This is a genomic window from Microbulbifer variabilis, assembly GCF_020524905.1.
Lineage (GTDB): Bacteria > Pseudomonadota > Gammaproteobacteria > Pseudomonadales > Cellvibrionaceae > Microbulbifer > Microbulbifer variabilis_A.
The window spans coordinates 57,672-227,132 of sequence record NZ_JAIVKI010000006.1 but is presented as its reverse complement, the minus strand read 5'-3'; the positions used below and the strand labels follow the sequence as shown (position 1 = coordinate 227,132).

General features: G+C 49.1%; 132 protein-coding genes, 3 tRNA genes and 2 pseudogenes (1 of these 137 cut by a window edge). 55 read left to right on the top strand and 82 right to left on the bottom strand.

What is annotated here, in order from left to right; genetic code table 11:
• Positions 1-343: 343 nt before the first annotated feature.
• From LC073_RS09740 to LC073_RS09685, 12 genes are all read right to left on the bottom strand, one after another.
• Positions 344-589, bottom strand: a complete 246-nt coding sequence (locus LC073_RS09740) for a bacteriophage holin (RefSeq protein WP_226646525.1) — start codon at positions 587-589, stop codon at positions 344-346.
• 105 nt (positions 590-694) lie between these two features.
• A complete protein-coding gene (gene hypE / locus LC073_RS09735) occupies positions 695-1,732 on the bottom strand; it encodes a hydrogenase expression/formation protein HypE (protein WP_226646523.1) in 1,038 nt (345 codons plus the stop codon).
• Entirely contained in the window at positions 1,698-2,825 is a 1,128-nt protein-coding gene (gene hypD / locus LC073_RS09730; RefSeq protein ID WP_226646521.1) for a hydrogenase formation protein HypD, read from the bottom strand. Before hypD ends, hypE begins: the two co-directional genes overlap by 35 nt.
• A gap of 4 nt (positions 2,826-2,829) precedes the next feature.
• The gene (locus tag LC073_RS09725; RefSeq protein WP_226646519.1) at positions 2,830-3,072 is read right to left on the bottom strand and encodes a HypC/HybG/HupF family hydrogenase formation chaperone; all 243 of its coding nucleotides are present in this window, start codon (positions 3,070-3,072) and stop codon (positions 2,830-2,832) included.
• 6 nt (positions 3,073-3,078) lie between these two features.
• Positions 3,079-5,379, bottom strand: a complete 2,301-nt coding sequence (gene hypF / locus LC073_RS09720; RefSeq protein ID WP_226646517.1) for a carbamoyltransferase HypF — start codon at positions 5,377-5,379, stop codon at positions 3,079-3,081.
• The gene (locus LC073_RS09715) at positions 5,369-5,641 is read right to left on the bottom strand and encodes a hydrogenase/urease maturation nickel metallochaperone HypA (protein WP_226646514.1); all 273 of its coding nucleotides are present in this window, start codon (positions 5,639-5,641) and stop codon (positions 5,369-5,371) included. Before LC073_RS09715 ends, hypF begins: the two co-directional genes overlap by 11 nt.
• 15 nt (positions 5,642-5,656) lie before the next feature.
• Positions 5,657-6,142 carry a hydrogenase maturation protease gene (locus LC073_RS09710; RefSeq protein ID WP_226646512.1) on the bottom strand — a complete coding sequence of 162 codons (486 nt, stop codon included), beginning with the start codon at positions 6,140-6,142 and terminating at the stop codon, positions 5,657-5,659.
• Entirely contained in the window at positions 6,120-7,430 is a 1,311-nt protein-coding gene (locus LC073_RS09705; RefSeq protein WP_226646510.1) for a Ni/Fe hydrogenase subunit alpha, read from the bottom strand. Before LC073_RS09705 ends, LC073_RS09710 begins: the two co-directional genes overlap by 23 nt.
• Before the next feature lie 15 nt (positions 7,431-7,445).
• Positions 7,446-8,270, bottom strand: coding sequence for an oxidoreductase (locus LC073_RS09700; RefSeq protein ID WP_226646508.1), 825 nt, complete (start codon positions 8,268-8,270; stop codon positions 7,446-7,448).
• Positions 8,246-9,064, bottom strand: coding sequence for an FAD/NAD(P)-binding protein (locus tag LC073_RS09695; protein WP_226646506.1), 819 nt, complete (start codon positions 9,062-9,064; stop codon positions 8,246-8,248). The genes LC073_RS09700 and LC073_RS09695 overlap by 25 nt, the downstream gene beginning before the upstream one ends.
• On the bottom strand, positions 9,061-9,537 hold the full coding sequence (locus LC073_RS09690) for a cyclic nucleotide-binding domain-containing protein (RefSeq protein WP_226646504.1): 477 nt from the start codon (positions 9,535-9,537) through the stop codon (positions 9,061-9,063). The genes LC073_RS09695 and LC073_RS09690 overlap by 4 nt, the downstream gene beginning before the upstream one ends.
• A complete protein-coding gene (locus LC073_RS09685) occupies positions 9,534-10,676 on the bottom strand; it encodes a 4Fe-4S dicluster domain-containing protein (RefSeq protein WP_226646502.1) in 1,143 nt (380 codons plus the stop codon). The genes LC073_RS09690 and LC073_RS09685 overlap by 4 nt, the downstream gene beginning before the upstream one ends.
• A 484-nt stretch (positions 10,677-11,160) precedes the next feature.
• On the opposite strand from LC073_RS09685, the gene LC073_RS09680 reads away from it, so the two are divergent.
• The 11 genes and pseudogenes from LC073_RS09680 to LC073_RS09630 all read left to right on the top strand — a co-directional run bounded on the left by LC073_RS09680 (position 11,161) and on the right by LC073_RS09630 (position 24,984).
• Complete coding sequence (locus LC073_RS09680; RefSeq protein ID WP_226646500.1) at positions 11,161-11,580, top strand: YbaN family protein; 420 nt, start codon at positions 11,161-11,163, stop codon at positions 11,578-11,580.
• 472 nt (positions 11,581-12,052) lie between these two features.
• Positions 12,053-12,484: a hypothetical protein gene (locus LC073_RS09675; protein ID WP_226646499.1), complete on the top strand. Its 432-nt coding sequence runs from the start codon at positions 12,053-12,055 to the stop codon at positions 12,482-12,484.
• 435 nt (positions 12,485-12,919) lie between these two features.
• Complete coding sequence (locus LC073_RS09670) at positions 12,920-13,372, top strand: hypothetical protein (protein WP_226646498.1); 453 nt, start codon at positions 12,920-12,922, stop codon at positions 13,370-13,372.
• A 396-nt stretch (positions 13,373-13,768) separates the two neighbouring features.
• Positions 13,769-15,424: a VRR-NUC domain-containing protein gene (locus tag LC073_RS09665; protein WP_226646497.1), complete on the top strand. Its 1,656-nt coding sequence runs from the start codon at positions 13,769-13,771 to the stop codon at positions 15,422-15,424.
• 2 nt (positions 15,425-15,426) lie between these two features.
• The gene (locus LC073_RS09660; protein ID WP_226646496.1) at positions 15,427-17,961 is read left to right on the top strand and encodes an ATP-dependent DNA helicase; all 2,535 of its coding nucleotides are present in this window, start codon (positions 15,427-15,429) and stop codon (positions 17,959-17,961) included.
• Positions 17,962-18,565: 604 nt separating this feature from the next.
• Positions 18,566-19,093, top strand: coding sequence for a DUF2846 domain-containing protein (locus LC073_RS09655; protein ID WP_226646495.1), 528 nt, complete (start codon positions 18,566-18,568; stop codon positions 19,091-19,093).
• Positions 19,094-19,712: 619 nt separating this feature from the next.
• Complete coding sequence (locus LC073_RS09650; RefSeq protein ID WP_226646494.1) at positions 19,713-20,270, top strand: hypothetical protein; 558 nt, start codon at positions 19,713-19,715, stop codon at positions 20,268-20,270.
• 1,325 nt (positions 20,271-21,595) lie between these two features.
• Positions 21,596-22,000 (top strand): hypothetical protein, encoded by a 405-nt coding sequence (locus LC073_RS09645; protein ID WP_226646492.1) that lies wholly within the window; start codon positions 21,596-21,598, stop codon positions 21,998-22,000.
• A gap of 80 nt (positions 22,001-22,080) precedes the next feature.
• Entirely contained in the window at positions 22,081-22,446 is a 366-nt protein-coding gene (locus tag LC073_RS09640; protein WP_226646490.1) for a hypothetical protein, read from the top strand.
• Positions 22,447-22,898: 452 nt separating this feature from the next.
• Positions 22,899-23,090, top strand: a pseudogene (locus LC073_RS21930) (T6SS immunity protein Tdi1 domain-containing protein); the annotation flags it as partial.
• Positions 23,091-23,247: 157 nt separating this feature from the next.
• Entirely contained in the window at positions 23,248-24,984 is a 1,737-nt protein-coding gene (locus LC073_RS09630; RefSeq protein ID WP_226646488.1) for a cation:proton antiporter, read from the top strand.
• Positions 24,985-25,010: 26 nt separating this feature from the next.
• On the opposite strand, the gene LC073_RS09625 is transcribed toward LC073_RS09630, so the two are convergent.
• Positions 25,011-25,646 carry an SDR family oxidoreductase gene (locus LC073_RS09625; RefSeq protein ID WP_226646486.1) on the bottom strand — a complete coding sequence of 212 codons (636 nt, stop codon included), beginning with the start codon at positions 25,644-25,646 and terminating at the stop codon, positions 25,011-25,013.
• Positions 25,647-25,748: 102 nt separating this feature from the next.
• Entirely contained in the window at positions 25,749-27,122 is a 1,374-nt protein-coding gene (locus LC073_RS09620; protein ID WP_226646485.1) for an NAD-dependent succinate-semialdehyde dehydrogenase, read from the bottom strand.
• A gap of 322 nt (positions 27,123-27,444) precedes the next feature.
• Between LC073_RS09620 and LC073_RS09615 the strand changes: the two genes are divergently transcribed.
• Positions 27,445-28,227 carry a CLCA_X family protein gene (locus LC073_RS09615; RefSeq protein ID WP_226646483.1) on the top strand — a complete coding sequence of 261 codons (783 nt, stop codon included), beginning with the start codon at positions 27,445-27,447 and terminating at the stop codon, positions 28,225-28,227.
• 75 nt (positions 28,228-28,302) lie between these two features.
• Here the strand turns inward: LC073_RS09615 and LC073_RS09610 are convergent, their stop codons facing one another.
• Positions 28,303-28,770 carry a phosphate-starvation-inducible PsiE family protein gene (locus tag LC073_RS09610; RefSeq protein ID WP_226646481.1) on the bottom strand — a complete coding sequence of 156 codons (468 nt, stop codon included), beginning with the start codon at positions 28,768-28,770 and terminating at the stop codon, positions 28,303-28,305.
• A 521-nt stretch (positions 28,771-29,291) separates the two neighbouring features.
• A complete protein-coding gene (locus LC073_RS09605; RefSeq protein WP_226646479.1) occupies positions 29,292-29,831 on the bottom strand; it encodes a MarR family winged helix-turn-helix transcriptional regulator in 540 nt (179 codons plus the stop codon).
• Positions 29,832-30,277: 446 nt separating this feature from the next.
• Between LC073_RS09605 and ectA the strand changes: the two genes are divergently transcribed.
• From ectA to LC073_RS09555, 10 genes are all read left to right on the top strand, one after another.
• Positions 30,278-30,811, top strand: a complete 534-nt coding sequence (ectA, locus tag LC073_RS09600; RefSeq protein WP_319004717.1) for a diaminobutyrate acetyltransferase — start codon at positions 30,278-30,280, stop codon at positions 30,809-30,811.
• 9 nt (positions 30,812-30,820) lie between these two features.
• Positions 30,821-32,116, top strand: coding sequence for a diaminobutyrate--2-oxoglutarate transaminase (gene ectB / locus LC073_RS09595; RefSeq protein ID WP_226646475.1), 1,296 nt, complete (start codon positions 30,821-30,823; stop codon positions 32,114-32,116).
• A gap of 95 nt (positions 32,117-32,211) precedes the next feature.
• Positions 32,212-32,616 (top strand): ectoine synthase, encoded by a 405-nt coding sequence (locus LC073_RS09590; protein ID WP_226646472.1) that lies wholly within the window; start codon positions 32,212-32,214, stop codon positions 32,614-32,616.
• Positions 32,617-32,973: 357 nt separating this feature from the next.
• Positions 32,974-34,404, top strand: coding sequence for an aspartate kinase (locus LC073_RS09585; protein WP_226646470.1), 1,431 nt, complete (start codon positions 32,974-32,976; stop codon positions 34,402-34,404).
• Complete coding sequence (locus LC073_RS09580; RefSeq protein ID WP_226646468.1) at positions 34,389-35,318, top strand: TPR end-of-group domain-containing protein; 930 nt, start codon at positions 34,389-34,391, stop codon at positions 35,316-35,318. The genes LC073_RS09585 and LC073_RS09580 overlap by 16 nt, the downstream gene beginning before the upstream one ends.
• 172 nt (positions 35,319-35,490) lie before the next feature.
• A complete protein-coding gene (locus LC073_RS09575) occupies positions 35,491-36,924 on the top strand; it encodes a sodium/proline symporter (protein ID WP_226646466.1) in 1,434 nt (477 codons plus the stop codon).
• A gap of 518 nt (positions 36,925-37,442) precedes the next feature.
• Positions 37,443-38,906, top strand: coding sequence for a betaine-aldehyde dehydrogenase (gene betB / locus LC073_RS09570; protein ID WP_226646464.1), 1,464 nt, complete (start codon positions 37,443-37,445; stop codon positions 38,904-38,906).
• A gap of 12 nt (positions 38,907-38,918) precedes the next feature.
• On the top strand, positions 38,919-40,592 hold the full coding sequence (betA, locus tag LC073_RS09565) for a choline dehydrogenase (RefSeq protein WP_226646462.1): 1,674 nt from the start codon (positions 38,919-38,921) through the stop codon (positions 40,590-40,592).
• Positions 40,593-40,713: 121 nt separating this feature from the next.
• Complete coding sequence (locus tag LC073_RS09560) at positions 40,714-41,931, top strand: BCCT family transporter (protein ID WP_226646459.1); 1,218 nt, start codon at positions 40,714-40,716, stop codon at positions 41,929-41,931.
• A gap of 69 nt (positions 41,932-42,000) precedes the next feature.
• Positions 42,001-42,708: a TorF family putative porin gene (locus LC073_RS09555; protein WP_226646457.1), complete on the top strand. Its 708-nt coding sequence runs from the start codon at positions 42,001-42,003 to the stop codon at positions 42,706-42,708.
• Between the two features lie 133 nt (positions 42,709-42,841).
• Here LC073_RS09555 and LC073_RS09550 read toward each other — a convergent pair whose 3' ends face one another.
• A complete protein-coding gene (locus tag LC073_RS09550) occupies positions 42,842-44,437 on the bottom strand; it encodes a BCCT family transporter (protein ID WP_226646455.1) in 1,596 nt (531 codons plus the stop codon).
• A 334-nt stretch (positions 44,438-44,771) separates the two neighbouring features.
• Here LC073_RS09550 and LC073_RS09545 point away from each other — a divergent pair, with 334 nt between their 5' ends.
• The 3 genes from LC073_RS09545 (at position 44,772) to rnr (ending at position 48,660) form a co-directional block, all read left to right on the top strand.
• Positions 44,772-45,662: a M15 family metallopeptidase gene (locus LC073_RS09545; protein WP_226646454.1), complete on the top strand. Its 891-nt coding sequence runs from the start codon at positions 44,772-44,774 to the stop codon at positions 45,660-45,662.
• A gap of 232 nt (positions 45,663-45,894) precedes the next feature.
• A complete protein-coding gene (locus tag LC073_RS09540) occupies positions 45,895-46,104 on the top strand; it encodes a cold-shock protein (protein WP_226646452.1) in 210 nt (69 codons plus the stop codon).
• 249 nt (positions 46,105-46,353) lie between these two features.
• Positions 46,354-48,660 carry a ribonuclease R gene (gene rnr, locus LC073_RS09535; RefSeq protein ID WP_226646450.1) on the top strand — a complete coding sequence of 769 codons (2,307 nt, stop codon included), beginning with the start codon at positions 46,354-46,356 and terminating at the stop codon, positions 48,658-48,660.
• A 58-nt stretch (positions 48,661-48,718) separates the two neighbouring features.
• Here rnr and LC073_RS09530 read toward each other — a convergent pair whose 3' ends face one another.
• The 3 genes from LC073_RS09530 to LC073_RS09520 form a co-directional block, all read right to left on the bottom strand.
• Positions 48,719-50,413 carry a BCCT family transporter gene (locus LC073_RS09530; protein WP_226646448.1) on the bottom strand — a complete coding sequence of 565 codons (1,695 nt, stop codon included), beginning with the start codon at positions 50,411-50,413 and terminating at the stop codon, positions 48,719-48,721.
• 389 nt (positions 50,414-50,802) lie between these two features.
• Positions 50,803-52,476 carry a BCCT family transporter gene (locus LC073_RS09525; RefSeq protein WP_226646446.1) on the bottom strand — a complete coding sequence of 558 codons (1,674 nt, stop codon included), beginning with the start codon at positions 52,474-52,476 and terminating at the stop codon, positions 50,803-50,805.
• 303 nt (positions 52,477-52,779) lie between these two features.
• The gene (locus LC073_RS09520) at positions 52,780-53,835 is read right to left on the bottom strand and encodes a DNA-binding protein (protein WP_226646444.1); all 1,056 of its coding nucleotides are present in this window, start codon (positions 53,833-53,835) and stop codon (positions 52,780-52,782) included.
• 193 nt (positions 53,836-54,028) lie between these two features.
• Between LC073_RS09520 and LC073_RS09515 the strand changes: the two genes are divergently transcribed.
• The gene (locus LC073_RS09515) at positions 54,029-55,036 is read left to right on the top strand and encodes a site-specific integrase (RefSeq protein ID WP_226646442.1); all 1,008 of its coding nucleotides are present in this window, start codon (positions 54,029-54,031) and stop codon (positions 55,034-55,036) included.
• Between the two features lie 9 nt (positions 55,037-55,045).
• Here the strand turns inward: LC073_RS09515 and LC073_RS09510 are convergent, their stop codons facing one another.
• Both LC073_RS09510 and LC073_RS09505 read right to left on the bottom strand, forming a co-directional pair.
• Positions 55,046-55,723, bottom strand: coding sequence for a hypothetical protein (locus tag LC073_RS09510; RefSeq protein WP_226646440.1), 678 nt, complete (start codon positions 55,721-55,723; stop codon positions 55,046-55,048).
• 442 nt (positions 55,724-56,165) lie between these two features.
• On the bottom strand, positions 56,166-56,792 hold the full coding sequence (locus LC073_RS09505; RefSeq protein WP_226646438.1) for a hypothetical protein: 627 nt from the start codon (positions 56,790-56,792) through the stop codon (positions 56,166-56,168).
• A 355-nt stretch (positions 56,793-57,147) separates the two neighbouring features.
• On the opposite strand from LC073_RS09505, the gene LC073_RS09500 reads away from it, so the two are divergent.
• Together LC073_RS09500 and LC073_RS09495 are read left to right on the top strand one after the other, a co-directional pair.
• Positions 57,148-57,894: a flavodoxin family protein gene (locus tag LC073_RS09500; RefSeq protein ID WP_226646436.1), complete on the top strand. Its 747-nt coding sequence runs from the start codon at positions 57,148-57,150 to the stop codon at positions 57,892-57,894.
• Between the two features lie 228 nt (positions 57,895-58,122).
• On the top strand, positions 58,123-58,980 hold the full coding sequence (locus LC073_RS09495) for a mechanosensitive ion channel family protein (protein ID WP_226646434.1): 858 nt from the start codon (positions 58,123-58,125) through the stop codon (positions 58,978-58,980).
• Positions 58,981-59,078: 98 nt separating this feature from the next.
• Here LC073_RS09495 and LC073_RS09490 read toward each other — a convergent pair whose 3' ends face one another.
• The gene (locus LC073_RS09490; RefSeq protein WP_226646432.1) at positions 59,079-59,702 is read right to left on the bottom strand and encodes a glutathione S-transferase N-terminal domain-containing protein; all 624 of its coding nucleotides are present in this window, start codon (positions 59,700-59,702) and stop codon (positions 59,079-59,081) included.
• A 316-nt stretch (positions 59,703-60,018) separates the two neighbouring features.
• On the opposite strand from LC073_RS09490, the gene LC073_RS09485 reads away from it, so the two are divergent.
• Complete coding sequence (locus tag LC073_RS09485) at positions 60,019-60,615, top strand: isochorismatase family protein (protein WP_226646429.1); 597 nt, start codon at positions 60,019-60,021, stop codon at positions 60,613-60,615.
• Between the two features lie 323 nt (positions 60,616-60,938).
• Entirely contained in the window at positions 60,939-61,532 is a 594-nt protein-coding gene (locus LC073_RS09480) for an FMN-dependent NADH-azoreductase (RefSeq protein ID WP_226646427.1), read from the top strand.
• A 283-nt stretch (positions 61,533-61,815) separates the two neighbouring features.
• Here the strand turns inward: LC073_RS09480 and LC073_RS09475 are convergent, their stop codons facing one another.
• The 9 genes from LC073_RS09475 to LC073_RS09435 form a co-directional block, all read right to left on the bottom strand.
• Positions 61,816-62,742 carry a metallophosphoesterase gene (locus LC073_RS09475; RefSeq protein ID WP_226646425.1) on the bottom strand — a complete coding sequence of 309 codons (927 nt, stop codon included), beginning with the start codon at positions 62,740-62,742 and terminating at the stop codon, positions 61,816-61,818.
• Between the two features lie 196 nt (positions 62,743-62,938).
• Positions 62,939-63,604: a hypothetical protein gene (locus LC073_RS09470; protein WP_226646423.1), complete on the bottom strand. Its 666-nt coding sequence runs from the start codon at positions 63,602-63,604 to the stop codon at positions 62,939-62,941.
• Positions 63,605-63,606: 2 nt separating this feature from the next.
• A complete protein-coding gene (locus LC073_RS09465) occupies positions 63,607-64,698 on the bottom strand; it encodes a ComEC/Rec2 family competence protein (RefSeq protein ID WP_226646421.1) in 1,092 nt (363 codons plus the stop codon).
• Between the two features lie 598 nt (positions 64,699-65,296).
• On the bottom strand, positions 65,297-67,291 hold the full coding sequence (locus tag LC073_RS09460) for an N-6 DNA methylase (protein ID WP_226646419.1): 1,995 nt from the start codon (positions 67,289-67,291) through the stop codon (positions 65,297-65,299).
• Positions 67,292-67,446: 155 nt separating this feature from the next.
• Entirely contained in the window at positions 67,447-70,944 is a 3,498-nt protein-coding gene (locus LC073_RS09455) for a DEAD/DEAH box helicase family protein (RefSeq protein WP_226646417.1), read from the bottom strand.
• A gap of 486 nt (positions 70,945-71,430) precedes the next feature.
• Positions 71,431-72,930, bottom strand: a complete 1,500-nt coding sequence (locus tag LC073_RS09450) for a sigma-54 interaction domain-containing protein (RefSeq protein WP_226646415.1) — start codon at positions 72,928-72,930, stop codon at positions 71,431-71,433.
• The gene (locus tag LC073_RS09445) at positions 72,920-73,084 is read right to left on the bottom strand and encodes a helix-turn-helix domain-containing protein (protein WP_226646413.1); all 165 of its coding nucleotides are present in this window, start codon (positions 73,082-73,084) and stop codon (positions 72,920-72,922) included. Before LC073_RS09445 ends, LC073_RS09450 begins: the two co-directional genes overlap by 11 nt.
• A 313-nt stretch (positions 73,085-73,397) precedes the next feature.
• Positions 73,398-76,568: an efflux RND transporter permease subunit gene (locus LC073_RS09440; protein WP_226646411.1), complete on the bottom strand. Its 3,171-nt coding sequence runs from the start codon at positions 76,566-76,568 to the stop codon at positions 73,398-73,400.
• An 11-nt stretch (positions 76,569-76,579) separates the two neighbouring features.
• Positions 76,580-77,755 carry an efflux RND transporter periplasmic adaptor subunit gene (locus LC073_RS09435; RefSeq protein ID WP_226646409.1) on the bottom strand — a complete coding sequence of 392 codons (1,176 nt, stop codon included), beginning with the start codon at positions 77,753-77,755 and terminating at the stop codon, positions 76,580-76,582.
• Between the two features lie 275 nt (positions 77,756-78,030).
• Between LC073_RS09435 and LC073_RS09430 the strand changes: the two genes are divergently transcribed.
• Entirely contained in the window at positions 78,031-78,690 is a 660-nt protein-coding gene (locus tag LC073_RS09430) for a TetR family transcriptional regulator (RefSeq protein ID WP_226646407.1), read from the top strand.
• A gap of 83 nt (positions 78,691-78,773) precedes the next feature.
• Here LC073_RS09430 and LC073_RS09425 read toward each other — a convergent pair whose 3' ends face one another.
• Entirely contained in the window at positions 78,774-80,042 is a 1,269-nt protein-coding gene (locus LC073_RS09425; protein ID WP_226646405.1) for an FAD-dependent oxidoreductase, read from the bottom strand.
• A 634-nt stretch (positions 80,043-80,676) separates the two neighbouring features.
• On the opposite strand from LC073_RS09425, the gene LC073_RS09420 reads away from it, so the two are divergent.
• The 7 genes from LC073_RS09420 to arsJ all read left to right on the top strand — a co-directional run bounded on the left by LC073_RS09420 (position 80,677) and on the right by arsJ (position 88,224).
• Positions 80,677-81,219 carry a lipocalin family protein gene (locus LC073_RS09420; protein ID WP_226646403.1) on the top strand — a complete coding sequence of 181 codons (543 nt, stop codon included), beginning with the start codon at positions 80,677-80,679 and terminating at the stop codon, positions 81,217-81,219.
• A gap of 663 nt (positions 81,220-81,882) precedes the next feature.
• Positions 81,883-83,982: a carboxy terminal-processing peptidase gene (locus LC073_RS09415; RefSeq protein WP_226646401.1), complete on the top strand. Its 2,100-nt coding sequence runs from the start codon at positions 81,883-81,885 to the stop codon at positions 83,980-83,982.
• Positions 83,983-84,069: 87 nt separating this feature from the next.
• Entirely contained in the window at positions 84,070-84,885 is an 816-nt protein-coding gene (gene xthA, locus LC073_RS09410; RefSeq protein WP_226646400.1) for an exodeoxyribonuclease III, read from the top strand.
• A gap of 112 nt (positions 84,886-84,997) precedes the next feature.
• Positions 84,998-85,417 carry an arsenate reductase ArsC gene (locus LC073_RS09405; protein WP_226646398.1) on the top strand — a complete coding sequence of 140 codons (420 nt, stop codon included), beginning with the start codon at positions 84,998-85,000 and terminating at the stop codon, positions 85,415-85,417.
• 19 nt (positions 85,418-85,436) lie between these two features.
• Positions 85,437-85,781 carry a metalloregulator ArsR/SmtB family transcription factor gene (locus tag LC073_RS09400; RefSeq protein ID WP_152453630.1) on the top strand — a complete coding sequence of 115 codons (345 nt, stop codon included), beginning with the start codon at positions 85,437-85,439 and terminating at the stop codon, positions 85,779-85,781.
• Positions 85,782-85,888: 107 nt separating this feature from the next.
• The gene (locus tag LC073_RS09395; protein ID WP_226646396.1) at positions 85,889-86,896 is read left to right on the top strand and encodes an ArsJ-associated glyceraldehyde-3-phosphate dehydrogenase; all 1,008 of its coding nucleotides are present in this window, start codon (positions 85,889-85,891) and stop codon (positions 86,894-86,896) included.
• A gap of 83 nt (positions 86,897-86,979) precedes the next feature.
• On the top strand, positions 86,980-88,224 hold the full coding sequence (arsJ, locus tag LC073_RS09390) for an organoarsenical effux MFS transporter ArsJ (RefSeq protein WP_226646393.1): 1,245 nt from the start codon (positions 86,980-86,982) through the stop codon (positions 88,222-88,224).
• A gap of 361 nt (positions 88,225-88,585) precedes the next feature.
• Here the strand turns inward: arsJ and LC073_RS09385 are convergent, their stop codons facing one another.
• The 6 genes from LC073_RS09385 to LC073_RS09360 form a co-directional block, all read right to left on the bottom strand.
• Positions 88,586-89,419, bottom strand: a complete 834-nt coding sequence (locus LC073_RS09385) for a polysaccharide deacetylase family protein (RefSeq protein ID WP_226646391.1) — start codon at positions 89,417-89,419, stop codon at positions 88,586-88,588.
• A 50-nt stretch (positions 89,420-89,469) separates the two neighbouring features.
• Positions 89,470-90,054 (bottom strand): cytochrome b, encoded by a 585-nt coding sequence (locus LC073_RS09380; RefSeq protein ID WP_226646389.1) that lies wholly within the window; start codon positions 90,052-90,054, stop codon positions 89,470-89,472.
• A 192-nt stretch (positions 90,055-90,246) separates the two neighbouring features.
• Complete coding sequence (locus LC073_RS09375) at positions 90,247-90,903, bottom strand: DUF6962 family protein (protein ID WP_226646387.1); 657 nt, start codon at positions 90,901-90,903, stop codon at positions 90,247-90,249.
• A 49-nt stretch (positions 90,904-90,952) separates the two neighbouring features.
• Positions 90,953-92,242 (bottom strand): DSD1 family PLP-dependent enzyme, encoded by a 1,290-nt coding sequence (locus LC073_RS09370; RefSeq protein ID WP_226646385.1) that lies wholly within the window; start codon positions 92,240-92,242, stop codon positions 90,953-90,955.
• A gap of 75 nt (positions 92,243-92,317) precedes the next feature.
• Entirely contained in the window at positions 92,318-93,709 is a 1,392-nt protein-coding gene (locus tag LC073_RS09365) for a D-arabinono-1,4-lactone oxidase (protein ID WP_226646383.1), read from the bottom strand.
• Between the two features lie 6 nt (positions 93,710-93,715).
• The gene (locus LC073_RS09360) at positions 93,716-94,039 is read right to left on the bottom strand and encodes a c-type cytochrome (RefSeq protein WP_226646380.1); all 324 of its coding nucleotides are present in this window, start codon (positions 94,037-94,039) and stop codon (positions 93,716-93,718) included.
• 567 nt (positions 94,040-94,606) lie between these two features.
• On the opposite strand from LC073_RS09360, the gene LC073_RS09355 reads away from it, so the two are divergent.
• Positions 94,607-96,079 carry an endonuclease/exonuclease/phosphatase family protein gene (locus tag LC073_RS09355; RefSeq protein WP_226646378.1) on the top strand — a complete coding sequence of 491 codons (1,473 nt, stop codon included), beginning with the start codon at positions 94,607-94,609 and terminating at the stop codon, positions 96,077-96,079.
• A gap of 185 nt (positions 96,080-96,264) precedes the next feature.
• Here the strand turns inward: LC073_RS09355 and LC073_RS09350 are convergent, their stop codons facing one another.
• The gene (locus tag LC073_RS09350; protein ID WP_226646377.1) at positions 96,265-103,392 is read right to left on the bottom strand and encodes an autotransporter outer membrane beta-barrel domain-containing protein; all 7,128 of its coding nucleotides are present in this window, start codon (positions 103,390-103,392) and stop codon (positions 96,265-96,267) included.
• Positions 103,393-103,720: 328 nt separating this feature from the next.
• Positions 103,721-104,545 (bottom strand): S1/P1 nuclease, encoded by an 825-nt coding sequence (locus LC073_RS09345; RefSeq protein ID WP_226646376.1) that lies wholly within the window; start codon positions 104,543-104,545, stop codon positions 103,721-103,723.
• A 236-nt stretch (positions 104,546-104,781) separates the two neighbouring features.
• On the opposite strand from LC073_RS09345, the gene LC073_RS09340 reads away from it, so the two are divergent.
• Positions 104,782-107,919, top strand: coding sequence for a TonB-dependent receptor (locus LC073_RS09340; protein WP_226646375.1), 3,138 nt, complete (start codon positions 104,782-104,784; stop codon positions 107,917-107,919).
• A 75-nt stretch (positions 107,920-107,994) separates the two neighbouring features.
• Here the strand turns inward: LC073_RS09340 and LC073_RS09335 are convergent, their stop codons facing one another.
• The 16 genes from LC073_RS09335 to LC073_RS09260 form a co-directional block, all read right to left on the bottom strand.
• Entirely contained in the window at positions 107,995-110,205 is a 2,211-nt protein-coding gene (locus LC073_RS09335) for a response regulator (RefSeq protein WP_226646374.1), read from the bottom strand.
• Between the two features lie 45 nt (positions 110,206-110,250).
• Positions 110,251-110,454, bottom strand: a complete 204-nt coding sequence (locus LC073_RS09330) for a DUF2788 domain-containing protein (RefSeq protein WP_226646373.1) — start codon at positions 110,452-110,454, stop codon at positions 110,251-110,253.
• A 107-nt stretch (positions 110,455-110,561) separates the two neighbouring features.
• A complete protein-coding gene (locus LC073_RS09325; RefSeq protein ID WP_020412888.1) occupies positions 110,562-110,834 on the bottom strand; it encodes a hypothetical protein in 273 nt (90 codons plus the stop codon).
• Between the two features lie 229 nt (positions 110,835-111,063).
• Positions 111,064-111,549 (bottom strand): type II secretion system protein GspM, encoded by a 486-nt coding sequence (gene gspM, locus LC073_RS09320; protein ID WP_226646372.1) that lies wholly within the window; start codon positions 111,547-111,549, stop codon positions 111,064-111,066.
• Positions 111,550-111,593: 44 nt separating this feature from the next.
• Positions 111,594-112,922, bottom strand: a complete 1,329-nt coding sequence (gene gspL / locus LC073_RS09315) for a type II secretion system protein GspL (protein WP_226646370.1) — start codon at positions 112,920-112,922, stop codon at positions 111,594-111,596.
• 32 nt (positions 112,923-112,954) lie between these two features.
• Positions 112,955-113,950, bottom strand: coding sequence for a type II secretion system minor pseudopilin GspK (gene gspK / locus LC073_RS09310; protein WP_226646369.1), 996 nt, complete (start codon positions 113,948-113,950; stop codon positions 112,955-112,957).
• Positions 113,937-114,710, bottom strand: a complete 774-nt coding sequence (gspJ, locus tag LC073_RS09305; RefSeq protein ID WP_226646367.1) for a type II secretion system minor pseudopilin GspJ — start codon at positions 114,708-114,710, stop codon at positions 113,937-113,939. The genes gspK and gspJ overlap by 14 nt, the downstream gene beginning before the upstream one ends.
• 5 nt (positions 114,711-114,715) lie before the next feature.
• The gene (gspI, locus tag LC073_RS09300) at positions 114,716-115,099 is read right to left on the bottom strand and encodes a type II secretion system minor pseudopilin GspI (RefSeq protein WP_226646365.1); all 384 of its coding nucleotides are present in this window, start codon (positions 115,097-115,099) and stop codon (positions 114,716-114,718) included.
• Positions 115,089-115,676: a prepilin-type N-terminal cleavage/methylation domain-containing protein gene (locus LC073_RS09295; protein WP_226646363.1), complete on the bottom strand. Its 588-nt coding sequence runs from the start codon at positions 115,674-115,676 to the stop codon at positions 115,089-115,091. The genes gspI and LC073_RS09295 overlap by 11 nt, the downstream gene beginning before the upstream one ends.
• 20 nt (positions 115,677-115,696) lie before the next feature.
• Positions 115,697-116,125, bottom strand: coding sequence for a type II secretion system major pseudopilin GspG (gspG, locus tag LC073_RS09290; protein WP_226646361.1), 429 nt, complete (start codon positions 116,123-116,125; stop codon positions 115,697-115,699).
• Between the two features lie 271 nt (positions 116,126-116,396).
• Positions 116,397-117,614, bottom strand: coding sequence for a type II secretion system inner membrane protein GspF (gene gspF / locus LC073_RS09285; protein WP_226646360.1), 1,218 nt, complete (start codon positions 117,612-117,614; stop codon positions 116,397-116,399).
• 2 nt (positions 117,615-117,616) lie between these two features.
• Complete coding sequence (gene gspE, locus LC073_RS09280; RefSeq protein WP_226646359.1) at positions 117,617-119,113, bottom strand: type II secretion system ATPase GspE; 1,497 nt, start codon at positions 119,111-119,113, stop codon at positions 117,617-117,619.
• Complete coding sequence (gene gspD / locus LC073_RS09275; protein WP_226646358.1) at positions 119,110-121,128, bottom strand: type II secretion system secretin GspD; 2,019 nt, start codon at positions 121,126-121,128, stop codon at positions 119,110-119,112. The genes gspE and gspD overlap by 4 nt, the downstream gene beginning before the upstream one ends.
• Before the next feature lie 57 nt (positions 121,129-121,185).
• The gene (locus LC073_RS09270) at positions 121,186-121,878 is read right to left on the bottom strand and encodes a type II secretion system protein N (protein WP_226646357.1); all 693 of its coding nucleotides are present in this window, start codon (positions 121,876-121,878) and stop codon (positions 121,186-121,188) included.
• Positions 121,879-122,098: 220 nt separating this feature from the next.
• Positions 122,099-123,028, bottom strand: a complete 930-nt coding sequence (locus LC073_RS09265; protein ID WP_226646356.1) for an electron transfer flavoprotein subunit alpha/FixB family protein — start codon at positions 123,026-123,028, stop codon at positions 122,099-122,101.
• Complete coding sequence (locus LC073_RS09260; protein ID WP_152453657.1) at positions 123,028-123,777, bottom strand: electron transfer flavoprotein subunit beta/FixA family protein; 750 nt, start codon at positions 123,775-123,777, stop codon at positions 123,028-123,030. Before LC073_RS09260 ends, LC073_RS09265 begins: the two co-directional genes overlap by 1 nt.
• Before the next feature lie 353 nt (positions 123,778-124,130).
• Between LC073_RS09260 and LC073_RS09255 the strand changes: the two genes are divergently transcribed.
• The gene (locus LC073_RS09255) at positions 124,131-125,768 is read left to right on the top strand and encodes an electron transfer flavoprotein-ubiquinone oxidoreductase (protein ID WP_413231443.1); all 1,638 of its coding nucleotides are present in this window, start codon (positions 124,131-124,133) and stop codon (positions 125,766-125,768) included.
• Positions 125,769-125,899: 131 nt separating this feature from the next.
• Here the strand turns inward: LC073_RS09255 and LC073_RS09250 are convergent, their stop codons facing one another.
• The 4 genes from LC073_RS09250 to LC073_RS09235 all read right to left on the bottom strand — a co-directional run bounded on the left by LC073_RS09250 (position 125,900) and on the right by LC073_RS09235 (position 132,097).
• Positions 125,900-128,629 carry a TonB-dependent receptor domain-containing protein gene (locus tag LC073_RS09250; RefSeq protein ID WP_226646355.1) on the bottom strand — a complete coding sequence of 910 codons (2,730 nt, stop codon included), beginning with the start codon at positions 128,627-128,629 and terminating at the stop codon, positions 125,900-125,902.
• 121 nt (positions 128,630-128,750) lie between these two features.
• The gene (locus LC073_RS09245; protein WP_226646352.1) at positions 128,751-130,400 is read right to left on the bottom strand and encodes a serine/threonine protein kinase; all 1,650 of its coding nucleotides are present in this window, start codon (positions 130,398-130,400) and stop codon (positions 128,751-128,753) included.
• A 463-nt stretch (positions 130,401-130,863) separates the two neighbouring features.
• The gene (locus LC073_RS09240) at positions 130,864-131,427 is read right to left on the bottom strand and encodes a DUF1285 domain-containing protein (RefSeq protein WP_226646350.1); all 564 of its coding nucleotides are present in this window, start codon (positions 131,425-131,427) and stop codon (positions 130,864-130,866) included.
• The gene (locus LC073_RS09235; RefSeq protein WP_226646348.1) at positions 131,420-132,097 is read right to left on the bottom strand and encodes a TetR/AcrR family transcriptional regulator; all 678 of its coding nucleotides are present in this window, start codon (positions 132,095-132,097) and stop codon (positions 131,420-131,422) included. The genes LC073_RS09240 and LC073_RS09235 overlap by 8 nt, the downstream gene beginning before the upstream one ends.
• A gap of 385 nt (positions 132,098-132,482) precedes the next feature.
• On the opposite strand from LC073_RS09235, the gene LC073_RS09230 reads away from it, so the two are divergent.
• From LC073_RS09230 to LC073_RS09195, 8 genes are all read left to right on the top strand, one after another.
• The gene (locus LC073_RS09230) at positions 132,483-133,331 is read left to right on the top strand and encodes an acyl-CoA thioesterase (protein ID WP_226646346.1); all 849 of its coding nucleotides are present in this window, start codon (positions 132,483-132,485) and stop codon (positions 133,329-133,331) included.
• Positions 133,332-133,403: 72 nt separating this feature from the next.
• Positions 133,404-133,480: transfer RNA gene (locus tag LC073_RS09225), tRNA-Pro, on the top strand.
• 1,187 nt (positions 133,481-134,667) lie between these two features.
• Complete coding sequence (locus LC073_RS09220) at positions 134,668-135,501, top strand: hypothetical protein (RefSeq protein ID WP_226646344.1); 834 nt, start codon at positions 134,668-134,670, stop codon at positions 135,499-135,501.
• Positions 135,502-135,636: 135 nt separating this feature from the next.
• Positions 135,637-135,870 carry a hypothetical protein gene (locus LC073_RS09215; RefSeq protein ID WP_226646342.1) on the top strand — a complete coding sequence of 78 codons (234 nt, stop codon included), beginning with the start codon at positions 135,637-135,639 and terminating at the stop codon, positions 135,868-135,870.
• A gap of 86 nt (positions 135,871-135,956) precedes the next feature.
• The gene (locus LC073_RS09210; RefSeq protein ID WP_226646341.1) at positions 135,957-137,864 is read left to right on the top strand and encodes a S8 family peptidase; all 1,908 of its coding nucleotides are present in this window, start codon (positions 135,957-135,959) and stop codon (positions 137,862-137,864) included.
• A gap of 387 nt (positions 137,865-138,251) precedes the next feature.
• Positions 138,252-139,538 carry a hypothetical protein gene (locus LC073_RS09205; RefSeq protein ID WP_226646340.1) on the top strand — a complete coding sequence of 429 codons (1,287 nt, stop codon included), beginning with the start codon at positions 138,252-138,254 and terminating at the stop codon, positions 139,536-139,538.
• Positions 139,539-139,961: 423 nt separating this feature from the next.
• Positions 139,962-140,035, top strand: a tRNA-Cys gene (locus LC073_RS09200).
• 94 nt (positions 140,036-140,129) lie between these two features.
• Positions 140,130-140,216 (top strand) — tRNA-Leu (locus tag LC073_RS09195).
• 295 nt (positions 140,217-140,511) lie between these two features.
• Here LC073_RS09195 and LC073_RS09190 read toward each other — a convergent pair.
• The 5 genes from LC073_RS09190 to LC073_RS09170 all read right to left on the bottom strand — a co-directional run bounded on the left by LC073_RS09190 (position 140,512) and on the right by LC073_RS09170 (position 142,703).
• A complete protein-coding gene (locus LC073_RS09190; RefSeq protein ID WP_226646339.1) occupies positions 140,512-140,748 on the bottom strand; it encodes a hypothetical protein in 237 nt (78 codons plus the stop codon).
• 16 nt (positions 140,749-140,764) lie between these two features.
• Positions 140,765-140,953 (bottom strand): hypothetical protein, encoded by a 189-nt coding sequence (locus LC073_RS09185; RefSeq protein ID WP_226646338.1) that lies wholly within the window; start codon positions 140,951-140,953, stop codon positions 140,765-140,767.
• Between the two features lie 2 nt (positions 140,954-140,955).
• Entirely contained in the window at positions 140,956-141,510 is a 555-nt protein-coding gene (locus LC073_RS09180) for a hypothetical protein (protein WP_226646337.1), read from the bottom strand.
• A 273-nt stretch (positions 141,511-141,783) separates the two neighbouring features.
• The gene (locus LC073_RS09175) at positions 141,784-142,077 is read right to left on the bottom strand and encodes a hypothetical protein (protein ID WP_226646336.1); all 294 of its coding nucleotides are present in this window, start codon (positions 142,075-142,077) and stop codon (positions 141,784-141,786) included.
• A gap of 458 nt (positions 142,078-142,535) precedes the next feature.
• Positions 142,536-142,703 carry a hypothetical protein gene (locus LC073_RS09170; RefSeq protein ID WP_226646335.1) on the bottom strand — a complete coding sequence of 56 codons (168 nt, stop codon included), beginning with the start codon at positions 142,701-142,703 and terminating at the stop codon, positions 142,536-142,538.
• Positions 142,704-143,109: 406 nt separating this feature from the next.
• On the opposite strand from LC073_RS09170, the gene LC073_RS09165 reads away from it, so the two are divergent.
• Positions 143,110-144,543, top strand: a complete 1,434-nt coding sequence (locus tag LC073_RS09165; RefSeq protein ID WP_226646333.1) for a P-loop NTPase fold protein — start codon at positions 143,110-143,112, stop codon at positions 144,541-144,543.
• Positions 144,544-145,014: 471 nt separating this feature from the next.
• Here LC073_RS09165 and LC073_RS09160 read toward each other — a convergent pair whose 3' ends face one another.
• From LC073_RS09160 to LC073_RS09145, 4 genes and pseudogenes are all read right to left on the bottom strand, one after another.
• Positions 145,015-145,317, bottom strand: coding sequence for a hypothetical protein (locus tag LC073_RS09160; protein WP_226646331.1), 303 nt, complete (start codon positions 145,315-145,317; stop codon positions 145,015-145,017).
• Between the two features lie 85 nt (positions 145,318-145,402).
• Positions 145,403-146,203, bottom strand: coding sequence for an ATP-binding protein (locus LC073_RS09155; protein WP_226646329.1), 801 nt, complete (start codon positions 146,201-146,203; stop codon positions 145,403-145,405).
• Between the two features lie 163 nt (positions 146,204-146,366).
• Positions 146,367-147,056 (bottom strand): annotated as a pseudogene (gene terL / locus LC073_RS09150) (phage terminase large subunit); the annotation flags it as partial.
• A 432-nt stretch (positions 147,057-147,488) separates the two neighbouring features.
• The gene (locus LC073_RS09145) at positions 147,489-148,652 is read right to left on the bottom strand and encodes a dipeptidase (protein WP_226646327.1); all 1,164 of its coding nucleotides are present in this window, start codon (positions 148,650-148,652) and stop codon (positions 147,489-147,491) included.
• Positions 148,653-148,839: 187 nt separating this feature from the next.
• Between LC073_RS09145 and LC073_RS09140 the strand changes: the two genes are divergently transcribed.
• A complete protein-coding gene (locus tag LC073_RS09140) occupies positions 148,840-149,325 on the top strand; it encodes an LEA type 2 family protein (protein ID WP_226646325.1) in 486 nt (161 codons plus the stop codon).
• A gap of 114 nt (positions 149,326-149,439) precedes the next feature.
• Here LC073_RS09140 and LC073_RS09135 read toward each other — a convergent pair whose 3' ends face one another.
• The 11 genes from LC073_RS09135 to LC073_RS09085 form a co-directional block, all read right to left on the bottom strand.
• The gene (locus tag LC073_RS09135) at positions 149,440-150,396 is read right to left on the bottom strand and encodes a lipid A-modifier LpxR family protein (protein ID WP_413231442.1); all 957 of its coding nucleotides are present in this window, start codon (positions 150,394-150,396) and stop codon (positions 149,440-149,442) included.
• A 486-nt stretch (positions 150,397-150,882) separates the two neighbouring features.
• A complete protein-coding gene (pgsA, locus tag LC073_RS09130) occupies positions 150,883-151,449 on the bottom strand; it encodes a CDP-diacylglycerol--glycerol-3-phosphate 3-phosphatidyltransferase (protein WP_226646320.1) in 567 nt (188 codons plus the stop codon).
• Positions 151,450-151,554: 105 nt separating this feature from the next.
• Positions 151,555-153,369: an excinuclease ABC subunit UvrC gene (gene uvrC, locus LC073_RS09125; RefSeq protein ID WP_226646317.1), complete on the bottom strand. Its 1,815-nt coding sequence runs from the start codon at positions 153,367-153,369 to the stop codon at positions 151,555-151,557.
• A 40-nt stretch (positions 153,370-153,409) separates the two neighbouring features.
• The gene (locus LC073_RS09120; RefSeq protein WP_226646315.1) at positions 153,410-154,063 is read right to left on the bottom strand and encodes a response regulator; all 654 of its coding nucleotides are present in this window, start codon (positions 154,061-154,063) and stop codon (positions 153,410-153,412) included.
• 489 nt (positions 154,064-154,552) lie between these two features.
• A complete protein-coding gene (murB, locus tag LC073_RS09115) occupies positions 154,553-155,569 on the bottom strand; it encodes a UDP-N-acetylmuramate dehydrogenase (protein ID WP_226646313.1) in 1,017 nt (338 codons plus the stop codon).
• Positions 155,570-155,581: 12 nt separating this feature from the next.
• Positions 155,582-156,349, bottom strand: coding sequence for a 3-deoxy-manno-octulosonate cytidylyltransferase (gene kdsB / locus LC073_RS09110; protein WP_226646528.1), 768 nt, complete (start codon positions 156,347-156,349; stop codon positions 155,582-155,584).
• Positions 156,339-157,373, bottom strand: coding sequence for a tetraacyldisaccharide 4'-kinase (gene lpxK / locus LC073_RS09105; protein ID WP_226646311.1), 1,035 nt, complete (start codon positions 157,371-157,373; stop codon positions 156,339-156,341). The genes kdsB and lpxK overlap by 11 nt, the downstream gene beginning before the upstream one ends.
• A gap of 8 nt (positions 157,374-157,381) precedes the next feature.
• The gene (gene msbA, locus LC073_RS09100; RefSeq protein WP_226646309.1) at positions 157,382-159,196 is read right to left on the bottom strand and encodes a lipid A export permease/ATP-binding protein MsbA; all 1,815 of its coding nucleotides are present in this window, start codon (positions 159,194-159,196) and stop codon (positions 157,382-157,384) included.
• 126 nt (positions 159,197-159,322) lie between these two features.
• Positions 159,323-159,742 carry an ExbD/TolR family protein gene (locus tag LC073_RS09095; RefSeq protein ID WP_226646306.1) on the bottom strand — a complete coding sequence of 140 codons (420 nt, stop codon included), beginning with the start codon at positions 159,740-159,742 and terminating at the stop codon, positions 159,323-159,325.
• A 15-nt stretch (positions 159,743-159,757) separates the two neighbouring features.
• Positions 159,758-160,381, bottom strand: coding sequence for a MotA/TolQ/ExbB proton channel family protein (locus LC073_RS09090; protein WP_226646304.1), 624 nt, complete (start codon positions 160,379-160,381; stop codon positions 159,758-159,760).
• An 80-nt stretch (positions 160,382-160,461) separates the two neighbouring features.
• Positions 160,462-163,029, bottom strand: a complete 2,568-nt coding sequence (locus LC073_RS09085; RefSeq protein WP_226646302.1) for a DNA internalization-related competence protein ComEC/Rec2 — start codon at positions 163,027-163,029, stop codon at positions 160,462-160,464.
• A 285-nt stretch (positions 163,030-163,314) separates the two neighbouring features.
• Between LC073_RS09085 and LC073_RS09080 the strand changes: the two genes are divergently transcribed.
• Complete coding sequence (locus LC073_RS09080; protein WP_226646300.1) at positions 163,315-164,277, top strand: porin; 963 nt, start codon at positions 163,315-163,317, stop codon at positions 164,275-164,277.
• 131 nt (positions 164,278-164,408) lie between these two features.
• Here the strand turns inward: LC073_RS09080 and LC073_RS09075 are convergent, their stop codons facing one another.
• Positions 164,409-165,893: a bifunctional 2-methylcitrate dehydratase/aconitate hydratase gene (locus tag LC073_RS09075; RefSeq protein WP_226646298.1), complete on the bottom strand. Its 1,485-nt coding sequence runs from the start codon at positions 165,891-165,893 to the stop codon at positions 164,409-164,411.
• A 282-nt stretch (positions 165,894-166,175) separates the two neighbouring features.
• On the opposite strand from LC073_RS09075, the gene LC073_RS09070 reads away from it, so the two are divergent.
• The 3 genes in view from LC073_RS09070 to LC073_RS09060 are tightly spaced (at most 35 nt apart) and all read left to right on the top strand, a layout consistent with a single transcriptional unit that may run on beyond the window.
• The gene (locus tag LC073_RS09070; protein ID WP_226646296.1) at positions 166,176-167,426 is read left to right on the top strand and encodes an HlyD family secretion protein; all 1,251 of its coding nucleotides are present in this window, start codon (positions 166,176-166,178) and stop codon (positions 167,424-167,426) included.
• Between the two features lie 35 nt (positions 167,427-167,461).
• Complete coding sequence (locus tag LC073_RS09065) at positions 167,462-168,178, top strand: ABC transporter ATP-binding protein (protein WP_226646294.1); 717 nt, start codon at positions 167,462-167,464, stop codon at positions 168,176-168,178.
• A protein-coding gene (locus tag LC073_RS09060) for an ABC transporter permease (protein WP_226646292.1) crosses the window boundary here: on the top strand, positions 168,175-169,461 show its 5' portion. It continues 1,149 nt past the right edge of the window; only the first 1,287 of its 2,436 coding nucleotides appear in the window; the start codon lies at positions 168,175-168,177; the stop codon falls past the right edge of the window. The genes LC073_RS09065 and LC073_RS09060 overlap by 4 nt, the downstream gene beginning before the upstream one ends.

Here is a 169,461-nt window from a genome sequence, read left to right as displayed (position 1 = left end):
ACATCAAGAATCAAGAGGTTGAAGAACGCCGGCAAGAGCAGATGCAACTGGCGGGGTTGTAAATAGCCCCCTCTGGGGGCTTTCACCATACCACCCGCTATGCGGGTGGTTGCTGATTAACAGTGAATCAGGTTAGGAGATTTTTTCGAAGATGCCAGCATTCAGAGTTATATAGGGAGCAAGGTGTTTTCGGTTTCGCTGGGGAAGCAGAAGTTTAAAGATAAGTGCTTTTTAATGGTCCCCCTTTCATCTTGCTGTTGCAATATACGCGCTCTGAATTTTAAATTTTTGTGGCTATCTGATTTTAGGATTGCATATCTACCGTACAACTTCGTGTTAGATCTCACTTCGCCAGCTTGTTATATATCCAAGCAATAACAACGCCAGCAATGTAGCCGTCAACAAATCCCCACACAGCGCCTATTAGGGCACCAATAAAGGTTGCTGCATAGCCAATATAAAGTGACGAAAGTGTATCGACGAGTTCCACTCCCCAGCCAAACATGGCCGTGATACCACAGAAAAAGACATAGATTGCCCACAAAACACCAATTGCAACGCCTAAGGCGTTTGGAACACACCGGTTCATAGGGGCCTCTCCTGTACTAGACAAAATGAATACTATTAAGTATTGATGATAGCAAAGGGGTAACACACTTGAGCCAAGCTGAGACTGCTGTGATCTATATCCCTATTAACAGATTCTCGGCAACTGCTCTCCAGGTAAGCGTTGCAACAGGCGATCACAACCCAGGCCATTTTTCAGGATTACCTGGCAACTGGGATTGTCTGAGACCTGCCCAATGATTGCACAGGATTCCCCCACTGGGTCTTCACCTAGGATTGCGATGGCCTGACCAGCGTACTCTTCGGGAATAACTGCAACGAAGCGCCCCTCGTTGGCAACGTAAAGCGGGTCTAAGCCCAGCATTTCACAGGCCCCCTGTACTGATTCGCAAACTGGGATCTGTTCTTCATCCAGCTCAAACGCCCTGCCACTCGTTTCGGCCAGCTCCACCAGTGCGGTGGTGAGGCCGCCACGAGTAAGATCGCGCAAGCAGTGAATTTCTACACCTCCCTGCAGCAGAGCCTTAACCGCCCAATTTAGTGGGGCGCAGTCACTGGTGAGCGCACTTTCAAACTCCAGACCTTCGCGGCTTGCCATAACAGCAATGCCGTGTCGGCCTATATCGCCGGACAATAGAATCCGGTCACCGGGGCGGATATAACTGGGGTCTATTGGATGATTACTCAGTAAAGTACCTACTCCGCTGGTGTTGATATAGATACCATCACCCTTGCCTCTCTCCACCACCTTGGTGTCTCCGGTAACCAGCTTTATCCCGGTTTCCTCCGCTGCTGTAGCCATGGATTCCAGCACTCTTTTTAATGTACTGAGCGGTAGTCCCTCTTCCAAAATCAGGCTGCAACTTAAGAATTTTGGCTCAGCGCCGCCCATGGCCAGGTCATTAACTGTGCCGTATACGGCCAATTTGCCGATATCCCCACCAGGAAAAAACAGTGGGGTAATTACGAATGAGTCGGTGGTGAACACTAATTGATCAGATTTCCAAGGCAAGGTAGCGCTGTCATGGGCCTGGTCGATCCAGGTATTTTTAAATAGCGGCTGGATAAAATTTTTTAGAAGCTGCTGGGTCATCTCGCCGCCACTGCCATGCCCAAGCCGTATACTGTCCTTATTTGTCGTTGGGAGTGGGCATTGAATATTCACGGGCTTTTTCCTGTTGGCTGTAGCGGTAATAGGCGGAGCAGGCGCCCTCTGAAGAAACCATGGGGGCACCCAAGGGGCGTTCTGGGCGGCAGTCTGTACCGAAGTGAGGACAATCAGCGGGCTTTTTATGACCGAGCATAATGTCGCCGCTAATACAGTGATGTTGTTCCTGGGTTTTGATTTTGGGCAGTGCAAATTTTTGTGCGGCATCAAATACTGAAAACTCTTCACGAAGCCCCAAACCGCTCGCCGGTATTTCTCCCAAGCCTCGCCATTGCTGGGCAGAAACCTTAAACACATTGTCCAGTAACATTTGTGCTTGCCGGTTACCGGCTCGTTCCACCGCCCTCAGATATTGGTTTTCAACCTTATAACTGCCCTGCTCCAATTGGCGCAGACACATCAGTAATCCTTCGAGGATATCCAGGGGTTCAAAACCGGTGACGACGATGGGCACCCGGTATTTATCCGCAAGTGGCAGGTAATTCTCGTAGCCCGTTATGGAGCACACATGACCGGCCGCAAGGAACCCTTGCACGCGCGTGTCCTCGTCAGAACAAATAGAGGCAATAGCGGGTGTCACCAAGAATTGGGAGACCAGCAGGGAAAAATTTTGTAGTGATTTGTTTTTGGCCTGGGTGGCGGCCATGGCATTAGCGGAAGCGGTGGTTTCAAATCCAACGGCAAAAAAGACGATTTGTTTCGCGGGATTGTCCTCTGCGATCTTCACCGCCTGCAAGGGTGAGTAGACGATACGAATATCGCCTCCATCGGCCTTCACATCAAGCAGGCTGCGCTCTGATCCCGGTACCCGCAACATATCGCCAAAGGAGCAGAAAATGACTTCCGGTAAGGCAGCGATGGCGATGGCCCTATCAACTGTTTCCAAGGGCGTAACGCAAACCGGGCAGCCGGGTCCATGAACCAACTCTATTTCCTGCGGCAGTAACTGGTCGAGGCGGTTCTTAACAATGGCGTGGGTTTGACCGCCGCACACCTCCATAATCGTCCAGGGGCGCGTGGTCACTTTGCGGATTTCTGCGGCGATTTTCTGGATGTTTTCGCTCTGGCGGTATTCATTGACGAATTTCACTGCATCACTCCTGGCTGCTGGGCCCATCCAAGGCTTCCAGATCGCGAAAAACCTGTGTGGCTTCCTCTTCCTTTATTTGGCTGATGGCAATACCCACATGCACGATCACATAATCGCCAACACCGGCATCGGGAACCAGAGACAAATTGATTTGCCGCGCTATGCCGCCAAATCGTACTTTGCCCAGGCGCTCAAGGGGGGAATCGCCTGTGATCTCTTCAATGAGGCCGGGAACGCCTAAGCACATGGGCTGCTAACCTCCCACTGGCTGCCCGGCCGCAGCCATGCAGTGGGCATAGTGAAGTTGCCCCAGGGCGATGCCGCCATCGTTTGGAGGTATCTGGCTGTGACAGTGCACGGTAAAACCCTGTTGGCGCAGGAGCATGGCGGTGCTCTCAGTTAGTCGCCGGTTTTGGAAAACGCCACCGGAGAGAAAAACCTTTGCCTCACCGACTTCGCGAACCACCGCCAGAATCATATGGGCCAAAGTATTGTGGAAGGCCGCAGCCCGTTGCGGCAGTGATTTAGCTTCATCGTGTATCAAAGCACCGATGCAGGGAGCCCAGTCCAGTTCCCATTTATTTCCACGTCGATAGAGATCGAATGGGTAGCTGTCGCCGCTCTGAATTCCACGGGCGCTATACTCCAGCGCTAGTGCGGCCTGCCCCTCGAAACTAGACTGACTACAGAGCCCCAGTAGTGCGGCCACTGCGTCAAATAAGCGACCGGCGCTGCTACACAGAGGGCTGTTGACCTCCCCTTCCAGCATGGTGACCAGATTGCGGCGCTCGCTGCGAGTGAAGCAGCGCTTCAACAGCTGGTGTTGTAATGCCACGTATCCGGATATTTCATACAGCAAACCCGCTGCGGCCCGCCTCGGTTCGCGCACGGCTTTCTCGCCACCGGGCAGCGGAAATGTGCGCAGACTGGCGACATGTTCCACTTTAGAGGCGCCATCCCAGAGAAGGAACTCCCCCCCACGAACTATGCCACTACTGTCAAAGCCGGTGCCGTCCCAGCAGACACCAAGCGCGGCTCCACTGTAGCCGTGTTCGGCCATACAGGAAAAAAGATGGGCCACATGGTGTTGCACTTCCAGACGTGGAGCCCGCTGTTTGAGTGCCCATCGATGGGAGCTGTAGCCGGGGTGCTGATCGTGTATCAGAGTTTGTGGGCGGTGTTGCTGTAAGCGTGTGAGATCCGCGATGGTACGGTCAAAGTGTTCAATTGCGGTGGCGCTGCCCAGGTCGCCAATATGTTGGCTCTGATAAATCCAACCATTGTGAGATAAGGCCACGGAATTTTTTAAATCTGCCCCGAGAGCCAGGTAGGGTTCCGCCACTGCCTGTTGTGACAACTTTGCCTGGGTAATCGGCAGGGGTGCGTAGCCACGCGCCCGGCGCAACATTAACGGGCGATTCTCTACCACGCGCATCACCGAGTCATCCAGCGGCCTGACGATACGGCGGTTGTGCAGTAGAAACCGGTCGGCAATTTTGCCGAGGCGCTGCAATGCCTCTGTGTTTTCAATGCAGATTGGTTCCTCGGCCAGATTGCCGCTGGTGGCGACTAAAGGAGCGGCATACTCTTCTGCAAGCAGTAGGTGTAGCGGCGAGGCCGGCAGCATCACCCCCAGGTCTGGTGAACCCAGTGCCACTAGGTCATGTACTCTGTCACTCGCTTCCGGTTTGGCTTCCAACAATACTATGGGCCGCGCTGATGATGTGAGCAGCTTGGCTTCCAGTTCGGAAATCCGGCAATCCCGGCGCACGGCTGACAAGGAGCTGTAAAGCAGTGCGAAAGGTTTGTGTGGGCGCTGCTTGCGTTTACGCAGTAGCTCCAAGGCATGGCTGCTTCCGGCATCGACCAGCAACTGGAATCCACCCACTCCCTTAAGTGCCACTATTTGTCCACTTGCCAAGCTTGCGAGAGTCTCATTCAAGGCTGCTTGGCGGGTGTAGAGGACTTTGCCTTTGGCATCACAAAACTGCAGTTGCGGGCCGCACTCTGGGCAGGCATTGGGTTCGGCGTGAAAACGTCGGTTGGCAGGATTTGCATACTCGGCCTGACACTTGGCGCATTGAGTAAACTGCTGCATGGCAGTATTGGCGCGGTCATAGGGCAGCTTATCGATAATGCTGAAGCGCGGTCCACAGTGGGTACAGTTGATAAAGGGATATTTGTGCCGTCGGTTGCGTGAATCCTGTAGCTCGGCCTGACAGAAGTTACAGGGAGCCAGATCCGGTAGCACCATGGTGGTTTGTGCTGCGGCAACCGTACTTTCGCGTATCTGAAATCCGCTACCGCCTTCAGCTGGAACCACTTCATTCTCGATATTGAGAATCAGGCTATGGGGTGGTTTTTCCAAAGGCAAACGCTGTAAAAACTTTTCAACTGCAGCTGTTTCTCCCTCAACCTCTAACTGCAGTCCGCCGCTATGATTGGCGACCCAGCCCGTGAGTTGGCAGTCCAATGCCAAGCGGTAAATATATGGGCGGAACCCCACCCCTTGGACGAGGCCCTTGATGGCAACTCGACGACGTTCACTGTCCATCACTGACCTCGAATTGCAGATTTTCCAGGATGATGTCCTGTGCCTCGGCATGGTGAATATCTGTGTGCTCTTCGATTTCCAGTTGCAATCCTTCCAGAGGGGTTCCAAAAGTTGCCTGTTCGAAGTGTTCACGCAAGTGAGCAGCGGATATATGAGCAAGGGCCCCCAAGCGCAGCTTGGCGCCTACGACCCTGGCGCCTTCGTTATCGGCGAGCTGTTGGATTTTCTCGATCAGGTTACTGATCAGGGATTGTTCGTGCATGGCTGACCTCCGTTGTCAGCTTTCACCGGTATCGGCTTGTAGAAACGCGAGTAGTTCCTGTTCGGCACGCTCGGCGCCGGACTTCACTTCGGCAGTGAGATGATCACTACAGGCAATGTTCTGTGCACAGATCGCAAAAATTTCCAGGCGACGAGGCAGCGAGTCCAGCGCTCTACCCAAGTCGATGGCCTCTCTCAGATTAAAACCGTGGCTGGAGGTGGTACAGGCGCTGGGTGAGATCACATCAGCCAGGCCATTGGCACGAATTAAATCGCCGGACTGTTGTTCGCCTGAGAAAACCGCATCCAGAAGGCAAACCTGTCGATCCTTCCACCGCCCAACAAGGGTTACCATATCGTTGCCGCTCTCCAGAAAGTCTGCGTTCTCTTTTAACTGGCCGCGCAACCTGTCGAGCAGATAGGGCCCCACCCCATCGTCACCCCGAAAGCGGTTGCCTAGGCTGACCAGCAGCCAACGCTCAGGAGTTTCTTTTTGCTTCATGTTGCAAATGTAGCTGCAGGAAATGGGTTGAGCAGGAAATACAGGGGTCGTAATTACGAATGGCGCGCTCACATAAACCCTGCAATTGCTGTTCGGGCAAATGCATAAATTTGGGCAACATCAGGCGCAGATCCTCTTCAATCGTTTTTTGATTTTGTGAGGTGGGTGCGACGATCTTGGCAAACGTAATTTTGCCTTCGCGGTTAATTGCATAACGGTGATAGAGCAGCCCACGCGGCGCCTCGGTAGCAGCACAGCCACTGGCTTCCTTAGGTTCCGCTACCAGGTAGGGCTCATCGGGCGCTTGAAATCCATCAATCAGCCGAAGAGCCTCCTCCAGGGCATAGAGCACTTCCAGACAGCGCACCACGATGCTTTTGAAGGGATTGTTACAGGGCGCTTTGAATCCCAGCTCCTCGGCAAGGCTTCGCACTCCTTCGGAGAGTTGGGGATAGTTCAGGTTGTAACGCGCCATCGGGCCCACAAGATAAGCGCCTCGCTCTATTAACACGCTATGCAGCGCCGTGCTGTGGGGCACCTGTTGCTCGCGAAAATGTTTTTCGTAGTCCTGTACCGAAATATCCAGCCCACGATTGGACACTATACGGCCCTCATTCATAGGGTATTCCCTGGGACTAGAGAGGGCGACGCACTCATAGAATTGCTCGGAATAGGGAAATGGCAGTCCTGCTGCCCAGCGGACCATTAACTCGGCCAGAATTCGGGCTTCTATCAGTTGTGGACGCAGTGCTTGAAAGGATTCCTGGCTTGGCACCCGATAAAAGCCCCCCACGCGCACATTGATGGGGTGGACTTCTCTGCCTCCAAGCAGGCGCACCAAGGCATTACCCGTTTTCTTAATCTCCAGGGCACGTTGCACGACTTGAGGATGATCTTTGGCCATGGCCACTGCATTGGGATAACCGAGAAAGTCCGGTGCATGCAACATGCTGATATGCAGCATATGACTTTCGATCCATTCACCGCAGTAGAGTAAGCGGCGCAGATTTCTCAGGGGCTCGGTGGGCACAAGGCCCAGCGCATTCTCCATGGCGTGCAGCGCGCTCATTTGGTAAGCCACCGGACAAATGCCGCAAATACGGGCGGTAATATCCGGTGCTTCTGTGTAGTCGCGGCCCCGAAGAAAGGCCTCAAAGAACCGGGGTGGCTCGAAAATCTTCAACTGTACTTCGTGCACACCATGGTCGTCATAGCGAATATAAAGTGCTCCCTCGCCCTCTACCCGTGCCAGATAGTCGACTTTAATGGTCTTGCTTTTACCGGCCATCGGCTTCCCTACCCATCAGGATTTCCCCTTCTGCCCCCGCTCTCTTTTTTCACTAATTACTTTAAAATGTGGCGCTAACCCATTGAAATTACGTAAATTCTCGATAACGGTTGATCTATCAGCTCCCAGCTTTTCCTCCCACCAATGACACAGGGATTCTCCATTGGGGTTCTCCTTGGGGCCATAGCAGGCATAGCAGCCGCGGTTGTAACTCGGGCAAAGTGCGCCGCAGCCGGCGTGGGTCACCGGCCCCATACAGGGGGTGCCATGGGCCACCCACACGCAGACGTTGTTTTTAAGTTTGCATTCGATGCACACAGAGTGGGCAGAGATCTGGGGGGCACGATGATTCAGGAAAGCGCTGATGACCTCCAATAGTTGCAGCTTGTTGATTGGGCAGCCCTGCAATTCAAAATCCACCGGCACATGGGCAGAAATTGGTGTGGAGTCTTTTAGGGTATCAATATAGGTGGGCTCCGCATAAACCGCGGAAGTGAACTCGACGACATCGGCAAAGTTGCGCAGTGCCTGGATACCGCCGGCAGTCGCGCAGGCGCCGATACACACCAAGAAGTTTGACTGGCGCCGCACCTCCTGGATTCTCAACAGATCGGCGGGCGTAGTGATAGAGCCCTCCACCAGGGAAATATCGTAGGGCCCCTCTTCCACTTTACTGGAGGCCTCCATAAAGTAGGCGATCTCCACTTCCTGCCCCAACAGTAACAGCTCATCTTCGCAATCCAGTAAACTGAGCTGGCAGCCATCGCAGGAGGTGAATTTCCATACCGCCAGCTTGGGTTTATGGGGCTGCCGAGCTATAAGCTGCGAATCTGCAGCCATGGGCGTATATCCTCATAGCAAAAGACCGGGCCATCCTTACAGATAAAGTTTGGACCCCACTGACAGTGTCCGCAGAGGCCGATGGCGCATTTCATATTGCGCTCCATCGATAGATAGATTGAGGATGCAGGTACGCCTTTGCGCAACAGAACCTGGATACAAAAGCGCATCATTATTTCCGGACCGCACAGGAATGCCACCGAATTGGCCCCATCTATTTGGGCCGCTTGTAGAGGATCGGTAATCACACCGATATGCCCTGGCCAGGTGCCATCGCCATGGTCCACGGAAATTTCAAGATTGAGCTGCTGGCCCCACTGTGCCAACTCCTCGCGATAGAGCAGTTCACTAGGGCGCCTCGCACCGTAAAAAAGGCGTACCCTGATTGCCGCTAAATGCCCCAGCAGTCCGGCATAGATAACTGGGCGTAACGGCGCCAGGCCGAGACCACCGGCAATAATCAAAACCTCTCTACCGACCGTGGCATGTAGCGGCCAGCCGATTCCGAAAGGCCCCCGAACTCCTAGGGATTCCCCCGCCTTTAAGCGCTCCAAGGCGCGAGTAACATTCCCTTGGGCGCGAATGGTGTGAATGAGATTGCCATCGTCGCTTCCCAGTCCGCTAAATGAAATAGCGGATTCTCCAACACCAAAGGCGTACAACATATTGAACTGGCCGGGCGCAAAACGCATCGGCAGCTTATCCGGCTCAGGGTTCTCGGCCTCCAGCTTCAAGGTGAAAGTCCCCGGATACTCCACGCTCCGCTCGCTCACCCGGTAAACGGTGGGAATCATGCTGTATGGCCCTGATGATCTGGCCCATAAATATCCAGCAATTGGATACGTGCGGACTGAAGCCGTTCGGTGGCAATCCGCGCAAAGCGCTTCATTAGCTCAAACCCCAGTTTGGGTTCCTGTTCGCATTTATTGCGCAAGCACTCCCCACCTAGGCGCAGACTACGTACATCTTCCAGAGCGCGGGCATCAAAGGCCGAAATATAAGGCGGAAATAACCAGGACCAACCGAAAATATCACCGCCACGTAAAGTGAGCAGGCACAGCGGGCCGCGATGTGGAACAAAGGTTTCCACCGCAACCCGGCCACTGCGAATCAGGAAAAAATGGTTTGCCTGGCTGTTTTCCCGCGCCAAGTAGTCACCTTTGTGATAGACACAATTTTCTCCGCAGGAGGCCAGGAACTGCAGATCACTCTCCGCCAAACCTCGAAAAAAGGGATGCTCATGGAGCAGATCGGCGATGGTTTTCATGGTTTCTCCTGGTTGCGCACCTGTTTTTGATCCAGGGCTCGGATAGTGCGCACCTCTTCGGTGAGGTCGATACCCACCGGGCACCAGGTGATACAACGACCGCAGCCCACGCAACCAGAGCTATCAAATTGGTCGTGCCAACTGGCCAGTTTATGAGTCATCCACTGACGGTAACGAGAGCGGGTATCGGCACGCACTGAGCCACCAGAAATATGGCTAAGGTCCGCAGTAAAGCAGGAATCCCAACGCTCCCAGCGCTCGGCATGTTCTCCGCTGAGGTCAGTGGTGTCTTCAACGGTGGAGCAAAAGCACGTTGGGCAGGCCATAGTGCAGTTGGCACAGGACAGACAACGATCCGCAACCTTTTCCCAGTTAGAACTATCGAGGTTTCTATAAAGCAACTCTTTTAGATCTGAACTATCGAAGTGGCGCGGTCCGCGCCGCATCTCCTCTGCCAACCGTTCCACCCTTTCTTTGGCCAGTTTTCTTTCCCCCTCGCTAATTGGGCGTAAAGGGAGTTTTTCCATAATCTTTGTGCCAGCTTCTGAACCACCACTAATTACGAAGAAATGCTCCCTGCCCTCAATCATCTCGGTCATGGTCAGATCGCTGGGCAGAGTGACCTCGGGGCCGGTGTTCATCGAAGTGCAAAAGCAGGTATCTGCCGCCGAGGTGCAGTTCAGCGCAACGGTGAACAACTGCGCCCGCCTCTGGCGGTAGCTCTCATTACGATAATCCCCCTGAGATAAGATCCGATCTTGGATGGCGATTGCGTGCAACTCACAGCTACGCACTCCCAGGAACGCCTGCTTAGGGACTGTCTCCTGAACCTCAATAATTTCTATGGCTTGATTTTGCTTGGCTACCTTCCACACAGGCCGGCGAGGCAATTGTAGATATTTCTTCCAGGAATGTGGGCCCACAGCGTAGCCAAAATAGGCTTTGTCCCCCCGGCGCATAACCCGGTACTGCCCTGCCTGTTGATCATCGGTCCACCCCTGCGGGAGGTTTGAAACCGAGTGAATCTCACCGTAGGTTATGGCCCCGTCAATTAGTGTGGGCCCATACAGTAGGTAGCCCTTATTGCGGATTGCTTGAATGAGGCACTCCAGGTCGGACGCTTGCAGCCGATAATCCATAGTGCTTATTACTCATATCAAAATATGAAGATTGGGTGCCAAGGTCAGTACTGATAATGAGTGTAGTGTTAAAGTCGCTATCACTCGAAGACATCGTGTATTGATGGAGGTGTTTTCTATGACGGGTTATAAGGGTGGAAAAAGAAGCTGATATTCTTATTGCTTTCATAAAACAGCAGCATTTGGGTGTTTTTTAGGCGTCAGTTTCAGTTATGTAGAGAATTCCAATAAAACTAAAAGGGATGTGACTGATTAATAGAATAATCATTTTGGTGTTTTCCGTGACACATTGTCATCTTAATGATGTTATTACTTGAAATAACCTATTCATTCCTAAAATTTTCTTAAGAAATAACTGCCAAACCCGACTGGGAATGTGCATGATTCAGGTGTCACTAATAACAGCTGATTTGATATAGTGAGCAGGCGGTTGCAAGTAGCTGTTCTTTTATCTGTGAAGTGGGTTAGTAAGTGGAGATTTAGGTTGAGTCTACATAATGAAGAAGTGCCTGATATGGAAACCCCTCCGTTAGCCAATGGTTGGCTGCGCTGGCTATGGGGAGCCGTAGCTTGTTTCTTTATCCTTGTCGGAATCATTGGCGCAATCCTGCCGGGATTACCTTCTGCGGTATTCATTGTTGTGGGGGCCTGGGCGGCCTCTAAAAGTTCTGAACGACTGCACCAGTGGATTGAGGACCATCGATTGTTTGGGCACCTGTTAAGAACCTGGCGCAGTGGTTATATCAGCAGGAGAACCAAACTGCTGGCCACCTTGACTATGGCTCTCTCTATGGCACTGGCTATTCATCATATCGCCAATCTGTATTTACTGTTTTTCGCTATTGGTGGCATTGGCTGCGGGTTATTTTGGGTTTGGAGTCGACCCGAACCAGCAGAGCAATAATGCGATACGGCTCTGTAGCAAAAAAATTCTGCGGTTTTGTTTTTGTCTTTAAAATTATTAAAAGGCTAAAGGAAAAATACTCCCTTAAATGAATAACTGACAACAGGAAAGATGATTGCTTTATGTGAATGCACGCCATGTCATCAAAGGTTAAATCATGACTTTGCGTTTGGCGTCACAGAAATTTACCACCTAATAGGTATTGCCCTGTTTTATCCTCTAACATGCCGCATTCAAGCAGTATGAATTCGACTAAAAAATGTGGTTTTCAGGTCGATTTCGCATTGTCATAAAAATGGCGGATTAATTAGTTGACTTTGCCTGGGATCAGAATATCCTCTGCGCCCTCTCGTTGATTGTGGCGCCCCTAGCTAGCCTCTTCTATCAGGAGAGCTTCGAGAATCTTGGGTTAACAAGATTATCTGTAATGAACGGTTTATAAACGGCAAAGTAATAATAATAGGTATGTTTCATGCATGAACTCTACCGGGCCTCAGATAGTGCTCTTGGTAATGGAACTTTAATCTATAAGCCAAGTGTGCTCTGGAAGGTATTGTTTTTCCTTCTGGTTCCGATAGAAGCGACATCTCAGTTTGAAGCCTTTGCCTACAATGAGCACAACCAGCCAATATGGTGGTTGATCGCGAGCTTGATCATTTACACCACTTATTTTGTAGGTTTTTTTGGGCTGGCCTTCGCCAAAAAAATTGGCACCGCAAGATTTTGGGCGTTTTTCCTGCCTGTAATCATCGTCACTGACGTTTATGAGCTGGGCACGGTGATCATCACAATGAACATGGCGGTATTAAAAAATCAAATGGCCGTCTTGATGATTACACCACTTGCCTTATTTCTTTGGTTTATTATCTTTAGGTATCGTAAAGTTTTTCGATATATAAAATAAGAGTCGCTCTTCTTTTACTCCTTTTCTGATTGCAAAACCATAGCCCTGAATACCTTGGTAGAATTTACTTTAATTTAGCCAGCCTTTATGAAGACCAATTGTTATTGGCACAATATAAAGCGATGGGTTAAAAACTCTTTGTGTGGCATGCATAATATCCTCAGCAAAAAAAATGGCGCTATTCATCTCGCCATTACTGCTCATCCAATATTTAAGGGTTGATATCGGCTTTTATGGCCCCGATACTCCGCCTGTGCACCAAGGGGTGCACAGTTAGCAGGGATCTTAGGGTAAAGCCCAGAACATACATCTCATGATTTTTTGATTTGCTATTGTTTTGTCTCCCCTCTTCCTAGGCTTTCGTTTTAAAAAATAGGCGGTACCCACTTGCAGTCATTAATTTATTAATGATATTTCTGAAGAAAAGGATTAATCATGTCAAATATTGGTCATGTTGAAGGTTGGGATACAGATAAGCCATTTATTTCTGATAGTCTTGAGGCAACCAGTTTTCACTGGGCTGCATGGACTGGCATAGAAGACTCTACTGAAGGAAGTTATATTCAGGGGCTTATAGAACTCAAAAATACCGGAAAATTTCCTATCCTCGACGCCAAAGTATTCCTGGATCTTGATGATAATGGTATGACCTGGGATGCCTACCTGTGTAATTCAGCCGGCACTCCAATAGAAGACGGCTTTATTAGCTACGGCCACCCCATCGCCCCAGGCGAAACCGTTAAATTAAAATATTGGTGGGGCCTGAAGCATGTTGCTGGTCCGACTAAGTGTGACTTTACTGTTACCGTAAATATGTTCCCAGAATATAGAGTACAGGTTCCCAAGTCGAACGCGCATCAAAGCAAAACCTCAATTCAAGCTTCTTGAGTTTTACAGCGCTAGGTGATGCCATTTTCGGCTAAATAGGAGGGGCGCTTAGCCCCTTCTATTTACAAGCCTATTTACATTACCATTCCCAAGACGATGGATAAAATCTTTGAGTAACTTAACTCACCGATTACAATTTATTCCTTATTTGTTCTCACTCCATCCCTAAAACTCTTTTTCTGGTATAGCTTGCCCAAAAGTCTGTTGAAGTACTGATACTTTTACCAGTGAGGAAGCTTCTCGGAATCATCTAAACCTTACCGCTGCAGTGCTTTTTCTATGGCCGTAAAGTCAGCCTATAGCTTTGTCTCCAGAAGCGATATGCTGTACAACCATACAGCCTCTATATCGATACTACTCACCACGATTCATTGTTGACACACTGTTGCCCTTACCATGGCCATCTCTATTGAGCTAGCACCTGATTACTATTTAACCAATTTTCGCACACTGGTTGATTTTGTTGTTTCTCGCTATACGCAGCTTCTCTCCACCAGCGAACTGAGTTTTTACAGGTTATTTTGTGAGCTTGATGCCGATAGCCAGCGTCTTTATGTAAGGCTACTCTCTCGCAAGGGGGTCCCATCATCAGCTGGGGCTCTGTTCAGAGAGGGAAAGCTGTCTTACCAGGAAATCAGCAAGCTTACCGAGGCTGTAGATTCTCTTTGCTCCGCAGGGCTTTTGATCAGGAACCCTTCCCTGCAGGATCGAGAGCTTTTAGCACTGTTTACCAAAACAGAGTTATACGTAGCAGGCCCGATTGGTTTGAGCAAGTCCCTCAAGCGGATGGAGCTGGAAGAGGCCCTGATAGCTTCCTCCACAGAATGGCGAGAAGAGCTGATGGCCGAAGAGGGCCTGCTAGCATTTCAGGGGGCTGAATACTTCCAAACTTTCAAACTATGCTTTTTTGGCAACCTGAATCAGGACCTAACCGATTATGTGCTAAGGGATCTTGGGTTGTACCGGTATGAGTCCTACACACTAGACAGGCACCAACTGCCCTTCCAAAGCCGTGAGCAAATCGAACAGTATTTGCTCTACTACGATTGCCTGGAGCAGGCCGAGGAGGTGCTGGCTAGTGGTGCCAGTGAAATTCTCGAGCTTGCCAGCCAATTGCCAATTGGCCTTCCGGGGGATTTGACACTAGCGCGGCGAGTGGATCGCCTGCGCCTAAAACTGGCCCGCCAACTGGAAAGACTGGATCAGCTAGAGGCCGCCGAGAGCCTCTATCGAGACTGCGGGCAACCTCCGGCCCGTGAACGCCGCGCGAGAATTGCGGTTAAACGTGACAATCCCGAGCTGGCACTTTGCCTTTGCCGGGAAATTCTCGACTCCCCACTCAATGAAGCCGAGCGGTATTTTGCTGAAAGCTTTGGATGTCGTACCGCCAAACGGATGGGCTCTACCCAGAACTGGGCGAATCCACAACCTTGCCAGCCACAGCTTGAAGTATTTACTCTGCCCCAATCTCCAGAAAGAGTAGAGATTCAAACGGCTTTGGAGCTGGCTAGCCGGGAGGAAGGTATCTGCCACTATGTGGAGAACAGTTTATTTAACGGGGTACTCGGCCTCTATATCTGGGACATTCTGTTTGCTCCCATTCCCGGTGCTTTTTATAACCCCTTCCAGATAGCTCCAAGTGATTTCCGCACTCCACATTTTTATACCTCGCGACATACTCTGTTTGAACAGCGGCTAACAGAGCTCAGTCCAAGTGCACTAAAACGACGGGTTATGGAAACCTATCGGGAGAAGCTGGGCATTGCTAATCCGCTCGTCGCCTGGGAGGCGCTCTCTCTGGAACTGCTGGAGCTAGCCCTGGATCGTATCCCGGTTGAGCACTGGCGTTCACTGTTTCAGCGCTTACTTGGCGACATCACCCATCATCGCAATGGCCTGCCAGATCTGATTTTGTTTCCAGATAAAGGTGGCTATGAGCTTGTAGAGGTCAAAGGCCCCGGAGATCGTCTGCAACAAAACCAGCAGCGTTGGCTGACTTTCTTCGCGGTCCATAATATTCCCCACCGGGTGATACATGTGGAGTGGTTGTAGCCTTGAGAACAGTCGTGGGAAAGGCGCTCAAAAAGCCAGATCTGATAAAAGAGCCTGCAGAGGATCATACCCCTTCCAAATGCACCCCTACCCTACAGGTTTCTGTGGGTGAATTAGTGGCTTTCTCCTGCCGCAGTGGGGATTTGATTCATACCGGTGGGCCAGGTCCAACTGCCCAAGAGGGTATTCGGGCCCACCAAAAGCTGCAAAAGCGGCGCCCTAAAGGGTCGGAAGCCGAATACCGTTTGCAAGTGCAGCTGGAGTGCGCTGGCCAGGATGTTGTCTTAGAGGGACGGGTGGATATCTTTCACCCACAAGCTGACTTGCACCAGCCAGCCCAGCTGGATGAAATCAAAACCACCTATTGCCACCCAGATACGTTGCCAGAGGCCACTCGCCGGCTACATTGGGCCCAGCTTAAAATCTATGGTTTCTGTTACTTGCAACAGCTTCGGCAAAATGGCAATTCCGTTGCAGAAGTCTCGTTGCAAATGCTCTGGTACAACCTCAAGGAGAAAAAATCCCACCCAGAGCAGCGCCTTTTCACCTGGAGGGCGCTGGAGAGTTTTGCCAAGGATGCCCTCACCTTATATATCCAGTGGCATAGTGACTGGAAAGCGCACCGACAACGGGTGATTCGCACTGCAAAAGATTTATCGTTTCCCTTCCCCGAATACCGACCCGGTCAACGCCAGCTGGCGGTATCCGTTTATCGCTGTCTCAGGGATGCCGGCCAACTGATGGTCGAGGCACCCACTGGTATTGGCAAAACGATTAGCACCCTATTCCCCGCTATCAAAGCCCTTGGTGAGGGAAAGGTGGATCAGCTGCTCTATCTCACCGCGAAAAACTCTGGCAGGCAGGTGGTGCGGGAGACTATTAACAAGCTACATCAGGTTGGTCTAAAGCTCTCTCTGCTGGAGTTGCGCGCCCGCGATAAGACCTGTGCATGCAAACTGGGATTGTGCAGTCGCGATGAAGAGGGTATCTGCCCTCGCACCAGAGGCTTTTATGAGCGCTTGCCCCAAGCGCGCCAACAACTGTTGGGGCAACCTTTAATCACCCCTGAAGAAATCGCGAAAGTTGGCGATCAGTGGCATCTCTGCCCATTTGAGCTGTCCCTGCAAATGCTGCCCTGGGCCGATCTGGTGGTCTGTGACTTCAATTATGTCTTTGACCCCTTAGTGTGTATTTCCACACTGCAAGATTCACGTTACAAGCGCGCACTATTGGTAGATGAAGCGCATAACCTGAGCGAGCGTGCACGGGAAATGCACAGTGCCAGTTTGAGCCGCAAAGATAGTCGCCGCGCCGCCTTGGCTTGCAAGAGCAGTCACCCACAGTTGTATCGGCACATCCAATCCCTGGTGCGCGCACTTTCTCAATGGAGCAAACGGTTTCAAGAGCAAAACCTCTATAAGGAAATGCGCTCAAACCAAAGTGTAAAAGCCTGGTGTAGCACGCTGGATAGCGAAAAGGATCGCCCTGCGGCTGTGTCTCGCGCTATCCAAAAGGTGTTAGATACATTGAATGAACTATCGGAACAGGCAAAACCTCCCCCTGAGGAGATCGGGGACTGGTTGAAAAATCTATATCGATACGCCTGCATAGAACAAATCCTTTCAGATCAACACCAAGCCCTCACACGTGTAATCGATCGGGATGCCCCCTGGGAGGAGCACCAGCTAAAGCTAATATGCCTGAATGCCGCAGACTTCCTACGGGAGTCATTTTCCCAGTTTCATGGAAGCATTCTGTTCTCAGCCACACTGCGCCCCATAGACTTCGTCTCTGCACAACTTGGGGTCGAGCCCGAGACCCCATACTTGGTACTTCCTTCGCCTTTCGAACCCTCCCGCCAGGGCGTATTTCTTTGTTCTTACTTAGATACCCGCTACCAGGCACGTCAGAGTGCGCTACCAGCATTAGTGGATCTGATTGCTCGCGTTTACCGTAGCCATCCCGGCAACTATCTGGTGTTTTTCCCTTCATATCAGTTCCTGCAAATAGTTGCAGAGCGATTCAAAATGGATCACCCGGAGATACAACTGCTACAACAAACACCCGGAGCCAGTGATTGCGAAAGAGAAGCCTTTTTAGCCTCGTTTAGTGAAGGTGCACAAAGCCTGGGTTTTGCCATTATGGGAGGAGTCTTTGCTGAGGGCGTTGATTTTGTCGGGGAGAAATTGATCGGCACAATTATCGTAGGTACCGGCCTTCCCCAGGTAAATGAAGAGCAAGAGCTACTACGACAATCAGCAGAGCACCCGCAGGCCCCCTCGGCGATTGATGGGTTTGATATTGCCTACCGCTATCCCGGCATGACCCGGGTATTGCAGACAGCGGGAAGAGTGATTCGCACTGAGTCAGATCGAGGCGTGATTGTTTTAGCTGACTATCGTTTTGGGGATATTTTTTATCAAAACCTGTATCCCGAACATTGGCAAATCCAAACAAGTAAGAACGGCGAACAACTTTCACAGCAGTTGGGTTATTTTTGGAACCGGCAACGCTTGTACGATTGCACCGTAGAATAAATGTTTCGTTTGTATTTAAACTAATATCAATTAAACGTTATTTTAAGCAAAGTAAACAATTAGGTGGTTGTGTCGCATTGACGGCTATGAATTACGAAATTTATGGACTGACTCCAGATTAATGTCCAGTTAGTCATCTCCCTTAGAGGGTGGAAGCCTCTACCTGTTTTGTAAAATGAGAAACAACTAGGTATAGAACCAGTAGTCTCTCGAATTACACTCTATCCCGTATAATTACTTGCTTTCATGGACCGCTGTCTAAGATAATGGCGCAGCTATTCAATTTTGATTTTCTACGAATTAATTGATTAGGCACAAATCCTGGAAATGCTCTGTACCTTGTAAGGCCACTGTAAGCTAACAAAGGATGGTCTGAGATCGTTTCATTTTTGAAGAAATAGACCAGCATTTTTCTACCATCGTGCTTATCCCCTCTGGGAAATCATAAAATTTAGGAAAACTTCCTAAAAATTATCAAGCTATTAGAGCACAGGATAGCGGTAATGGGTATTTGTTTTTCCTGTGCACCGTGGCAGTAGCCTATTGATATAGCAGTAGAAAATAGCCTTTAGGCGTAGATATACATATGAAATAAGTGGTCACGATGATCGCTATGAAAATGTTAAAAATCATCAGGGCTCATCGTATGACACTGAGAATTGGAATATTATCATTTCTGCTTTTGCTGGCGGCCGGCTGTGCTGGGCCTATAGCAAAAGGCCCCAAATATACTCCGCATAGTCCTCTGTCAAAATCAGAAGCAATAATTTACGTTTATCGGCCAGAGGCCAATGATGGATCAACGGTTTGCTTAAAATTATTGATCAATGATCAGGAGGGGGGTTGCTTGAACAACCTTGGTTTCCTCAAAGTCAGATTGAACCCTGGAACCTATACAATAGCTCTTCAAGCAAATGCTTTCATGGGGCCAAAGATATTAGAATTCACTGGAGCATTTGAGGGGGGCAAAGCCTACTACTTTGAATATTATTTTTCGAATCAAGGCGGCAGGCCGCCGGCTGAAGCGGTAGCCACAAAATATATACCAGCATTATCTGGATATCATATCTTACTGCCAAAATCAGAGAAAGCCGCGCAAAGTGATCTGTCTACCTTATCGGAGTCAATCTAGTAGTAGATTCCTAACGAGGAATGGCAGCCGATGTATAAATAGTGGCTCTTGTTTTGTGGGTAATGAGATGAAGTGGCACGTAAATTCGGTGAATAGTGCCGGGCCGGACGTTAGCTTTTAAAGGAAATTGTGGGCGCAATATTTAGAAGAGCTAATCTTATAAATACCACAGCGAGTTTTATCATACTGTATTTTGTAATGTATTCCGCTTTTTCGATATATTCGGCTGTATTACCTATGGTCCAACTTTGGCTGATCGCCGGATTTTTAGTGCTCGCCTTGCTAGCACTAAGATGCATTGTTGGCCTATCAAAAAATCCCATAAAGGTTTATGAGTCCAACTTGTCACCTCTGCAAAGCGCCGTATATCATACAGTGTTGATTGGTAGATTTAATATGCCTTGACTCTCTATCCTCCACAGCTTTACAACAGAGGCCAGCTAAGATAGTAAGCGTGTATGCAGCCTTATTCACTTTCTACTTAAAAGAGATCTATCCCGATACTCTTGAAAATTCAGAAGGGCGAAGTTAACAATGCCTTCAAACCATTCGCTATTACTCTTTGGGGCACACAAAAAGCCGCACGCCCTTTAACTTGACGTTATACACAAGGAAAATCATGAGACATATTCTACTATTGGCCATGGTTACGCTTTCTTTAAGCTCTTTCGCCGACGAGTTCTACAAAGGTGAAAATCTTATTACGCCGTATGAACTAGATCCTGACAAATGGGAAGTTTTGATGAGTGTCGAAGGCTCTCTAAAAAGTCTCATGTGGAAGAGCAAGGAAAAAGGAATGGCTGATGCTTATGTGATAAACATCCAGGGAGGAAACAGATCAAAGCTTAATCAAGTGCGGAAAATTCAAGATGATCCAGGGAGAAAATCATGCCAGTCATTTGAGTCAATCGACCTAGAACTTATTCCGGATAAAAACTATAAGTCAGTTATGTGGCGTACCGTTTGTATGAATGGAAAAGACTTTAAAGCCCAGATTTTGCAGCTGGCAATTAAAGGGAGGGATAATGTTTACCATCTTCAAAAAATTTGGCGCGGCGATGTATCTAAAGAAGAGATGGAAAATTGGGCGAAAAATTTTAGGGAAGTGTACGTATGTGACACCCGTAAGAAAGAAAAGCAGTGCCCAGTCGGTTATGGAAAAGTCAAAAATGTATAACAAACAAAGGCTGACCCTCCCTTTCGGAGCACGCTGCTTTTTGGGGTATTAAAGGGTCTGTATGAATTTCCGTTGCTGTAATAAAATTAAACGGCCTCGCATCCAATTTAGAGCAAGTATTGCAGACCTAATAGGAATAATTTTTCTTGGTGGGTTTTTCTCTGGCATATTGTACCTGGTTGGTTGGGGTGTTTTAACCGCGCTGATTTCATCCATTGATTCAGGTGAGTTTGGGGATAGAAATTGGTATGGGGTTCGAAGTGGTGCAGGCTATCTATTAATGCTTTTTTTGATCTTGAAGTCGGTGCCGTACTTCCTAAAAATGTTGAGTTTTTTTGTAAACTATAAACTTAAAATTAAGAGCGTCTGCAATGTATGTGGCGTTGAGAATATACACGCCCACTTCCCTACTACGGCAGATCCATTTTAACAATATCAGGTTATCGACGTGCAAGGTTCGCGCAACTACTGCAAGTGTAATGTGAATCAATTATGAACCTAAAGAGAAGCTTCATAGGGTTTTTTCTTGCGCCGTCAGCTTCGATCTTGGTTTGGCTTGCCCTATTCATACCTGAAGTTGCAAAGGGCGAAATGCAAGCCCATGAGGCGATCTTGTTATTTTTTATGGTAAGTATAGGTTTTCTTGCAATTTCCTACACTTTTACCTTGGCGGTAGGAATCCCAACACATATTGTATTGAATCGGCTGTCAATAGAGCATTGGCTACCTTACTGTCTGGTTGGTTTACTAAGCCCTGCGTTGTTTCAATATTTTATGAATGCAAAGCATAATACGCCGGCACAATTGCAAGACGTTGGCTATGGAATATATATGTCGTGTGGCTTCTTGGTTTCACTTACCTTTTGGTTCGTATCCGTTAAGCCACATTATAAGTTTAGGGAAGTAGGTAGCTAAAGAGGCCTAGTGATATAGTTCATGATGAGAAAGTGTCCAAAATGCAAAAAGAAAGCGATAAAGGTAAAGGTACTGTCATTCTCAAGTAGAATGCATTGCGACAATTGCTTCTTTCAGTATAAATACACATCCTTATCTAAGTGGGCGTCATCATTCGGATGGATATTTATCCCCTGCCTTCCCATCTATACGGGGTTGGCATTTGAAAGTTTGCTTGTGTTTGGTTCCTTATTACTAATTGTTCCGTTTCTAGTTGAATATGTTTTTGCAAGCTATTGCTCACTAAAACCAGTCGGCATTAGAGCCTTAAGGGAGAAGATTCGTGGAAAAAACTTATAAGAAGCTACGGCACAATTGCTCTTTCACCTGCCCATTATTAATAAGCAATAATTAAAATCGAGAAAGAAAGTATGAGAATATTATTAGCGTTCTTTTTGGCATCACTAGCAGGGTGCGCAAGTACAAATGAATTTGATGGCCCCAACAATCATCACATCAGAATTGACGATGGATTGTTTTATATCAGGGAGGTTGCGGCTGGCAGAGTCTTTGAAAGCTCTGACAAGGTAAAGGTAGACTGGGAGTACAAGGCTTCCGAGCTCTGTGGCGGCAAGTTTGAGACAATGATATATCAAGATGGCGAGCATCATTACATGGTTACGGACGTAGAAACACTCTTCCTGCCACTTATAACCATGACAGGTGCACCAAGAGTTGAGGGGGTAGTGAGATGCGAGAATTCGCCATTTACTACAGCTCAAGCAACGAAGGTACTTGTTCGAGAAATGTATCTGCTTACAGAAAAACCTCAGTAAATCAAAATAGCCTATTTAATGCCGGGTCCTCTCATTGCATGCTCCGGCCATTATTGAGGCGCTATGCATCGGTATAGCAAATGTATCAACCATCAAAAGCGGAGAAAATTGCTAGAGGATTAATGCTGGGGCTTGTTCCTATCACTTTTCTAATTTTTATCTATGTGGGTTTCTTCGCACTACTGACTAGAGGAACAACTTACACAGGAGTTATCGGTGGGCTTTTCTTTGCCAGCCATGAAGAAACTTTTTTTTGCATACTTACAATTGTATATATTGTATCCGCCGTTTTTGGATATTTTAAAGGCTGGGAAGGTTACTCCAAAGTGTTTTCATTGTTAGGTAAGTGGCTAGATTATACGGGCGGAATTTTAGTGGATCCTGGAGCCAAAGTTCTCACTCCGAGGGATCGTGTGAGGAAAATGCACAACAATCACAAGGTGTGAGGCTTCGGGCCTCTACGGAATGTTAAGTATCAATGATAGACATAGTGTTAGTAATCATCTGGATGAGTATATGCACTCACTGGGCATATCTACACCTTCTCTTTTATCGAGAGTTTAAAAGCCGAGAACCAGCAACTTTCAAAGCAAACTCAGGTTGGTCCCCGCTAAAATATACTACCGGTTTTGCTTGCTTCGATTTTGCATTATCTGGCGGTCACAAAAGCTGTAAACATGAACCGGTCGTTGCTGCTGGCAATAATTTGGTTAAAGCTTACGATTCAAAGTTTAAATATTTGGGCTTTGGGTTACTGTTGTCATGTATTTGGTCTGCACTGTCATTATTCATTTGGGGAACATAGTGCAATTACCCTGCAAGTTGCTCAAGTTCACCCCGTGCCTCTGGCCTCTTGAGGAATAGCCTACTCCGAGATATCCCTTAAAAAGGAGAGGTATACGGATTCAAAAAACCACTGATTTTTGGTGGAGAAGTTGTAGCTGAAAATGTAGAAGCTATGAATCTTGTGGTCTACATTTCTTTTCAAGGGCAAATCCATGAGCAGCTTCAAGGTGTTCCCCCAGGCACCAAAATCGCGAATATCCATCTGTGCAAACCCCAAAAGCCTTGGTGGAAATTTTGGGGTTGATCTCTGCTCGTATTACACGAATACACACAAATGCCTGACTACACTTTTCCCAAAGGCATTTCGCAATAAACATACGCCAGTACTAGAGACACTCTAGAAACCCTTAACCTTGAGCACCTTTGACAGACCAAAGGGAGAGGGCTAATTTACTGACATCATGGAAGATATACACGCACTCGTTCCCGTCATTACATTGCTGCTTCTCGGTGTATTGGCGATCATTTTGATGCGCCCTCTCAGGTTGAGCCCAATTGTCGGCTATCTCATTGCGGGCCTGGCGGTGGGGCCCCATGCCCTGGATTTGATCCCGGAAAGCAATACCACCCACCTGCTAGCGGAACTTGGTGTTGTTTTCCTGCTGTTTGATATAGGCCTTCATTTTACCCTATCGAATATCTGGAATGCCCGAAGGGATATTTTCATTCTGGGTCCCCTGCAGATTCTGCTGTGCGGAGCCGCTTTTGCAGGTATCGCCTTGGCTCTGGGGGTTTCCCCTGCCTATGCCGGGGTCATTGGGGGCGCGCTTGCACTCTCATCGACGGCAGTCGTGGTTCAAAGTCTCACAGAGAGGGGGCAACAAGACTGTCCCGTTGGTCGCACCGGAACTGCGGTGCTGATTTTTCAGGATATCTGCGCAATTTTCCTGCTGGTGCTGGCAAGTTCACTGGAGGGGGGCAGCCCATCCTCAACTCACAATGGCCTTACTGCAGAAATACTTTCCGCCATCGCAAAATCAGTGGTCGCATTTGTTACCGCCGTCCTACTTGGTCGCTATGCCATCCGGCCATTATTTGGGCTGTTATCCAAAACCAGGAACGAAGAGGTTTTCACGGCCATGGCGCTTCTGGTCGTCCTTGCTACAGCAGCCGGCACCGGTGCTGTGGGATTGTCCCTGACATTGGGGGCGTTTCTGGGAGGAATGATGATCAGTGAGACCCCTTATCGCCATGTGATCCAAACGGAAGCGAAGCCTTTTCGTAATTTACTGCTGGCATTTTTCTTTATTACCGTGGGTATGTCCCTGGACTGGCGCATCCTGTTGGATGAGTGGGCAAAAATCATTCTCTTTATCTTAATTCTAATGACAGTCAAAGTTTTTCTGGTGGCCTTGGCGGCTCGGGCCTGCGGCTGGTCTCTTCCCGGATCGCTGCAATTGGGGTCTCTGCTGGCACAGGGCAGTGAATTTGTCTTCGTTATTATTGCTATGCCTCTCGCCCGTGAATCACTGGGGGAGCAGGCCGTTGGTATTGTCATTACCGGGGTGGCCGCCAGTTTAGCACTCACTCCAACACTTTCGAATCTTGGAAATCGTTTAGGAAAGTTTCTGTGGAGGCGCTCATCCTCTAAGGCACCTAGCCATGAATCCAAGCCGGTCACATCAACAGCGCCAGTGGTGATTTTTGGTATGGGCGAAGTTGGACGTTTGGTTGCCGACGCCCTGGAAGCTCAAAAAATAGGCTACGATGCCATCGAAATGGACTACGATCGGTTTCTCAGGGCTAGTGCCGATGGCTATCCGGTGGCTTTTGGTGACCTGGCTGATATCCGTATGATGGAAACCTTCCAGTATGCGGAGCGCTCGGCCATTGTTATCACCATTGTTCGTTATGAATTATCGAGGGCGCTAAGACCGGTTGTATCCGCACGCTACCCCAATTTAAAGCGCTTCGTTGCTGTCGATGGTGATAGCGATCTGGAGCGCTTTAAATCTCTTGACATGTATCCGGTGGTTAATAGGAGTACTCCCCGTGGACTGGATCTAGCCGCGGCAGTGCTGCAATCACAAGGTGTAGATGATAAGAAAATTAAAACCTGGATAGAGCGCCGCCAACAACGCGATCTGGACAGCAAGGATATTGTCAGCAACACCAAAGAACGATTACAGGCTCGATAAGTGGTTTTTCATTGTCACCGCCCAACTTAACCCAAGCGGGACAGGGCTTCTGCAATCGGAGTATCTCCCGCTATAAACTCAAATACTGCACCAATCGTTTTGGGTTCGGACAGGGATGCAGCGATAACCTCTGCTACATCGCCTCGGCTTATCTCCGCCTTAGTGCCCTCAAAAGAGTCATCTATACGGATAGCCCCTGTTTCTGCCGTATCCTTTAGTGCTCCCGGTCGCAAAATCGTATAGTCCAGGCCGCTTTTTTGCATATGAACATCCGCTGTGAGTTTAGCCTTCAGGTATGGTTGCAAATTTTCAGGACCCCGCCCTGGGCGCCCAGCAAAAATAGAACTCAGCAGTATAAATCGCCGAATACCAGCATTTTTCGCCGCATCACAAAGTTGGATGGCTCCATCCCTATCCACCGATTCGAGGGCTTTTCCTTTTGAGCCTGCAACAAAAACCACTGCGTCTTGTTTCTCTACTGCTTTAGCCAGAGATTCCATATCGGTGAGGTCCGCAAGAACGGGGTGCGCCCCGGCTTTACGCAGAGCTTCCTGTTGAGACTCCTTGCGCACCATGCCAGTTACTTCGTAGCCTCTTTCGATTAATTTATCGACAAGGATCTGACCTATAGCACCATTAGCGCCGGCAACAAGTATTTTCATTGGTGTCTCCAGGCAAGCGTTAACACAATCTTGATGGGGAGCTATAAAAACTGCAGCAGAACCCCCGCAATCTCGCGAGGGTGGCCGGTTGGAGTAACCTCCTTAATTGAAGTGTCGTATCAATTTCTGATTCACAAATTCTTTGATCCCCAGCTCGCCCAACTCTCGACCATAACCGGACTTCTTCACGCCGCCCATCGGCATACTCGCATAGCTTGAGGCCACATGATTCACGAAGGCAGTACCGCACTCCAGTTTTTCGGCTACGCGCTGCCCTCTCGCGTGATCCTTGGTATAGACAGAGCCACCCAAGCCAAAGCGGCTGTCATTGGCCATCTCGATAGCGGCTTTCTCATCTTTTACCACCCAAACACAAGCGATTGGGCCAAACAGTTCTTCTTCTGCCGCAGGTGAGCCCTCGGGTATATCCGTTAAGATACCGGGCTCAACGAAGGCTCCGTTGCGTTTCCCCCCCACCAGTAAATGGGCCCCAGCCTTGACCGATTTACTGACCTGCTCTTCCAGGTGTTCTGCCGCCTTTTCGGTACATAAAGGCCCGTAATCAGTAGTGTCTTTAAGGGGATCACCCGGTTTTAATTGTTTAAACAACTTGGTGACTCGCCCCAGGAATTCATCGGCAATCGGCTCGGTTAAGATAATCCTCTTAGCGGCTAGGCAAATTTGGCCACAGTTGCCAAGTTTGCCCTCCACAAATCGCTCAACGGTCAAATCCATATCCGCATCTTCAAGCACAATAAATGGATCGACTCCGCCCAGTTCCATTACGGTTTTCTTTACATTGCGACCCGCCTGTTCCGCCACTTTTGCACCTGCGGCATTACTGCCGGTAAAAGAAATTCCTTTTACCCGGTCATCATCAATAATCGGTGCAGCACCCGCAGAAGTGACCGGTAGGTTAGTGTAGACACCCTTGGGTACGCCGGCATCAAATAATAATTGTTCAAAAGCCTCGGCACACTGGGGTACATTAGAGGCATGTTTGGTGAGCACCACATTGCCGGCGATTAAGTTGGCAGCGGTAAAACGGGAAGGTTGATAGAAGGGAAAGTTCCACGGCTGGATACCATAGACAACCCCTAACGGCTGGAATACTAAAGTCCCCTCCCCTTCCCGGGTAGATAGTTGCTGTGGTGCTAAAATATTTTCCCCTTCCTCAGCATAGTAATCAAAAATCTCTGCGCAAAGCGCTAACTCACCCAGGCCATCACTAAGTTTCTTACCCATTTCTTGAGCCATTAACCGAGCCAATGTGTCGCTGCGCTGCTCGAACAATTCACTGGCGCGTTTGAGTATTGAGGCCCGCTCACTAAAGCTGCGAGCACTCCATTCCCCGAATGCGTTGTCAGCTCGGCCTATTGCCTTATCGAGCTCTTCCCGACTCATCTCATGGAAAGTTTTCAGTGTTTCGCCATTCAATGGATTGATAGAGATCAGAGGACGCTTGGACTTGGCCATAAAATGACTCCCGGCGAATTGCTGGATTTGACAGGCTGGACAAAAGTGCTACTTACATAAAGTTTGAACGCAAGTGAAGGCCTGACGGCTCTTGATGAGCTGCTAAAAACTACGGGAGCTTAACAATCGATAGAAGTAAGCCCCTAGCTATCGAAAAATTTCTCAGAAGGTGCTTTTAGGTGCCTGGCCAAAGTGTAGTCGTTTATTCACAAGGCCTGCCCGATATCGCTCTTGTGAGTGAAGCAGGGCTTGTAATAGTATCCTCCTCGAGTTTTATCCATCACTTCTTACACCAGTACACCTGCTAAACCGCAAGCCAACTATGGTAGCCACCCGCCAATTTTATCGCCGTGGACCCGATTTACGGGGTAATGACCAGGTATCCTTTGTCGATGTTAGAAAGCGTTTTGGCTTTAGGTCCATAGCTATTGGACGCTGGGTGACAGAAGAGGAACGAGACCGGGCTGCGGGTTTGTTTTTTGATGCCCTTTGCGACTTAATGGTCATCCTGCAGGGACCTGAAGCGCTTATCTCCCTGCGTGGGTCCCTTTCCTTCCAATACGGTATTGGCGGGCGCCCGGGAATCTCCGCTTTCTATGATCCCTCTGCCAAATCATTCTCCCTGGCTAAGAATGCCGGTCCAGGCGCTATTGCCCATGAATGGTTCCATGCGCTCGATCATTACCTTGCACAAAAGGCCTTTAGCGATACATCGAGCAATATGTATGCTTCAGAAGCCTGGCTGCACAATGCGACACCGGTGCCACATCCACTGAATGACCGACTTTTTGCTTGCTTTCAGGCCATTATGCTCGACGAGGAAGGCAATAACCCCAGTAACTTGGTAAGGGCCTCTGTAATATCCGATAAAACCAATAAATTACTTTATTACAGCAAGCCCGTGGAGCTGTGTGCTCGCGCTTTTGAGGCGTTTGTGCAGGATGCCAGTATTAGCAACAACTTTCTGGTCGCGGGCACCAAAGCCAGTGAAGAAGCCCAGCTGGGGCTCTACCCGATAGGAAGGCAAAGACAAAGGATTAATCAGGCTTTTACCGAGTATTTTACTTACTTGGGCAGGGCTTTGCGGGCAGATATTGAAAGATGAGGTGGATGTAAGAGGAGGCTGAGGCCTGGGGCGCCTGTAAATCGACACCCCATTTAAGTTTTCTTGGATCTGTTGCTATTCAGACATCAACTTTTCGCGCTGATAAACCAATATTGAACAGATGCGAAGCGCCCCTAGCACAAATATAAATGCAGAAAATGCGTAAAGCATCTCTGCTTTGATCTCATGTTTAAACAGCGCAATCAATATTTCTCTAAGCACAAAAACAATTGCGGCATCAACGATAAATGTAAGCCTAAGTTTATGGGTGTGGAAATACTCAATAAGCGATCTAGACAACTCTATCAATACATATAAGGTCAAAACGTCCGTTATGATATCTATGTAATGACCAGTAATGCCCTCAAAATTGAATAGTTTCCATGTTGTGACGAACAGCTGCAGGGTCCCCGCCGCTATCCCAATAATGATAAAGACAAGAATGATCCCAAAAACTACATCAACTGATTTATCAAAATAAATTTTGATTTTCTCACTGATCATCGAGTCTTTAACATTTGAGTTTTGCTCGGAACTTCGCATATGTAACCCTTAAAAGGCTTAGAGTCAAAAGATATCAATTTCAAATTCGGTTTTTATCCGTCCTATCCCAATAAAACGCATTTACTGTATGCTTTTCAAGCAGAATGGCGCTTTGGGCGGGCCAATAATCGCACAAACATTAGGATCAAACTACAAATTCACTATCCACTCCCTCGCATTAGAATTGCTAAAGGGCTGGTCATGATTTAACTGATGATTTTTCAGCCGTGCGGAGGCCGGTACGGATGGACACTTATGAGCTTCACCGATTCCCGATAATTCACATTACGTTTATATAGCTTAATCTATGGGATTAATGAAAGGCTCTTGTGCTATTTATGAGCCTGAGTAACCACAGGGCAAAACCAGAATACCACTAGGTTTCTGGCTCTCAGGGCGAATCGCAACCAAGGCATCCCTGGTGCGAAAGCTTCTACTTTTCAAATGAGCAGTATGAAATGGAGATCGCCCTGAAAACCTCCAAGCGCTTGTATTCCGCGGGAAGGATTTTTCTAGAGAAACTACTCGTCTTTCTTATCGAAGGGCTCGGCACGTTCAGGATAGACGCTGGGGTTTTCTATAGCGGCTCCTTGCCTATCCAATACACCGATATCCAATACGGGAGAAGCATCAATATGTTGCGCATCCATCATTTGGGCTACACGCTGCAATGAAGCGATGATCATACTCTGCTCCCAGTCTTTCAGGTCACCAAACTGGCGTGCAAATTGTTCCTGAAGCGGAATAGGTGCATCTCTCAATGTTTCAATGGCTTGTTCTGTCAGGTAGGCATGCACTTTGCGTTTGTCTGACGGAGAGCGCTGCCGATAGACAAGCTCTCTTTTCTCAAGGCGATCCAGAATATTGGTTACTGTCGCCTGGCTGAGGCTGACTTCATTGGCCAGTTCGCCAATGGTGACCTGACCCTTATTGCGTATGGCCTGCAATAACAACACTTGCGGAGCAGTCAGTCCTGTTGTTTTGGCGAGATGCTTAGAGTGCAGGTCTGTGGCCCTTATTACACGCCGCAGGGCCACTAACACTTGTTCAATGCTGTTCAAATCTACCTCTCAATCCCAGAGTCAAAGTGAATATTATGATTATATAGATGACACACTTCATATCTAAGTGCTTTGAGCTCACCCCGCGAAAAGAGAGACTCAGGGAGCCAACCCTAAAGAATGAATCATTCACGGAGTAATTTCCGCTCAATAAGCCATCGCGCTAGACGCTAGTACTTGAGCAACCTATCCCCCTGACCGCTCATTCACAAAAAGAGCAAATTCCTAATTTTGAGTAAACCCTCCTAGGTCCACCGGTGCATTTAGGCCAAGCACTATCTATAACTCTGTGCTCATAGTACTGGACTTTACATTTCATTCGTGTACGATATTTAGCGTTCAAAACATTTTTCACGAAAGACTTATCGAAAAAACTCAAATAAGCACTTTTTAAGGCTCATTTGTTCAATTTTCAACCTTTAAAATGTTTAGACCTGTAAATTTGTTTGGCCGAATGGGAAGATTTTTTGTCTAGATTAGAAAATATTTTACTAAGACCCCCGCTTCTCGAGGATGGTATGGCTGCGCACCGCCTAATTGAGAGCAGCCCCCCGCTGGACACCAATTCAAGCTACTGCAATCTCCTTCAGTGCAGCCACTTTTCAAGCACCTCCGTCATAGCGGAAGCTGGCAAGGAGCCCTTGGGGTTTATTTCCGGCTATCTTATCCCCGAGCGCAAAGACACCCTTTTCATTTGGCAGGTTGCCGTCTCTCAACGGGCGCGCGGTGCAGGCCTGGCTTCGCGAATGCTGCAAGACATCCTTGGTCGCCCTATCTGTCGAACAGTCTCATTTCTAGAAACGACAATCACTAAGAACAATCACGCCTCCTGGGCGCTTTTTAAAGGCGCAGCTCAGAGGCTCTCTGGCGATTTTCACTCCTCGGAGTGGATGGATAGCCAAGTCCATTTTGATGGACAGCATGACTCGGAACACCTTGTTCGTATCGGGCCTTTCACTCAAGTAACCAACCTTCAATAAGAGTAAAGAATGAAAATTTTTGATGAGATTGAATCTGAAGTGCAAAGCTATGCCCGCTCCTTCCCACGGGTTTTCTGTCGCGCAAAAGGTGAATTAATGTGGGATGAGGAGGGCAATCAGTATCTCGACTTCCTTGCCGGCGCCGGCACCCTGAATTACGGGCACAACAACCCGATTTTTAAAGAGGTGCTACTTGATTACATTCAGGCGGACGGTATCACCCACGGCTTGGATATGCATACCAAGGCGAAAGGTGAATTCCTGCAGGCGCTTAACGAGAAGATCCTTAAACCGCGCAATATGGAATATGTGGTTCAGTTTACCGGCCCCACAGGTACCAATGCGGTGGAAGCGGCGATGAAGATTGCCCGCAACGTCACCGGCCAACAAAATATCGTTACCTTTACCAACGGCTTTCACGGGGTGAGCCTGGGCTCTTTAGCCGCTACGGGCAACTCACACCATAGAGATGCCGCCGGCGTGAGCCTGAATGGCACCCACCGAATGCCGTTTGACGGATATCTTGGTAAAAATATTGATACCACCGAATACCTCGATAAAGTTCTTTCCGACTCCAGTAGCGGCATCAACTCACCGGCTGCAGTGATTGTTGAAACTGTACAGGGCGAAGGTGGCATTAATGTCGCTAGTGCCGAGTGGCTACGCAATCTGCAGAGTATATGCAGAAAACACGGTTTGCTGTTTATTGTTGATGATATCCAGGCGGGCTGTGGTCGTACGGGCGATTATTTTAGCTTTGAAGAAGCTGGTATCGAACCGGATATCATCACACTTTCCAAATCCCTCGGCGGTTACGGCCTACCCTTTGCCGTTGTACTAATGAAGCCTGAGCTGGACCAATGGAAACCCGGAGAGCATAACGGTACTTTCCGCGGAAACAATCTGGCTTTCGTAACAGCAAAATCTGCCATAGAACATTACTGGTCGGATGATAAGTTTTCCCAGGAAATTAAACGCAAGGGTAAATACATCGCCGAGCGCCTGGACAATATTGTCAGCAAGTATGGAGAGGGCCACTTCACCAGAAAAGGGCGCGGCATGTTCCAGGGGATTGATTGTGTGAGCGGTGAAATCGCCGGAAAAATCACACATTCCGCTTTTAAGCAGGGATTGATTATTGAGACAAGTGGTGCGGATGACCATATTGTCAAATTGTTATGCCCACTGATTATCAGCGATCAAAATCTGGCAAAAGGCATCGACATCATTGAATCCGCAATCAAGGAAGTCTGTGCTGCCGAAACGGAAATGCCGGAAGAAAAGGTCTATTTCAAGGCCTGCTAGACTTTATTTAATCAGGCAAGCTCGGCGTCAATTACCATACGATTAAAGTGAATGGATAACGCGGACTGCCTGTACATGACAAAGGTAGACTACCAATGATTGTTAGAAATTTGCCCGAAGCCAAAGCCTCGAATCGAAGAATCGTTTCCCCTGATGGCAACTGGGAAAGCACCCGCCTGCTATTGAAAGACGATGGGATGGGCTTTTCTTTTCATATCACCACTATTTACACCGGTGCAGATTTTCAAATGCACTACCAAAACCACCTAGAGGCTGTTTATTGTATTTCTGGCCGAGGAGAGGTGGAAACCCTGGATGATGAAAAAAAACACCCCATTGAACCGGGAACTATCTACATCCTAGATAAGCATGATAAGCATGTTTTGCGAGCCTTCGAAGAGATGACTATGGCATGTGTGTTTAATCCCCCGCTTCACGGTAAGGAAGTACACAATGCTGAGGGTGCCTACGAACTTGGGGCCGACCCCATTGATGTATAAGTAGTATGCCTGCAAGGGCGAAGGGGGTCACAACCCGACAAGCTGCCATTGTCGCGAACAGTTCTTACCGAACTACTCACAACAATCAGGCTTGATGGATAAGCGGGTTGCGCGAAGGGGTCATTTGACCCGCGACTCGATTCCCTCCCCTACTCTTATTTATATAGCCAGGTATTTAAAGCAGCTAACAGCTAAAAGGGAGACCGACCGTTTTGTAATTTTCCTTTGGAAAGATAATCCCCTTGAAAAGGGAAGCAGCTCCTGCTTTCTGTAGAGATATCTTAACCCGGCCTTACCTGCGGAATTGATCGCAACTAAATAGGCTGTCCAAGAGTACAAAAGGATCTATTAGAGACTATGCATACGATAGAAAAGATTGGTGGGACTTCAATGTCAGATTATGAATCTGTCAGGGATAACATTATTAAAGGGAGCCCAGATGATCTCTACAATCGAGTGTTTGTGGTTTCTGCATATGGCGGTATTACTGATTTATTGCTGGAGCACAAAAAAAGCGGCCAGCCCGGTATCTTCGGATTGTTTTCCAGCGGTATAGAAGATGACAGCTGGTTGGAAAAATTCAATGAACTGGGTTTAAAACTGCGCGAGATTAATAAGCGTTTATTTGGTGATGGCGAATTACTTAAAGAGGCCAACCTATTCCTAGATGAGCGTCTGCAAGGCGCTCAGAAATGCCTGCGCGATTTACAAAGCCTTTGCCAACACGGCCATTTCTCACTGGATGCCCACCTGGGCACCGTAAGAGAGATGCTCGCCAGCCTGGGGGAAGCTCACAGTGCCTGGAATACCTCTAAACTCTTACAACGGGATGGCGTTAACGCTTGCTTTGTGGACTTGACCGGCTGGCGGACCAGCAAACACATTTCACTGGATGAACGTATACGCGACGCCTTTGCAAATATCGACTTGAGCAAGCAGATGCCTATTGTCACTGGTTATGCACATAGTGATAAAGGTCTGCTGATCTCTTTCGACCGAGGTTATAGTGAGATGACTTTCAGCCGCCTTGCCGTCTTAACAGGCGCAAAAGAAGCCGTCATCCATAAGGAATTCCACTTAAGCAGCGCTGATCCGCGTCTGGTTGGCCCTGACAATGCTGTTCCCATTGGCAGAACCAACTACGATGTAGCCGATCAGCTGGCCAATTTGGGCATGGAAGCCATTCATCCGAAAGCAGCCAAAGGCCTTCGCCAGGAGAACATTCCCCTGCGGGTAAAAAATACTTTTGAGCCAGAACATGCCGGAACCCTGATTACTGGTGACTACATCAGTGACTCCCCCTGTGTGGAAATTATCGCCGGTTGTAAGGGAGTCTACGCCCTGGAGATGTTCGATCAGGACATGGCCGGAAGCCTTCAAGATTACGATCGCGAAGTACTCGCGGTGATCAAAAGGTATAAGGCGCACATCATATCCAAAGACACCAACGCCAATACGCTAACTCATTTCCTTTCTACCAACCTGAAAACCATAAAGCGTATTCAGTCTGCTATTGAGGAGCGCTTTCCCGAGGCGGAGCTGAATCAGCGCAAAGTCGCTATTGTTTCCGCAATAGGAAGTGATATGCAGATTCCAGGGGTCCTGGCCAAGGCGGTGCAGTCTATATCCAACAAAGACATCAGCGTACTGGCCGTACACCAATCAATGCGACATGTAGACATGCAGTTTATTGTCAATGAATCTGACTATGACGTGGCGGTGAGAACCCTTCACGAAGCACTAGTTGAGGTTCACGATCATGGAACCGCGATATGCCTCGCTTCCTAGCTGTTATCTTTTCTGTTGTCCTATTCGCCTCTTTCGCAGTATTTGCCCAAGAGGCGAATGATAAAAAAAACAATAAAAATAATACAAACAACAATATTGAAGAAGAAGTAGAGACCCTGAGTGAAGCCATGTATACCCCTTTTGTAGAGCGGTATATCCTGGATGAACTCAAGCAGTTGCGTATTGACCAGGCGCAAATCAAGCAGGACCTCATCCAACAAATTGTGGATCGTGAGCACAACTCGGTGGATCGGGCAGTAACTTACGCTACCGATACCGTAACCTACTTCTTTTATCTGATTGCCGGCGCCACCTCGATTTTAGTTTTGGTGGGATGGCGATCTTTCCAAGATATTAAGGAGCGCGTTCACACTCTTGCCGATGAGGAAATTTCCCGCTTGGTGCAGGAATATGAAAAGCGTCTTGAGGTGATTGAGAATCAGCTTCAGCAAAAGACCCAGCACATCGAGGAAAACCGAGAGGAAATCGAGCTAACCCAGGAGGTTCAGTCACTCTGGCTGCGTGCACAGCAGGAGTCATCCGTAGCCAATAAGATCGCTGTCTACGATGAGATTTTACAGCTACGTCGAGAGGACGTAGAGGCTCTCACCTATAAGGCTGATGCGGTTCTTGAGCTCAACGAACCCCAGTGGGCCATTAATCTTTGCCATCAAGCCCTCAGCATCGACCATGACAATGGTCATGCGTTTTATCAGTTGGCTTGTGCACACACCACCATGGGCCAGTTCGAAGAAGCCGTACGCTACCTAGCGGAAGCGATCATAAGGAGTGAGAGCTACCGCGATGAAATCCTAAATGATGATGCCCTCAAACCCCTGGTGGAGAGTAAGGTATTTAAGGAACTGGATAAGATCGTGGCCATGAAAAGCCACGACCACGACAAGAATACATAACGAGTTCGCTCAAAACGTTAGCCGTGACTTTCGGTGTGAAACTTAACGAGTCATTAGAGTTAGGCAGTTAACTGCAAAAGTCTCCACGTTACTGCGACCTGTTTTCACAGCGGCCGACTTAAATAAAGCATCCTCAAATCGAAATAAAGTGAAAACGACATAAGGTCTGCAAGTGATCTACGCATTTATTGGCTTTCTACTGTTATTTACCTTGGTGGGTATATCTTCCGCATTGTTTAGCCGCGGCACCAAGGCCGATTACTACCTCGCCAGTGCAGGCATCCCTCCTTGGTTGGTAGGTTTATCTGCGGTAGCAACTAATAACAGCGGTTATATGTTTATCGGCGTGATTGGATATACCTATGTCAGTGGCCTGGCATCCATCTGGCTTATGCTGGGCTGGATTGCTGGCGACTTTATCGCCTCTCTCTATGTGCATAGACGTCTGAGTAGCGCAACCAATTCCAGTGGCGAGGTCAGCTATGCCGGAGTGCTCAGCAATTGGTATGGCCAAAACCACTCCACCCTACAGCGCCTTATCGGGGTTATTTCCCTACTGTTTCTGCTGGTCTACGCCTCTGCACAGATGATTGCCGGTAGTAAAGCGCTCCATGTGCTTTTGGATTGGCCACTGTGGTCCGGTGCTGTAGCTGGGGCGATGCTGATTTGCCTCTATTGTTTTGCCGGTGGTATTCGCGCATCTATCTGGACAGATGCCGCACAATCCATTGTGATGATTGGCGCTATGGGCACTCTGTTGGCAGTTGCCCTGGCTGACTTGGGTGGGATCTCCAGCACTCTTGAGCAAATGAAGGCTGTCGAAGGATTTATGGACTGGTTCCCGCAGGAACTTGTAATGCCCGGCTGGGTGGGTATTGCCATCTTCGTGGTGAGCTGGCTCTTTGCTGGATTTTCTGTAATCGGCCAGCCCCATGTCATGGTGCGCTTCATGACGCTCAGCGACTCTAGCAAAATGTACCGGGCAAGAGCTTGGTACTATCTATGGTTTGTGCTCTTTTACTGTATGGCTACTGGGGTCGGCTTGCTGTCTAGAGTATATATTGCTGATGCCGGCAGTTTTGATGCCGAGCTTGCCCTACCGACCATGGCCATAGAGCTGCTCCCCCCCGTTCTCGTCGGCCTGATATTGGCTGGAATCTTCGCTGCAACGATGTCCACTGCAGATTCCCTACTTCTAAGCTGTTCGGCAGCTATTACCCACGACATATTGCCCCAAAAAACTGAAAAGACCTGGTTGCTGAAGGTCGCTACCGTGTGCATCACTGCTGCAGCGCTCATGTTGGCATTAACCAACAATCAAAGCGTTTTCAGCCTGGTGATTTTCTCATGGTCCGGTCTTGCCAGTGCATTTGGGCCACTGCTATTAGTGCTGTGCCTAGGATGGAAGCCCTCTCAGACTGCCAGCATCCTAGCCGTGCTCGTTGGTTTTTCCTCCGCTATAGGCTGGCGAGCCCTGGGACTTCACGGTGCTATTTACGAAGGTCTACCGGGGATTATGGCAGGGCTATCGGTATTCTACTTGGCCCGCCAGCTCTTCCAGTCCAGCAAGCTTCCGAGCGCGAGCCCTGTTGAGGGCACTCGTTAAACCCAACATAATTTTGATCATTTTTCCCCATGGCCCCAGGGATCATTTCTGGGGCCCGCTTTTTATAAGCCCCTTTTGCCCCCTTTTTTTACTGTGGGTCACCCTTCCTCTGAGTCAAGACCTTATCAAGTGGCTAACAGCTATTTTGATAGAGTTCGAATGAGATATTTGATCTTTATTGACCAGTTTTGAGTGTATGACTTTCTTGCAACATCGCTATTTCCGAGAAAATCAACCTCATTATTTATCTCTCACAATAATGCATTGAATACGAACAATTAGAGCTCGAAACAATAATATGTTACATTCTGTGTCATATACCCTACTACTTATGTACTAGGTATGGACTTTAGCCCCGAACCTGTCGCTTGGTTTCGACAGGGGCAGTCCCAGTTGCAGTGATGAATTGCAGGGATGACCAGTAGTTCAAAGAGTGGTTAGCAAAGCTACTTCCCCTGCGCTATCGCCTGAAAAACAACCTATTGACCCTCTGTTAAGGCAGTATGGAGAAACAACAGATGTCATTGGAAAAAGAACAAAATTTTGTTGATGGCCGCTCCCTGGCGAATGAAAGCGGTGAGTGTTTTGACGTATTCAACCCGGCAACCAATGAAGTTAGCTACCGAGTAGAAGTTGCCGATGATAAGGTGCTAAATGAAGCCATCGAGAGCGCCAAGCGCGGTTTCTCTCAGTGGTCAGCGATGGCGCCAATTGAGCGCAGTCGTATTCTTTTGAAAGCTGTAGCAATACTGCGCGAGCGCAACGATGAACTGGCAGCTATCGAAGTGGCTGATACCGGCAAGCCCTGGCAAGAAGCAAGTGTTGTCGATGTGGTGACCGGGGCAGACTCCATCGAATTTTTCGCTGGCGTGGCTGCAGGTATCGAAGGAAATCAACAACAGGTTGGCGAAGATTTCTACTACACCCGCCGCGAGCCCCTGGGTATCTGCGCCGGCATCGGTGCCTGGAACTATCCCTTACAGATCGCCTGCTGGAAAGCCGCCCCGGCTCTGGCCTGCGGTAATGCCATGATTTTCAAGCCCTCCGAAGAAACCCCCAAAGGCGCTTTGAAGCTGGCAGAAATCTTTATTGAAGCGGGTATGCCCCCTGGTGTTTTCAACGTAATCCAAGGCGATGGTTCCGTGGGTGCCTGGCTGACCAACCACCCGGATATTGCCAAAGTCTCCTTTACCGGTGAGGTAGGTACCGGTAAAAAAGTAATGGCCTCCGCAGCCTCCAACCTAAAAGAAGTAACCATGGAGCTGGGTGGCAAGTCCCCGCTGGTTATCTTTGAAGATGCCGACCTGGAGCAGGCAATTTCTGCGGCAATGCTGGGTAACTTCTACACCCAAGGGGAGATCTGTACCAACGGCACCCGGGTATTTGTACACCGCAGCATTCACGATCAGTTTCTCGCTCGCCTGAAAGAGCGTATCGAAAAAAATATTGTTGCCGGCGACCCCATGAACCCGGACACCAACTTTGGGGCACTGATCTCTGCCAAGCACCAGCAGCTGGTGATGGATTACATCAATAAAGGCAAAGAAGAAGGTGCGACCCTGCTCTGCGGTGGCCACACCCTCTCCCCAGGGAATTCGCCTAACGGTTACTTTGTAGCGCCCACCGTATTCACCGACTGTAATGACGACATGACCATCTGCCGCGAAGAGATCTTCGGCCCGGTAATGTCGGTATTGGTATTTGACGATGAAGATGAGGTCATTCGTCGCGCAAACGACACCCGCCTGGGCCTCGCCGCCGGTGTTTTTACTCGTGATATCACCCGCGCCCACCGTGTAATTCACCAGATGCAAGCAGGCATTTGCTGGATCAACGCTTATGGTGCTTCCCCGGCAGAAATGCCCGTGGGCGGATATAAATTATCTGGAATTGGCCGCGAAAATGGACTTGCGACCCTCAATCACTACACCCAGCTGAAAGCGGTGTATGTGGGTCTGGCACCACTGGAAAGTCCATTTTAAGCGGTATTCTGCATGAGTGAGTTTGATTACATTATTGTTGGCGCCGGCTCTGCCGGCTGCGTTCTGGCCAACCGACTGTCTGCCCAGGAGGATAAGAAAGTCCTTCTGATCGAAACCGGCGGTAGCGATCGCAGCATCTTTATCCAAATGCCCACCGCGCTGTCTATCCCCATGAATACCAAAAAATACGCTTGGCAGTTTATGACTGAACCCGAGCCGTATTTGGATAACCGCAGCATGCACTGTCCTAGAGGCAAGGTGCTCGGCGGCTCTTCCTCTATTAACGGTATGGTTTACGTGCGCGGACACGCAAAGGACTTTGATGAGTGGGCCGAGCACGGTGCAGAAGGCTGGGATTACGCCCACTGCCTACCCTACTTCAAACGTTCTGAAACCTGGGCTTTTGGAGGCGATGAATACCGGGGCGATGAAGGTCCACTTGGAGTCAATAATGGCAACGAGATGGCGAACCCTCTGTACAGCGCCTTTATCGAAGCCGGTAAAGAAGCCGGTTACGATTACACTGCTGACTACAATGGCGAGCAGCAAGAAGGCTTCGGCCCCATGCATATGACGGTAAAAGATGGAAAGCGCTGGTCTACTGCCAACGCTTACTTGAAACCGGCCATGCAGCGCCCCAACCTAACGGTATTGACCCATGCCACCGTGCATAAGGTAATTCTGGAAGATAAACGGGCTGTTGGAGTGAAGCTTGAGCGGAAAGGCAAAATTGAGGAGTTCAAAGCGCGGCAGGAAGTGATCCTGAGCGCAGGCCCCATCGGCTCCCCTCACCTCCTTCAACTCTCCGGTATCGGAGATCCCAATACACTGGCAGATGCCGGTATTGAACTTAAACACGAACTTCCCGGCGTTGGCCAAAACCTGCAGGATCACCTGGAGTTCTATTTCCAGTTCCGCTGCAAGCAGCCGATCTCCCTGAACGGTAAGCTGGATCTCTGGAATAAATTCCTTATTGGTTCGCGCTGGATACTGAAGAAAGATGGCCTGGGTGCTACCAACCACTTCGAGTCCTGCGGTTTTATTCGCTCCAAGGAAAATGTCGAGTGGCCGGACCTGCAATACCACTTCCTTCCAGCAGCAATGCGCTACGACGGCCGCGAGGCTTTTGATGGTCACGGCTTCCAGGTACATATCGGCCACAACAAGCCCAAGAGTCGTGGCAGGGTCAAGATCGTTAGCAGTGACCCCAAGCAGCCTCCCTCAATCCTGTTTAACTATTTACAGGAAACAGAAGATATCGAGGGCTTCCGCGCCTGCGTGCGATTGACCCGTGAGATTATCAATCAGCCGGCTTTCGATGAATTCCGTGGGGATGAAATTCAACCCGGTGCTGATGTCCAGACGGATGAACAAATTGACGCTTTCGTGCGGAAGTCCGTCGAAAGCGCCTATCACCCATCCTGCTCCTGCAAGATGGGCACCGATTCAATGGCAGTGGTAGACCCGCAAACCCGTGTACACGGTTTGCAGGGTTTGAGAGTTGTGGACTCTTCCATCTTCCCGACCATTCCAAACGGCAACCTGAATGCGCCCACCATTATGGTGGCGGAGCGGGCTGCTGACCTGATTTTAGGGCGCACCGTATTGGCGCCCTCCGAGGCATCGGTAGCCCTGGCGGCTACCAGCACACAGCGACCTGGCCGCCCTATGCGGCCAGCGAGCTAATCACCGCCGGCGTCCTGTCAAGATTTGACTATCCCCTTCATCGTGGCGGGGATACTCAAATCTCGCACAGTTTAGCCTTCTGGAGGCGTCGGTATACCAATAACATAGCTGGAGACACAGCATGACGTTATGGCTTTCTGCGGGGATATTGTTTACTTTTACAGCAATAATCTTTGCTTTAATTCGCTGGGGAAACGTGAAGCTGGTTGGGGTTACGCCTGTCCATACTTTCACTTTCATCGCCATTCTTTTCACCTCAGGCCTGGATGTTGGCCTGATCATGTTCCCACTAACCGAATTTGCCGGTTACGCGGACCTAGCCAACAGCCCGGAATACGGCTTCACCAATCCACTCGCTATTGAGTTTGGGTTTTGGGCTTTTTTGATCTGGGGCTTTTACTTCCTCACCTGCTTCTACTTTTGTGTCATTGAACCCAAAGTGAAGTTCTTTGAGATTGGCCTGGTCAAGCTGATTAACAATGTGGTGATTATCGGCACCTGCGCATTTACCGCTTATCTGCTGCTTAGCAACCTGCCCTGGTATTTACCCCAAGTTGGCGATGGTGAAACCATTGTGGGAAGTTTCTACCTAATTGTATTTGCGGTGATTGCCGCTGCGGTTTACTCCTCTACCAGCTTGCGCTATGTGCGGCTTCTTAGCCTGGCCAGTACCTGGTTGTTTATCGGTCTGATCGCCTTGATGTGGGTCGGCGCTTTTACCGGCGAAAATGGTAGCGTTGGCGACTTTACCTCCACCTTCGCTCTGCTCGGTGGCTACTTTGGCAATATTCACCAGTTCGTGTTGCCACTGAATGACTACCACGAGTTCTACCTGTTCTGGTGGTTTGCCTGGAGTATCATGATTGGCCAGTTCACCTCCCGCTTTGTGGGCGGCCTGCGCACTTATCAGGTGCTTGCTGCGATGCTGATCTTCCCGTCGATCCCCATCGCTCTGTGGTTCACCGTTCTCTACTACTACTCCAGCCAAGGCCTGGATACCAGCGGCTTTTATAACCTGGCCATGGTGGTAGTGGGCATCACCTTTGTGATCAACTCGCTGGACTCCCTAATTCGCCTGTATACCGACAACCTGGGTATGACGGTAGCCCGCCTCGGCAAGATGAAATACATCATTTTGAACCTGGTGGCCTTAAGTCTTCTTACTCTGCTGTTCAAGCTGGACTTCCTGCAAATCCAGTGGATCGGTGCTCTGGTGATCGGCATCTTCTTCTGCTGCCTCGGCTACATCCTGGTTAAACGTTACCGGGCGGTTGCTGCAATCGACTCCTCACCGAAAGAAAACCTGATCGATTTCAGAAAAATCGAGATGGTGAACTAAGAATTCGGAAGTGAGACACCCTGCCCGGAATACGGGCAGGGATAACGAATAATTTAAGGGGACAATACTATGAAACTGCAATTATCTGCCCTGGCCTGCGCCTCAATGCTGGCCCTTTCACAACAGACTTTTGCTGACCTTTCTTCAACTGTAAATCTGACGACAGACTACACCTTTAATGGTGTAAGCCAGACCCAGAACGATCCTGCCCTGCAGGCTAGCTTGGATTATGGTTTCGACAACGGCTGGTATGTTGGCACCTGGGCTTCCAATGTGGACTTTGCTGGCGAAGACGACACCAACCTGGAATGGGATTTTTACACTGGTAAGTTTATGCAGCTTACCGACAAAGTAAGCCTGGATACTGGTATTGCTTACTACACCTATCATGGTGATGATGACGTATCTAGAGACTATGACTACCCAGAAGCCTATGCCAAACTGGGCTACAGCTCCGATCTCGGTGAATCAGAAGTCAATGGCTGGTACAGCTGGGATTACTTTGGTCAAGGCGGTAGCCACTACATTATGATGCTGGCTCATACTTTTGAGGTAGCGGAAGGTCACAATGTACGCTTCAGTGTTGATCGCTCAACCTCTACCAATAAAGCTGATTACAGCTGGGATGATAAGAAGTCATACAACCACTACCGTGTAGAGTATATGACCTCTTTGAATGGTTTTGACTTCAATATTGCTGCGGAAAATACCAATCTTGACTGGGATAACGCAGACGAGCGCGTCGTTCTTTCGGTTGCCCGCACTTTTAACCTGTAAAGCTTAAATAATATGCCGAGGCCTAATATGGGCCTCGGTACTCCTTACCCTATTCTTAATTATCCACTTCTCCCAGGTTATCTCCCTTCCCTCTCCCGGCCAGTTTCTGCGAAAATTTCACCGCTATTTACTCTCATTCTGGTTTTTCCTTTCTCACATCCCATGGGTCTTCAGTTGATAGCCCTTCCAGAACGATTTCTTTTTCCATTAGTGTCGAATATGACTGTAAATCATGTCGAGCGATTTTAACGATTGAGAGACATAGTAAAAGCGCGACCAACAATAAGGGGACAGCTGTAATGATGCTCGCTGCCAGCAACGCCTCGAACCCTCCGAGTATCATCAAGGCAACTGGCAACACTGCCAGGGCAAACGCCCAAAAAATGCGATTCCAACGCAGCGGCTCAATATCGACTTCTTTCTGTACAACCGCAGCAAGGATGTAGGATATGTAATCAAATGTGATGACTGTAAATAGCAGTGCCGCCAATGTGTATACCAGCACAACCAATTGACTTGCAGGCAGAGTCTTCAGTATTGCGAAGATAGTCGCATTCGCACCCTGACTATTAAGAATTTCCACTAAGTCCAGTTTTCCAGAAAAATGCAGATAAACACCATAATTACCGAGCACCATATAGAATAAAAAGCATCCAAGGGTTCCGAAAAATATGGAGCCAATGATCATTTCTCTGATTGTCCGACCTCGGGAAATCCGAGCAATAAAAAGCCCGATGCTTGGCGCAAACACTAACCACCAAGCCCAGTAAAATACAGTCCACTGCTGAGGGAAGCGATAATCTGGAGATTGCTCGAAGTGTGAGAATGAATCAGTCCAGGTCGCCATTTGTAAGAAACTGTGAAGCATTCTTCCCAGAATCTCCATTCCATTATCGAGTATAAACAGAGTCGGTCCAGCAAGAAGAACAAAAATTAACAAGGACAGCGCGAGCCATAATGTGAAGTTTGAAAACGCACTGATCCCGCGCTTTAAACCGACAAAGGCACTGTAACCAAACAACAACGCGCAGAGTAAAAGAACCGAAATTTGCGTCTCAAGCCCTATAGGGAGACCCAACAACTCATGGAAACCTTGGGTAATCAGCGGTGCGGCAATACCAAACCTGGTGGCAACACCACCTAGCATGCCTAAAACCAGAGAGATATCAATAAGCTTACCAATGGCTCCATCCGCCCTCCTCTGTCCAAGTACAGGCGCAAGTGCTTGGCTGAATTTCAGTACTTTGCGCTTTCTCACATAATAGTAATAGGCGATTGGAAGTGCGGGTATTAGATAAATGGACCAAGCCAAGGGGCCCCAATGAAATATACCGTAGGTAACTCCCCACCGGGCGGCTTCCGTTGTGTTCGCTTCAATCTGAAATGGTGGCTCTTGATAATAGTAAATCCATTCTACTAATGACCAATACAAGATTGAGGCTCCGATACCGGAGCATAGGAGCATGGCCACCCAAGATACGGTTGTAAATTCCGGTACCTCCTTTTTGCCCCCCAGTTTTATACGGCCTATATCACTAAAGGCGATATAACCCATGAAAAAAATCGACCCTATACCTAGTAAGAGATAGAAAATACCAAAACGGTTCGCAAGAAAATCTTTTGCCGCCACTATCCACCGATAGCCAATATCAGGAAACAGGATCAATGGGACTGTCGTTATTAGCAACAGCAAAAAAGCCCCCCAAAAGGTGGGCTTATCAATAAGCATTCTTGAACTCTTGCGCAAGAAATATCTCCACCCCATAGGGCCTATAAAACGAACAACAAGCGTAGTTGCCTAGTATCTACTTTTGAGAAGAGGGAACGTATAAACTTCTTAATCCAACCAAAAGAAATATAATACGCCAAAATATTAAAAAGATACCCCAAATAATTCGTTAGGTGCCAATCAACAGTATTGAACATCACAAATCCTCTCCTTCCGAGGCGCCCCTAATTGTCCACCACAACTTAGTATATCTAAACTAATGGATGCGCATCTTCCACCCAAATGAATACCGTTAATTAGGAAGAGTCCTCCATTGATTTGAGGTTAGGAAAGCATGTTCTATTTCTATATCATTGTGTTAACTGCTTTTGGCCTTGTTGCCTGTACCAAGAACTCTTTAAACCATGTCACGGAAGAGGATTTTCACCCTGAATCTGAAGTAGGTATATATGATATCTCAGAAGATGAGTGTGCCTTGATGATTTATCGAAAAATCATCATTAAGGACTCACCTATCGGCTGTGAAAGGTTAAAAAAAGTGGTCTTCGAGTTTTACCCATTAGCAGAAGAGCGGTCTAGTGAAACGGAAGCTAAAAACAAAGGAGCTTTAATCGTTCTTGATGTTGTAGCTGATAATGTCCTAGCGCTATTCAATGAGTTATACCAGAGACAATTTCCAATAAAATCTGCAATCCCGATTGAGTACTTCAGTAAGAAAGAGCGAAAAACAGAGGATATGAACAACTCTCTCGCATTTGACTCACGGCCAATCACAGATGGAAGTAAATGGTCCGAGCACGCCTATGGCGTTGCGATTGATATTAATCCCCTACAGAACCCCTATCTTTATATTGACCAGTCCTCGAAAGCAATTGTGGTACCAGAAGATGCCAAGGAGGGCTACTTAAACCGAGCGAAGTATCGAGTAGGCAAACCCCTCCGTGTCGGGATGTCTGAGGATGTAGCCACCGTGTTTGCCAAACACGGGTTTGCCATTTGGGGAGGGGATTGGAATATTCCTATCGATTATATGCACTTCCAGATCGGCTCTCGCCAGTTTATTGAGCACCTCGTTGCTTTGCCTTTAGAGGAGGCAAACGCGTTATTTCGCCGGTATGTGAAACAGCTTAATCAATGTTTCCAGAAGAAAGGGCCTACTGATAACGTTGCACTTCTGAGGAAATCCTGTGTAGAGCAGGTTTCGAAAGCATTTGAGACAATATGACCAGGATCGAGGTTGAGTCACCGGCAAACCACATTTGAACAAATAAAGCTTGACTCAATAGCAAAAACACGTATAATTCGGGAACAGCTAAAAAGTAAGTCACCTTTGTTTACACTCTCCATTTCGTCGCATCTCTGTAATACTTCGTCCTGTAGATTTTTAACTCTAAGTCTATCTTTTTGCTATTCTTGCCTCCTGAAGGCTTACACCTATTTATTTGCAGGATATTATTATGTCTAAAACAAGCACCGGCACAGTTAAGTGGTTCAGTGAAGAAAAAGGCTTCGGCTTTATCGAGCAAAAGTCTGGTCCAGATGTTTTTGCGCACTATAGCTCAATTTCTAGCCCCGGATTTAAAACCCTCGCCGAAGGGCAGGCAGTCGAGTTTGAAGTGACTCAAGGCAAAAAGGGTCCTCAGGCAGAGAACATTATTTGCGTCTAAGCAATTAGGCCTCTTAGAAGTTGCATAGCACCACTAAGTGATTCGTAGGTTGAGATAATAAATAATTGTATCTCAACCTCGATAACAAGTATTCGAGCAATTCGTATACCCTCCAATTTTTAGTCCTCGATATCCATTGAGTGATGCCCGCCATTCTACCTTGCTGAGCGAAATCTGATCTGCATTAACACATCATTTAAGCCTTTACCAAGAGCAAAGAACGTTATTGGCGGTTTTCTGAGAAAAACTATGAAAACAGCCATATTAACGGCACCCACCCCTCCAGACTCTTCAGAATACAGAAATTCCACGCCCGAACGCACATTAATTATCAGATTGCTGGAAAAAAGCCATAATGAGCTTCACCGGGAAGAGCTAGCCAGAGCTTTGCATCTAACCTGTAAAGAACAGAAGAAAGCCTTAAATCGACGCTTGCATCTAATGGAGCGCGATGGGCAGCTCACTTTCAACAAGCAAAAAGGTTATGGCCTGGTCAGAGCAGATGACGTAGTCAGCGGCATTGTAATCGGCCACCCTGACGGCTTTGGTTTTTTATCTTGTGATAATGTCGAAGATGATTTGTATTTGTCCAAAACCGAAATGTTCACTGTATTTGATGGTGATCGAGTTCAAGCTCGCATAAGTGGCATTGACCATCGTGGCCGACAACAAGGTACCATTATCAAAGTACTTGAGCGCAATACTACTCACGTTATTGGGCGCTTACAGGTTGAAAATCAGGAGTATTACATTAAACCCGAAAATAGCCGCATAGCTCATGATATTGATGTAGATGGTGATCGGTTGATGGGAGCGAAAGCCGGCCAATATGTGTTTGTAGAGATCATTCATCCCCCCTGTCGTAGTTACAGTGCCTTCGGGCGGGTGACAGAGTTACTTGGCGATGCCACGGCCCCAGGCATGGAAATCGAGGTGGCGATTCGTAGCCACGATATTCCGAATCACTGGCCCCAGCAGGCCGCCAAGGCTGCGCAATCTATGGGGGGTAAGGTCACAGAAGCGGATAAACTCAATCGCACAGATCTGAGGTCACTGCCCTTCGTTACCATTGATGGTGAAGATGCGCGTGATTTTGATGATGCTGTCTATTGCGAAAAATCCAAAAACGGTGGCTGGCGATTATTTGTAGCCATCGCGGATGTGTCCCATTATGTTCATCCTGGCAGCGCACTGGATCAGGAAGCAAAAAAGCGTGGAACTTCCGTATACTTTCCCGGCCACGTCATCCCTATGCTGCCAGAAACCCTTTCCAATGGATTGTGCTCACTGAATCCACATGTTGACCGGCTGGTTATGGTCTGCGAGATGACACTTAACGCCTCGGGAAAAATGACGTCTTATAAGTTCTCGGAAGGAGTGATCCACTCGCATGCAAGGCTCACTTACAATCAGGTAAATGCATTATTAACCTCTTCTCGCTCCAAACCTTGCCAAACGTTACCTGACCAGCATGCTGCAATAACACCGCATATTTGCGAACTTTATAATCTTTACTCAGTACTGAGAAAAGCCCGAGACAAACGCGGCTCAATCGATTTCGATAAGCAAGAAGTACAATTTCAGTTCACGGAAGATCGCAAGCTTGACCGAATAATACCAGCCACACGCAATGATGCTCACAGGATGATCGAAGAGCTTATGTTGTGCGCAAATGTGGCTACGGCAAGATTTCTAGATAAACTCAAAATGCCGGCACTATATAGGGTGCATGTCGGGCCGAGGGATAAAAAGCTAGCTAGTCTGCGCGCCTTTCTTGGGAATAAAGGACTCAAACTAGCAGGAGGCAACAAACCTTCGCCCGCCCATTATAATCGCCTGCTCAAAAGTATTGACCAGCGTGTCGATGCCGACATTATCCAAACAATGATGCTACGTTCTCTTAGTCAAGCAGAATACAGCATCGAGAATCAAGGTCATTTTGGCCTGGCCTACCCCGCTTACGCGCACTTTACTTCACCAATTCGACGCTATCCTGACTTGCTGGTACATCGGGCGATTCGCTCGGTGATCCACCAAGCAAAAAGTAAAAGCCCGTTACGCCGGGCCCTGAATATTGTAAGCCGTGTTGGCAGAACCATGGATCAGCGTAACACGAAAACAGAAGCCCTTGATTCAACCAAAAGCTACCCTTATGACAATAGCATCATGCAAGATTTCGCTGTGCATTGTTCGATGGCCTCCCGGCGCGCCGACAAGGCAAGCTGGGAGGTAGAAGCCTGGCTGAAGTGTGAATATATGCAAGATTTTGTCGGCGACACCTTTCACGGAGTCATCAGCAGCGTCACCCACTTCGGCCTATTTGTAGAGCTTGAAGATACCCAAGTTGAGGGGCTGGTTCATATCTCTGCCTTGAAGAATGATTTTTATCATTTTGATGCCGTCAGGCAGAAGCTGTGCGGTGAACGCAGCAATAACAGCTACGGCCTTGGCGACTCTATTCATATTCGCGTGGCAAGAGTCAATATGGAGCGGCGTAAGATTGAATTTGAGCTGGCAACCCAGCCAGCGACTCAGAAGAAGTTCAAGGTGAGTTGATCGCTACAGAGCACCTTTTATTGTAGGTGCTCTGTATCGTCCAGCTTAACCTATCTCGTTATAAGCGAGATGGGTGGCTTCCCGGATCACCCTCTATGTGGGGTTTATCATTGTGGGACACCCCATGAGGAGGTTGAGCTGGTAGCTCCCAATCACCCTCTTTACTCCAGGGATCATCCTTTGGAAAATCCTCTATGTAGATTTCTTTCTCTTCGTAATTGGGCTGGAAACGCAAATCATAATGTGCGGCTTTCACAATAGAAATACACAACATCAGAGCCACAATCAGCAGCGGGACACCACCGATTACACTGGCGGTTTGCAAAGTATCCAATCCACCGAGGAACATTAGCGCTATTGGCATGATAGACAAGGCAAATGCCCAGAATACCCGATTCCAGCGAACTGGTTCCTCATCCACTTCTTTCTGAACTACCGCGGCAAGAATATAGGAAATAGAGTCAAAGGTGGTGGCCGTAAAGATTAATGCAAGAACCGTATAAACCAATATCACCAGTTTGCTTGCTGGCAGAGTCTGCAAAACAGCAAAAATTGCCGCAGTAGCCCCCTGCTGATTGAGTACCTGTACTACATCCAACTCACCCGAAAACTGTAAGTAAACTCCGTAGTTTCCTAGCACCATAAAAAAAAGGAAGCAACCCAGAGTGCCGAAGAATATTGAGCCCACTACCATTGCCTTAATAGTCCTTCCTCGGGATATCCTCGCAATAAATAGACCGACGCTCGGGGCGAAAACCAACCACCAAGCCCAATAGAAGATGGTCCAATCTTGTGGGAAATGGGTCTCTGGGAACTGATCAAATTGCGCGAAGGGCTCCGTCCAGGAGGCCATGTGAAAGATGTTATCCAACACCCTGCCCAGTGCGTCCAGGCCAGTATTCAGCATAAAGAGCGTAGGCCCAACGAGAAACACAAATAAAAGGAGCACTGCCGACAACCACATATTGACATTGGAGAGTGCGCGTATGCCATTCTTAAGCCCAACGAAAGCACTGTAGCCAAAGATAAGTGTGCAAATCATCAGCACGATTACCTGGGTGCCTAAATCCTTGGACACTCCGAGCAACTCATGCGCCCCTTCGGTGATCAAAGGTGCAGCAATGCCAAGGGTGGTAGCCCCTCCTCCCAACATGCCAAATATGAAGAGAACATCAACCAGCTTGCCAATACCGCCCTTCGCACGCTCCTCGCCCAGAACCGGCATCAGCGCTTCACTGATTTTCAGTACACTGTGGTTTCTGACATAGTAGAAGTAGGCAATCGGTAAGGCGGGGATCAGGTAAATTGACCAGGCCAGTGGCCCCCAGTGAAAAATGCCATAGGCGACCGCCCAGCGCGCAGCATCGGGGGTACCGCCCTCAATCTGGAAAGGTGGAGTTTGATAGTAGTAAATCCACTCAACCATCGACCAGTAGAGGATAGAGGCTCCAATGCCAGAGCAAAACAACATGGATGCCCAGGACATCGTAGAAAACTCTGGGTCTTCTTCCGAAGTGCCAAGTTTTATCTGGCCAATATCGCTAAATACGATATAGACCATAAAGAGTATCGCCCCTACCCCTAGCAGCAGATAAAAGGCTCCCAGCTTATCTGTAACGAAGTCCTTTGCCACCCTTACCCATGCGGCACCCACATCGGGGAAAACAACCAGCGGCACTGTAACCAGCAAAAGCAGTACCAATGACCCGAAGAAAGTCGGCTTGTCGATAACTTCTCTGAAACTCTTAGTCAATGTACTCCTCCAAAGCAACTTGCAAGACCGACAAAATAAAAGTGGACGCGGTGTCACCATAGGACATAAAGACAAGTGAGATAGCGGGGAAACTTTTATAGAGGCGGAATACGACAGTTAATGCATTTCTTATATTTGGTGCCGAATCTTAACAGGACGGTATTTTATTTCAATGTGGTTAGACCGATAAAGCACACGTGCAAGCTATCGTGCTTGTCAAGTAATATAGAGCATTTATAAATTAAACGGTCAATACACCATAAAGTTGTTTGGCATGAGCTAGAAAGGTAGATTGGGGAAATAAAGCATGCATTCACAGCTTGCCTTGAATGGATCTACACTATAGGCCGTCTCAAGCAGTATCTTAGAGAAATACAATGTAGCCATATTTATGGCTTCTTATTGCTAGAAGTCTTTTTATCACCAACCTCCTCATTTATAGAGTCACTGGGCGCCCCCCAATCGCCCTCCTCGCTCCAGGGGTCATCCTCTGGCAAGTCCTCTATATAGATTTCCTTTTCTTCATAGTTTGGCTGGTAACGCAAATCGTATTGAGCTGCCTTGACGATCGACATACAAAGCAATAGCGCCACAAACAATAAGGGAACACCACCGATAATACTTGCCGTTTGCAAAGCATCCAGACCGCCAAGGAAGAGTAAAGTGATGGGCATTACAGATAGTGCAAATGCCCAGAATAATCGGTTCCAGCGAGCCGGCTCTTCAACGATTTCTTTTTGTACAACAGCCGCAAGTATGTAAGATATAGAGTCAAATGTAGTGGCTGTAAAAATTATCGCGAGCAGAGTAAAAGTGAATATAACCAGCTTACTAAGGGGTAGTGTTTTTAAGATGGCGAATATAGTTGCCGTTACTCCTTGCTGGTTAAGCGCTTGCACAACATCCAACTCACCAGAAAACTGTAAGTAAACCCCATAGTTGCCCAATATCAAGAAAAAGAGAAAACACCCCAAAGTACCGTAAAATATTGCACCGACAACCATTGCTTTTATTGTTCTTCCCCGGGATATGCGAGCGATAAACAAACCTACGCTTGGCGCAAACACCAGCCACCAGGCCCAGTAAAAGATAGTCCAGTCTTGAGGAACATAAGTTTGTGGAAACTGCTTAAAGCGACCAAAAGGCTCCATCCAGGTAGCCATGTGAAGAATATCGTTTAGCATTCTACCCAAAGAATCCAACCCTGCACTCAACATAAATAATGTAGGACCTGCAACAAATACAAAGGTCAACAAAATAATAGAAAGCCACATATTGAGATTAGAGAGTGTTTGAATCCCCTTTTTCAATCCAGCAAATACACTGCAGCCAAAAATCGAGGTACAGAGCATCAAAATAAAAATCTGGGTGGTAATGCCTGTCGGCACACCGAATAATTCATGTGCCCCTTCCGAGATTAAGGGGGCTGCAATCCCCAGAGTGGTAGCCCCACCTCCCAACATACCAAATACAAAACACACATCAATCAACTTACCTATTGTCCCTTTAGCCCTCTGCTCGCCCAAAATAGGCATAAGAGCCTCGCTAATCTTTAATACATTGCGATGCCTCACATAATAAAAGTAAGCAATAGGAAGAGCTGGAATCAGGTAAATAGACCAGGCAATTGGACCCCAGTGAAATATCCCATACGCCATTGCCCAGCGCGCCGCTTCCGGAGTGTTCCCCTTTACCTCAAATGGTGGCGTTTGGTAATAGTAAATCCACTCCACCATAGACCAATATAAAATGGAGGCCCCAATACCGGTGCAGAAAAGCATTGAGGCCCAGGAGAGTGTGCTGAACTCTGGCTCCTCCTCGGGTTTTCCAAGTTTAATTTGACCTATATCACTAAATATGATGTAGGTCATAAAAAGCAATGCCCCGACGCCCAACAACAGATAAAACACACCCAGATCATCCGTTACAAAGTTCTTAGCATTTAGCACCCATTTAGTGCCGAGTTTCGGATAAATAATGAGCGGTAGGGTAACCATCAAAAGCAAGCTAAGCGCACCAAAAAAAGTCGGTTTGTCGATGATCTGCTTAAAGTTCCCTGTCAATACTTCTCTCCGGGATACTCAAAAAGCTTTAGAGGCTGGTTGTAAGCGAGCCCGCTTTGCGCGCTAGGCTAAAAGCGAGTGACTGAAGTAGTTGAAATTGGCCGCATAGTGAGGGGCCTATCAGTAAGTTTAGCTGCCTATCTTTTAGGCAGCCATTGCTGGTTAGATTGCTTGCGTAGTGGATTCCGTGTGCTATCGCTGCTTGCCAGTTGCTGGCAAATAGCAAGGAAAACATGAGAGCTCATATCAGTCATTCAAACGGAGCCTCACCGAGAAGTATAGCGAACCCAGTGCATTCTCAGGTTAGGATTTTAATGAGCTCTCCAATTGAGTAAATTGGCCTTGGATCATGGCTTTCTCTTGGATGAGAATGCGATTCTCATCCATGACTTGCTCCAGGCGGTTTTGAGTTGCAGCTAATTCCAACTCCAATTTTTCCAGGGCACTCTGTTGTAGATGCACTTCCTTTCGAGCCGCAGAGCTTTCACTCTGAAGTTGTGAGACACGCTCACGTAAACTGGTAATCTCAGCCTGCTTGTCTTTCAGTTCACCGCCCTGCACTTTCGCTTGCTGCCTCAGGTTTGCGGCTTCGGTACTAGCAACCCCAACCTGCTCACTTAGCTGTTGTTTTTCCCGGTTGAGCTCAACAATCAATGCCTGTCCTTGCTTATAAAGCAGCTCCTGTTCACTGAATCTACGTTCGGAAAGGGCTAACTGCTCATTGAGTACAGTAATCTGGGCCTTCAGCTGCTCAGAGCCAGCGCGGAATTGGTCCCGTTCATGCTGGCGGTCGTTCGCTGTGCGCTGCTGGAAATGTTCAAAGTGCTCGCGAATGTCTCTGTTCTCCTGTTTCATCTCCTCAATCGCCGCCTTTTGCTCAGCAATGCGCTCTATGGCCTCCTGCTTCTGATAGTCACTCTTCTCCAGAGCGGCCCGTTTTTCTTCCAATGATTGCTTGAACTTGCGCTTTTCAGCTTCTGTGACGGAGAGCTTTTGTTCGAGCTCCCGAATTCTGGCAGCCTGCTGGCTGGTGGTATTTCTCAATTCTTCCAGTTGTGAGGTAGTTTCCTTTTCCTGTGCCTGAAACTCCTGCTGGACTTCCTCTATTTGCTTATTTGCCGCCCCCTGAATTCTCTGATGTAACCCCTTTAAAGCGTCGACCAGATCCTTAGGTAGCCCACTCACATCGGTATCACTTGCGGACTCACTTCGCCACCTTTTGAGCAAAGGGGCAATAGTGCTCTTGCTTCCTGTCCCTAACTGGGCTCGAACACGATCAACGGTTGGCTCCTCTCCGATGGCCTTGATCGCCTTTGCTGCTTGGACAATATCCAGATAACTCACCCCGGTGCGTGCCATAAGCCTTGCCTAAGATAATTTCGTTACGAATTACATAATACGTAATATTACATAATCTTTTAAATAATTACATCTCAGAATTACACCTATATAACCTTCGATAATGACTATTATCAAAGGTTATAATCTTGTACGATGCTCTAAATAACGTACCTCCGGTACAAGAAGGGGCTTCCCTAGCAATACGAGCACCATGAAAAATCACACACCTCACCTCACCAAAAATCACTCAAATTCACAGCCCCCTAGTACACTTGGCGCTAGTGGCGAACTCTTGACCGATAAGGACATTCAGAAGTACCTGAGCGCAGCCACTTCCGATAACACCCGCAGGGCTTACCGTTCGGCGATTCGTCAGTTTGAAAAATGGGGCGGGCGGCTACCTACAGATGGCAGCACTCTGGTACGGTATATCCTGGGCCGTGCAGAGGAGATCAATCCTCGCACCCTGGATCTCCATCTCACCGCTATCGGTCAGTGGCACCAATACCAGGGGATGCTAAATCCCATAACAGATCCGTTAGTGCAGAAAACGATGCGCGGTGTTCGTCGCACCCACGGCAAGCCCAAGCAAAAATCGAAGGCGCTCGGCCTTCAGCACATTGCCACTATGACTCGACATTTGCGCAATCAATTTTCAAGCAAGAAAAGCGCCCGCGATCTTGCACTTATCTTGGTTGGGTTCTTTGGTGCTTTCCGGAGAAGCGAGCTGGTAGCTATTCAGGTGGAAAACCTGATCTGGGAGGATGAGGGCGTAATCGTTAGGCTCCCCAAATCAAAAACAGACCAAAGTGGTGAAGGTATGATGCGTGCCCTGCCCTTTGGTACACCTATGGCTTGCCCCGCAACAGCGCTTCAAACCTGGCTCAAGGTTGGAAACATTGAAAGCGGACCCGTATTCCGGGCTGTGAATCGTTGGGATACAGTTCAAGATAGGCAACTTAATCCCGCCGCAGTCAATGACTTACTTAAGAACCTGGGTGCCGCCTGCGGTTTCGACTTTGTCGGTGAACTGAGTAGCCACAGTTTTCGCCGTGGCCTGTCCACATCTGCGGCTCGGGAAAAGGTGGGCTTCGAGCTTATTAAGAAGCAAGGCGGTTGGAAAAGCGATGCCACGGTATGGGAATATATTGAAGAGGGGCAGCAGTTTACCGAAAACGCATCCGCCATCTTAATGAAGAAGATGGCGGAACTTCTTTAAGGCACAATGCTATTGCTCTTGGGTACTTTTCACATCCCCCGGGACTTTTCGAGAAGCCTCACCCTTTCCTTTGGGTGGGAGCGCAGGTCTTGCTGCTGTTTTTTTATGGGTCGCGTCGAAGACCGATTGCCACTCTTTATCAAATATTGCGGGTATAGGGCCTGGAGTCTTCTTGAAGGACAAAACACCAACATGAGCCTCATGAACATGAGCATCTGAGGTCACCTCCTCGATAAACCCATGCATTTTTCCACTGCTGTCGAGCATAAAGTTGCCCACACTTTCATCTGAAACATCAACGGTCACAATACTAGTGGTATCACCTGTATTAGAAAAGGCAAATATGCCGATATCCTTGCCAACAGTGGCTCCGTTTTTCGTTTTTTCGATACCGCTCACCTTGTGTTTTATCTCTGCAGGCTTTTTGAAACTATCGATGAAACGACCAACCCCCCCTGTTTTTGTTTTATTAAGGACTTTAAAAGTCCGGCAAAATATATCTTTACCTACGTTTAAAGCCTCTTTTTTGTTTTCATATAAAATGAACGATTCTCCATCGACCGCACACCAAGTGCCATCTAAAGAATTTGCCATTTCAGGGTTTGCACTTAATTGACCTGAATGAAGCGCCGCCAATACTACTGCCGCTGGCAGCAATTTAGATATAAGATGTTGTTTCGCCTTCATGCTGCACCTCTGCTTATCATTAGTTAACTTTAAGTAAATAAAGTAGCGGATTAATCTCGACACCTCCTGAAATATTCAGACGAATTTAGTGTTTTTTTCAAAGAAATTTCAATACGAATCGTCTGCTAAATAAACAAGAAACCAGACTCATAACACTATTAGTCTGAGCGGTTAGCAAAGAAGAAACATGGTGAGATTACAAGCTCCCTTCAGCCTGTAATATTTATTGGAAAGTGCTACAAGCTTGCACTGAGCAGCAACACTTTAACTCACGGACAATAGCTGGGGCCGAATAGTCCTCCCCGCAGAGGACTTTGTTCTTGTATCGCTCTTTTCAACGGCCGCTGGCCGGTATGTGTGCCTTAGAGTTTCTGTCTTGCCTGTTTGGAGGGAAGCCAGCCTGTAGTTAGCTGGCTTTCTCCACTCTCCCCAAGCATATAGGTTATCTTGGGCGTATAGGCTCTTTAGCTCCGCGTATAATATCTTTATGTGTCGCTTTAAAGGTCGTATCCCATTCCTTATCAAAATCAGTTTGTTTCGGCTTTGGAGCTCTTAATAAGGACAAGACACCAACATGTGCTTCATGAACATGGGCATCAGAAGTTACCTCCTCGATAAATCCATGCATTTTCCCGCTACTATCGAGAGTAAAGTTGCCCACACTTTCATCAGAAACGTCGACCGTCACTATGCGAACGGTATCACCTGTATTTGAAAAGGCAAATATGCCGATATCCTTGCTAACCGTAGCCCCATTTTTCGTCTCTTCAACACCACCTACTTTATGTTTTAATTCTGTAGGCTTCTTGAATGTATCAATGAATCTACCCCCGCCTCCCGACTTTGTTTGCTTCAGAACTTTAAAAGTTCGACAGAATATATCTTTACCTACATTTAAAGCATCATTTTGGCTTTCATATAAAATGAATGACTCCCCATCGACCGCGCACCAGGTGCCATCTAATGAGTTTTTCATGTCAGGGTTTGCACTTAATTGACCGGAATGAAGAGCCGTCAGAATTATGGCTGCCGAGAGTATTCTATATGTAGGGTGTTGTTTCGCTTCCATCGGGAACCTCTATTTATCATTCGCTAACTATAAATAACTAAAGTAGCGGAATAATTCAGCGGCCTCCTAAAATTTTCAGTCTCTTTTGCAAGAGATACGCCAGATCAAATTTCAACCAACAAAACTGCAACAGCAAAATAACGGCTTCATACCTCTAGTATCATCACGACCAATTGTTGAGACACTCGCAATCTAATCTGTGACGGCCTTTGCCTTCAGTAGCCGCCGATTTCATTGTGCTTTTAAACAATATATCAATAGGCTCTATTGATAACGTATTTTATTTTCTGACTGCTATACCTGTATTCACATCTTGGCGCACGTTCAATACTGCGCAGTGAAAAGGAGATCAGAGATGCCCCTGAACAAACAGCAAATCAAGGACTGTGAATCCAGCCATTGGGACTTCTCAGATCTGAAGGCCCTATTTCTTAACTGTACCCTCAAGCCAACACCAGAACTCTCCCACACCGATGGGCTAATTGATATTTCACGAGCGATTATGGAAAGAAATGGCGTTGCAGTAAGTGTGCTCAGACCGGTAGATCATGATATTGCCTTCGGCGTTTATCCGGATATGACCGAGCACGGCTGGGAAAATGATGACTGGCCTAAAATCTATTGTCAGGTTAGCGAGGCAGACATCCTGGTGGTCACAACCCCCATTTGGCTCGGCGATAAATCCTCTATCTGTACACAAACTATTGAGCGCCTTTATGCCAATTCATCAACGCTGAATGATCAGGGGCAGTATGCTTATTACGGAAAAGTCGGCGGTTGTCTGATCACCGGTAATGAGGATGGCGCTAAACACTGTGCGATGAATATCCTCTATTCCCTACAACATCTGGGATATGTGATTCCTCCACAAGCGGATGCCGGCTGGGTTGGCGAAGCCGGTCCTGGTCCCTCCTATTTAGACCCCGGGTCAGGTGGGCCAGAGAATGACTTTACCAACCGCAACACTTCCTTTATGACCTGGAACCTTTTGCACATAGCACGGATACTAAAAGACGCCGGTGGGATCCCCGCTCATGGCAACCAGCGTTCTGCCTGGGATGCGGGCTGCAAGCCCGACTTTCCCAATCCAGATTACCGCTAGTAGGCTGCTGTAAATGGGGACTTTCGATACATGGAGAGGGGTTAATTGGCCAAATCTATCGCTTTTTCCCTCAACATATTTACAAGTAGGGGCGCGAGAAGATACATTGCGTCCCTTCTTTTATACCCCCGCCACATCTCTCTCGGCCCAATACCCAACAGCTATGCTTGCCGGGCGATAGCCAGAGGAGGTTGTTGCGCATAACAACAATGAGGTAATCCCCTTCGAATGAAACCTGAGTTATTGGAACAAATTCTCGATAGCAAACTTTTTATCACCTTTTGTGTCATCGTAGTTATCTTATTACTACGAGGGTTCGCCACACTCACGATTGTTCGCAGCAGCTGGGCAAAGGCAGATAAACGTCGCCGAATCAATACCGTACACAATCTTGGCAACCTGCTATTGGTCATTGGTGTTATTGCTGTCTGGATCACGGAGTTACGTGAGTTTGCCCTTTCGATTGCCGCCTTCTCGGTAGCTATCGTACTGGCCCTGCGGGAAGTTGTTCAGTGTCTGGTTGGGGGACTTTATCAGGCCAATATGCGCTCTTTTACCGTAGGTGACTGGGTTAAAGTTGGCGATCAGTTTGGTGAAGTTACCGACAGTGACTGGTTGAGCACCACACTTTTAGAGATTGATCCTCACGGGCTGGGCAACGGATATACCGGCACCACGCTCTATATCCCTAATAATGCCTTCTTTACCCAACCGGTAAAGAACTTGAATTTTATGCGTCGCTATATCGAGCATTCTTTCTCGATCACTCGTGAAAGCGGGAAAGTAAATCCTTTCCAGGCCAAGAATTTCATTGCAGAGCGCCTAAAGGAACACTGCGATTCCTTTCGCGAAGTGGCCGAACGCTACTGCAAGCTCATTGAGAACCGTATGGGCGTAGAACTTGCTGGGCCGGATGCAAAAGTATGCATCACCAGTAACGAGCTGGGTCATGATGTAATCACTGTTACTGTATTTTGCCCGAGGGAAGAAGCCACGAATATCGAGCAGTTAGTCACAGAAGATTTCTATAACTTCTGGTTCGAGAAAAGCAAAGAACTGGAGGCGAAAGAAAAAGATAAAAGCTAATCAACTGATTAGCTTGGGTAAGCAGGACAACATGGCATGGATGCCGCTGACAGTATGATCCCGTACCAGCTCAAGTAAACTGTATTGGTCAAGGCCTCTTAAACGGCCATTTTTTGGCGCTTGAGCGCGCTGATCACAGCCTTCTCACTCTCAAGGCGACTGCGAAATTCAGCCAGAGAAGGAAATGATGAGAGATCGAGGGGGGTTGAATCAATCCAACGACATAAAACGAATAGGTATGCGTCAACAACCGTTCGGCCTCCAAGATAACCACTGCCCCCGGCTTCCTTGAAAGAGGTGTCTAGCCTACGAAAATGCGCCTCTAATTTTCGATAAGTATGTTGCTGAACATCTTCTTTCGCATCTGGAGATGAAGCAAATCTCTCAGGCACAAAATGGGGGCCGAAATCCGAGTGAACTTCAGAGCTCATATAGGAAAGTGCTTCAGCTTGTCTTGCCCATTCCATAGGTCCATGAGGTATAAGCTCAGGGACTTTTGATAAGGAAGCAATATACAAGAGAATTGCCAACGCTTCGGTCAAAACTTGACCATCATCGAACAATAGCGCGGGAACCTGCCCTTTCGGATTCACTTTTAGATAAGCGTCAGATTGATGCTCTCCCCTCTCAAGATTCACTAACTCAACCGGCAAGTTGGCCCAAACTGAAGCGATATTTGGCGCTAAAGCGCAAGTCCCGGGCATGGCGTAGAGTTTCATCATGGGTTAGTCCAATATAGTTTAAAGGCCTATTTTCTATCTGCTATAGATCATCCGGGGACACAAGGATCAGTAAATCATTTTTCTTAGGCGCGTTTATTGTTCTAAAGGTAAAGGCGGAAATTTCACAAATTAGTGTCACAGGTTTGTTTAACCATGGCGTAAGCTCTTAACATTTATAGCGAAAGATAAACCCAGGGAATTAAATTTAAGACATGAATTTTTGCGAGCGGCCCATTCTTTTATTTATCTCTATTCGCCTGAGTTTTCCCCTGGGTAATCAAAGAGATTTAAGCCAACAAAGAACAGGCAAAGTTTCATGAAAAAACTCTTCACAACAGATAGCGCTGCGATGCTTTTGATTGATCATCAAGTGGGGACAGTCAAACTGGCACGTAACATTAGCCATGTGCACCTACTGGCAAATGTGCGTGCTTTAGCGCGTACCGCTATCGAAACAGGTATGCCGCTGTTGTTCACAACCAGTCAAGAAGACCACTTTCAAGGCCCCCTCTTTGATGATCTTGAAAAGATAGCACCCGATGCCCACGCTCAAAGGATCAAGCGGCCAGGCGTAGTGGATGCCTGGACATTTGAGCCATTCAAATCTGCCGTAGTAGCTACAGGTCGAAAAAAGCTGATAATGGCAGGCCTAACAAACGACGTGTGTATTGTTTATCCTGCGATCAGCGCTGTAGAGGGTGGCTACGAAGTACAGGTTGTTGCAGACGGTGGTGGTTCCCCAACCCAGGTCGCAGACCAAATTTCCCTTGAGCGAATGAGAAACGCTGGCGTAGGCATTACCACTACGAATCAACTAATGGCAGAGCTTGCAATAGACTGGGCCAGCTCAACTGGTCAGACCATCCAGTCCATTATGTATGAAGAGATATTAAAGCCTTTAGTTGAAGGCTAGATTCTGTTGGCGCTCATTCGATAGCTACTGCGGATAGCCATAAATTAGAAAAGTTAACTCCGAGCAATCCCTATGAGAAAATCTCTCCATATTCGTTCTGGGTAATCTCCTATCGGCTGACCCGTGTGCTTTCCTAAGCTTCCCCCTCCTCCACTACCGACATCCAGCCGCCCTAAGTGCCTTGAGGCTTCCTTGAGGCCTTGTATTAGCAAATTATCATCATTCGGAATAATCGATAGATTTAGCGGATTTTTTCTAATTCTTAATCGAATAACTCGATGCTTAAATAGAGCCCGATCCAGTCAACTTGCGAAGGGCCAAACATGGCAAAGTTACTCAACATCCAATCCAGTATGTTCCAATCCGGTGGTCAGACCTCCCAGCTGGCTACAAAGTATGTTACGAGCTGGAAAGCTAAAAACCCTAACGGAGAAGTGATCCAGCGCGATCTGGTGGCGGAACCTATTCCCCATCTTACCCTTGATCGCTTTCAAGCTTTCACCACTCCGGCAGAGCAACGTAGCCCCGAACAACAAGCCATCGTGGAATTTTCAGACAAATTGATTGAAGAAATTTCTTCTGCAGATGTACTGGTTTTTGGTGTCCCCATGTACAACTTCAACGTCCCTTCTACCTTGCATACCTATTTTGATCATATTGCCCGAGCAGGTGTTACCTTCCGCTATACACCCAATGGGCCTGAGGGACTACTGAAAAACAAGAAGACAATTATTTTTATCGCGCGAGGTGGCTACTACGGTAACGAGCATTCACAGAGCGCATTTCTCCGTCAACTCCTCGGCTTTGTGGGAATAACCAATATAGAGATCATATACACGGAAGGGCTAGCAACTGGAGATGATGCAAAAGAAAAAGCATTGACTGCTGCGAATGAGCGTATTGCCCAGCTTGCGTAACCAAGCTCACAAGCCAATTCATAACAGAGTTGGATAAAGAAGCTTACTAACAAGCCGAGTAGATCTCCCCTCTCGGCTTAAATACCATTAGCAATGGGAGTCACTGCACCATCTGCTAACCATACAGACACATGTGAAAACATTAGTCTGTCAGTAAACCATTACATGACTAATCATTCACTGGCAGTAACTGTGGCAAGCTCACCTATTCAAACCGCCTTGTGAATCCCAGCTCAAAGCATAAAGAACCCGGCAACTAACTAAAACTTCAGTCGGCCAGCATCTAGGTCGCAAACACAAACTTGTCTTTACTCAATACCTGTTCACCATCAAATCGATAAGCAACGAGCTTACCGCCCCCTGCCACGGAGTAATCGAGACAGGCAACATTATCGGTTAAAGGTGCTGGCACACCTCTAAGCCAATAGTGACCGATAAAGCAAGGCTTATCTGCTTTGGAGTAATAAGGAATACCCCTAGGCACAGGCAATCTTGCAGCGGTACCAATATTGATACCAGGTGGCAGTGCAATCTCACCAAGGACTTCTGCAGAAAATTTCCACCATTGAACGCGGACGGCAGAGCGGTGATTGCCATCCTTATCCAGGAAGCTCACCCCTTCAGGCAGTTCAATTTCATAACCTTTGAGCAAAGTTTCCACTGCATTGAAGGCATCACAGCCCTGGGAGCTAGCTTCCACCAATAACTCAGACGTTAATTTCGCCCCGTCAGTTTTTGATTTCAAAAAATCAATACTTTTCATATCCCAGCAAGCGTGGACTGCGCGCAGTGGACCCAGGTCAAGCCATAGAGGCAATGATCTAAAGAAATTCAGCACCTGAGATTTCTCTGGATCGTTATCGGGGTACTCATTCAGGAAAGCCTGATGCTGTTTTGTATTTTTATCGGTATGTGGGCGAAGGGGCTTGCCATTGACCTCGGTGTGATAAGCCAGGGCATTAAACTCGTGATTACCCATAATTGCTTTGGCATGACCATTGTTGACCATGCTCATGACTATCTTCAGGAGCTTGCGGTGCTCTACCAAGTGCTCACCGCGGTCGATAAAGTCTCCAAGAAAGATGACCTTTCGCTCTGGATGGGCATAACCACTGCTTGTTTCCCGATAACCCAGAACATCGAGTAACTCAATCAATGCACTGCCGTGACCATGAATATCGCCAATAATGTCGTACTTGCTATGCTCCATGCGGGTCCTACCTCCTAAAACACAAGGACGTTTCTGTATTCCAATCCCCTATATGTACCATATTCAGATTAATCTGCGCACTTTTCCGGCGCATAAGAAAGCGCACCGGATTGGAAGCGCTTCCTCAATGACCGCCAGATACTTAGAGGTGGCACAAACAGGGGAACGTCCACACTATCGATAGATATAAAGTGGTTTAGCTGGAAGCCGTTACCTGATCTGAAGCCATTGCAGCTTTGGCCATACTAATCGCCACTGCCGTTGTCACCAACCTGCGCCCAGCATTACCGGCAGCCAGAGCAAAACCCAAAGCGGCCAGCGGGAACACCGCGCCGGAACCTAACTCAAACGCAGACATCGATTCAGTTAATAGCAGCTTTGCCAATACAAAAATTGCGGCGCACAACAGTGAAACCGTTGCCGCATCCCGGTAGAGCAAATAGGACTTGTGCGTAGAAGCCACCTCATGCTGGTCAGCTACAGGTCGATAAAACTCTCGATACCAGTAACTATTTTGCCCCTTGTGATCCAACGAGAGGGTTTCATAGCCCGGTACTTTTTCTTTGAGTAACTGAGTATCTATACGCGGATCGGCTTCCGACAGCTGAATAAAGCGATGTCCGGGCAACACATTCCTCAGGCGAAGGAATACCAGGGTGTTCTTTAGGCCAGTGGGCAGTACATAACTTAGCCACCCAGCCAAAGCGCCAACGGCCAGCATCACCCCGCCGGCCTCCTTGATTGAGGTCAGTAGATTGATATCGAATGATGCGGAATTTAAGCAGTGCACTGCTAACAACTGAAGTAATACCAGTAGAGCCAGCGGAGCACTATTTTGCGTTTTCAGAGAAAGGCCAGCCATGCTTAAGCCTCCTCATCTTCGTACTCGAAGTGATAGGGCTCCGGCTCAAGGTATGCCCAGCCCTCTCGCTGCGGTGCATCATGGTTAACGAGAATGGCATTGCCTCGGGTTGCCAAGACGCCTACCCCGCGATGAGTAAACGCATTCATCACCGCCTTTCTCGGGTGTTTAGGCTCGCCCTCTTTTGCGGTTGAGGCAATAGCGGTAATGCCGCGAGACTCTCCCTGTATTACTGGGTGCCCAATCAAGCGGTTCAAAACCGTGGTGCCGATATTACGCTTACTGCCATGATGAGGTATCTGCATCAACTTGAGTTCGGCGCCGCTGGTGCAACCATCCACTTGGTCAGCCGCCATTTCAAGCGCCTGAATCCCTGCATCCCCGGTAAACAGTAACCTTCGTCCATCGATAACCAGCTGGGTGATCACGCTGGAATTATTTTTTGCGGAAGTTACGCCCTCGTCATTGATCTGGTCATCACCCCAGGTCGCGAAGAAGCGTTTGAGCGCGGCCACAGCCTTATCAAAGATACTCTGTACTGCTTCGGTTATGGAGGCCCGTTCCGGCATACCTTCAAAATCGGGGATTAGGGATTCGTAATATTCGAGGGACGGGCCCAAGACCTTCAGTGTGCCGCTGGTATCCTGCTCGCCGGTAAAGGGCTCGCGAATAACCACCCCCTTTGACTCGGCAAGTTGAACCAGTGACCAAGCCTTTTCCAGGTTTTGTTTTAAGCGCTCGCCAAGGCTGCAATCGCTCACCCGGCCATCTTTGAAGTGTTGGGCCAGCCCCTGGTTGTGCTCCCAGGGCTGGTGAATCCACAACTCTTTCACATCCAGCTCATCCAACACCGTCTCCAAGCCGTTAATATGGTCCTGATCTGGATGGGTATTGATTACAATATCCACCTGATCCGTGCCGAAATGCTCCTTGATATGCGCCACCAGCGCCGCCCCTGTATCTTTAAAGCCCCCGTCGATTACTACCACGGTCTGCTCGTCCCGGCCGCCATGCAGGTTGCCGAAGCGGATCGCAATCGCATCCCCGCTTTTGGATTCATCACCCACACCGAGAAAATCAACTTCGTATCCCATAACTTATTTCCTTTTTTGATTAAGTTATGAGATAACAGTCAACTTCTATGCCAAGTTATTTTTTGTATATAAATCAGTATGTTAGAAGAAAAACCAAAATGATTGACGGCAAAATAGGATAACTTAATTTATGTAGAGGTAAATTTCTTTATGCTTGCTATTCAGTGGTTCACTGAAGAATACCTCTGCGGCATTTGAGTAGCTGGACTATTGCGGGGTAATACAATGATATTGGGGGAGCGTTAGTGGGGGAATTATAGTTCACACTTCGATAGGTACAGCTAGAGCGAGCATCAAAGTATAAAGTTTACGTGGATAAATAGACATATCACTATGGGAAAATGACTCTGCGGACCGGCATGCGGATAAATACTACCTCTTGACATTGCTCAATCACAAACGTGAGATGAGGTTCGGCTATTACTTGATTTCTTACTACGATGGGAAGGGCCCAAATTATTACAAAGATGGAACAACCCCAAAGTGTGAAGAATAGCTTTCTACCCAACAACAATTGATCTTAAGAAGATGATTTTCCTGATGGTGAAAAATCATCTTGCCGAGTGGTTAAAATAAAGTCACCTATAATATTTTTCCATCAAAGTGAGTTTTTAACACTCTTAACTAAAGCTCGATACTTCTCCTCTTCCTCTCTCAGAGACTCCCTTAATAAAGAAATCGATTCTTTTGTTTCAAAAATCATTTTAGAAATACCATCTCTGGATCTTTTATTAGGAAATGAAATTTTGATCCTTGCGATTCGATCAACAGTTAAAGATACATTTGCAGCCCCTTTCATATAAGGAACTAGAACGTCATCTTTATGAGATAAAAGATATGAATATACATATTTAGTAAGGCTGGTGTTTTTATAGCTCTCTTTTGGGGTCAACACTGCCATTATCGTAGCCGCTTCAAATTTCCCATCAATATAATGAATGTTATTGATGCTGGCATGGCCATGACCTGTAGATGAAACCAAAGGAATACAAACTGCTTCACTATCAAATGAGTAACTATTGTATTTTTTGAAATCTGCTGATGTAGTAATAAAGTCAAATTTTTCTGCTGAACTCATAGCTTCAGCCGCACCAATAGTACCCCTTGAAATATCAAACAACTCACCGAGCCTTTTGGTCGGTACATTTTTAGGGTGCTCATAATCTCTAAGATATATTTTAGGGCACAAATCAAAATTATTATCTTTAATTTCATCAATACTCACGAAGCGGTGCTTGGATCTAACTTCTTTGTATTTACTGCTAAATCTATTTTTATATAAAGACACTAAATTTGATAATTCAGAACCGGGGATTTTTTCCTTTTTAGCCCCATCTGAGTAACCATCATTTTGAAGACCATAGAACCATACCTTATCAGTATTCCCTCCTTTCGAGAAAATCAATACAGCTGTGGCCACGCTGGCATATGGCTTAAAAATCCAATGCGGCAAGCCTATAACGGCCTCTACTTGGTTAGACAATAATACTTTCCTTAACTTCGTATGCGCTCTAGTTTCTCCCTCTACTACTCCGATGGGAACGATAACAGCTGCTCTCCCTCCTACTTTAAGCATGCGCAGGATCAGGGCGACAAACAACAGCTCGGTCTTTTTGGTTTTCACCGTGCGCAGGATTTCCGGATCGACATCCTCCTCATCCAGGCTGCCCTTAAACGGCGGGTTTGCCAGCACCAGGTCGAAGCCCTCTTTGGCCTCTTTAGGGAAACTGTCTATAAAGCCCTGGCTCAGGGTGTCCTGATAGTGGATATCCGGCTGGGCCACACCGTGCATCACCAGGTTCATGGCGGCGATACGCAACATGGTGGCATCGAAGTCGAAGCCGTGGAACATATCGCGGTCCACATGCCGGCGGTGCTTGGACAGAAGATCACCGGTATAGAGGGTCTGCTCTTCTTGCTCACCTTTTTCATTGGTGACCCGCTCAGTAATGGTGCCCTCCGGCGAGCTGTACTTTTGCAGGATAAATTCGTAAGTGGTGCTTAAAAAACCTGCTGTGCCGCAGGCCGGGTCACAGATGCGGTCGGTTGCGTCGGGGTCCATCAATTCGATAATGGCGCGAATAATATGGCGCGGGGTGCGGAACTGGCCATTGATACCGGCGGTGGTCAGCTTGCTGAGCAGATACTCGTAGAGGTCACCCTTGGTATCCCCTTTCTCCAGCGGCAGGTCATTGACCATATCCCGCGCGCGAACCAGCAGCGAGGGCTTCTGGATCATCAGCTGGGCGTCTTTCATAAACTCGGCAAACAGCGTGCCCTCGTTGCTCACGGCACTGCTCTCCTTGAAGTAAGGGAACAGCTCATCGCGCACGGTCTCCAACAATTTGTCGGCGGACTCGATATGCATCAGCTTGTGCCAGCGCAGGTGTTGTTGCTTTCTGTTAAAGCGGCGCTTAAAAGTCTTGCCGGTACGCCGGGACCTTTTCTCGTCGGTGGTCTCGTTCATATCCAGCAGGCGTGCGTACATCAGGAAGGTGATCTGCTCGATCACGGTGAGGGGATTGGTAATCCCGCCGGTCCAAAACTCTTCCCAGAGTTTGTCGATATTGCTTTTTAGTGCGCCTGTAATCATGTTACTTCTCTTACTACTAGGTCGGAAGGAAAGGTCACTCTGCTCTCGATACGCGCTGTGAATACATCCCTGTACGCTCGTCATCGGCATCCATGCCGCATACGGTCCCGAGTGCAGTGTGAACTTTCCTTCCGCTTTTTTAGTACAACTCTAAATTACTCAACGGGCTGCGCTTGCTCTGAAGCTTTCTCTGAAGCTTGGCTTGGCACGTTGAGCTGTGATTTCTGTGTTTTTGTTTCGACCGTGAAGCCTGCCACAAATTTGGCGATCAGCTCCGCTTGGTGTTCCTGGAACAGTCCGTCGATTCCGTCCTGGTGCAGGCCTTTGAACGGTTGCTCGTAGAGATCTGCGATTGTCATCTGCCCTTTGCGGCAAATCTCGCTTTTAAGCAGCCCTAAAAAGCGTTGCTGGAGGGCGCTGAGATTGATGTGATGCGCTTGCACAAACGCGGTAAATTGCCGCTCAATCGCCACCACGTCCAGGCCGATAATAGTGCGCAGCAGCTGATCGACGCCGGTACTGGACTCCGGGTAAAACTCAGCCAATAGCCCAAGATCGACGCTGGGGTTTTGTGTGTGCACCAATGCATTGAGGGTATCCAGCTCCGCGGCTGTGACCGGCTCTCCGGCACGGATTTTCTGCAGCACCGGGTCTTTGTCGAACAACGGCGTCAGTGTTTTTTCCACTTCTTGCCGGTAGATTTCGTAGTCGATGGTGCGAATATTTGTTTTGCGTTCCTCCACCCGATATTCCGCCCTGTCCTCTTTGATATCGTAGATAGGGATCGGAGCCACTGGGGGCACTGCGCCCTTGTCCCGTAGATGGATAACCGGGCGGAGCTGCTGGCGGCTATGCTCCAGCTTCTCGAAGCTCGGTGTCGCCCAGTATTCATCTTGTTGCAGCGCATTGACATCCAAGGCCCTGTTGCGCACCTGGTTCAAGTGCATGGATAAGCTGCGCACTTTGCTGAGCACCTGCTCTCTGACGGGCTCCAATAATTTGGGCTGGCAGAGCTGAGCATACTGGGCCGTGGCGATATCGAGATCCCATTTTAAGGCCTCGCTCTCGCCCTGGATATTACGCCATTGCATCAACGGGGCCATTTGGTCATAAAGCAGCGCTATAGTGGCTGGGGCAAACTGCTGCAATACTTCGATCTGACTCAGCTGCTGCTTGAGCTTCCAGTTATCTTTGATCGCTATAGTGTTGTCATCCAGCGCGTCAATATCCTGCTTGATCAAGAGGACCATTTTACCAAAGCTTTCCATCTCGCCACGCTTGAGGGCCTCTTCCGCATAAGCCAGGCGTGCTTCGAAGAGTTTTTGGCTGAGCGATTTACTTTGGCGGGGCTCTTCCTCTTCCGGCTCCATTTCGAAGTATTCGAAATTGGCCCAGTGGTCAAAGATCAGGAATTTCTTTTTGTCATCGCTGCCATCGGTGGCGGGGCCAAAGAGATTCGGGCACAGGCGAGTGCCCCGCCCCACCATCTGCCAGAATTTCACTTTAGATTTTACCGGCTTGGCGAAAACAAGGTTGAGTACCTCGGGCACATCGATACCGGTATCGAGCATATCTACGGAGATGGCCACAGTAATTTCGGAGTCTTTACCATCGGTAGCCTTGAAATCATCGATCAGCTCTTCAGCCCGCTCGTACTTGGAGTGGATCACTCGACAGAAGTTACCCCCGTACTCAGGATACAACTCAGCAAAGAGCGTGTTGAGTAATTCCGCATGCTGAATATTGCGGGCGAACACCATGGACTTGCCCAGTGTTTGGCCATCGGCCAGGCGTTGACCATTTTCCATTAGATTGCGCAGAATGGCGCGATTGGTATCTTTGTTAAAAACGGCTTTATCGATTGCAGCCGCTTTAAAATCCAGCTCATTGGGATCAAAGCCCTGATCTTCCAGTTCAGCGATCTGCTCATCGCTGAGCTTGTTACCCTGAATACCCTCACGCAAAAATTGGGTGGTATGGGTGACGACTTTAAAGGGGACGAGGTGCTTGTCTTCAATCGCCTGCTCCAGCGGGTAGTTGGCGGTTGGCATTTTGTAATCACAACCAAACAACTGACTGGTGGAGCGGCTGATCATTTCAACCGGCGTGGCGGTGAGGCCCAGTTGAAAAGCATCAAAGTATTTAAACAGATCACCGAATACATTGTAGATAGAGCGGTGCGATTCATCGGCGATAATCAGGTCAAAGTAGCCGGGATCAAACTCCTCCATGATTTTCATCATGCCGGGGTAAGTCGCTACATAGATCTGCGATTTTTTGCGGTGTTCTTTTTTGCTCTTGCCGACAATATAGAGCGGTTCGTTGGTAAACTCGTTGTAAGCCTTACCCGCCTGTTTGCGCAGTTCTTTACGGTCGCAGAGAAAGAGCACACGCTTGGCCCAGCGGGCATCAATCATACGCTTGGTGAGTGCGATAGCGACGCGGGTTTTGCCGGTTCCTGTGGCCTGCACTATCAGAGCTTTGCGGTGACCTTGGCTGAATCGCTCACACACTCTTGATATGGATTCGAGCTGGTACATCCGACCAGCGATATCGGTTGCCACCGGTGTGGCATTGAGGTCTTGTCGGGTGCTGCGCTGACCCACAAGGTATTGCAAACTGCTCTTGGAGTAGAAGCCATAGAGTTTGCGGGGGGCGAGCTTTTGCGCATCATCCCAGATAAAGATGTCGTGACCGTTGGTATAAAAGATAACTGGACGCTGGCCGTACCGCTTTTCTAGTGCATCAGCATAAAGCTTGGCTTGCTGACGGCCCCTTTCGGCATTCTCGCGCGTGCGCTTGACTTCGATGACTGCGAGCGGTTTACCGTTGTCATCCCAGAGCACATAGTCACAGTAGCCGATACCCGTAGCGGTTGGCTGGCCGTCGACTTTTTCCTCAAAGCTGACTTCTTCGGTATTTTTGCCTTTAATAAGGTCAATATCCCACCCACGGCTGTGCAATTCCGTATCAATCAGGCGACGGCGTGTTTGCGCTTCGTTAAGCTCCAGCTGGTTTTTAGCATTATCACTGGCTTGTTTGTGCGCATTGATTGCCGCTTCATCGAGTTGTGCTTTTAGCTTGGCCGTTTCTCGCTGCGCTTCAATCTCAGCTTGTTGCGCGGCTTCAAGTTCGGCCATGGCCTGCTCGAGACGAGCTTTATGTTCAGCTTCACGTTGTTTACTGGCCTTCAGCTCTTTCACGGCAGCCTTGCTTAAGGCTTCAGCCGAAACAGTTTTGGCTGGCTCTTTGAAAGGCGTTAAGTCACCTTTGCTCCCCTTTTTAAGAGACAGCAGTAACCAGCAACTCAGAATATGCGTTTCCTTGAGTAACCAGGGGCCACTACCTTTGCCAAACTTACCCTCGTGTGCTGCCTTATTGCCTTCTTTGCGAATCGCATGCAATTTATCGATGATGGCCTGGTCGACTACCGAAGCAAAGGCGTGGTTTTCCAGGCGATCAATAAACTTCTCATTGGGCAAACTGGGCAGGCGCCATTCCCGGTAGACAATACCCACCAGCTTCTCGGCAAAACAACGAAGCTTGATCAATGCACTTTGCGGGTCGTCATAAACGTATTGCTCAGCGTGGCCCCCTAAACTGGCAAGATCTGGCCAGTAGGGTCTTAAGTGCTCAAAATTCTGTGACTGCATAAATTTTATTATTTCCATATCCCTGCTAGTGCAGGTGTCGTGCCAACAACTTAGCGACCATTGATTTACACCGAATTTTCCATTCAGGTGATCAATCCCTGAGGGCTCTTCAGCCTCAATAGTTGCGCTGCTTCCTTCTTTACACCACCACTTTCGACCGTCGAACACTCGCTATAGTGAATGCAAAATCTCGAAATAAGCTCTTTAATATCAACAAGTTGAAATAAAATCCACTCTGCGGGCGCCACCTCAGGTTAAATACTGCACACCATCGATCAGCCGCTAAGACCGCACCCTAAAGTCCCCAATGGAGGCCTGAAAAATGATGGAGCAACCCCATAAACATTGTTTGGCCGCAAACACCAAAAGATAACGTTTTTTACCTCAAAGTAAATTTATTTATTCTTGCTCTACTTCTCTTACCCCAACCAGCTTCCCAGTAGTTTATACGGCTACACCTATGCTCCAACTCCAAACTGACAGCAGCTAGCTAATACTCAATTTCTTCACTTTATTCTCAAGGGTTTGGTAGCTATTGAAACCCAATAACTCCGCTGCCTTGGTTTTCCTGCCTTGGGCTGCGTCGAATGCGAGGGGAATATAATGCCGCATTACATCATCACATAAGCCCTGTAAATCAATGCCTTTCGATACATCTTTATCCAGCAGTCCCGAGTTTTTCTCGGGCATTTGAAACAATGCCTGACGCACATCCTGCGCAATAATCGTATCCCCCTGACACCACAGCGCTGCTCGCAGTAAGCTGGACTGCAACTCACGCACGTTGCCCCGCCAGGGGTGCTTGAGGATAAGATTCATCGCATCGGGAGACAATTTCTTACCCTGCAAGCCCACATCTTGCTCGCTCAGGGCTTCCAAGATCATGCCAGCCAGCAGTGAAAGGTCCCCTTCTCGCTCACGCAGTGGTGGCAAGTGCAGCACGCCAACGGCAATGCGGTAGAACAGGTCTTCGCGGAAAGTGCCATTGGCAACGGCTTCCATCAAGTTGCGATGGGTGGCGCTGATCAGGCGGACATCCACCCGCTTTTCCCTGGTGCCACCAACAGGAACAAAAGTACCCTCCTGGAGTACCCGCAATAGCCGCACCTGTACGCTGGGCTCCAGCTCGCCGAACTCATCTAAAAACAGGGTGCCCCCATGGGCCTGTTCGAACACCCCAGGCTTATCGGAGGTTGCACCGGTAAAGGCGCCCTTGGTGTGGCCAAACAGAACCGAGTCCACCAGTTCCGGCGGAATCGCACCGCAGTTTAAGGGAATAAAGGGCCGGCTAGCCCTATCACTGGCATTGTGGATGGCGCGGGCAAACAGCTCCTTGCCGGTACCCGTCTCACCGTAGATCAATACCGGAACATCGCGTTCGGCCAGAACCTGGGCCTGCGCCTTCAGCTTCTGCATATCCGGGTTGCGGGTAATGATACTGTCGAAAGCAGCATCCACCGGCGTGCTCACCTCAGACAGCTGGCTGATTTTTGAGCTACTCAGATCTTTGGCTGCGGGAATATACTCCGCCGACAATTCAAAAGGCAGGGTTACCTCTTCAACGCCCTCCTCGATGGAGGCTCGATAGAAACGACTGGGGTAGCGCGTTTTACCCAGCAGTATCCAGATAGATTGCATAGCCGGAGTGCCGGGGCTTAGCAATATAGAAAGCTCGCTGCCCTCTGCCACAAGCCTGGCCAGGTTTTTATCGGCCGCCTCATAGATCGCCGAAAAATCCACCGGCGAGACCAGCGACTCACGATAGGCCTTAATCGGCATATCGACCTGCTCGGAGAGCCAGCGTAAATAGGGTTTAACTTCAGTTTCCGGATAGTTGTAGAGCAGCTCAACCGAATCAAATGACTGAGACTTTAGGGTGGAGGCGATAGGGCCCAGGGGCTTTCCATCTGCCGCACCGCCAGAGGTATTCTTCAAATCATTGGCGCCAATCCAACTGATCATGACATGGCGTTTACTACGGCTCATCGGTGAGCTCCAACATATCGCTAATATCACACTGGAACAGGCGGCAAAGCGTATCCAGGGCTTCGGTGTCGATTTTTTGTGCGGTTTCTTTGTCTATCAACATCACGGTATTACGGCTGAGACGGGTCTCATGCATGGTGTCGGCAATCTTCATTTTCCGCCCCCCGTCAGGTGAGCGAGGTGGCAACGGATCATGGCCGGACCTATTGTGAATGCAATAACGGCGGATCATATCGCAAAGAACTTGAAAAATTGAAGGTGAGCTTGAAAATTTCAAACTAAAAGCAGAAATGTCGAGATGCCTCTTAGCAACTGCATCAGGCGAAAGTGAGGCGAAGAAAATAGCCGAAGCTACTGCCAGCCCTCGGATTGATAAATTCACTTACATTAGTGCTGCGCTCTATCAAAGAGCGAATACAAAAAAGCCAGGCCGGGAAATGCGGCCTGGCTTTTCTCTGGCTTGAGACTTACAAAGCTTCCGCAGCTTCTGTCTTTTTACTGGCAAGAACTTGATCCTTCCCAGTATCAGTACTGTTAGCTTTACGTCCAAACAGCCTCTGCACCACCACAAAGAACAACGGAATAAAAAAGATACCCAGTAGCGTGCCCACAACCATTCCTCCCAGAACCCCGGTTCCAATCGCACGCTGTGCGCCGGAACCGGCACCAGTGGCTATCGCCAGTGGAAGAACCCCCAAACCAAAAGCCAGTGAGGTCATCAAAATTGGGCGCAGGCGATCGCGGACTGCCCGCATGGTTGCTTCTACCAATTCCATTCCACTTTCCAGGTTTTGCTTGGCAAACTCCACAATCAAAATGGCGTTCTTACTGGTCAAGCCGACAGTAGTCAACATGGCGACTTGGAAATAAATATCCCTCTCCATACCGCGCAAGCTGTTGGCCAATACGGCACCGAGAATCCCCAGGGGCGCCATTAGCAATACGGCGGTCGGCACTGTCCAGCTCTCGTAGAGAGCGGCGAGGCACAAGAATACGATCAGCAATGACAAGCTATAAAGCAGCGGCGTCTGTGCACCGGCGGCGCGCTCCTGATAAGAAAGTCCGCTCCATTCAAGACCGACCCCAGCCGGCAACTGGGCTACCAACCTCTCCACCTCCAACATGGCCTCGCCAGAGCTGACACCCGCTGCGGCCTGGCCATTGATCTGCATAGAAGGCACGCCGTTGTAGCGCTCCAAGCGAGGAGATCCATACTCCCAGGAGAAGCTGGCAAAGGAGGATAGAGGCACCATATCGCCTTTATTATTGCGTACCGACCAGAGCTGGAAGTCTTCCGGCATCATGCGATAAGGCGCATCCGCTTGCATATAAACCCGCTTAATCCGGCCACGATCGATAAAGTCATCGATATAGGAACCACCCCAAGCGGTACTCAATGCGCTATTTATCTCGGCTATCGACAAGCCGAGGGCCGCGGCCTTGGCATTGTCGATCTTTACTCGAAATTGCGGCGTATCTTCCTGACCATTGGGGCGAACGTTAGAGAGCAATTTGCTCTGCCCCGCCATCCCCAAAAACTGATTGCGCGCTGCCGTCAGCGCTTCGTGTCCCAAGTTGCCGTTATCCTGAAGATAGAAGTTAAATCCACCAGTGGAACCCAACTCAGGTAAGGGCGGCGGTGCAAAGGCGAAGGCCATGGCATCCTTGATTTGCATCAGCGCGCCCATGGCACGCATGGCGACCGCTCCAGCACTTTGCGATTCTTCTTTCCGATTGGACCAGTCTTCCATATTCACAAAAGCGATACCGGTATTCTGGCCGCTGCCGGCAAAGCTAAAGCCCTGTACCGAAAATACTGACTTTACTGTGTCCTGTTCATTATCCAAAAATTGATCTTCTACCTTGCGGATAGATTCCATGGTGCGTTCCTGGGTTGCACCCACTGGTGCCTGCACCATAGAGAAAAGCACCCCTTGGTCTTCATCCGGCAGGAAGGAGCTTGGCAGACGCAGGAACAGGAAAGCCATTACTGCAGACAATGCCACAAACAGCAGCATAAAGCGGCCACTGCGTTTCAAGATTCCCTTGACCCCACTTTGATAACGCTGGCTGCCGCGCTCAAAATTGCGGTTGAACCAACCGAAAAAGCCTTTTTCTCCGTGGACCTCGCCCTTAGATAGCGGTTTAAGCAGCGTGGCACAAAGTGCGGGCGTCAGAATAATAGCCACCAGCACCGACAGGGCCATAGCGGCAACAATGGTTGCTGAGAACTGACGATAGATTACGCCAGTAGCGCCATCCATAAAGGCCATAGGTACAAACACCGCCGATAACACCACACCGATACCAATCAGCGCCGCGGTAATTTGGTGCATCGATTTTTTCGTGGCTTCCTTCGGCGATAAGCCCTCTTCACGCATTACCCGCTCGACGTTCTCCACCACCACAATGGCATCATCCACCAGCAAGCCGATGGCTAATACCATGGCGAACATGGTGAGCATATTGACCGAGAAGCCCAATGCTGCGAGCACCGCAAAGGTGCCCAGCAGCACCACCGGTACCGCGATAGTGGGGATCAGGGTTGCGCGGAAGTTTTGCAGGAACAGGTACATCACCAGGAAAACCAGCACAATCGCTTCTATCAATGTGCTGATCACACCCTTGATGGATACCTCAACGAAAGGCGTGGTATCAAACGGTACTACCGAGGTAAGACCCCGAGGGAAGAAGGGTTCCAACTCTTTGAGTTTTGCCTTAACACCCTCGGCAGTTTCCAGTGCGTTAGCGCCGGTGGCCAGATTAATGGCGATACCGGTGGCGGGTTGGCGGTTATAGCGGGAGATAAACTCATAGTTTTCTGCTCCCAACTCTACGCGGGCGACATCACCGAGACGAAGCAGGGAGCCGTCATCATTGCCGCGCACCACAATTTCCCGGAATTGTTCCGGTGTCTGCAAGCGCCCTTGTGAGGTAATAGAGGCATTCAGCTGTTGCCCCGGTACGGCTGGCGCACCACCAAGACTGCCAACAGCAACTTGGGCATTTTGCGCCCGTACAGCTGTTGCAATATCACTGGGAGTGAGGTCATAGGTCGTCAGCTTATTGGGATCAAGCCAGATACGCATGGCGTACTTGGAGCCGAACACTTGCACATTACCAACGCCAGGTACCCGGCTGACCGGGTCCACAATGGCCGAATTGATATAATCGGCAATATCGCTGCGGTTCATGCTGCCGTCTTCGGACACAAAACCCGCAACCATCAGGAAGCCACCGCGGGACTTACTGACATTGACCCCCTGTAATTGCACTTCCTGGGGCAACAGTGGCATTGCCAGCTGTACTTTATTCTGAACCTGCACCTGTGCAGTATCCGGGTCGGTGCCATTCTCAAATGTCAGAGAGATAGACACACCGCCATTAGATTGGCTGGTGGCTGACATATAGAGGAGGCCATCCAGGCCTTTCATATTTCGCTCAAGAATTTGCGTGACCGAGTCCTCCACCACCTTTGCGGAAGCACCCGGATAGCTCGCCTCGATATTGATTGAGGGCGGTGCGATATTCGGATAGCGCTCCACCGCCAGGTTACTGATCGACAGGACGCCCGCCAGCATAGCGATAATGGCCAGGACCCAGGCAAAGATAGGTCGATTGATAAAAAAGCTCGCCATAAACCCTACCCTCAGGAACCCTGCCCAGCAGCGGCTTTCTCATCGCCGGCTGCCGCAGGTGGCTGTTCGTCCTGGCGCTCACTGGGCTGAACCGGAGCGCCGGGCCTGATTTTCTGTAATCCAGCCACCACTACACGATCACCTGCTTGGAGCCCCCCTTCCACCAACCAGCGATCGCCGACTGTGCGGCTAACCCGCACCGAACGCTGGGCGACAATATTTTCTTCGTCGACCACCATGGCCGAAGTATTGCCCTTGGGGTCCCTTGCAATGCTTTGCTGGGGCACCAGGATGGCATTCTCACGTACGCCACTGCCAATAATTGCGCGCACATACATGCCTGGTAGCAACATGTTGTCCGGGTTGGGGACGACTACCCGCAGTAACACACTGCCGGTAGAGGGGTCGACACTGGCTTCAGCAAACTCGAGCTTGCCCTGATGTTCAAACTCGCTGCCATCCTCCAACAAAATCTTCACCGGCAGATGCGTAGCATCGTCAAGGCTACCCGCCTGTAGGGCCCGACGCAGGCTAACCAGCTCAGCAGCCGACTGTGTGACATCCACATAAATCGGGTCCAACTGCTGCACAGTGGCCAAAGTTGCCGCCTGATTGGCCGTCACTAAAGCGCCCTGGGTAACGGTGGATTTACCAATACGACCGGTAATTGGAGAAGTAATTTGGGCGTAGTCCAGCTGGATTTCCGCTCTTTGCAACTCGGCCCTGGCCGACGCCACATCAGCGCGAGCCTCCTGTAAATCCGCCTCAGCAGCATCGTTTTCCTGCTTGCTGACCGCCCCGTTCTTGATTAGACCCAAGGTGCGTTCCGCCTTGAGACGGGCAATATTCATTGCCGCATTAGCGCCCTGTAACTTAGCCCGAGCACTATCCACATCCGCTTGGTAAATGGCGTCATCCAGCTGGTAAAGCGGCTGATTGGCATCAACTCGGCTCCCTTCACGGAACATTTGCTGTTTTATGATGCCATTAACTTGTGGGCGAACTTCCGCCACCTTGAAAGGTGAAGTGCGCCCAGGCAGTTCCCGGGTAAGAGTAACGGGCTCAGATTCCAGCGTAACCACAGTCACCTGTGGCGCCATCATCTGCGGCGCGACGGCCTTTTCATCACAGGCCGCAAGCAATGAGCTTGTGATCAGAAGACTGATGAACGCTTTTTTGTTGAGCATGTTTACCTCGGTCAGGGGCTGACAGCCTGGGTACTGCGGTCAGTTGCGGGGAAAAGAGAAAGTGACAGGAAGGTCTAACTCCAATGACTTCGTATTTTATGTGCAGTGATGAAAGCCGATCAACTATTCATCAGCGCGTAATTATCGACTACCATGCACTTTTACCCAGTGTTTTCAAGGGTTTGCACTAAGGTCTCATTTATTTTCATGCGGTGAACGGCAATGAATATGCGGTCAAATGAGGCGATTATGATAATGAAGAAGCTGCAGTGCCCATGGCTAAATATAGAGAAGAGCAAATACTCAAAACCCGGGATCGTATCCTCGACGCCGCGATTAGTGTTTTTCACGAATTCGGCCTCTCCCACGCCTCCCTGACGGCAGTCGCGAAGCTTGCCGGAGTCACCCGTGATTCCCTGCACAGCCATTTCCGCGATAGAGCCGGGTTGCTCAATGCCCTAACCGAACGTATGCAGTTACCCGGTGAAGCACTTTGTGCAGCTGCTGGTGATGAATTGAAAATTGACCCCCTGGGTATCTTGCGTACTCGCTGGGTTTGGTTATTTGATGAAATTTCCTGCAATGATGAATGGCAACGGCTACTGGAGATTATTTTCCTACCATGTGATTCGATCAATGAGGTGTGTGAGTCTACCCACCGTATCAAGCAGGGTCGTACAGAACGGCTGGAGCGTATGGGACGATTGCTGGAAATGGCAGTAGCTGCCGATCAATTACCTGCAGACCTGGATGTGGACCTGGCCCAACAAATGCTACATGGTGGTCTCTTTGGGGTCCTTGAAGACTGGTTGCTCTCCTCTCGCATTGCAGATCTGGGTGAGCTTGGTCAGCACTATATTGATGCCTTGCTGGACATGATTCGCTTCTCCCCCGCCCTGCGTATGAACAGACAATCGTTACAGACGCTGCACTAACCACTGAACCAGAAAGAATCAGTAATTGGGGCCGCTGCCATTTAATGGTAAGCCTCAGCAGCCCCGTGAGTAATTGTGGATTTTTATGGGTGGTAGCCCACCCACTGAGTAAATTCCGACCATGAGCGCCAGGGTAACTCTTGGCGCTGCCACTTGTTTGAGATTAAAAGATCACGGTCACCGATTGGTGAAACTCCACCAACTTTCGATGGCTGAGGGTGTTTTGAACTTAACCTTGTTCGAACCCATTCCCCAGCTTCTTCCGCGGCATTTATAGCGAGCCCCCAGTGGTTGGGCCAGACTGCCAGGAAATTTTGTAAGCCGAAATCATTGAGGTGGTATGGACAGGGGTAGCTCAATTGCATCAGTGGCCCGCCCTCTGGCCCTGGAGCATCCGTTTTCCAGCCTACATACACACTCCACTGGCAGCCCTCCGCCCAAGAAGTAAAATTCTCATCGCTCATTGCCTGGGAAAGTCGCTCAATGGATGTACGGAGTAAATCCCGATCAATCTCAGGAGGAATATGCATATCAATAGGCCCCGCCCGGAACTCGGGGTGCTCAGGGTTCAAGGTGAGAATCCAAAGTCCCTCATCGCCTTCCAGAGGGTGAAACATAACGACTAAATCAATCAAAAAGGCGGAGACTGCAGGTGTGCTGGGGCCTCTAGCCAATAACATATGCAGGGGTCTTACCAGTTGGGCATTCTGCACCTGCTCCGCACTCAATTGCAGCTGCTCCAGCACAGTGGTATTGCCTGCTCCGCAAGCAGATATCACCAACTCAGGCTTTATCCTGCAAGAGCGACCTCCAAGACCCAAATCCAAAGTCGCCTCCTTTATGCAAAGGCCATCATTGGAAAAAGAGGCTACCTGACCTCGAAAAATATACTGCCTCACTGAAGTCGCAACACTACGGTAAACCTCAGCATCCTCAAACACCAGGTCACCAGCAAAGCGAAAGCTACGGTGTTCAGGCAATCTGCTTGAGGAAAAAGGCTTCGGCAGCTTGGTCTCTTCAAAAGCTATGCCTGCCACACTCCAGTTTGGCTGAACGATATCCAGCATCTCCTGGGGAAGAGCTGCGTGAAAACCAGAAACCTGTCTCGCTACGCCAGAATTTTCCATCTCCTGCTGCCAACGATGGGCCGCCTTTTTATATGCCTCCGCTGCGTATGGGTTGGCTGCATTCCAGCCAGAGCTGAAATAGCCATGAAAATGTAGCGACTCTGCATCTCTGAGGTCATTGTCCACCAGAATCACAGAGTACTCTGGTGTCAACTCCCGCAGTAGAGTAATCCCCTGAATACCACCTCCAAGGATCAGTACATCAACGGGGATTTCCTGTGACATAGAAAGGCCTGCTTATTGGTTTGCCATGATGGAAGCGGTTATTAACCATAGTCGTCGCAATTACTTTTTACGGTAACGCTGGGAGAATGTTCAAAATTTAGCCCAACTTATGCTCGTTTACTGCTTCTTCTTTATCCAACAATTTTCAATATTCGAAGGATTTGGCAGCCGTAATCTCGCGAAAGGACCCACCAAATTGCAAGAACATAAGAGAAAAACCCACCCAAGATACAAAGAAGGTACTAAAGCCAGAAAGGTACCAAAACCAGTTAGGAAACACGTACCCTAGTTTATGTAAGACCGAAAACGGCATGTAAATTGGAATGTTGATAACGATCGCCCACCAGCTAAGAGCCCATGTCAGTGAGACGGAAGCCGCTAATGATGGCTTTTTACACATTTTTATTTCCTCGCAGTCCGGCCAATTAGCAGGCAAATAGTCATGTTTGCTCTTACTGTCATATGGTCTGGCTAAATTCCTCTGGCCAAGCTGACCGTTCTTGATGTTTTTGTGAAGCTTTCCTTCAAACCAATAATTGATTAATCCGTTACAGCTTTCCTCCCGTAAAGAGTTTGCCATCGCACAATTGGTACGGTGGATAGTGATTCAATCAAATGACAAGGAAATGTGACTATGAAGGGTTTGGTAAAAAGTTTGGGGGTTTTTCTACTGGCTTTAGGGGCCCATTTCTCATGGGCCGAAAATGAGCCGGAACTTGAGACAGTCCCCTACGTGGACGTTTATCAGTATGTCGGCAAATGGTACGAAATCGCCAGATTGCCACAAATCTTCCAGCCGGCTTGCACAGCAGTTACCGCAGACTATGGACTCAACGACGATGGCACCATTAGTGTCTACAACTTTTGCCGAATCCTACACCCGAAATACGGTTTCCCCATTAGTGTTCAAGGTACCGCTATTCCCATTGATGACACGAATAGCAAGCTGGCAGTTTCATTCTTCAATGGCAAGACTAACGGCGACTACTGGATTTTAGAGCTGGACCCGGCCTACCAGTGGTCTTTGGTGGGTGATCCCAATCGCAGCAGCCTTTATCTTTTGAGTCGCACCCCACAATTGGATGAGTCTGTTGTTAACGAATTGCTGGAACTGGCAGTTAGTAAGCATGGTTACAATATTGACCACATCATAATGACGAAACAGCTACCAAACTAACAATTACCCAAAAGGGGTTGGGCAAGGCCTTAGTTGGCCAGCCCAGCCACTTAAGAATTCACTTTAAGATTCAATAAATACATATTTATCAAATAGATAGATACATTTGTTAATGTATTTTATTCATTGGTAATTCAACTATTCAGCTTCTGGTAGCATCGGTTATGAGTGTTCTGCCGGGCCAACTCATTTCACATAGAGGACTAACGGCGGCATGAACAGACGGTACCGCCAACTCTTATTTTCGCCCCTTCAGATGCTCTGATCTGTTCTAACAAGCCCCTAACGGATAGCCACATCCCCCTACTGAACCTGGCATAACCTCAATCTAGAATACCCACACAAAGGGTGCTGGCATCGCCTTCCTATGTCTCAAACTTCTCTGTCAAAGCCTTACTGAAGAACACTTTGTCACGTAAATCATTGTTCACATTGATGATGACCATACATATCCAAGCTCACGAAATGAGAAAAAATGCCTCAGGTGACAGGTTTAAGGAAAATCCATTTTGCTAAATCGACCTAATTAGGGAAGGATCCATCTCTGATTGGAGGTATTTCATGCCCTTTGGAGCTTTCAGCCTTTATACTTGTCCTAAGCTATAGGTCGCCAAGCCATAAAGGCTGGTCGCCTATGAAGTAGGACGTATAAAGAGACTCCCTATGCTTACCAATCGGATCGCCGCTCTATTTTCCGGCTTCTTGGTCATTGGCCTGCTTTCCACAACCGCTCTGGCAGAGACCGAGCCCCTGGCTCCTGAAAAGGATCAGGGCAGTACTGCCAGGGAGATTGTCGGCAAGCTAGAAATGCTGCACTACAACAAGATCAAGGTCGGAGACGAAATGTCGGAAGACCTTTGGGATGAGTACATCGATGCTCTAGACCCCACCAAAAGCTACTTCCTCGCCTCAGACATCAATGAGTTCCGTGAATGGCAAACCAAGCTGGACGACCAGCTGCGTGCTGGTGATGTCAAAGCGGGCTTTGAGATTTACAACCGTTTCCGCCTTCGTATGGGGGATCGGCTGGACAATATCCTCTCTCAGTTAGAGGATGGATTACCCGCGTTCGATTTCAATCGCGATGAATCCCTGGAGCTTGACCGTGAGGACAGCCAATGGCCCACCTCCATCAATGATGCCGATGACTTGTGGCGCAAGCGCCTGAAGAGCAGCGTCCTGAACCTGAGACTCACAGGTAAAAAGGATGAAGAGATTCGCGACCTGTTGGAACGCCGCTACAAAGGCCAGAAGAAGCGTCTTGAGCAGCAAAACAGTAATGATGTGTTCGAGCTCTATATGAACTCGTTGACCCGTCTCTACGATCCCCACAGTAACTATCTTTCCCCTCGCTCCCTGGAAAACTTCAACATGAGCATGTCTCTGTCCCTCGAGGGCATCGGTGCAGTGTTGCAAGCGGACGAGGAGTACACCAAAGTGGCACGCCTCGTAGCTGGCGGTCCTGCTGACCGCACTGGCAAAATCAAGCCAAATGACAAGATCGTAGGTGTCGGCCAGGATAAAGAAGGCGAAATGGTTGATGTTGTCGGCTGGCGCCTTGACGACGTGGTAGACCTGATACGCGGTAAAGCCGGGACCTACGTTCGCCTGGAAACGGTTCCCACTGGCGGTGATGGCACCCACAAAACCATCCTGATCAAGCGTAGTAAAGTTAAGCTTGAAGACCAGGCTGCCAAGAAAGCCGTGTTCGAGTTTTCGGATGGCAAGAAGAACTACAAGATCGGCGTAATCAATCTGCCGACTTTCTATATTGACTTCGATGCCTACCGTCGCCGTGATCCCAACTACAAGAGCACCACCCGCGATGTGGCCAGGTTGCTCAATGAACTGCAAGAGGAAAAGGTTGACGGCATCATCCTGGATTTGCGCAATAATGGCGGCGGCTCTCTACAGGAAGCCACCATGCTGACCGACCTGTTCATCGACCAGGGTCCAGTAGTACAAATTCGCCACGCCAACGAGCAGATTTCGCGGCACAACCGCTCCCGCTCCCGCGCCATGTATCGCGGTCCGCTGATGGTATTGATCAATCGCTTGTCGGCCTCCGCATCCGAAATCTTCGCTGGCGCCATTCAAGACTACAACCGTGGTCTAGTGGTTGGTAACCAGTCCTTCGGTAAAGGCACCGTGCAGACCATGGCCCCCCTGAAAGAAGGCCAGTTAAAGATCACCCAGTCCAAGTTTTACCGCGTATCCGGTGACAGCACTCAGCATGCCGGTGTAAAACCGGATATCCCCATGCCACAGCTTATCGATACTGAGAGTGTTGGTGAGAGCTCGTACGATACCGCCCTGCCTTGGGATCGTATCCACGCGGTACCACACGCTAAGTATTTCAATCTGAAAACTTTGATTCCCGACCTGATCAGCAAGCACACCAAGCGCACTGCATCGGATCCGGACTTCGTTTTCCTGCGCGATCAATTCAAATTTGAAAGCGAACGCGCCGACAAAAAACATCTCTCTCTCAATGAAGTGATGCGCGAGCAAGAGCGAGAAAATGTAAACCAGCGCCTGCTCTCCATGGAGAACCGCCGCCGCGAAGCCAAAGGCCTAGAGCCCTACAAGGATTTCGAGGCTTATGAAGAGAGTGAGTCGGAAGAAGTGGCGGCCATCGGTGGTCCTGTAGAGATCAAGCTGGAAAAAGATCCAATCTTGAACGAAGCGGGCTATATAATGGCGGACTTTATTGGACTGGCAGACAAGGCCAGCAAGGCTCCACCGCAAGTAGCCAACTTCTAAAAATGTGATCTGCTCTGGGTGAATCACCCAGAGCGCACAGAAACTTATAGGTCGGGCAAGCCCGACCTTTTTCATTTGGGGGAAGAAATGAAAGTCGTTTCCTTTAACGTCAACAGCATTCGTACACGCCTACACCAGATGCAGGCTCTGGTAGATAGCCATCAACCCGATATCATTGGTCTTCAGGAGACCAAGGTTACCGATGAAGACTTTCCCGTGGATGCTATCCGCGACCTGGGTTATGAGCTGATCTTTTTTGGCCAAAAAACACACTATGGTGTTGCCCTGCTTTCACGCCTGCCATTTATTGATCGCGAATATGGCTTCCCAACTGATGACGAAAATGCCCAGCGCCGTATGGTGATGGGAAAATTCGATATTGATGGCCCCAAACCTCTCACGGTCATCAATGGTTACTTCCCCCAGGGAGAAAATCGTGAGCACCCGGTAAAATTCCCAGCGAAGGAGAAATACTACGCAGACCTGGATACCTATCTGCAGACCACCTGCGATCCCGAAGCGCCGGTATTGGTCATTGGCGATATGAATATCTCTCCAAGTGATCTGGATATCGGTATCGGCGAGCCCAATCGCAAGCGCTGGCTACGCGATGGCAAGTGTAGCTTCCTTCCAGAGGAACGCGAGTGGCTACAGAAGATTAAGGCCTGGGGCTTGGAGGATACCTTCCGCGTGAAGAACCCCGATACAGATGATGTGTTCAGCTGGTTTGATTACCGTAGTAAAGGCTTTGACCGTGAGCCAAAGCGTGGACTTAGGATCGACTTGATTATGGCTTCAAGTCCCCTGATGGAGCGCTGCGTAGCCACAGGGGTGGATTATGATATCCGCGCGATGGAACGCCCCTCAGACCATGCACCGGTCTGGGCGGAGTTTAAGCTCTAGACATTTTAGAAATAACCGGGGCTTACTCCCGGTTTTTTTATCCCTTTGAATATTCGATTTCCCATATATAATGCTGGCTAAGTTGAACGGTACACCGTTCTGGAGCACTCCTATGAAGAGGCGCATCCTGTTTATCTGCGCAGGAAATTCAGCTCGTTCCTTAATCGCCGAAGCTTTGTTGCGCTACTACGGGGGAGAATTCTTCGAGGTGTCCAGTGCTGGGACTGATCCCACACCTGTGGATGTCCGGGCTATCAGAGCACTGCGGCGTTTCGGTATTCCGATTAAAGGGCTTTATTCCAAGAGCTTACAGGAGGTTTCCAACCGAGATTTTGAGTTGGTCATTACCCTGTGCGACAAAAGCCACAAAGAGTATGTGCCCGCCGCAGGCCATGGCAAGCTAATAGCCTGGGATTTTGAAGATCCAGCCAACCGCCACTGCTTCCGGCCCTTTTACACAACGGTGCTAGAGCTAAGTACTCGCATCAAGCTTTTTGTGCTGGTGTATACCAAAGCCGCGAAAGTGGCATAACTAAATATTGGGGGAAGCATTGAACCCAGTTCAATTTTACAAGTGTCTGGCAGATGAAACCCGCCTACGCACATTATTGTTGATCTCCCACGAGGAGGAACTTTGTGTGTGCGAACTCACTGCCGCTATGGGATTGAGTCAGCCCAAAATTTCCCGTCACTTGGCCCTCCTCCGCGGTGCCGATCTATTGCAGGACCGCCGCCAAGGGCAATGGGTTTTCTACCGTATTAACCCGGCACTAGGCAATTGGGCCAAATCGATCCTTCAGGATACCCTGCAGGCAAATAGACATTTTATTGAGGAAGACCTCCACAATTTGATCCAGATGGGAGACAGACCCCAAAGGGCAACCCTGTGTTGCTAAGCCACACAGGCCCCAAATTCCCAGTAGGTAACTGTACCAAATCGCTGTAAAAATTTACCTGAATATATGCGCTTTTTCATATATCAGGAACACTTAGGAGATACAAAATGGCTATCAAAGTCGGAATCAATGGATTTGGTCGTATCGGTCGACTTGTTCTGCGTGCAGCCTGGGATTGGCCTGAAATTGAATTCATTCATATCAATGATCCCGCAGGAGATGCCCCAACACTTGCCCACCTGCTCAATTTTGACTCTGTACATGGGCGTTGGCAGCACAACGCAGAAGCCAGCGACAACACCATCACCGTTGATGGCCGGGAAATAAGCTGTAGCCGCAACCTTGCCATTGCCGATACCGATTGGAGTGTTTGTGACCTTGTCATCGAAGCCTCCGGGAAAATGAAAACCACCGCTCTTTTGGAGGATTACCTGAGCCAGGGGGTAAAAAGAGTATTGGTTTCGGCTCCTGTGAAAGAAGCCGGGGTGCCAAATATTGTTTTGGGGGTGAATCAACACATATATGATCCGGCCAAACACCGAATCATTACAGCTGCTTCCTGCACGACCAACTGCCTGGCCCCCGTAGTAAAAGTGATACACGAAAACCTGGGTATCAAGCATGGTTCCATCACCACGATCCACGACATCACCAACACCCAGACAATCCTCGATGCACCCCATGGGGATCTGCGCCGCGCCAGAGCTTGTGGAGTCAGCCTAATCCCTACCACCACCGGTTCTGCTACTGCAATCACTGCGATTTTTCCAGAACTGAGTGGTAGGCTGAACGGCCATGCCGTACGGGTTCCCCTGGCCAATGCTTCCTTAACCGATTGCGTTTTTGAGCTTGAACGAAAGACTACTGTTGAAGAAGTGAACGGCTTGCTAAAAGCGGCCGCCGAGGGTGAGCTGAAAGATATTCTTGGCTATGAAGAGCGTCCTCTGGTTTCTGTGGACTATAAAACTGACCCCCGTTCAAGCATCGTCGATGCTCTCTCTACCATGGTGATTAATGGCACCCAGGTGAAGATTTATACCTGGTATGACAACGAGTGGGGCTATGCAAATCGCACGGCAGAGTTGGCCCGCCTAATCGGTACTATGGACCAATAAACCCTTACCCAATTAATTCTCAAAAAGGCTGGCCTGACCTCCAGGCCAGATAGCGCCCAAGCAGTAAAAGTTAAGAAAAGCCAATGCAGTTTTTTTCCACTCTTTCACCCTCAGTACGCCAGTATTTATTGGTGACGGGCAATTATTGGTCTTTTACCTTGACCGATGGTGCACTGCGTATGCTGGTGCTACTGCATTTTCACTCTTTAGGTTACTCCCCAATAGAAATAGCCTTCCTGTTTCTTTTCTATGAAATTTTTGGGGTTGTGACCAATCTAGTGGGGGGGTGGCTCGGTGCACGCCTGGGTCTCAATCGTACAATGAATTTCGGCTTAACCTTACAGGTTTGCGCCCTGGCTATGCTGCTGGTTCCATCCAGCTATCTAAGCGTGCCCTGGGTTATGGCCGCTCAGGGAATCTCTGGCATTGCCAAAGACCTTAACAAAATGAGTGCAAAAAGCTCGATTAAACTCTTATTACCCCGCGATGCGCAAGGGGCACTATATCGCTGGGTTGCTCTGCTGACCGGTTCCAAGAACGCTCTCAAAGGTGTTGGTTTCTTCCTGGGGGGAGCCCTGCTCGCACTATTGGGATTTCGCGGGGCAATATTATTGATGGCAATAGCTCTCGCCGTGTTATTGCTATTGAGCGGGCAGTTTCTGCGAACAAATCTGGGCAAGGCGAAAACTAAAGCCCGCTTCCGGGATGTTTTCTCCAATAGTCGTTCGGTGAATATTCTAGCTTCCGCAAGGTTATTCCTATTTGCTTCGCGTGATGTTTGGTTTGTAATCGCCCTACCCGTTTTCCTTGCAAGCCAGTTTAACTGGAGCCATTGGCAGGTCGGTGCTTTTCTGGCCAGCTGGATCATCGGCTATGGAGCCGTGCAAGCCTTTTCTCCCAAAATCACTGCCAGTTTTTCCCCAAAAATTCCCGATGGGCGGACAGCCCTACTCTGGGGAGGTGGGCTGACTCTGATACCCGCCCTAATCGCCCTCGCACTATATGCCGGCTTCCACCCACAGCTCAGTATACTCCTGGGCCTAATGGCTTTTGCGGTGTTATTTGCTGTTAATTCTTCTGTACACAGTTACTTGATTGTTGCCTATGCCAGAGACGATGGGGTTTCGATGGATGTGGGCTTTTACTATATGGCCAATGCTCTAGGGCGCCTAGCCGGAACTTTGCTATCCGGTTGGGTGTTCCAAGTTGCCGGTTTACAAGCCTGTTTGCTGGTATCCACTGGCTTATTACTTTTGGCAACCCTTATTTCTCTTGCCTTGCCCAAGCATACAAAGAGAGATAATTCGATAGTCAATGCCCTAGCTTGAGCAGATACGGGATTATAGACTTTCTATTAATAGGAATAGCGACGACTTCTTCTCAGCTATGGGGTGGAACTCCCCCGGGGGGTCACAGCCTACCAGCAATAAGAGAGAGCTGAAGCACAATAACCAGCAGAAACAACTTCTCATAAGTTACCACTTAGGACCCTGGGACAAACAACCAATCCAGTTACGCCTTGGTGTCAACAGGGCCAGAACCTCTCAAAAGATCAGTGCCGTTTTACGGGAAGAAGATTAGAGAACCGAAAGCCAAACATCTATGCCAAATTGGTATCAAATCCTGCCAATGAGCAATAAACAAGTTACCCGAGTTTTATACATTTTAACTCTTCAAGAACGCATCAATTCAAGCGTCCAATGAGAGACCCCTTACACGGGTACATAAATCAATTGCAGGGACTATTTCGTAGCCGAGCGCCAATGCCAACCGTAACACTTTTTCAAGAGCGACCATGCGATTAGAATCAGTGCCTGTCACATGGGCATGGCAAATCAATGTTACAAAGCCATTAGCCTGTGCAATATTCCTGATCAGCTGGCTCCAGTAGTCGGATAAAAGTTGCGGATCTCGTAAACCATTGTCGGCAAGGCTGTAGTGAACGGCATCCACCATAAACCACTGCCAGGAAATACAGACCAAGCCATTTTCCTGCTGCTGGATTTTATCTCCAATGAATCCGCTTACATCATTAGGGATACATTTTGGTAGAGCGGTTTCCACACTTGAGTCATATATAAAACCATAATCAGCGAGTATCTGCCGGGTATAAGCACCCACTTGGCCACCAGGGGCCCTAAACCCAAAGGGCTGGATGCCACGCAACTGCAGGACTCTTAAACCATCATGAATAAATTGGCGGGCAGCTCTCTGATCCAAGCTGGCAAAGCGCTCATGAATCCAACCGTGCAGACCTATCTCATGACCCCCGTTGTGAATATTCTCAATGATCGCCTTATAGTGCAGCGCACTCCACCCCTCTACGAAAAAGGTCGCACGTATTTTCAAGCGGTCCAACAGCTGTAGAATTTGAGGAAATCCAATAGTGATCTCTGGGGCTTCCCAATCCGGAACAGCTGACTTCTTAAGAAACACGTTTCTAGCTTCGCCAAGATTGTCAAAGGTTAAACAGAGCACCCTGGATTTAAGGCTATTAACATCTGAATCCAAATCAGGGAACATTTGAACGATTATCGAGATTGTTGGTTTTAGAGGGAGTGGTTATTTCTCTTTTAACCAGTAGTCATTCGCACCAGGGTTCGATCTTTCTTTATAAAGTGGTGGTAAAGAGCTGCCAAAGTATGAACAAGAATAAGCAGCCATACCAACCATTCTCCCAGCACCTCTTTATGAATAAAATCGATAGGTTCCTCGAACTGCTTGAAGGTCATTCCCATCTTATTTTGCACAAGGCTTGTAAAAAGCGACGTGTCGGCGAATTGAGGGATTTCAAATAGGAAAAAATATTCGGTATTCACCCCGGTACCCAGGTATCCGGTGAGTGGTGCGATAATCATGACTAAGTACAGCAGAAAATGCCAAGTGCGGGCGGCAATGTGTTCTAACCTGGAACCAGGCTCCAGCCGGGGTGCAGGATTGGTGAAGCGCCAGAATATTCGTAGCAGTACAAACGCCCCAATCGTAATACCAATAGATAAATGAAGCTGTAACGCAGTCCAGTTTTCAGGCGTGTCTTTTTCGGTAAACCATTTAAGGTAATAGACGCTGACATAAGATCCAAGAAACAAAACTGCTATGATCCAGTGAAGCCATTTAGCGACGGTCCCATATTCGTATATAGTATTTCTGGCGCCCATAGAATAGCCTTCTTGTGAACATTACTATCTACAACACGATTTTTTAGAAAGATAACTCTGACCCTTATTATAAGAAATACCTGGGCACTACGGATGTCGTCGATAAGCTTTAGCAACTCTATCACTATCCCTTTTGTTCTAAGCAGTTTAGAGGCTACAACCAAGTAGAAAGCACTGCCCCACAAAAATTCATTAGATTACAGCCTGAAATGACTTCTTTATCCCCACAAAAAAGAACAACACGCCGACCGCCTGCACTAAGTGATAAACCCCATTGTGGTTAAACGTCCAAATAAAAGTAAATTCAAGCGACGTTCTGACCTGAAAAACCACGGCAGTGAAGGAAAAAACTCCACCCAGAGCCATGTACCAGGCACCTGGCAAACGACCGGTCCAGCCTAGCCAGGCATAACCGATAACAACTAGACTCATTGCAAGAGCCTGGTAAACAACAAATGTTAAGAAACCGTAGGTTTTCACCACCGCCAGAATGAAAAATATAAAACCTGCTAACAAGGCATAGGGGAGCGCCTTTTTAGAATAATATTCACCAATAAGATCATTTAATACGGCCAGGGTAAAAGACACCAGAAAAAGACCAAGAAAGATAAACAAGGTATACCACAAACCAACTCGAATATTTTGAGATGTCTCTGTCCCATGAATAAAACCAGCCAAAAGAGCACTTAAAAATAATAAAGCATAGAAACAAAGCCATACATACCGTTTCCAATAGGGCTGAAAATCGGATCGATATAAGTAGAACCAGATTATTGCCGCAATTATGACGAGGACAATATCTGTTGCGGCAGATGTTTGCTCTGTAGGTACCTTTGTAAAGCTAATCATATAGCCATCCTGACCCTTTGCCCTATCCCTACCAATTTTAGTCAGTAGGCTAAGAGTTGCTTAAAACTGGCCACTGTTCGATAATTTCTTCTCCATTGAAAACAGCGATATCTCCAAATTGAAGAAATACCGATTCACTTTGAGTTGGCCGCAGAAATACCCAGTCATCCTCTTTCAGGGCTACCTGGTTTGATGCATTGAGCATTTCCTGGTTTGTAGAGCGCCCATAGATAGGATTGATCGAAAGCCCTTTCGGAGATTCCGGCAGCGCCTTCCAATATCCCCCGGATATAAAGAATGTTTGCTCGCGGTTTGGGTTTAACCAGCGCATAGCCCCCGTCAAACTCTCCAAACCAGGAATCTGTGTTTGCGGTAGTCTCTTTAAGATGGGACTGGCAATAAAGGCAGCCGATCTATGATCATCCAAGGTTGGAATATCAAAATCCGTAGGCTTCACCAAACAGGAACCCGCCGCTAATTCATTGCAGGGTGCACTAATTGAACGGCTCTTATAGAGCTGGTAAGTTGGGCTACCGGCGCCATTCAATGTCAGTTCCTTGGGAAACTGCTCACCTATTATGCGCTTGGCCTGCTCCAATCTTTGACTGTAAATATTCAAGCCACGATCAATAGCCCGCTCTGGGCCACCCAGAATCCCCGGCATCTTAGCCGCGTGAGCGTCATAACCCATAAATCCCGACAAACTGAGCAGTGGTTCTGCCTGAATGATATTGAGCATTTTAGTCAGGCTCTGGGCATCACTGACACCACCTCGATGTAACCCCACATCAAGTTCGATATTAATCCGAAGCTTTTGCCCAATATTATTTGCCAATGCCGCATACTGTTGCATACGCATAGGGCTGTCGATTAGCCACTGAAGTTGTAGAGCGGAGTTAAATCCACTCGTTGGCGGGCTGCTATAAAAGCTTTTTGCTGCGGCAATAGGGAGTGGCTTACCCAGCAGTATGTCCGCCTGTGGTTGTGACTGTGCCAACTGCCGCAAAAAAGGCAGGTGGAACACCATAAACCGCTGGGTTCCTGTCTGCTTGGCTACCGTCTCCAGCAAGCCCAGGGCCGGTAAAGACTTAGCAACTATACGATAGTCAAAGTGTCCCCTCAGGTGCCCAGAGAGCACATCAGCATTGGCTTTAAGGCGATTTAAGTCCACCACCATTGTGGGGCCAGAGAAGCCAGCCGCATCCAGTGCCTTGGAGATATTTTGGAAATAGTTGCTGTGACCTCCCTGCCCCAAGGCTTTTGGCCTCAAAAGCGGCACTGCAGCCGCAACACCTAATGCCGCACCGCCCAGTATGAATTTCCGCCGTGCTTTCTCCAAAGTCCTCTCCACAGTTTTATTTTCAGTCCCTGGTTTGGGCAGTAACTCATGGTACTGGAGCCCTTATAGCATCAATCAGCTAACAAGTTCCTTCAGGTAAGGGTTTAAGAATTTTCCGTTGGGGTCCAACTCGTTTCTGACCTCAAGATAGTCTTGCCAACGAGGATATGATTTCGCGAAATCCTGCCTGTGCAAAGTATTGAGTTTGCCCCAGTGAGGCCTACCACCATGCTTACGCATGATCGGTTCCAGTACCTTGAACAAGGGCTGGTAATCCTCTTCAAAATAACGGTGCACTGCGATAGAAACAGAATCCTGCTGATAGAAAGGACTCAGCCAAATATCATCACCCTTCACAAAACGTACTTCAATAGGAAAAAAAACATTGAGGTTGTTCTTTTCTATTGTGCGCCTCAACTCTGCAAAAGCGGCTAAGCCAGCTTCTCGTGGTAAATGGTATTCCATCTCATTAAAGCGAACATTTCGCTCACTGGCATAGTTGCGCCAGGAGGACTCTACAACCACTTCCTTTTCAATATCCTCCATTGCGGACCGCAAGGCGTATTGGCGCAATTTAGGAGACCAACCAAGCCAATCCCTCACGGTTTTAAGGGTCATCACCGCATCATTGGTATCTTCCCTTTCAGTGGTGAAGATCTCCTCATCTGTCAGTTGATGGGTATCCGCCATACACATGCCGGAGAAAGGAATATAGTAGAACTCGAAATTCCGGTTCGCCCGCGCGAGCGTCTCGGCCTGCTCAATAAGCTCCTCCATTGGAGCCACCCAGGATTCTCGTCGCAGTTTGTAACTGGGCTGGTTTTGCATACGTACTTTGGTCACCAAGCCCAGGCTACCCAGGGAAACTTTTGCTGCAGTGAATACCTCTGGGTTTTGTTCCGCATCGCACCAAAGAGTGTTGCCATCTGCAGTAATTAGCTCTAGCCCCATAACATAGCTGGACATACAGCCCAGACCAGCCCCAGTGCCATGGGTGGCAGTTGCTAAACACCCACCGAGAGTCTGCTCATCGATATCTGGCTGATTGATCAAGGCTTGACCAATGTCTTCCAGCGGCTGGCCCAGATCGGCTATTCGAGTACCCGCATAAATCGTAGCCTGGGCAGTTTCTTGGTTGTGATCGACAACACCACTAATGCGCCCCAGCGAAATAATGGTGTCATTTGTTGGCACCAAAGCTGTAAAGGAATGCCCAGCCCCCACAGCTCTAATAGTTCCTCTGGCTTCAGCTACGCGTTGCTGCAGTTCGGCAATTGTTTTTGGGGCCAAGCGCTCACTGGGTACACACTCTTGCGAACCTGACCAGTTACGCCAGCGGATACCCTTGCGCTTTTCTGAATCGCTGGCCTGTACCAAAGTGCGGGCAATAGAGGAGATTGGAGCTGCGGCTATGGCTGTAGAGCCTGCGGCAATGGTAGTAATAAAGCGGCGACGTGATTGCTGCATATTCCCTCACTCCGCAGTGGCCATAAAGGCGATCAACTGCTCAAACTGATCCGGTGAACACTCGAAACAAAGGCCCAGGGGCGGCATACCCTGGAAACCATTAATTGCATGTTCAACCAGTACATCCATTCCCTTATCCAAACGCGGTTCCCAACTGGCAATATCTCCAGTGAGTGGCGCCGCACTGGCACCGGTACTATGACAGCTACGACAGGTTCGCTGATATATCTCGGCTATCTCAGGATCAGTCGGCGTCAGGGTGAGTGCTTGTTGAGCTAAAGCCAAACGGTTTTCGGGGCTATTCTCGGGGGATTCCGAACAACCAGCCATTAATACACCCAAAAGAAGGGGGGCGCAGAGAAGCCTGAGGCTCCGGTGAGGTCCTACCAGTTCCATGTATGTACACCTACTACATTATTGTTAATATTTCTCAGGTGCTTACACCCGAGGTTGGCGCTGTGTACTCAAGTTGTAACCATTGTTAATCAGGCTGGCAGCTAAGACAACAAGCGGAACTGGCCAGTCTAATATTGAACTGAAGCTACTATTCACATGGTACTAACTCGTATCACCTGCCCATTATTCTCCTGGTAATTACTATTCTCTAATTCTTTTGCACATTCCTATGTGTTAAGCCTTGGCCATTACGTCTCTTCTTATTTATTGGTGGATTATTTATTGATAAACAGCATTCAGTAACTATCATTAAACTCCCTGGAGACTCTATAAGGTTATATCCAAATAGACGCCATTTATATTCAGCCGCGACAATGAATCAAGGAGGTGGCAAATCAAGCATAAGCATACAACCCATATCGTCCTCAACCAAAAGCATGTTCCCAAAGAATAATTTATAAAAATTATAATCAGCTAACTTAAACCATGGACAACAATAAAATGAAAAATAAACTAATAAAAACTGCATTTATTGTAGGAAGCCTGAGTTTTAGTTTTTCCGCTTCAGCGATCACCTTTTCTGAAATTTGGGATATTTTGATTAGCTCCAGCACTCAGGTCGGATTTACAGGCACAGTGGGTAATCAAGGCTATAGCCAACCGGAGCACTTAGCTGGGCAGAGCGGTCAAATTAAAATAATGGCGGCCAATATCAAGGGCTTTCCAGAAGGCTTGCAGGGGATTTCAGATAGTCAAGCCTCGTTATTCTCTTCCACTTATATCACCGGGCAGGCCTACGATATTGTCGGGCTTCAGGAGAACTGGGTTAGAAACTATGCCGTTATGTCTTCACTTAGCCCAACAGAATACCCTTATAGAAGTGATCACTTCCAGGGTGGAATTTTCAGCTTTGGCGACGGTTTAAGTACTATTTCCAAACACCCTATCAATGGCAGACAGCTCCATATCGAATATTCAAGCTGTAAGGGTACCTATGCGGACTTTATAGCAAATGGTTCAAGTCCTGATTGTGAAACGGAGAAAGGCTTCACATTCACCGAAGTTCAGCTGGCAAAAGACTTGAAAGTTCACTTTTACAATACCCATATGGACACCAGTAATGGTCAAGAAAAAACGGGCCAGTTCAATCAGCTAAAACAGTTTATCCAACAAAATTCGGTGGGTTACCCTGTTATTGTGATGGGAGACTTCAATGCATGGATCGACAACGGTGGCTGGCAACCGGGCCCTGATCAGTCAGAATTGGGGCGCTGGGCCACAGATTTAGGCTTAACCTGGGCTTGCAGTCAGGTCAGTTACGCTGCTGGCAATACCAATATCAATGATATCAAGGGACCCTGTAAAGGCGTTGACCACATTGCATTTCGTGGTAATTCGCAAATTAGCTTCTCTACTAATCGTTATGATGAGGTTCATCAGAGTATCAGTGACCACAACCCCATTACTGCAACAATTAATTGGACAAATCACGCAACGTCTTATTCATCCACTTATGCAAGAGCCCATACCGCTTCCCTGCTCAACACTCACCACAACACACGTATTCAAGCAGTTTATGGTGGTAACGATGAGGCAAAAAACATGCCCGCTCCTGCTGCGGAATGGGAAACTTTTACTCTTGCATTAGAGCAAAAAGGCAATATTCAGCCGTGGGTGGATCATCGCTGTATTCAGAGTGGAGATACGGTTTCGATACGCTCTCATAACGGGCATTACTTACGCGCCACGCCGTATAACAATCATAATGTCGATGTCAGAGCTGGTGTCGCCATGAGCTGGGAAAAATTTACTCTTTACAACCATACCAACGGATGGGCATGTTTAAATGCAAACGACAGAGTGACTTTAAAAACAGCGCATGGAAAGTATGTAATGGCGGATGCAAATCGTAATTTATCCGCTTCAGATAACCAACAGGCCTGGGAGTTCTTTCAGGTTGAATTTGCGAGATAGCTGTAAATCCAGGCATCGCGACTCGTTTGTGGTCGTATAAAGCCCACTTAAAGTGGGCTAGTTCTGATTTTTCTTTTTTTCTTGGAGTAAAGCTGTAGTAACTCGGGCTTATATGGAAAATGCCTTCGAAGAAGTTCAGGTGTTATCGCGTAAAGCCCAAACTACAGCTTTAAACTCTATTGTTCCTAAAATCTGTGCCGAAGCTGTACTGACCCACCTGCCTGGCGTGTGTTTTCCGAAACAGCCCCTCGAGCAATGAAGGAGAGAATGAAGTTTTCGTTAACCGTCAGTTCCAAACCTGCTGAAAATTCACCGTAAACCCGGTCGTTATCAAGGTCAAACCCGAAAGTTGACAGGGCCCCATCAAAGCTCGAATAGCGAGCATCCATTTTCACATCCGGGTCGTTCAAAAACGCCGTTACTCCAAAGCGGGTATAGATTATTCCCGACAAGTCACCGTAATTTAGACTTTCCCCAAATTCCACCGCAGGCCTCACGGCAGCAAAGCCCTTAGACAAATTATCGATCGACCAATTAAAGTCGCCTTTGCCCTTTTCCCGGAAACTTTCTTGCCAAACCTGCATGGCCATCAGTCCAATAGCTGGCTTTATCAGATAATCACCATTGGTAAATACTTTCGAGGCACGCAACTCGCCGCCGATAAAGCCACCAAACGGGCTACTCTTTGCCTTATAACTGCCGCTATAGGTGTGATAGCTACGAGAATAGTTGTAATCAAAAAGGCCAGCGCTAAGCATGGCTGACAGTGTTGTCTCGCCGATTTCTTTCTTGATGGCGCCACCGCCCTGGAGGCGATAACCATCCTGTTTGAAATTGGTGTCATCCAACCAAAATCGATCGAAACCGACAGCCACCTCGTATAAGAGTTTTGGACGAATTTCCCGCTGGACTCCACCCATCAACCCCACCCAATGCTCGTCATATCCTGGGTTGTAATTAGTTCTGTCCTGGTCAAAATTGTTGCCCGTAATCATTCCCCATTCACAGGATTCCTGGAGCATAAACTGATCCAAGGATGTGTGGTCGAGATTCGGGCAACTATTCAGCAAGTCGTGTACGATTCTTACCGTCCGCGATGCAATGATTCCCGACGCACCGGATTCATTGGGGTTGTGTTCGCGATAATAGGTATCGAGATCAGAAGTCGAGTTGGTTTTCAGGAACAATGTCGTCATATCGGACATATCCGAATATTCATCCGAGCCGTCATCAAAGGTATCCCGCACATCGACAATGATCTTATCCAGATAAGAGACAAAAGACAGCGACTCTTTCGATAGTGGCGAACGGGTTTTGATCAAGGTGGTCTGCCCCGATGCATTGGCCCCCAGGGCAGTGGCACTATCCGAGTCATCGTCCGAGGAGGTGGTGGTAGTGGATGCGGAATAGTCCACCGTATAGGTCATATAAAGTTCGGTTTCGTCGTCATTAAAATCCAGCGCATAGGACACGGTGACGCTGTCGCTGTCGATGCTCAAGCCAATATCGCTATACACCTCATCCGCTTTGAATATGGTGACCGTGCCGCTTTCCCCAGAGGTCAGCAGGTTGGTGCCGGAGATGATATTGGGTTCCACAAAACCGTTCAGTATGGCCTCAAGGCTAGTCGAGATCAGGTCGGCACTGCCGTCGTCCTCGCTGTCGCCCATCTCATAGTCGACCCACAGGATGCCGCTGGTATCCTGGACGATCAACTTGACTGCCACATCGCTGGTCCAGATTTCATCCACGAATCCTGCCGTCATCAGCCCCTCGTTTTTGAGCTCATTTGTCGTTGAGTCATCTCCCATAGAGAAGTTGGTGCCGAGCTGCAGAGTGCCGGTACTCTCGTTGGTCAGGTATTGGTCATAGCTAAAGTCGAGAGAGACGGAGCCGGTAAAGGTGCCTGCATTTTGGATAGTGACCGTTCCACCCGTGGCGTCCACGGTATAGCCAAAGCCACCGCTGTTGTCGAGATCGCGCACCAGGGTACTGCCCTCCTCAATGGTGATGGTATTGCTGTCGCCATCGATCAGCACAATGGCGGAATCTGCGTCTCGGTCGGCCAGCACCTCGGCATCGTCTTTTATGGTGATACTGATGCTTCCGCTGCTTTCCGAGCCCTGGCTCTGTGCCAGAATGGCGCGGGAACTCGTGCCGGTTGCGCTAATATCGTCCCCCACAATGATCTCTACATCGCCGGCGGTGTTGTCATAATTACTGTTGCTATTGTCACCGGAGACACCGCCAACCGACTGGGCAAAGATGCCGACAGACCATTCCCCGGAGACCTCGATCTCTTCGGTGGTTTCGACCGTGACCTTGCCGCCATTTCCGCCCGCGCCGGCACTACCGCCCAGGTAGGTATCATCGGCTTCCGATCCAGCCGCGCCACCGCCGCCGCCGATCGACTGGGCCCAGACACCATGGGCGTAATCGCCGCTGGTGATGATTTCCCCATCGACACAGATGGTCACATCGCCGGCATTGCCGCCATCGCCGGAATCGCCCGAGGCCGCTACGCCGAGGCCGATATTGAGTTCGCTGGAAATCACGCCGAGCCCTAATTCAGGGTCCCCTGCAGTACCGCCACCACCGCCAACAGATTGCACATAAATACCCATGGCCCCCTTACCGGAAGTGGAAATGGTGCCGCTGTTGGTGATCGTGACGTCATCGCCATCACCGCCACCACTGCCGCCTTCGGCAAGGGCGACTTTGGTAAGAAAGCCGCCAGAGCCATCGCCTCCGGAGCCACCTCCACCGCCTACCGAAAGAGCAACGATGGCGGCACCGCTGTCCCCTGATGTAGTGATATCACCACTGTTGGTGACGGTCACCGCGCCGGCATCACCGGAGACACCGGCCGAGCCACCAACCTCAATCTCATAATCGGCAACCAAAGACGTCAGGCTAAAGCCGGCAACCGTGTCGATTGCACTGATAAAGGTGGCAATATCATCGGCCACATCATTGCTGGTAAAGGCTTGAATGCCACCGCCGCCGTCGCCGCCAGTACCGCCACCACCACCAATGGACTGAGCAAAAATGCCATGGGAGGCGATGCCTGACGTCGTCAGTGTTTCGGTGTTAGTGACGTTCACGTCTTCGCCATCGCCGCCGCCTTCACCGTCGCCGCCAATGGAAACCGTCAATTCAAAATCGGTATCGTTGGAACCGCTGTCACTAGAGGTTGCCACTTGCACCACATAGCTCGATGCGGAGCCACCGGCCCCACCGCCGCCGCCAACGGATTGGGCAAAGATGCCACTGGCCACCTCACCCGAGGTGGTAATACTTTCGTAATTGTTGACGGTTACGGTATCCGCATCCGCTCCACTGCCACCGGAACCGCCCACATCAATCGTTGCCGATATCGCCGCCAGGCTTTGAGCTGAATCGGTCGTGATATCGATTATGATTGAACCCGCATTTCCACCAGTACCCCCGTTACCACCAATCGAAGAGGCATGGATGCCATCTGAGCTGCCTTCTACGGTTGTCAATTCACCATAGTTATCCACGGTCACTTCTCCAGCGACAGCCCCTTCGCCACCGCTGCCACCGAGAGAAAGGTCAAAAGAAATAGAGCCATCTTGAGTTCCAATTAGGGAAACTGTGTAGGCACTCCCCCCAGAACCTCCATTACCACCGACCGATTTGGCAAAGATTGAGTGGGAGTAGAAACTAGAGGTACTAATAGTCCCGTAATTGGTGACCTTCACATCGCCACCCTGCCCGGAATCACCGCCATCACCGCCGATGGTGACATCGACATCGGCGGAATAACCGGAAGATGCCTCAATCTGGCCCGAATACACCGAGCCACCGGTACCTCCACTGCCTCCGGTGGAAACCGCGGTAATCCCTGTCGCAAAGATGTCTGAGGTAGTGATATCGCCAGTATTATCAATCGTGACACCCCCGCCGGTATTGCCACTGCCGGCATCACCACCAACAGTGACCGATACATTGCCGGCGACATATTCACTCGCATCAAGGCCGCCGGTAAAAGCAAAGCCACCATTACCGCCATCACCGCCGGTACTGGTTGCCTTGATGCCCGTCGCGTTCGGCATCTCCGTCGATAATGTGCCGCTACTGGTTACCGAAACGTCTCCGCCCGTGCCGCTGGTGCCTCCATTGCCGCCGATGGCATAGGTCACATCATCCATGGTCAAACCGGACGCCGAAATACTGCCGGTGGCCGAGCCGCCACCGCCGCCATTGGAGTTGGCATAAATTGCAATGGCATTGTTGCCCTCGGTAGTGATGCTACCGGTATTGTTCACGGTCACCGTACCGCTACTGCCGCCATCACCGCCGCTGCCTTCCACTGAACCTTCAACATTGCCAAATTCGACGACACTGCCAGAAACCGTCATACCCGCACTGCCCCCGGTTCCGGCAACACTCTGGGCAAAGATACCAAACCCGCTGTCACCCTCAGTTTTGATAGTACTGGCTGAAGTCACTTCGACATTGTCGGCATTGCCATCGGCGCCACCATCTCCCCCGGTGCTTAGATTCACCGACGCTCCGCCCGAGACATCACCGGCGATGGTAAAAGAGGAACTACCACCATTGCCGCCAATCGATTGGGCATAAATACCGTAAGACTGGTCTTCCATCACGGTTATGCTTTCTGACTCAGTAACAACACAGACTTGATCACCATCACCGCCGTCACCGCCTTCGCCACCGACGGCAACATTCACGCTTGCCATTTCGAAGGCGTCGCCAGAAAAAGCCCAACTTGCATCGCCGCCACCACCGCCGAGGCTCAGAGCGTAGATTCCGTGTGAGGAGTATCCGTCTGTGGAAATAGTGCTACTGCTGGTGACATTAACCTCGTTGCCATCACCGCCCTCACCGCCACTACCGCCCTGAGTGACTTCGAGGGAGCCAATATCCCAACCGGTACCATTGAAGGAGTAAGAGGAGTCACCACCACCACCACCGATGGATTCCGCCACCAGGGCCGAGGAAAAATCGCCAGTGGTGGTAATGGAGCCGCTAATGTCCACGGTCACCTCCTCACCATCGCCGGCTTCACCACCGGTCCCGCCGGTAGTGAAAGAAAAATCCAGCCCGGTGGCATCACTGACTGAAATGTCGTAGCCGGCACTGCCGCCGCCCCCACCCACGGAGCGGGCTTCGATGCCCTTGGAGTGGTTGCCCGAGGTCATCACATCGGCATCGATGTCGACCGTAACCGAATCAGCATCTGCACCGTTGCCGCCGCCACCACTCATGCCAAGATCGACGTCAACCAGAATACCGGCGCTGATCGAAATATCGGCGCCACCGGTGCCGCCACCACCTCCGATAGAATGAGCCACGATGCCAGAGGAGCGTGAGCCGCTGGTGGTGATGGACAAACTGCTATCCGTATCCGGCTTGATGATCACCTCACCACCCGTGCCACCATCTCCACCCGTGCCCCCATAAGCGGCCGAGAACTCGGCACTTAGGGAGAAGGCGCCACCACCATCGCCACCACCGCCGCCGAGGGATTGAATTAGAATCGCATCCGAATCATCACCCTCGGTAGTAATGGTTAGCTCGTCTGCTTCGAGCTGCACTTTATCCCCACTGCCGCCATCGCCACCGGTGCCACCGACTGACTCGATACCACTAGCGGAGCCCGCCGTTCCGCCACCACCGCCGATACTGGCGATACTGATACCGTAGGAATTGTCGTCTGCCGTGGTAATCGTCGCTTCGCTGACGGTGAGAAATACCTCTCCCCCATCACCACCACTGCCACCAGAACCGCCGACTGCTGTGATTCCTGTCGATGATCCGCCGCTGCCGCCACCGCCGCCGATACTCTGCAGTAGGATCGCCGTCGATTTTTCGGTCGCAGTGGAAAAGCTGGCGTCATCTATGGTGACGTTAACTTCTCCGCCGTCACCACCTGAGCTGCCCGAGCTGCCGAGCGCACTGATATCGTTAGAGGAGCTGCCAGCTCCACCGCTGCCACCCACACTGTGCGCAGTAAGGGCCGGAGCCACATCGCCGGTTGTCGTCAGCGAGCTGCCACTGCCAATGCTGACCGTAATGGCGCCGCCATCGGCCTCGGCAGAGGTAGTGTTCGCACCATAGGCATTGAAGGAGCTGCCGGCATCGCCGCCGTCGCCACTGAAACCGCCCACCGACTGAAACAGCATGGCCCGCGCTTCAGTGCCAGAGGTGGTGATAGAGCCGGTAAAGGCGATATTGACCTCACCACCGGCCGCCGCCGTGCCATCGGCGCCATTCACGCTAAACGCCACGCCGGGCTGCCCACCGGCACCGCCCGCTCCGCCATAACTGCGCACCAGCAGTCCCTGGGCCTCCTCACCGCTGGTGGTGATCGTCACTTCTTCCAGGGTAACGTCCGCATCATTGGCGACGCCGCCGTTACCACCATCCCCGCCATAACTGGTATCCCCCGAGCCAATCCCCCCCTGGCCGCCATCACCGCCAACCAGTTCCGCGACGATGCCGTGATCGTAGTCACCGCTACTGGTAATCGAGATAGAGCCTGTCACCTCGCCAGAAGAATCAACATTTTTGATATTGACACCCGCAACTTCGCCGCCATCCCCGCCGGCGCCACCATAAGAATCGGCAAAAAAATTGGTGTTAGCATCACCACCGTTTCCGCCATCACCGCCCTTAACACTGGCCTGGATACCGATGCCATCTTGACTGATAAAGGTCATCTCCTCCGAAAGCTCTATAACGACCGACGCCGCAACGCCGCCCGCGCCGCCAGCGCCGCCAGTGGTTTCATCGAGCTCATTCTCGTCAAAAGCGCCATCCCCTCCAGAGCCCCCATAACTGATACCCAGAATACCCGCACCGCCAGCAGTGACAGGCGCGTCATCAATGGTGACACTCACCTCATTGGTCATACCACCAGCCTCGCCGGCGGCGCCGCTAGTGCCGGAGGCGCTTTCTCCATCTCCCCCCTCGGCAATGATCTCAATGGCGGTATCGGTCACATCGATGCCGTAATCAGATTCTTCGATGGTGATTATCAGTTCGGATGCATCTTCGCCGTCAGATTCGATATCCGTCAAAATGATGCCATCATCGGCCGATAGCGCGGAGGTCTGATCCTCAAGGATCACTTCGGTCACAGAGCCATCGGTGTATTCAATGGTTTCAGTGATATCGCCGGTACAGGTGGCAGTGGTTCCAGAGACCGTACAATCTGCCCTGGCTGGCTCTATATTGGCGAGATAAACCGCGGTGACGGGAATAAGGGGAAATACCTGGAAAAATGAGGCGAGTAGTTTTCGGCACAATTGCGGCTTTTTCATTATTTTTTCTCATCACAAAGTGAAGTGACGAAAGATTAGTCACAGCCGCCGATTCCATCCATTTAGTAGGCGCCCAAAAACCTGCCAAACAAATAGTTAGACAGATTTCTCATCAATAGGATGGAAAAGAGATGCTGTTATATTCACAACATCTCTTTGGGAAGGGGTTATCTAAATGCCTTCTCGAATAATGCGCACTTTGCAAAAGCGCTCGCTACCTTTACAAAGAGCGCCTGGTTGAAATTATTTTGCTAAATACATTGTAAGCCTGGAGCTGAAGTTATCAGCTCCACTAAGAAATATTTATCAGTAATTTCTGATATTCGTATTAGTGATCGACCAGCTCAAGAGATCCCTCACCCAGGGCTCTATTAATCACGGCAGCCAGGCGTACACCACCTTGTTGTAAGCGCATTTCCACGGAATCCCGACAACGCAGGAAATACTTTTCGCCCAACTGAATTTCATTGGTATAAGCCAGTTTATGTGCCAGCTGGTGGGACTCTTTGGCCCAGTGTGCAGCATTTGTAGACTGCCAAAGCCGGCTCTGGGCCGCACCGATTTTTTCTGTCTGCTCTTTAGCATAACCCTGCCAATCGCTAACTATCCGTGAGACGAGATGGATATCCCAAAGCGCATGCAAATTGGTTTCCTCTCCAAAAAACTGCACCACTACATCATTCCCGCCTCTATCTGAGTAGAGACCTGTGTGCAGGGGTTGGTGTAGGTCGCCCACAAAGTGTGCGATAAACATCAGGGCCTCAGCGCGCTCTGTACCTGATCGACTGCGATCTGCAAGAACTTCTTCAAACTGCTGGATAGCCTTCAGAATACAACCCGCCGGAGGACAGTCTCTCGCCGCAACATAGCTGCGCCAGTCGCGCGACAGATTGATATAGTGCATGGGGGCAGCCCAGTTGTATTGCTCATTAGAGCGGATTCGATCCGCCCAGGTAGCCGACTCCGCCAGATGTGACTCCCCAACCTCGTCTAGAAGAAGTTCGACTTCTGCGGCTACATCTGGGGTCAAATAGCGCCAAGCAATTTCCCCAACCACTCTATGGCCATCGTCCCCCCAGGCATGAACCTTGAGAACACTGAACATCCCCACAAGTACAATATTTATACAGATTATTTTTTTCAGCTTACCCATCTCGAGTATCCGTTATAGAAATTTGCAGCTACCTTAATAAACATTTGTGACAAATGGTTATTCATAAATCGCGTTCTACTAATTTGTTACCAAATTGCAACAAATCGTTAACCTGCCCTTCAATTTCACCCGCTAAAAAGCACACTGGCCGAGACCTGGGGAAGCGTCTCGGGAGCCGATTACAACCAGTACCCTCTAAGCCACGCTGTTGGCTCATTTAAGACCAGGATTTAGTTATGAAACCTTCACTTTTCCGGCGCATGTGCTTATCCGCCGCGATTATCTCCGCGATTGGTTCAACACAAGTCACTTACGCACAAGAAACCGCCGCAGCCATTCGCGGTTCTATCACTGGTAGTGGTGGCGAAGTAATCAGCGATGCAAAAGTCACGGTGGTTCATACTCCCTCTAACAGCCGACGCACAACACAGGTGGGAGAGTCCGGTCAGTTTAATGTAAGTGGCCTTCGTGTTGGCGGCCCCTACATAGTGACGGTTGAATCCGATCAAGGAAAAAGGGTATTCGAAGATATCTACTTATCCGTAGGCGATACCCTGCCCCTAATGTTAACTCTGGGCTCATCCAGCCTTGAAGAAGTCAGCGTTCTTGGCCAGGCTTTGAGCAGCTCTCGATTGGCAGTGGGCCCCTCTTCCCACTTCAACAGCGACGATTTAACAAGTGCACCGACTGGTGGTCGTGATATCAAGGACCTACTGCGTCTTGACCCACGTGTTTATATTGATGAGGCCTATGCAGACTCCGTTCAATGTGCGGGAGCCAATCCTCGTTTCAACAGCCTGACTGTTGATGGCGTGCGAATGAATGACAACTTTGGTTTGAATAGCAACGGCTATCCAACTGAGCGTATGCCATTCTCCTATGACGCTATCGATCAGGTAGCCGTTGAGCTGGCACCATTTGACGTACAGTATGGTGGCTTCAGCGCTTGTAATATCAACGCTGTGACCAAATCCGGCAGCAATGAGTGGCACGGTTCTTTTTTCTATGACTATACCGATGATGGTTTTCGTGGAGACTCTCTAGAGGGAGAGGATATCAACGTCGCCAAGTTTGATGAAAAGCGTTACAACGCAACACTTGGCGGTGCCATTATCGAGGATAAGCTTTTCTTTTTTGCAGCCTATGAAAAACTCGATGGTGTAGCTACTTTTGACCGGGGCCCAGTTGGAAGCAATGCCGCTACTGAAGTCCAGGGCGTATCCCAGGCTCAACTGGACGAAATTGTACGAATTTCCAACGAAGTCTACGGTTACAATCCGGGCAGTCTGCCCAGTAGCCTTCCAGAAGAAGATGAAAAACTACTAGTTAAGTTTGACTGGAATATTTCTGAAAACCATCGCGCGGCATTTACTTATAACTACAACGATGGCTTTTCTATCGCCGAGTCCGATGGTGATCCCGATGAGCTGGAACTGTCCAATCACTTTTATGAGCGCGGTGCAGAGCTGAACTCCTACGTTGTACAGTTATTTTCAGATTGGAGTGACATTTTCTCTACTGAAATGAAGATTGGTTATTCCGAGCTGGATAACCGACAAATTTCCCTGGGAGGTACTGATTTTGGTGAAGTTCAAATCAGCACTTCCTACGATCATGACAACGATGGCAGTGACACAGATGCTACTGTTTATCTCGGTGCTGATGACTCCCGTCACGCTAACAAGCTGAGCTATGATAACCTGACCTTTAAACTCGCCGGCAAATTGCTTTTGGGTGAGCACAACCTGACTGCCGGCTACGAGCACGAAAATTTCGATATTTACAACCTGTTTATTCAAGAAGCCGCGGGTGAATATCGTTTTAGTAGTATTGAAAATTTTGAGCAAGGCGTTGCCGACTTAATTATTTATGAGAATGCTACTGGTACCAATAATATCTTGGATGCCGCCGCTGAATTTGCATACGACATCGACACTCTGTACGTTCAGGATGAGTACACTTTTGCCGACGTCGATCTCACAGTTGTCGCCGGCCTGCGCTACGATCGTTATAGTAGTGATGATGAGCCTGTTGCCAATACAGATTTCACAGCAGCCTATGGCTTCTCCAACCAACATACCATGGACGGTCTCGACCTGCTGCAACCCCGATTGGGCTTGAGCTGGAATGTCGATGACAACCTGGAGCTACACGGAGGGGTTGGCCTCTACTCGGGTGGCAATCCGAATGTATGGATTTCCAACAATTACTCCAATAACGGTGTTATACAAATTGAGGCAAGTGATAGCAGTGGCACACCTTTATTTGATATGGACTGGACTGGTAACGGCACTCCAATTTTCGACGTACCACAATCCCTTTACGATCAAGTTGCTAGTGGAGAAGGCTCTTTAGGTGGCGTAAATATGATGGACCCTGACTTTGAGGTTCCATCAGTTTGGAAATATGCAGTTGGGGGAAGCTATGAGTTTGAGTCTGGTTATCTACTCTCTGCAGACTATCTTTACAGCGACTATAAAGATGCAGCCATTATTCAAGACCTATCTTTAGAGCAAGTTAGTACAGCAGCCGATGGCCGTCCGGTTTACGCCAACGCTAATGGCCGCAGGGGCGACTACATGCTCACCAATGTTAAGGGTGATTCCGGTTATTCCAGTGTTATCTCATTAGGGCTCAGTAAATCCTTCGACTTCGGTCTGAATGTAGCGGTGGGATACGCCTATACCGATGCTGAAGACGTGAATCCCATGACCAGCTCAGTGGCCTACTCTAACTACACAACTATCGCCACCGTAGACGCCCAGGACCCAGGCACAGCGACTTCTAACTATGTGGTACCCCACCGTTTTACTCTGAAGTTGGACTACGCCCGTGAGTTTCTTGCCGGATATGAAACCCGCTTTACCCTCTTTGGTAGCGCAAATGAAGGCGTTCCCTACTCTTACACTTTCTCCAATTATATCTTTGGTGATGGGGGACGAGGCCGCGGTTTGCTCTATGTTCCAACAGGCTTAGACGATGCCAATGTTGTCTTTGGGGATGACTTCGATACCGACGCATTCTTCGCATGGGTCGACTCTGAAGACCTGGATAGCGGTACGATGGAGCGTAACTCCTTAAGCAGCGATTGGTGGACCAAATTCGACCTGCGTATTGACCAGGAACTGCCAGGCTGGCGCGCAGACGACAGACTCAATGCTTTCTTTATCATCGAGAACCTTGGCAACCTGCTAAACGACGATTGGGGAGTAATGTACGAGGGTGCCTTCCCACGCTTCCAGGCTGCTGTAGATGCGAGCATTGATGAGCAGGGTCGTTTTGTATTTAACAAATTTAACGATCCAGCTGGTCAAACCCGCGTTACAGACGCTTCTCTTTGGAGCGCCCGCATGGGAATTCGCTACGAATTCTAAGCACAAAAAAGCCGCGGCAATTGCCGCGGCTTTTTCATTCCCACAACTAAGTATGACAGCCTTGCTCAAACGGATTTAAGCACTACCCAACCAACGGGCTAAAGTCTCCCGTAACAAATCCTTACTCAAGGGTTTGGTCAGGTAATCATCCATTCCCGCCGCCAAACAACGCCCTTCAAACTGCTCTTCCGTAGTGCTGGTCAGAGCGACAATTGGCAATCGGTCATCGGGTCTGTGCTCTGTTTCCCAGCGGCGCAGCATCTCAATTATCTCGGCACTGTGATCGGTATTTTGTTGGCAATCCACCAAAGCCAGGTCGTAATGTCCTTCGGACAAACGGACCAAAGCCTCTTCACCATCGCTGGCAATGTCCACCTGGTAACCAAGTGCTTGTAACATCTCCTCCGTCACCCATTGGTGCGGGCGGGAATCTTCCACTAATAGCAAAGAATATTGCCGCGGCTGATCGGCGCCGCCTTTTACTACACGCCGGGTGGTTCGCTTGGCGCCGCCAAAGATTCTCTCCACCAGGGTATCGTGCAACTCTTTGCGGGTTATCGGACGGCCAAGGTAAAGCGCCGAAGGTACAAGTCGTTGCAGCTGTGCGAAGGTGGACTTCTGACCAAAGCCGCCGAGGCATATCAGCGGGCAATCACGATCTTCGGTATGGGCCTTTTCAAAGAAAGGAGTCACAGACTCAAAAAGAATGTCATCTCCCATAGCGGGCACCAGCATCACCAACTGACCTCGTTCCAAAGCCTGTTGCAGCAGCTGTTGTACCTCACATTCGCAGCCTTCGCACCAGCGCTGGGATTTCACATCCATACCGAAGGAACGCAACATCTGAACCAGACCGGAAATAAATAGGCCTTTCTGGTGAATCAGCAAAATCTCACTATCTTGTAAACGCCGATCCGGGGTGAGGTAAGTTCGCTGATTGGGTTCGATGCTGAACTTGACTACCGCCTGATAGCGATTGCCATCCTGGTTGGAATGCAGCTGCAGGTAGCCCCCCATTGCTTCCGCCAGTCCCTTTGCGATGGAGAGTCCGAGGCCCGTAGTCACTTGGTTCGTATCCATTCTGGAAAAGGCACCGAATAATTCACTTTCATCGGGCAGGATTTCACCACGGCCGTCATCTCTCAGGGTAATACTCAGCTGCCCTTCAACCGAAGTAATAGGGGTAAAACTCACCTCGCCCCACAGCTCTCCGCGCTGAGCGATACCTGTAGCGGAGTCCACCAGATTGCGAATCAGCTGGGCTGTCTTGCGATTATCCCCAGTGACCATCACCGGCAGGCTGTCATCAATCTGGAAATTGAATTCCAGAGCCTGGCTGTGTGCAGCACGCGCGGCAAATTTGAAGGACTTCTCAATCGTTTTCACCAGGTTAAATGGCCCCTGGCGCATACGGATGTCCTTGCGGGCAACACGAGTAAAGAGACCTACATTATCGACCAGCTTGAGCTGCTGGCTACTGGCGGTTTTGGCCAGCCCTACCCACTCTTTTTGTCGCTCACTGAGTGGTTCCGCCTCCAACAGAGACAGGGCGCCCAAAGCATCTGACAATTGGCTACGGAATTCCTGACCAATATTTGCGATAAATTCATTGGTCAATTCAACTGCCGCTTCCGAGTGCTTGCGTGCAGCTGCAAGGCTACTGGCGCGCTGCTGTAACTCCTGCATTGCCGACAGCCGCTCCCAGTAGTTTTCTGACTCCCGTCGCCCCTGGTGTGCAGTCAGCCAGATAAAGGCCAGAGTAAGGGTTCCGTAGATGGTGCCGAGGATCATGCCGGAAAAGAGTGCCATGAGGGCAGCTGGCAACAGGGAGGTCACGGTAAACCAGGTGAGAAAGCGATGATAGGGTGAGAATACCGTGGTAACACTGGAGCAAAAGATGACGGAGTAGATCCACAGGAAGTGGGTCTCTGGGGCAAACCCCATCAGGTAGACAAAATAGAATAGCGTGAGACCCCACCAGATAGAGCCGAGAATCGAGACGAAAAAATAGTGATTTCGCCAGCGATTCGGCCCCGAACTGTATAGGTGACCAAAGCGGAATACGTAGTAACCACGAATCAGCGTAAGTACTACTAGCCCGGCTCCCAGGATCAATAGCAACCTCGGGGCCTCCAACCGCATGTCACCTATGGTGGCCGCGATTAAAAAGGCACAAAATGAGAGCACCATGCCCCGCCGACTGTATTTGGCAATACGCATATCGGTGGCACGGCAGATGCGTCTATCCTTCTGCACCTTGAGTTCAGGGCGATCAAATAATGTCATAGCGACCTTCCCTGGAGCATTGGGTATCCCGTGACATAGAGGTCCCTAGCCTATCCCTAGTACTTCAACCAGTACTGTTTTTATAAGAAACCCGAGCAATCCAAGGCCCAGCGCGATGAACAGGATAAAGGTACCAAATTTACCCGCTTTAGAGTCCTTGGCCAGGTTCCAGACAATAAACACCATGAATAGGATAAGGGCGCCAATTCCCAACCACAGGGAATACTCTTCAAACTGCTCAAAAGTCATGCAAATCTTCGCTTATAAAAATTGGCGCGCATTGTACAGCGCTTACCAGCTGCTGGTAAGACTTGCCGAATAGTGCCGTCAGCATACCACTTCACATGACTGGCAGTTCAGGCGCCCTGATAATAGTCTCCATCTTCCTGAGCGTGGGTGCCACAGCGCAAGCGTCGGACTTCCTTCTCACGGTAGCGACTGTCATGCCAACATCTGGGCAGTGGCTCACCGGACAGAAAACACAGATCTGTCTTATCGAAAACTTCGGGGTCTTGGATCTCTTCTCCCCACAAATAACGCCCAACAACGGTCAGTTCATACGGATTTGAGAGCGTGACAACATCGGCCACTTCAACCAAGTGCTTGGTGGTTACATCTTTGAAAAGCATGATGGCACCTTTTTCCTTTTCCTGACTTCAGTATAGGGCTTTTGGCGACAATTCTGGCTAAATTAGGGGGGTGTGGGTAAGAAGTGGGACAGAGGAGTATCTTTTTGCCTGAGGGAAGCACGCTGTCGTAAAGAGGGGGAGACTGATAGAACACTCCCCGAGCCTTTGAGAAATGCCGAATTCACTCTCCGGCTTTTCCCCATTTCCATAGCAACTGGCAGAGTTACCCTCACCCCTCAATTGTCAGGCGCGCGGATACCATGCCCTGCTCCTGGAGAGCATCGAGATTGATAGTGCGAACACTTAGCTGCTCTTTCATCAGCTGATTCAACCATGGTTGAAGATCCTGGTATCGCACTTCTTCAACCCACAAGCGAATACGGGTTTCCCCTTCCGGCTCAAAACGCTTAATAGTAACCCGGTTTTGTTTGGCTGCATTCGTCACCCGCTGTAACAAGGTACCGGAGGCTTGACCGTCCATTCCATTGGGCTGTATACGGGAGAGTACGGGGCGTTGGGATTCCATCCACTGAACCAGCTCCCGAGACTCTTCTGCTCGAGCGCGGGATTCATCAAAAAAGCCTTTGGCCGGACTGAACAGGCCGTAGACAATAAATAATCCGCCTGCGAATAGGCTGAGAATACTCAGGGCACGTTGATCACTAGGGGACAGCGCCTGCCACTTCTGTTTCCACTGTTCGATTTGTTCTTTCATGCTGCTATAACTACCGAGTTCTTTTCGTCTAATACACTGCGCCTTTATTGCACGCGTACCCGCCCGGAAACGCCTTCCTTCAGTTCATTGGCACCGAGTAAATCAGCACGTAGACCATTACTGGAGAGTTTGCTGACAAAAGTATCCAGATCTGAGAGAGTTTGCGCTTTGAGCTGTAATACCATTTCTCCTCGTTGCCCATCGAAGCGCAGGGACTGCAGCTCCATCTCTTTGCCTCGCTGCTCAGTCCACACTTTACTCAGCTGTTGCATATGAGTGGCAAAAGCGCCACCCTGATTTCCTGCATTCTTCAAAAATCCATCAAGTTGACGGCGTAGCTGAGCGGAAGGGCGAACATTGGGAAACATCTCCGCGAACATAGTGCGGGCCTGCTCCTCGGCCTGCTCAGCCTGCCAGTGGTAATAGGCTCCGGCACCGACAAAGAAAAGCAGCTGGGCCGCAAAACAAAAAACGACTACTTTTGCCGGTTTTGCCCACCAAACCGACTCGGTTTTGCCGCTGGCTAGCTGGTAATCGCCACTCAGCAAGTTACTGAGCTTACCCGGCTTATAACGCTCCAGAAAAACTTCTTCTGGGGGGCGCTGATTCATCTGAAGGCGATCGGCAAAAAGGGACTCAAGCTCCGCTACAACAAGACCATCCTCTTCGCCAGCACCCAGCAGCAGTAGTTTTTTCCCCTCAGCCTCTTCATTGGCTTCTTCTTCAGCAGAAACAACCTCACCCAGCAGAGAGCCAAGTAGTGGCTGGAGGTATTCACGGCGGATTGATAATCCCTGGCCACTCGACTGCCAAACATGAGCCTGGTCACCATCGAGCCATAGAGAGACATCACTCTCCAACAGATCCAGCAGGAGATATTCCGGCAGCGCCGCAACCAACGGCCAGTTGAGCCGCTCAATCTGGCTGTGCAAAATTTCCATCTTGCCCTTGGAGATCGCATAAATACTACAGATATCGCCATTGCGCGGTGTGCAGACAAAGTGCAGATCTTCCACATCTTCCGCGAGCTGTTCTTCCACCATATAACCAATGGCATTGGCCTGGCGTCTCGCCGCCTTGGGAATAGACTCAACACCACTCCAGACCCAGTTACCTGGTAAAAGCAGCAGTGCTTTGCTGCCCTCTGGCAGGTTCAGAGAAGGGTGGATATCGGGCTCGGCCGACGCTTCGAAATCAGGATTAAAAGCTGAAAGGAATTCATCATCTAAAGCGGCTTCACGCCAAACGCCATCCCCCCATTGATGCAGGGCAAGTTCATTGGCGCTTGTCTCAGTGAGACGCAGCAGAACCAAGGCTGGCTTAGGTGGCACTGCAGGCATGCCGATTTCATTTACGCTTTTCTTCTTAAACATACAATCTTTTGGCTATCAACTATCTACTCTCGCTACGGTGCTTTGTAGTCGAGTAATTCCTGCATCATTGCACCAGAAAAAGTGCGGCGCTGGCGCTGCACAACTTTTACTTCGCCGTCCCCAGCCTCATCGAGCCATAGGGCTGTCTCCCAGTACTGGCGGTAGTCTTCGCTATCTCCGAGTTGGACAGCAATGCGCGCCAGAAAGTGCTGACTGTGAAACATAAACTGGCCGGTTTTGGTGATGCCATAGGAAGACAAGTCTCCCGACTGGCTGAGGATGCCGCCGGACTCACGAAACTGCAGTAACTTGCTCACACTTGCGGAGGGGTCCACCGCCTCAACCAGCTCCTGAGAAGCTAGATTGATATTGATTTTGGTCTCCGTCTCTGGCAACGCACAGAGGAATGGGGCCAGTTTTTGCCAGTCCTCCAATTCCATCCCCTGCACAGAAGACAGTTCTGATATATCACTGATCAAGGTATCTGGTGTGCGGTGGGCAAGATCCCTACCGAGATAGCCATCATCCTCAGTTGCGGAAGAGCGCGGCATATCATTGTCATCCATCCAATCAGCGATAGTTCCAGCCAAATCAGATTTTCCAGTGACATTGCTCACCAACCTGCGAAAGATATCAAACTGGTCATTGCCATTATTGCTTGAGACCAAGTTATTTACATTAAAACAAGAGTTTAAGTCTTTGATATTAATGCGTATTTTTCCGTTATCCGGATTGAACTGCAACGCCGGTGAAGCCCAGGCCTCGAGGGCATGATCGGCAGGTTGAGCTGCGTCTTTATCCTCTTCAAAATCCTTGAGTAACGCAACCCGGCTCCAGGCCTCGGCCCCCGCGACAAACTCAGCTAATTGTGTATTGGCTAGAAGAGCACCACTGCGGGTAATGGAAATCTGGTCACGGATAATGGCATGCGAGACCAGGGCAATAGCGATCACCATCACCAATAGTACGGTGATCAAGGCAACGCCTCTTTGACGACGCAAAGTCTTCATCGACTTACTTCCGCTCATCGTCATTTCCACCATCGGAGTTATTACCCCCAGGGTTACCACCTCCTGGATTACCACTTCCTGGGTTACCACCTCCTGCGGGGCTAAAGGCTACCGATGAGAAAGAGAAGACCCGGCGAATTTCACCGTACTGGCGGGTCAGTAATACAATTTCGATGGCTTTTGGTAGTCGGCTATCGGCGCTGGTCGGGGATGTAGGAGTGCCAGCAGGTGGCCACTGGGCAACCCAGGCATCAGAATTCGGGTCAAAATACTGTAAAGTCAGGCTTTCAACACCGGCTAGCAGGGGCTCTACAATGGGTTCCGAATCCGGTCCGCGATCCAGAACCTGCCAGCGGCTGCGTAATAATAGGGCTCCCGTGTCTTCCTCTTCTGTAAAGGAGCTCCGTTCATCACTCTCGGGGTAGCCAATACTGTAACCCAACCGCTGAAGTTCACCACGCGGCTCAGTAGTGAGGTTTGCCGCCCCCAGGCGAGTAAATTCGAATTCATCCTGATCGCCACGAAATGCAGGTTCATAACCCGTGTAGGCATTCTTTATCGGTCGCGCCGTAACTTGGCGCAGATCATCCTCCAGACGGTACAGCGCCATGGAAAAACGGCGTAGCTCTTCTGCGCGTCGCTCAACAACGCTATCGGTGCTATGGAAAATTTCCAGAAGGGAAAATGAGCCGACACTAATGATCGCCACCAATACCAGTACAACGAGTACTTCAACCAGAGTAAAGCCAGACTGGCCTTTTATTTGGGGAATCTGCATCGAGGCTACTCCTCCGCCGCCCAGGCATCCAATGTCAGGGTTGGGTTTTCGGCATCGGGATAACCCACTTTAATAGTGATATGGCGCAGACGTTCTTCAGTGGTTGCTTCCACTTTTGCGGTCACTTCCCAATCTCTCTGCGCAAAGGACACCTCTTCCTTTTTCTCACCAATCGGAGGCCAGGGAGTTTGCACACGAACCTGTGAAAGCACCTGTTGCGCCACCCAATTGGCAGCGAGCCGTTCCTCCATTACCCGCTGGCGCTGGACACTACTCTGCATGGTACGCAATACACTGGCGGCGATAACGCCAAAGATGACCAGGGCAATTAAAACCTCTACCAGGGTAAAACCACCCTGGCGATCCATGAGCTTGCGCTTAAAGGTCATCGGCTTGCCACTCTAATTGCAGGCCATACAGGCTGCTGTAGGAAATTGTGGCGCCACGGGCATAGTCGCCATCCTCGATTAGGAATACTGCCACCTTCACCGGTAGAACTTCACCACTCGATAAGGCAACAAACTGTGGCTTAATATTTTCTTCGTCGCCCTGCTCTTCGGCAAACTCGGTGGATTGAGTAGAGGGGAGTTCCGCCTCTTCAAGTACCTCAAGGCGCACATTGGCGGGGAATTCATGGGCAGCAAATCGCTGGCTGCGCCGGCCTGCGGCTGCCATATCCGGCGCCTGCCAGGTCATAGAAGACGGATCGAACCGCACCACGGTATAGGATTCCGGTTCAAGAACAACACCGTAGTGGACTTTGTCGATCAGCGCCCGGTCGGCGACCAGCTGTAACAGGGCGGAAAGACGCTGGGTCTCCCCTTCCCACACACGCGCCCCGGAACTACCGAGGGACATCACGGCCATCCCAGCCAAGCTGGCGATGATGACAATCACCACCAGTATCTCGACCAGTGTAAAACCGCGATTACGCTTAAGCCCAGTGCGGGCTAGTCGCTTATACATCGAGTGCTGTTTAATCCAGATTACAGGTCAGCAGCAAAAATATCGGCATTTTGACCCTCTCCACCCGGCTTGCCATCGGCACCCAGAGTGAACAGGTCGAACGCGCCGGCACTGCCGGGACTGATGTACTGATACTCATTACCCCAGGGATCCTTGGGAGTTTTTTTCAAATAGGGTTCAGTCCAGTTTTTTGCCTCAGGGAAACCAGAGGGGCGCGTAACCAGTGCTTCCAGTCCCTGATCAGAGCTTGGGTACACAAAGTTATCCATGCGGTACATATCAAGAGCCGTCTCGATAGCGCGAAGATCGACGCGAGCGGCCTTCATACGGGCTTCGCCGGTTTTGCCTAGAACACTGGGCACCACCATGGCGCCCAGAACACCTAGGATCACAATCACCACCATGACTTCAATCAAAGTGAAGCCGCCACTTCTGCGTAGGTTTCGCATTTTTCTCTCCAAGTTCAGCTGAAAGCTGGGAACCCCCAGGGCCACGAAAGGAATCGTGACCCCAATTTAAAAATATTCAGTTTTTGTAAAAAAAGAGGCTTATCTTCACCATCAAAGCAGTAGGAAGCCGAGCACCCCAACAAGACCGAGACCAATAAGTACCCTTGAGGCCTCGCGTAGGGTAAAGCCACGGCTGTTTAGTAAGGATTTCATCTTCTTCCCCTCCTAAATAACCTGCATCCCGATTCTGTGGACTACACCTCTTTGAGCTCTACATAGCCAGTTCGTTCATGCTCATGATTGGCATCATGATAGCCATCACGATAAATAGTACGATAGCGGCCATCACAAGTAACATAAGCGGTTCAAACAGACTCACAAAAGCGGTAACAGCCCCTTGTAAGTCCTGCTCCTGGGATTCCGCAGCCCTCTGTAACATCTCGTCCAGAGTACCGGAAGATTCACCACTGGCAATCATATAAATCATCATTGGTGGGAAATAGCCAATATCCTCCATGGCCCTGTGCAAGCTCCCCCCTTCACGCACAGTCTTTTGAGCAGTCTCCAGGCGATCTTTGAGAAACTCATTGGTCATTACCCCACGGGCGATACCCATTGCCTGCACCAATGGAACACTACTGCCGGTGAGAATTGCCAAGGTTCCCACGTAGCGGGCACTTTGTGCACCACGAACCATCCAGCCAATAACAGGCAGTTCCAGCAAACGGTGATGAAACTTGTACTTAATGGCGGGGCGACGCAGCATCATTACCACACCCGCAATTACAGCGCCCAACGTGGGCGGTATTAACCAGCCCCAAGCGGCAATAAAGTCACTCAGTGATACCAGTATCCGAGTGGGCAGAGGCAAAATTTGCCCGGTGCCAGTAAAGACTTCGATCACATCCGGCACTACGTAAACCATCAGGCCTGTAACTACCAGCACACAAATAAAAACCAATACCATTGGGTAAATCAGTGCTAGTTGTACCTTTTGGCGAAACTGTTGCTGACCTTCTGTATAGTCACCCAAGCGCTCCAACACCGCGTCCAGGTGCCCTGAATGCTCACCAGCTTCCACCGTAGCCCGGTAAAGCTTAGGGAAGGCTTTGGGAAAGCAGCCCAGGGCCTGAGCAAAACTGTGGCCCTCTAAAATTTTACCGCGTACCGCAAGCACTACGCGCCGGATCTTTTGGTTACGGGTCTGATTGGCAATTGCCCCCAGGGTTTCCTCCAAAGGAATACCGGCTCGCAACAAAGTGGCAACCTGTCGGGTGAGCAGAGCCAGGTTCTTAATGCTGAGTCCGGGGCTTCCCGACATGAAACCACCAGCGCTCTTCTCAGATTGCTCAGCGGCAGGGGTGACATCCAATGGCACCATGCCCTTGGCTCGCAACTGTTGCCGCGCGGAGCGGGCGCTATCCGCCTCAAGGGTCCCCTTGCTCTTTCGACCGGATGCCGCGAGGGCTGTGTACTCAAACGCTGCCATGATCAGGACTCCTGGGTTACCCGCATTACCTCTTCGAGAGAAGTCCTGCCTGCCAGGATCTTGGCAATACCATCATCACGAATACTTGGCCCGAGCTTGCGTGCCTCTGCTACCAACTTGCTTTCGGAGGCGCGGTCATGAATCAACTGGCGCATAATTTCATTGAGCGGCACCAACTCGTAGATACCGATTCGACCCACATAGCCGGTATGGTTGCATTGATCACAACCGTTGGGACGATAGATTAGGGCTTCATCACCGGAAGCGATACCGAGCACTGCCCTTTCCCCCTCGTCAGGGATATGGGGTTGCTTACAGGTGGGGCAAAGCACTCGGACCAGACGCTGCGCCAGGACCCCGATCAAGCTGGAAGACAGCAAGAAAGGTTCGATGCCCATGTCCATCAGACGGGTAACAGCACCTAGTGCTGTATTGGTATGCAGAGTTGAGAGTACCAAGTGACCTGTCAAACTCGCCTGGATGGCAATCTGCATAGTTTCTAGGTCTCGAATCTCACCAATCATCACAACATCCGGGTCCTGACGCAAAATTGCGCGCAAACCCCGGGCAAAAGTCATATCAGCCTTGGTATTGACCTGGGTCTGTCCAACCCCTTCCAGGTTGTATTCGACCGGGTCTTCCACCGTCAGAATATTTTTTTCGAGACTGTTAATACTGCCGAGACCAGCATAGAGGGTGGTCGTTTTACCCGAGCCCGTCGGGCCCGTAACCAGAATAATGCCGTGGGGGTGGGCCAATAGCTCAGTCATGACACTGAGGTCCCGGTCGGACATACCCAGCTTGGACAGATCCATTTTCCCCGCCTGCTTGTCGAGCAAGCGCATCACCACCCTTTCACCTGCCGAGGATGGCATGGTGGAGACACGCACATCTACTTCGCGCCCTGCCATCAGCAGCGAAATACGGCCGTCCTGGGGAATACGCTTTTCGGCAATATCCAGTTTGGCCATAACCTTGATACGGGAAACCAACAGCGGTGCCAGGGCGCGCCGGGGTTGCAGTACCTCACGCAGTACACCATCCACCCGGAAGCGCACTACCAAACGTTTTTCGAAGGTCTCAATATGAATATCCGAAGCGCCCTGCTTCAGGGACTCCGCGAAAATCGCATTGATCAGCTTAACGATGGGCGCATCGTCTTCCTGCTCCAGCAAGTCTTCCGTTTCTGGCAGAGAATCTACAATCGCAGCCAGGTCCAAGTCGTCGCCCAGCCCCTCCACCCCGGAGAGGTTACCCCCCTCACGGTTTTCGTAGAGGCGCTGTAGAGCCAACTGGAAAATCTCATCTTCAACTGATTCCAGACTTACTGCACCGCCATTAATACGCTGCACTTCTGCAATCGCAGAGGGACTCAGCGGCGCAACGTATTGGCATAGCGGACGCCCCTCCTGCTCCAGTAACAGAACCTTATGGCGCTTGGCGAAAGCATATGGGAGGCGACGAATTGCTGGAGTCCCTGTTCCTGTATCAACCGTCATTTAGATTCTTCGACCTCCAGCACCTCAACTTCTTCCGGCGTGCCTTCCAGAGCATCTTCCAGGTTATCGACAGCATTAATAGAGCCATCTACCGGCGCCGGGCTTTCGTTATAGGTACCTGTTGGCGGCATCAGGTCAGGCAGCGCATCGCCACGGTGCCAATCCCACAGCAAGCTGGTTCTGTCTTTCAGGAAGATCTGCTTCTGCTGCATATCCATATAACGCTTGCGGGTTTCCTCGTAGCCAGCCACTTGGGTGCTCAGGATTTTCGGCTTCAAGAACACCATCAGGTTGGTCTTGGTAACTTTCTTTGTTGTGTTACGGAATAAACGGCCTATTCCTGGGATATCCCCCAGCAGAGGTACCTTTTCTTCATTATCGGTAACTTTATCCTCAATCAGCCCTCCCAATACCAGGATGGCGCCATCATCAATCAACACCTTAGTACGAATCTCGCGCTTACTTGTGATGATGTCAGAGGCTCCAACAGCAGTGTCAACTGCTGCAGAAAGGAGATTTTCCACCTTCTGTTCGATTTCCAGAGTTACCGAGTTGTTATTATTTACTCGCGGAGTGACCTTAAGGGTGGTACCAATATCTTCACGCTGAATAGTGGTAAAGGGGTCACCATTACTACCGGACAACAACTGCTCACCGGTAATGAAGGGTACGTTTTGCCCTACGAGAATCTCGGCCTCTTCGTTATCCAGAGCCATAATGGTCGGTGTGGATAGGATATTGGTGTTGCCGGCTGAAGCGAGCGCATTAACTGCCACTCGCAGGTCGGTGCCACTCAGATAGCCCAAATGTAATGCATTGACCCCGGTTAAACTTTCATAAGGAAGAGAGAAAGGGTTGATATTTCCATCAGCATCTTCTGAAGGCAGGTTGTTCCAGCCAGCAACAGCATTTTCATCACCCGTGATCCAGCTGATACCTAGCTTATTATTAGTTTCTTCATTAACCTCAACAATAATCGCCTCTATCAAAACCTGCGCACGACGAACATCCAAACGTGCGATAACGCCTTTCATCGTTTCCAGTAGCGCTGGGGGAGCTGTGAGAATCAAGGCATTGAGAGATTCGTTGACCTGGATACTGACTTCAACGTTCGCAGCCTGCTGATCTTTCTCCGTATTCTGGATGCTGCCGCTCATGCCCTCCAGAATCGGCTTTAGGTCAGCGGCATTGGAATACTGGATATAAACCACCGCCGTATTACCGTCGCCATCCAGTGGCTGGTCCAAACGATCGATAACGGTACGAATTTGCTGTCGGGTTACCGGATCACCTGTCAGTAGCACACTGTTGGAACGCTCATCCACTGCGATACGCAGCGGCTGAACCTCTTGGCCTGCACTTTTACCTCCAGATGCTTGCAATAAGTCGTTGAGGATTTGCTTAACTTCCTTGGCGGAAGCAAACATCAAGGGAACCACTTCAATATCAATCGCACCGGCGCGGTCTAGCTGATCAACCAAGCGTACAATCTGATCAATATTTGCTGCACGATCGGCAATGATCAAAGTGTTGGTATCTGCATAAGCCGCCAAGTGGCCGGTCTGGGGAATCAGCGGACGCAGCATGGCGATCAATTGGGAGGCAGAAATATTTTCAACTCGAACCGTGCGGACAACCAGTGATTCGGCGGGAGCACGGGTATTTTCATCCGCAACAGGAATTGCCTGTTGTTTAGCGAGAGCATCGGGTACGACTTTCCAGGTACCACCCTGCTCTACCAGGCTGAAACCATTTACTTGAAGCACCGACATAAAAACATCAAAGGCTTCTTCGTGTGTCATAGGGTCACCGGCAACAACGGTGACTTTGCCCTTTACGTTGGGGTGGACAATAATATTTTTACCGGTGAAATCGGCTGCCCAGTTAATCAGATCGCGTACATCGGCATTGTCGAGAGAAAGAGTAACTCTCTCCGGGCCTTGAGCCAGCGTTGCAGTAGACACAAAAAAACCAAACCCGACCGCAATCAGCCGTCGATAAAACATCTTCATCATTATTTATCTGGCTCTAGTAAATGTTCAAAAAACTCAAAACAATCTAGTTAGACAGTTTTATTGGGGCTGGCGCTGAGCACGACGCTCACGAGCCAATTCACGCAGCTTTTCCATCCGCTCTCGAATACTTTCCTGACTCGCCTCACGCCTCGAAGAACTTCCCGCACTACTGTCTTGTCTGGACTTACTCGCCAGGCTTGAATAATTTTTCAATGGGACACTCGGGCGACCATCCATTTCGGGATATGTCAGCTTTTCCATCCTGCCATTACGACGAAGAACTACATGGTCTACCTCAACAGAATAAAGTTCGGCGCCACCGGGCAGGGAGTCACCCACAAACAATCGCTGAGCAGGCTTGCCCTTCTCAGCAACCAAAGCACTGGCTTTGCTCTTATCCGAGTTATCCAAAACCCCGGAAAGAACAATATTCAACTGGGTTACAGGGATGTTAGAGAGGTCAACCTCGGGGATAGTTTCTTGCTTCTTCGCTTCGGCATAACCAAAGAAAGGGGTATTTGGAATGGAAGCAGCCTCAGGGGCACTCACCCGACTATCATTGCGTTCGGTAAGCAGAGACTCCTCTGGCTCCACAGGAATCAGCAATGAGCCATAGGCGAGCAGATTGCCAGAGACCCAAAGCAGCCCCACAACGGATGCTGCCATGGTGCCGCGAGAGAATGATCTGCGCGAATCACCCTGGCCAAGGCCGTTACCAACTGAGCCAATGGCTCGCTTTAATGGGGACATGAACATACCCACGTACAAGTTCAACTTTCTTAGGTTATTGGTTTTTGACGCCTATTTTGTTGCCTTCGCCTTGGAAAGGCAACGCTCCTGCCCAGTTAAACGTTGCAAACCATCACTTCGTCCGCGAAATTGCACACTAGTTCCGTAGTCCAGAAGCCAAAAATGCGAAAAGGCGGCAACACGCCGCCTTTTCAATACTGACCAGTATACTAATCAGGAATTACAGCTTTGCTTCAAGCTCGGGGACCGCTTCAAACAAATCAGCTACCAGGCCGTAGTCAGCAACAGAGAAGATTGGAGCTTCTTCATCTTTGTTGATAGCCACGATAACCTTGGAATCTTTCATGCCGGCCAAGTGCTGGATAGCACCGGAAATACCAACAGCGATATACAGGTCGGGAGCGACGATCTTACCGGTCTGACCAACCTGCATGTCGTTGGGTACAAATCCAGCATCTACAGCAGCGCGCGAGGCGCCAACCGCCGCACCCAGCTTGTCTGCCAACTTGTACAGCATCTCGAAGTTTTCGCCATTCTGCATACCGCGGCCACCTGATACGACCACGCTAGCAGCAGTCAGCTCTGGGCGATCAGATTTGGCGAGCTCTTCACCCACAAAAGATGAGACACCAGCGTCGTCTGCAATATCCACAGACTCAACAGCCGCGCTACCGCCTTCTGCAGCCACTGCGTCAAAAGCAGTAGTACGAACGGAGATCACCTTGATGGCATCAGAGCTCTGCACGGTCGCGATCACGTTACCCGCGTAGATCGGACGCTTGAAAGTGTCGGCACTCTCTACAGAGATAATGTCAGAGATAGGCTGAACATCCAGCAGCGCAGCAGCGCGCGGCAGCATGTTTTTACCAGTGGTGGTAGCAGGAGCCAGGATGTGGCTATAATCTTTACCCAGATCGGCAACCAGTTTGGCGACGTTTTCAGCCAGTTGGTGCTCGTAGGCAGCATTGTCAGCCAGCAATACTTTGCTTACGCCATCAGCTTTGGCTGCGGCGTCAGCAACGGCTGAACAACCCGCGCCAGCAACCAGAACGGCGATGTCGCCACCGATAGCTTTAACTGCGGCAATAGTGTTGAGCGTAGCGCCCTTCAGTTCGGCGTTGTCGTGTTCAGCAATAACCAGGATGCTCATCAGATTACCTTCGCCTCGTTTTTCAGTTTCTCTACCAGTTCCGCAACGTCGGCAACTTTAACGCCAGCCTGACGCTCGGCCGGTGGCTCAACTTTCAGGGTTTTAGTGCGCGGAGTGATATCTACGCCCAGTTCATCCGGGGTGGTGGTATCGAGAGGCTTCTTTTTAGCCTTCATGATATTCGGCAGAGACGCGTAGCGCGGCTCATTCAGGCGCAGGTCAGTGGTCACGATAGCCGGCAGCTTCAGCTCTACAGTTTGCAGACCGCCATCGATTTCACGAGTGACTTTTACAGCATCGCCTTCAACAACCACTTCGGAAGCGAAGGTGCCCTGCCCCATGCCAGTCAAGGCGCCCAGCATCTGGCCGGTTTGGTTGTTGTCGCCATCAATTGACTGTTTACCAAGAATAACCATCTGCGGCTCTTCTTTATCGACAATCGCCTTCAGGCACTTAGCGACAGCCAGAGGCTGCAGTTCGGCATCGGTCTCAACCAGAATGCCCCGGTCGGCTCCCAGCGCCAGTGCTGTGCGGATTTGCTCCTGACTCTGCTTGGGACCCATGGAAACGGCGACTATCTCGCTAACAACGCCTTTTTCCTTCAAGCGAACCGCCTCTTCTACTGCGATTTCGCAGAAGGGGTTGATAGACATTTTGACGTTGGCGGTATCAACGTCAGTGCCGTCCGCCTTGGGGCGAACCTTGACGTTGTAGTCGACAACGCGTTTCACAGCTACAAGAACTTTCATGGAAATCCCGTCTCAAATATGCTTTTTAACAGCCGCGACTGACGATTCTCATCGCGAACGGATACGGTGTTCTGGTCAAACAAGTGTTTGAACGGCGTGTATGGTGGCGGTTCTATACGGCAAAATCAATAGCCAAATAGAAGTCACTGCTGCCATTCACGCTATCTATTTCGGGAAATAGAAACCATCTATTCGGTCTCCCTAAGCCGTTGAAATACAGCACATTTGCCATAGCAATTGAATAGTCATGCAATTGGTAGGGTTGAATAAACGCCTATATAATCCGCCATCTATATAAATGATAAGGCCGGAATGGCCGCAAAAAGTTGAATACAACTGCTGAGGAGAGTGCCGTGGAACGCGAATCAATGGAATACGATGTAGTGATCGTGGGTGCCGGTCCGGCCGGATTGGCAGCGGCCTGCCGTATTCGCCAGCTCAATGAAGACGTCTCAGTATGCGTTGTAGAGAAAGGCTCCGAGGTCGGTGCCCACATTCTCTCTGGCGCAGTTTTTGAGCCAACCGCACTGAATGAACTCTTCCCAGACTGGAAAGAGCGCGGCGCCCCTCTGAACACCGAGGTCAAGGGCGACGATATCTACGTTCTGCGTAGCGATGAGAACTCCATCAAAGTCCCTAACATGTTTGTGCCAAGCACCATGCACAACGAGGGTAATTATATTATCAGCCTCGGCAACCTGTGCCGCTGGTTAGCCGAGCAGGCAGAAAACCTGGGGGTGGAGATCTTCCCCGGCTTCGCTGCTGCAGAAGTTCTGTACAACGAAGATGGCTCTGTAAAAGGGATTGCCACTGGCGATATGGGCATTGGCTTGAATGGTGAGCAGAAAGACTCCTATATGCCGGGCATGGAACTGCACGCCAAGTACACTCTTTTTGCCGAGGGCTGTCGCGGCCACTTGGGCAAACAACTAATCGAGCGCTTTAAGCTGGATGCAGATGCCGATCCGCAACATTACGGTATTGGTATTAAGGAAATCTGGAAAGTTCCTGCAGACAAACACCAGCAAGGTCTGGTAGTTCACACTGCAGGCTGGCCTCTGGAGCAGAGCGGCACCCACGGAGGTGGCTTCCTTTATCACCTGGAAGACAACCAAGTTGTGGTTGGCCTGATCACCGATCTTGCTTACAGCAACCCACACGTAAGCCCCTTTGACGAATTTCAGCGCTACAAGCATCACCCGGTAATCAAACAATACTTGGAAGGTGGTCAGCGCGTCGCCTACGGTGCACGTGCCATTATTAAGGGCGGCCTGCAGTCCCAGCCGAAGATGACCTTCCCCGGCGGCCTGCTGATCGGTGACAACGCCGGCACCCTCAACTTCGCCAAAATCAAAGGCAACCATACCGCAATGAAGTCCGGCATGATCGCCGCTGAGTCTGTTGTGGAAGCCCTTGCCGCCGAGCGTTCCAGCGAAGAGCTGACCGATTACACCACCAAATATCGCGATAGCTGGGCCTGGAAAGAACTGCATATGCAGCGCAACTTCGGCCCGGCACAACACAAGTGGGGCAACATCCTCGGTTCCGCCTACGCATTTGTCGATATCAATATCTTCAAAGGTAAACTGCCTTGGACCCTGCGCGACACAAAAGCGGATCACGCGCAGCTGAAACCTGCTGCAGACTGCGCAAAAATTGATTACCCCAAACCCGATGGTGTACTCAGCTTTGACAAGTTGTCTTCTGTGTTTATCTCCAACACCAATCACGAAGAAGACCAGCCTTGCCACCTGACCCTGAAGGATCCGGAGATTCCGCTGAACCACAATCTTCCGATCTATGATGAACCGGCTCAGCGCTACTGCCCCGCAGGAGTTTATGAAGTGGTTGAAGATGCCAATGGCAAGCGCTTCCAGATTAACGCGCAGAACTGCGTGCACTGTAAGACCTGTGATATCAAAGATCCAACCCAGAATATTGTCTGGATTACTCCGGAAGGTGGCGGCGGCCCCAACTACCCAAATATGTAAGCAGTTTGCTTTCTGGCGCCTTCGGGCGCCATTTTTGTATCTGTATTATTGGCCAGAACTCTCTTAAGAACGCGAAACGGGATGAGCTCCCGCCTCCAGAAACTGGAAGCAGGAATTATCAGGAGGACAAATCAGAATTTATATTGAGCGCTCAAAGTGAAGGTCTGGCCCGGTTTTTCTTCAAATACAATGACACCATCACGCTCAATCTCAATAGACTCATCTAACAAATTTTGCATTTTAGTTTTTATTGTCACCTCTTCTGTTGGGTACCAGGAGTAAGTCAGATCCAACGAGTGAAATGGTTGCTCATAGGAATCTGGATCCAGGTTACGCCCTGCAAGGTGTAGACGTTCGCCAAATACGTTATAACCCAAAGTTGCAGAATGCTTGCCATCTGGGCTATCGAAACCCACTAGCATATTCACAACATATTCAGATGCCCCAGTCATTTCCCGAACCGGATTCGTAGGTGCATCCGCTTCATCTCCAGCAACCAACTCTGTCTCCTGTAGAGTGACATTACCCTGCACAAAGAAGCCATCCATAAAGCCACCGAGGAAACCAAGCTGCTTCATGCCTTCGATTTCAATGCCGGTAATTTCTCCAGACTCGGCATTAATAATTTCCCTGGCCACATTGGTATCACTGGAAGCCGCCTCAAAGAACTCGATTGGGTCAACTACATCCTTATAAAAAGCGGAAATCGTTAAGCTGTCTCCACTATCAAAGAACCACTCGGCACGCAGATCATAATTATGAATTTCGGAAGGCCTAACGTTGGGGTTACCTTTCACCTGTTCATCAGTAATAGGATCGATATAAAACGCATCAGTAATCTCACGAAGATCGGGTCGTACAGCTGTTTTCGATACTCCAAAACGGAGTTGGAAGGTCTCCGCCCAAAACGCTCCCATATAAATTAGTGAGAAAGAGGGATAAATATCATCCTCAGCATAAACCGCTTCCAACAGGTCATCTGGGTCTGTTATTACCTGAGGGTCACTTATTGAGTAGCCATAGGGGTTCCATTCAAGTGCCACCTGACTGTAATCTTCCCAGCGAGCCCCAGCGGAAACGCGCCAGGTTTCAAAAAATGTCCAATCAAACTTGCCAAATACTGCATCTGTAGCCGTGGCTGCTAAATAGCTTTGCTTGTTACTTCCCGCAAAGTCGAAAACGTAGTCATTACCGTCGCTTGTGATATTTTCATCACCAAATACCTCGTCCAGCGGGCCGGCTAGTACATCATCATTAACCACACCGAAGATATCTAAGCGCAGCTCAGTTTGCTTGTATGAGCGCCCCTTCTCCATCCTGGCGAAGCCACCCGTCAACTCCAAACTTGAAGATGAAAACTCTAGAGGCAAGACGACAGACCAACCATAATTTTTGACTTCGTCTTCAAGCTCTGTAAATCGGAATCCCGCACTTCGAGAGCCCGTGCTTACCTTAGAGCTAAGCACTTCACCCGTTGCAGGATCAGTAACCGTATCGGAAATGACATCAACCTGATTGGGTATATCTGTGGTCGCTGTTGCATCCGAATAAAACCAGTCAACAACCACTTCTTCCGGAACCCAGCTGAAGAGATCAAAGGGAAGAATGGTTTTGGTCTCAGGCCCCAGAGAATGGCTGCCCTTGACCTGATTCAGGACCAACTCTCTCTCTTCATACTTCAACAAATACTCACGATAACCAGAACCGTCCGATACCTGTCGGTTCTCATTAAAGTAGTCGGTGATAGAAGTGTCATCATCAGTATTGCGAAGAAATAAACTCGTAGTTTCAATCACATGCTCATCAGCAAATCGTAACCCTAAATTCAAATTACCGCTGATATCCACTGAATAAGTTGACTTGTTACGGCTATTCAATTGCTCTTTGGGGGATCCAAAGTTACGCAGGGTTCTCTCAGACTCCCTCCACTTACTTTTATAAGAAGCTCCAGCCAGAAATCCCAACTCCCAATGATCATTGAGATAAAAACGATTGCCTACATTCGCTTTCACATCTTTATCCGGATCACTGGAATCCTCTTCGATGGAAATATCACGATTGAGAGTTAAGGCCAGTTGACGATTTAGCGTTTGGGCTGCAGCATCGGCTTCCTGCGCACTGGCATACTGATTTCCCTCCTCAAGCAGAACTTTTCTGATATCGGAGATACCCAAGCCTCCCCTAAAGCGTTTTAGCGCTGCAGATATTTCTCCCGGGAGTGCCCTGGTACCATCATCGGTCCCGAAGATGTCATCATCCCCACCCTGATAACTCAGAACCTCTCCGCTGGTTTCCGTATTGCTTCCTGTGCCTAACTCTACAGAATAAGTCAGATCATCGGGAATTCCCTTTGTGCGAATATCCACATTACCCCCACCAAAGCTAGCAGCCTGATCGGCGGAGTAACTCTTCTGAACAGCCAGGGAATCCACTATAGAAGTAGGGAATAAATCGAGAGGGATCACATTTCGGGTCAGGTCCGGTGAGGGTACAGTCGCGCCATTCAGCGTGGTACTGGAGTAACGCTCTCCCAATCCGCGCACATAAATAAACTTATCGCTCACGAGTGACAGTCCCGACACCCTACGCAACGCAGCAGCCACAGTTGAATCCCCCACCCGGCCGATCATCTCGGCACCGAGAATATCGGTGACCACTTCTTCTTCCAGGCGCTCTCTGACCAGGGCCTCCGCGGAGTCCCGCAAGCGCCCCTGAACTACCACTTCTTCAATCCCTTGTGTTGTACCAGCACTTTCTTCCACCAGATCTGCATCCTGGGCGAATACACCAGGAGCCATAGCAGAGGCCGCGGTAATAGCGATTACCAACGGCACTCTCTGGAAATTTTCATATTTAGCCATTACACGGGCCTCTTATCATTCCTATTATTGGGTATCCAAACCAAACAGGGCGCCAACCCCATCAGCGCAGGCGGCGCCCTGTAAGTTCAGGAGAACAACTCCTAACAATCCCTAAAGCTAACTATTCAAACCAGAGAGGTTGTGCACGGTTACCCTGGTGAAGACCGTATGTCCAACCTTGAGTCCAATCAGTGCCATTTAAGTCGAGGGCACCCATGTATGCGCGCTCATATGCATTCACTGTGGGCGCATCATTATCAATACGCTGCTGGGCACTGGGCACGGTGAAGATCGCAGGGGTGCCATCCAGTAAAATGAAATCAGTATTGATAGTGACCGTTGGGCTAACAGCGCCCGAAATCGGAGCGAACTGGTTTCCGCTATTTACAGTCCAAGTCTCAAGATCAAAGGAGACTTCGTCAGTTTTGGTGCGGTCTTCACAAGCGAAGATATTGGAAGTCAAAACCACTTCTGTTCCTGAGGTCGCTTCGTTGCGGGTTTGAGCACTCTCCATACGCAGGCAGTAGTTGCTACCATCATCGGCGGTTTCGTCAGCTTTAAATGAGGCAACGATTATTGAGTTGGTAATCATCGGGTAAATACCCTCACGCAGGCGCCACCCAGCGCCCGGATCATGCGTACCCTCTTTTTGAGCAGAAACGATGCAAGTCAGACCATCAATCATAGGGCGGCTATTGAGCCCCTGATTAATCAAAGAGGTGTAATCAACCGTGTCTTCATAGGAGCCGATCCCATCCGCTTCAATACAGTGGTTACCATCATTTTCACTCTGGATAACCAGGGCATTGGTGATGCTTCCACGGTAACCTTCGTCAATATCGATTGAGTCATCTCGCACATAAAGGGCAACATAATTATTAATATCTACTGCACCACCAAAGAACTCAATCCCATCATCAAAAGTGGAATAAGCCTGCAAATTGTTTACCACAGTCCCATTTCCAACCGCATCAAATGAGATACCATTTAGTTCATCACCACTAGCGACCAAAGCTCCAGTATGTTTTACGACGACATAGGAAAGCTCACCAGAGTTATCCGCATTGTTGTCACCGCCGTAGTATGAAGTGTTATCATCAGTAGACCCCTCGGCAGCAACATGACACTCTCCATCCAGGACCAAATCTCCGTCATCAATAGAGCCTTTATATTTACATTTATTGGTAACCCCAAAACCATTGATAACCATTCCACCCCATTGGGATACTGCATCAGCAGTTACAGTACCGCGAACATCAGTTTCAGAGGTAAAAGTAATTGGTGCGGATTCAGTACCACGTGCAAAAACTTGTGAGCCACGATTCACGACCATAAAAGCCGAGTTATCCTTGAATGCAACGGTTGTCCCAGCCTGTATCTCCAGCTTCACGCCATCACCACCCTTGGTGATACCAGCTGCCTGTAAGTCGGTATCACTAGAGTAATTTTCACCAACGAAAAGACTACTATCAAAAATATGGGCTCCACCTTCTGAAAGTGCCGGGAGATACAAATCTTCAGTTAAAGGATTAGATGCAGAAACAAAATCGGTTCCATATCGACAGTTACCACTCTCGTAGGTACCTTGCACACCAGAGCTTTCGATAATTGCACAAGGGTTTTCTGAAGAACCGTTTCCAGTATTATCAACAGAGTTATCTACTGAATTATCTACGGTCTTAGGTTCAACACTCACACCACCACCATCGCAACCTGCCAATAAAGCCGTAATTAAGGCAGCCAAGACAACTCGATTTTGTATACGCTTCATACTTCCCCCTAAAGGAATTAATATCCAAAATATGAGCAGCCTATGAATATTGATCAAAGATTTTACTTGCAGGTAAAAACTTGAAATCAAATTATTGACTGCCTGAACACTTTGTTTGTTTTTACGCCTAAGCGAATAGGACTGAGGGGAGTGTAGAAATGACGTGTTGCGTATTTGTTAACTTTTTATATATTTTCGGTAATTTTTGCAATAAAAATTCTAACTTTACATTTAATTGTATTTTTTATTTCCCTTAGATTTACTTATGCTTTCAGAAAAATGAAGAAAATATAAAAACCATTCTATCTTGTCAATTTGCACAAAACTGCAAAAATCCAATAGATTCATGGAAAACTCTGACTGTAGAGGATTTATGTTATAAATGAATTCAAGAGGAGCTTATCTAAATAGTTAGATAAGCTTGGGAAATGAAAATAATCCTAGGCTTAGAAAAGGGCGTTTGTTAATAAGAACCCAATAGAAATTCACTACCTGCACTGCGTATAAACAGCTGCCCAGAGCCATTTCCGCCCTGCCTTCTCTCTTCCGCCCAATCTACTAGCTGGTAGAAAACATCACGGGAAACCCTGGCCATCAGGCCCTTTCGGGCTTCTACGTAGGGGACTGGTTGCGGAGGCGTGCCGAATTCTTGAAGTTGCCAATTACTGCCTTGATTCAGCTCGATAACATCGCCCACACTTGTAGTAAATAATAGCCGCTGCCCTTCACCCTCTGTGGCGCTACGTGCAACCTGGGTGGCCACAAAAGGGACATCCTCAACCTGAATTCGCAGCTTTTCGACAGGGGTGACCAGAAAATACTCATCCCCTTCCTTTTTCAAGATACTAGCAAATAACTTCACCAGTGGCTGCCGGCGAATTTCGGTTCCCTCATGGATCCAACGGCCATCGCTTTTGATCACCATATCCATGTCGCCACAGAAGTCCGGGTCCCACCGTTCAACCGGAGGGTACCCATGGAATTCCTCTTGTAACTTCTGTAGCTGCTGAAAAAGTGGTTCAGCCAAAGGAGGACCCCGCAGTGTCGCCAGAGTGGCCACTCTCCATGGGTTTACGCTGCGAGGTATCACCAATATGTACACCCACATCCATAATAAACTCCATCAAACCTTCACGATCTTCGATTACGTCGGCGAAGGATTTGGAGTGGTAGAGTTCAACGGCACCCTGCACTAGAGCCCAGTAGGTTGAGTAGTAGTAATAGGCAGGCACCTTCTTCAGCATGCCCTGCTCTATCCGGCGCTCAAACACACGGTTTAAAGCCGAGGTGTTGGAGTTTCGGATAGCGTGTAGTTCCGAGATCATCTCTGGGGCCAGGTTTAGAGAGATAATCTTCTCTTCCAAGCGCTGAAATAGGCGATCCTTGCCGGGATCAGCCATACGGGATTCAAAGTAGGCACGAGCGGGTGCAGTGATATCACCTTTCTCCGCATTCTCAACCGCAACCTTAAGGCGTTCTGCCAGGGACTTTTCATAGTCCATCAGCAGGCGCATATAGATTTCAGTTTTAGATATAAAGTGCTTATAGATGGTGCCTTTGCCGATATCTACACGCTCAGCAATCTGCTCGACCGTGACCTTTTCTTCACCATGCTCCAGCAGAAGCTCCAGAGCCGCATCCAGGATGCGCTGCTCCCGCGCGCGAAACCTCTGAACCTTCTCTTTTGCCTTATCCATACTTCCGACCTTCTCTGCCCGTAATGTTGGGGACTGAAATTGACTATTCATTCATGAATGATAGGCAATTCGAGTCGCTTGGAAAAGAGAATCAGGAAATTAGCCTAGAAAATACGCCCAAATAGGGATCGCTGCGCCTAATTTTTACCCTATTGCGACAACCTAGGCTCTCGCCGGAGGCTATTTAGGTTGTGATAGACCTCTCACCAATAATACAAAGTTATCGACAATGGTGGACCATCAGCCACTTGGAAAGCGGCGATGAAATTAGTGACCGATAATGGTCTTTACGTCATCTGCTGTTATCATCGCCTTTCTGGGCAGGCCTACAATACCAGCCCAGTCAAACCCGACTATCACTAATAGGTAACAGGTAGAGTCGTCCATGTTGGAAAAGCTGAGCAAACTTCTCGACGTCGAAGAGCTGGATCGCCACCTCTTTCGCAGTCGCCACCACGTCGAAAATTATCGAAAAGTACTTTTTGGAGGCCAGGTACTTGGCCAAGCCCTAATGGCCGCTGCCCGTACTGTTGAAGATCGCTTGCCTCACTCCCTGCACGCCTACTTTCTGCGCCCTGGCTCCAGTGAACTTCCGGTTATCTACGAAGTGGACCCGATCCGCGATGGAGGCAGCTTCACCACCCGACGCGTAGTTGCCAAGCAACGCGGACGCGCGATCTTCAATATGTCTGCCTCTTTTCAAATCCAGGAACCCGGCTTTGACCACCAGGCCGATATGCCCAGTGAAGGTATTCCCGACCCAGAAGGTCTAAAGAATACTCAGCAGCTGGCCCTGGAGGCAGGTCTTGTCAGTCCGCAATACGACCAGCGCCGCTATATGATCGATTTTCGCCCGGTTGATCCACAAAGCTACTTTGGCGCCGAGACCCGTGAGGCCAAGTGTATGTTCTGGCTTCGTGCAGAGGGTGAGATGTCTGATGACCCGATTGAGCATAGGGCGGCACTTTGTTATGCCTCTGACATGGGACTTTTAGGCACCTCCCTACAGCCCCATGATATTTCTCTGTTCGACCCACATTTGATGCCGGCCAGTGTTGACCACGCCATGTGGTTCCACCGCAATTTCCGCCTTGATCAATGGCTCTTATATGTCACTGACAGTCCCTCTGCCTGTGGCGCACGCGGATTTACCCGCGGCCAAATCTATACCCGCGATGGTGTACTGGTAGCCTCCACTGCACAAGAGGGCCTGATTCGGCAAATTAAAAGTTAAATCAATGGTTTACAGTGTAAAATTGGCTGCTATAATGCCGCCCACTTCGCTAGTCAAGCGAAACCAACAAGTCGGTGAGTAGCGCAGCCTGGTAGCGCACTTCGTTCGGGACGAAGGGGTCGGAGGTTCGAATCCTCTCTCACCGACCAGATTTAAAAACCCGCTTTTAGCGGGTTTTTTCATATCCAGAATTTATTCCCAACACCCCCCGTACGGTTTGAGCGCGGTTTACCTTCTTCCCGAATAACACCTCAGCCCACCAATTCTTTGGTAAAAACGTTAAATGCCGGAACGCACAGAGCCTCGGGCCTGCCACCTCCCACACCACTAGTTAACACTCTTGAGTTGTTTGGGTAAGAAAACAATCATTATGATAACGATCTTTTAAGTGTATACTTTTTACGTAGAGCTTATAGGCAGCCTTGATGGAGTCGCCAATACAACTGGGCGGGTTCCAGTACACACTGAGCTAGCAAAGGAAATTGCTCATCTCATTAAGGTCAACGAATCAGAATGGCTCTTTCCCGCCAGCGGGGGCGCACTGGAATCGTTGGTTTCACTACAAACCTAGCACTACCGATCTTGTCCCCCATTTAACTAACCCCCCAGCCATCCTTTCACCCATACAATCAAATTTAGCGATCTAAGGCGTATCAGTATTTGGACCTTAGGGTTAATGGCATGCCTCCAAGCACACTGATACTGTTAATGGGTTGATTTATTTAGAAAGAAAGCCCTATCAAAAAATACTTAAACCCTATAACAGTATAAAATCTTTGTCTTCTGTAGCGAGACCATATCAAATAATGGAGACTCGCCATTGATTCTTTCTTAAACATCCTGTTAGGCATTTAAACATTGCCAGCCCCCATGCATTCGAAAATAATTGTTAGTGTTTTTTTGCGCCCCATTGCGAGCCCCTACAAGAACACAAATTCAGCAACTCAAAACCCCCGCCCTCACCATCCACGAAAAAGATAAAAACATGAAATCATTTGCAACCTATGCAAAACCCCACCGCTAAAAAAAGAAAGTATTATCGAGTGAAATTCGTTACGTTTTCGATAAAAAATAAAGATTTTTTACGCCCCTTTTTTTTCCACAAAAATTTCTCAATCTTTTCCTGCACAACATCAAAGCTTCTCTATACTCTGCTCAGCCGGGCGGATACCTGACATCTAAAGCATTACTCCGACAATTGGCACCTGATTTATTTCCGGCCGGCTGAGTTGTAAGCGGGACTCTATTTAGTCTCGACATTCTCAACCCAGAAACCATGAAACACCCCAAGCGATAGATTTTTATATCGATAAAGGCCTACTTAAGGAGTACATTTATGTACCAACCATATGCTTACGCACAAGGAAATTTTGGACAACCGCTCAATTACTCTCTCCCACCGATTAGCACGGTTGCCGGATTCTCCAATCAATCCCCCTACCAAGTTGCGCCTCAGATGAACCCACAAGGTTTCCTGGGTGATATTGTTAGCCGTGCGGCACCAATAATTGGAGGGATCGTTGGAGGGCCTCAAGGTCACTTGATCAATTCCCTTGGCGGACTGGGCCAGCTACTTCCTTTTCAAGCGCTGCCACAAATTCATCCACAATTCTCACAGCAAATGGCGCCGCAAAATTATCTCGGAGAGATAATCAATCGCGCGATGCAACAATTTGGGGGGTATATGGGCGGTCCTCAGGGCCAATTTAATAACATAGAGAATAATCTCAGCCAGCTTCTGCCCTACCAGGCTGTACCCCAGTTCTCTCCCCAAGGACTCCTCGGTGAGCTGATAAGTCGTGCGGCACCTGCTATTGGCAACTACATTGGCGGCCAGCAGGGCCAATTTCTGAATAATGTGGCACGCTTAGGTCAGTTACTGCCATTTCAAGCATTACCGCAGTTCGCTCAACAGTTAGCGATCCAACCTTACTTAAACAGCCTACAAGGTCAGTTTTCGCCTTTACACCAAACCCAAGAACAATTTGGTGGCTTCCCAAACCAGATGATGAATCCCACTGGAGGATTCGGTCAGCCAACCCCTTATCAGATGATTCCACAGCAACATTACCAGGGATTTCAAAATTTTGGCGGAATGGGCCAACCCTACCCATTCCAGGCCATGCAACAACCTAACTCAGCATTTCATCAGCAGTCATATTTACACTAACTGTAGTGAATTGTAGGTGGCGGATAATCCGCCACCTTTTTCAATGAGGTTAATATTTCTTTCCAGAAATTTGACCAGCTTTTTTGTACAGCTGACTTCTATATCATTTTGAAACAGAGATTTTAGAGAAAAATAATGAAGAAATTTGAGCAGTATGTGGCTGTCCCAAATCGCAAGACATTAGCTACAACTATTGAATTGGAAGAATTGGCCAGGGAGGCAAAAAATTGCCCAGATGTAAAAGAGGTCATTTTGCGCAAAAGTAATGTCACTCTTCGGGCTACCCCAGATGCTATTGAAAACCTGAAGAAGAAGTTAGGCGGAAAAGTGATCATTGATCCAGACAGTCCTATTCATCCAATTAGCTAATATTGAATACCCTTTCGATTCATTACTTTCAGACTCTAAGTACATGCTGATAAACAGTACCGTACTGAAAGCGAAGGAACATAAACATGACTGAATCCCGACAAGAAAAAGCCGCAGGAGAACCTTCGGTCGAGGTAGCAGAAAAGGTAGAGTTACTTATTTCACCTCGCCGAAGTCAAATCGCGAAGTCCATGGGTATACAACCATTAAGCGCGGGGTCGATGCACAATGTAATCTCATACATTGCAAAGCAACCAGGTTGTGAAGTGCTTCGTGAAATCAGACCAGGAAGAAAATTAAAAACACTTTCCACCGCGGACGAAGCAACAAACATCTACAAAGTACGCATGGATGTTGACGCTGCCGCAACACTTTACCAAACAGCCCCACCTAATGTTGCAGTGGAATTGGATTCGTTACTCTCTTATGGGCAAGCAAATTTTTCACCCAGTTTCACCGCGATTTTTGCCCAGCAACCTGGCCTCCTACGCGAGTATCATGCTAAGGCTCAACAAGTTAGACTTCGGGTTGTCGGCTCTAAAGGCGAACCCATTCGGGATGCACAGGTTATTGTAGAAAGCGCAGGATTCCCACAGGAGGGGGTGACCAATAATAAGGGTGAAGTGGCGCTTAATATTTTTGCCCAAAGTGGCGGGGCCCAAATTAAGTCCCTACTCATCCGACCCGCTAAAGACTTTTGGAATAAATACATACGCTGCCCGTCACTGTCATTGACGGGGGTAAATCTGGTTAAGTTGCACTCGCTCAGCGAGGCAATTCCAAGTTTTCCCAATAATACGCCCTATGGTTGGGGGCAAAAGTTCATGGGCTTGGATCAACTGCCCGATGAATATACAGGCAAGGGAATAAAAATCGCCATTATTGACTCAGGAGCAGACAACCAGCATCAAATCCTTTCACACCTAAAAAACGGCATTGACGTTACCAACAATTATGATACTAAAAGTTGGGCAGAAGATATCGTAGGCCATGGGACTCACTGCGCAGGTATTATTGCTGGCCAGCCGTCTGGAACAGATGCTATTCGTGGTTTTGCACCAGAAGCAGAAATCTATGTATTCAAGGTCTTCCCTGGGGGACAATTTAGCAGCCTGATTGATGCCCTCGCCCACTGCATCGAAATTGGCGTTGATGTCGTCAATATGAGTCTGGGGAGCTCAGACTCCTCAGATGCGGTTGAGCAGCAAATTGAAGATGCCGTTCAACATGGTATCGCTTGTATTGTTGCCGCTGGCAATTCCGGTGGTCCTGTGCAGTATCCCGCAAGGTCCCCTAACGTGATGGCTGTGGGGGCAATAGGAATGCTTAATGAATTTCCAAGAGATTCCTGGGATGCACAAACGGTTATTGCATCAACGGTAACCGCCGATGGTATTTTCTTGCCCACATTTGGTTGTCATGGGCCGGAAATATCTGTTGCGGCCCCTGGGGTCGGCATTGTCTCGGCAGTGCCCGATAAAGGTTTTGATGTGCAGTCTGGTACGTCCATGGCGGCTCCTCATATCACTGGCCTAGCTGCCCTGCTACTTGCCCATCACCCACTATTCAAAGCATCTTTAAGACAGCGCGATGCCGCACGTATTACCGGGCTTTTCCAGCTGATCCGGTCACTGACATCGCCAATGAATCTGGGAGCAGAAAGAATTGGGGCTGGTGTTCCCAAGCTCTTTGGTGTCGATACAGTATTTGAATCGGCCAAAGAAATGGCTGCAGGTGAAAATATCGGGGTATCTGCATCTCAGGCCACAAGCCCTCACGCTTCTCCCTACACTGGATTTACCGTTGCCCCCATGCAGGGCTTTTCAGGTGTTGCAAACAATTGGTCTGGCCAATTTGTCCCCAACGCCTATTACGGGGCGGATATCCGAGCAATGCCTCCCCAGCAGCCTGTGATGGGCACCTTCCCAGATGGCTTTGCCTTTGGCGCCTATGGTGTGCCTTTTGTAGACCCGCGCTCGATTCGCTTTTGGTAGCCTAGATAAGGAGGGGCTACAAACTCTTGTGCCCCTTCCTTACGTTATCGCTTAATTTTTAGCCGAAAATCTACCCCTTCCCCAGATTACAGGTTCGCCATTCGCGAATCTGCCCTCCCATCTACAAAAAAGTTTCTTACACGCAACCACAACCCTTATCAACCGATGAGTGTTTCTAGATAGAAAAAAAGAGCTATGATAACGGTTTTATAAGTGTATTTATTTTTTGGCTAAGTAGTCAGCAGCTTCCTTTTCACTCTTCATCCCGCCTTTACCAGTGGCACTACATTTTGGATCAATGTGAGCCATTTGCTTGATGGCGACATGCGGGCACCTGTAGGCTTATGCATTGTCCAAATTGACACTTGTTGGATACTCTGCCAGATAATGATGCTTAAAAGACTCCTATCCTTTTCTCTGTTCGCTCTACTTCTCACTCCTGCTGCCAGGGCTTATGAGCTTCTTTACACAGCAACAATTGATCCTGAAACCAAGCTAGCCCGAGTCGAGTTAGCCTTAAAAGGGGAAGACATACCTAGCAAGCTTGTCCTTAACCTATCATCAGGGCGCTATAAAGACCTTAAAAGTACACAAGATCTACAGGAGAAAGGCGATAAAGCGATCTGGCGAACTGAGGGCAACGAGTCAAAACTCAGTTACAGCTTTGTCATCGACAATCAAAGGAAAAATGGTGGCTATGATTCTCGCATCACTGAGGACTGGGCAATTCTCCGTAGTGATAAATTAATTGCGCCAATTTCTGCAACTAGTAGCGGGCGTTCGTCAGATACCCGCCTGAAATTGGTGATGCCTGAAGGCTGGTCTTCTGCTCTACCCTACCCTGAAATCGAAGAAGGTCTCTATCAAATATCCGATGCCAAACGACGCTTTGTTAGGCCCAAGGGGTGGATGATTGTTGGCAAAATTGGCAGCCGCCAAGATTATATTGCCGGCACCGATACCAGAATCTCCGGTCCGAAGGGGCAAGACATTCGTCGCCAGGATGTGCTCGCCTTTCTCAATTGGAACCTACCAGAGCTAAAGAAAATTTTCCCGCTCTTCCCCGATCATTTATTGATCGTCACTGCCGATGATCCTATGTGGCGTGGCGGCCTCTCAGGTACACGCTCATTATTTATGCATGCCGATCGACCATTGATCAGCGGAAACCGTACCAGCAGCATGATCCATGAACTCATTCATGTGGGTACGGGTATTCATGGTGACGACCAGAGCGATTGGATTGTTGAAGGTATCGCTGAATTTTACTCTCTCGAAATCTTGAGAAGGACTGGGGGCATTAGCGATGACCGCTACCAGGAAGCTATGGACAAACTTATACGCTGGGGTGAAAAGGCCCCCTCTCTATTAGTGAAGCGCTCTTCCGGACCGATTACTGCCCGAGCAGCGGGAGTGATGCTTGAGCTAGACAAGGAAATACGTGAGGCGAGCAACGGCAAAGCCAGTATTGATGAAGTTGCAAGGGCGCTGGCGAGCACCCGCGGCGAAGTTACCTTGGAGAGATTCAGAAAACTATCGGAACAGGCGGCAGGAAGACCGGTGAAAACTCTCGCCCTAGAGAACCTAACCTCTAAAAGTAGCAAGACCCTCAAAGACCAGGCAAAAAAAAGCCCTGACGACGGGGGGGGAGAGCGTCAGGGCCAAGACCATTAGGAGTGAAACTTGGAGGATTTCATCCTTGCTACACTACGGGCAAATACCATCCTGGTGTGCCCTACCGGCATTACAAAACACATTTGGGGGGAGACGTGTTAGCCAGATAAAGACAGTATCGAACACCCTCAAGGGATTGCCAGCACCCCCCAAAATAAATTAAGAACAAATGGAAATAGGTTCATCTAAAGCAGTACTAAAAGTTATTACGCTTAATGCCAGAAGGTCATCCGTGTACTTTCCAGACTTTTTTCCTCAAGTTAGACAATTTGTTGAAATCAACGCTTGACTAATCTCCGATAGTCCATAGAATAGCGCCCTCTTACGCAGCCAAGTGCACGTAAGTATAAGAAAACGCTAGGATTTTTCAGATTTATCAGATAGAATTCGCAGCGTTCTCGTCCACACAAGATGTGGAACAAAGGCTAGGTGGCAGAGTGGTCATGCAGCGGACTGCAACTCCGTGTACGCCGGTTCGATTCCGACCCTAGCCTCCATTTTTCCTTTTCATTGCAGACTCCTGTGAACTGCATTGAGAGTGAGGATTCCGGGAAGAGCAAAAACGCTATAATCCCCCCTCGCAAAGGACCTGCCCGGGTGGTGGAATTGGTAGACACAGGAGACTTAAAATCTCCCGGCCTCACGGCCGTGCCGGTTCAAGTCCGGCCCCGGGCACCACTTCCACACCCTATGATCTTACATTTAAAAATTATCCCTTTTGATTTTCGCATCCATCTCATGAAACATTTTTGGTGAAAATGCACGCAATTCATAGTGGCTTGAATTGTCCTGTGCCCCATCCAGTTCATAACAGTGACAAGATTTACTCCTCACTCCACTTCTAGGCAGACTCATCTTCAACAATGTAATCATCACCTACTCAGTCAGCTGTTGTACCGTCTCCTAAGCGAACTTCTATCGCGCTTTCGGGGTGCTTTAATACTCATGGCAAACATAGTGCTTAAGCGGCTTTTTAAAGATACTCATCTGTGAGTATGAAAGCATTCTTATCAAAAACTTTCTCAGCCTGCTCTTTCAGCTCCCTCTTATAGAGCCTCAAAGCGATAATATCGTTGAGAGTGTCGGGGCCCCTATCAGAATCCTCTCCATGCTCTTCAACAACCTTGAGAAGCTCTGTTTCATGGGCGTGTAAAGACCTCCAAAGCATGGTGAAAGTACTTCTATCAATTCTCAGGTCAAGATGTCTCATGGCACCTTACTAAAGCTCAGGATGATTGTTTTGAGTCTGCATCATCGCTGTCCGACTCATCTTCCTCAAAGACCCTGGAGGGGTCGCCTGTATATTGAGGTTCATCAAAGTCAGGACCATTCTTAAAAATTTCTTCAGACCGCTTTTTAAGCCTGTCTTGGAGGTCTTTCATTTTCTCAGTGTGAGACTTCTTAGCTGAACTCATGATTAAAGCCTCTTGTAGAGATAGTGGGGATTGCGTTCATGAGCATCATCAAAATCCATGGTGCCCTTAACATACTTATAGCCATGGCGAGAGTAGTAATTCACAAGCTCTTGGTTAGATGGGTGCATTATACGCATCTCATCAGCACCAATTCGCAGAGCGTACGACTCCGCAGCAAGTAAATTAATCTGCATCACCTGCCCTCTTAACGGGCAGTTATCAGGTGCCCGCTCAGTGAAATCCAAGCGGAGACGCGAGCCATTGTAAGATGGTCTACCTATAGACAGGCCACATAGAATGTCGTCTTTCCAGATAGCAAGTTCAAAGCGCTTAGGGTAACGGAGGCTGTAGACTTCATAGCCTTTGGTCCAATTCCAGTCTACCTCACGCCTCTCACTTGCTTCCCAAGCCTTTGCTCGGGCAAGGGAAAGAAGGTCAATGCCTTTCAGGCTAACAACACCTTTATACTTTTGAGGAAGTGCGGCCTGTGCATACTGCCTAGATTCAGACCGGTAAAGTTCGTAACGCCTCTCAGCATCTAAATGAGTTGCCTGCATTGTATTCCCTTATCGCAAGTTCCTTGAGCGGTCCTCAATAGAGATTTATTGAGGCCGTTGTATGCTCTGACTCTTATCCGACTAAAGTAGATTGAAATTTAGTCAGCAGTCAGCTTACCACGTATACATACAACGACCCACATCTCTACGTGAAGAACGCGCAAGAAATGCTGCCTCAGCTATCTAAAAGTCTCTCTCAGCGCGATTAAGGTATACCTTGGCAGGATTGGCTTAGTAACCTGGGGGAGTGCTTAAAACTCTTCCCAGCCGCCTCTAATCATTCCTCAAGCACTCCATAGCAAAGTCGTAACCAGACCAGTTATCAACACCGGCGGCTTGTAGTGCGCAGAGCATATCCTCAGCCTCTTCAAGTCTATTAAGACGCTTGGCCGGCACAATACGTAAGTCCTCTTCCACAGTTTCATCGTGATTTGGAGCAGCCAGCAAAACCGCTTCCCAGATTTCCTTTGGAGGTCGTACAGCACCATCAACAAAGCAGGCTTCTGCAACAGCATTCTCCATCTTAGCGGTGAGCTTTATAGGAAGAAGTTTCCATTCTCCGTCCATCTTCAAACCTCCCATTCGGAGTCAAGTGAAACCAGACTGTCCTTAGGTGCCTTATCGCGAAGGCTCCGAGGGAGCTTAGCCACAACAGCATCTTCAGCGTCACCACAAAGGAAATCCCAATCACCATCCCAGCCATCGCCCTTGCAGCGATAAGTAGGCTCCGTTTTTACTTATGCCAATTGAGGTCGCTTTCCTTTGCCAGGAACTGATAACCCTCAAAGTCATACGGCTTCAGAATCTCTCATAAAGTTTTCACTTCGGGTTTAGCTGGGAAATCCGTCACAAATGGAGTGGTACCCTGATTAAGAGGTGCTTGATGTGTTGTGGTTTGTATAATCGGCATTGGTATCACCATTTAAAATTATCAGTACCCAAGTACACTTTGGCGGTACATGGTCAAAGTACTTGTTTGGTATGCAGGGTTATCGTTTGGGGATTAGGTGGAGAAATGAGCGGCTTCAAGGGTAGGCAGTATTCGTCCCCTTGCAAAGGCCATCGCTAAAGCCCTCCAAGTCAGTAGCAGTATCGTACTGGTTGTTGCTGGATTTGATTGAGCCTAGCTTGCTCGCTCCATACTCAATTAAAACACCCAGTACCACACAACCAATATGAGACAGTATCAGCATTAGAATTACCTTTTAGTTCATAAGAAAACCCTCCCTTCCAGGGATACCCTTTCAGAGCTTTTAATATTCTTTCTTTAGGTTGTTGGTAGTGGTGGTTACTTAATGACCCTTATAAGCCCTTATAAGCATTTAAAAGCCCTTTAAAGTGCCCCCTATAAACTTAAAAAAACAAAACCCCGGCGAACCGGCGAAAAGAAAAAATATTGCCTTAGGGCAACAAAACTCCAAGCCCAGTAACCATACGGGTTTCAGAGCATTTGGAGAGGGGATGGAAGGAGTGGAATTGGCGTGAAATTAGACGCATAAGAAGCTTATGTGATCCCCCAGGCAGCTTGACGCTACCTTTACCTAGGAACAGAATCCCTATCCATACGAATTAAGACGTTGTTAAGCAAGAAGGATCTCTATGAGCGAATCTGACGCAGCCGAACAAGTAACAAACAATGTACCTTTCCGTATAAAGGAAATAGATACTTCCAAAGAAGCGTGGCCTCCTCTTAGTGATCGACTTAGACGATGTGATGAGGTAGAAAACCTAACTCCGCTTCTGGAGACGGTTGAAGCCCCCCTAGTGTTTGCGATTGATAGTCCATGGGGAGGCGGCAAAACAACATTTATTGAGTTGTGGCAGAAATATTTAAAAGAGAAAACAAACTCTAAAACCTGTCTATATTTAAATGCTTGGGAGAATGACTTTGCGGAAGATCCATTGCTACCATTACTGTCATGTTTTGACGACTGGCTATCTAAAGAAAAGGATGACTCAATAGCAAAAGCATTGAATAATTTAAAGAAACTTAGCCCAGCAATAATCAAGGGAGGGGTTTCTGTCATCTCTAAGCTTGCAACATTGGGTACTCTTGACCTTAGCAAAGAATATGAAAAAGTAATTGCTGATGCAGTAGGAGGCAGCGTAGAAACATTAGTTGATCAGTTTCAGTCACAAAAAAACTCTCTAAAGTATTTTAAAGAAAACCTCCAAACAGTTGTATCTATCCTCCCAGAAGGACAGCAAAACCTAATTATTTTTATAGACGAATTGGATCGCTGTAGACCAACTTTTGCCATTGAGTTACTGGAGCGCATTAAACACTTATTTGATTTAGAGCGGGTAGTATTTGTCGTTGCAGTAAATCGCGAACAGCTTGGCAAAAGTATTAAATGTGTTTATGGAAATGATTTTGACGGACATGCATACCTAGATAGATTTTTTGACCTTGAATACCAGCTTTCTGATCCTGACAGACATGAATACATCAAGGCCGCCTCAATTAAAAGCGGGCTACACAAACACCTAAGCACTCGAAAACATATTATCAACTCAGATTATTTGCAAATACTACTGGTATGGCTCTGCAGCCATTACAGCCTAACACTAAGAGACATAAATAGGATTGTAAGTCGCCTAACATTAATTATTAAATCTACAGTTCAAGATACCCATATACACTTAGAAGCACTTACTCTTCTTCTATTTTTGAGAAATAAGGATGAGGACCATTACAACCAGTTTATAAATGGTACCTGCTCGGCTAATGATATTGTAAAGCATCTCCTTTTAGATGAACCTTCTAGGCTGGAAAAGCTCAAAGAGCCTCAAATAATGACACTTGTTATTGGGCGCTTGCTTGCCTTAGAAGAGAATGAAGCTATATTCAAGCAAAGTATCGCGCACTGGGAAGCTGAGCATAAGACTTATGAAGGAGATACACAAATGCAAAGATATATTTCCTCCATTTTAAAACATACTAAGAATTCATACGACCAACGAATACCAGAAAACATCATAAATATGATGGCTAAAAAAGTTGAACTGCTTCAAAAGATAGAAGTAAATTAATATCTAAAAATCTTAGCTCTCAGAAAAAATGCCTGCAAAGCCCCTCCCAGGCTTTGCAGAAATCTTCAACGAATCTTAAGCAGCCCAAAAACTCCAAGCTCATTAACCATATACCTCCAAAGTATTTTGATTAGTTGGAGTGGGATTAGCGTGGGAATAGACACTTCGCGCAATATACGGGTCTAGATGTCTATTTAGATACTTATGGGAAGATGCTTTCTAAGTCTAAAGTTCTCTTAATGTGTATTCCGTACTCGGACCGGCAAAATATCTCTTTTCAATCAAAAACTCTCCATAGATAAGGGTATGGATACAGCGTACTCAGCAGGCTCATCTTTTGTTAAATAATCTCTTAGCTCAAATACTCCAACAGCCAAGCCTACTAGTGAAGTAAGAATGAAAAGAAATCTCCTTAAGATATGCATTACCATATCTACTATTTCCTTCAAAGGCTTTTTTCGTTCACTCAAACTAATAACTAGCTTTTCCAGTTATCCTAGAAAACGCCCATTCAGAGAAAACCCGCTCAATCTGATATCGATTTGATACTACCCCTTGATGTATACTGTCAGCGATAATTGAATGGAAATTAGTAGAAAATTCATCATAAGCATCTGCAAGCTTTCCGCAAAGAGTATCCACCTCACTTTTATCGTCCACCATAAAAAATGGCAATGATACTATCGGGGGTTTGACTTGACTTTTTACCGGAGAGCCAAGGGATGGCACGGCAGATTCCTTTTTTCGCAGGTGCAAATATAATGAATATTTCAAGGTACCCTTCTCATAATAAAACAAGTCACAATAAAAACTTTTCTCCAGAGGAGCCTTGTGTTCTGGCTGAATAATATATTCAATATCAGGAAAGGGGATGCATAATTGTTCCTTCTGAAATATCAGGAAAGGGGATGCATAATTGTTCCTTCTGAAATCTCACCACCGGAACTTCATGTAATGTAGCGCCTTTAAATTTCAGTAAGTAATTAAATTTAATCGGCTCCTCGGCAAGCTCATTTTGCCACCAATAATTCCCCCCAGTATATTCTTTCTCGCCTATTTCGAGTTTATAATCCGGATCAAGGATATAGTATGCACCATCAATACCATTGTACTCCCAGTTATCCACATCCTCTAAGATCACTGAAAAGCGCTCATCCGGTCTCAAACCTAATCCAAACCTTTCATGCCACATTGCTTCAGCATCTTTAGGCCTAGCACAAGAGTCTTTCGGAGTATTTGTATCCCCTACTCTTGAATAGATGGTACCAGCCCTCAACAAATGCTTCCCCTTCCGTATTTCCTTAGTGAAATAGTAAGGCTTTAATCGTATATTCTTTACAGTAAGAATTGCTAACTTCTTTCCCTCGTACTCGATATCTGTAAGGCTAATTTGAGGTTCGCAATTCTCGGCATAGGGTTGCTGACGAAGATAATTAATTACATCAGCTTGCGTGTGATGATTATCGTCTTCTTCTAATCCCACTATTTCATAATCATCTGCTACGCCATAAACTAAATAGCGGTCACCATCATGAATTACGTTTGCTAAACAAGTAATGTCATGCAGCATATCAATAAGCTCAGAAGGGAATTTTTGTTTAAAATCCCACCATAAACCCTCGCATTGTTTTGAAATTAGGCTCTCAACTAATTCTTGCATATCACCCTACAGCACTAACTAGAATAATTAAATGTGTCTTACATCCTATGACTGTAATCTAACAGAACCTACCATGTCGTGAAATGGTAACTTCTGGACAGAAAAAAATGCCTGCAAAGCCCCTCACAGGCTCTACAGGCATCTTCAACGAATCTTAAACGGCTTACTGGACGTATCCATTCGGACGGCTGACAGTGGTTCCTGAGGCGTCCATAGCGGACACAACGGTACTGCCAGTACTCATAAACTTCTCTACATTGTTCAGCAGGTCATCAATAGCCTGCTCTCTGTTCTCCCTGCTCACCTTTGCAGTGTCAACTGCCATACGGTCTGTAAAGAACTTAACCCCCATTGCGAGAGGGTCAATAAGGTCATCATGTACGAGGCTTCCCTTCTCATACGTGATTCTGGTCATCTGATAAAATAGGCTGTAGCGAATCTCGCTCTTGTTGTTTTCGTAGTCCCTCTCAATAACTGAGGGAGCTACTACAAGCCTGTGCTGCATCATTACCGGTTCAAGGCAATCAATGATTCGCCTTTCTTTCTGCCCTTGTGATTTTGTCTCCTCAACACCACACGCGTAGCTGTCGTACAGGACCGGCCTCAGAAGCTCGGTGAACATGCCACCACCAAAGTTATCTTCCACAAGTGCTGTATGGACTCCATGGCGCTTTGCCATCTGAGCAATAGACCTGAGTGTTGGCTTTGCATAACCTTCTTTAAATCCTCTTGCCTCGGCAAGGAAGATGTATCCCCTGAGGAAATAAAGGACCACAACCCCTGTCAGGTCCTTACCACGGCCTAAAGGGTCGATTACAAACAGTTTGCACTCATAATCTAGGCATTCATCACTCGCCCAGACTGAAGAAGACTCTAAAAGAGTTCATTGGTGTCGATTATTATCCCATTTATTTAGCTAATCATTGTGGTTTTAAAGTTAACTGTAATGAAGCTTTATTTGAAACAGTTAAAGACAAGATAAAACTTTGAAAATACATAATAAGTGACTGTGGCTTTTCACATTCACTACTCAAAGCAATAGAATGAGAGAAGCATTAAGGCCCAAAGATAAAACTTTCAAAAATAATTCAAATCGATATCTTAAGCAGATCCCTCCACATAGCGGTATAGGTAGGCAAAGTAAACGTCTGCCGAATCTTCCACTTTTTCTAAATGCTCTCAGCACCTAAAAGCAGAGTGCCCGGCCGAAATTATTACTGATTCGATCATCACCCGCATAGTCTCCCTTTGCCTGATGAGACTCAAGCTATAATCAGAAACTCGCTCAAGGAAGATAGTTCAGGAAAAAGTTCCGCATATTCTCCCCCATCACTTTGCGAATCTCCTGCTCTGTAAATCCTTGCCTCAACATTTCAGCGGTTAATACATTCAGGTCCCCAACATCAAATGAGACTTCAACACTACCATCATAATCCGATCCAAGGGCAACATGATCTACTCCCAGCAGATCTATGGCATAACGAAGTGTTTTGGCAATATTGCCTGGGCTGTTATCACATACCGCCCCCGTCCAAAAGCCGATGCCTATCAAACCACCCCGCTCTGCGACTTCTTGCATCAAGCCATCGCTAATATTGCGCGGTGAGTTACAACTGCCTTTCAACCCTGTATGGGAAACGATTAAGGGTCGCTCGCTCAGTGTCAATACGTCCTTCACTACAGACTCAGAGGAGTGAGCAACATCAATAATAATGGAGCGGCGATCCATCTCCTGAACGGCAGCGCGACCAAACGCCGTCAAGCCTGCTCCACTCTGTCCATGCAATGACCCACCCAGCTCATTATCAAAAAAGTGTTGCAGCCCCATCACCCGAAAACCAGCATCATATAAACGATCAATGTTAGACAAATCACCTTCCAGTGGATGGGCTCCTTCAATACCAAGAATTGCCGCAAGAGTATTAGCTCCCTGCTCCCTCCCCTTAAGAACCTGACGCAGATCTTCAGCGGTATAAACAACATGGAACTGTTCAGGCGCGGATCTTTGTAAAGCACTTACCCGCTCGGAATGGTAAAGGGCTCTCTCAAGCAAGCTATCCCAGGTTCTAGGCGGCCACCCCTGCGCAACCGCTAGCAGGGTAATATTATCCCGAGCATCTGCAGAATTTTCGCTATAGTTCTGGCCTTGGGGAGACTTGGTGACTGAAGTAAAAACCTGTATCCCAAGATTACCCCGTTGGGCCCTAGGCAGGTCCAGATGACCATAATCAGCCTCCTTTGAAAGGTCACGAGCCCAGAGGAAACTATCCGCATGCAAATCACCAATAACAAGTGAACTATGCAATGCCTTGGCTTGCTCAGAAACCTCAAGGAAATCACCTAAGGTTATCTTGTTTAATTTTTGCTCAACCGCTGGAATCAAAAGCCATTTCCAGCTCGCGAACAATACCAGTGCCAGTGTTGTCAAACTTAAAAACCACTTCTTCATTACGATTTCCAGATATCAGTAGTGTTGCCCAATGTTGTGGTTATAACCGATAAAGTCGTGGTATGTCAGGAGCCATGTAGATTAATAAATGATCAACTGGCAATATACGTCCAAGATGATCAAAATATATTCACCTAGCCAACTTAACCGGTGGATAAACAAGTGGATAGAGGATTAGGGAATCACAGTGGAAAAAAACTACCGACTCACACTATTGCTATTGATTGCAATGCTCTTTAGCGTTAGCGGCTGTGCGACACTCTCACCAAATTTTCAAAAACCCGAGGTGGAAGTTATTGCGGTACAACCCCTGCCAGCAAGGGCTGGTAACAACCTACGGTTCCGAATTCACCTTAGGGTTTTCAATCCCAATAATAGTGAGCTGGCTCTTTCGGGTCTTTTCTATACCCTGCGGCTCGGTGGGCATAAAGTCTTAACCGGCACGTCAAACAATCTTATGCCTATTGCTCCCTATGGTCAGGACGACATTGCGGTGGATGCAACAGCCAGCTTAGTAGGCTCTATCTTTGCAGCAGTTGACCTCATTAACCTGAACCAAGACTCTATCCCTTATGAGCTGGAAGCAAAGATCGGCTTAAGCAAGTCACTACTCCCCTCAATCAAAGTAAATAGAAGTGGGGTCATTAGCCTGAACCAGTATCAGTATCAGTGAACCTTCTGCAAAATTTACCAGTAACCTTACGTTGCCATCGGCACTAGGTTCGTTACTATTTTTTAAGTAATAATATGAAGGTGGGTATCTACTACCCACCTGTTTACATAAGCCTCAAATTTGCTTGGTGAGAATCAAAGACATTACAAAGTTACCCATAGGTGCTCCATTATGGCTCAGGAAACCTTCATCGGGGAGCCTCTGGGAGGCGTAGAGCTTTGTGTTATACCTAATATCAAAACCAAACTCATAAGTCCCACGGCCAAAGAAAATACCAAGGTTTGTTAGTGTCATCTCTCTCTCTGGAGTAACACCATAACTGAAGATTTTTGTCCCACTTTTTACCTTTGAGTTACCCTCCATCAACACATTTCTTTGGACGGTTTTATGCTCCAATCCAGCCTTTAAATACCAATATCGCTCTCTTTCCGGAAGTGAAGATACTGAACTGAAAGTCGGCAAGGAGCTACCTAATAACAGGTGAACCCCAGCACCATAATCCCTTACGATGTTACCTGTTTTCCATCGAAGGTAAGGCACTAACCGGTAGCTTGTGCCACCAACCCCCCCCTGTAGTAGACGGTAATCCATCTTCAGCTCTGGCATCAGGCCCCACTCATTGAAAACCTGTGAATCCCATCCATCAGGTGGCGATGAGGAGACCATCCAGTGCATAAACTTCTGAGTTTCACGAGCACTTGCCCTAGGGCCAACGGTTCCGGCATCGAAAGTAAAATCGATCAACCATTGATCAGATAACAGATATTTGTAGTTGACACCAAGATAGGTCCACCCCGCATAAGGGTGTTCATTATGGATAGGTTCTGATCTACCAAGATGATCCGGGGTATAAATCTCCTGACCAAACCGAAAGGTGTAAGGCTTGCCAACAGGACTCCAACGAATAAAGATGCCGCCGGTATAGTCCCGATCTGTCTGAAAAGGTGCATCATTTTCCAACTCAATCTGCAACTTACCTCTTGGTGGTTCATCCGCACGGAGCGCTAAGTGATAACAAACTATTGATAGCCCGATAATCAAAATGGAGAGTGTATTTATTTTACTCTTCACCCTTAACCTACCCCTTCATATATGTAAATGAATTTCGCTAGGTCAACACATACGATTAATGTGCCACCGCCCATAACATTCGAGGTCGACTCTCCGATAGAACCCCACCAATGGAAGCGGCGTGATCGCACTAACTAATGGATTCACCATGAAAGAGCCGCAATGTCAGCTCCGAGCGACCTTTCATACTCACGAGTGGAATATCACTCAACCCAATCACCACCTAGCAAGTAAAAGACGACACAGTGGAGCACTGGGACAATTAAGCTCATCATTGAGAACCGTAGGCCCAGTTCATCACTGTAGAAGACGGATAAAGAGGAAAGGATGCTTCTAGCGGCAGATAAGAAATCTCTGTGACAAACTCTTCACATCAAAGAATTTGTCATTCTGCCTTTGATGAAAGAGGGAAAACGGAGAGAGGAAAGCAAAGAGAGTAACGCTCCGTGCAATTGGCAAGGAGCGTCAGGAGAGGTTGTATCTAAATTATGACGACTTGTGGTTATCCGCCATTAAAACCGGCCAGGCAGCCCGGAGATACATCACCATAGTCCACAAAGTAAGCGCTGCGGCAACATACAGCAACAAATAGCCCAGGCTTTCCATCACTGGAAAATCACGGACATCAAAAGCCAGTAATACGATGATGGCTGCCATTTGTGCCGTTGTTTTGATCTTGCCAATATAAGACACTGCAACACTACTGCGTTGTCCCAGCTCTGCCATCCATTCACGTAACCCCGATACTGCGATTTCACGGCAAATAATGATGGCTGCAGCCACGGTAAACCAAGCATTTTTATGAAGCCCCACTAGTAACACCAGCGCAGTGGCCACCATCAACTTATCGGCAACAGGATCGAGGAAGGCACCAAAGGCCGTACTCTGGTTGAGTTTTCTTGCCAGATAGCCGTCCAGCCAATCAGTGGCTGCGGCAGCAGCAAAGATAATCGCAGAAGCGATGTAACTCCATTTGTAAGGTAAATAGAAAACCAAAACCAAGACAGGTATCAGTGCGACGCGAAGCAGTGTGAGTTGGTTGGCGAGTGTCATGCTTTTCTCTATTCTTGCGGAGGGCGTACGTTATCAAGCCATGGGACAAATTGAAACGCTCAATGAGAAACCTGGAGAAAAATCCGCTACCTATGCCCTGCACTTTTATTCATGATGTAGTGCCGAGTATATATCCTGTGCGAGCTTGCGACTGATCCCCTCTACGCTCGCGATTTCAGTTACTGTCGCCTTCTTGATCTCCTGCAACCCGCCGAAATGGCGAAGCAATGCGCGCCTGCGTGCAGGACCCACTCCAGCAACCCCCTCCAGCGGAGACTCCCTGCGCTTTTTGTCACGCCTTGCACGATGGCCGGTAATGGCGAATCTGTGTGCTTCATCCCTAATCTGTTGAATCAGGTGCAACGCAGGAGAGTCGGCGGAGAGTACCAGCTCTTTATTACTGGAAACGACATGCAAGGTTTCAAAACCTGCTTTGCGGGTTGTGCCCTTGGCCACTCCGATTATCTGAACACCGACGACCCCTAGACCGTTAAGGGTGTCGACCGCTTGGCTGACCTGTCCCTTACCGCCGTCAATTAACAGAATATTGGGAAACTTACCCTCACCTCCCGACAGACGTGTATAACGACGTTTAAGCGCCTGCCCCATTGCAGCGTAATCATCTCCAGCCTGAATACCTTCAATATTAAAGCGACGGTAGTCTGACTTAACTGGGCCACCAGTATCAAAAACGACACAAGAAGCAACTGTGGCCTCTCCCGAAGAGTGACTGATATCAAAACATTCCAGACGTTCAGGCAACTGCTCAAGACCAAGCACTTCTTGAAGTGTTTCAAAACGGCTGAACAACTTCTGCTGCGCTGCCGTGCGGCTACTCAAGTTCTGTTGAGCCGCCTGCTGAGCCATTTCCACCCAGGTTGCGCGCCTACCCCGCAACTTATGAGTAACTGCAACTTCACGCCCCGCCTGGGCACTGAGTGCCTGCTGCAGCGGTACTAGATCCTCAATAGATTCCGATACTAAAATTTCACGGGGAATTTCCCTTGGACTCCCGAGGTAAAATTGAGGAACAAAGGCCGAAAGTAATTCCGGATGGCTTAGACCCAAGCGTTCACTGGGAAAGTAGCTGCGACTGCCAAGAATTCTTCCCTGGCGGATAAAGAGTACATGTACACAGCAGCTACCGCCCTCACTAGCAACACCATGGACATCTACATCCCCCGTATCCCCCTCCGCCACTTGGTGGGCCTGAAGGCGCCGTAGAGCGGATATTTGATCTCTCAAACGTGCGGCCTTTTCAAACTCCAACGCCTTCGAGGCTTCATCCATCTGATCGGCTAACTCGCGGACAATGTTGTCGCTCTTACCGGCAAGAAACATTTCTGCATGGCGAACATCCTGACGATATTCTTCAGGGCTAATAAAGTCCACGCAAGGGGCCGTGCAGCGCTCAATCTGATATTGCAGACAGGGCCTGGAACGGTTGCGAAAAACGCTGTCTTCACAGGAGCGAATACGAAAGGTCTTTTGCAAAAAATTCAGGCTGTCGCGCACGGAGGAAGCATTGGGAAAAGGGCCAAAGTAGCGGCCTTTTTTTCGCTTTGCCCCACGATGCAGGGCGATACGAGGGAAGGTATCAACACTGGAAAGAAAGATATAAGGATAACCTTTATCATCTTTCAACATCACATTGTAAGGCGGTCGCTGGGATTTGATCAGGCTCTGTTCCAGCACCAAAGCCTCTGTTTCACTGCGGGTGACCGTTACCTCAATATTAGAAATCTTTTGCACCAACGCCATTGTCTTGGCGGTGAGCCCGGTGCTTCGAAAATAACTAGTAAGCCGGTTGCGTAAATTCTTCGCCTTACCCACATAGAGAATATGGTTATCGGCATCAAACATTTGATAGACACCGGGCTTGCGAGTAACCGTGGAGAGAAAACGCTTGCTATCGAACATCTGGCAACCGGTCTTGCAATTTCAGTGAACACACTGATCTTTAGAGTGCCGCTTCAGGGTCGAGTATTTGGTATTTAACGGCAAGCAAGGTCAGTTCCACATCACTATTAATATTTAGCTTCTCAAAAATCCGATAACGGTAGCTATTGACAGTTTTTGGGCTGACCGAAAGCGACTTGGCGATCTCAGCGACTTTTGCCCCATTCACAATCATATCGGCGGTCTGCAATTCGCGCTTGGAAAGTTTTTCAAAAGGAGAAAGACTGTCCGATTGACCAGAGACATTGCGCAAGGCCATTTTAGTGGCCATTGAGTTACTGATAAAAACCCCACCATTCATGACGGTGTGAATTGCACGCACCATCTCTTCGAGGTCTGCGCCCTTGGTTACATAGCCCATAGCACCAGCCTGCATAAGGCGACCGGGAAACAGATCATCATCCAAAGCACTTACAGCAACCACTTTGACCTGTGGGCAGCGGTTAAGTAATTTTCGGGTAGCTTCAAGGCCACCCATCCCAGGCATTTTTACATCCATCAGGATGACATCGACCGCAGCCTCACGCACAAATTCCAGCGCTTCTTCGCCACAATTCGCCTCGCCAACAACCTCTATATCCTCGACGTCACTCAACATGCGCGAAATCCCCATTCGCACAAGGTCGTGATCATCCACCACTAAGACTTTGATCAAGCTATCCCCAACTACGGATAAGTGCAGTGGCTACGCAGCGTACAATCCCCTCGCGCGTGCTCTTTGAACTGCGTTCTTCTTTTTACTCACGGAGAAACTACCCCGTGTAGACCCACCCCAAGAATCCTGTCGAAACATACCAGACAAAAACGCTACTGCAAAGCTAAACCACCGTTTCAAATGCTGCTGAACGGATGTTTCACCGCAGGATCTTGGCCTATATATAGCGATTAATTATAGCTTAAAAACGTACCAAGTAATCTTCCTGCGCTCAAGGAGAACATTTCTGCAATGACTGCGAAAAATACTGTTCGGAGAAAAGAAAATTTTTTCTGTTTTTTTTGAAATATATAAATTTTTTTTAATTTCCTTGAGTTATAACATCATACTGTCCAGAAATCAGCATAAAGCCCTGCCATATGAAGATTGAAGGGCGGAGGGAGGTACATAACTCTGCACTCAGAAAATCCAACTCGGGTTCACTAAGCCTTAAGGGTAAAAACGCGGTTCAGGCTCGAGATAAACTCCAAATTTTGTATGAATATCCTCAGCAATGTCTTGGGCAAGTTGAACTAATTCACCACCAGCTCCCCTACCTGGATTAATCAGCACCAGTGCCTGGCGTTCGTGCACACCTACCGCTCTGCGACGCAAACCGCGCCAACCAGCTCTATCGATTAACCAGCCAGCAGCGAGCTTCCAATGCTCACCCGCTGCATAAGCAACCAAATCGGGGTGTTCGGCTTTCAAGCTCTGATAGAGATCAGTATCCACTACCGGATTTTTGAAAAAACTACCGGCATTAGGGATTTCATCTGGCAAAGGGAGTTTGCTACTGCGGATATCAATAACTGCCTGCGCAACCTGAATCGGAGTGAGACTATCAATTTCCCAGTTGTGCCCTACGATATATTGTTGCAATGCTGGGTAGTCTACTCGCGGTAACCATTCTTGGGGCAACTGTAGATTCACCTGGGTGATAATATACTGATCCCGCAGACGCCCCTTAAATACACTGTCCCGATAGGCAAAGTCACAATCGTCTTTGCCAAAATCATGTAACTCACCGGTGGCAATCTCCATGGCCTGCAAGCTCATAAAGCGATCGCATAACTCGACACCATAGGCGCCAATATTTTGAATCGGTGCGGCACCGATCTTACCGGGAATTAAAGAAAGATTTTCAAGACCACCAATGCCATTGTTAACGGTAGTCATTACCAGCTGGTGCCAGTTTTCTCCAGCAGCAGCTTCAATAGAATGGCTATTCGCTTCCGCCTGCAAAGACAGGCCGCGCAAATCCACCTGGATAACGAGACCGGGGAAATCCCCAGTCAACACAATATTACTACCACCACCCAAGGGCAAAATCGGTAGTTTCTTAGCCCGGGCAAAGACCAGGGCTTCGCGAAGCTCGTCCAAACTGCGGACTCTGGCAAAATGGGCACTGCGTGCCGAGATTGCCAGAGTATTGTGGGGTTGCAGGTCGATATCGGTTTCTATCATGCAAGTAATTTCTTAACCGAGCAGATCGCGCATACGCTGAAGATCCTGCTCAGTGTCTACACCACCAGGAACCTCCGCACAGGCATCAGCCACATGAATATGTTCATCGTGATATAAAAAGCGCAGCTGTTCCAATGCTTCAAACTGCTCTAACGGTGCTACCGGCCAGGTAACAAATCGCTGCAAAAGCGCTACACGATAAGCATAGATACCAATATGCCTGCGCGGTTCCAGCCCTTCTGGGAGTTCATTGGCGTGAATAGCAAATGCATCGCGGGGCCAGGGAATGGGTGCGCGGGAGAAATAGCGGGCTAATCCGGACTCCGCTGTGACCACCTTAACAATATTGGGGTTACGGAAATCTTCCACCGTATGAATTGGTTCGCACAAAGTCGCGACGCCAGCACGAGTATTTTCTGCAAGGTTCGCAGCCACCTGATTGATCACCTGAGCGGGGATCAAGGGCTCATCACCTTGAACATTTACCAGGATACGATCACCTTCCAAACCGAGGCTATTGGCCACTTCCTGCAAACGGTCGGTGCCCGAAGCGTGATCCGCAGAGGTCATGCACACCTCGCCGCCAAAGCCGCGAACCGCCTCCGCTACCCGCATATCGTCGGTAGCAACAATGACCCGCTCGGCATCGCTCTCGCATGCCCGCTCAAAGACATGCTGGATCATGGGTTTACCGGCAATATCTGCCAGGGGTTTGCCCGGTAGACGGCTGGAGCCAAAACGGGCAGGAATAATGACATCAAATGAGTGTTTATTTTTCATCATCAAAAAACTGTTGCAGATGCTGGTGCACCTTCTGATAGAAAAGATCAGGCATTCTGGCGCGCACTTCCAGCGCCCACCAGTGACTCTCCCAGAAATCGCGACATTTCACCGCATCTTTCATCGTCATAATCACTGGGGTCTCGCCATCGAAATGCAGCTCCTGGGGGCTGAATTGGTGGTGGTCCGCGAAGGACTGTTCCATCACCTTGTAGCCCATACGCTGTAACTCGCGGAAAAACCGCTGGGGGTTACCAATCGCCGCCACCCCGTGACAGGGGCCAGGCTCAGGACCGGAAGTTAAACGCAAAGTGGAAGTCTGATCGAGGTTAAACTGATGCCAGCAAGAGGGTTCCAAGGTCATCTGGTATTCCAGCAAGGCCCCACACTGCTGCTTCACCCTGGCTTCGGGCTCACCATTACTCACCACCAAGTCGACATTCTCTAGGCGGCTGGCCGGTTCACGCAGCGGACCTCGCGGAAGCATGTGGCCATTGCCGAGGCCTCGACTACCATCCACCACACAAATTTCCAGGCTACGCCAGAGACTATAGTGCTGCAGTCCATCATCAGAGAGGATGACATCGCACTGGTGGTAATCTATAAGCGCTCTCGCCGCTTCGCTACGATTAGGGGAAACCATCACCGGTACCCCAGTGATCAAGTGCAACATCAACGGCTCATCGCCGGACTCCAAGGGGTGCGACTGGGCCGTTACCTGATAGGGATACTGCTCCGCACGGCCGCCATAACCGCGGCTGACAATGCCGGGGTTTCTGCCGCGCTCTTTTAGCCAGCGAGCCAACTCCGCCACCAGCGGCGTCTTACCGGCACCACCGACAGTAATATTACCGACAACAATTACTGGAACGGGCAAAGGTTCGGGAGGGGTTCGGGAACTGATTACTCTGCGCCGCTTACTCACCCCGCTATAGAGCAACTCCAAGGGGGTAAGCAGAGATAAAGTGGGACTTGTGCCGTCTTTCTTATACCAGCGCTTGTTAAACCAGTCTTCCAGTGACATCCAGTGCCCTAACCCATTGTCTGCTGTTGTAATAAGGTTGCGTAACGCCCACCACGGGCGAGCAATTCGCTGTGCCTGCCACTCTCTACGATGCGCCCTTTCTCCATGACCAAAATGCGATCGGCGTTCTCTATGGTACTGAGGCGATGGGCGATCACAAAGGTGGTGCGATTCTTCATGACTTCCGTTAGAGCCAACTGAATATGGCGCTCGGATTCATTATCCAAAGCCGAAGTTGCTTCATCGAGAATCAACACTGGCGCATCTTTAAGGAGCGCCCTTGCTATCGATAATCGCTGCCGTTGGCCTCCGGAAAGCATCTGGGCATTGTCCCCCAGTACAGTTTCCAACCCCTGTGGCAGCTCTTCGATAAAGTTTGTCGCATGCGCCAACTCAATAGCCCGCAAGACATTCTCCTTCGGGGCGCCTTCCAGCTCGCCATAAGCAATATTGCGATAGACGCTATCGTTAAACAGCACAATATTTTGCGACACCATGCTGATGTGTCGGCGTAGATCTTGAAGTGGAACCGTTGAAATATCGACCCCATCGATCAGAATTCGCCCCCCGGTAGGATCGTAAAAGCGGGCGAGCAGGCTTGCCAAGGTCGTCTTACCAGAGCCCGAGGCGCCGACCAGTGCAACTGTCTCGCCCGGCTCTACCGAGAAACTGATATTCGATAGAACCTGGGGAGCGGCCTTATCGTAACTGAAATCAAGAGACTCAAAAGTAACCGCACCACGCACAGGTTTGGGCAATGCCTCACGGCCACCCTCCGGTTCACTGGGCGTATCCATTACCTCGAAAATACTTTCTGCCGCGGCAATCCCCTTCTGAATGTCCGCAAAAACTTCTGAAAGGCTGCGTACCGGTTTAGCCAGTGAAGCAGCCGCACCGATGTAAGCGGCAAAAACACCGGCAGTCATGGATTCCACCATGCCCGGTGCCAGTGCCAACCACACGATGGTGGCGGTAGACAACCCAACCAGAATTTGAATCACCGACACGCTGGCGTTATTAGCTACCACCAGTTTCATAAATTGTCGGCGGTTATTGTCGCTAGCCGATTCAAAACGTGAGTTTTCATACCCCTGGCCGCCGTACATCCGTACCACTTGATAGCCATTAATGGCCTCCTGGGTAACGTGGGTGACATCGCCCATGGAATTCTGGATGCGGTGGCTCAATTTGCGGAATCGCTTGCCCACAGTGCGCACAATAAGAGCTATCAGAGGGGCGAACAGGAAAAAGGTTAATGTCAGCTTCCAATTCACTAGCAACAGATATGCCAGTAATGAGATGGTGGTGAAGGTCTCACGAAATAAAACCTTGACCGCTTTGGTAATGGAGTTGGTGACCTGCTCGACATTGTAAGAGACTTTTGAAATCAAGTAAGCCCCGGTATATCGATCAAAATAGGCGCTAGGCAACTGGCCAATTTTTTCAAATAACTGGAAGCGTAACTGGTGAATTATCGCGCGTCCTACATAGGCAAGACCATAACTGCCAACAAAGTTACCAATCGCACGCAGCAGGATAATGATTAGCATGGCCAGCGGTACCAGCCAACGTGCGGTCTCCTGCGGCATTACCCCATCGGAGTAATAGGAGGCTACATATTTCGACAGAAAGCCACGGCTCTCCTGAATACCAGCGCCCACCGCATCGAGCAGCAGTTCCGTAACGGCAATCAGGCTGACTCCCATGACGGAAAATAAGAAAAAGCCCAGTACCGCAACACCAAAAATGGCCAAGTGCGGTCGGGCATAGGCGAGTAAACGTCGGTAAGTGTGTGCCCCGTGCTGAGGTTTACTGGGGGGCATGATTACTTTCTTCATACAGACCAATGACTGGACTCGCCCCCAAAACCTAGGGTAAGGGGGCGAGTGCGCTCGCAGGGCTAGCAGGGATAAGAGTCCATAGCGGACCTTAAAACGAAGCCAAGCGTGCTAGTTCTCTTCTGGTTGCCGTGTAGTAATGCTTAGGTTGACAAAGCCTAACTGTCCAGCGGCATCCATTGCCCGCACCACGGCCTGATGGTGAGCTGTGGCGTCGGCGGTTATCACAAGCGGGCGATTGTACTCGCCTGCAGAAACTTCCGACAGCGCAGATTTCAAAGTGGTCAACTTTTTATTGATCAACCCCTGACCATTCACTGAATAGGAGCCATCGGCACTGATCAGAATTTCAACAGCTCGTGGCTGTTCCTCTGCCTGGGGCCCTGCGGCCTCGGGCAGATTCAATTTCAGATGGCTCTCTTTGGTGAATGTGGTCGACACCATAAAGAAAATCAGCAGGAGAAAGACCACATCGATCAATGGCGTAAGGTTTACCCCATCCTGCTCTTTGGTTTGGCGGCGAAATTGCATGGATGGCTACCTCACTCAGGCCGCATTTTCAATTTTGCGATCACTGTGCAAAGCATCCACCAGCTTCACGGCTTCCTGTTCCATGGTGACCACGATAGTATCCACACGGCGCTGGAAGAACCTGTGGGCCATCAGTGCCGGAATCGCCACAGTCAGTCCCGCCGCCGTAGTAATTAGAGCCTGGCTGATACCACCGGCTAAAATACCAGCATTTCCGGTGCCTTCCAGCATAATGGCGGTGAACACCTGAATCATGCCGATCACCGTTCCAAGCAAACCAATCAGTGGTGCAACTGCAGCAATGGTACCCAGGGCATTGAGGAAGCGTTCCAGCTCATGCACTACCTGGCTCGCGGTCTCTTCAATACTGTCTCTCATTACCTCACGACCATAGCGGGAGTTGGAAAGGCCTGCGGCAAAAATTCTTCCGAGTGGACTGGAATCACGCAGCTCTTTTAGTTTTTCACCATTAACCTGGTTGCTTTTCAGCCACACCCACACTTCACCAAGTAAAGTGCGCGGTGCAATACGCTGGGGATTCAGCGTCCAAAAACGCTCAATGCTGATAGCAATAACAGCAACGGAACAGAACAGGATCGGCAACATCAGCCAGCCGCCAGATTTTATTATTTCAAACACTTTTCTTGGCCCTAAACAGCGAGAGGGATTTCTGGAATTTTTTTCTGCATCCTAGACGCAGGAGTCGCACTTTATCATAGCTACTCTCGGCGGCTAAGTCTTCCACCCGGCTCAGCCTCACCATTGTGATCCGCATACCAAAACCGTGGCGTGGAACGCCCCTGATTTATTACAGGTTCCGAAGCGCCACTACGCCAATAAAATTCGATAGCACCACTCTGTGCCGTATTGAAAATTTCTACATCCATCGCGCGGTAGCGTGTAACAACATCCGCATGAGGGTGACCAAAATGATGGCGGTATCCCGCACTGAATATTACCCGTCCAGGCCTTGCCCAACTCAACAAAGCCTGTGATGAAGATGTCCTGGAACCATGATGTGGTGCCACCAATAAATCCACCGGCTTTTGCATCGGATAGAGTTCCACAAGACGGCTTTCTACCGAGCTTGTGATATCTCCAGTAAGTAAAATGCGTATATGCTGCCACTCAATCAGAGCTACGCAGCTTTGGTCATTTTCCTCGCCATTAACCGCTTTTTGCAGTGGCCACAACCATTGTAAAGTGAGATCACCAAAGAAAAGCGATTCACCCGCGACACAGAAGTTTGTTCGAATATCGAAATCCCCCGCCAGCTTCTCTCCCAACTGCCCTGGAGCATAGAAATTACTGACAGACAAAGACTGCAACAGTGCATCCACCCCGCCGGCATGATCTCGATCCCCATGGCTTACAACTAATGCATCGAGTGCCCTCACCCCAACTCCACTCAGAAAAGGGGCAACAATGGCCCCTCCAGCACTCCAACCCGATGAGGAAACTGGGCCGGTATCGAAGACAAGACTTGCCTCCTGGGTGCGGATAGAGAGGGCCAACCCCTGGCCGACATCCAATGCGGTGAAAGTAAGGCCCTGACGACCAGGGGCCGACACAGGCAATAGCGGTTGCAGTATTGGGAGCAGAAACAAGAGCCCCAGATAGCGCCCCGGTACCCCTCTAGGCAAAATCAGTAATAGGGCTCCCAGTGCGGATAAGATGAGTAGGGTTGCGCTTTGAGGCGGCAACAAAGGCTGCCAGGTAGGTACAAGATCCCTAGCGTGCTCCAGCATTCCCATCAGAAGAGCCAGCTGCCAATCGGCAAACTTAAGGCACCAGATCCCTGGAACGGTGCCCATCAATAAGGTGCCGAGCATCAAGGCCGGCAGTATTACCAAGCCAAGCCAGGGGATTGCCAATAGGTTCAGCAGCATCCCTCCCGAACTGTACCCGGAAAAATACACTATCGACGGCAGAATCAGCCCTAAAGCCACCAGCCATTGACTGCGCAATAATTGAACAACGGTGGAGGACCCGCGGAGAAGCGAAGCTCCTATGCGCTCTTTCACCCCCACATCAACGCCCGCCCCAACCCCCTTTACACCGATCGGAGCCACCCTCGCTTTCCAAGCGGAACGACGCCCAGAAAAGCCCAAAAGAAGTGCACCCACGGCTGTGAATGACAACCAAAACCCTACGCCAAAGAAAGCCAATGGCTGGATAAACAGCACTAGTGCCAAAGCGAGGGAAAAGGCCATGCCAGCGCCTACCCGTCGCCGCCAATGCCAAGCCAGCAACAAGACCCAGGTCATCACCAAGGCCCGCTGGGCAGAAAGAGGGGCGCCGGCTAATAGGGTGTAGGCCAAGGTGCCAAGGAGCGCCAGAAGTACTGGTAACCACCTGGGGCTGGCACCCAGCAGCACCCCCAAAGCTCGCGCCAAAATCTGCCCCAGAAGAAGTAAGAATCCAGCCACCATGCCCACATGCAGGCCCGATATTGCCAGAAGGTGTGCTGTTCCTGTCTGCCTTAAGAGATCTTTGTCGGCATAGGAAAGATCACTGCGATCTCCCAATAACAGCGCTGTGACCAAGGCACTCTGATTTATCGGTAGCTTTTGGATCTTCTCCCTCAAAGTGTCTCTCAGCGCTGATAGCCCTCCACCCTGCTCCAACCACTGCGGATCACCATTTTGAGTGCGCACATAGCCCGTTGCATATACGCCACGCCGTAAAAGCCAGCCCTCATAATCAAAGGTATGGGGATTCACACTACCGCGCGGGCGCTTTAATCGCACCGTTAACACCCAGTGGCTATTACCGCGCAAACGCGCTTGTACCTCCCTGTCCGCACGATACCAGGTGAGGTAGAGGAGACTGCCTGAATCAATACCCCCTGCTCCTGCTTCCAGTACCCTCGCCTGGAAACGCACATCCTTGGTACTGACACCCGGTAATGCATGGTAATTTCTCACTTCGGGCAGGGATACAACCTCAACTTTTAGGCGTTGATCCATGCCATGTGCCGATTCGGCTAAACGCTGTTCAAGCGCTGCTTTATTGCTTATCAGTGCCCAAAGAGCTCCAAGTAATGAGAAGACGAGTAATAGTGAGAGAGAGCGTCTTTGAGGAAGGGCAAGCAACAGCAGAAAGGCAATAAGGTAAACCCACAGTACCCCCCCTATTTCCGGCAACACAGGCAGCACGCCAATAACCGCTATCGACAGAGAGAACACCCAAAGAGCTAGGGTAAGGCTCCATAGCCAGAGAGTAGATTTATGCCATCGTTCAACACCCAAATCGTGTATTTTTTGTACAAATTCTTTGGCTCTCATCCCTGTAAAAAGCCCTTTAATAGCGATGCATTCAGTATTTTGACTCGCCTTACAAAACAGGTACCGTAGAACTAAAAAACACCTGTAACCGACGCGCCATGCCGCATTGTGGCTGCCTTAACTGTTATTCATGGCACCTGTTGGTCATATTTTTTTAAGAAAAATGCCATGTTTAACATGTTTGTAATATTCAGGTCGCAAAATCCGCACCAAATCGAGGGGTAACCAAAAGACTGAACGGAAGGCTTCCCCTCAACCCACAACCATAAACTGTGCGAGACGACTATGAATAAGACCGCTCTCTCTCTGGCTATTGTTGCCATGATCCCTACTCTGGCCAGCGCCCAAGAAGAAGGCGATGTCCTCGACTTTTACGGCAAAGCCAATGTTACCTTTCAGTCTGCTGACGAAGGTGATGGCTCTGTAACCGACGTTCAAAGCAATGCCTCCCGCCTGGGTGTACAAGGTAAAATCGCTCTGACAGACGGCATCTATGGTATCTACCGTATGGAATACGAAGCAGATATGGATGGCGATGCTGACGAGACTTTCTCCCAGCGCAATATTTACGCTGGCCTGGAAGGCGGCTTTGGTCAGGTAATCGCGGGTAAGTTCGACACCCCTCTGAAAGCGGCCCAGAAGAAAGTTGACCTGTTCAACGACCTGGAAGGCGATATCAAAAGCCTGATCACCAACAGCGACAACCGCGAAGAAGACGCTCTGCAGTACACTACTCCGTCTTTCGCTGGCTTCAAAGCTTCTGCTGCTTACATCAGCAACAAAGATGAAGTAATCAACGAAGAAACTGGTGAAGAGCGCAACAACGGTATCTCTACTTCTATTGCTTACGATAACAATGGCGTTTACATGGCCTATGCTTTCGACCAAGACGTTGAAGGCCAGGACGTTGACGTTCAGCGCTTTGTAGCTCAATACAACATCGGCCCAGTACAAGTTGGTGCTCTGTTCGAAGACCAAGAAAACGCTGACGGCGAAAACGTTGATGGCTGGATGGGCTCTGTAGCTTACAAAATCGAGCAGTGGACTCTGAAAGCTCAGTATGGTCAGTCTGACATTAAGAAAGAAGGTGGTGAAACCTTCAGCCTGGGCGTTGACTACAAGTTCAACAGCGCGGCTAAAGTATTTGGCTTCTACACCGACGAAACTGCTGACACAGTAATTGATGATGATATCAAAATCACTTACGACCGCAGCTACGCCGGTATCGGTGCTGAATACAAGTTCTAAGAGCACTTGTAACGGCGGTCATCCAAATTGGGAAGAGCTGTTTGACCGTCGTATGACTTGAGAGCTTGAATTAGGCGGCCTATGGCCGCCTTTTTTTATTGGAAATCCCAAAGCCGCGTTGCGGTAGCCCATCAAATAACCAACTTTTCCATAAAAAGATGCACTGGCATTGCCTGCAACTGATGCTGATCGGCAAATAAAGCTAAGATATTTTCCGTTTGGCCTGAGGGGAAACGAGAAGCCAGGTTGGAGCGAAATTTATCCAGCAAAAGCGGTATACCCTCCTTACGGCGCCGACGATGACCGAGGGGGTACTCCACCACTACATTCTCTGTTGCCTTGCCCCCCTTAAAAAATACCTGCACACCATTCGCAATAGAGCGTTTATCCGGGTCAAGGTAATCCTTGGAATAGCAACCATCTTCCACAACCGTAATTTTCCTGCGCAGCGCATCAATTTCCGGGTGAGCCTGATGGAATTCATCCTCGTAATAGCCAGCCTGCAAATCTCCAAATAAAAGAGCCACAGCCACTATGTATTGCAGGCAGTGGTCGCGATCTGCCGGATTGGAGAGAGGACCGCTTTTACTAATAATTCGTATTGCAGATTGGTGGGTGGTCACGACGATCCTATCAATATCCGCCACCCTATTTTTCACCTGTGGATGTAAAAAAATCGCAGCCTCACAGGCCGTCTGGCCATGAAACTCCGCCGGAAAGGAGATTTTGAAGAGGATATTTTCCATTACATAAGAACCGTATCGGCGCGGAAACTTGAACTGCCGTTCTTCCACTGGCTTTACCGTCTGATCGGCATTGGTCTTACTGAAGGCAACGTCAAAAAAGCCCCATTGTTCCGCCGTAAGGACAGTTGGTATACCCATCTCACCACGCAGAGCCATATCCGCCAAGTACACCCCCCTTGCAGTAGCGTCTCCTGCCGCCCAGGACTTACGAGAGCCGGTATTGGGTGCATGTCGGTAGGTCCGCAGGGCGCTGCCGTCCACCCAGGCCTGAGAAATCGCTGCCAGTAATTCTTGCCGCTCTCCCCCCATCAACCAGGCAGCTACCGCTGTCGAAGCCACACGAACCAACAATACATGATCAAGCCCGACACGATTAAAGCTGTTCTGTAATGCCAGTACCCCCTGGATTTCATAGGCCTTGATCATCGCCTCCAATACCTTTCCCATTGTTATGGGCACTTCTCCTGCATTCAGCCGCTTTTGTGACAGGTAATCACACACTGCGAGTATGGCGCCAAGATTGTCAGATGGGTGCCCCCACTCAGCGGCCAACCAGGTATCGTTGAAATCCAGCCAGCGGATAGTGCAGCCTATATCCCAGGCAACTTTTACCGGGTCCATACGAAATTGGGTACCCGGCACACGGGCCCCATTGGGCACCCAGGTTCCCTCAACCAGGGGGCCAAGCAGTTTCGTGCACTCAGGAAAGCGCAATGCCAAAAAGGCACAGCCGAGAGAATCCATCAGGCAGTATCGCGCTGTTTGCCAAGCTTCATCGGAGCAGACTTGATTGCTAAGTACATAATCAGCGATATCCTGTATCACCTGGTCATAATCCAGGCGAACATTGTGGCTAGGGGTTGCATGCATGGTTATAACCTTGGGGCTTTATTAATGTGCAAGCCTAGACGCTCTCTCAATCCTGGCTGCAAATCGACGCTTGATTAAACTGAAATAACTACGACTTCCGCCCCCGATTTACCAGCCAAAGCTGAACACTCTGCTCAAGTAGGTGGTAAGAGCAGCACTCCCCTTTCGGCCTATCTTGTTTTCAAAGAGGATTCACCGCAATTTGTTGGCTTTTATCACTTCATAACAAGCATATTGAGATTTTTTAAGACGATAACAGTTTACTGATTGCAAGTACTCGATATGGATATCATCAAGCCTAAAAAACGCCCCCTATTCAAACACCCACTGATCCTCAGCGGTGTTGCTATTGCATTTGTCGCAATCACCAGTAGCCTCCTACTGACCTCAGAGGGAGCATATAAAGTTGCCCGTAAACAATTAATGATGGGTACTGTGCAGCGCGGGGACTTACAAGTTGTAGTGGATGGATACGGCATGCTGCGCTCAGACAAGCAAACCCTAATTACCGCTCTAACCGCAGCAAACGTTGAGAAAATCTTGTTGCGCCCCGGAGCGGAAGTGCAAAGCGATAGTGTCATTATGCAGCTGAGCAATCCAGAGTTAATACGTGCACTGGATGCAGCCAAAACCACTCTGGAGCAAGAGAAAGCCAATCTGCGCCGGCTTATTCTCAACAACCAGCGGGATGTCCTCGCCGAGGAAGCCATACTCGCCGAACTGAACTCCAACTACCAGGTCATCAAGCTGCGCCGTGAAGCCGAGGATGCTCTGGTAAAAAGTGGAGTGGTTTCCCAGCTCACCTACCAGACCACCGTTCTACGTCAAGAGCAGATGAAAAAGCGCGTGGACCTGCAAAAACAGCGCATCAACCACCTGCACAAGGTCACCGTGGAATCAGAGTTAATCCAACACGAGCAGATCAACCAGGCCCATACCCAACTGCAGAGTATCCAGCAGCGCGCAGACCGCCTGACCGTGCGCGCCGGCTTGGACGGCATACTACAACGGCTACCGGTAGAGCTGGGGCAAGGTGTCGTTCCCGGGCAGGAGCTGGCGCTGATCGGCAGCGAGACAGATCTACTCGCCCTGGTTCAAGTACCACAATCCAAAGCTGAGCAACTGGAGGTTGGCCAGACCGCTGAAATTGATACCCGCAGGGAAAAAGTCGAGGGTGTGGTAACCCGTATTACCCCTGAGGTTCGGGACGGCAATATTGAAGTGGAAATTGCTTTTAGTGCAGGCGCCCCTGAGTCTGCCAGGCCACAACTCAACGTCGATGCCCGGATCTTCACCACCACTATGGAAGATACACTGTTCGTCGAGAGACCTATCAATGTACAGCGTCACAGTGAGAGCAACCTCTTCCTGATCAACGAAAACGGGGAGGAAGCGGCACTCCAACCCATCAGCTTTGGAGAGGAGTCGGGCCGATATATCCAGATCACCCAAGGCGTTAATGAAGCGGACCGTATCATCCTCTCGGATATGACCCATTTTAATGAGGCTGAGCATCTCCAGATTGTTGACTAAAGCCTGAAACCTAAAGCGAGAACAGGGAGTTCGCTATGTCCAAGCCGATCCTTCATATGGCCGGGATCACTAAGGTGTTCAGCACCGAGGAAATGGAAACCCACGCCCTGCGGGGCGTTGACCTGAGTATTTACCAGGGGGAATTTGTTTCTATCTGCGGCCCCTCGGGTTGCGGTAAATCCACACTTCTCTCGATTCTCGGCCTGCTAGACCTCCCCACCAGCGGCAGCTATCAGATTGAGAGCACCGAAGTCGCTCAATTGTCGTTGAGTGAGGCGGCGACTATTCGCAACGAGAAAGTAGGCTTTATCTTCCAGTCCTTTAACCTGATTGACGAACTCTCTGTCTACGACAATATCGCCCTGCCCCTGCGATACCGACGCAATCCCATTCCCAAGTCTGAAGCCGACAAAAAAGTGAAACACTGCCTGGAGAAGGTAGGAATGAGTCACCGGGCCTCTCACAAACCTAATCAGTTATCCGGTGGCCAACAGCAGCGAATCGCCATAGCCCGGGCGCTAGTTGGCAATCCGTCCCTATTGCTGGTGGACGAGCCCACCGGCAACTTGGATTCCCACAATGGCGTTGCGGTAATGGAAATGCTGCGGCAGCTCAACAGTGAAGGGACCACCCTGTGCATGGTGACCCATGACCCTCGTTATGCAGACATGGCCAGCCGCCAGTTGCATCTGCTGGATGGAAAAATCTCAACGCCGCAGCCCATAAAAGAGCCCCATGAGATGGCCCTATGATCACCACAAAGGACCTGTCCATTGCCCTCCAGTCCCTCAACCGGGCGCGAAGCTATGCCACCACTATTATTCTGACTCTGGGCATCACCCTCGGCGCCCTGGTAACGCTCTTTAATCTCAACTACCAACTGCTAGCCGCGCCCCTCCCCTACCCAGACGAAGATCGGCTGTATGTCGTGAATGGTAATCTCTACCAGAACAAGCAGCTGCGGCTGGAAAACAACAGCCAATACCCCGCCCTGGTTGAAATCTATAAGAGCGACAGTTTCTTCGAGTCCAGCGCCCTGGTGTACTTCTGGGAAGATGTGGTCCGCAATTTATCCGGATCACCACGGGTTAAAGTTTCCTATGTCTCTCCAGAATATCTCCAGCTGGCTGGAGCACCCCTGGCCCTGGGCAGACAATTCAATACCGATGAAGGGCTCGATAGCCGGGTTCCCGTGGCGGTTATCAGCTATCAAACCTGGGAGCAGATGTTCCGGCGCAACCCAAATGTCTTGGCGCAAAGCCTGCAATTTGGGGAGGTGGACTTTCGTATTGTCGGCGTCACTGCCAAAGACTTCGTTGTACCCCAAATCTATAAACAGGGCCGACAAACGGCGGTCTGGCTGCCCTGGGACTTTAACGATACACAAATAGAGCACAGAAATAATTGGAGAGGCTTCCTGCCTTTTCGCATGCTCACAGGAAAGCTGAAGCCGGGCATTGACCCCGCCAGCGCGGGGCATGAATTGAGCACATTAATGGATGCCCAGTATCAAGCGGCCCTAGCGGGAAGATCCTCTTCGGTAGAAAGGTCCGTTGAATACCGACTCACCCCCTTCGCCAATAAAATCCTTGGCGACAGCGCCACACGAACCCTAATAGTTATGGGCGGTACACTGGTACTTCTGTTAATTGCCTGCGCCAATGTTACCAATCTGATTCTTTCTCGCGCTGCCAAACAACAACGTAATATGGCGATACAGGTCGCGTTGGGCGCACACAAAAAACATATCTTTTTGGCCCTGCTGTGTGAAATCGGCCCACTTATGTTAGGGGCTGCATTACTTTCTCTACTTTTAGCCCTGGGATCGACGGAAGTATTAAAGGTGATGGCTACGGAACAAATTCCTCGCATTCAAGAGCTCACCTTAAACTGGCAGACACTGGTTTTTGCACTGTTGTGTGCCTTACTTCTCGCCCTGTTCTTCTCAGCCATAGTCAATCGCCAGGTTAATTACCGCGCACTGAATCAAATGCTGCAGAGCAGCGGCAAAGGCTCCGGTGTACAGATCTCGCCT

Excerpts from the sequence above, each read along its gene's own strand:
- LC073_RS09725 (WP_226646519.1), bottom strand. The coding sequence starts at position 3,072 with ATGTGCTTAGGCGTTCCCGGCCTCATTGAAGAGATCACAGGCGATTCC.
- LC073_RS09325 (WP_020412888.1), bottom strand. The coding sequence starts at position 110,834 with ATGCTTTTCAAAGATGTAACCACCAAGCACTTGGTTGAAGTGGCCGAT.
- LC073_RS09490 (WP_226646432.1), bottom strand. The coding sequence starts at position 59,702 with ATGATGAAACTCTACGCCATGCCCGGGACTTGCGCTTTAGCGCCAAAT.
- LC073_RS09495 (WP_226646434.1), top strand. The coding sequence starts at position 58,123 with ATGAAACCTGAGTTATTGGAACAAATTCTCGATAGCAAACTTTTTATC.
- LC073_RS09455 (WP_226646417.1), bottom strand. The coding sequence starts at position 70,944 with ATGCAGTCACAGAATTTTGAGCACTTAAGACCCTACTGGCCAGATCTT.
- rnr (WP_226646450.1), top strand. The coding sequence starts at position 46,354 with ATGAAAACAGCCATATTAACGGCACCCACCCCTCCAGACTCTTCAGAA.
- LC073_RS09075 (WP_226646298.1), bottom strand. The coding sequence starts at position 165,893 with ATGCATGCAACCCCTAGCCACAATGTTCGCCTGGATTATGACCAGGTG.
- LC073_RS09440 (WP_226646411.1), bottom strand. The coding sequence starts at position 76,568 with ATGGCGAGCTTTTTTATCAATCGACCTATCTTTGCCTGGGTCCTGGCC.
- LC073_RS09550 (WP_226646455.1), bottom strand. The coding sequence starts at position 44,437 with ATGCTTATTGATAAGCCCACCTTTTGGGGGGCTTTTTTGCTGTTGCTA.
- LC073_RS09670 (WP_226646498.1), top strand. The coding sequence starts at position 12,920 with ATGTCAAATATTGGTCATGTTGAAGGTTGGGATACAGATAAGCCATTT.
- LC073_RS09215 (WP_226646342.1), top strand. The coding sequence starts at position 135,637 with ATGAAGAAATTTGAGCAGTATGTGGCTGTCCCAAATCGCAAGACATTA.
- LC073_RS09740 (WP_226646525.1), bottom strand. The coding sequence starts at position 589 with ATGAACCGGTGTGTTCCAAACGCCTTAGGCGTTGCAATTGGTGTTTTG.
- betB (WP_226646464.1), top strand. The coding sequence starts at position 37,443 with ATGTCATTGGAAAAAGAACAAAATTTTGTTGATGGCCGCTCCCTGGCG.
- LC073_RS09515 (WP_226646442.1), top strand. The coding sequence starts at position 54,029 with ATGAAAAATCACACACCTCACCTCACCAAAAATCACTCAAATTCACAG.
- LC073_RS09460 (WP_226646419.1), bottom strand. The coding sequence starts at position 67,291 with ATGATTACAGGCGCACTAAAAAGCAATATCGACAAACTCTGGGAAGAG.
- LC073_RS09485 (WP_226646429.1), top strand. The coding sequence starts at position 60,019 with ATGAAAAAACTCTTCACAACAGATAGCGCTGCGATGCTTTTGATTGAT.
- LC073_RS09510 (WP_226646440.1), bottom strand. The coding sequence starts at position 55,723 with ATGAAGGCGAAACAACATCTTATATCTAAATTGCTGCCAGCGGCAGTA.
- LC073_RS09475 (WP_226646425.1), bottom strand. The coding sequence starts at position 62,742 with ATGGAGCATAGCAAGTACGACATTATTGGCGATATTCATGGTCACGGC.
- gspI (WP_226646365.1), bottom strand. The coding sequence starts at position 115,099 with ATGACCTTTAAGCGCAAGCTCATGGATCGCCAGGGTGGTTTTACCCTG.
- lpxK (WP_226646311.1), bottom strand. The coding sequence starts at position 157,373 with ATGTCACTGGAAGACTGGTTTAACAAGCGCTGGTATAAGAAAGACGGC.
- LC073_RS09430 (WP_226646407.1), top strand. The coding sequence starts at position 78,031 with ATGGCTAAATATAGAGAAGAGCAAATACTCAAAACCCGGGATCGTATC.
- LC073_RS09395 (WP_226646396.1), top strand. The coding sequence starts at position 85,889 with ATGGCTATCAAAGTCGGAATCAATGGATTTGGTCGTATCGGTCGACTT.
- LC073_RS09265 (WP_226646356.1), bottom strand. The coding sequence starts at position 123,028 with ATGAGCATCCTGGTTATTGCTGAACACGACAACGCCGAACTGAAGGGC.
- LC073_RS09470 (WP_226646423.1), bottom strand. The coding sequence starts at position 63,604 with ATGGCTGGCCTTTCTCTGAAAACGCAAAATAGTGCTCCGCTGGCTCTA.
- LC073_RS09715 (WP_226646514.1), bottom strand. The coding sequence starts at position 5,641 with ATGCACGAACAATCCCTGATCAGTAACCTGATCGAGAAAATCCAACAG.
- LC073_RS09355 (WP_226646378.1), top strand. The coding sequence starts at position 94,607 with ATGAAAAATAAACTAATAAAAACTGCATTTATTGTAGGAAGCCTGAGT.
- LC073_RS09480 (WP_226646427.1), top strand. The coding sequence starts at position 60,939 with ATGGCAAAGTTACTCAACATCCAATCCAGTATGTTCCAATCCGGTGGT.
- LC073_RS09270 (WP_226646357.1), bottom strand. The coding sequence starts at position 121,878 with ATGTCCCCATTAAAGCGAGCCATTGGCTCAGTTGGTAACGGCCTTGGC.
- LC073_RS09675 (WP_226646499.1), top strand. The coding sequence starts at position 12,053 with ATGCATGAACTCTACCGGGCCTCAGATAGTGCTCTTGGTAATGGAACT.
- LC073_RS09180 (WP_226646337.1), bottom strand. The coding sequence starts at position 141,510 with ATGCAGGCAACTCATTTAGATGCTGAGAGGCGTTACGAACTTTACCGG.
- gspD (WP_226646358.1), bottom strand. The coding sequence starts at position 121,128 with ATGATGAAGATGTTTTATCGACGGCTGATTGCGGTCGGGTTTGGTTTT.
- LC073_RS09545 (WP_226646454.1), top strand. The coding sequence starts at position 44,772 with ATGTTCTATTTCTATATCATTGTGTTAACTGCTTTTGGCCTTGTTGCC.
- gspJ (WP_226646367.1), bottom strand. The coding sequence starts at position 114,710 with ATGCAGATTCCCCAAATAAAAGGCCAGTCTGGCTTTACTCTGGTTGAA.
- LC073_RS09345 (WP_226646376.1), bottom strand. The coding sequence starts at position 104,545 with ATGGGTAAGCTGAAAAAAATAATCTGTATAAATATTGTACTTGTGGGG.
- LC073_RS09705 (WP_226646510.1), bottom strand. The coding sequence starts at position 7,430 with ATGGCCGGTAAAAGCAAGACCATTAAAGTCGACTATCTGGCACGGGTA.
- LC073_RS09070 (WP_226646296.1), top strand. The coding sequence starts at position 166,176 with ATGGATATCATCAAGCCTAAAAAACGCCCCCTATTCAAACACCCACTG.
- LC073_RS09385 (WP_226646391.1), bottom strand. The coding sequence starts at position 89,419 with ATGTTCCCTGATTTGGATTCAGATGTTAATAGCCTTAAATCCAGGGTG.
- LC073_RS09465 (WP_226646421.1), bottom strand. The coding sequence starts at position 64,698 with ATGGGATACGAAGTTGATTTTCTCGGTGTGGGTGATGAATCCAAAAGC.
- gspM (WP_226646372.1), bottom strand. The coding sequence starts at position 111,549 with ATGAAAGAACAAATCGAACAGTGGAAACAGAAGTGGCAGGCGCTGTCC.
- hypF (WP_226646517.1), bottom strand. The coding sequence starts at position 5,379 with ATGGACAGTGAACGTCGTCGAGTTGCCATCAAGGGCCTCGTCCAAGGG.
- LC073_RS09380 (WP_226646389.1), bottom strand. The coding sequence starts at position 90,054 with ATGGGCGCCAGAAATACTATATACGAATATGGGACCGTCGCTAAATGG.
- gspK (WP_226646369.1), bottom strand. The coding sequence starts at position 113,950 with ATGAGCGGAAGTAAGTCGATGAAGACTTTGCGTCGTCAAAGAGGCGTT.
- LC073_RS09655 (WP_226646495.1), top strand. The coding sequence starts at position 18,566 with ATGATCGCTATGAAAATGTTAAAAATCATCAGGGCTCATCGTATGACA.
- LC073_RS09615 (WP_226646483.1), top strand. The coding sequence starts at position 27,445 with ATGGTAGCCACCCGCCAATTTTATCGCCGTGGACCCGATTTACGGGGT.
- LC073_RS09435 (WP_226646409.1), bottom strand. The coding sequence starts at position 77,755 with ATGCTCAACAAAAAAGCGTTCATCAGTCTTCTGATCACAAGCTCATTG.
- LC073_RS09405 (WP_226646398.1), top strand. The coding sequence starts at position 84,998 with ATGAAGAGGCGCATCCTGTTTATCTGCGCAGGAAATTCAGCTCGTTCC.
- LC073_RS09585 (WP_226646470.1), top strand. The coding sequence starts at position 32,974 with ATGCATACGATAGAAAAGATTGGTGGGACTTCAATGTCAGATTATGAA.
- betA (WP_226646462.1), top strand. The coding sequence starts at position 38,919 with ATGAGTGAGTTTGATTACATTATTGTTGGCGCCGGCTCTGCCGGCTGC.
- LC073_RS09260 (WP_152453657.1), bottom strand. The coding sequence starts at position 123,777 with ATGAAAGTTCTTGTAGCTGTGAAACGCGTTGTCGACTACAACGTCAAG.
- LC073_RS09555 (WP_226646457.1), top strand. The coding sequence starts at position 42,001 with ATGAAACTGCAATTATCTGCCCTGGCCTGCGCCTCAATGCTGGCCCTT.
- pgsA (WP_226646320.1), bottom strand. The coding sequence starts at position 151,449 with ATGACACTCGCCAACCAACTCACACTGCTTCGCGTCGCACTGATACCT.
- LC073_RS09230 (WP_226646346.1), top strand. The coding sequence starts at position 132,483 with ATGTTGGAAAAGCTGAGCAAACTTCTCGACGTCGAAGAGCTGGATCGC.
- LC073_RS09375 (WP_226646387.1), bottom strand. The coding sequence starts at position 90,903 with ATGATTAGCTTTACAAAGGTACCTACAGAGCAAACATCTGCCGCAACA.
- LC073_RS09710 (WP_226646512.1), bottom strand. The coding sequence starts at position 6,142 with ATGAAGCAAAAAGAAACTCCTGAGCGTTGGCTGCTGGTCAGCCTAGGC.
- kdsB (WP_226646528.1), bottom strand. The coding sequence starts at position 156,349 with ATGAAAAATAAACACTCATTTGATGTCATTATTCCTGCCCGTTTTGGC.
- LC073_RS09645 (WP_226646492.1), top strand. The coding sequence starts at position 21,596 with ATGAGAATATTATTAGCGTTCTTTTTGGCATCACTAGCAGGGTGCGCA.
- gspE (WP_226646359.1), bottom strand. The coding sequence starts at position 119,113 with ATGACGGTTGATACAGGAACAGGGACTCCAGCAATTCGTCGCCTCCCA.
- LC073_RS09415 (WP_226646401.1), top strand. The coding sequence starts at position 81,883 with ATGCTTACCAATCGGATCGCCGCTCTATTTTCCGGCTTCTTGGTCATT.
- LC073_RS09235 (WP_226646348.1), bottom strand. The coding sequence starts at position 132,097 with ATGGATAAGGCAAAAGAGAAGGTTCAGAGGTTTCGCGCGCGGGAGCAG.
- LC073_RS09205 (WP_226646340.1), top strand. The coding sequence starts at position 138,252 with ATGATGCTTAAAAGACTCCTATCCTTTTCTCTGTTCGCTCTACTTCTC.
- LC073_RS09665 (WP_226646497.1), top strand. The coding sequence starts at position 13,769 with ATGGCCATCTCTATTGAGCTAGCACCTGATTACTATTTAACCAATTTT.
- LC073_RS09095 (WP_226646306.1), bottom strand. The coding sequence starts at position 159,742 with ATGCAATTTCGCCGCCAAACCAAAGAGCAGGATGGGGTAAACCTTACG.
- LC073_RS09340 (WP_226646375.1), top strand. The coding sequence starts at position 104,782 with ATGAAACCTTCACTTTTCCGGCGCATGTGCTTATCCGCCGCGATTATC.
- LC073_RS09350 (WP_226646377.1), bottom strand. The coding sequence starts at position 103,392 with ATGAAAAAGCCGCAATTGTGCCGAAAACTACTCGCCTCATTTTTCCAG.
- gspF (WP_226646360.1), bottom strand. The coding sequence starts at position 117,614 with ATGGCAGCGTTTGAGTACACAGCCCTCGCGGCATCCGGTCGAAAGAGC.
- LC073_RS09500 (WP_226646436.1), top strand. The coding sequence starts at position 57,148 with ATGCCCCTGAACAAACAGCAAATCAAGGACTGTGAATCCAGCCATTGG.
- murB (WP_226646313.1), bottom strand. The coding sequence starts at position 155,569 with ATGATAGAAACCGATATCGACCTGCAACCCCACAATACTCTGGCAATC.
- LC073_RS09630 (WP_226646488.1), top strand. The coding sequence starts at position 23,248 with ATGGAAGATATACACGCACTCGTTCCCGTCATTACATTGCTGCTTCTC.
- gspL (WP_226646370.1), bottom strand. The coding sequence starts at position 112,922 with ATGTTTAAGAAGAAAAGCGTAAATGAAATCGGCATGCCTGCAGTGCCA.
- LC073_RS09335 (WP_226646374.1), bottom strand. The coding sequence starts at position 110,205 with ATGACATTATTTGATCGCCCTGAACTCAAGGTGCAGAAGGATAGACGC.
- LC073_RS09170 (WP_226646335.1), bottom strand. The coding sequence starts at position 142,703 with ATGCTGATACTGTCTCATATTGGTTGTGTGGTACTGGGTGTTTTAATT.
- LC073_RS09445 (WP_226646413.1), bottom strand. The coding sequence starts at position 73,084 with ATGAAGATTGCCGACACCATGCATGAGACCCGTCTCAGCCGTAATACC.
- LC073_RS09580 (WP_226646468.1), top strand. The coding sequence starts at position 34,389 with ATGCCTCGCTTCCTAGCTGTTATCTTTTCTGTTGTCCTATTCGCCTCT.
- LC073_RS09185 (WP_226646338.1), bottom strand. The coding sequence starts at position 140,953 with ATGAGTTCAGCTAAGAAGTCTCACACTGAGAAAATGAAAGACCTCCAA.
- ectB (WP_226646475.1), top strand. The coding sequence starts at position 30,821 with ATGAAAATTTTTGATGAGATTGAATCTGAAGTGCAAAGCTATGCCCGC.
- gspG (WP_226646361.1), bottom strand. The coding sequence starts at position 116,125 with ATGCGAAACCTACGCAGAAGTGGCGGCTTCACTTTGATTGAAGTCATG.
- LC073_RS09690 (WP_226646504.1), bottom strand. The coding sequence starts at position 9,537 with ATGAAAACCATCGCCGATCTGCTCCATGAGCATCCCTTTTTTCGAGGT.
- LC073_RS09165 (WP_226646333.1), top strand. The coding sequence starts at position 143,110 with ATGAGCGAATCTGACGCAGCCGAACAAGTAACAAACAATGTACCTTTC.
- uvrC (WP_226646317.1), bottom strand. The coding sequence starts at position 153,369 with ATGTTCGATAGCAAGCGTTTTCTCTCCACGGTTACTCGCAAGCCCGGT.
- LC073_RS09420 (WP_226646403.1), top strand. The coding sequence starts at position 80,677 with ATGAAGGGTTTGGTAAAAAGTTTGGGGGTTTTTCTACTGGCTTTAGGG.
- LC073_RS09625 (WP_226646486.1), bottom strand. The coding sequence starts at position 25,646 with ATGAAAATACTTGTTGCCGGCGCTAATGGTGCTATAGGTCAGATCCTT.
- LC073_RS09295 (WP_226646363.1), bottom strand. The coding sequence starts at position 115,676 with ATGTATAAGCGACTAGCCCGCACTGGGCTTAAGCGTAATCGCGGTTTT.
- LC073_RS09640 (WP_226646490.1), top strand. The coding sequence starts at position 22,081 with ATGTATCAACCATCAAAAGCGGAGAAAATTGCTAGAGGATTAATGCTG.
- LC073_RS09250 (WP_226646355.1), bottom strand. The coding sequence starts at position 128,629 with ATGGCTAAATATGAAAATTTCCAGAGAGTGCCGTTGGTAATCGCTATT.
- LC073_RS09650 (WP_226646494.1), top strand. The coding sequence starts at position 19,713 with ATGAGACATATTCTACTATTGGCCATGGTTACGCTTTCTTTAAGCTCT.
- LC073_RS09365 (WP_226646383.1), bottom strand. The coding sequence starts at position 93,709 with ATGCAGCAATCACGTCGCCGCTTTATTACTACCATTGCCGCAGGCTCT.
- LC073_RS09210 (WP_226646341.1), top strand. The coding sequence starts at position 135,957 with ATGACTGAATCCCGACAAGAAAAAGCCGCAGGAGAACCTTCGGTCGAG.
- LC073_RS09620 (WP_226646485.1), bottom strand. The coding sequence starts at position 27,122 with ATGGCCAAGTCCAAGCGTCCTCTGATCTCTATCAATCCATTGAATGGC.
- LC073_RS09220 (WP_226646344.1), top strand. The coding sequence starts at position 134,668 with ATGTACCAACCATATGCTTACGCACAAGGAAATTTTGGACAACCGCTC.
- LC073_RS09085 (WP_226646302.1), bottom strand. The coding sequence starts at position 163,029 with ATGAGAGCCAAAGAATTTGTACAAAAAATACACGATTTGGGTGTTGAA.
- LC073_RS09685 (WP_226646502.1), bottom strand. The coding sequence starts at position 10,676 with ATGGATTATCGGCTGCAAGCGTCCGACCTGGAGTGCCTCATTCAAGCA.
- LC073_RS09610 (WP_226646481.1), bottom strand. The coding sequence starts at position 28,770 with ATGCGAAGTTCCGAGCAAAACTCAAATGTTAAAGACTCGATGATCAGT.
- LC073_RS09450 (WP_226646415.1), bottom strand. The coding sequence starts at position 72,930 with ATGAGCCGTAGTAAACGCCATGTCATGATCAGTTGGATTGGCGCCAAT.
- LC073_RS09330 (WP_226646373.1), bottom strand. The coding sequence starts at position 110,454 with ATGACTTTTGAGCAGTTTGAAGAGTATTCCCTGTGGTTGGGAATTGGC.
- LC073_RS09245 (WP_226646352.1), bottom strand. The coding sequence starts at position 130,400 with ATGAAGCGTATACAAAATCGAGTTGTCTTGGCTGCCTTAATTACGGCT.
- LC073_RS09425 (WP_226646405.1), bottom strand. The coding sequence starts at position 80,042 with ATGTCACAGGAAATCCCCGTTGATGTACTGATCCTTGGAGGTGGTATT.
- LC073_RS09190 (WP_226646339.1), bottom strand. The coding sequence starts at position 140,748 with ATGAGACATCTTGACCTGAGAATTGATAGAAGTACTTTCACCATGCTT.
- LC073_RS09175 (WP_226646336.1), bottom strand. The coding sequence starts at position 142,077 with ATGGACGGAGAATGGAAACTTCTTCCTATAAAGCTCACCGCTAAGATG.
- LC073_RS09540 (WP_226646452.1), top strand. The coding sequence starts at position 45,895 with ATGTCTAAAACAAGCACCGGCACAGTTAAGTGGTTCAGTGAAGAAAAA.
- xthA (WP_226646400.1), top strand. The coding sequence starts at position 84,070 with ATGAAAGTCGTTTCCTTTAACGTCAACAGCATTCGTACACGCCTACAC.
- LC073_RS09360 (WP_226646380.1), bottom strand. The coding sequence starts at position 94,039 with ATGGCTGGTTGTTCGGAATCCCCCGAGAATAGCCCCGAAAACCGTTTG.
- msbA (WP_226646309.1), bottom strand. The coding sequence starts at position 159,196 with ATGCCCCCCAGTAAACCTCAGCACGGGGCACACACTTACCGACGTTTA.
- LC073_RS09695 (WP_226646506.1), bottom strand. The coding sequence starts at position 9,064 with ATGATTCCCACCGTTTACCGGGTGAGCGAGCGGAGCGTGGAGTATCCG.
- LC073_RS09155 (WP_226646329.1), bottom strand. The coding sequence starts at position 146,203 with ATGCAAGAATTAGTTGAGAGCCTAATTTCAAAACAATGCGAGGGTTTA.
- LC073_RS09505 (WP_226646438.1), bottom strand. The coding sequence starts at position 56,792 with ATGGAAGCGAAACAACACCCTACATATAGAATACTCTCGGCAGCCATA.
- LC073_RS09590 (WP_226646472.1), top strand. The coding sequence starts at position 32,212 with ATGATTGTTAGAAATTTGCCCGAAGCCAAAGCCTCGAATCGAAGAATC.
- LC073_RS09520 (WP_226646444.1), bottom strand. The coding sequence starts at position 53,835 with ATGGCACGCACCGGGGTGAGTTATCTGGATATTGTCCAAGCAGCAAAG.
- LC073_RS09145 (WP_226646327.1), bottom strand. The coding sequence starts at position 148,652 with ATGAAGAAGTGGTTTTTAAGTTTGACAACACTGGCACTGGTATTGTTC.
- LC073_RS09700 (WP_226646508.1), bottom strand. The coding sequence starts at position 8,270 with ATGGCTGCAGATTCGCAGCTTATAGCTCGGCAGCCCCATAAACCCAAG.
- LC073_RS09560 (WP_226646459.1), top strand. The coding sequence starts at position 40,714 with ATGACGTTATGGCTTTCTGCGGGGATATTGTTTACTTTTACAGCAATA.
- arsJ (WP_226646393.1), top strand. The coding sequence starts at position 86,980 with ATGCAGTTTTTTTCCACTCTTTCACCCTCAGTACGCCAGTATTTATTG.
- LC073_RS09080 (WP_226646300.1), top strand. The coding sequence starts at position 163,315 with ATGAATAAGACCGCTCTCTCTCTGGCTATTGTTGCCATGATCCCTACT.
- LC073_RS09065 (WP_226646294.1), top strand. The coding sequence starts at position 167,462 with ATGTCCAAGCCGATCCTTCATATGGCCGGGATCACTAAGGTGTTCAGC.